The organism is Bradyrhizobium sp. 187 (assembly GCF_023101005.1).
GTDB lineage: Bacteria > Pseudomonadota > Alphaproteobacteria > Rhizobiales > Xanthobacteraceae > Bradyrhizobium > Bradyrhizobium canariense_D.
The window spans coordinates 920,060-1,142,425 of record NZ_CP064693.1; the positions used below are offsets into that span (position 1 = coordinate 920,060).

Here is a 222,366-nt window from a genome sequence, read left to right on the forward strand (position 1 = left end):
GGTGCGCGAGCCGTTGATGATGCCCCACATGTTGACGCCGATGATGCGCTGCCAGTTGTTGGGTTCGCCGAACAGCGTGCTGCCGGGCTGGATGCCCGCATTGTTCATGAGGATGTCGGTGCCGCCGAAGCGCTCGTGGACGGCGCGCTCCAGTTCCATCACGCTCTCGGCCTTGCTGACGTCAATCGCGAAGGTCATCACATGTGCGGCGGACGTGAGGGATGAGAGTCTTGTCGCGGCGTCCGCCAGCCGCGCCTGATCCACATCGGCGATACACACCTTCACGCCGTTTCGCGCGAAGGCTGCGGCGGCGGCGAATCCGATGCCGGACGCGCCACCGGTGATCACGGCAACATTGTCTTTGATGATCGCGGGATGTGGCATGGATCGGTCTCCGGGGAGGGGCTCGGTCGTGCTATAACATGGCACTCGCGCGACCCCGCACAAGTCGGCATGGGAGGTGTTCGTTCCGCGCCGACTCTACGCCTCTACTTTACGCCTGTCCGGCATCGCAGTATTCTATCGATCAACGATCCCACCCAGATCGAACCAATCAATCATTGACAGGGAGTTCAGCCATGGCTGTGTCGCAGGCTATTCCGATCACGCGCCATCCATTCGCCAACGGATCCTACAAGCAGATGCTGATCGACGGGAAGTGGGTCGATGCTGCCTCAGGCAAGCGCTTCGAGACCCACAACCCCGCGACCGGCGAACTGCTCGCAACAGTGGCCGAGGGCGACAAGGAAGATATCGATCGCGCAGTTGCTGCCGCTCGCCGCGCCTTCGAAGGGCCCTGGAGCAAGGTCAAGCCGTTCGAGCGGCAGAATCTGCTCCTGAAGCTTGCCGACCTCGTCGAGAAGAATTTCGACGAATTGTCGCAGCTCGACACGCTCGACATGGGCGCGCCGCTCAGCCGTACCCGTGCCTATCGCCTGCGCGCCGTCGGCATGCTGCGCTATTATGCCGGCCAGACCACCGCGATCCATGGCGAGACCATCGAGAACTCGCTGCCCGGCGAAATCTTCTCCTACACGCTGAAGGAGCCGATCGGCGTCGTCGGCGCCATCATTCCCTGGAATGGTCCGCTGACTGCGACGATCTGGAAGATCGGTCCGGCGATCGCGACCGGCTGCACCGTCGTGCTCAAACCGGCCGAAGAAGCGCCGCTGACCTCGCTGCGCATCGCCGAGCTGGCGATGGAAGCGGGCGTTCCGCCCGGCGTCATCAACGTCGTGCCTGGCTATGGCGAGACTGCGGGCGCGGCGCTTGCCGCACACCACGACGTCGACAAGGTTGCCTTCACCGGCTCGCATGTCACGGGCCAGTCGATCATCCGCGCCTCGGCCGGCAACCTCAAGCGCGTCTCGCTCGAGCTCGGCGGCAAGTCGCCGGACATCGTGTTCGCGGATGCCGATCTCGATGCGGCCGTGCCGGGCGCTGCGATGGCGGTGTTCGCCAATTCGGGACAGATCTGCAGCGCCGGCACCCGGCTTTTCGTCGAGCAGTCGATCTATGAGGAGTTCGTCGGCCGCGTGGCCGAGTTCGGCAAGAAACTGCAGGTCGGCAACGGCCTCGATCCCAACACCCAGATCGGACCGCTGGTGTCCGAGCAACAGCTCGAGCGCGTCACCAGCTATCTCGACATCGGCCAAAAGGAAGGCGCGCGGGCGCTTGCCGGCGGTGGCCGCGTCACCGAAGGCGCGCTTGCAAAAGGCTTCTTCGTCTCGCCGACAGTGTTCGCGGGCGTCCAGGACAATATGCGCATCGCGCAGGAGGAGATCTTTGGTCCCGTCATTTCGGCGATCGCGTTCAAGGACATGGACGAGCTGGTCAAGCGCGCCAACGCCACCACGTTCGGTCTCGGCTCGGGCCTGTGGACGCGGGACGTCAGCAAGGCGCATGCGGTCGCGAAGAGGCTCCGTGCCGGTTCGGTGTGGGTGAACTGCTACCAGGCGATGGACCCGGCCGTGCCCTTCGGCGGCTACAAGATGAGCGGCTACGGCCGCGAATCCGGCAAGCAGCACGTCGAGGAATATCTCAACGTGAAGGCGGTGTGGATCAAGACGGCGTAACACTGGTCTTTCCCGCGTTCCGCGGGAGGGAATATCTGCTTTTGCAGGGGCGGCGCCTTCTCTCGGTAGCCGCCCCTCGCTATATGATGCGCATCCTTCCTTCGCCATTCGAGGCCAGCATGAAATTCGAGGCGTTGTTTCAACCGTTGCAGGTCGGTCCGTACACGCTCGCGCATCGCGTCGCGATGGCGCCGTTGACGCGCATGAGGGCCGAGCGCGAGAGCTTTTCGCCGCGGCCGCTCAACGCCGAATATTACGGCCAGCGCGCCACCCAAGGCGGCCTGCTCATCGCCGAGGCCTCGCCCGTGCTCTCGCACGGCCGCGGTAATCCAGCGACGCCCGGCATCTATTCGAAGACGCAGATCGCGGGCTGGCGCAAGGTGGTCGACGCCGTGCACGCCAAGGGCGGCATCATCTTTCTCCAGCTCTGGCACGTCGGCCGCGTCTCGCATTCCTCCTTCCACGGCGGGGAGCTGCCGGTCTCGGCCTCCGCGATCCCGATCAAGGCCGAAGGCATGAAGGCGATGACTGCCGACGGCAAGATCTCCAACTATGAGACGCCGCGCGCGCTGGACACGGATGAAGTCAAGGGCATCGTCGAGGCCTTCAGGCAGGGTGCGAAGAACGCGCTGGCCGCCGGCTTCGACGGGGTCGAGATCCACGGCGCCAACGGCTATCTGCTCGAGCAATTCCTGCAATCACGCAGCAACCAGCGCACCGATCAATATGGCGGTTCGATCGAGAACCGCGCGCGGCTTCTGCTCGAAGTGACCGAGGCCGCGATCGACGTCTGGGGCGCGGGCCGCGTCGGCGTGCGGCTGTCGCCCCACGGCATCGCCAATGATTCCGGCGAGCCCGATCCGATGCCGCTCTACACGCACGTGGTCAACGCGCTCGACAAGCTCGGTCTTGCCTATCTGCATTTCATCGAACCGCGCTCCAGCGGCTCGGGGCGCGCCGAAGTCAACTGGCAGAACGTGCCGTCGGCGATGCTGCTGTTCCGCCCGCTCTACAGCGGCGTGCTGATGACCGCCGGCGGATTTACCGGCGAGACCGCGAACGCCGCCATTGCGGAGGGGCATGCTGACATCATCGCCTTCGGCCGCATCTTCATCTCCAACCCCGATCTGCCGCTCCGCCTGCAGCACGATTACCCTCTCACGCCGTATAACCGTGCGACGTTTTACGGTGGCGAGGAGAAGGGTTATACGGATTATCCCGCGTACGACGAACTGACGCCGGTCTGACACTGCTGTAGCCCGGATGAGCAAAGCGATATCCGGGGTTCACTCAAGCTCTGGTCTTCCCGGATGTCGCTTCGCTCATCCGGGCTACAGAGTTATTGTGTTGCCCCGACTGACACCACGAACTCCGTCATTGCGAGCGCAGCGAAGCAATCCAGACTGCCTCGGCGGCAAGACTCTGAATTGCTTCGCTGCGCTCGCAATGACGAGAGGAGAGACAATGGCCAAAGCCGCAGCCGCCGCAGGTATAGCCACCGGCCAGTGCCTCTGCGGCAGGGTTACCTTCGAGATCGACGTTCCCGCACGCTGGGCCTGGCACGATCACTCCGCCGCCAGCCGTCGCGCCCACGGCGCCGCCTATGCAACCTATGTCGGAAGCTGGAAGAAGCGGTTTCGCATCACCGCAGGTAAGACGGCGCTGACGCGCTACGAGGACAAGGCAACGAAGACCGCGCGCAGCTTCTGCGCGCATTGCGGCACGCCGATCGCATATGAGCGCCCGCGCGGGCCGCATATGGTCAACATCCCCCGTGCGCTGTTTAGGGAACGCACCGGCCGCCAGCCGCTCTATCACATCGCGATCGAAGAGCTGCAGGAATGGACCTATACCGGCGAGCCGCTGGTGCCGCTGAAAGGCTTTCCCGGTGTGGTCTGGCAGCGCTCGAAAAAAAAGAAGCGGGCGAGCGGCGAGGATCCGTTCGAGTTGGGGCGCGAGGAGATGTAGCGCTGTCCCACGCAACGCAGCCATGACCGCGCTTCCTTGCGCGCCTCCCGCGATTTCGGCCATCATGCTTTTTGCCTTGCGGCAACGTCCGCCTCTGGAGGAAACATGAAGAACAAGATCACCGGCCGCTCCGCCTTTCTCGCGTTGCTCAAGGACGAGGGCATCACGCATCTGTTCGGCAATCCCGGCACCACCGAGCTGCCGATCATGCATGCGCTGAAGGATCACCCTGACCTCGCCTATGTGATGGCGATGCAGGAGAGCCTGGTGGTGGCGATCGCGGATGGCTATAGCCGCGCCTCCGGAAAGCTGGTCGCCTGCAACGTCCATGTCGCGCCCGGCCTCGGCAACGCGATGGGCTCGCTCTACAACGCCCAGTTCACGGGCACGCCGATGATCCTGACCGCGGGCCAGCAGGAGCAGGGCCACGGACTGATGGAGCCGGTGCTGTATGGGCCGCTGGTGCGCATGGCCGAGCCGCTGGTGAAATGGGCGGTCGAGGTGACGCGGCTCGAGGATCTGCCGCGCATCGTGCGCCGCGCCGCAAAAGTCGCAACCACCCCGCCGACCGGGCCGGTGTTCATTTCATTGCCCGGCGATATCCTCAACAGCGAGGCAGGGATCGATCTCGGTCGCTCCACCCGCATTGACGCTCGCACAAGACCATCGGATGAGGCACTGAAGGCGTTCGCCGCCCGACTGCTCAGGGCCGAGCGTCCCGTGATCGTCACCATGGACGAAGTGGTCAAGAGCGATGCGCTGATGGAGGCCGCCGAACTCGCAGAACTACTCGGCGCGGCTGCCTACCAATCCTCGACGCCCTATGGCTCGCACTTCCTCTCGGAGAGCCCGAGCTTCGTCGGCACGCTGGCACGTGTCCAGAAAGTCGCGCGCGACACGCTTGCGCCCTTCGACCTCTTGATCGCGCTCGGCGGCGATCCCTTGCGGATGTCGGTCTACAGCGAGGTCGACGCGCTGCCGGAGGGCCTTGGCATCGTGCAGATCGGCCTCGGCGATTGGGAGATCGCCAAGAACTACGGGGCTGAGATCGCGCTGAAGGCGGATTTGAAGGAAACGCTGCGCGCGCTGATCCCGGTGTTGAAGGAGATGGGCGGCGCTGCCCTGGCGAGCCGCGCGAAGCAACGGCTGACCGAACTCGCGCCGAGGAACTGGACCGCGCGGCGCACCGCGCTGGTCGAGCAGATCGGCAAGGCCGCGGACCGCAGCCCCATCGATCCGGACTGGCTGGTGCTGCAAATGGTCGAGGCCATGCCCGCTAATGCCATCCTCGTGGACGAAGGCCTCACCTCGAGCCGCCAGATCACGGCCTTGCGTGCGCACCGCGATCGCTTCGGCTATCACGGCCTTGCCTCCGGCGGCATCGGCTGGGGCCTGCCGGCCTCCGTCGGCGCCAGCATCGCCAATCCCGATCGCCCGGTGGTCTGCTTCTCCGGCGACGGCAGCGCGATGTATTCGATCCAGTCGCTGTGGACAGCGGCGCATCACAAGCTGCCGCTCAATGTGGTCATTGCCAACAATGGCGGCTACCGCATCATCAAGCAGCGCCTGCTCGCCTTCCACGGCGACGACAATTACGTCGGCATGGATTTTGTCGATCCGCCGGTGGATTTCGCGGGCGTGGCTAAGGCGCTGGGATGTGAGGCAATCAAAGTCAGCGATCCCCGAGAGTTGAAGGCGACGCTGGCGTCGGCGTTTGGCCGGCCGGGGACGAAACTGATCGAGGTGATGGTGGACGGGAAGCTGTAGGGCAGCGTCACCTGCGGCATTGGTGCCGCCACATTATCAGTCGTGATCACCCGCGAAGGCGGCTGATCCAGTATTCCAGAGCCGGCGGTGATTGAGTCGAGACGCTGCGGCGTACTGGATGTCCCGGTCAAGCCGGGGCATGACAGCGTACCTAGCGGCGCTACCCCTTTCTCCCCACTCTGAACCCTGCCGCCGGATGCGGCGCACCTAGCCGCGCCCGCCCCTCGCCGAACAGCTTCTCGCGTAGCGTGCCCTGCGCGTACTCCGCCTTGTACCGCCCGCGTCGCGTCAGCTCCGGCACCAGCATGTCGGCGATGTCCTCGAAATCGCCGGGTGAGATCGCGAAGGCGACGTTGAGGCCGTCGACATCGGTCGCCTCGAACCACGCCTCGATCTTGTCCGCGACCATTTCCGGCGTGCCGACCACGACGGGACCTGCGCCGCCGACGCCGACATGCTCGATGACGTCGCGCACGGTCCAGACGCGATCGGGATCGGCGCGGGTGACGTTATCGAGTGCGCTGCGGCCGGCATCGTTCTGAACATGGCGCACCTGCTGATCGAGCTCGTAGCCGGAGAAGTCGATTCCGGTCCATCCCGACATCAGCGCCAGCGCGCCTTCCGGGCTGATGTGGCGGCGATAGTCGGCATATTTTTCGTTCGCTTCGGCTTCCGTCCGCCCGAGGATGATCGTCATCATCGAGAACATCAGGATTTCCGCCGGATTGCGGCCGAACGCGGCGGCCTCCTGACGGATCGCCGATACGCGCGGCGCGATCACCTTGGCTGACGGCCCCGACATGAACACGCATTCGGCGTGCCGTGCCGCGAACTGCCGTCCGCGCGGCGAGGTGCCGGCCTGATACAGCACGGGCGTCCGCTGCGGCGACGGTTCGCTCAGGTGGATGGTGTTGTTGATGCGGTAGTTCGCGCCCTCGTGGTTGACGCGATGGACCTTTGTGGGATCGGTGAAGATGCCGCGCGTGCGGTCGCGCAGCACGGCGTCGTCCTCCCAACTCCCTTCCCAGAGCTTGTAGACGACCTCCATATATTCGTCCGCGATCTCGTAGCGGTCGTCGTGCCCGATCTGCTTGTCCTTGCCGGCGCCGCGCGCGGCGCTGTCGAGATAGCCGGTGACGACGTTCCAGCCGATACGCCCCTCGGTGAGATGATCGAGCGTCGACATCCGCCGCGCGAACGGATAGGGCGGCTCGAAGGAGAGATTGCTGGTGACGCCGAAGCCGAGATTCTGCGTCACGGCGGCCATTGCCGACAGCAGCAGCAGCGGATCGTTCGAGGGCGACTGGGCTGCGTTGCGCAAGGCTGCGTCAGGACTGTTGCCGTAGACGTCATAGACGCCGAGCACGTCGGCCAGGAACAGTCCGTCGAAACGGCCGCGCTCCAGCGTTCTGGCAAGATCGATCCAATAGGGCAGGCGGTTATATTCGGCAGTGCGGTCGCGCGGATGGGTCCACAAGCCCGGTGATTGGTGCGCGACGCAATTCATCGCAAATGCATTGAGCCTGATCTGCTTGGCCATGATGGTCCCCCGGCGCCCTGTACCGGGCGCTCTTCGAATGATAGAGCTGCGCCCGAACTTGGCGAAGTTCTTGCATATAGCGCGACGTTGGCAAGGCCAAAATCAGCGGCGCTGCCGCGCTTGGCAAGCCAATCTCAAGAGAGCAAGAACGAAATCCCAAGACTATCGAAGTCCCCGCCACTTTCGGAGGCCTGCCCGTATCGGGTATGCTCCTTCGCCTCGCAACCTAAAAAAGAAAATAATGACCAGAGCCGATGCCATCGCCCGCGCCCGTGACGATTTTGAATCGGGCGCGTTCCTCGCCGAACTCGACCGCCGCGTCGCCTACCAGACCGAGAGCCAGAATCCGAACCGGAGCGTCGAGCTGCGCGCCTATCTGGAACAGGAGATGGTGCCCGCTTTTGCCGCGCTCGATTTCGAAAGCCGGATGATCGAATCTCCCAGCGGCAAGGCGCCGTTCCTGTTCGCCGAACGCCGCGAAAGTGAGACGGCGCCGACCGTGCTGATCTACGGCCATGGCGACGTCGTTGACGGGATGGAAGGCGAGTGGCGCGACGGCCGCGATCCCTGGCGCACCACGGTTTCGGGCACGCGTCTCTACGGTCGCGGCACCGCCGACAACAAGGGCCAGCACAGCATCAACATGGCGGCACTCCGCGCGGTGCGCGAGGCCCGCGGCGGCAAGCTCGGCTTCAACGCCAAGTTCATCCTCGAGATGGGCGAGGAGATCGGCTCGCCGGATCTCGGCAAGGTCTGCGATCTCAATCGCGATGCGCTCAAGGCCGATCTGTTCGTGGCCTCCGACGGGCCGCGCCTGTCCGCCGACCGTCCGACCCTATTCCTCGGCTGCCGTGGCGGCATCCGCATTCATCTCGATGTGAACCTTCGCGACGGCGGCCATCACTCCGGCAATTGGGGCGGTGTGCTCGCCAACCCAGCGACCATTCTGGTCAACGCGATCTCGACGCTGGTCGACGGCCACGGCCGCCTTCAGCTGGACGCGCTGAAGCCGCCGCGCCTCACCAACCAGATCCGCAGCTATCTTGCGGACGTGCAGGTGGTGCCGACCGAGGACGAGCCGGCGTTGGCCGAGAACTGGGGCGAGGAGGGTCTTTCGGCGGCCGAGCGGCTCTATGCCTGGAACACGCTCGAAGTGCTGGCGATGTCGTCGGGAAACATCGAGAAGCCGGCCAACGCCATTCCCGGCCACGCCAATGCCGTGCTGCAACTGCGCTTCGTGGTCGGCACCAAGGTCGGCGGCCTGATCGAAGCCGTCCGTGCGCATCTGGTCGAAAGGGGTTTTCCGATGGTCGAAGTGCGGGCCGCACAGAGCTTCGCGGCATCGCGCACCGATTTCGACAGCCCCTGGATCGCATGGGCGGCGAATTCGGTGAAGGAGACCACCGGCAAAGTGCCGGCGGTGCTGCCGAATTTCGGCGGCTCGCTGCCCAATGACGTGTTTTCCGAGATATTGGGCCTGCCGACGATCTGGGTGCCGCACTCCTATCCCGGCTGCTCCCAGCATGCGCCCAATGAGCACATCCTGCTGCCATTGACCGAAGAGGCCTTGACGGTGATGGCCGGCCTGTTCTGGGATCTCGGGGAATTGCCAAGCCCGCTAACAAGCCCGCTAACAAGCCCGCTAACGCGCCCGCCGGCCTGAGCCGTTAACCGGAGCCGCGATCCAGCCAAAAGTCACATTCTATTCCAACCCAATTTGTGCTTGCATCCCGCCGGCATCATCCTGAAAGGGGACCAAAACGTGAAACATTTCCGTAGCATCGGCCTCGCGCTCGCCGCGACCTTCGCCGTCGGCCAGGCCGGGGCCGAGGAGCTGACCGGCACGCTCAAGAACATCAAGGACACCGGCGCCATTACGCTCGGCTTCCGCGACTCCTCGATCCCGTTCTCTTATCTCGACGACAACCAGAAGCCCATCGGCTACGCGATGGACATCTGCTACAAGATCGTCGACGCCGTGAAGAAGGAGCTCAAGCTCGACAAGCTCGAGGTCAAGCTCAATCCGGTGACCTCGGCGACCCGGATCCCGCTGATGGCGAACGGCACCATCGATCTCGAATGCGGCTCGACCACCAACAATGCCGAGCGCCAGAAGCAGGTTGCCTTCACCAACACCCATTATTTGACCGCCAGCCGCTACGTCTTCAAGAAGTCGAGTGGCCTGAAGGCGATTGACGACCTCAAGGGAAAATCGGTGGTTTCCACTGCCGGCACCACCAACATCAAACAGCTCACCGAGGCCAATGTTGCAAAAAGCCTCGGCGCAAACATCATTCCGGCCAAGGACCACGCCGAGGCCTTCCTGATGGTCGAGACCGACCGTGCGGTCGCCTTCGTGATGGATGATATCCTGCTCGCGAGCCTCGTTGCCGGCTCGAAGTCGCCCGATGACTACGTCATCTCCAAGGACGCGTTCTCCAAGCCTGAGCCCTACGGCATCATGCTGCGCAAGGACGACGCGGCCTTCAAGAAGGTCGTCGACGCGGCGACCGCTGCGCTCTACACCTCCGGCGAGGGCCAGAAGATCTACGACAAGTGGTTCACGCAGAAGATCCCGCCGAAGGGCCTCAATCTCAACACGCCGATCTCGGCCGAGCTGAAGAACGAGTTTGCCAAGCCGACGGACTCGCCAAACCCGGACGATTATAAGTAAGCTATAACCTCGATCTTTCGATCGGGATCGTGTCCGGCCATCTTGACTCCAGGATGGCCGGACATTTGCATAGGCGCCAGGACATCGATGACTGGCGCGTTCGCGCGGGGGACACGTGAACTACAACTGGAACTGGGGAATCTTTTTCCAGCCGAACCCGATGGGGACCGGCACCTATCTCGACATGCTGTTGTCGGGCCTGGTGCTGACCCTCAAGACGGGTGCGCTCGCCTGGATCATCGCGCTGATCACCGGATCGATCGTCGGCGTGATGCGCACACTGCCGTCGAAGGGAGCGTACTGGTTCGGCTTTGCCTATGTTGAATTCTTCCGCAATATGCCGCTGCTGGTGCAGCTCTTCCTGTGGTTTTTCGTGCTGCCGGAAGTGTTGCCAAGGTCCGCGGGATTGTGGCTGAAACAACTGCCGAACGCGCCGTTCTGGACGGCCGCGATTGGCATCGGGTTCTTCATGTCGGCGCGCGTCGCCGTGCAGTTGCAGGCCGGCATCGGATCGCTGCCGCGCGGGCAGAAGATGGCGGCGACCGCACTCGGCCTGACGACCCTGCAGGCTTATCGCTACATCCTGCTGCCGATGGCTTTTCGCATCATCCTGCCGCCGCTGACGTCCGAGTTCCTCAACACCATCAAGAACACGGCTGTGGCCATCACCATTGGTTTGCTCGAACTGACCGGCCAGGCGCGCTCGATGCAGGAATTCTCGTTCCAGGTGTTCGAGGCCTTCACCGCTGCGACCATCCTCTATCTCCTCGTCAACGCCGTCGTCGTGACCGCGATGCGCTTCCTCGAGCGCTGGGTCGCGATCCCCGGCTACATCACGGGGAAGTAGCGCCATGTTCAGCAATTTTGATTTCGGGGTCATCATCCGCACGCTGCCCTATCTATTCTATGAGGGCATGACGTTCACGCTGATGCTGACCGGGCTTGCTGCACTCGGCGGCCTCGTCTTCGGCACGGCGATCGCGCTGATGCGGCTGTCCGGCTACAAGGTGCTGGGCCGCATCGCGGGCGTCTATGTCGACTTCATGCGCTCGCTGCCGCTGGTGCTGGTGATCTTCTGGTTCTACTTCCTGGTGCCCTATATCGGGCAATGGGTAACTGGCGCGTCGCGTCCGATCAGTGTCGGCGCGTTCGCGTCCTCGCTCATCACCTTCATCATGTTCGAGGCCGCGTACTTCTCCGAGATCATGCGTGCCGGCATCCAGTCGATCTCGCGCGGCCAGCCGGCCGCAGCCAACGCGCTCGGCCTGACCTACGCCCAGACCATGCGCTACGTCGTTCTGCCGCAGGCCTTCCGCAACATGCTGCCGGTCCTGATCACGCAGACCATCGTGCTGTTCCAGGACACCTCACTGGTCTATGTGCTGTCGATCACCGATTTCCTCGGTGCGGCTAGCAAGGTCGCGCAGCGCGACGGCCGTCTGGTCGAAATGTATCTATTCGCAGCGATCGTCTACTTCACCATCTCCTGTATCGCGTCCTTCGGCGTTCGCCGCCTGCAGGCGCGCATCGCCATCATTCGATAGAGTTTGCCATGATCGAGATCAGCCACGTCGACAAATGGTACAGCCCGGCCTTCCAGGTGCTGACCGACTGCACCACCAGCGTCGCCAAGGGCGAGGTGGTCGTGGTCTGCGGTCCGTCGGGATCAGGCAAGTCGACGCTGATAAAATGCGTCAACGCGCTGGAGCCATTCCAGAAAGGCGACATCAGCGTCGATGGCACTAAGGTCAACGACCCCAGGACCAATCTGCCCAAGCTGCGCGCGCGTGTCGGCATGGTTTTTCAGCACTTCGAGCTGTTTCCGCATCTGAAGATCATTGATAATCTCTGCCTCGCGCAGCAGAAGGTGCTCGACCGGTCGCGCGACAAGGCGGTGGCGAAAGGCATGCAGCTGCTGGAGCGGGTCGGCCTGAAGGAACAGGCGCAAAAATTTCCCGCGAACCTGTCCGGCGGCCAGCAGCAGCGCGTGGCGATCGCCCGCGCGCTCGCGATGGATCCCATCGTCATGCTGTTCGACGAGCCGACCTCGGCGCTCGACCCCGAAATGGTGAGCGAGGTGCTCGACGTCATGGTAGACCTCGCCCATGAGGGCATGACCATGATGGTCGTGACGCACGAGATGGGCTTTGCCCGCAAGGTCGCCAACCGCGTGATCTTCATGGACCGCGGCGAGATCGTCGAGGACGCCCCGAAGGACGATTTCTTCGGCAAGCCCCGCAGCGACCGCGCGCAGAAGTTCTTGTCGAAGATTCTGTCGCATTGATCCCACTGTCATTCCGCGACGTGCCTCCTGGCGCCGGTCGGGAATGACGGGTTGAGGGTTTCGTGGCACCGACAAATCCCTTATACCAGCGGGTAATCCCTATTCCCGCCAGGAGACCTGCCTTGGATCCGATCGCCTATGTCAACGGCTCATTCGTCCCGCTTTCGGACGCCAAAATTTCGGTCCTCGATCGCGGCTTCCTGTTCGCCGACGGCATCTATGAGGTCTCGGCCGTGCTCGACGGCAAGTTGGTCGACAATGCCTCGCATCTGGCGCGGCTGGAGCGCTCGGTCGGCGAGATCAAGCTGAGGCTCCCGGAGACGGTCGAGCGCATCACCGAGATCCAGCAGGAGCTGATTGCACGCAACAAGGTCGAGAACGGCCTCGTCTATCTCCAGGTCACCCGCGGCGCCGACAAGGGCCGCGACTTCGCCTTCCCCAAGGGCGACGTCAAGTCGAGCCTGGTGATGTTCACGTCGGAGAAGGACATCATCAACGCCGCCTCGGCCAAGACCGGCATCAATGTGATCACCGTGCCCGACATCCGCTGGGAGCGGCGTGACATCAAGAGCGTAGCATTGCTGGCGCAAGTGCTGGCAAAGCAGGCCGCGGCCGAAGCCGGTGCGGGCGAAGCCTGGATGCTGGAAGACGGTTACGTCACCGAAGGCGGTTCGTCTTCAGCGTTCATCCTGACCCAGGACGACGTCATCGTGACCCGCAAGAACTCCAACGCGATCCTGCCGGGCTGCACCCGCAAGGCGGTGGTGGCGCTGGCGGAAGAGCGTCAGCTCCGCGTCGAAGAGCGTTCCTTCACGGTCGCCGAGGCGCTCGCCGCCAAGGAAGCCTTCGCCACCTCGGCGTCGCTGTTCGTCCAGCCGGTGGTTGCGATCGACGGCAAGAAGGTCGGCGACGGCAAGCCCGGCCCGATCGCCATGCGGCTGCGCGAGATCTACGTGGAGTTCGCGAAGGCGACGGCGGTTTAAGCTACCTACCGCCGTCATCGCCCGGCTTGACCGGGCGATCCAGTACTCCGTGACGGGAGTGCTGGACTCGAGAAGCCGCGGCGTACTGGATGCCCCGGTTAAGCCGGGGCATGACAGGCGAATGTATTGAGGCAGTTTGGCCTCCACACATCAGCACCTCACGCCACCGATGCCTTCACCTTCACCGGATGAACCGCACGGAACGCGATCGCGATTCGGTTCCAGGCATTGATGGCGCCGATCAGCATGGTCAGGTTCACCGTCTCCGCGTCGGAGAATTGCGGGCGGACCTGCTCGTAGACGTCATCAGGCGCGTGCGTCTCGGAGATCAGCGTCACTGATTCCGTCCAGGCCAGCGCCGCGCGCTCGCGGTCGGTGTAGAGCGGTGATTCGCGCCAGGCGTTGAGCAGATAGATGCGCTGCTCGGTCTCGCCGCGCTTGCGGGCGTCCTCGGTGTGCATGTTGATGCAGAAGGCGCAGCCGTTGATCTGTGACGCCCGGATCTTGACGAGCTCGATCAACGATTTCTCAAGGCCCGTCGACTGGATCTGCTCTTCCAGTGCCATCAGCGCCTTCATCGTGTCGGGTGCGGCCTGGTAGAAATTCATGCGGGGTTTCATGGTCGTTCTCCTTGCTGGCTGGGTTGACGTCAGTGGGCGCCGCCGGCCGAGGCGTGGCCGGCCTTCTTCAGGAAGAGGGTGGCGATCAGCGCGACGATCAGGGCCACGCCGAGCAGATAAAAGGTGTCGCTGAAGGCGAGGATATAGGCCTGCTTCTGCACGATATGGCCGATCGCAACATAGGCGCGATGCAACGCGTCCGCCCGATCGAGAATGCCGTGATTGACGAAGTATTGGGTGAGCTGTTCCAGCCGCGTCCGCGTCGCCTGCTCGAACAGCGAGACTGACTGCATCAGCACGTTGGAGTGATACTGCTCGCGCTTGGTCAGCAGGGTCTGCAACAGCGCGATGCCGACGGCGCCGCCGAGGTTGCGCATCATGTTGAACAGGCCGGAGGCCGAGCCCGCGTTCTCCGGTTCGATGCCTGAGGTCGCCACCGCAGACAGCGGCGCCATTACCAGCGCCTGGCCGATCGCACGAACCACATTGGGCCAGAGCAATTGATCGGCGGCATAGTTGCCGGTCATGTAGATGTTCATAAAGTTGGAGGCCGCGAACAGGACGAAGCCGACGCCGATGATGAGCCGCGCATCGAGCTTCTGCATCAACCGCGGGACCAGCGGGATCAGCACCAGCTGCGGCAGGCCGGTCCAAGCCAGCACCATGCCGATCTGCTCGGCATTGTAGCCCTGGATGCGGGCCAGATATTGCGGCAGGATGAACACCGAGCCGTAGAGCGCGATTCCCAGCAGGAAATTCGCGAGCATGCCGAAGCCGAAATTGCGGCGGACCAGCAGACGCAGGTTCAGGAGCGGCTTCTTCACGGTGAGCTCGATGATCAGGAAGGCGCTCAGCGCCACGGCCGCGATGACGGACAGCTTGACGATGAAGGGCGAGCCGAACCAGTCGTCTTTGTTGCCTTCCTCGAGCACGGTCTGCAGCGCCGACAATCCGATCGCCATGGTGATGATGCCGGCCCAGTCGCCGTCGCGCAGCAACGACAGCTTCATGGGCTTTGCATCGAGCGCGTACCAGAGCATGCCGACCATGATCGTGCCGGGGACAACGTTGACATAGAAGATGTACTGCCAGCCAAAATTCTCGGTGAGATAGCCGCCGATGGTCGGGCCGATCGCGGGCGCGAACGTCGCCGACAGCGCGAACAGCGCAAGGCCCACGGGTTGCTTGGCGCGCGGCAGCAATGTGATGATGAGTGTGAACGCCATCGGAATCAGCACGCCGCCGGTAAACCCTTGCACCGCCCGCAGCACGATCATCTGCGGCAGGTCTTGCGCCAACGCACAGGCGGCTGACAGGACCAGGAACAGGACCGCATTGGTGAGGAGATAGATGCGGATCGAGAACACCTGCGCCAGCCAGCCGGACAGCGGGATCACCACGATCTCCGCGATCAGATAGGAGGTCGAGATCCAGCCGCCGTCATCAATGCCGGCGCCGATCGCGCCCTGGATATCGGCGAGTGAGGCATTGACGATCTGGATGTTCAGCACCGCCATGAAGGCGCCGAGCGTCGCGCCGATCACGGCGATCCAGGTCTTGGTCGAGACGGCGGGCGTTGCGGGGGCCGCGACGGGAGCGGGGATATCGGCCGTGGTATTAACGGTCGGTTGGAGCGTGCTCATGGAAGCCTCGTCTCGGTTACGGAGACAGGATGGATCAGGCAGTTCGTTTCGATAATCGACCAAGTTTGGGAAGGATCATCCGGTAGGACTTGATAGTCCCGCCGGACCTTTCCGGCTTCAACCGCCGTTCGGACGGGCCGCGTTGTCGGCGAGATGCTTCGCCGTCTCACGCTCGGCCAGCACGGTCTGCTTGGTGTCGACGGTCGGCACCGCGGACATGCCGGGGCGCAGCAGGCCGGTCAGGCTGTGGTCGTCGAGCACGATCTTCACCGGCACCCGTTGCACGATCTTGGTGAAATTGCCGGTGGCGTTGTCGGGCGGCAGCAATGCGAATTCAAGGCCGCTCGCCGGCGACAGGCTGTCGACATGGCCGCGCAGGGTCTGGTTGCGGAAACTGTCGACGTGCAGCTCGACCGGCTGGCCGGCGCGGACATGTGTGAGCTGCGTCTCCTTGAAATTCGCCACGACATAGACCGCATCGAGCGGCACCACCGCCATCAATTGCGTGCCGGCCTGCACGAACTGTCCCACGCGCAGTGAGCGGGCGCCGACCGTTCCGTCGACCGGCGCGGTAATCTCGGTGTAGGAGAGATTGAGCGTCGCCTGCTCCGCGACCGCACGCGCATGTTCGAGCTGGGCAGTAGCCTGCGCGCGCTGGGTCGTGAGCACGTCGACCTTGCGTTGCGCGGCCACGAGGCCCGACCTGGCATGTTGCAGTTGCGCGTTGCTGGCGCGCAACGCGGCGTCAGTCTGTTGCGCGCGCTGAATCGTGCCGGAGCCCGACTTCATCAGGTCGTCGTAGCGGGCGCGCTCCTCCTGCGCAAATTTCAGATTCGCGTCCGCAGCAGCGACATCGGCTGTGCTCTGCTCGATGATCGGCTGCTGGAGTTCGAGCTGGGCGTCGAGGTTCCGCACTGCCGCTTCCGCCGCAGCGACATCGGCGCGGGCCTGATTGAGCGCCGCCTTGAAGTCGCGGTCGTCGATCTTCGCCAGCAGCTGGCCCGCTTTGACCTTTTCGTTGTCGCTGACCAGCACCTTGGCGATGTAGCCCGAGACCTTTGGCGCGATGATCGTGGAGTCGGCCTTCACATAGGCGTCGTCGGTTGTCTCGAGATAACGGCCGTTGACCCGGTAGTCGTGTCCGTAATGGACAACCGCAGCCGTGCCCGCAAGGAACGCGAGCGCCAGCGCCGCCCGCCGGACCGTATTCCGGGCGGGACCACGCACCGGCGCCGTCGGGGTAGCTTGCGGTATTTCAGTCGCTTGCTGAAAGTTTTTGGTGCGGGGCATCTCGGACATGGCAGTCTCCTTCGGCTGACCCAGACTATCGGTCTTCCTCGTCCGATCGATAATCAGCGAAATGCCGAAAGGATTATCCGCTGACAGTGGATAGTCCCGGGATCTCGCCTTGGCCCGTATGATCTATCGAGCCGGAGGTACGACTGCCCCAGAGCGATTGCCGCGCCTGTCGAGGGATTGCGGCTAACGCATCCGCGCTGCCCGCAGGAGCGGTTTGATGGATAATCGGACGGAATTCCTTGCGATTATCTCTCAAGAGCGGATAATCAGTCGGCATGGACCGATTGACCAGTCTCGAAGTCTTCAGCCGGGTGGTCGAGACCGGCGGCTTCTCTGCAGCAGCCCGCAAGCTCAACATGTCGACCACCATGGTGAGCAATCACGTCCAGGCGCTGGAAGACCGGCTCGGCGTGAGGCTGCTTCAGCGCACCACGCGCAAGGTCAGCCTCACCGACATCGGCAAGGCCTATTACGACCGCTGCATCCAGATACTCGCCGAAATCAAACAGGCCGACGATATCGCGAGCGAATTGCAGTCGGTGCCCCGCGGCACGCTACGGATCCACGTCGCCACGCACATGGTGCCGTTCGTTGCGCCCGTGGTGGCGAAGCTCCTGTCGTCCTATCCGGAGCTCAAGATCGATCTGCGGATGGGCGAGGCCGAAATCGACCTCATCGAAGAAGGCTATGACGTTGCTCTGCGCATGACCGCGCCGCCGGATTCGAGCCTGATCGTTCGCAGCCTCGCAACCTGGCGGCACGTGCTGTGCTGCTCGCACGACTACCTCGAAAGGCACGGTCGCGTGCAGAAGCTCGATGAGCTCACCGCGCACAATTGCGCCCGTCACTTGAATTATCCGTTCGGCGAAGATTGGCGCTTCTTCGATCGCAAGGGCACGCCGGCATCGGTGCGCATCTCCGGCAGCTTTATCACCAACAGCGGTGAGGCCTTGCGAAAGGTGGCGCTGGAAGGCGCTGCCGTCTGCCTGATGGCCGGTTTTCTCGTCCAGGGCGATCTCGAAGCCGGTCATCTCGTTCGCCTTCTGCCCGAATATCGTCCCGTCGAGATGTCGATGAACGCGGTCTATCCGCACCGGCATCATCTGTCGGCGAAGGTCAGGACCTTTATCGACATGCTCGTGCATCACAGCGCCGAGCAGCAGAAGCTGATCAATCCCTATTCATGAGCGGGGTGGCGCCGGCAGCCGTCCGAACACTTTTTCAAGCGCCATGCCGAGCGCAAGCAGGCGGCGGTCGCTGCCTGCAGGGCCATCCAGCTCGAGTCCGATCGGAAGTTTGCTGACCGCGCCGAGCGCAATCGGGATCTGGATGCCGGGAATGCCGGCATTGCTGCCGGGATCGGTGTTCTGGATGAACAACCCGAAATTCTCGAGGCTGCTGGAATCCGGATTGGAGGCAATGGCGACGCGCGGCGTGGTCGGGAAGGCGATGGCATCGAGCCGGTTGTCGGCGAAAGTCCTGCTGTAAAGCACCTGGAGCGCGGGGCGTGCACTATTGATCGCGGCGTCATAGATCGGCTTGGCGTCAACCAGCGTGCCATCGGGGGCAGGCAGTTTGCGCGGGATCACCAGGCCATCATAGGTGCCCTTGACGTCGGCGCTGGAGATGTCCCTTGCCATCGCCTCGATGCTGAGGCCCGTGCCGGTGTGGTCCAGATAGGCGACCAGATCGTCATAGGCTTCGTACAGCGCGACCGGAAAGCTGACCTGGCCATTGAACTCGGCCAGTTGCGGCATTTCGATCTCGACCATCGTGACACCCTGCGCTTTCATCTTCGCCACTGCTGCCTGGAAAGCGGCGTTGGTGTCAGCGTCGAGATTTGTCAGCATCGACCTCACGATGCCGATTCGCATCTGCTTCAGATCGGCCGCCTGAACGGCTTCGCCACCTGCTATGACGCGGTCGAGGAGTTCGACATCCGCCGCGGTCGCCGCCATCGGGCCCGCGGTGTCGCGGGTGTGCGAGATCGGCGCGATGCCAGCTTGCGGATAGCGTCCCACCGTCGGACGCAGCGAGGCACATCCATTCAGTGCGGCGGGGACCCTGACCGATCCGCCAGTGTCGGTGCCGAGCCCGCCCGCGACGATCCGCGCGCCGATCGCGACGCCCGTTCCTGAGGAGGAGCCGCCCGCGATCAGGGTGCGGTCATAGGCGTTGCGCACGCCGAACTCCGCGCCGGTCTTGAATGCGGTGTTGTAGCCGGAGATGCCGAAAGCGAGCTCGTGCATGCTGGTCTTGCCGATGATGACCGCGCCCGCCGCGCGCAATTTTGCGACCACCGGCGCGTCGGCCCTCGGAACGTAATGCTTCAGCGCCGGCGTTCCTGCGCTGCAGGGGAGCCCCGTGACCTCGATATTGTCCTTGATCACGATGGGAACACCGCCGAGCGGCTTGTCCTTGTTGTCGTTCGCGTCGAATGCGGCCGCAGCCTTCAGAGCGCCGGCCTCGTCCAGGGTGACGAAGGCATTCAGATCGGCATTGGCCTTGGCGCGGGCGAGAGCTTCCGTCGTGAGCGCGGTGCTCGTGACTTTTCCGGCGCGGAGGTCGGCCACAGCCTGGGTCAGGGTCAACTGGTCGAAATCCATGAGGCGTCACCCGGTTGCAGGAGCGCCATCAGGGCGCCCCTCGGCTCCAGAGGCTGAAGTCTCGTCGGCGCTCCGTCAACCGTAGGCGCGCATCCTTGCAGGTGATGGCGCATTGAGCTCGGCGAACAGCCGTTCGACCTCGGCCTTCACCTTCCCGATCGCGGCGTCCTTAACCGGCCCGTAGCCCCGGATATCCATCGGCGCTTTTGCAATGGCGACCAGGCTTGGCAGTTGCGCCGCGTCGAGTCCGCCGAGCAGCCGTTTGATGACGCCATCGTACCAGGTGATGAGTTCCCGCTCGGCGCGCCGCTCCGCCGTGTAGCCGAACGGATCGAACGGCGTCCCGCGCAATCCCTTCACCCGCGCCAGCATGGCGAGCGGCATCTGGATCCACTGTCCGAAGGCGTGCTTGCGCGGACGTCCGCGGGCATCGCGCTTCGACGGCAGGAACGGCGGGGCAAGGTGATATTGGATGCTGAAGTCGCCTTCGAATTCGCCTTTCAACTCGTCGAGGAAGCCGGTCTGCATGTGCAGGCGCGCCACCTCGTACTCATCCTTGTAGGCCATCAGCTTGAACAGGGCGTGCGCGACCGCCTGGGTCAATGCCTCGCTATTCAGGCTGGCTTCGGCATGGCGAACACTTGCAACGCGCTCTCGATAGCGCGCTGCGTAGGCATCGTTCTGATAAGCCGTGAGGAAGTCGGCGCGGCGGTCGATCAGCTGGTCGAGCGTCTCGGCCTTCGGCGCTTCGTCCACCTTCGGCAAGAAGTCGGGATCGGCGGCTGCAATCCGGCCCCAGGCGAAAGCCTGCTTGTTGCTTTCGACCCCGACGCCGTTGAGCTCGATCGCGCGCAACAGCGCCGACAGCGAGACCGGCAGCAGCCCGCGCTGCCAGGCAAAGCCCAGCATGACGATATTGGCATAGACGGCATCGCCGAGCAGGCGCTCGGCCAGCGCATTGGCGTTGATGGTGTCGAGATTGCCGTCGCCGATCACCTGGCCGATCGCACGCAGGCGGGCGGGTGAGGCGAGATCGGCGTCACGGAAGCGGACGACGTCGCCGGTCGGCATCTCCGCGGTGTTGACCGCGGCGCGCGTACCTTTTCGATAGGTGCCGGACGCCTTCGGCGAGGAGCTGACGACGAGGTCGCAGCCGATCAGCGCATCGGCCGCGCCCTGGTCGATACGGACCTGGTGCAATGCGTCGGGGGATGCGGCCAACCGGATGTAGCTCAGCACCGGCCCGAATTTCTGCGCAAAGCCGGTAAAATCCAGCACCGAGACACCGTTTCCTTCGAGGTGGGCCGCCATGCCGATCAGCGCGCCGACCGTGATCACGCCGGTGCCGCCGACGCCGGTGACGAGCAGATCATAGGGACGGTCGAGCGTTGCGGGCGCGGGCAGGGGAAGCGTGGCCGCGTGGCCGACCGCGTCGATCCGACTCGCGCCCTTCTTCCGGCGCCTCGCGCCCTCGACGGTGACGAAGCTCGGGCAGAACCCGTTGAGACAGGAAAAGTCCTTGTTGCAGGATGAGAGGTTGATCCGGCGCTTCCGGCCGAACGGCGTCTCCTTGGGCTCGACGCTGAGGCAGTTGGATTCGACCGAGCAGTCGCCGCAGCCTTCGCAGACGAGATCGTTGATATAGGCGAAGCGTTTGGGATCGATCATCTGTCCACGCTTGCGGCGACGCCGTTTCTCTGTCGCGCAGGTCTGCTGATAGATCAGCACCGAGACGCCGGGAATATCGCGCAGCTCGCGCTGCACGCTGTCCATCTTCTCGCGCGGATGGAGGGACACGCCGACCGGAAGATCGCCTGGCGGAAATTGCGCCGGATCGTCCGACACCAGCGCGATGCGCGCAACGCCCTCGGCGCGGACGCTGTGCGCGATAGCGTGGACGCTGATTGGGCCGTCGACGGGTTGGCCGCCGGTCATCGCCACGGCATCGTTGAACAGGATCTTGTAGGTGATGTTGGCCTTGGCGGCGATCGCCTGCCGGATCGCCATCGAACCCGAATGATAATAGGTGCCTTCGCCCAGATTCTGGAACACGTGCTTGTTGCCGGTGAAGCGTGACGAGGCGGCCCAATTCACGCCTTCGCCTCCCATCTGGATCAGGGACGATGTCTCGCGGTCCATCCAGCTGGCCATGAAATGACAGCCGATGCCGGCCAGCGCCTTCGAACCCTCGGGCACTTTCGTCGATGTATTGTGCGGGCAGCCCGAGCAGAAATAGGGCGTACGCGTCGCACCGCTGACGTTGATCGTGCGCGAGGCCTCAGGCATCAAGCCGGCTGCGCGTGCGGCGAGATTGAGGCCTGGGAACATCGGATCGAGACGGCGTGCGAGCACCCCAGCGAGCGCACGCGGTGACAATTCGCCGATCCAGGAGATCAGCCGCGCCCCTTGCTCGTCATGCTTACCGACCATGCGCTCGGGTTTTTCGCCCGGATAATCGTAAAAATATTCCTTGAACTGGCTTTCGATGATGCCGCGCTTCTCCTCGACGACAAGGATCTCGCGCTTGCCCCTCACGAACGCCATCGCGTCATGCAGCGCCAGCGGCCAGACCATGCCGACCTTGTAGATGTCGATGCCGATGCTGCGGCAGTCCGCTTCGTCGAGACCCATCAGCCGCAGCGCTTCCATCAGATCGAGATGGGCCTTGCCCGTGGTGACGATGCCGTAGGTGGCGTCCGGGATGTCGTAGATGTGACGATCGATCGGATTAGCCTTTGCGAAGGCGTAGACCGCGTGCTTCTTCGCCTCCAGCCGCTCCTCGATCTGCGGGCCGGGCAGATCGGGCCAGCGATAGTGCAGGCCGCCGGGTGGCGGCGTGAAGTCTGGCGCGTGGAAGGCCCGCGGTGGGCGCAGCGCGACGGACGCGCCGGATTCCACGATCTCAGAGATCGCCTTGAAGCCGACCCACATGCCGGTGAAGCGGCTCAGCGCGTAGCCATATTCACCGAATTCGAGATATTCGCTGACGCTTGCGGGGTGGAGCGTCGGCATGAACCAGCTCATGAAGGCGACGTCGGACTGGTGCGGCATCGAGGACGAGACGCAGCCATGGTCGTCGCCGGCGACCACCAGAACGCCGCCATGCGGTGAGGAGCCGTAGGCGTTGCCGTGTTTCAGCGCATCGCCGGAGCGATCGACGCCGGGGCCCTTGCCGTACCAGAGAGCGAACACGCCATCGACCTCGCGGTCGGCTTGCGTCTCGACCTGTTGTGAGCCGAGCACGGCGGTCGCGGCAAGATCTTCGTTCACTGCGGGGAGGAATTCGATGCGGTCCCGCTTCAGTCGCTCGTGGATGCGCCACAGCTCGAGGTCGATCCCGCCGAGTGGCGAGCCGCGATAGCCTGAGATGAAGCCCGCCGTGTTCAGCCCCGCGGCACGGTCGCGCCGCACCTGGTCGAGCGCGATGCGGACGATGGCCTGCGTGCCGGTGAGGAAGACGCGGCCCCGTTCGCGATCGTAGCGGTCGGAAAGCTCGTAAGGATCGAGAGACGAAATGGCGGCCATGCGGACCTCCCCACGGCATCCTTGCCGGATGGGAGAAGGGTAAGCCTGGGCAACTGGTAGGTCTTACCTTTCTTTCCGAATGGCGTACCTATTATGGTAGAGTTATCCAAAACGATCTACGGGAAGGTAGATTAATCCATTTTGGTGGTTTCCATGATCGAAGACCAGGACGCGCGGATTCTCGCCTATCTTCAGAAGGACGGCCGCGCCACCAACCAGCAGCTCGCCGACGCAGTCGGCATGTCGACTTCGGCATGCTGGCGCCGGGTGCGCGCGCTGGAGGAGAGCGGTGCCATCCGGGGCTATGCGGCCCTGGTCGCGCGCGAGCAGGCCGGCTTTGCGATGTCCGCGATCCTCCACGTCTCGCTGGAACGGCACGACGCAAAATTCGTCGACGAGTTCGTCGCGCGGGTGACCACGCGGCGTGAGGTGCTGGAGTGCTTTGCGACCACGGGCGATGCCGATTACCATTTGCGTGTCGTCGTGCAGGATATGGCGGCGTACAACAGATTCCTCGACGACTTCATGTTCCGCATTCCCGGCATCCGCTATGTCAGAAGCAACGTGGTGCTGAAGGAGATCAAGACGGGCGTCGCGCTGCCGTTTTGAGCTTGTGCTGAGGAGGCCGCGTAGCGGCCGTCTCGAAGCGCGACGCCACAACCGGGCCTTCATCCTTCGAGACGCTTGCTTCGCAAGCTCCTCAGGATGAGGATCACCGCTCCTCCCGCACGAACCTGTTCCGCAGCGTGCCGATGCCGGTGATGTCGATCTCCACGACGTCGCCGTGCTTGATATCAGGCGAGGCACCATCCGTGCCCATCCAGATCACATCGCCCGGCCATAGCGTAAAATACTTGGTCAGCTCGACTAGGAACGGCACCACGCCAAAGATCATGTCGTTGGTGTGGAAGCGGTTGGTCTCCTTGCCGTTGACCCGGACGATCGTTTCCATCTTGTCGAGGTCGGCCTCGGTCTCGATCCACGGGCCCATCGGCTTGAACGTGTCGGCGTTCTTCGAGCGCCACAGGCTGCGGTCGGCCTTCTGCCAGCTGCGCTCGCTGACGTCGTTGCCGATGGTGTAGCCGAAGACGCAATCCATCGCATTCTGATTGGTGAGATGCTTCACCTTCTTGCCGATGACGACAACGAGTTCGCCTTCGTAGTGGATCTTGTCCGTCGCAAAGGACGGGATCGCGACGTCCTCGTCATGCGCAATCAGCGCGTTTTGCGCGCGATAGCCGATCTCGGGGCGGTCGGGGACAGCAGGCACTTCGCCGCGCTTGTCGGCGGCTTCCTTCAGATGCTTGAGGTAATTCAAGCCGACGCAGTAGAAGGTGCGCGGAATCAGCGGCAGTTCGATCTTGACCTGCGAGAGCTGATACGTGCGCGAGGTGCGTTGCCATTCTCCGAAGGGATCGCCCTCGATCGCGATGACCTGGTCACCCTCGACGATCCCCCAGGACGTCTTGTCCGCAGCGGTGAATTTCAGCCAGCGCATGCCGTGTCTCCGTTGTTATTCCGCGGCATCGCGCGGCTGCACTTTCCAGTCGCCGGCAGCCGGCCGCTTGAGCCCGAGATTTTCCCGCAGCGTCTTGCCGCGATATTCCTTCTGGAACAATCCGCGCCGCTGCAATTCCGGGACGATATGTTGCACGAAATCGGCATAGGAGCCGGGCACATAGGTCGCGGCGATGACAAAACCGTCGCAGCCGCGCTCAACGAACATTTCTTCGAGCTTGTCCGCGATCTCCTTGGGACCGCCGACCATCGCATCCTGGACCTGGCCGCGGCCGGAGAAGGTGACGAAGTCGCGCGCGCTCGGATTGCTTTTGCCGGAGTTCTTGAGCACGCCGTCGCGGATGCCCAGAATGCCCTGCATGCTCTTCAGCTCTGCAGTCGTCAGCGGCTCGTCGAGATCCTTGGAGGCGAAATCGTAGTTGAGCGCTTCGGCCAGCAGCGACAGCGCGTCGATCTGCAGCGGCAGCTTGTTGATCAGCGCCATCTTGTCTTCGGCCTCGGCTTTGGTCGCGGCGCAAACCGGTGTCGTCAGGTTGCAGAGGAACATCGCCTCCGGATCGCGGCCGGCTTTCGCGGCCTCGTTACGCACCGACGCATAGCCTTCCTTGGCGGCGGCGAGATTGCGTGCAGCGGTGAAGATCACCTCACCCCATCGTCCTGCAAAGCGCTGGCCGCGGCCGGACGCGCCGGCCTGGATGATCACGGGATGGCCCTGGTCGGAGCGGGGCACCGTGAAGGGACCGCGGGACTTGTAGAATGGGCCCTTGTGATCGAGCCGCTTCACCTTGGCCGGATCGGCAAAGCGGCCGCTCGTCTTGTCCATGATGAGCGCGCCGTCTTCCCAGGTGTCCCAATGGCCGAGAACGATCTCCATGAATTCGTCGGCGCGGTCATAGCGGGCGTCGTGCTCGGGATGAGAATCCCGGCCCATGTTGAAGGCCTCGCCGTCATTGAGCGAGGTCACGACGTTCCATCCGGCGCGTCCGCCCGACATCAGGTCGAGCGTTGCGAAGCGGCGGGCGATGTCGAAGGGCTCGAAATAAGTCGTCGAGCCGGTCGCACCCAACCCGAGCTTCTCCGTCACCATGCCCATCGTCGTCAGCACGATCAGCGGATCCATCTTCACGCAGCGGATGCCGTATTCGACGGTGTGGGCGTGATCGTTGCCGTAGCGGTCCGGCATCGCCAGCCGGTCGTCGAAGAAGGCCATGTGGAACTTGCCGGCTTCGAGGATTTTGGCGATCTCCTGATAATAGTCCGCCGACATCGAATCGTCGCGCGAGTCCGGATGTCGCCACGAGCTCGGCAAATTCGTGCAGTTCTGGGCCTGAAGGAAGCCGACCAGTACCATCTGCCGCGTCATGCTGCTGTTCTCCGAATTGCGTCAGGCCGAAATCCGTCAGGCCAGGTCGAGGACCGTGTCGAGCCTGTACTCGCGCGCCAGCGCGCGCAGTTTTTCCCAGGTCGCATCCTCGATCTCGATGCCGTCGCGCAGGCGCTGCTGCTCACGCAAGCCCTCGATCTCACCGGGATAGAACACGCCCTTGCTGCCCTCGGAGGGCGGGGTCGATTTGAGATAGTGTGCGAACTCGGCGACCTCGCGCTTGAAATCCTGCAGCGGGCGAAACGCGGCGACGTTGAACACGGCCATGAAGCAGCCGTCATTGTGCCGGCCCGTGGGCTCGACGCCGAAACCGAGGCCGGTGAGCAGGCCGCACAGGACCTCGACCATTGCGGCGAGGCCGCTGCCCTTGTAGCCCTCGGTGCCGCCGAGCGGCAGCAGCGCGCCGCCCTTGCGATACTGGGTTGGATCGGTAGTGTGCCGTCCCTCGGCATCGATGATCCACCCCGGCGGGATTTCCTCGCCGCGGGCGACCGCGAGCTGGATCTTGCCGGCCGCGACCGCAGAGGTCGCCATGTCCAGGTAGAACGGCGCATCGAGGTCGGACGGCACCGCGATCGAGATCGGATTGGTGCCGAGCCGTGCCTCCTTGCCGCCGAATGGCGCCACATGCTTCGGCGAACGGCCGGAATCCGCCGTTGCGATCCCGATCATGCCTTCGCGCATTGCCATCAGCGGATAGGCGGCGAGGCGGCCGACATGGCTTTGCCGGAACACGGTGCAGGCGGCGACATTCGCCGTCTTCGCTTTCTCGATCGTCAGCGCCATCGCCTTGGCGTTGACGTGGAAGCCAAAACCCCACTGGCCGTCGATCACGGTCGTCGTCGGCGATTCCTGCACGATGGTCCATCTGGCGCCGGGCACGATGTGGCCGGCCTTGATCCGGTCAACATAGGTGGGAATGGCGATCACGCCGTGGGAATCGTGGCCGGCGAGATTGGCGTTGACGCAGCCGTTTGCGACCGCGTCGGCCTCTTCCTCGGAAGCCCCGGCAACCCGAAGCAGCGCTGCGCTGATGCGCGTGAGGCGGTCGGCATGGACGATCGGCATGGCGCTTCCCCGGCATGGTGCCCTTAACAGGCTGCTTGTTGGGCGCCATGGTCTCAAAGCGCGGCTGCGATATCAATCTCCTGTAAACCAATACAGGGCTGCAAATTCGCAGCGAGCAGGGCCGTCGGGCGAAGATTCGTCCCGCGCGGTGGCATTTTCGACAGATTGGCGCAGGTCGTTCGCAGCTCGTTCACTTTGATCGATGGTTTGCAGCGCGCAATAACGACCACTTAGGCGATCGCCGGTCATAACGTCATCCGGGAAAAAAAGGCAGAAATGCCCGGGAGCTGAGATCGTGCCGACGACACTCGCGCGCACCTTTGCGGCGTTGAGCGCCATCAACGAAGCGATCCTCTACGCGAAATCGCCGGATGAGCTGTACCAGAAGGTCTGCGACGCCGGGTTTGCGAGTGGAGACTTCATGGCCGTGGCCGTGTTCCTTGTGGAGCCGGATGGCCATAAGCTTCGCTTTGCCGCTGGTCGCGGCGATGACGTGGCGCGGCTGAGCGCGATCGAGATCACCACGCAGGCTGGCACGCCGGAAGGCTTGGGCGTGGGCGGCGAGGCGTTCCGCAGCCAGAAGCTCTGCATCAGCAACGATTTCCTGAACGATCCGCGTTCGCTGGCATGGCGCAACGGCGCGGTGGCGGCGGGTGTCGGCGCGGCCGCGGCGCTACCCCTGGTCTGCATGGGACGCAGTATTGGGGTGTTGTATGTTACGCGGTCGGGCGCCGGCTCGCTCGACGAGGCGATGGTCTCGTTGTTCGAGCGGATGTCGGCCAATATCTCTCACGCGCTGGAGAGCTTCGCGACCGAGGGAGCCCGCCTGGATGGCGAGCGGGCAGTGCGGCGGCTCAACCGCATGTTCGGCGCGCTCAGTGCGACGAACGAAGCAATTCTGCAAGCCAGCACTGAGCTGGACTTGTACCAGCGGGTCTGCGACGCCGCTGTTTATAGCGGCAAATCGCTTGCCACTTTCGTTCTGCTGCACGAGCCGGATTCCGAATGGCTGACGCCGGTGGCAGCGACCGGACATAATCTGGATCTGATCAGACAGTCGCGCTACTCGATTGATCCGGAGAGTCCCTACGGCAAGGGCATCTCCGGCGAGGTGTTCCGGACCCAGCAAGCGATCGTCGAGGACGACCTCGTCAATCGCACCAAGGGGACCACCTGGGAGCAGGCCAACGTCAATGCCGGCGCCGTCGCCTGCGTGGCTGCTCCCTTGATCAAGCGTGGCACCAGCATCGGCGTGCTGTTTTTCTTCGTGAGCAAAGCCTGGGCGAAAGACGAAGGCATCGTCGCATTGTTGCTGCGCATGACCGAAAACGTGTGCTTTGCGCTCGAGAACTTCGACCGCGACAAGGAGAAGGCCCAGATCGCCTTGGAGGAGGATCGGCTGGCGCGTATGTACGCAGCGCTAAGCGCGACGAACGAAGCCATTCTGCGGGCAAGGTCGCGCAGCGAACTGTTGGATCTGGTTTGCGAAGCCACGGTGCACGGCGCCAAGTTCGCCTCGACCTCCATTGCATTGCTTGACCGCGATGCGGGACTGCTTCGTGTTGTTGCGTCCTTCGGACCGAACGCCGAGGAAGTGCGATCCTTCAGGCTGTCGGTCAGCGACAAGGAGCCGGAAGGACGAGGGCTGACCGGCACCGCGTTCCGGACGCGGCGGCCCTGTATCAGCAACGACGTCCTGGCAGACGCCCGCCTCAAGCCTTGGCACGCCAGCGCGCGTCGCAATGGCATTAGGTCCTCAACCGCGATGCCGCTATTCAACGGCGACAGCGTCGAAGGCGTATTCCTGTTCAATTCGCCCGAGTGCGGCACTTTCACGGACGAATTCGTCGAGCTATTGCGCAAGCTCCAGGCCAATGTCGCCTTCGCGTTGGAGAACTTCGACCGTGCCGACGAGAAGGCGAAGGCCGACAGGCAGCGTGACAGGTTGAGCGGCATGTTCGAGGCGCTGAGCGCGACGAACGAGGCAATCATGCGCGCCAAGACGCGCGAGGAGCTGTTCGAAGGGGCGTGCCAGGCAGCCGTGCTCGGCGGCGTATTCGCCTCGGCGACAATCGGCATTATGGACGACCAGCGTGAACTCGTTCGCGTGGTCGCCGTGAAGGGGCGCCTCCAGGAGCGGATGGTGGGACGCACCTGCTTTGTTTCCGCCGACCATCCTGAGGGTCGCGGAATCATAGGGATGTCGCTGCGGACCCGCGGGCCCAGCGTCATCAACGACTATCTCCACGACCTCCGAGCGGCGCATTGGCACTCTAAGGCGATCGAAGATGGAACGCGAGCGGCTGCCAGCTTCCCGCTGCTGCGCGCCGGCCAGGAGCCGATCGGCATTCTGCTTTTCCTCGCGCCGGAAGAGAATACGTTCACACCCGATATGGTCGAGTTGCTCGGGCGCCTCGCCGAGAACGTGTCATTTGCACTCGATAATTTCGATCGCGCCGAGGAAAAGGCCCGCAACGAGGCGCGGACGGAGCGTTTGGCTCGCATGTTCGCGGCGCTGAGCGCGACCAACGAGGCGATCATGCGGGCGAAGTCGCGCGCCGAACTGTTCGACCTCGTCTGTCTCGCCGCATCGAACGGCGCCAAGTTCACCTCGACCACCATTGCGCTGGCGAGGGTCGATAGCGATCAGCTGGAGATCGTGTCGAGCGCCGGACCGTCGTCTGACACCACGCGCAATGTCCGCCTATCAATCGACCCCGGGCGCCCCGAGGGGCGCGGAATGAGCGGCACGGCGTTCCGCACCCGCCAGCCCTGCATCAGCAACGACTATCTCAATGACGATCGCGTTCGCGCCTTTCATTCCATTGTCCGCAACGACGGCGCGCGGTCGGGCGCGGCTTTTCCCCTCGTCGCACACGATCGGGCCGTCGGCGTCATGATCTACATGTCGACCGAGCCCGGCACCTTCACGGCCGAGTTCGTCGAGCTGTTGCAGCGCCTCGCCGACAACGTCTCCTTCGCGATGGAGAATTTCGACCGGGCCGACGAGAAAAACCAGGCCGACGAGCGAATCGAATACCTCGCTTCGCACGACAGCCTGACCGACCTGCCGAACCGCGAGACCTTCAACGGGTTGCTGCATGAGGCGATCGACGAGGCGCAGCGCCACGATCAGCGCTTTGCGGTGCTGTTCATCGACCTCGATCGTTTCAAGGTCATCAATGATTCGCTGGGCCACGAGGCCGGCGACCTGCTCCTGCTCGAAGTGGCCAACCGGCTGCGTGGTGCCCTGCGCGCAAGCGACGTGGTGGCGCGGCTCGGCGGCGACGAGTTCGTAGTGATCCTCGATCAATGCGGCGAGGTCGACGACGTCCAGCGCATCGCGACCGGGCTGCTGACGGCGCTTGCCGAGCCCATGGAGCTAGCGGGGCACGAGTGCCACACCACGGCCTCGATCGGCATCGCGATGTATCCGACCAACGGCTCCGACGTTCAGATGCTAACAAAGAACGCCGACATGGCGATGTATCTCGCCAAGGAAGATGGCAAGAACGGCTATCGCTTCTTCTCCAAGGAAGTGAAGACGCAGTCGATCGAGCGGCTGTCGTTGGAGAGTGCGCTGCGCCGGGCGCTGGAGCGGAATCAGTTCACTTTGAACTACCAGCCCAAGGTGGACATGGAGACCGGCCAGATCACCGGCGTGGAAGCCCTGCTGCGCTGGAGGCATCCCGATCTCGGCAGCATCTCGCCGGCGCAGTTCATTCCGCTTGCGGAGGAGACCGGATTGATCGTGCCGATCGGCCGCTGGGTGGTGAAGGAGGCCTGCGCGCAAGCCATGGCCTGGCAGCGCCGCGGCCTTTTGCCGGTATCGATGGCGGTCAACCTGTCGCCGCGCCAGTTTGTCGACGAGCATCTCTTGCAGGACGTCGACGAGGCGCTCGCCGCAAGTGGAATGTCGCCGGTGCTGCTCCAGCTCGAAGTCACCGAGAGCATGATGATGCGCAACGTCGGGCGCGCGCTCAAGGTGCTCGACGCCATCCAGAGTCGCGGCATCCGTCTCGCCATCGACGATTTCGGCACCGGCTATTCGTCGATGTCTCTGATGAAGCATTTCCCGATCGACACCATCAAGATCGACCGCTCCTTCGTGCGCGACCTGCCGCAGGATTTGGAAGACCAGGCGATCGCGCAGGCGATCATCAGCATGGGCAAGGCGCTCGGCATGACCGTGGTGGCGGAAGGCGTCGAGAATGCCGAACAGGAGGCATTCCTGCGCGCCCATGGCTGCGACGAGATGCAGGGCTTCCTGATCTCCAAGCCGCTGCCGGCGCGGCAGATGGCCGAGCTGCTGCAGCCCATGGAGCTGCCCTACGCGCCGCCGCTCCAGCCGGAGCCGGACCATGCCGCCACCGCGGCCGCGGCGCTACGGTTGAAAAGCGCTGTCGTCTGACGGCTGCGGGTGCAGCTCGCGGGCGTCGTCTTCCTTGATTTCCGCCTTGCGCGGAAAATCATCCGGCCAGGTCGGCGAGGTTTGCTTGGCGAACAGGGCGAGCAGGGCGTGCGCGCCTTCGGCAAAGCTCGAGTCGTGGCTCAGACCGAGTTCAGAACACCACGCGTGTGGCATCGGCTCGTGCGCGTCGAGCACCGCCATTGCCGGACCCCACCACCAGGCCGGCGCTGGCGATCGTTCGCCCTCCGGTACGGCCTGCCAGAGGACGAGCTCGTCCATCATGCGCTCGAATTGCAGGTTTGCGGCCTGATGCATTCGTTCCGTGCTCCCTTGGGTCGCGCCTGAAAGCAGGCCGATGCGCGGACTCGATCGTGGCCTTCGCTGTGAAAAGCTGGCTCGCGCAATTGGCTGAGCCGATTGTGCCGCTTGTGTCGGCGGCCATACAAAACACGCGGCGGCCGGGAAAGTTGCCGACACCGACTGTGACAGTCTCTTTAGCCGCTTATGAGCCCGGCCCGCAAGGCGCAATACCGGCGCCGCTGGCGTTGAAATAGCGCAGGCGGGGCTGGCAACCGGCGGCGATCATGTCGTCGTCTACTCAGCGATTATTAAAGGGCCGATGGCGGCTGAACAGCAGATAGATTGCGCGTGGGTTGGTGGTTAAATAGCGCCAGAACAGGCGGCGGGGCTCGAGCAAGGTGCGCCAAGCCCATTCCAGCCCGATCTTCTGCATCCATCGCGGCGCGCGGGCGCGGCTTCCCGACAAGAAGTTGAACAGGCCGCCGGATGTCTTGATGACGCCGACATTGGTGAGATGCGGGGTGAATTCCTCGACGAACGCCTGCTCGTTTGGCACGCCCAGCGCAACCCAGAGATAATCCGGCGCAAGCGCGTTGATCTCGTCGACCTTCGCGCGCAGCGCGTCGCCACGGAGATAACCGTGGCTGTAGCCAACGATCTTGAGGTTTGGATACATCTTTCGGACGTTCTCGACCGCAAGGGCGTTCTCGTCCTCGCTGGCGCCGAACATGTAGAAGGTGCGGCCGACCGCTTCAGCCTTGCGCGCGACGACGTGAAACAGGTCCGTCGTGGCGACCCGCTCGGGCAACGGAAACCAGGATTGTAGCCTGGACGCCGCCACCAGCGGCTGGCCATCGGCGTTGATCAGGTCAGCGCTGCGGAACAGGCGCTCGGTCTCGGGTTCGGTCGAGCACCGCGCCAGCACCTCGCCATTGGCCGAGGTCAGGTGCAGCGGACGGCCGATGCGATGGCGCGGATCGGTCGCCTCGATCATGAAATTTGCGGTCGCTTCCAGATCGAGTGCGGCCATGCGAAGGCCGCCGATGGTGATCCGCGGCACGTCGGCGGTTGCGGCCCGGCCATCGAGATTGATGCGGCGCTCAAGCATATTGTCTGCCTCGTTGGCGAGCTTGGGCCATAGGGGTGAGTTCGTCGAGCACGACGCCGACGAGCTTGCGCTCCGCGCGGCCGAGTGTGCTCAAGATCTCCTCCAGGCCGTCGTTGATGTCGAGGCTGGTCGGCAGCACCGCCACCAGCGCGTCGGCATCATCGAGCAGCTTACGGCTGCCGGCCGTGAGTGGCGCCGCGGGGCCGTCAAGGATCACAAGGTCATAGCCGCCGGCGGAGCGCGCCTGCTCGATGGCCTTGCGGATGGCGTCAGTGGCCTTGCCGGCGTCGCGTTCGGCGGCCGGCAATATCGAGATGCCGTTGAGTGTCTTGATCTCGCGCGCGGCCTTGCTGCCGATCGAAAGCCATCCGACCTTGCTGGGCTCGCTCTTGACGGGACGGCTGACCTTGTTCGAGAGCGGGTGCGCCTGATGGTCGGCATCGATCATCAGGACCCGGGCGCCGTCGCGCGCGGCCGCGAGCGCGAAATTCAGCGCGGTCACGCTGCGCCCGGTGGTCTCACCGGCACCGACGAGCGCGATGACCGGCATTGTCTTTCCGCCGGCGCGCCGGGCCGCCGTAGCGCGCATGTCGCGCCAGGCGTTGAGCAGCGTCGTCAGTGGAAAGCAGGGGCGCAGCGTTGGCCAGCCGAGCCGGGTGAGGTCGATGCCGCCGCCGGTGGCGAGAATGGCACCGAGCGTGTGGATGACGTCGGCCTCCTGGAGGCGCGCGATCAGCGGCTTTTCGATCAGGGGCTTCTCGACCATCGAAGGTTGCAGCGGCGGGGCGGCGAGTTCCGGCAGTGCCTCCGCGACTTCCGGGGCTCGCGAGACCGGCTGGGACCGGGCAGTCTCCGGCGCCCGCGAAGGCTCTGGAGCTCGCGGAGCTTGCGGCAACGGAGTGCGATTGGGACGGGCCGGCGCCGGTGCGAACGCACCGGCCACCAGCAGCTCTGCCGCGACGAACCAGCTCGATGCAGCGATTGCGCCGAAGATGAAGCCGATCATGGCGAACAGGCTCATCGCCGGCGGGAACGAGCGCCGCTGCGGCACCGTCGCTTCGCCGATGATTCGGGCCGCCGAGGTGTTCAGCGTCTCCTGCTCCTCGGTCTCGCGCGAGCGCTTGAGGAAGGATTGATAGACGTCACGGCTGGCATCGGCTTCGCGCTCGAGTTCGCGCAGGCGCACGGCGGCCTGGCTGAGCTGGACGCTCTGCCGCTTCTGCGCCTCCAGCGCCCGGCTGAGCGAGGCTTCAAAGTCGCGGGCGCGCGTCAAATCGTTCTTGGCGGACTGGGCGAAGCGGTCGATCTCTTCGTTGATGGTGCGCTTGAGATCCTCGACCTGCTTTTCGGTCTGGCGCAGCGCTGGATGACGCGGGCCGAGTTCGCCGGCCTGCTCCGCATATTTCTTGCGCGCGTCGGCATATTGCGCGCGCAGGTTGGCGATGGTTGGCGATTGCAGCGCCTCGGAGTTCGCGCCTGCATCTGCCGTCGTGCGCCGGCTCGCCTCGATCTGGTCGAGGCGCGCCTGCGCGTCCATCGTCGCGGCGCGGGCGGCGGAAAGCCGCTGGTTGCTGGCGGAAAGCTGCTGGTCGCTGATCAGCGCGTCCTGGGTGCCGACGAAATTGTTCTGGGCCTTGTAGGTCGCGAGCACGGTCTCGGCGTTGCGCAGCCGCTCGCGCAGTTCCTTCAGGCGGCCGGAGAGATCGTTGGTGGCGCGCCGCGCGGCTGACGCCTGCGAGTTGCGGGACTCCGCGAGGTAGGCGCTGGTCAGCGTGTTGGCGAGCATTGCCGCTTTCGCCGGATCGGTCGACCAGACTTCGATATCGACGATGAAGCTCTTCTCGGTCTTGCGGATCGTGATGTGCCGGTTCAGCGCCTCGAGGGCGGCGAGCTGCACTTCCTTTTTCTCCGCGGCGGAGGGCGCGTGGGGCTGAAGGCCGATCAGGCCGAGCAGCGACGACATCACGCCTTTGCCGTCGGCGCCGCCGCCGAATTCGGGATCCTTGTCCAGATCAGCCTGCTGGATCACCTGGAGCAGCACGCTGTTGGAGGTGATCAGGCGCGCCTGGCTCTCGACCACCATCGACATGCCGGAGACGTCCTGCGCGCGGGGCGTTAGCTCGCGGTCGACGAGCTGAAGCTCGCGCGGGTCGACATAGAGCTGGGCGGTGGCGGTGTAGCGGGGCGTCAGGCTCTTGCCCACGGTGACGGCAAGCGTCGCACCGAGCAGCGCGGCAACGGCAATCGCGATCTTCCGCCGCCAGAGCAGATTGACCAGCTCCAGCACGTTGAAGCCGGCCTGAGGCCGGTGCTGCGGGGCCTCCGGTCTGGCCCGATCTATCGGCTGGTTATAGTCAAGCATGATCCCCAGCTTTCATTCCAAGTGCCGCGAGCTGAGGGGGTACTCTTCGCTCTACGCCACGCACCTCAGATATAGGTGCCCACTCAACGCAACAGGGGAAATTAACCATACTCATTGAGGGACTATTCACCGAAATGGCAAACAAAGCGTTTAAGCGCGTGCCTCTCTTCGACGCGTCGTCGTGACGCGTGCGATGGCGCGGTCCTTCAGAGATTAACGGTTCGTTACCCCGTGCGGCGTGGCCGCGAGGCTTCGCTGGTCTTGCGATCGGCCGCGCGCGCACCATGGCCGTCAGCTTTTCCGCAGGATGACGTGATAATCGCCGCGGCGGACGTCGGTCCCGCGCGGGAGCACGGCGTTGAGAACGGCGGCGCCGGCGTCGACCAGGGCTGCGAACAGCGGCTTGCGCCGGCGCATCTCGGGATAGCGCGGGCTCTCGACCTCACGGCGGTAGATCATCTCGAGGCCACTGGCGGCGGCGAACGCTTCGAGCCTCGGCAGCGACACCAGGGGATGGAAGAAGGTCGGGAACGGCGGCTCGCCCGGCAGGCCGGCATCCTTGATGCCTCGAATGTGCCGGTAGAACCAGACGTGGAACCAGTGCGGCGAGTATTTGGTGACGACCCCGGACAATGAGCGCGGATTGGGCGCGCCGATCAGAATCATCCCGCCGCGCTTGAGCGCATCGCGGAAATTCAAGAGTGCGGCGTCGACCTTGGGAAGATGTTCGATCACGTTGTAGCAGATCACCAGATCGAAGGTCTCGCGCCCGAAGCGGTAGGTCTGGACGTCGCCGAGGATCGCTTCGTCCGCGTAGCTGTTGTTGCGAACCTGGTCCTCGTCGATGTCGACGACGGTGACCTTGCTGCGGTTCAGCAATTCCGGTGGCAGGACGCTGCACGAGCCGCCTCCGGCTTCGTAGGTGGCGAGCTGGCCCCGTGGCAGTTCGCGGCGCAGTACGTCGTGAACGGCGAGCAGGCTGTCGCGGGCTTCACCGGGGACGAGATCGTGCAGCGCCTGAGTGTGTGCAATGGCCGCGGGAATTTGGACCGCCGTGGTTGTCGCGAAATCGATCGTGGCTGGCTTGTTCATTTTTTTCGGACCGCGCTTGTTCGACTTAAATTTACAGGAAAAATCTCGTGTGCCCGTAGAGCAAATCCGATGCCGCGACGCTTCACCCGCCGCGGTGCTTACGATGGGGTTAATGAGCATGTGCGTTAACTACGGCATCCTCCGCGCCAGCCGCCGTCGGCACGGTGGACCGCGAATTGCAGTATCACGCGTGCAAGGTTTCGCGGCAGAAACACCCGAAAGCGGTTAAGTGCATGGATGGCGGAACATCGGCGGCCTTGGCGCCGTCGTCAGGCTCAAACCGGCCGTTCATTTTGGGACGCATCCGTCCCGGGGCGATGTGCCGTCGCGGGACGGCGCTGATCCCGGGATCGAAGCAGGGCTTTTTCAATCTATCTCGGACATCTAGAACGTCATGACATTGATCCCGACAGACCTGTCCGCCACGCGTATCTCGCATGCCGTGCGCGATCCCAACCGGGAGATCGCGGCCAGCTCCCGGATCATCGACCTGTCGGTTGGTATCGTCGTCTGCATCCCCTGCTTCCGCCGCCCGCAGCATCTGCGGTTGACACTGGACTCGCTCGCCAGCCAGCGCACCCCGCGCTCTTTCGCCGTCGTCATGGCCGAGAACGATGCGGTCCGGCGCGAAAGCGCGCCGGTGGCCGCGGAGTATCTCGCCGATGGCAGACTTCAGGGTGTCTGCCTGGTCGAGAAACGGCAAGGCAACGTCCAGGCGATCAACGCCGCCTTCGAGACGGCGCTGGCGCTGTTTCCCGCCGCGACCCGGTTCCTGATGATCGACGACGACGAGATTGCCTCGCCCGATTGGCTCGAGCTGATGGTCCGCACCGCGGAGGCGACCGGCGCCGATGTGGTCGGCGGGCCGGTGCTGCCGGTCTTCGAGGACCACCGCATGCCCTGGCTTTCGCGCCACCCCGTTTTCTGTCCCGCCTATGATTACAGCGGCGCTGTGCCCTTGATCTACGGCTGCGGCAATTGCCTGATCACGCGTGCGGCGTTCGAGAGCTTTGCCCGTCCCGCCTTCGACCCGCGCTTCAACTTCCTCGGGGGCGGCGACTGCGATTTCTTCGTGCGCTGCCGCGACGCCGGCATGACCTTCCACTGGACGGCGGAAGCAGTCATCACCGAGACCGTGCCGCAAAGCCGCACCAGTTTCGGCTGGATCGTGAAGCGAGGCCTGCGCATCGGCGCGATCAATTATCGTGTGCAGTCCAAGGCCGCGCAGGGCGCTGCGGCGCGAGTGTGGGTGTTTGCGCAGATGCTCGGGAGGTTGCCGCTGTCGCTGTTGCGCGCGGCCGCTCTGCTGAAATCGTCGAAAGCCGTCGTCGCGATGCATCCCGTGATGGTCGCGCTCGGCTCGGCGCTCGCCGCGTTCGGCATCGAGCCGAAGCCCTATGAGGCCTCGAAGATCGTGTCCTGACGCCGAGGCGGCGGGCTAAATACCGAAGCAGGCGAGGGCGACCCTGACCGCGGAACGCGGCAGCGATTTGAGCGAGCGGCGCCCGACTATCCCGAGATAGGCGAAGGCCTGGCGATATCTACCGAAGCGGACCGCTTGCATTGCCGAATACGTGACGAGATGAACCTCGGCGGCCTGGCGCAGCCCGGCCGCCATGCCCGCGGGCAATCGCGCCATGATCAGCCCGTCGTCGAACACCCGCGCGATCGCCGGAAAGAAATCCTGTGGCGTCCGCACCGCCGCGTTCATGGTGTTGGCCGTGTGAAGGCGGTAGTCGAGCAGAAGGTTCGGCGCAAATTCGAATTCGCCGATCGCGGCAAGGCGGCACCAGCAGTGCCAGTCCTCGCAATATCTGAGCGAGACGTCGAACCCGCCGATGGCGCGGAAGGCCTCTGCACGTGCGAGCGCAATGCCGCCATTGACGATGAAGTTGCCGGCGGCGAGCCGCGCCAGCACGTCGCCGGACGGTTTGCGGCGGCCCTTGAGCAGATCCCGACGGCCGATCTGCCGTCCCTCGCTGTCGATCGTATTGTAGTCGCCGTAGACCAGAACCGCTCGCGGCGCGCCACGCGCAGCCGCCAGCAGCGCCGCGACCGCGCCGGGCCGCAGGCGATCGTCGGCATCGAGGAAGAGCAGCCATTGGCCGTTCGCATGCTGCGCGCCGAGATTGCGCGCTGCCGATACGCCGGCGGCGCCGTTGGTCATCAGGCGCAGTCGAGGGTCACGAATGGCGCGGACGATGGCGGGGGTATCGTCGGTCGAGCCGTCGTCCACGACGATCACTTCGGTGACCTCGGTTTGTGCCAGTGCGCTGGCGAGGGTTTCGCCGACATAAGCCGCAACATTCTTGGCCGGAATGACGACGGACACCGACGTGGTTGAGCCGACCTGCAGCGGGACGCGCGCCGCTGGAACGACGCGCGATGTGGCAGGCAATTCGAGAATGTCTTCCGCGGTGATCAAGATACGGCTCGCCTTTAACGGTCTGTTAACCAGGGCGCATCTGCGCTTGGCAATGCGATCGATCGCAACCCTGGCCGCCCTCGATGATACTCGCATCGGGAAAAAAGCGTCGCCACGAAGGCTGCCGCAGCGTTGGTTTCGTCAATTAGCGTTAAGCCGCCGGCATTAAGCCTGTGGCAAATTAGGAAGAGTGCGACAGCCGGTCCCATGCGAGAATGCGCATCAGGCCGCCGCGGATGGACACCAGTGCCCGCAAAGACATTCGACTACGATCCCGACGATATGGTCCTCAACCTGTTCTACGAGGACAAGGATGATCGCTGGTTTCCCGGCGACCGGCATCTGCGGCGCATGGCGCGTCGCATGCTGCTTGGCGAGCCGCGCATGAGCGGGCAGCTGCGCGTGTTCCTCAATCTCTGTGCGGGGCTCGATCGGCTCGGTATCCGCTATCGCGTCAACGACTATGGCTACATCGCGCGGCATCCGGGCGAACTCGCCTGCATCATCGGCCGCACCTTCTTGCTCGACAAGTTCGCCTGGAAAAATCCGATCCTGCTCGGCGTCGCCGCCCACAATCATCCGCTCGACGATCCCGACCTGTTCAAGCGCCTGCCGGTGAAGAAGGTCGTGGTGCCCGGCCCGTGGTACGCCGACATGTATCGGCCGCATTGGCCCGACACGGAGGCCTGGCCGATCGGCATCGACACGGATCTCTGGGCACCGCCGGCGACGTCGCAGAAGAGCGTCGACGTCCTGATCTACGACAAGGTGCACTGGGACCGCGATCGCTACGCGGCGGAGCTGATCGAACCCGTCCGCGCCCGGCTCACGAGGGAAGGCCGCTCGTTCGCCGAGCTGCGTTACGGCAGCTACAAGGAAGAAGACTATCGGGCCGCGCTCGCGCAATCGCGTGCGATGATCTTCCTCTGCCAGAACGAGAGCCAGGGCATCGCCTATCAGCAGGCATTGTCTTGCGGCGTGCCGGTGCTGGCCTGGGATCCAGGCGGGCCGTGGCGAGACCCCGACTACTATCCGCATCGGGTCCAATTCGCGCCGGTGTCGTCGGTGCCGTACTGGGACGATCGTTGCGGCGCCAAGTTCGTCGACATCGCCGGGTTTGAGGCGGGCTGGGATGATTTCTGGGCCGGGTGCGCCGCCGATACGTTCGATCCCCGCGGTTTCGTGCTGGACAACCTGACGCTGGAACAGCGCGCGCTTCAATATTACGAGATCGCGCGGAGCATCGTGCGGCAGCAGGCGGTGCCGCAGCGCCCCGCTGGACTGGTTGACGGATGCTTAACAGGGATCGGCTAAGACTTCGAGCTTCCCCCGGGCTTCACCACCAGCCTTGAGCCATGGATCGCAGCGCCATTGACATGACCGACGTCGAGGCCCGATCGTTCGGCGGCGTCCTGCGCGATGGGCTTGCAGGGGTCGACGCCGTGCGGGCGGCGCGCTGCCTCGTCGCAGTCGCAGCGCTGCTCCTCGTGCTGGTGACGCTCGATCCGTTTCCCGACCTGCGCAGCGAGGATGTCACCACCGTCGTCGGCGGACGAATGGCGCTCACTTATGTCGCCTGGGGCCTGCTGGCCGCGCTCGCAGTCCTGTTGGTCGCCGCAACGGATGCGCCCGCGCTTAAGACGCTGGTGACGCCGCTGCATCTCTGCCTGGTCGGCTGGCTGTTGATCAGCATCGTCTTCTCCGAGAATCGCGGAGTCTCGATGCAGCGCTTCATGCTCGCAGCCAGCGTGATGTCGCTCGCGGTGCTGTTGCCGTTGCTGCCGCCGACGCAGCGCAGCTTCAACCTGTGCCTCGGCGGCGCCGCCCTCGTACTGCTTGCGCTCTGCTATCTCGGCGTCTTCGTGGCGCCGCAATACTCGATCCACACCGCACTCGACGTCACCGAGCCGCAGTTGGCCGGCGACTGGCGCGGCAGCTTTGGTCACAAGAACATCGCTTCGCCGGTGATGACCATCCTGATTTATGTCGGCATTTACCTGTCTGCCATTGGTTCGTTCTTGATGGGGCCGGCCATCGCCGCGCTGGCTGGAATCTTCCTGATCTTCACCGGCGGCAAGACGTCGTCGGTACTGTGCCTTGCGATTTATGCGCTCGCCTCGCTGGTCTGCGTGACGCCGGGCCTGTGGCTGAAGCGGATCATCTGCTTCGTGCCGCTGATCGCGATGAACCTGCTGACGGTCGGCAGCGTCATGAGCCCGGCGCTCGGAGCGATGACGCGGCTGCTTCCGCTCGATCCCACCTTCACCGGCCGTTCCGCCATCTGGGAGTTCGCGCTCGCAGCTGTCGCGGAGAAGCCGATCATCGGTCACGGCTACGCCGCGTTCTGGGACGACGTGACCGCGCGGCAGACCGCCCAGGGCGCCGAATGGGCGACGAGCGCGGCGCACAGCCACAACAGCTATCTCGACCTCGCGGTCACCATCGGCCTGCCGGGGCTGTTGCTGGTGATCCTCGTCTTCGTGCTCGCGCCGCTCGGCAATTTCCAGACGGCCCGAACTCACAACCGCAGCGGTGCGTTGGCAAAGCTGTTCCTGACCGTATGGCTGTTCGGCCTGTATTACGGGGCCACCGAGACCTTCTTGCTCGAACGGCAAAATCCGATCTGGTTCATGTTCACTGTTGCCGTGGCCGGCCTGCACTTCCTGGCCAGGTTCCAATGCGTCGCGGAAATGGAACCGGACGACTTGTCGCAGCCGGTGCCGCCGCAATGGCATCGGCTTAACGATAAGCTGTGAGCTCACTTGTGGCCGCGACAAAACATAATCTATCTGGAAACGCCCAGTAATCGTATGTCCCGCGGATGACGATCCTCAGCGTCGAGCAACCAGATGGTCTTGTGTCCAGCGCGTCGGCAATCGCGGTCGATTTCGTGCGTGATTGGCCGCGGGCCGCATCGCGCCTGAACGCAGGCCATCGCACTGCATTCCAGCATGGCTACTGGCTCGGCGCCTGGTACGAGGCGTTCCACGATCTCTCGCCGCTGATTGCATTGATCTCCGATGCCACGACCGGCAGGGACATCGCAATCGTGCCGATGATCAGCCATCTCAGGCGCGGCATCCGCATCGTCGAATTCGCCGATCTCGGCGTTTCCGACAACAACGCGCCGATCCTGGCGCTCGATGCCGCGTTGGACGCGGCGGCGGCGGATGCGATCGGCACGGCGCTGATCGACGCATTGCGCGCATTGCCGGACCGCTTCGATTTGCTGCGCCTGAAGAAGATGCCGGCCCAGATCGGCGGCAACCCGAACCCGCTGGTGTCGCTCGGCCGGATCGGGTCCTGCTCGCTCAACGGCAACCTCGTGCTGACCGGCGACGACTATGAAGATTACCAGGCCTCGATCAAGCGCATGCAGATGCCACGCTGCTGGCGCGTCTTCAACCGTCACGCCGGCGCGCGATTCGAGATCGCCACCGATGTCGCGCGTGCGCGCGAGCTGCTGGACGTGATGGATGCCCAGCAGCAGGCGCGCATGCGAAAGCTCGGCTCGCGCTTCGTCCTCAACGACGAAACCCATGCGCAGTTCTATCGCGAGGTCGCGCGTCGGGGCGTCGCGAACGGTTATGCCGTCATCTCGGCGCTGGTTTGCGACGAGGCCATTGTCGCCACCGCGCTCGGCGTCAGGTTCGGTGAGACCTATTTCCTGCTGCGCATCAGCCACACCGGCGATTCCTGGTCGAACTGCTCGCCGGGGCTGCTCGTGACCGAGCGCACTATGGCGGCGCTGCATGCGGAAGGCGTGCGCCGTTTCGACCTCAGCATCGGCAACCAGGACTACAAGCGCCGCTTCGGCGCCGAGCCGGTGCCGCTGACGGATGTCAGCGTCGCGCTGTCCTGGCGCGGCATGCCCTTCGCGTGGCGCGACCACGCCGCGCAGGGCCTGCGTCGTCACCCCAGGCTTGCCGCCTTTGCGGCGCAGGCGATGGGCAAGAGGACGCGCTGACGCGCCGCCCTGGATTGTAGGGTCACTCGATTATCGCAATCGTTGTGTTATCGTCGCCTGTTTCCCGGAGGCGACATGGAAGATCGTTCGGCAAAATATCGCGCATTCTATGCACAGTTGATCAGCGCCGCGGCGAGGGCCGCGGACCCCCGTATCGAAGAAGCGTTTCGCACCGTCAGGCGCGAGACGTTCGCCGGACCCGGGCCGTGGTCGATCTCGGTTGGCGGCCACCCCTATGTTGTCACACCCGATGATGATCCCGCTTTCCTCTATCAGAACACGCTGCTCGCGCTCGACAGCGCGCGGGGTCTCAATATCGGGATGCCCGGCGCGCACGCCTATTGGCTCAGCGGTTGCGCGGTGAAGGAAGGCGAGACTGTGATCCAGATCGGCGCGGGGAGCGGCTATTACACCGCAATCCTCGCGCATCTCGTCGGCCCCGGCGGCCGCGTCCATGCCTACGAGATCGACGAACGTCTGGCAGGCCTCGCGCGCGAGAATCTGAAGGACATCGCCCATACGGACGTGCGGGATCGATCGGGCATCGCGTCCGATCTTCCCAAAGCCGACGTGATCTATGTCTGCGCGGGTGCGGCGCAGCCGGCCACCGAATGGCTCGATGCCTTGCTGCCCGGTGGGCGGCTGGTGTTTCCACTCGCGCCCGAAGGCATGATCGGCGGCATGTTGATGATCACGCGCCCCGACGAGGGGGCGGTCTGGCCCGCCAAATTCCTCGGGCGTGCCCAATTCATCGGCTGCGCGGGATTGCAGAACGCGGATGCCGCCCGGCGACTGGCCGAGGCGTTCGCAAGGGGGTGGGAGGGCGTGCAGTCGTTGCGGAGAGAGGGCGCTCCCGACGAGACCTGCTGGTTCGCCGGTGAGGGCTGGTGGCTGTCGACAGCGCCGGCGCCTGTCGCGACTGCGCCCATTAAGCCCAACGCGGACATCACGCAGGCCTAGTGGCTAGAGCATCATGACTTCGCGCAGCCGGCACAGTGAAAGCGGCCGCGTGAGGCCTTGAACAGGCTCCGGCAATACCAGCGCCGCGCCAGCGCCTGAGCGGGCCTGCGGATCATCTGCGCGATCAACAAGAGTTCGAAAGCCATTCGTATCGCTTTTGGTGAAATATCCTGGCCACAGAGATGGGGCGGCATCTCCAGAAGAGAATGCCGCCCAGATCGCACCTGCCATGCAGTGGTTCGGACGTAAAGCTTAACCGCGCTCAGCCGTGCAGCTTCCTGGCTGTCTCCGCGATCTGGCGGCCCTGATAGCGTGCGCCGGCGAGCTCGTTGGCGCTGGGCTGCCGGCTGCCGTCGCCTCCGGTGATCGTGGTGGCGCCGTAAGGCGCGCCGCCGGTGACCTCGTCGAGCTTCATCTGGCCGGCAAAGCCGTAATTCAGGCCGACCACGACCATGCCGAAATGCAACAGGTTGGTGATGATCGAGAACAGCGTCGTCTCCTGACCACCATGCTGGGTCGCGGTCGCCGTGAAGGCGCGGCCGACTTTGCCGTGCAGCGCGCCCTTGGCCCAGAGACCGCCGGCCTGGTCGAGGAAGTTCGCCATCTGCGAGGCCATGCGGCCGAAGCGGGTGCCGGTGCCGACAATGATCGCGTCGTAATTGGCGAGGTCGTCGATCGTGGCGACGGGGGCGGCCTGGTCGAGCTTGTAATAGGACGCCTTGGCGACCTCGGCCGGCACCAGCTCGGGTACGCGCTTGATGTCGACGGTGGCACCGGCTTCGCGCGCGCCTTCGGCAACGGCATTGGCCATCGTTTCGATGTGGCCATAGGCGGAATAATACAGGACGAGAACTTTGGTCATGATGTCTCCGATGGGATTGAGTGAGTGCTTTTTTTGGGTCGTCATGCCCGGGCTCGTCCCGGGCATCCACGTTCTTGTTCGCTCGTCGCGGGGCGTGGATGGCCGGGACAAGCCCGGCCATGACAGAGAGAGCCGTTACGCCGCGTCGACGAGCACGATCTCGGAATCTTCGAGTGCCGTGATTTTCAGCCTGTCCTCGTCGCGGATCGCGGCGCCGTCGCGGGCGTTGACGCGCACGCCGTTAATTTGGACTGACCCCGCCGCGGGCACCAGATAAAGGTGCCGCGACTTGTGCGGCACGTACTCGGCGCTCTCACCGGCCTTCAGCGTGGTGGCGAGCACCCGCGCATCGGCGCGGATCGGCAGCGCGTCCGTGTCATGCTCGAAGCCGCTCGCGATGGTGACGAGCTTGCCCGAGCGGTCTCCTTTCGGAAACGGCTTCGAGCCCCAGGTCGGCTGCCCGCCGCGCGCGGTCGGCTCGATCCAGATCTGGAAGATGCGTGTCTTGGTCGACTCGAGATTGTACTCGGAGTGGCGGATGCCGCTGCCGGCGCTCATCACCTGCACGTCGCCCGCTTCGGTGCGGCCTTCGTTGCCGAGGCTGTCCTGATGGGTGATCGCGCCCTCGCGCACATAGGTGATGATTTCCATGTTGGCGTGGGGATGGGCGGGAAAGCCGGTGTTCGGCGCGATCTCGTCGTCGTTCCAGACCCGCAAGGCGCCGTGACCCATGTTGTCGGGGTCGTAATGGCTTGCGAAGGAGAAATGATGCTTGGCATTGAGCCAGCCGTGATCGGCGCCGCCGAGCTTTGCGAAGGGTCTGAGTTCGATCATCTGCGTAATTCCTTGTTTTGGCGGATGGCGCCTTGATCAGGCGCCAAAACCGCCGTCGACGTTGAGCACCGTGCCGGTGACGAAGGAGGCTTCCGGACTTGCGAGGAACACGACGCCAGCCGCGACTTCCTCGGGGCGGCCGAAGCGCTGCAACGCGTGCTGCTTGCGCTGGGTCTCGGCGAACTCGCCGCCGTCCTTCGGGTTCATGTCAGTGTCGATCGAGCCGGGCTGCACCACATTCACGGTGATGCCGCGTGGGCCGAGGTCGCGCGCTGCGCCCTTGGTGTAACCGACCACGGCGGCCTTGGTGGCGACGTAGTCCGCAAGACCCGGGAACGAGGCGCGATCGGCGAGCATCGAGCCGACGGTGACGATGCGGCCGCCTTCGCCCATCAATTGCGAAGCGGCGCGGATCGCAGCGATCACGCCATGCACGTTGATGGCATCCTGGCGGGCGAGCGCTTCGGTGTCGGCATTGGCGTCATCGATCGCACCGCCGCTCGCGACGCCGGCATTGTTGACGAGGATGTCGAGATGGCCGAACTCCTTCGCGACGTCGTTGACGAGCTGCGTCACGTCCTTGGCCGAGGCCTGGTCCGCCTTGAAGGCGCGGGCATTGACGCCTCGGGCCTTCAACTCGGTGACGACGGCTTCCGCCTTTTCGGGAGAGGCAACGTAGCTGATCGCGACATCCGCGCCTTCATCGGCGAGGGCGCGAGCAGAGGCCGCGCCGATACCGCGCGAGCCACCAGTGACGAGGGCAACCTTGCCTGAGAGCTTCTTGGTCATTGGATTTCTCCATTCCTGAATTTCTGATGACCCTTGGATAAGCCTCTGTTTGTGGTATAGAAATAGAAACTGTCGAAACACATTGTTTCCTTAAACATCCCAATTGGATCCGCTTTCATGGCCAAACTCCCCGATTTCGAGGCGCTCGCGATTTTCGCAAAAGTCGTGGAATTACGGTCGTTTGCGGGGGCCGCTGGTGAGCTCGCGATGTCCAAGGCAACGGTGTCCAAGGCGGTCACGCGCCTCGAAGAGCGGCTCGGCGCCCGGCTGTTCAACCGCACCTCACGCCGGCTCGCGCTGACCGATGCCGGGCATAAGCTCGCCGAGCGTGCGACGCGCCTGCTGTCCGACGGCGAGGCGGCGGAGAACGAGGCGCTGGCGCAATCGGTCGCACCGCGCGGCCTCGTGCGGCTCGCCGTGCCCATGACATTCGGGATCAAGGCGGTGGCGCCGCTGCTGCCGGAGTTCTTCGAGGCGTATCCGGAGGTCTCGGTCGATCTGCACTTGAGCGATGCGACCATCGATTTGATTGGCGAGGGCTTCGACATGGCGGTGCGGATCGCGCGGCTGCCGGATTCCTCGCTGATCGCCCGCCGGCTCTTCACCATGCCGCGTTTCACGGTGGCCGCGCCGTCATATCTCGAGCAACACGGGCGGCCGACGCATCCGATGCATCTGGCCGAGCACAAATGCTTCAGCTACGCCTATCTCTCCACGCCCAACGTCTGGCACTACACCAACTCGGCCGGCGAGCAGGCCAGCGTACGTCCGGGCGGACAGCTCCGCGTCAACAACGGCGAAGCGGTGATGCCGGCGCTGATCGCCGGCCTCGGCATCGCCGACCTTCCGGAATTCATCGTCGGTGACGCCATCTCCTCCGGCGAGGTCGAAGTGATCCTGAAGGACTGGAAGCAGGTCGAAGGCGCCGTGCATCTGGTGACGCCACCTGGCGGCCCGCGCCCCGCGCGCGTCGAGGCGCTCGGTGATTTTCTCGCGGCGAAGCTGCCGGGGACGTGCAAGCGGCGAGTGCGCGGAAAGGCAAAGCCGTCTTAGAAAAGCCGTCGTAGAGCGAGCGGCTTCATCGACCTCCATCATTGCGAGGAGTGAAGCGACGAAGCAATCCAGAATGTCTCCGCGGAGGTATTCTGGATTGTTTCGCTGCGCTCGCAATGACGGGTTGGACTAAGACACCTTCTCACCATTACGCACCACAATTCGCAAGCTCGGCTTCAACGTCTCCTCCAGTTGCGACTTCAAATCATGAACACGCGGATCGCGCGAACGCTTCGCGCAGACCGCGTATTGGTGCACGGATTGCGCCAAGGCGCGTCGCGCTTCCGGCGTTCGCGTCACGTCCGGCTTTGAAAGCCGCAAGACGATGGCGGCGAGATTCACCAGCATCTCGTCCAGCGCCACGTCAATGGTCTGAAGTCTATTCATCGCTCCACTCCCTGGGAGGCAACGGTGAGCCCAGGGGGGCGTTCCTGACCGGGCGGAACATGGATATTGCTTCGTTAATCCCGCCGCGCGGCTTGTTCTTGCGGACGGTCACGCTAGGCTGGCAGCGAAGTAAGAAAACAGGGGGAAATCTGCCATGGATCGACGCGATGTCCTGCGCGCGGCTGCCGCATTGCCGTTGTTGCCTGTGTTGTCGAGCGCGGCTTTCGCGCAAGCCTATCCCTCTCGCAACGTCACCATGATCGTGCCGTTTCCGGCCGGCGGCCAGGCGGATCTTGCGGCGCGCCCCGTCGCACAGGCGCTGGAGCGAATCCTCGGCAAGGCGGTCATCGTCGACAACCGCGCCGGCGGTGGCGGTGGATCCGTCGGCAATGCCGCGGCGGCGCGCGCCGAGCCCGACGGCTACACGCTGCTGATGACGCTGTCCTCGCTCGCGGTGCTGCCCGAGGCCGACCGGCTGTTCGACCGTCCGGTCGCCTACGAGCTCTCGCAGTTCATGCCGATCGCGCGGGTGCTGGCCGATCCCACGCTGCTCGCGGTGCCCGCCTCGGCGCCATGGAAGACCGCGCAGGATTTCGTCGAGGATGCCAGGAAGCGTCCCGGCCAGATCACCTACGGCTCATCGGGGCCTTACGGCACGCTGCACGTGGCGATGGAGATGTTTGCGAGCAGCGCCGACATCAAGCTGCTGCATGTGCCGTTTCGCGGCGCCGGACCGGCGCTCACCGCGCTGCTCAGCGGCACCGTGCAGGCGATCGCCGCCGCACCGGGAACGCTGAAGCCGCAAGTGGAGGACGGCAAGCTGCGCGTGCTCGGCAATTGCGGCGCCAAGCGCGTCGCAAGCTTCCCCGATGTGCCGACCTTCCAGGAGCTCGGTTACAAGGACGTCGAGATGTACATCTGGGCCGGACTCTTTGCACAGAGTGCTCTTCCCGCGCCGATCGCGACTCGCCTGCGCGAGGCGATGGCGCAGGTGATGACGAGCCCCGACGTGCTCAAGGCCTTCGAAACGTCGGGCAGTCTCGTTGCCTATCAGGACGCGCCGGCGTTTGCCGAGTTCGTGGCGGTCGACAGCGCGCGGCTGATTGCTGCGGTGAAGAAGATCGGCAAGGTCGAATAGGTTCCTGGCCCATTTTCACAATTTTTTGTTGGTCCAGAACCTCTCCGCGTCTCATTGATTGAACAGAATTCGAGAGACTCGCGAAGGAATCGGACATGCGAACAGAGCGGATCGCGCTGGGTGTGGCGCTTGCAATCGGCGGCATCGTCGCGCAAGGCGCTGCATCCGCTGAAGAGTATCGCGGAACCATGGAGCAGCAGATGGCCTGCACGCCGGATGTGTGGCGGCTGTGCAGCGATCAGATCCCTGATGTGAGCCGCATTACGGCCTGCTTGCGGCAGAATACGCCCCAGCTCTCCAGCGGCTGTCGCGCGGTGTTCCAGTCCAACAACCAGATGCCGCCGCAGCAGCAGGTTCCGGGCAATCGCGCCGCGCCGGCGCCGCGATACAACAATGTGCCGCCACCACCTCCGCAGGCGCAGCCGCGGCCTTATGACGATAGCGACGAGTAGTGCTGCCCAAGCATGATCGGGGCGCGCGCGCGCAGCAGTGGGCGCGAAGCGCGGTTGTGCCGCCTCGTTCAGCGCTCGCCCTTGCCGTCCGACTCAGGTCGATCCCGGAGCGCCGTCCGCATGATGGCGCCGAAGAGCAAAGCTGCCACCGGCCAATGGAACCAGATCTTGTGCATGCCGGTGAAAATATTGATCAGAATCAGAAAGGCCGACACCGTGAGGGCCGCCGCAACCGGGCGGGGCAGCTTCGCCAGTCCGTCTGAAACGAAGCCCATCCAATTGGATGACTCGGATCTGTCGCGGTGCGCGGCGTCAGTTTGCGAGCCCGCACTTGCGGTCTGAGATGTCAGGCGTTCGCCAGGCGGAAAGCTCCGTGCTTGAGCGGCTTGGCCGCTCATGGTCACACGATAGCTGGTCACGGGGAGCAATGTTTTTCATTGGACGCTGGCCGAGGCAGTCGAAGCCAACAGATAATTTGTTGTGCACCTGATCATAGGCGGAGCTGGAGATCACGATACCACCGGGTTCGGCAAGTTCTTGCAGACGCGCCGCGATATTGACCCCGTCTCCATAGAGGTCGGAACCATCCACCATCACATCGCCGAGATTGATGCCGATGCGAAACCGCATCGGGGGAGGTGGGCCCGAATCCTGGTTGGAAATTTCCTGCTGAATCTCGACCGCACACTGCACGGCTTCCACGACGCTGGCGAATTCGGCGATGACGGCATCGCCCCAGGTATTCACGATCCGGCCGTCATGGCGCTCCACCAATCGCGCGATGGCCGTGCGATAGCGGCGGAGTGTCTCCAGCGTTCCCGCCTCGTCTGCTTCCATGAGACGAGAATAGCCGTGCACATCAGCGCATAGCACGGTGGTCAGCCGCCGTTTGACCTTATCATCGGGCATGGTCCGTACATTAGCGTCCCTGACCGGCAAATGCATCAGGCATCCCCCAGCTGCCTTACGGCCTGACTTCGCAGACATCGACCCATTCAGCCCGGGTCAGCTCCGCCATCCGCTCCGGCGTGATGCGCACGGCGCTGTGGGTCGAGCCGGCGGCCGGCACCACCACGTCGAACGCTTTCAGCGAGACGTCGCAATAGACCGGCAGCGGCGCCTTTAATCCGAACGGGCAGACGCCGCCGACCTCGTGGCCGGTGATCTCGGCGACCTCTTCCAGTCCCAGCATTTTCGGCTTGCCGCCGAACGCCGCCTTCACCTTCTTGTTGTCCATGCGCGAAGTGCCGGCCGCGACGATCAGGATCACGCGCTCGCCGATCCGCAACGACAGCGTCTTGGCAATCCGTCCGGGCTCGACGCCATAAGCCTCGGCGGCCAGCGGCACTGTCGCGGAGCTGATCGGGGATTCGATAACTGATATGTCGGGGGCTTTCTCGGCGAAGAAGGCGCGAACGGATTCCAGGCTCATTCAGGTCGGCTCATTCCAGACTTACCGTTGGGCGGCGATGCCTAAGCAACTTGGCAGTTCCGAGAGCGCCCGGACGCGATGATCCGGCGCAAAGCCGAGCTCGTCCATCTGGGTGCGGATCGCCTTAAACATCGTCAGCGGTGCCACGAGTTCGTTCTCGACGCAAGCCAGCGCCATCGCTTCCGGCGTCACCCGTTCGATCCAGGCAACGTTCAGTCCGAATGCTTTCGCGCCCGCGACATCCCAGGGATTGGAGGAGACGAACAGCACCTCGTCAGGCGCGGTGCCGAGCACCTCGCCGATCAGCTCATAGGCCTCCGGGCTCGGCTTGAAGATCTTCTTCTCGTCGACGCTGATCGTGGCGTCGAGCAGGGCGTCGAGGCCGGAGTTGCGCACGAGCGCATTCAGCATGTCCGGACTGCCGTTGGAGAGGATGGCGAGCTTTCGCGGTTTCAGAGCCGTGAGCGCCGCCGTCGCATCCGGATAGAGATCGAGATGAAGGTACTTCTCGACGACGCGCTCGAATGCCTCATTCTCGTAAGCGAGCCCGAGCACGCGCAGCGTATAGGCAAGCGAGTCGCGCGTGATGGCTGCAAAGTCCTGGTAGCGCCGCATCAGCGAGCGCAACCAGGTGTATTCGAGCTGCTTGATTCGCCAGATCTGCGTGATGATCTCACCGTAGCCCGGAAACGCATCCTCGGTGGTCTCGGCGACCGACTGGATATCGTAAAGCGTTCCGTAGGCATCGAAGACAACGGCTTTGAGACTCAATTGACCTGTCCTCCGGGATCGTTGCGGTCCACGGACTATACAAGGCGCCGCGGTATCGATCCAACACGGAAACGCGAACTGAGCCCTCGCTTTTAAAGCCTGATCACGATCTTGCCGAAGTGTGAGCCGGTCCGCAGGTGCGCATACGCTTCGGGAACGTCGTCGAAGTCGTAGACCCGATCCACGATCGGGTGGATCGCGTGTTCGGTCAGGAAGCGATTCATCGCGGCAAAGTGTTCGACCGATCCGACGGTGACACCAATGATGTCGGCATTCTCCCACTGCAGGCGCGCGAGGTCGGGCTTGGGACCGAACCCCGTCAAGACACCGATCTGGACGATCTTGCCACCCGAAGCGACCGATCGCAGCGATCGGTCATAAGTGCCGGGACCGCCGAGTTCGAGGATGTGACTGGCACCTGCGCCATTCGTCGCCTTCATGAGGACGACATCCCAGTCAGGGGTGTCGCGGTAGTTGATGAGGATCGAGCCGCCCAGCGCCTTGGCGCGGGCGAGTTTTTCATCCGAGGAGGATATCACGATCGCACGCGCCCCCAGCGCCGCTGCGAATTGAAGCCCGAACAGCGCGACGCCGCCTGTTCCCTGGACCAATAGCGTGTCGCCTTTGTGCATCCCGCCGCGTGCGATGAGGCCATGGAAAGCCGTGACGCCGGCACAGGGCAGGGTCGCTGCCTCCACCGCGGACAGATGGGCCGGCACTGAGACCAGCGCGGTCGCCGGCAGCACGACATACTCAGCCAGCATTCCGTCCATCGTGTTGCCACCGAGGGATGACGGAATATAGCTGGACTTGAACGGCCCCGAGATCCAATCGCGGAAGAACGACGCAGCGACGCGGTCTCCGAGTCGCCATTGCGCGACGCCGGCGCCGATGGCGTCAACGACACCCGCACCGTCGGAGAGTGGCACGCGGCCGTTGATCTCGCCTTGGCCTGCACGGTCGAGGATCAGGAGGTCGCGGTAATTCAGACTTGCCGCTTCGACCCGAATGCGGACCTCGCCATTGGCGGGTTCGGGTTTGCTGATTTCGGCGCGCGCAAGGCGGCCAGCACCAGCATGGCCATTCAAATGGTAGGCTTTCATCGTTGCTCCCTTCACAAGTGGCATTCACTTGGACGAGCAAAGTCTTTAGGGTCTGACAGTGCTGTCAGGGTCAAGGGGCTTCAGATGAAAATCGGCGAACTCTCCCGGCGGACGGGGGTCAGCGTCCGAATGCTGCGCTACTACGAAGGCGAAGGACTGCTCACGCCGCTGCGGACGAACTCCGGCTATCGCGACTATGGCTTGGCCGAAGAGGAAACCGTACGGCGCACCAAGATGCTCGGCGGCGCGGGAATGACGCTCGAAACCATCAAGCGGTTGCTCCCATGCGTGAGGAACAACGATCCAGCTTTCACGCCGTGCAACGAGCTGCGAAAAATACTCACTCAGCAGGTCGGCCTGATCGACGAACGTATCGAGACGCTCAGCCAAAGCCGGACAATCCTGGCCGGCTTCCTCGCAGGCGTGAACTGATCGCATAACATAGCCATCAGATTCACCGCGCCAAAGTCTTAGGCCCTCAGGGCCGGAGCATGAGGGCTTCGATAGCAGCGTCGAAGCCCTCGATGCGCTGACGAGTACGCGCCTAGATCCCCAGCAGCTTGCGCGCGTTGGCCTTCAGCACCTTCGGCCGGATCTCGTCGCGGATCTCGATCTTGGCGAAATCCGACAGCCAGCGGTCGGGCGTGATCACCGGCCAGTCCGAACCGAACAGCATCTTGTCCTGCAGGATCGAGTTGATGTAGCGCACCAGGATCGGCGGGAAATATTTCGGCGACCAGCCCGAGAGGTCGATGTAGACGTTGGGCTTGTGGGTCGCGACCGACAGCGCCTCTTCCTGCCAGGGGAAGGAGGGATGGGCGAGAATGATCTTGAGCTCGGGGAAATCGGCCGCGACGTCGTCCATGTACATCGGGTTGGAATATTTCAGCCGCATGCCCATGCCACCGGGCATGCCCGAGCCGACGCCGGTCTGGCCGGTGTGGAACAGCGCGATCGCGCCGCCATTGTTGATCTCTTCATAGAGCGGATAGGCCATGCGGTCGTTGGCGTAGAAGCCCTGCATGGTTGGGTGGAATTTGAAGCCGCGCACCCCGTATTCCTCGATCAGCTTGCGCGCCTCGCGCACACCGAGCTTGCCCTTGTGCGGGTCGATCGAGACGAAGGGGATGAGAACGTCGAGATGGTCGGAGGCGATCTCCAGCATCTCCTCATTCTTGTAGCGGCGGAAGCCGGTCTCGCGCTCGGCGTCGACCGGGAAGATCACCGCGGCGATGTTCTTGGACCGATAGTAGGCGGCGGTCTCCGGCACGGTCGGCGGATGCTTGTGCGGCGACTTGAAATAGTCCGCCATCTGCGCCTGGAAGTCGTCATAGCCGTCGTCGGGATGGGTGCCGCAGGGCTCCTCGGCGTGGGTGTGGATGTCGATGGCAACGACGTCGTCGATGTTCGGCAGCTTCAGCTTCGGCATGGGTTTCCTCCCGACGGGTTGTCGAATTGATTATATGATATAACGAATTTGGCAAGGCATTGTGGGGACAAGGCGTTGTGGGATCGGCGTCGTCCGAGATGATTGAGCCCGATCCGGCCGCTTCTACTTTGCATCGGGTTGTTTTCCTGAATTTGCTGGGTGCGATCGGGCCAGTTAACATTGACATCCGGTCCTCCCATGCCTTAAGAACCGCCCCGTCCCGGGCGGTCGGTCCGCCAGCGGGAAAATCTCATTTTGCCTCATTCGCGCGTGCCGAAACGGTAGTGCCGAACACGGCCTTTCGAACGTTCAGGATTCTGCCATGAAGGTCCGTAACTCGCTGAAATCGCTGCGCGGTCGCCATCGCGCCAACCGCCTGGTCCGCCGCAAGGGCCGGGTCTATGTGATCAACAAGGTGCAGCGCCGCTTCAAGGCTCGCCAGGGCTGATCTGGGCGGCTGATTTCGCCCTGCCTGACGCTCGCGCGCCCGCAAGACCACGGTCTCACACGAGTTTGACGCCGCCCCTGCTTTGCAAGGGCGGCTTTGCGCGTTTAGACTTCGACCATGGCAGTGAGATTCCTCTTCGCGCGCACCCTGTGTCTGGCTCTTGTGCTGGGAGCCGCCGGCCTCGCTCCGGCGCTGGCGCAGGCTGATCCGCCGGCTCCGCCCGGCAAGCAGAAGAAACTTCCGGAAGCGCCGGCCAAGCTGCCCAAGGTCGACCGCACCAAGAATCTCGATTTCCTGTTCGGCGCGCTGAAAGCTGCGCCCGACGAAGCCAGCGCCAAGCATGTCGAGGCGCGGATCTGGGCGATCTGGATCCAGACCCCGAGCGACACCGCGGCGCTGCTGATGGCGCGGGCCAAGACCGCCGTCGACGCAAAGAAGATCGAGGTTGCGATCAAGCTGCTGGATTCGGTCGTCAAGCTCAGGCCCGACTACATCGAGGCCTGGAATCGTCGTGCGACGCTCTACTACATGCAGAACGATTATGGCCGCTCGCTCGCCGACATCCGCGAGGTGTTGATCCGCGAGCCTCGTCATTTCGGCGCGCTCGCAGGCCTCGGCATGATCATGCAGGAGGTCGGCGACGAAAAGCGCGCGCTCGAAGCCTACCGCAAGGCGCTCGCCGTCAATCCGCACCTCGAGAAGATCCCCGACCAGGTCAAGGCGCTGACCGAGAAGGTCGAAGGCCGCGATATTTAGCGGACAAGTCGATCATTGCTCGAGCGAATGCGGCGCAGGCGGATTAACCACGATGACACGCGCCGCGTTACAAGGGGTGTGGATGGCACCGCCGCAGGCCTACCTTCATGGCGGGAGCACAGCCATGAAGCGTTTGATCTTTGCAGGTATGTTGCTGTTGGCGTCGGGCACGGCGAGCCTCGCCGACGGACTGTTCTGGGTGGTCGGCAATCGCGCCACCGGAAAATGCAACATCGTGACCAGCAATCCCGTGATCTTCGGCGACGTCTGGTTCGGTGACGGTCCTTACAAATCGAAGGCCGACGCCAAGCTTGCCCGTTCGACCATCCGCGCCTGTCCCGCACCCACGCCTGACGAGGAAAAGGACGAGGACAGCACGAACTAGGTCGACAGCAATCTAGTGCAAAACGCTGCCTTCGCGCTCGGCGAGGCCGCGATCGACCGCTGCGGCGTAGGCCTTTGCAAGCTCCGTCTCGAGGTGCTCGTTGATCAGCAGCAGCGCGCGCACGGCACCGCGCAGGTCACCGTGGCAGCTTGCCACGATCTCGTCGATCGCAGTATCTTTGGATCTCAGGCTCATCGAAATTCTCCGGTTCAAATCAGGATAAATCCTGCCGGTCTTCCCGCATCCCTGAGGGTTGCGAGCACGATCGGCGCCCACCTGCGTCTAAATGGCGGAACCGACCATGGCGATCATAAGGAAGCCGCGATGACGAGTGCATGAAGCTGTTTCGAAGCCTGCGTGCTCCGGGGAGCAGTATTGATTTCATTGCGTTTTTCTCGCTTGAATTATGCACATATCCACAGCCCCGGCATTTCAAGTGGAGCGCGGGGGCTCCCCGGGCGAAACTGCCGGCCGCAAGCCACGTAACTGCCCTGTGCCTTGGGTCGCCCGGATTCCGTCCATGATCGTGATGTCAGTCGTGACCGCGCTGGTTGTGCTGGCGCTGGTCACGCAGGCCGGCGTCCTCGCCGTGCAACGCGCCTTTCCACCGCAGGGCCGGATGATCGAGGTCGAGGGTGCCGTGCTTCACCTCGTCGATATCGGCCCGCGCGATTCGGGCCTGCCGATCGTGATGCTGCACGGCGCGAGCTCCAACCTCGAGGCAATGCGGCGGCCGCTCGGCGATCTCCTCGCCAGGAACCATCGCGTCATCCTGATCGACCGTCCCGGCCACGGCTGGAGCACGCGGGCGCGGCGGCAGGATTCGACGCCGGAGGTCCAGGCGCGAATGATCGATGAGGCGCTCGGCAAGCTCGGGATCGATCGCGCGGTGTTCGTGGTGCATTCCTGGAGCGGCGCGCTCGGCGCGCGGCTGGCGCTCGATCATCCCGGCCGCGTCGCGGGCCTTGTGATGCTCGCGCCCGTCACCCATCCTTGGCGCGGCGGCGTCGGCCGCTACAACGAGATCATCGCAACGCCCGTAATCGGCCCGCTGTTCGCCTACACCATAACCCTCCCGCTAGGCTATTTCCTGAGCGAGTCCGGCGCGCGCAACGTCTTCCTGCCGCAAACGATGCCGGACGGTTTCGTGCAGGACTCCGCGACGCCGTTGCTGCTGCGCCCGCGCGAGTTCATCGCCAATGCCTATGATCTGGTGTCGCTGAAGCAGGCGGTGGCTGCGCAAGCTCCGCGCTACGGCGAGATAACGGCGCCGGTCACGATCATCGCCGGCGAACCCGACAAGACGGTAAAGACCGCCATTCACGCCCGCCCGTTCGCCGCCACCGTGCAGAATGCCAAGCTGATCGTGCTGCCTGATCTCGGCCACATGGTGCAGAACGCGGTGCCCGATCTCGTGAAGACAGAGATCGAGACGATGATCGGGAAAATCGTCCCGGCGCAGGCGACCGCCGATTAGAGCGTTTTCGAGCGAAGTGGATGCCGGTTCGCGTGAAGAAAACGCGTCAAAACGAGAAGCTGGAGCTTCGGTTCAGAACCGAAGCTCCAGCGGCCGCCGTTCCCGCGCTTACTGCTTGATCTTTCCGTCTTTGTCGAACTGCGACACGTAGGCCCAGAGATTGTTGATCTCGGTCTCGTTCTTGATGCCGGCGAACGCCATCTTGGTGCCGGGGATCTTGGCCTTGGGGTCCTTGATGTATTCCTTGAACACGGCCTCGTTCCAGGTGATGCCGGAATTCTTGTTGGCGTCGGAGTAATTGTAGTCCGGCGCGGTGCCGGACTTGCGGCCGTCGAGGCCGTTGAGCTCGGGGCCGACCTTGTTCTTGGCGCCTTCGCCGATCGCGTGACAGGCCAGGCATTTGTTGAACGACGACTTGCCGGCCGCGACGTCCTGCGCCATCGCGGCGGGTGCGGTGGCAATCGCGGTGAGGATGGTCAATGCGCCAAAAATCAGTTTTGTCATCGGGTGCTCTTCGTCTCTTCCCTGGGGGCTGGTCAGTTGCATGCCTGATCGGCAACGGTCGGACCTGCCGGTTTTGGCAGGCCTGCTCGGATTGGACAAGCCGCCAAACCATGGCAGGTTTCACGATTTCCTACTTGTCCCAGAGCGAACTCGCGCAGGATCGTCGATCCGACTTTCGGACGGCCTACCCAAACCACCGCGGACGTGGTTGATTTACCGCGACAAATCGATCATGCGGCCTTGGCCGGAAGGATATGCCATGAAGGAAATGTTATGGCCATCATGATGCCCGCGAGCGACCAGGCCGTGCTCGCGCGCCGCGCCGAGATCGTGGCTGCATTGCGCGCAATCGTGCCGGGCGAAGGCGTGATCGACAGCGCCGCCGAGATGCGGGCCTATGAATCCGATGGGTTGACGGCCTATCGGCAGCCGCCGATGGTCGTTGTGCTGCCCGACACGACCGAGCAGGTTTCGCTGGTCCTGAAATATTGTGCAGGGCAGGGCATCAAGGTGGTGCCCCGCGGCTCCGGCACCTCGCTGTCCGGCGGCGCGCTGCCGCTGGAAGACGGCGTGCTTCTGGGCCTCGGCAAGTTCAAGCGCATCCGCGAGATCGATTTCGACAACCGCGCCGTCGTCACCGAACCCGGCGTCACCAACCTCGCGATCAGCCAGGCCGTCGCCCATGCTGGGTTCTACTACGCGCCGGATCCGTCATCGCAGATCGCCTGCTCGATCGGCGGCAATGTCGCGGAGAATTCCGGCGGCGTGCACTGCCTGAAATACGGCATGACCACCAACAACGTGCTCGGCTGCGAGATCGTGCTGATGAGCGGCGAGATCCTGCGCATCGGCGGCAAGTCGGCGGAAAACTCCGGCTACGATTTGATGGGCGTCATCACCGGCTCGGAAGGCCTGCTCGGTGTCATCACCGAGATCACGGTGCGCATCCTGCAAAAGCCGGAGACGGCGCGCGCGCTGATGGTCGGCTTCGCGCAAGTCGAGGCGGCCGGCGAATGCGTGGCGCGCATCATCGGCGCCGGCATCATTCCCGGCGGCATGGAGATGATGGACAAGCCCGCGATCCACGCCGCGGAGGCCTTCGTCCATGCCGGCTATCCGCTCGATGTCGAGGCCCTCCTCATCATCGAGCTCGACGGTCCCAAGATCGAGGTCGACGAGCTGATCACGCGGGTCGAGACGATTGCGAACGCTTGCGGCTCGACCACCTGCCAGATCTCGACCTCGGAAGCCGAGCGCAATCTGTTCTGGGCCGGCCGGAAAGCCGCCTTCCCCGCCGTCGGCCGCATTTCGCCCGACTATCTCTGCATGGACGGCACCATCCCCCGCGGTGCGCTGCCGAAGGCGCTGGCGCGCATCCGCGAGCTCTCGGAAAAGTACCAGCTTGGTTGCGCCAACGTGTTCCATGCCGGCGACGGCAATCTGCATCCGCTGATCCTCTACGATGCCAACAAGCCCGGCGAGATCGAGCGCGCCGAAGCCTTCGGCGCCGACATCCTGCGCGCCTGCGTCGAGTTCGGCGGCGTGCTCACCGGCGAGCACGGCGTCGGCATCGAGAAGCGCGATCTGATGCCGGAAATGTTCAGCGAGATCGACCTCAACCAGCAGCAGCGTCTGAAATGCGCCTTCGACGCGCAGGGCCTGCTCAATCCCGGAAAGGTGTTTCCGACCCTGCACCGCTGCGCCGAGCTCGGCCGCATGCACGTCCATGCCGGGAATCTGGCATTCCCGGACATCCCCCGGTTCTAGGCGCTTGCGCCGATGGAAGGGCTTGCGATGCACGCCTCTTTCCTCGGCAATGCCTACAGCAGTCCGTATTGCGCCCGCTCGCGCTTCGCCAGCAGCGGCAGGGCTTCGCCAGCGATCCAGGTCTTGAAATGCGCGCTCTCCTGGTGCGCCTTGAATGCCGCCTCGTCGCGGAACAGTTCGTAGAACAGGAACTGGGCCGGATTGTCCTTTGCGCGCGAGATCAAGAACAGCTTGACGCCGTCCTCGCGCTGGGCCTCCGGCAGGAAGCGGTCGAGGATCGCGGCGATCTTGTCGGCCTCGCCCGGCTTCGCTTCCCATTGCGCGACGACGAGCAGGCCGCCGCCGTCGACGGCGTCGCTGAGCGATTTCTGCGTGGCATAGTGGTTCATGATGTCGTCTCCGTCGGTTGGTCTCTCGGTGCAGATTTGTAGCGATCGGCTGTCGGCTTTGGTTCGCCGGTGATCGAAGTGTCGATGTCGTGAATGCTTCGATGAGGATCGAATCTTGGCCGTGGCTCCGAGGTCGAGCCGGATCGCGCGGCAATGGCCGCTGTCGTCACGCTGCATTTGATTTTGGCGGCGAATTTCGCTACCGCCTTTGCCCGTGGATACGCTCAAGGTACGAGACGCCAAAGACGTCGAAGAGGTGGTGCGCGCGGCGATTGCCAATGAGCAGCCGCTCGAGATCATCGGCCATGGCTCCAAGCGCGGCATCGGCCACGCGATGGCGACCAACGCCGTGCTCGACGTCTCCGCGCTGAATGCCATCACCGGCTACGAGCCCAACGAACTCATTGTCACGCTCCAGGCCGGGGCGCCGCTGGCCGACGTGCTGTCGCTGATCGATGCCAAGAACCAGCAATTCGCCTTCGAGCCGATGAACACCGCGCCGCTGCTCGGCACGCCCGCGCTCGGCACCATCGGCGGCATGATCGCGGCTGGCCTGGCCGGTCCGCGCCGGATCAAGGCGGGCGGCGCGCGCGACCATCTGCTCGGGGCGCATGCCGTCTCCGGTTTCGGCGACAGCTTCAAGACCGGCGGCAAGGTGGTGAAGAACGTCACCGGCTACGACCTCTGCAAGCTTCTCGCCGGTTCCTGGGGCACGCTGTCGGTCATGACCGAGGTCACGCTGAAAGTGATGCCCAAGCCGGAGGCCGAGCGGACGCTGTTGCTGCGCGGGCTCGACGATGCCGCCGCCAACAAGGCAATGACGGCGGCGCTCGGCTCGCCTTTCGATGTCTCCGGGGCCGCGCATCTGCCGACATCGGCGTTCCGGACCGAGATCGAAGGTCTCGGCGATATCGCAGGCCAGGGCGAGGCGCTGACCGTGCTGCGGCTCGAGGGCATTGCCGCCTCGGCCGCCCACCGTGCCGGCTCGCTGCGCGAATTGCTGGCGCCGTTCGGAACCGCAATTCTCGTCGAGGACACGGCGTCAGCGGCGCTGTGGACCACGATCCGCGACGTCCTGCCGTTCGCGGCCAGTGGCGCGCTGGGGGCCTGGCCGGTCTGGCGGATCGTCTGCCCGCCGGCGTCGGGCGCGGCGCTCGGGACCCTGCTGGCGCGCGAGACCGGTGGCGACGTGATCTACGATTGGGGTGGTGGACTGATCTGGGCGGCGGTGCCACCGAAGCCGGACGCGCATGCTCGGGCCGTGCGCGAACGTACGAATGCCGCCGGCGGGCACGCCACGCTGATCCGGGCGGCCGAGGACATCAGGCGCGCGATCGATGTATTCCACCCGCAAGCCCCTGGCCTTGCCGCGTTGAGCGAGCGGGTCCGCGCCAGTTTCGATCCGAAGACCATCCTCAACCGGGGGCGGCTGACGCGAGGCACTGCCGCATGAAGACCGAATTTTCACTCGCGCAGCTCGCCGATCCCGACATCGCGGAAGCCGACAAGATCCTGCGCGCCTGCGTCCATTGCGGCTTCTGCACCGCAACCTGTCCGACCTATGTGCTGCTTGGCGACGAGCTCGATAGCCCGCGCGGCCGCATCTATCTGATCAAGGAGATGCTGGAGAAGGACCAGACGCCGACGGCCGAAGTGGTCAAACATGTCGACCGCTGCCTGTCGTGCCTGGCCTGCATGACGACCTGCCCCTCGGGCGTGAATTACATGCATCTGGTCGATCAGGCCCGGGTCAGGATCGAGCAGCGTTACGAGCGGCCGCTCGCCGAGCGGCTGCTGCGCCGAGTGCTGGCCTTCGTCCTGCCGCACCCGCAGCGTTTCCGCGCCAGCATGTGGCTGGCGCGGCTGGCCCGCCCGCTGGCCGCGTTCCTGCCGACGCCGCGGCCGTCGGCGACGCCCGGCCTGGTTCTGCGCCTCAAGGCGATGCTGGCGCTGGCGCCGGACCGGCTGCCGCCGCCCGGGCCCGCCGCCGGCAGTGTGTTCGCGGCACTCGGCAAGAAGCGCGGCCGGGTCGCGCTGCTCCAGGGCTGCGCCCAGCAGGTGCTGGCGCCGCGCATCAACCAGGCCGCCATCAGTCTCCTCACGCGCCACGGCATCGAGGTCGTCCTTGTCAGGGACGAGCAGTGCTGCGGCGCCCTGACCCATCACCTCGGCGACGATCAGGACGCATTGGCACGGGCTCGCGCCAATGTCGCGGCGTGGCGCGCGGAAGCGGCCGGCGAGGGGCTCGACGCCATCCTGGTGACGGCGTCAGGCTGCGGCACCGTGATCAAGGACTACGGCTATCTTCTGCGCGAAGACGCTGCGTTTGCCGCCGATGCGGCGAAGGTCTCTGCGCTCGCCAAGGACATCACTGAATACGTCGCCGGCCTTGGACTCGCGGCCACGACGCGACAGGACAACATCGTCGTCGCTTATCACTCTGCGTGTTCGTTGCAGCACGGGCAGAAAATCACGGGCCTTCCGAAAGAATTGCTTTCCAATAACGGATTCGTGGTGAAAGATGTGCCGGAGAGCCATTTGTGTTGCGGTTCGGCGGGGACTTACAACATTCTCCAGCCCGAGCTTGCGGGCCGGTTGCGCGATCGCAAGGTCGCCAACATCGCGAGCGTCAAGCCGGACATGATTGCCGCAGGCAATATCGGCTGCATGGTGCAGATTGCCAGTGGCACGTCAGTTCCGGTCGTACACACGATTGAGCTTCTCGATTGGGCTACGGGCGGGTCGCAGCCGGCATTGAACGCGCAAGACTGAGCTTTCGAAGACTAAGCTTTCGAAGGCTGAGCTTTCGTCCGGAGATAACGGCTGAAGACACCCGATCGACCATTGTTCGGCGGCAACAGGAGGATCACGATGGCGAAAGCGAAGAAGAAAAAAAGCAAGAAGGCCAAAAAGGCCAAGAAGGCAGTAGCGGCGAAGAAGACCTCAAAGAAGGCAGCCAAGAAGTCCGCGAAGAAATCCGCGAAGAAGTCTGCCAAGAAGGCTCCAAAGAAATCTGCGAAGAAGGCCGCGCCAAAGAAGGCCGCTAAGAAGGCTGCGCCTAAGAAGGCCGCCAAGAAGGCTGCGAAGAAAGCGGCGCCGAAGAAGGCGAAGGCAGCTCCGAAGCCGTCAACGCCGGCAGCTCCGGCTCCCGAGCCTGCCGCCGAGACAAGCTGGGCGATGCCTTCGTCTTCTGCGGACACGACACCGGCCGAAGGACAAGGTTAGGCCCAAGGTCAGGCCAAAGGCTGGATCCAATCCGACGACCATGATCGGCAACAGGAAGGCCGCAGCCGGCGATGCTGCGGCCTTTTTGCATCGGCGCGTCGGCGCGCGGGGATGATCTCGTCGGGAAGCAGCCTGATTCGTGGCACGGGCAGCACGGTACCGCCGGACCCGTACTAACGCGGGCCTCCCAGTGCACTTTGGAATGCAAATAATGTGATCGAGAAGACACACGGGCTGACAACCTTTCGTGGAATCGTCAGAACGCCCAAAAAGTCGGCAGATGCCCGCGTTTTTTGCTTCACGGTTTGCCTCACCCCATCCAGATTGCCGCAGTTACGAAATTTGCAATCAGGTCGAGCGTTCCGGGGGCTTCCGGGATCCGGCTGGGGTCTTAGAACTGGTGATGGGGATCGAAATGAAAAAAGTGGCTTTGTTGGCAACGGCGCTGGCAATGGTGACGGGCTCGGCTTTCGCGGCAGACATGCGAGTGAAGGCACTGAAGGCCCCGCCGGTGGTCGCGTTTGATCCCTGGGATATCGCCTTCGGCGGCGCCATCATGAGCGACTACATCTTCCGCGGCGTCACGCAGTCGAACCACAAGCCGTCGGTCGCGGCCTATTTCGAGCCGCGCTACAACGTCAACAAGGACCTCCAGCTCTACGTCGGCGTGTCCGCCGAGAGCATCTCCTTCGCCAATCGCGCTGCTGCTGAAGTCGACATCTACGGCGGTATCCGCCCGACCTTCGGCGCCTTCGCCTTCGATATCGGTGTCTGGGGCTACCTGTATCCGGGCGGCAGCTGCGCCGACAACGTGCTCACCGGCGGCATTCCGGGCGGCAACGTCTGCGGCGTCAGCACGACCACTATCTTCCTCGCCGACGGCAACGTCATGAAGAAGGACGTCAGCTTCGTCGAAGTCTACGGCAAGGTGAACTACACCATCAACGACAGCTTCACGGTCGGCGCGACCGAGTACTACTCGCCGAACTTCCTGAACTCGGGTGCCTGGGGCAACTACGCTTCGTTGACCGCCAAGTACACGGCGCCCAGCACGGCCTTCGGTGCTTCCGGCATGGGCATGTACGTCTCGGGTGAGTTCGGCCGGCAGTGGTTTGGTACTTCGGACGCCTTCTACGGCACCGGCGTCGGCACCGTTTTCGCCAACGGTATCCCCTACAAGGACTACAACACCTGGAACATCGGCATCGGCTTCACCTACAAAGTGTTCACGCTGGACCTGCGTTACTCCGACACCGACCTGAACAAGGGTGATTGCAACGCCTTCACCAGCGCCTTCAACGCCACCGGCACCACCAACGTCACCGCGATCAATCCGGGCGGTGCTGGCTCCAACTGGTGCGGCGCGGCCGGCATTGCCAAGCTGTCGTTCGACCTGACGGCCATGAGCAACCTGAAGTAAGCTTCTTCCCGAAGCGACTTGATGAGGGCGGCAGGGCAACCTGCCGCCCTTTTGCTTTGGGGCTTTGGGGCGTAGGCCAGGGGCCCGCATGGTTCGAGACGGCCGCCTCCGGCGGGCTCCTCACCATGAGGGGTCACAGATCTCACCGCGAGGACAGACCTCATCCTGAAGGCCGAAAAAGGCGGGCGTCTCGAAGCACGGCCGCAACCAAGGGCCATAGCCTCAGAGCTTCGTCGGGCCGTCTCAGCGTGCCGCGCTCGGCTCCTTCTCGACCGGCACACCACCGTCACCGAGGACGTGGATCGCGCCGTGCTTCACCATCGTCACCTTGCGGGTATGGAAGGCTTCCAGCGTCGAGCGGTGGCCGATCGAGACGAGGGTGGCCTGTGGCAGCTTCTCCGCCAGCAGCCGGTACAGGCGGGCCTCGGACGGCTCGTCCAGCGAGGCCGTGGCCTCGTCCAGGAACAGATAGTCCGGCGCGTGCAGCAGCGCGCGGGCGAGCCCGAGGCGCTGCTGCTCGCCCAGCGACAGCATCCGGTTCCAATGACCGTCCTCCTCAAGCCGCTCGGCGAGGTCGGGCAGGCCGACCGCGATCAGCGCGTCCCTGACGCGTGCAGTTTCAAATGCGCCCGGCGCGGCCGGATAGACCACCGCGTCGCGCAACACGCCGACCGGGAAATAGGGGCGCTGGGGCAGCATCATCAGCTTCGCTTTTTCCGGGACGAAGATGGTGCCGGTGCCGAACGGCCAGATGCCGGCGATGGCGCGGAACAGCGTCGACTTGCCGGAGCCCGACGGTCCGGTCACCAGCACGCGCTCCGGCGTCTGGACGGAGAAGGCGTCGGTGGCGACCAGCGGCGTGCCGCTCGGCAGGTTCACGCAGAGCTGTTCGAGGGTGATATTGCGATTGCCGCCGGCGGCCTTGAGGGCGATCGCAGGCTCGTGCGGCGGCAGGTGCGCGGCCGCATCGACCGACATCTCGAAGCCGTCGAGGCGGGCGACGATCGAGCGCCATTCCGCCAGCGATCGGTACGCCGTGACGAAGAACGACAATGCGCCCTGTACGCTCGAGAAGGCGGAGGCGGTCTGCATCATGTCGCCAAGCTGGATCTTCTTGGCGAAGAAGGCCGGCGCCACCAGCACGTAGGGAAAGATCACGGCGGCCTGCTGATAGCTCGCGGTGAACGCGGTGAGGCGCTTGGTGCGGCTCATGATGGCATACCAATTGCCGATCACGAAGCCGAAGCGGTCCAGCAGCCGGCCGCGCTCGGCGCCTTCGCCCTTGAGCAGCGCGATCTGCTCGGAATTCTCGCGGACGCGGACGAGGTTGAAGCGGAAGTCGGCCTCGAAGCGCTGCTGCTCGAAATTGAGATTGACCAGCGGGGCACCGATCCAGTGCGTCAGCGCGGTGCCGAAGATCGCGTAGACCAGCGCGCCCCAGCACAGATATCCGGGGATCATGAGGTCGGCGCCGAACAGGTGCAACGGCGCAGCGTTGGAAAGCCCCCAGAGGATGATCACGAAGGAGAACAGCGTCACGATCGACGAGAGCAGGCCGAGCCCGATGGTCAGGGTCTGCTCGACGAAGTTCTTGACGTCCTCGGTGATGCGCTGGTCCGGGTTGTCGGCCGCATCGCCCTTAAGCTGCATGCGGTAGTGGGTGGCGCCTTGCAGCCATTCGCCCAAATAGTGCCGGGTCAGCCATTGCCGCCAGCGGATCTGGAGCCACTGGTTCAGGTACAGCTTGTAGACCGCCAGCGCGATGAAGGCGGAGGCGAGGCCGATGAAGATCCAGATCTCCCTGACGAAGCTATCCCAGTCACTTGCCTGCAGTGAGCTGTAGAACCGGTTCTGCCATTGATTGACCAGGACGTCGATCGCGACCAGCGCCAGCTCCATCGCGATGACTGCGGCAAGCAGGCCGCGGCCGGCCCATTTGTCCTCCGACCGGAAATAGGGGGCGGCGATTCGCCAGACGATCGCGAGCGTGGCGCTGATGTTCTTCACAGAGCTCTGTCTCCTGAGGGATGTGCACAACTGCCCGGGGCCAAAGACTTGGGACGACGGCGGAAATCGGCGCGCTTAGACTAAAGTCGCAAGTCCTGCAATTTGCGTTGGCTTGTCGCAGCTTGCAACCCTAGCATGGGGCTCGACGGCGCGGGGTGGGGGCCTTCGGGATTTCGCGAGCTTGTGAGCGGACGGGAACCGCTGCATTCGCGAGGAATTCGCGTCCAGCTCGGGGGTTATCGCTTCAGCGTCAAGCAGGATCGGCTGTCCACGCGGGCCGCCTGCAGCACACATGCGTGGGGGAGGAAGATCATGTGGAATCAAGTTTATGACCCGTTGCACAGCCCCGTGCTGTCGACGATCGCGGCGGCAGTCCCTGTCGTCACATTGCTGGTCCTGATCGCGAGCGGACGGGTCCAGGCTCATATCGCAGCGGTCATCGCTGTGATCGTGGCCAATTTGATCACGATCTTCGTCTTCACCATGCCGGCGAACATGTCGATCCGCGCCTCGGTGCTGGGCATCGTCACCGGGTTCTTCCCGATCGGCTGGATCGTTCTCAACGTCATCTTCCTCTACCAGGTGACGGTGAGCACCGGGCGCTTCGAATTGCTCAAGCGCGCGGTCGGCGGCGTCACCGAGGACCGGCGGCTGCAATTGCTGCTGATCGCGTTCTCGTTCGGCGCCTTCTTCGAAGGCGCCTCGGGCTTCGGCACGCCGGTCGCGATCACGGGCGCCGTCCTGATCGGCCTCGGCTTCTCGCCGCTTGCAGCAAGCGGCCTGTCGCTGATCGCCAACACCGCGCCGGTCGCTTATGGGGCGCTGGGCACGCCGATCCAAGGCCTTGCCTCGGTGACCGGGCTTGATCCCTACATCCTCGGCGCGATGGTCGGCCGGCAATTGCCGTTCTTCTCGCTGATCGTGCCGTTCTGGGTGGTGTGGGCGTTCGCGGGCTGGAAGGGCATGAAGGACGTCTGGCCGGCGATCCTGGTCACCGGCGTGTCGTTCGCGGTCCCGCAATTCGTGATCTCGAACTACGTCAATCCCTGGATCGTCGACATCGGGGCGTCGCTGATCTCGATGGGGGCGCTGATCCTGTTCCTGAAGGTCTGGCAGCCCAGGCAGCTCTGGCTGTCGCCGGCGCTGCGCGGCCGCGATGAATCGGCCGCCACCATGGCCGCGGCAAAACCGATGGACAAGACGCCGCTGACGCAGAGCGAGCTGTTCAGCGCGCTGCTGCCGTGGATCATCGTCTGCATCGTGATGCTGATCTGGGGCAATGGTGGATTCAAGACCTGGGCGAACTCGATCTTCACCTGGAACTATCCCGTTCCCGAGCTGCATCAGATGATCAACAAGATGCCGCCGGTCGCGCCGGGGCCGACGAAAGAGAGCGCGGTGTTCGGCTTCACCTATCTCTCGTTCACCGGCACCGGCATGCTGATTGCGGCGATCATCTCAGGCTTCCTGATGGGCGTCGGTCCTGGCCGGCTCTTGACGGAATACGGGCGCACCATCCGGCTTTGCGCGATCTCGCTGATCACGATCTCGGCGATGCTCGCGATTGGCACGCTGACGCGGCTCTCCGGCGTGGACGCGACGCTCGGTCTCGCCTTTGCTGCAACCGGCGTGCTCTATCCCTTCTTCGGCACGCTGCTCGGCTGGTTGGGCGTGGCGCTAACGGGATCGGATACCGCTTCCAACGTTCTGTTCGGAAATCTTCAGAAGATCACCTCCGAGCAGCTTGGTCTGTCGCCGATCCTGATGGCTGCGGCGAACTCGTCCGGCGGCGTGATGGGCAAGATGATCGACGCCCAGTCGATCGTGGTCGCGTCCACCGCGACGAATTGGTACGGGCACGAGGGCACGATCCTGCGCTTCGTGTTCTGGCACTCGATCGTGCTGGCCTCGTTGGTCGGCGTGTTCGTGACGCTGCAGGCCTATGTCTGGCCGTTCACGGCGATGGTCCTGAAGTAGCAGGCCACGCCCGGCTTCAAGCCAAATCCCCGCGAGGTTGCTCCTCGCGGGGATTTTTGCGTGGCCCATGGGCGAACCTTCTCAACGGCGCCGCCGTCTTATAGAAGGTGCCGCAAATCACGTCGGTCGAGAGGTCTCATGGTTTCGTTCAGGCAGATGGTGTGTGCGGCGGTTGCAACGCTCGCGATGTCCACGCTCGCGCGTGCGGAGGACGGTTTTCCGTTCGGCACCGAGATGACGCTGGAGGCGCTGCCGCAGCCGGGCTCGAAGCGGATTCCGAACATCGAGATCGGCGACAATGGCGAAGTCGTGCTGGAGCTCTGGTGCAAGGGCGGCAAGGGCCAGTTCTCGGTTGCCGGCAACACCGTGATCTTCGTCCCCGGCCAGATCCAGGACCGCTCCTGCCCGCCGGCAAGGGCCCAGGCCGACGACGATCTCGTTGCAGCCCTGGGCAGTGTCGAGACCTGGAAGCGCCAGGGTGACGTGCTCACGCTCGTCGGCCCCAAGCCGCTGCGCTTTCGCGTCAACGGCAATTAGCCCCTGCTGTCATTCCCCGCGACCCGGCTACGCCAAGGCTTCGCCGGGGTTGAGGTCCAGGGGCGCCGAAGCTTTAGCACAGGCGGCAGGCGGGGAATCCAGTACGCCGCGGCTTCTCGATTCATCAAAACCTTCTCGGAGTACTGGATCGCCCGGTCAAGCCGGGCGACGACCGAGAGTTGATATGCGGGCTACATCACTTCCACACCGACTTGTCGGCGTCCCAGCGCTGGCCTTTCAGCTCCTTGGTGAGCGCCTCGACCGAACCGTTGTCGTCGGGCTGATCGCCTTCCTCGTCCGCGGTCGCTTCGTCCGAGAGATTGAGCTTGGCGCCGCTGCTCTCGTCAGTGGTCGTGGTCGCGGGACTCCCGATCCAGAGCATGAGCTTGTCGGTCGTGCCGGGCTTGTCGGGCGAGACGAGGCCCGCGACCTCGATCGTGTCGGTGAGCTCGAGCGCGGGAAAATCCTGGTTCGGTCGCTTGAACACCAGCTTGAGCTTGCCGGTCGCCGGGTTGAAGCTTTGCGAGACCGGCTTTGCCGCGAGCGTCCTGCTCAGCACGCCAGCCACCGCGGCCGCGAGCTTGTCGCGGTTGATCTTGTCGCCCTCGCGCCAATCGGCGGCGGCAATGCGGATGGTGCGGTCCATCTCGGTCATGCCCGCGGTCCAGCCCGCGGCGGTGACGCCGGGCGTCGCCTTGAATTTCGCCAGCAGCGCGCCGGCGCGCTCCGGATCGACCGACATGTTGATGGTCTGCTCGCCCGCGCGCAGCGCGTCGCAGCCGACGGTGAGACTCGCCAGCGTCACCTCGACGTCCTGGCCCTTCAGGCTCTTCAGGAACTCGGTCGCGGCATCCAGCTTGACCTTGACCGCGATCGCTTCCGGCGAGACGTCGGTGAAGTCCTTCGGCTGCGGCGTGATGCCGTCGTCGGAGGTCTGGTTGTCGAGGAATTCCTTCTCGCTGAGATCGGAATTGTCGGGCGAGGTGACCTCGGTCACGGTCTGGCCAATGCTGATCTGGCCGCGGAATTCGAACGTGTCTCCGGCCTGTTTGCGCAGCAGCTTGACTGTGACCGGCGCCTTCGCGCCGAGGCTCTGCGTCGTACCCGTCAGGTTCTGGCCCGCGACCTGGAGATTGACGACGAAGCGGTCCTTGCGGTCGGAATTCTTCGCGACGGGATAGCAGACGTCGAGCACGGCTGCGGTGACGGTCTTGCCCTGGCGTGTCTCTTTCAAGATCACGTCGGCATTGCCGTCCATCAGCCCGTCGATCGAGGTGAAATAGCGCGTCTCGACGCCGCCGGGCGCCGTGGCCTTCGGCGCCAGCTTCATCTGGGCGGATGCGACCTCTGGCGAACCTGCAAGCAGAGCCGCCAGAACGGCCGTGGAGCAAAACACAAGCGCGCGCATCGACGAAATCCCCGGGCAAAGTGGGCATGATCCGGAAAGTGTGAAGCGGTTTTCCGACGAGATCAGGCCCAAACAATTCGAATCGGCCGTCACCGTAGTGGGTTTTGGCCGCCGGTTGAATTGGAAAGCACGGGCCATGATCGGCAAAAAGAAGGCCGCCCGGAGGCGGCCTTCGCAGCACTGTCAGGCGAGGTTCGGCCTTAGAAGCCGCCCATACCGCCACCGGCCGGCATGCCGGAGGCGGCTTCCTTCTTCGGCGACTCCGCGACCATGGCCTCGGTGGTCACCAGCAGACCGGCGATCGATGCGGCGTCCTGGAGCGCGGTACGCACCACCTTGGCGGGGTCGATGATGCCCTTCTCGACCATGTCGACATACTCCTCGGTCTGGGCGTCGAAGCCGAAGGTCTCGGACTTGTTCTCCAGGATCTTGCCGACGACGATCGAGCCTTCCACGCCCGCGTTCTCGGAGATTTGGCGGATCGGGGCTTCCAGTGCCTTCAGCACGATGTTGATGCCGGCCTGGACGTCGGCATTGGCGTTGGTCAGACGGCCGACCGCCTTCTTGGCGCGGAGCAGCGCGACGCCGCCGCCGGGGACGATGCCTTCCTGCACCGCGGCGCGAGTGGCGTTGAGCGCATCCTCGACGCGGTCCTTCTTCTCCTTGACCTCGATCTCGGTGGCACCGCCGACGCGGATCACCGCGACGCCGCCTGCGAGCTTGGCGAGGCGCTCCTGGAGCTTCTCACGGTCGTAATCCGAGGTGGTTTCCTCGATCTGGGCCTTGATCTGGCCGACGCGGGCCTCGATCTCCGGCTTCCTGCCGGCGCCCTTGACGATCGTGGTGTTCTCCTTGTCGATCACAACCTTGCCCGCGCGCCCAAGCATCTTCACCGTCACGCTCTCGAGCTTCATGCCGAGGTCTTCGGAGATCAGCTGGCCGCCGGTGAGGATCGCGAGGTCCTCGAGCATGGCCTTGCGGCGGTCGCCGAAGCCCGGCGCCTTGACGGCGGCGACCTTCAGGCCGCCACGGAGGCGGTTGACGACCAGGGTGGCCAGCGCCTCGCCCTCGACGTCCTCGGCGATGATGACGAGCGGCTTGCCCGACTGCACCACGGCTTCCAGCACGGGCAGCATGGCCTGCAGGCCGGACAGCTTCTTCTCGTGCAGGAGGATGTAAGCGTCCTCGAGCTCGGCCGTCATCTTCTCGGGGTTGGTGACGAAGTAGGGGCTGAGATAGCCGCGGTCGAACTTCATGCCCTCGACGATGTCCACCTCGGTGTCGAGTGACTTGTTCTCCTCGACGGTGATGACGCCCTCGTTGCCGACCTTCTGCATCGCCTGCGCGATCATCTTGCCGATGGCGGCATCGCCGTTGGCCGAAATGGTGCCGACCTGGGCGACCTCGGAGGAGGCGGCGACCGGCTTGGCGCGCTTCTCGATGTCCTTGACGACGGCCGCGACCGCGATGTCGATGCCGCGCTTGAGGTCCATCGGGTTCATGCCGGCGGCAACCGACTTGGCGCCTTCGCGGACGATGGACTGGGCCAGCACGGTCGCGGTGGTGGTGCCGTCGCCGGCGAGGTCGTTGGTCTTGGAGGCGACCTCACGCACCATCTGGGCGCCCATGTTCTCGAACTTGTCCTCGAGCTCGATCTCCTTGGCGACGGTGACGCCGTCCTTGGTGATGCGGGGCGCGCCGAACGACTTCTCGATGAGCACGTTGCGGCCTTTCGGGCCGAGCGTCACCTTGACGGCGTTGGCGAGAATATCGACGCCGCGCAGCATGCGTTCGCGCGCGTCTCCGGAAAACTTGACGTCTTTGGCAGCCATGGTCTGCAATTCCTCTTCTTCGTGATGTGTCTTGCTAATTGGGTCGCCTCATTCCGGGGTCCGCGATCGAACCCGGCGGAATGATGCATGCCCGGATCGAGTGACCCGGGCATGCATTCAGCGGCCGTTCAGGCGTCTGGCCTTAGGCCATCACGCCCATAATGTCCGACTCCTTCATGATCAGGAGCTCATCGTTGTCGATCTTGACCTCGGTGCCCGACCACTTGCCAAACAGCACACGGTCGCCGACCTTGAGGTCGATCGGGATCAGCTTGCCGGCCTCGTCGCGACCACCGGGGCCGACGGCGACGACTTCGCCCTGGGACGGCTTTTCCTTGGCCGTGTCCGGAATGATGATGCCGCCCTTGGTCTTTGACTCGGCGTCGATACGTTTGACCACGACACGGTCATGCAGCGGACGAAATTTGGATTTAGTCATGACGTTTCCCTTTGGAGGCTCGCTTCGGAAGGAGAGGAAGTGGGCGGGCGGCGCTTCCGTCCACCCTTCCCGAGGATCGATCGGCGCGCGTTAGCAATCCATCTTTCAGAGTGCTAATGGTGCGCCCGGGAATATGGCTTGGCCGCGATCCTGTCAAGCAAAGGTGGTTAAGCGATTGGTGAGACGGATATAGGATGGTGACATTGGAAACTTGTTCGGGGTGCCGGCGTATTAAAGGACGTCATTGCTCCGGCAGCGGTTTTGCGCTTGGCTGCGTAAGGGGTGCGGCCATGGTTTTGTCCGGGGGAATGCCATGATCAGTTCAGCTCACGCGCGCACGGTCGCCAATCTGGCGGCGGCTTCTTGCCTGGCGCTGCTGCTTGGTGCCTGCGGCGGCGGCATGAGCCTGCCGTCCTTTTCTTCGTCCTCACCGCCCCCCGAGGCCGAGCCCGGCACCGGTCCGGAAATGCCCGCGTCGATCCGCGCCGACGAGATCGTCGGGCGCTGGGGCCTGGCCTCGTTCCAGAACCCGGCCGACCGCGCCCGCACCGAGGCTGCCGCCCGGGCCCAATGCAAAAATCCTTACGTGATCACGGCCGGCTCCTCCGGCGGCGTGATCATGCATCTGGCCGACCAGGCAACACCGCAGGAGCTGCGCCTGAAGGGCTCGCCGAGCGGCAAGAACTATATCGGGCCGGCAGGTCCGACGCCCGGCGACCAGGACCGCGAGATCGTCTCCTTCGACGGCCGCGTCCTCATCACCCGCTTCATCGACAAGGACGCCGCCACCCGCTACGGCAACATGGTCTACGTCCGCTGCGCGCCGAGGGCGTAGTCTCTATCCTTCGTCATGCCCCGCGACCCGGCTACGCCAAGGCTTCGCCGGGGTTGAGGTCCAGGGGCGCCGAAGCTTTAGCGTAGGCGGCAGGCGGACATCCAGTACGCCGCGGCTTCTCGGCTCAATCATTGCCGTCTCTGGAATACTGGATCGTCCGCCTGCGCGGACGATGACAGCGGGGGACGATAGACAACAAAAAAACGCCGGCTTGCGCCGGCGTTTCGTTATTCAGAGCGTCGCGTCCGTTCAGTCGAACAGCGCGTCGATGTCGTCCTGCGAGGCGTGGCCGACGTCGCCTGCGAGCTTCGGGCCGTTGAGAAGCTTGTCGTCATCGCTGCGGGTGTCGACCTGCGGCACGACGTGGGACTTGATCGCGTCGACGCCGCCCCAGATTTCCATCATGGAATTGATGTGCTGCTCGATGAACTTCATCGTGCTCATGACCTTGCTGATGCGCTGACCAGTCAGGTCCTGGAAGTTGCAGGCTTCGAAGATCGAGATGACGCGTTCCTGGATATCGTCGGCGAGCCGCTTCTGCTGATCGGCCGATTGCACCTTGGCCATCGCGCTGGCCGCCTGGTCGATCGACTCGGCGGCTTCGAGGATCTGCTGGGTCGCCTGTTCGGTACCGCCGACGACCGCGCCGAGCTCGCCATTGACCTTGGCCATTTCGCCGCCGTCGAAGCTCTTGCCATGCAGTGTCGCGATCTCGCGCTTGGTGCGGTCGATGGCGTCGTGGATGAGGTCGAGCTCGACCTTCAGCTTCTCGCACTGCTCGATCTGCGCTCGGTAAGTATCGAGCATGGTACGGGCTTCCGAGAGCTCGTGGGCGGTGGAGGCGTCGATCGCCGCCATGGCGGCGCTGCCGGACAACGGCGCGGTGCCCTTCGCCATCTGCGTGCGGATCGCACGCAACTCGGCCATGATCTCGCTATGCATCGGCGCAGCCTCCTCAATCATTTCGGGGCTGGGCATCTCGCCGACAATAGCCTCCTCGACACGAAAACGTTTGCGGTGAATAGCCATCAAGAACTCCCCCCACCTCACTCACGCGTCTTTGTAGGCAGAAGCGATTTAACACGAAGTTCACAGCCGGAACTGTCGTACGGCTGTGCGCGACGGCTTGCAAACGAGCGATTAACCATGCGTGCGCGGCGTTCATCGAAAATAAACGCTGATCGCCAAATTGCGCCGCTGCCGACGACGTGGTGAATCGAAATGGCGTTTCCGTTTACCAAACAAAACGGCTTTTGCTCTTTATTGACCACGTCGCGGGTGCGGATCAGCCATCACCTCGCCACGACGCATGTGATCTAGACGAAACAGTACAGAGTACGTCGATGTTCAAGAAAATGTCTGTTGCGCTGCTTGGCAGCGCTTGCACCTTCCTTGCCGGCGTCAACAGCGCCAGCGCCTTCGACAATAGCGTGCCGAACGATCCGCCCGCGGTGCTGTACCAGCCGCAGGTGCCGCCTGCGCCGGTTCGCGTCGCGTCCAATTCGAACATGGGCGGCGGCTTCATCGAGTTCATCTTCGGTGACGGGCCCGGTCGCGGTCCGGCCTACGCTCCGCAGCAGCCGGTGTATCAGCAGCAGCCGGGTTATTATGACCAGCGCCGCCTGCCGCCGATGGGCGAACCGCAGATGCAGGACGCAGGTCTCCAGCAGGAGGCGGTCGACCCGCGGCAGCGTCAGTTCGATCCGAAATTCGAGAAACAACTCGTTGACTATAGCGGCAACGAAAGCGCCGGCACGATCGTGGTCGATACGCCGAACAAATTCCTCTACCTCGTCGAGGGCAACGGCCGCGCGATGCGCTACGGCATCGGCGTCGGCCGCCCCGGCTTCACCTGGTCCGGCGTGAAGTCGATCACGGCCAAGCGCGAATGGCCGGCCTGGACGCCGCCGGCGGAAATGATCGCGCGCCGTCCTGACCTGCCGAGGCATATGGAAGGCGGCCCCGAAAATCCGCTCGGTGCGCGCGCGATGTATCTCGGCTCGACGCTCTACCGTATCCACGGCTCCAACGAGCCTTGGACCATCGGTACCAACGTCTCCTCGGGCTGCATTCGCATGCGCAACGAGGACGTCATCGATCTCTACGGCCGCGTCAACGTCGGCACCAAGGTCGTGGTGATGTAGGCGCATAGCGCTCGGAACCAAAAACGGCCGCCTCATCGGCGGCCGTTCTCGTTTGGAGCAAGGATAAGAAGCGTCAGGCGTAATCGCTGCCGCCATCATCTCCGCCGCCGAAATCGCCGTCGTCGGCGAGGTCGACATTGCCGCCGTCATTGTCGTTCTGATCGTTGTAATTCTGGTCGTCGTTCGAAGCGTGGTCGGCGAAGCCCTGCCGGGAAGCATCGCCGCGGTTCGAGCCGATGTCGTCGAGGCCGGCATCGCGCGCGAGCGAGCCGCCGGACTGATCGCTGCCGGTCCAGGGGCTGCGATCGCCCAGGGCATTGGTGTCGCCGAAGGCCTGCTGATGCGATCCGCCCATCATGCCGCGGATGCTGGAGAGCAGCAGCGAGCCGCCGACGACGCCGGCCGCGGCGGCCGCCGCCGTGCCGAGGAACGAGCCACCGCCACCGCCGATCGGCGGCGCACCATAGCCCTGACCCGGTCCTTGGCCGTAGGCCTGCCCGTACGGTGGTTGGCCATAGCCCGGCTGGGGCTGCTGCATCGCCTGGCCGCTGTTCCATACCGGCCGCGAGTCACGCGGCGGCACGTTCGGAACCGAGCCGCGCGACGGGCCCCCGCCGAATAGCGTGTCGCGCATGGTGTCCAGGAAACCGCCGGACTGCGCCTGCTCGGGCGCCTGCGCCGCCTCCAGCTCTTGGATGCGGTTGTGAGCACGCTTCAGCGCCTCGTCCTGCAACAGCACGGTCTGCACCAGCGCATAGATGGCGCCGGGCGCCTTGCGCAGGCCGTCGGAGATCGCGGCGATCGCGTCGGGATCGCGCGGTGCATTTTCCAGTTTCGAAAGCCGGTCGAAAAGCTCGTCGACGAGCTGGCGTTCCTGCGGCGTCATGGTCAGTCTCCCTCGCGCAAAACAAGCGCGAGGCAGATGTAGGGTTCCATTGTGGCCCCAACAGTGCCGGCTGGATTAAATTTCGGTATGCGACAAGCTGCCCCGCGGGGCGGCTTTCTCGCAAACTTCGCCGGTTTTACCCCAGCGTGACGCCGCTGTCCGTCAGCAGGCGCGCAAAGGCATCGCCGGCGAGATAGGAGTGCTCGCGTTCGCGGACATCCGTCATCGGGTCGAGCCCGGTGAGAATTTCGTCGACGAAGCCGGGATGACACATCACGAGGCCGCCATCCGGCAGGCCTTCGAGAAATTGCCGCATCAGCTCGCCGAAATCGGCCGCCCGCGTGAAATCATAGGCGCCGGCGAAGCCGGGATTGAAGCTGAGGCCCGCGCTGACGGCACGGCGGCGGAATTGCGCGCTGAGAATGTCGAGCACCATGGCTTTCGGTGAGGCCAGCCGCTGCATCAGCGGCAGGTCGCGGCCGCCCTGGCGCACCCAGGCTTTTGGCGCGACTTCGCTCACCGCATCGACAAAGCCGTCGCGCACCTGCGGGTAGAGCTGCACATGCTGATGGCCGTCGACGAAGTCAGGCGCGCGTCCGAACGCTTTCGCGAAGGCTGCCAGCTGCGCCTTGACCTCGTTGCGAAAGAACTCGCGGTCGAGCCTTCGCGCAAGACCCGCGCGCAGCAGCTTCGGAAACGGGAGAAACATGTCGCCGTCGAGCGGACGGAAATGCATGGTGAGCGGCCGGAACGGTGCCGACAACGTCACGTGCAATCCGATCGCGCAGCGTGGGCTCGCTTGCGCTGCCGCCTGGAGCGCTTCGATCTCGCTGCGCTCGACCGCAGGTCCCACCATCATCACCGAGGTAGCGTTGAGACGGCCGCGTTCGATCAGGTCGCGGATGGCGCGATTGACGCCCGGGCTGATGCCGTAATCGTCGGCGCAGAGCCAGATCCGCCGCAGCGGCGCGGCCGCGCTCATTCGGCCGCCGTCCTCTTCGAGGCGTCCAGGCTTGAAGCGTCCTGGGCCTTCTCGGTTTCGAAATGCTTTTCACTGTGCTCGGCGACGAAGTAGATCGGGCGCGCCTTCAGCTCGGAGAGGATCTTGCCGATATATTCGCCGACGATGCCGATCATGATGAGCTGCACGCCGCCGATCGTCATCAGGCCGATCACGAGTGAGGGATAGCCGGGCACCTGCTTGCCGGTGGTCAAGACCTCCCAGAGGATCGACAGACCGAACAGGAACGCTCCGCCGGCGAGGATCACGCCGAGCAGGCTGGCGAAGCGCAGCGGCGCCACCGAGAACGAGGTGACGCCTTCGATCGAAAGACCAAGCAGGCGTGCGGCGCTGAAGGTCGTCACGCCATGGGTGCGCGGCGCGGGCTCGTAATCGACGCGGATCTGGCGGAAGCCGATCCAGCTCGCGAGGCCCTTGAAGAAGCGGTTGCGCTCGGGCAGCTGCCTCAGTGCTGCGACCGCGCGCGGCGACAGCAGGCGGAAGTCGCCGGCGTCTTCGGGAATCTTCTGGCGCGCGCCCCAATTGATCAGCGCATAGAAGCCGCGCCCGGCGAGCCGCCGCAGGAAGGGCTCGTTGTCGCGATGCGCCTTGGCGGTATAGACGACGTCGTAGCCGTCCTCGATCCAGTGCCGCACCAGTCGCTCGACCAGCGACGGCGGATGCTGGCCGTCGCCGTCCATGAACAGCACCGCGCCGAGCCGGGCATGGTCGAGGCCAGCCATCAGCGCGGCCTCCTTGCCGAAATTGCGCGACAGCGACACCACCTGGACGTCGACCGCGTCGGCCGGCAGCGAGCGGGCGATCGACAGCGTCGCGTCCGCGCTACCGTCGTCGACATAGACGACCTCGCAAGCCAAGCGATAGCGCTGCCGCAAGGTCTTTGCGAGATCGCAGATGCGCTGGTGTAGGGCGGCGAGGCCCGCGGCTTCGTTGTAGAGCGGGACGACAATCGACAGCCCCTTCGCGGCGGCGCTTGCCGCGTTGGTCGTCATGCCGGAAACGTCAGAGCCCAGCGTCATCGATCAAGGTTCCAGAGGCGTTCAAGGTCATCTCAACAGCATATGGTAGCTGCCGTTTGCTGTCGCTACGCTGAACGGAATTGCTCAACAAACTTTGGGCTCACTGCCGCAGGAACGCCTCGAGCCTGGCGAACAGCGGGTTCTCCCGGTCGAACACGTAATCCAGCGAAACCACCGAGACGGTCTCGGCGCCATGCCCGCGCAGGAAGCTCGCGAGTGCATAGAGCTGGCCCGGCGGGCAGTGCAGCGTGAGCATGCCTGACGAGGTCGGTCCGCCGAACGGGGCTTCGACGCCGAAGCGCTCATGGGCCTCGGTGAGCATGGCCGCGTCGCACTGGCGGAAGCGGGTGCGGACTTCGCGGTATTTGTTGGCCCGCGCCCGCGCCGCGATGTGATCGAGGATGATTCGCGCGGTCTCCCGCGCTTGCGGCGACCAATCGGCGTCCCTTGAGGCGACCAGATTGGCCTGGCTGCGCAGGATCACGCCGTCGTCGAGCACCCGCAATCCGTTGGCGGCGAGCGTCGCGCCGGTCGTGGTGATATCGACGATCAACTCGGCGCTGCCGGCGGCCGGTGCGCCTTCGGTCGCGCCCGTGCTTTCGACGATGCGGTAATCGGTGATGCCTTGGCTCTGGAAGAAGGCGCGGGTGAGATTGATGAACTTGGTTGCGACCCGCATCCGCATGTGATGCTGCTCGCGGAAGCCGGTGGTGACGTCGTCGAGGTCGGCCATGGTGCGGACGTCGATCCACGCCTGCGGCACCGCGACGACGACGTCGGCATAGCCGAAGCCGAGGCCTTCGATCAGGGAGACGCGCTTGTCGGCGTCCGCGATGGTCTCCCGCACCAGATCCTCGCCAGTGACGCCGAGATGCGCCGAGCCGCGGGACAGTTGCGAGGCGATTTCGCTCGCCGAGAGATAGGCGACCTCGACATTGTCGAGGCCAGCGAGCGTGCCGCGATAGTCGCGGGCGCCGCCCGCCTTCGACAGCTTCAGCCCGGCGCGGGCGAAGAAGGCCTCGGTATTTTCCTGAAGGCGGCCCTTGGAGGGAACGGCCAGAACGAATGGCGCGCTCATGACTTAAGCTCCCACCTTGCGGCCGATCCGGGTCAGCGCATCCACCCAGACCGAGAAACCGACCGCGGGGATCGGCTCGGCCGATCCAAGCTGGGTCATCAATCCGTCATAGCGGCCGCCGGCAACCAGCGGCTCGGCGCCGTTGCCGCGGTGATGCAGCTCGAATTCGAAGCCGGTGTAGTAGTCGAGCCCGCGCCCGAACGCGGTGGAAAAGCGCGTCGCCTTCACATCGATGCCGCGCGCGGCCATGAAGCCGACCCGGCTTTCGAACTGGTCGATCGCAGCACTGAGGTCGAGCTTCGCATCATTGGTGAGCGCGCGCAGCTCGGCCACGGCGTCATCGGGGTTACCCGATATCGACAGGAAACGTTTGAGCACGGCGATGGCCTCGCGCGGCAGCGCGCCGCCCTTCAGCGTCGACTGCTCGAGGAAGCGGTCGGCAATCTCGGCGGTGGTGCGGCCGCCGACATTGGTGGTGCCGGCGATCGACATGAGGTCGGTTACGAAAGCGAGCGCTGCCTTGCGGTCGGAGCCGGCGAGCGCCGCGAGCACGCCCTCATATTCGCTGCGGGTCGCGGTGGTCGCGGCTGCCAGCCGCTCGAGATCTTGCTCCAGGCTGATCTTGCGGTTGAAATCCTTGACCAGGCGGCGGCGCCAGACCGGATAGAGGTCGAGCGCGTCGAGCAGCGCGTTGAACAGCGCCACGTCGCCGGTGCGGATCTCGACGTCGCGAACGCCGAAGGCGGCGGTCGCCTCCAGCGCCAGCGCCAGCATTTCGGCATCGGCCGCGGCGCGGTCCTGGCGGCCGAACGACTCGATGCCGGCCTGCAGGAATTCGCTGCTCTGGCCGCTGCGGTAGCGGAACACCGGGCCGAGATAACTGAACCCGGCCGGCTGGCCGGCACGGCCAGAGCTGAGGTAATCGCGGGCCACCGGTATGGTCAGGTCCGGGCGCAGGCAGAGCTCATCGCCGGATAGGTCCGTTGTCAGGTACAGGCTCTTGCGGATGTCCTCGCCGGAGAGATCCAGGAACGGTTCGGCCGGCTGCAGGATGGCGGGCTCGGCCCTGACATAGCCGGCCTGCGCGAACGACAGCAGCAGCGTGTCCGCCCAGGCGGAGCCGGCAGCATTTGAGGTGGCAGTCGCGGTCATCTCGGGGTCCATCGTCCCGGTGGAACCGGGCAGGGCAAGCAGGGAACGAATTGCCGCAGGCCTTAGCATGGCCCGGAAGCGGTTTCGACCTCCAAAGGATCAATCGCTTAACAGCGCCGGAGCGACGCACCGTCAGCAGAGGATGCGAAGCCCAATTCAGGCGTCGTCGCCAAGCTAGGTAATATAATACCTAATCGCGCTGCGGCCGATCGAGTTAGGTTGGACGCCTCACCCTCATTCATTCGGCCAGCGAGCTCTCCGGGCCGCTTCCACGAAGGAATGGCCGCCTGGCCGGAATGCTCGCTGCCTCACATGTAACCTCATCCGCGAGCTGCTTGGCCCGGTTGAGGGTGTCCACTGGTCGCATGCTCAATTTGGGTAGGGCGGACGGTCCGTTCGCAGAGCCTTCGTTTACAATGCGAAAGTTGGTTTCCGATTCATGCGGCAACGCACAGACGTTATCGGAACGGTCGCGCGACACACGCTGGCCTATATGCTGTTTTGATTAGCGAGATGTTCCGGCACTACGACTTAGATCCACTCGACCTTCTGATCGTTCGTGCCATTCTCAATGCCCCGCGACCTGCGGCGCGCCGGGGCCAGAGCGCCGGGTGGTTTGCGCCGCGCTAAAGTCGCCGTCTCTACGAAGAACGTCAGGTAAGCAGCAGAACATGGATCAAAGCCGTCTAGTCCCTGCTCGCGAGGCAATGCAAAAGATAGCGGCGGATCGCTTGATGTCGTTCCAGGATCTCAAGCCGTCCTCGGCGCTCGAGCTCAAATCGTATGACATCGATCATTTCGGTGAGACCGAGAAATACGCCGGCGCATCGAGCATGCCGTTGTCTGTCGGGACGACCGCGATCATGCGTGCCCGGCTCACCTTGCCGACCCTGACCCTGTCGCTGTTGAAAACCTTCCCCCGGATCATTCGCGGCTATCAGCTCACCAATGCTGCCGCAGTGGTGGTACCGATGGATCACGTGACCTCTGCCCGCATAAACGGGCAATCGACCGGCGGTTCTGTTGTCATTCTAAAAGGCGGTTCAGATTGCTTGGTGCATGAGCCGGAGGGGCGTCTGCTGGCGGTGGTCTACTTCAGTCCATCCGGGCGGGAGCCATTGCCTGAATTGAGCGATGGATGCCATTTGCTGAATCCGGCGCCGGACGTGCTTGCCTCGCTGCGCCGTCTGATCTCGATCTCGCTTGAAACCGCGGCAAATGACCCGGACTTCCTGAATGAGCCGGCTTCGCAAACGATTGTCGAACGGTCACTGCTCAGCACGATGGATGCGGCGATCTGGTCCAGTGTCGCAAGCGCACCTGCGTCGTCCACCACCGAGCATTATCGGCGGATCGTGGCTGATATGGAAAAACTGATTCGGCGCGATCTGATGATCTGGCACAAGACCACCGAACTGGCGGAACAGGCGGGCGTGTCGGTCCGGACTCTCCAGAGTGCGACACGGGCCATCTGCGGCATGAGCCCACATCGCTATAGCCGGGTCTTGCGCCTCTGGTCGGTACGCAAGCAACTGCGCACCGGCCGAGCAGGCCGGAGTGTGAAGTCCTGCGCGCTTGCGCATGGTTTCTGGCATCTCAGCGAATTCGCAGCGAGCTACAGAGAGGCTTTCGGAGAGTTGCCTTCGGAGACCCTGAACCGATCGCTACGAGGCGAATAGCAACGTGCCTTAGCCGCGTTCGCCACCCCAGTCGCCCAGCACCGCCTGCACCAGCGCCAGCGCGGCCACCGCGGCGGTGTCGGCCCGCATGATGCGGGGTCCGAGCGCCAGCCGCAGGATTTTCGGCTGCCGCAGCAGCAGGACCCGCTCTTCCTCGGCAAAGCCGCCTTCGGGTCCGATCAGCACGTCGATTCCCTCCCCGGCGCGTGCGGCTTGCAAGCTCCGAATGGGGTTTTCGAGCTCCGCCGCCTCGTCGCAGAAGATCAGCAGCCTGCCAGCGGCGCGCTGGGTCAAGAAGCGCTCCAGCGGCACCGGCTCGGCAACGGTGGCGATGCTGAGAATGCCGCATTGCTCGGCCGCCTCGACGACATTGGCGCGCATCCGCTCGGTATTGACGCGTGAGGCCTGGGTGAATCGGGTCAGAACCGGCTGCAGGCTGGCGGCGCCCATCTCGATGGCCTTCTGCACCATGTAGTCGAGCCGGGCATGCTTGAGCGGAGCGAAGATGTAGGCGAGGTCGGGCAGCCGGTCCTGCGGCCGGGTCTGCTGGAGGATGACGAGACCGTCCGGCCGCTTGCGGCCTTCAATGGCGGCCTGCCACTCGCCGTCGCGGCCGTTGAACGCCAAAACCTCGGCCCCGGCGGCAAGCCGCAGCACATTGCCGAGATAATTGCTCTGGTCGCGGTCGAGCTCGACCCTGCCGTCCTGGGCAAGCGGGGCGTCGACGAACAGGCGGGGGCCGCGGAAATCGTGGGAAGGCATCGTCAAAGGTCCGATTTGCCGCCGTTCTTAACCGAAAGCAGTCCTTTCGGGGTAAATTTTGCCAAAATGGTGCGTCGGCGCGCCGCGCTCCCGCCCTATTCAACGGGTTGTTAAGGGCCGGCGGGAATCGTAAAATCGCGAGCACGCCGGTTGCGCTTCAATTGGGAAGACGCCGAACCCCGCAAGCTCCTGCCGGAGAGACTGCCTTGATGATCCGTCATTTGATGGTTCCGATCACTGCCGCCATGGTCACGATGGGCGCCGTTGGTGCCTATGCGCAGGGCTTCCCCGCGCCGCTGCCGGGCCAAGCCCCAACCAGTTCCGCCTTCCCGCCCGTCAATGGCTCGGCGCCCGTCGCCTCCGTCGGCGGCGCGCCGCAATCCTCCTTCCCCGTGAATGGCGCCGCTCCTGTCGGTGGCGCCGGCGCCTTCAGCGCGGCCCCGCCGACGCAAGCCGGTCCCGGCGAGGACTGCATGAAGGCGTTCATGCCTCTGCGCGAAGATGCCGAAAAACGCGGCAAGCTGATCAAGGCCGCGAGCGACCGTCACGCCCCGCCTGACGAGGCCTGCAAGCTGATCCGCAACTTCAGCCAGGCTGAGACCAAGATGATCAAGTACATCGAGGCCAATGCCTCGAAGTGCGGGATTCCGGCGCAGGTCGGCGCGCAGATGAAGGACGGCCACAAGAACACCGAGGCCATGGCGGCGAAGGTCTGCAATGTTGCGCAGCAGATGCAGAACCAGCCGCGCGGACCGGCCGGTCCGTCGCTGAGCGAAGTGCTGGGTTCGGGCTCGCCGCCCGAGGCCAATGCCGGTAAGAAGGGCGGCAGCACCTTCGACACACTCAACGGCAACGTCCTGACGCGATGAGCGACACGTCAGCCCGAGTTGCCGATTCCACCGGCAACTGGGTCGATACGCGTGCGCCGCAATGGGCGCGGCCTTATCTGCGCTTGTCCCGCTTCGATCGTCCGATCGGCTCCTGGCTCCTGTTGATGCCGTGCTGGTGGTCGGCGGCGCTCGCCGCCGGCATGGCCCATGACGTCCGCGGCCTGCCGCTCACCATCGTCCTGTTCTTCATCGGCGCCTTCGTCATGCGGGGGGCAGGCTGTACCTGGAACGACATCACCGACCGTGACCTCGACGACAAGGTCGAGCGCACCCGCTCGCGGCCGCTGCCCTCCGGCCAGGTGAGCGCGAAGCAGGCGCTGGCGTTCATGGTCGCGCAGGCGCTGATCGGGCTCGTGGTGTTGCTGCAGTTCAACCGCTTCGCGATCCTGACCGGCATTGCCTCGCTGCTGATCGTCGCGATCTACCCGTTCATGAAGCGCATCACCTGGTGGCCGCAGATCGTGCTCGGGCTCGCGTTCTCCTGGGGCGCCCTGATGGGATTTGCCGTCACCTTCGGGCGGATCGATGTCACCGCGCTCGTGCTCTATGCCGGCGCGATCTCCTGGGTGATCGGCTACGACACGATCTACGCGCATCAGGACGCCGAGGACGATGCGCTGATCGGCATCAAGTCCACCGCGCGCCTGTTCGGTGCGCATACGCACCAGGCGCTGATACTGTTCTACGGCCTCGCGGTGCTGCTGATCGGCGTGGCGCTGGCGTCGGGCGATGCGCGCTGGCCGGCCTGGCTCGGACTTGGGGCCTTCGCCGTGCATCTGGCCTCGCAGATCGGGCGGCTGAATATCAGCGATGGCGATCTCTGCAAGCGCCTGTTCTACTCGAACCGCGACGCTGGGCTGTTGTTGTTTGCGGGTTTGCTGGCCGACGCGGTGATGCGGACGGCTTAACTCCGGGCGATGATCTCGCGCTCATCGCGATGCACCGACAACTCCCGTGCGACACCGGTGCGGCGGCGCATCAGAAATTTCGGACGGCGGTCGCGAATCGGGTTGGCGCGGCGACGGCGCGGCGCGGGCTGGCGTGCGCCTTCGTCGAGCTGCGGAAGTGCGAACAGCTCGCTCCAGATTGCCCAGGCCTCAACGAGTTCGTCGCCGTCGGCGCTGACCAGCAGCGGAATGGAGAGCGAGGGATCGCGATGAACGAGGACGAGGGTCTGGGCCTCGTCGTTGCCGCGCAGCGCGACGCCGGTGAAGTCGCTGACGCGAACATTGATTGCCATCCGCATGCCGCGGACGGCACGGTGCAGCACGACACGTTCGCGATGAAGCTCGATCTGCCGTACATATCCGTCGGCGCGCGGATCATGCGCATCGAAGCGGACCGGAAGGGAAAGGGGGTCGAGCCGCAGGGAGCGGCTCGACCCGGCGGGAGCGATCCCGCTTGTTGCTGTTTGACGCCTCACGGCTTTAGTTCTCCCCGCCAGGATTATGTTCCCGGTCGATGCGAGGACCTTAGCGCGAGCCTTTCCGAAACCGCTTAAAAAGGCTGGTTAATCCAACCTCACCGCCGCGCATGATTGACAAGACCTTGGCGCGCATGATTGACGAGACGTTGCGCGCAAGGTGCGAATCTGAGCTTTTGGTGGGCTGAAAATGCTTGAAGTCCGCGCGATCAGGGCACATCTGTGGGTTCCGGTCCCGCAGCCCGCCCCAACAGGATTTCGTTTGTGAACCCTTCACCAAGCTCGACGCTTTCGCCCAAGGATTCGTCCACAGCCAGCCGCGACCTGTTCGACCAGTCTGCGCTCTCCGATCTCGCGCAGCGGCTGGTGGAGGCTGCAAGGCGCGCCGGCGCGGATGCGGCCGATGCAGTCGCCGTGCGTGGCGTCTCGCAAGGCGTCGAGGTCCGCGACGGCCGCGTCGAGGAATCCGAACGGTCCGAGGGCGACGATGTCGGCCTGCGCGTGCTGGTCGGCCGCCGTCAGGCGGTGGTCTCGACCAATGATACCAGCGGCGATGCCGTGACCAAGCTTGCCGAGCGAGCGGTTGCGATGGCGCGCGTCGCGCCCGACGACAAATATGTCGGCCTTGCCGATCCGGCACTGCTCGCGCGCGACTTCCCCGATCTCGATCTGCTCGACCCTGACGTGCCCGCGACCTCGGAACTCGAGCGTCGCGCGCTCGAAGCCGAGGCTGCGGCGCTTGGTGTGAAGGGCGTGACCAAATCCGGCGGCGCCTCGGCCTCCGCCGGCATGGGCGGCATGGTGCTCGTCACCAGCACCGGCTTCCACGGTTCTTATCTGCGGTCCAGCCAGGGCATCTCCGCCACCGCCATTGTCGGTGACGGCACCGGCATGGAGCGCGACTACGACTTCACCTCGGCGCCGCATGGTGTAGACCTCTTGTCACCGGAGATCGTCGGCCGTTCCGCGGGCGAGCGCACCGTGGCGCGCTTCAATCCGCGCAAGGTCGAGACCTGCAAGGTGCCTGTGGTGTTCGATCCGCGCGTCGCGGGCTCGCTGGTCGGTCACGTCGTCGGCGCCATCAATGGCGCTTCGATCGCGCGCAAGACCAGCTTCCTGAAGGACACGCTCGGCCAGCAGCTGTTCGCCAACAACATCCGCATCATCGACGATCCGCTGCGCAAACGCGGCCTGCGCTCGCAGACGTTCGACGCCGAAGGCGTCGCCGTGAAGAAGATCGCGCTGATCGACGAAGGCGTGCTGACGACCTGGCTGCTCGATTGCGCGACCGCGCGTGAGCTCGGCCTCACCACCACCGGCCATGCCCACCGCGGCGTGTCCTCCTCGCCGTCACCCGGCCCGTACAATCTGCATCTTGAACCCGGCACGCCGACGCCGGCCGAGCTGATCTCCGACATCAAGCAGGGGTTCTACGTCACCGATTTGATCGGCTCGGGCGTCAACGGCGTCACCGGCGATTACAGCCGCGGCGCCTCCGGCTTCTGGATTGAGAACGGCGAACTCACTTATCCCGTGAGCGAGGTGACGATCGCCGGCCATCTGTTCGAGATCTTCAGGTCGATGCAGCCGGCGAACAATCTCGAGTTCCGCTACGGCGTCAATGCGCCGACGGTGCGCATCGAGGGTTTGACGCTTGGCGGACGTTGACGCGAACGCAACCGGTGAAGCCATCCTGACGCGCGACGCGGCGCTGCTGCAAGAGACGGTGCGGGAGGCGGGCGCACTCGCGCAGTCGATGTTCCGCACCGAGCTGAAGAAGTGGACCAAGGGCGCGTCCTCGCCGGTCTCGGAAGCCGACATTGCCGTCAACGATCTCCTGGAAGCGCGCCTGCGCGCGGCGACGCCCGACTATGGCTGGCTGTCGGAGGAGAGCGCCGACGACGAGGTGCGGCTGTCGCGGCGGATGACCTGGATCGTCGATCCCATCGACGGCACCCGCAACTATCTCAATGGCCATGACGAATGGTGCGTCAGCGTGGCGCTGGTCGAGGATGCCTCGCCAGTGCTGGCCGCGGTGTTCGCGCCGACGAGCGAAGAGTTCTTTTTCGCCGCCCGCGGCCAGGGCACGACCCTCAACGAGGTGCCGGTGCGGGCGACGTCGGGATCCGAGCTTGACTTCTCGCGGGTCGCGGGTCCGAAGCCCCTGGTCGAGCGCCTGAAGCCGTCACTGGGCGAGATCAAGCTGCATCCGCGAATCGGTTCGCTCGCGCTGCGTCTGTGCCGGGTCGCTCATGGCGCGCTGGATGCGGCTTTTGCGGGCGGCAACAGTCATGATTGGGACCTTGCGGCGGCGGATTTGATCGTGCAGGAAGCCGATGGTAGGATGAGCGATCTCTCCGGAGATCCCATCCTCTATAACCGCCGGCAAGTCACGCATGGGGTGCTGGTGGCAGCGGGTCGCGATCGTCATGCGAACATTGTCTCGCATTTTCGAAACCGCCCCTTGCCGTGAAGCGCTTTCTCGTGCTTGTCGAACACTGCTTTGCCGGGCAGCCCGTTAGGAACAGAACCGATGCCAGATAGTGCCCCGCAACAACTGCTCCACCTCGTCGTCGGCGGCGAGCTCGTCGATCTCGAGCACAACACCTTCAAGAACCTCGACGACGTTGAGATCGTTGGCCTCTATCCGAACTATGCGACCGCGCACGCCGCCTGGCGCGCCAAGGCGCAGAGCACGGTCGACAACGCGCAGATGCGCTATTTCATCGTCCATCTCCACCGGCTGCTCGACCCGAATCAAGAACCGGCGCGTTGAAAAAGCTGCTTCGCAATACGCTGAGGAGCAGCTTCGTTCAGCGTGCCGTCGGAATCCTGGCGGCCGAATATCTGCGTCTGGTCTGGCGGACGAACACATTCACGTTCGATCCGCCTGACGTCTATGACCGCGTCGAACCGCAGATCCCGGCGATCTTCGCCTTTTGGCACGGCCAGCATTTCCTCACCCCCTTCATCAAGAACAAGGACTGGTACAAGGCCAGGGTCCTGATCTCCCGTCACCGCGACGGCGAGTTCAACGCGATTGCCGCCGAGCGGCTCGGCATCGGCACCATCCGCGGCTCCGGCGACCATGGCGGCGCGTTTCACCGCAAAGGCGGGGTCGGTGCCTTCAAGGAAATGGTGCGGACGCTCGAGGACGGTTGTAATGTCGCGCTGACCGCTGACGTCCCCAAGCGCTCGCGCGTGGCTGGGCTCGGCATCATCATGCTGGCACGGGAATCGGGGCGGCCGATCATGCCTTTTGCGATGGCGACCAGCCGCTTCGTCCGGCTCAAGAACTGGGACCGCACCACCATCAACCTGCCGTTCGGGCGGGGCGCGTTGGTCGGCATCAAGGAAATCCACGTTCCGCCGGATGCGGACGCCGCCACCATGGAAGCGCTGCGGCTCGAGCTGGAGGAGACCTTGAACGAGGCGACCCGCCGCGCCTATGCGCAACTCGGCCGGCCGGGACCTGCAGATGCCTAAATCGCTACCGGGCTCGCTGCCGTTGACGCTGCGGATGTACCGGCGCCTGGCGCGCGGCCTGGTGCCGCTCGCGCCTGTGCTGATCAAGCGGCGCCTGAAGCAGGGCAAGGAAGATCCCGCGCGCGTCGGCGAACGGCGGGGCCTGTCCCGGGACGTGCGACCGCACGGTCCGCTGGTCTGGATTCACGGCGCCAGCGTCGGCGAGGTCCTCGCCGCGGCGGCCCTGATCGAGCGCTTGCGCGATCTGAACCTGCGCATTCTGCTCACCTCGGGCACCGTCACGTCGGCTGCTATTGTCGCAAAGCGCTTTCCGCCCGACGTCATCCATCAATACGTGCCGTATGATTCCCCGCGCTACGTCGCGCGCTTCCTCGACCATTGGAAGCCGTCGCTGGCGCTGTTCATCGAATCCGATCTCTGGCCGAACCTGATCCTGGCAGGCGCTGCGCGTCGCGTGCCGATGGTGCTGATCAACGGGCGGATGTCGCCGCGCTCCTTCCCGCGCTGGCGCCGCATGCAGGGCACCATCTCGGCGCTGCTGTCGCGTTTCGACATTTGTCTGGCGCAGTCGAAGACCGATGCCGAGCGCTTCTCGGCGCTCGGCGGCCGGGACGTCGTCACCACGGGCAATCTCAAGCTCGACGTGCCGGCGCCGCCGGCCGATCCTGCCAAGCTCGAACGGCTGATGGCGATGACGCGCGGGCGTCCGATCATCGTCGCGGCCTCGACCCATCCGGGCGAGGAGGAGATGCTGGTGGCGGCGCATCGCAGCCTCAGCGGTTTCTTCCCGCAGCTCCTGACCGTGATCGTGCCGCGCCATCCGGATCGCGGCTCCTCGATCACAGGCCTGATCACGGCGTCCGGCCTGAAGCCGGCTCTGCGCTCGCGCGACGAGCTGCCGACGGCGACCACCGACGTTTATATCGCCGACACCATGGGCGAGCTCGGCCTGTTCTATCGCCTCTCGGACATCGTGTTCATGGGCGGATCGCTGATCCGCCATGGTGGCCAGAATCCGATCGAAGCGATCAAGCTCGGCGCGGCCATCGTCCATGGTCCGCACGTCTTCAATTTCGCCGACGTCTACGAGGCGCTCGATCACAGCGGCGGTGCGCGCCAGGCCGACACGCAGGAGCTGCTGATCAAGCAGCTCGGCCAGCTGCTCGCCGATCCTGCCGTGCGTCACAAGATCCAGCAATCGGGCGCCGGCGTGGTCGAGGATCTCGGCGGCGCGCTCAACCGCACCATGACCGCGCTCGAGCCTTATCTTCTGCAGTTGCGGATCGAGATGGGGGCCGCCAATGCGTGAGCCGGCCTTCTGGTACCGGCCACGTTCGCTCGAATCGTACGCATTGGGGCCGCTGGGTGCGCTCTACGGCGCGATCACCGAACGGCGGATGCTGCGCGCGGGCGTCGACGCCGGCATCCCCGTGATCTGCGTCGGCAACTACCATGTCGGCGGCGCCGGCAAGACGCCGACCGTGCTGGCGCTGACGAAGCTCCTGCGCGAGCTCGGCGAGACGCCGGTGGTGCTCAGCCGCGGCTATGGCGGTAGCCTCAGGGGCCCGGTAATGGTCGACCGCATGCGTCACACCGCGTCCGACGTCGGCGACGAGCCGCTGATGATGGCGCGCGACGTTCCCGTCACGGTCGCGCGCGACCGTCTCGACGGCGTCGTGCTGGCGAAGTCGCAAGGCGCCACCGTGATCCTGATGGACGACGGTTTCCAGAACCCGCGTCTTCTCAAGGACACCTCGCTGATCGTGATCGACAGTGAGCGCGGCCTCGGCAATGGCAAGGTGTTTCCGGCCGGTCCGCTGCGTGCGCCGCTGAAGGCGCAGCTCGCGCGCACCGACGCGCTGGTCGTGATCGGCGGCGGCCGCGCCGCCGACGATGTCGCGGCCGAGCTAGCCAGGCGCAACAAGCCGGAACTGCGCGCGCGGCTGAAACCCGACGCCGAGGCGGTCGCAAGACTGTTGGGCAAGCCGGTGTTCGCGTTCGCCGGCATCGGCGATCCCGAACGGTTCTTCCGTACGTTGCGCGCCCGCGGCATCGACCTCGCGCGCACGCGCGCCTTTGCCGATCATCACATGTTCTCGAACGAGGAGATCGCAGCCATCGCTGCGGAGGCGGGGCGCGAGCAGCAAACATTGGTAACGACGGAAAAGGATCTTGCTCGCCTGCACGGCCGTGAAGGCGTGCCGGATGACATCGTGCCTTTCGCGGTGCAGCTCGAGTTCGATGACCCGGTTGCGCTTCGGCAATTGATCAGCGATCATCTCTACAAGGCGCGCGAGCGGCGGTTTTCCAGGCGATGATCTCGTAAGGTGGGCGAGATCTGATCGGGACGACATGTCGCACTGATGAATTTCCTTCCGCACGTTCGGGAGTTGATGTAGCCTCGCATGAGAGCCGTCACCGGGACGTGCCGAACTCCCGGAAATCATCGACGGCGTTTATGCCCACGGCGGGCAGTACCTTCATCATTTCAGATGCAGCGGCCGTAACGACGAGTTCGGAACGGCAGGGAAAGTCATTGCCAAAAACCCAGAGGAGAACATGCCATGCATTTTTGCCTCACCGGACAATACACACCCCGCGCTCTCAATGCCATTTTGGAGAACCCCAAGACCGATCGTCAGGAGGCGGCAAGAAAACTCATCGAAGCGGCCGGCGGAAAGCTGATTTCGATGTTCAGCGTTGCGGCCGACGGCCCAGGCGTGTTGGTGATTTTCGATGTGCCTGATCCGGGTGCGGCTCCGGCCATCTCCGGCCTGACCGTCACGGCGGGCACCCTGCAGAACGTGAAACTGACGCGGCTGTTCACGCAGGACGAGATCAAGCAGGTCCGCCAGAACGCGGCGAAGCTGCGTTCTTCGTATACTCCGCCCGGAAGCTGACATCCGGATCTAAAGCGAAGCCGCCGCAGTCGAAGGAAGCGGCGGCAACGCTCACCTCACAGCAAGAAGCACGTCTGCAACCGAGGCAAGGCGAAGGCCTTCCAGCCTGCGTTGACGAACCATGCTGTCCGGTGCGTGCTGCGTCCGCGGCGTTCAGCAGTCAATCATGCTCACCACGCCCCAACGGCCATCAATCCGATAATGGTCAGGCACGAGACGCAGGCCACCATGGCGGTATAGTACTCGGGTGTATTCATTGCTGCCTCCCAAACTGTTGCCAACTGCTTGGTCACTGCTACGGGGAGAGATCGCCGGTCTCGGGCCGCTTCAATTCGGCGCGCGGCGACCGGTCTTGCGTTGTGCGTCCGTCCTCTCATCGTCACCCTGATCCGGATGATGATGCGCGTCGAGAGCTTCAAAGCGTTCAGCTGCGATCAGAAGCTGTTTCCGCATTTCAGCGAGGCGGGCGCGGCAATATTCACGATAGAGCAGGTCTAATATGGTGGGCATGATCACCCCCATCGTTGATTTTCGATTACAGATATTCCACCGCAAATTTTCGAGGTGATCGTAGCCCGACAGATGGCTCTTCGATATGAGCCCGTTCACAGACTGCGCCAATTCCAGAGCTCAGTGGCCGCTTGGCTGACTTGATTGTCTGTGCGATAAAAAGAGCAGGGCCAGTTACCTAAGATGAAGCATAGCGGCGCTTTGTTTCACCAAGACTTCGTCAAACAACCTAAGAGCGCCAATCGCAACAAAGAATCCAACCACAACGCGAAATAACTAACCATGGAGTGCAAGCACTCTTCGATGCAACGCGGATTGGCATAACGGAAATCATCTCGGCTGTGAGAGCAGCATTTCTGATGCGTCCGAACATGCCTCGTGAAAAAGCTGCACCGCTCGTGCTATGCCGGCAGGGCAGCTGCGCTTTGCCCATCGACAGCAGCCTGCCATTCAGGCGCCATTCATCGCAAGCTCCTATCGTTTTCAGACGCTCAGGAGAATGCGATGAAGTTGCCGTCCGCCGCCGTTGCCGCCAGTCTTGTGGGTCTGATCATTGCGCCGGTGTTTGCACAGACGGCACCGCCGGCGGCGTCCACCGCCACAGTGCCGGTCCCCGCGACCAAGCGCGTGACGTGTCTTTCCACGACGGCAAGCCTGAAGGGACAGGACAAGCGCGACCAGATGCAGCTCTGCATGGCGCAGGCGCGGCTCGATTGCCTGAAGCAGGCGATCGATCAGAAGATCGTCGGCGAGACCAGGAAGAGTTTCATCAAGACCTGCGTGGGCGCGGATGGCGCGGAGCAGCGATAGACGCGCGGCTGCGGCCTCACGCCTGCGGCTTGGGCGCGCCCGGGTAATGCCGCTCGAGCACGGCGGCGGGCGTGGCGTAGGCTTCCTGCAGGTCCACGCTCCAGTATTTCAACTCGTCGAGCGGAATGCGCGTATCGGTGATCGCGCAGCGCACGAAGGTCCCCGGCGAGATCACGCGGAAATCGCCGTCGAGATACTGCACCTGCGCTTCGCCATGGCCCGAAGGGCCGAACTTGTTCAGCACGGTCGAAAGTCTCCGTGGAAGGCCGCTCCGGGATCACCTGGGAGGGCACGATGTGTTGGACGGGATGTAGCACAGATAGGGTGGCTTGTCCGCCCGGTAAACCCACCGGTTTGTGATGTTTTGGCGGCGTTTCCGCATGATAGTGCTTGAGCGAAGGATCCAACGGCAAAGTTCGATGCGCCTTCCGTTCACCGCCCTGTTCCTGACCTTCCTGCTCTCGGCCGCGCACGGCTCGCCGGCACCGCAGCCGGTCGAGATTCCGCTGGCGTCCGGCGTGCTGCATGCGCAGCTCTACAAGCCCGAGGGCACCGGGCCGTTTCCGACCGTGATCGCGCTCCACGGCTGCGGCGGCCTCGGTGGCCATTCCGATTCCGTCCTGCCGCGCTATCGCGAATGGGCCGAGCGGCTGCTCAAATCCGGCAACGCCGTGCTGCTCCCTGACAGCTACGGCTCGCGCGAGCTCGGGCCGCAATGCCGCGTCAAGGAGATCCACGTCAAGGCGCGGCGCGAACGCGTCACCGATATCGCGGCGTCGCGCGCCTGGCTGATGAAGCAGAGCTGGGTTGCGCGCGACCGTGTCAGCCTGATGGGCTGGGCCAACGGCGCCAGCGCGCTGCTCTGGGCCGTGCGTCCGCAAAACCTTGCGCGCGAGACGGGTCCGGATTTCCGCGCCGCGATCGCGTTCTATCCGGACTGCAGGATTTCCGCCGGCCTCGGGTGGAGCACACGGGTGCCGACGCTGGTGCTGATCGGCGGCAATGACGACGTCTCGTCGCCGCCGGCCTGCCGCCAGATGGTCGAGGGCGCGCATGGCCGCAGCGCGCTCGCGCGCATCGTGGTCTATCCCGGCGCCTATCACGACTTCGACCGCGCCAACACGCCGCTGCACGCAGCGAGCGGCAGCACCGACGCCGCCGCGCCCGAGCACGGCCATCTCGGCACCGATGCGGCAGCGCGCGCGGAGTCGCAGAAGGAAGTGGCGGAGTGGCTGGCGCGGTGATGGCAGTGCCGTAGCCCGGATGAGCGTAGCGATATCCGGGTAGGCCTGTCCCGCATGTCGCTGCGCTCATGCGGGCTACATGTGGCGAGCGGGCTCGCCGCGCCGTAGCTCGTGAGAAGCGAAGGCGGGGCCGCCGAAGGGAACAACAGCGGACAGCCCCGCATCGACCACCGCCCTGCACGGAAAATGGCCGACCGTGACTCTACGGATCGCGCGCCGTTGTGGTTTCAGCCCGTGACGACGCCATCATTCGACCACGATGTCGATTAAACGCAATCCCATGCGCAACCGCTTCGTCCTGTTCTCCTCCGCCCTGATCGTCTTCACCGTCGCGGTCTTCCTGTTTGAAGCCCATGCCGGCGCGCCGCAACGCGCGCCGGAACATTGCGGCTTCTGGACCACGATCGACGCGGGATTGTCCTGCCGCTGAGACGCGCAGTCTTGTAGCCCGGATGAGCGTAGCGATATCCGGGGCCGCTACTCCCGCATGTCGCTACGCTCATGCGGGCTACGACAGCGAGTTCGTGACACGCGTCCCACACACTCACTGTCATCGCCCGGCTTGACCGGGCGATCCAGTACGCCGAGGCGGTTGTGATGGATCGAGAAGCCGCGGCGTACTGGATTCCCCGCTCCTGTGCGCAATTGCGCACAAGGCGGGGAATGACAGCCAGGGTGGAACGCCGCCCTCCGCCTAAAACAAATTCCCCTGATCCACCGGCTTGCCCACGCGCTTCGGCGCAGGCTTGGCGTCCTGCGCGGCTGGCTTCGCTTGCGCCGGCGCGCGCTTCGCTGCAGCCGCGGGCCGATCCGCATCCGCGGTCGCACCGACACGGCCATCCGCAAACTCGATCTCGACCCGTGCGCCGGGACCGATCTCATTCGCCGAATGCAGCGGATGGCCGGCCTCGTCCCGCACCAGGGCAAAGCCGCGCGCGAGCACGCCGCGATAGGACAAGGCGGAGAGCAGCTTGCCGCTGTTCTCGACGCGGGCATCCAGCCGCTGCAACAGCGTCACCAGCGCGCGGCCCGCGCGCTCGGCAAGGCGATGCGTGCGCTCGCGCTGGCGGTGAATCGCGTTGCGCTGCGCCTGCGCATTGGACAGTTTTGAGGCGCGCAAGCGCACCTCCAGCCCGGCAAAGCGGTCGCGCCGCCGCCGCAAGAGCGAGCGTGCGGATAGGCCGAGCCGTTCGCCGCACACGGTGAGGCGATGATCAGCCTGCGCGATCTGGCCGTGCAGCACCCGCAGCGTCAGCTTGGCGCCTGCGGCGGTGAACCTTCGGAAATGCGCGTGGGTGTTGGCCTTGAGGCAGCGGGGCAGGGACGCACCCGCCGAATCCAGCCGCTGCCGCGGGATCGCCAGCAAATCGCCGGCGGCCGGCAGCGCGCGCGCGGCGGCACGCAGCTCGCTGCGGCGGCTCTCATGGCCGCGCTGCCAGCAGGACCGGGTACGTCGCCCGAGATCGCCGACCTCGACAAAGAGATCGCTGCGCACCGGCACGGCCATCTCGGCCGCCGCCGTCGGCGTCGGTGCGCGCTTGTCGGCGACGAAATCGATCAGCGTGATGTCGGTCTCGTGCCCCACGGCCGAGATCAGCGGGATCATGCTCTCGGCCGCGGCGCGGACCACGATCTCCTCGTTGAACGACCACAGGTCCTCCAGCGAGCCGCCGCCGCGCGCGACGATCAGCACGTCGGGGCGCGGAATCCTGCCGCCCTCCGGCAGCGCATTGAAGCCGCGGATCGCGGCCGCGACCTGCTCGGCCGAGCCTTCGCCCTGCACCTTGACCGGCCACACCAGCACATGGCGGGGAAAGCGGTCCTCCAGCCGATGCAGGATGTCGCGGATCACGGCGCCGGTCGGCGAGGTCACCACGCCGATCACCTCCGGCAGCCACGGCAGAAGCTGCTTGCGCGCCTCGTCGAACAGGCCTTCGGCGGCGAGCTTCCGCTTGCGCTCCTCCATCAGCGCCATCAGCGCGCCGATGCCGGCCGGCTCCAGCGCCTCGATCACGATCTGGTATTTCGAGGAGCCCGGATAGGTCGTGAGCTTGCCGGTGGCGATGACCTCGAGCCCCTCCTGGGGCTTGAAGCGCATGCGCCCGTGCACGCCCTTCCAGATCACCGCCTCGATCTTGGCGCTCTCGTCCTTGAGCGCGAAATAGCAATGGCCGGACGAATGAGCCCCGCGGAAGCCGGAGATCTCGCCGCGGACCCGGACATGGCCATAGGTGTCCTCGACCGTCCGTTTCAGGGACTGGGAGAGCTCCGAGACGGTGAATTCGGGAGTGTTGAGCAGGGGTTCCGCTGAAGGCATCGGCAAACGATTCGGCATGTGGGGATCAGACCCGACGTTAAGGATTTTTGCAGCGCCGCGCCAATCCGGGTATTGACCAAAAGAGTACTCTGCAATATATAGTTCTCTATAGCTGAATAGGCTGAGAGGAGTAGATCATGGCAATTCGAGTGCTGCGCGGCGTTGTGAACGGGCTGAAATGGGCCCTGTGTGCGGTCGGCTGTGTGGCGCTGATCCTGGCTGCCATGATCGCAACGCCGCTGGAGCGGCCGCCGGAGATGAAGTCGGTCTCCGACTCATCGAAGGGGATAGACTGGTCCACGCTGCCTCCGCTCGAGCGCTTCCAGGCCCGCGACGGCACCTGGATCGGTTTCCGCCACTACGCTGCCAATGGTCTTGCAACCGGCCGTGGCGCGATCTTCATCCACGGCTCGTCCGGCTCCAGCGGCACCGTCAATCATGCCCTGACCCATGCCATCGCCGCGCGCGGCGTGGAGACCTGGGCGCTCGACATCCGCGGCCATGGTGGCTCCGGCACGCGCGGCGATATCGGCTATGTCGGCCAGCTCGAGGACGACCTCGTCGACTTCGTCGCTCAAATCCGCAAGACCGCGCCGGAGCTGCCGCTCACCTTGATCGGCCATTCCGCCGGCGCCGGCTTCTCGCTGCGCGTCGCCGCGACGCCGATCATGCAGGACATGTTCGTGCGCACCGTGCTGCTCGCACCCTATCTCGGCTATGACGCGCCGACCAACAAGCCGCATGCCGGCGGCTGGGCCAATGTCGACCTGCCGCGCTTCTTCGCGCTGGCCACGCTGCGCAAGATCGGCATCGACTGCTGTTCGCAGCTTCCGGTGCTCGCGCTCGCCGTGCCGGCGAGTTCGGCAAAATATCTCGTCGCCACCTATTCGGACCGCCTGACGCGCAATTTCGCGACGCGCGGCTATCGCCTCGATCTTCCGGCGGCGACACGTCCGGTCACGATCTTCGGCGGCGCCGAGGACGAGATGATGATCTCGGATAAATATGCAGAAACCGTGCAGGCGGTGAAGCCATCGGTCGACGTCAAGATCATCGACGGCATCAACCACATGGGCATCGTCACCAACCCGAAGGCGATCTCGGTCATCGCCGACGATGTGGCGACGCGCGGGACAGGGCAGTCATGATCGACAGCAAGGAAGCCTCCGCGGCGCTGGCCGATATCGACGACATCGTCCAGCGCGTGAAGCAATCGCAGCTCTACGAGCTGGCGAGCCACGCCGCCGTCTGGTGGGGCGCATTGGTGTTCGCGGGCAATCTCGTGACCTGGCTTTGGCCGGTCTATGCGGGCTACGCCTGGGTTGCCGTGGACGTTTTGGGCGCCGGCGGTCTGGTGGTGCTGCGCATTCTCAATCCGCCGCATCACCCCCATGGCGCCGCCTTCAACATCAGACTGCTTCTGGTGTTCGCGCTGTTCTTCGCCTTCGGTTATCTCTGCACCAACGTGATCGGTCATTTCGGTCCGCGCCAGCTGGGCACGTTCTGGCCGCTCTACTTCATGCTGTTCTATTCGCTGGCGGGTCTCTGGTTCGGCTATGCCTTCATGGCGATCGGTCTCGGTATCTCCGCGCTGACGCTGATCGGCTATTTCTACATCGGCGAGGCGTTCCCGCTCTGGATGGCCTTCGTCAATGGCGGAGGCCTGATCCTCGGCGGCCTCTGGATGCGGCGGATCTGATGGCCGAGCTCGACGACATCATCCACCAGCCGTTGCGGCTGAAGATCATGGCGGCACTGAACGCGCTGCCGGCCACCGCAGGATTGGAATTTTCCCGGCTGAAAAAGCTCACCGGCGCCACCGACGGCAATCTCGGTGCGCATATCGAGACGCTGGCCAAGGCGGGCTACGTGTCGGTGGAGAAAGCCTTCGTCGGCAAGAAGCCGCAGACCACGGTGACCGCGACCGCTGCGGGGCGCGGAGCGTTCGCGCGGCATGTGGCGACGCTGCAGGAGATTATTGCGGGGAAGCAGGGGTAGGACGTACTCATAAATGTCGGCTTACCAACGCAAAGCGGAAGTCTCCCACCTCGGGCATGATCGATGGCTTGTGACCCGAAGCTGACCTGCGAGGCTCGCCCGTACAACGATAGTCCATATCAATTGGGGATTGCCGGCATTGCGATGGCCGATTGCTGCGGGTCCAAAGCTATCTCGATACACGCTCCTTCAAAACTGTCCGCACCTTCAAGTGCCAGAAGCTCATTGCGACGATTGAGGGCACCCACGACATCGATTAATCTATGTTAAGGCCGCGCCCGTAACTGGGAGGTAAAATGTTCCCAACGGGGAAGGCGTGCGATGGACTACCGCGCTTATATCATGGGCGAGGACGGGCGGATCAGCGGCGTTCATGAGATCGATTGCGCCAACGACGACGAGGCCACAGCCAAAGCGAGACAGCTGCTCGACGGCCACGATTTAGAAGTGTGGCACAGAGATCGGCGCGTCACTGTTCTCAAGCACCACACAAGACAGTAAGGCCGCTCAGTGGCGGTCGCGGCCATGCAATGTCCCCGGTCAGGCGGCCCTTAGCGGACATGCTCATCAGCTTGTCCTGACGCCGATAACCGCCATTAGCGGACCCTCGCGAACCCGTACCTACGGGGGGAACCAAGGGGCCCGTGATGCGTTAAGAGCAGTTCGGCGGGCCGGAGGGGCGTCCGCCCATTGCACGAACGACGCTCGTATCGGGTCGTCGTTCCTCTCGCCCCCGAGAGCCGGGCACCCGCATGTCGAACGTAGAAGAATTCCCACTCTCCGCCCGGCACCGCCCCACGGAGTTCGAGGCCCTGGTTGCGGCCGGCGCTGCCGCGCTCGATGCCATTCCGGGCGCAGTCTATCTCTGTGACGCGGAGGGGCTGCTGGTCGCCTATAACGCGGAGGCTGTGGTGCTGTGGGGGCGCACACCTGATGTTGGGAGGGAGCGCTTCTGCGGTTCACACCAGCTCTACCTGCTGGATGGAACTCCCCTCGCGCATGCCGACTGCCCCATGGCCACCGCCGTTCGCGCGGGAACGCCGACGCGCAATGCCGAAGTGATAATGGCGCGGCCGGATGGCTCTCGCTTCACGGCCATGGTCAACATCCGGGCGTTGCGCGACTTTTCTGGTCGCATCCAGGGCGCCATCAATTGCTTCCAGGACATCACCGGACGCAAGCAGGTCGAGGAGGAAGTCCGCCGCACGACGCAGGATCTGCAGGACTTTTTCGACAACGGCGCGGTGGGCCTTCACATCGTCAGTGGCGAGGGAATTATCATTCGCGCCAATAAGGCCGAATTGGATCTGCTTGGGTACCGGCCCGAGGAGTATATCGGGCGTCATGTCGCCGAGTTCCACGCCGACGCTCCCGTGATTGGCGATATTCTCCAGCGTCTTTCATGCGGTGAGCCGCTGCAGCGCTACCCTGCCCGGCTGCGCGCCCGCGACGGCACGATCAAGCATGTCCTGATTACCTCGAACAGCCGCATTGTGGACGGCAAGTTTGTCAACACGCGCTGCTTCACGACCGACGTCACCGAACTGCATGCTGCCGAAGAGGCACGGCAAGCAAGTGAGGCGCGGCTTGCGGCGACTTATGAGGCCGCCAGCGTCGGCATTTCGGAGACCGACGAGAACGGTCGCTTCTTGCGGGTGAATGATTCCCTCTGCCGCATCACCGCGCGCAAACGCGACGAACTGTTGGGGATGACCTTCCTCGACTACACCGATTCCAACGATCAGACCGAAGATGCCGAATTGTACGCGCGGCAAGTCCGCGGCGACATCGAGAACTACACGGTTCGCAAGCGTGTACTACGGCCTGACGGGTCCGTTCGCCATCTGGATATCTTCAGTTCGTCGGTGCGGGATTCGGAAGGCTGCTTCCTTTATGGCGTGCGGGTCGCTCAGGATGTCACCACCACCAAGCAACTGGAGGATCGCTTGCGTGAAGGCGAGCAGCGCATGCGCGATCTCCTCGAGGCGTTGCCAGCAGCCATCTACACGACGGACGCCAAGGGGCGCATTAATTTCTTCAATCGGGCTGCCGTCGAGATGGCGGGCAGAACGCCGCAGCCAGGCGACGAATGGTGTGTGACCTGGAAGCTCTATTGGCCCGACGGCTCGCCGCTGCCGCACAATGAATGCCCGATGGCTGTTGCGCTGCGCGAAAACCGGCCGGTTCGCGGTGCCGAAGCGGTGGCCGAACGTCCAGACGGCAGACGCGTGCCGTTTATTCCTTTTCCAACGCCGCTGCGCGACGCGGACGGCAATCTTGTCGGCGCCATCAACATGCTCGTCGACATTAGCGAGCGGAAGAACGCCGAGAACGCTCAAAAGGCTCTCATCGACGAACTAAACCACCGTGTGAAAAACACCCTGGCCACGGTGCAATCTCTGGCGAACCAGACCGCCCGTCACGCCGCCGATCTGCAGGAATTTCTGCCGACCTTCACGGGACGGCTGCTTGCGCTCGCCCGCGGACATGACCTGCTGACGAAGCGAAACTGGCAGGATACGCCTTTCGAAAAGCTCGTCCACGATATCGTCGCTCCGATGTCGGGCGGACGGGTGCTGACTAGCGGGCCGCACGTTGAACTAGACGCCCGCATGGCACTTAGCATCACCATGGTGCTCAACGAGCTTCTGACCAATGCGGCGAAGTACGGCGCACTCTCAGTGCCGAATGGATCAGTTTCGCTCACTTGGCGGATCAGCGCCGGCGAGCGCTCGCAAGCCGTGCTGGATTGCGAATGGCACGAACGTGGCGGACCACCTGTTACGCCTCCAAAGCGGCGCGGCTTCGGCACGCGGTTGATGGAACGTTGCGTCGAGCATGATCTCGCAGGTGAGTTCGATCTGGTATTCGAGCCGGAGGGCACTCGCTGCCGCATGGTGTTTCCCATTATGCCTGCAGCGTCCAATGGTTGAGCTGTCCGGCGCCAAGGTTCTCCTGGTCGAAGATGAGGGCCTTGTGGCCCTCATGCTCGAAGATATGCTTGAGGAACTGGGCTTGAAGGTCGTTGCCTCAGCAGCCCACGTACAAAAGGCGTGCGAACTCGCGACGACGGCATCGTTCGATTTGGCGCTCCTTGATGTGAACCTGGCTGGCGAACTTGTTTTTCCGGTAGCTCGCATCTTGCGGGAGCGAAGGATTCCCTTCCTGTTCAGCACGGGTTACGGCGGACCTCCGCTCGAGGAGGAGTTCAACAGTTCGCCCGCGATAGGCAAGCCGTTTTCTATCGATCAGTTGAACGAGAAATTGCGGGCGATTCTGGCGCTCCCATAGCAGGACGGCTTCGCGCGTTTCCTTGCGTCGGATGCCGATCCGGGCGCCGTGTGCAGGTGCCGAAAGCGAGTACGATTCTCCGGGGTCCGAGGCATCAAGGGGCCAACGCTGCTTTACTGGTACAAAGCTCGTAGGATGGGTTGAGCCCTTGCGAAACCCATCGCTTCTCTATCCCCGTTCTCCGAAATCGCGGCCGTCATCCGACTGATCGCCGGCCCAATCGGCCGGGTAATTGCCGAACTTTATGTGGCGATGAAACGAGGAGGGCGCCCAGTCACGGACTCTGTCGACGAGCCCGTGCTTGACCGGATTGATATGAACATAGTCTACATGCCGCGCGAAATCAGCTTCGTCGCGAATGGTATGCTCCCAATATCTGCTTGCCAGATGCCCCGTTCACCTTTGGCCGCGCGGCTTGGGGATATCCTCTCGTTGCGCGCCAAGCCGCGCGAAAAGGTGGATTTGATCAACTGCCAGCGCATTGCAAAATCGGCACCACCTTCTGGCAACGTCCACACCGTGTGAAGGTGATCAGGCAGCACCACGATGGCATCGATCGTGAATGGATGGCGTCGGTGCGTTTCACGAAACGCCGTGCGCAACAACCCGATATGATCCGTCAGCAACGCTAGCTTCCGCTCCGCCAGGTTGACCGTGAAGAAGAAGCACCCACCCGGAAGAAAGTTGCGGCGGTACGCGGTCATGACGGGACGTTACCACGAAACAAGTGCGATGGGTTTCGCAAGGGCTCAACCCATCCTACGGGCTGCTTACGGTACAAGGTGAGCGTAAAATGGGTCCGTTAGAGCGACTGCGTGGATGGTTTTCAACTGGGTTACTGCCACCGGCGCAATGCCCGCGTTCCGAAGGAGCGAGAGGAGCATCAAAAACTTTGCGTGCGAAATGCGATTTGGAAGTGAAGTGTTGTGAGCAACGATGAACTTTCTGATGGCTGTGAAGCCAGCAACGGTATTAGCAAGCTCGCGGTGAAGCTGCGTTACACTTGAGGTAGCAAAGCCCCCTGCCTTGCGAAGTATTGCCTCAAACTTTGATTGAAGCGGAGAGCCAACAAATCTGGAAAACATTCCTGCGACTAATCGAGTGAGATGCTCGTTGCTTCCCCACATGGAGGCCTTCGTGTCAATTATTGCCATGAGTTCATCGTTCGATGAGTACTTCGAAGCAAGCCAGATTTGGGCATACAAGCTCCATATAGACGAAGAACCGAGACCACTTAGCGTTTGTTTGATGTGTCCACGTACCCAACTATTGTCCGGCAAACGTGCCGCCACAATGGCACTGGCGATTTCGACAAGGGACGCGTCATCTACGAGATGGCCATCTTGAAGGATTTGGGTAAGCAAGTTGAGCTTGAGAGCAGGAGAGCCGGTCAATCCCATCGCTGGTCGTCTGCGTATGGTCCCGATGAATTCGGGCTCGCGCCTCAGCGGCGAGCGCTGGAATGACGGGGAGTTCGGGCGCCGCCCCCTTGAGCCCGGCCCCGATTCGTGCGACCTCCGCCCCCAGCAAATCCCTCATTTCTGAGCCCTCGATGCACATTCTCCTGCTTGGTTCCGGCGGTCGCGAACATGCCCTGGCGTGGAAGATCGCGGCCTCTCCCCTGGTGACCAAATTCTGGTGCGCGCCGGGCAATGCCGGGATCGCGCGCGAGGCGGAATGCGTGGCGCTCGATGTCGCCGACCATGCCGCCGTGATCGACTTCTGCAAGACGAATGCGGTCGAGCTCGTGGTGGTCGGCCCGGAGACGCCGCTGGCGGCCGGTATCGTCGATGACCTCACCGCCGCCGGCATCAAGGCGTTCGGGCCGGACAGGATCCCCGCCCAGCTCGAAAGCTCGAAGGGCTTCACCAAGGCGCTGTGCACCGAGTTCGGCATTCCGACCGGCGCCTACAAGCGATTCACCAACGCCGCCGATGCGCGTGCCTACGTCCAGAGCCAGGGCGCGCCGATCGTGGTCAAGGCCGACGGTCTTGCCGCCGGCAAGGGCGTCGTCGTCGCCAAGTCGGTGCGCGAGGCGGAGGACGCCATCGCCATGATGTTCGACCGCACCTTTGGCGAGGCCGGCGCCGAGGTCGTGATCGAGGAGTTCTTGCCGGGCCGCGAGATCAGCTTCTTCGCGCTGTGCGACGGCGAGACCGCCATTCCGCTGGCCTCCGCGCAGGACCACAAGCGCGTGTTCGACCATGACGTCGGCCCGAACACCGGCGGCATGGGCGCCTATTCGCCGACGCCGCTGGTCACGCCGGCGATCCATGACGCGATCATGGCCAAGATCATTCTGCCGACGGTATCAGGCATGAAGCAGCGCGGCACGCCGTTTCGCGGCATTCTCTACGCCGGGATCATGCTGACGACGCAAGGGCCAAAACTGTTCGAGTTCAACGTCCGCTTCGGCGATCCCGAGTGCCAGGTGCTGATGCTCAGGATGATGTCGGACATCGTGCCGGCCTTCCTCGCCGCCTGCGACGGGCAGCTGAAGAACTTTGACCTGCGCTGGCATCCGGAGGCCGCGCTCACGGTGGTGATGGCGGCAAAGGGATATCCCGGCGATTACCAGAAAGGCACGCGGATCGAGGGGCTCGATGACGCCGCCAAGGTCGAGACCGCCGAGATCTTCCACGCCGGCACGGTCGAGAAGGACGGCGCCATCCTCGCCAATGGCGGCCGCGTCCTCAATGTCTGCGCGCTCGGCAAGACCGTGACGGAAGCGCAGGTGCGCGCCTACCAGGCCGTCGACCGCATCAATTGGCCGGAAGGCTTCTGCCGCCGCGACATCGGCTGGCAGGCCGTGGACGCCGAGAAGTCCAAGGGCTGACACGCTTTTTTCGCACGCGCGCGCAATTTCCGCCGTGCCCGTCGGCACTCCGAATTTGTGTAGGCGGCTGTTGGACTTAGCTACTGTGCATGGGGTTGTTTTTCGACTTTTTTGTTTTGGGGCATTCTCAAGACCGAGCAGATCCCACGCTGACAGATAAGGATGCAGAAGATGTCCGATCTCGCCGACCTCTATCCCGGCTTCGCCTCCGAATGGATCAACACCTCCTTCGGCCGCATCTTCGCCCGCGTCGGCGGCAAGGGACCGCCGCTGTTGCTGCTGCACGGCTTCTCCGAGACCAACGTGATGTGGCACCGCGTGGCGCCGCAGCTGGCCGACCGGTTCACGCTGATCATCGCCGATCTGCCCGGCTATGGCTGGTCCGACATGCCCGAGAGCGACGCGCTGCACATGCCCTACAGCAAGCGCGCGATGGCCAAGGCCATGGTCGAGGCGATGGAGCGCCTCGGCCACGTGCACTTCGCGCTCGCCGGCCATGATCGCGGCGGCCGCGTCTCGTATCGGCTGGCGCTCGATCATCCCGGCCGGCTGTCGAAGCTTGCGGTGCTCGATATCCTGCCGACCTACAATTACTGGGAGCGGATGAACCGCGCCTATGCGCTGAAGATCTATCACTGGACTTTTCTGGCGCAGCCCTATCCGCTGCCGGAGACGCTGGTCGCGAGCAATGGCGAGTTCTTCCTGCGCTTCAAGATGGCGAGCCAGACCAAATCGAAGACGCTCGATGCGATCGACAAGCGCGCGCTCGAACACTACATCGCCCCGTTCCGCGATCCCGCCCGCGTCCACGCGATGTGCGAGGATTATCGCGCCGGCGCCTATTTCGACTACGATCTCGACAAGGCCGATTTCGAGGCCGGCAAGAAGATCACCATTCCGATGCTGGCGCTGTGGGGCAATGCCGGCGTGGCGCAAGCCGCCGCCACCCCGCTCGACATCTGGAAGCAATGGGCGACCAACGTGGACGGCATGCCGGTGGATTCCGGCCACTTCCTCACCGAGGAAAATCCCGGCGTCACCGCGAAGGCGCTGCGCGAGTTCTTTGCCGCGCCTTAGCGCCGCTCGCGAAAGAAGTCCTTCAGCATCCGCGCCGACTCGCTTTCGCCGACCCCGGAATAGACATCCGGGACGTGATGGCAGGTCGGCGAGGTGAAGAACCGCACACCTGATTCAACCGCGCCGCCCTTGGGGTCGGCGGCGCCGTAATACAGGCGCCTCACCCTTGCAAACGAGATCGCGCCCGCACACATGGTGCACGGCTCCAGCGTCACGTAGAGGTCGCAGTCGACCAGACGCTCGCTGCCGATCTTTTTGGCCGCCTCGCGCAGCGCAACGATCTCGGCATGGGCCGTGGGGTCGTAATCGGTTAACGTCCGGTTCGCCGCGGTGGCGATGACCTCGTAATTGCGGACCACGACACATCCGATCGGAACTTCGCCCGCCTTTCCGGCGTTTTCGGCCGTTTTGAGCGCCAAATCCATGAAAGAGGGGGCTTTCAAGCCTCGTATCATCGCGAGAAACCTGCTAGTAGCTGCGCCTTCAGCAGAAGTGCTTGACCGAATTTGCCTGAGCATGCGGCTCGAGACGAGCGCGCACAATGCTTTCTGGCCATCCCCTGAGTGAGATTATTCATGCCTCGCGACAGCGACAAAGACAACGATTCCCGCGGCCGGCGTGATCGCGGCCCGGCCAAGGGAGGCCCGGCCAAGGGCCGGTCCGGCAAACCACGCGGGCCCGACAAGAAGTTCGCCAAGCGCGGCCCTCCCGGGGACAAAGGCGACGCCCGCCCGCCCCGCGGCGACCGCGACAGCCGTCCATCATTCCGCCGCCGCGAGGAGGGCGATGCCCCGCGCCGCGACTTCAGCGACCGCCCGAAGTTCAATCGCCAAGACCGGCCGCGTGAAGACCGGCCGCGCGGCGAGGATCGTGGCGAGCGCAGCTTCAAGCCGCGTGGCGATCGTCCCTTCAAGCCGCGTGAAGACCGTCCGTTTTCCGATCGTCCGTCGCGCGACGGCGAGAAGCGCCCGTTCAAGCCCCGTGGTGACCGCCCATTTTCTGATCGCCCCTCGCGCGATGGCGACAAGCGGCCGTTCAAGCCGCGCGGTGATCGCCCGTCCTATGGGCGTGATGACCGTCCGCCGCGCAGGGATCGCGACGATTCCCGTCCGGCCGGCCGAACCGGTGACGCGAAGTTTGGCGACAAGCGACCTTATGCGCCGCGTGGCGACCGTCCGGAACGCAAGTTCGACGGCGAGCGGAAGTTTTCGCGCGGCGCACCGGACCGCAATCGCAGCGAGCGCAGCGATTCAAAACCCTGGCAGAAGCGCGATGCGGCGCCTCGCGGCGACCGGCCGCCGCGCAAGGACTTCAGCAAGGGTCCGCGCAAGGATTTTGGCGGCAGCGACCGCGGTGGGGACAAGCCCTGGCAGAAGCGCGACGATCGTCCATCGGGTGATCGTCCGTTCCGCGAGCGCCCCAAATTCGATCGTCCTCGCGATGATCGTCCGAGGTTCGATCGCGGCGGCGATCGCCCGAAATTCGATCGTCCGCGCGAGCGTTCCGAGGGCCGTTCCGACTGGCACGAGCATCCCCGCAGCGAAGCGCGTTCCGGCGATCGTCCACGCCGCGAAAACGAGGACGAGAGCAGGATCTTCGAGAAGCGTCCGGCCTTCGGCGGTCGCGGCGCCTATCGCGAGCGCGGTCGTGATTCCGAGCGGCGGCCGCGCCGCGAGGAAGAGACCAAGCCGAAGAAGGCCGGCGAGCGTATCGCCAAGGTGCTGTCGCGCGCGGGCCTCGCCTCGCGCCGCGATGCCGAGGAGATGGTCACGCAGGGCCGCGTCAGCGTCAACGGCCGTGTCATCAATTCGCCGGCGCTCGACATCACCTCGAACGATGTCGTCACTGTCGACGGCAAGCCGTTGCCGGAGCGCGAGCGCACGCGGCTGTTCCTCTATCACAAGCCCCGCGGCCTCATGACGACGCATGACGATCCCGAGGGCCGTCCGACCGTGTTCGACAATCTGCCCGAAGGTCTGCCGCGGCTGATCAGCGTCGGCCGGCTCGACTTCAACACCGAGGGCCTGCTGCTGCTCACCAATGATGGCGGGCTCGCGCGCACGCTCGAGCTGCCGGACACCGGCTGGCTGCGCCGCTACCGTGTCCGCGCCCATGGCGACGTCACGCAGGCGCAGCTCGACGAGCTGAAGAACGGCATCGAGATCGAGGGCATCAAATACGGTCCGATCGACGCCACGCTGGAGCGTGACCAGGGCGCGAATGTCTGGCTGGTTTTCGCGATCCGCGAGGGCAAGAACCGCGAAGTGCGCAACGTCTGCGCTCATCTCGGGCTCGAGGTGAACCGGCTGATCCGGGTCTCCTACGGCCCGTTCCAGCTCGGCGAGGTCCCCGAGGGCCAGGTCGACGAGATCAAGTCCCGCGTGCTGCGCGACCAGCTCGGCGAAAAGATCATCGAGAAATCGGGTGCGCAGTTCGACGTGCCGCAGAAATCTGCCTCGCATGAGGGCGACGACGTGCCGCGCGAGAAGAAGCCGGCGACCAAGCGCGGCGTGATCAACGACCGCAAGGGCCGCCGCGTGCTGGTGCAACGCACCGGCAGCGAGGAAGCGCGCGAGCGCAACGAGGCTGAGGCGAGCGGCTACGGCCCGCCGCGCCGTCCCAAGCGCGGCTATCACGGCAAGCGCGATCTGGCGCCGAAGGAGGACTGACGTTGCGCGTCGTCGGCGGTCGATTGAAGGGGCGCAATCTGGCCTCACCGTCCTCGCGCGACATCCGCCCCACGGCGGACCGCCTGCGTGAGTCCGTGTTCAACATCCTCGTGCACGCCTATGACGATCCGATTGCGGATGCGCGCGTGCTCGATCTCTTCGCCGGCACCGGTGCGCTGGGAATCGAAGCGTCTTCACGCGGCGCGAAGTTCACGCTGTTCGTCGACAACGGCGCGGAAGCGCGCGCCCTGCTGCGGAATAATGTCGAGACGCTGGGCCTGGGTGGCGTGACAAAAGTCTATCGCCGTGATGCCACCGATCTCGGGCCTGCGCATCCGGTCGAGCCGTTCTCGCTGGTGTTCCTCGATCCGCCCTATGGCAAAGGGTTTGCGGAGAAGGCGCTTGCGAGCTTGCGCGACGGGGGCTGGCTCACGCCGGGCGCGCTGCTCGTGGTGGAAGAGGCGAAGGCTGCGCAGTTCGTCACGCCGGAAGGCTTCGAGGAATTGGAGCGGCGCGCTTATGACGACACGGAGTTCGTGTTTTTGAAGCGGCCGTAATTTCGAACGTTACCGTCGCCCGAACAGCTTCTCGACATCCGACAGCTTCAGCTCGACATAGGTCGGCCGGCCGTGATTGCACTGGCCGGAGTTCGGGGTGTCCTCCATCTCGCGGAGCAGGGCATTCATCTCCTCCGGTCGCAGCCTGCGGCCGGCGCGCACCGAGCCGTGGCAGGCCATGGTGGCGGCGACGTGCATCAGGCGGCGCTCCAGAGGCAGCGCCTCGTCCCACTCGGCCATGTGCTCGGAAAGATCGCGCAACAGGCCGCCGGCGTTGGTCTTGCCGAGCAGCGACGGCGTCTCGCGCACCGCAACCGCGCCGGGGCCGAAGGATTCGATCGCAAGGCCGAACGACGCCAGCTCCTCGCTGCGCTCGAGCAGGCGCTCCACCGTGGCCTCGTCCATCTCGACGATCTCGGGGATCAGCAGGATCTGCCGCTGCACGCCGTTGGCCGCCAGCGAGGCCTTCAGCCGTTCATAGACGATGCGTTCATGCGCGGCGTGCTGGTCGACGATGATCAGGCCGTCGCGGGTCTGCGAGACGATATAGGTCTCGTGGATCTGGGTGCGCGCAGCGCCGAGCGGGCGGTCGACCAGGTCACTGACTGGCTGGGATTCGATCCGCACGTCCGCGCTGGGTGCGCCGACATCGAACGCGGCCTGTGCGCGCTCGGCGAAGGCCGGCACGGCGGCACCGTCGAATGACGGCATCGGCGCGACCGGGGCGGATGGCGACTGGCGCCAGTCCCAGCTTGCCGGGCGCGGCGTGAATGCGGGGCGGAACGAGGACAGCGCGCTTTCGCCGCTGTTGGCGGCGGTGCGCCGGCCCTCCCGCGCAAGCCCGTCCTTCAATCCGTGCACGATCAGCGCGCGGACCAGGCCGGCGTTGCGAAACCGCACCTCGGTCTTGGCCGGATGCACGTTGGCGTCGACCTCGCGCGGATCGAGCGTGACAAACAGCGCCAGCACCGGATGGCGGTCGCGCGGCAGATAGTCGGCATAGGCCCCGCGGACTGCCCCTAGGATCAGCTTGTCGCGCACCGGGCGGCCGTTGACGAAGAGATATTGCCCGAGCGCGTTGGCTTTGGTCAGCGCCGGCGCTGCGGCATAGCCGGCGACCACCACGCCCTCGCGCTCGGCATGGACCCCGATGGCATGGCTGCGGAACTCCGCCCCCAGGATGTCGCCGAGACGGGTCAGGCGACCGGCGACGCCGGGCAGCGCCGCAGCCCAGGTCACCGGCGCGCGCTCTTCGCCCGCGAGCGTGAAAGCGATTTCGGGTCGCGCCATCGCGAGGCGCCGCACCACCTCACGGATCGCTTCCGCCTCGGTCCGGTCGGTCTTCAAGAACTTCAGCCGCGCCGGCGTCGCGTAGAAGAGGTCGTTGACCTCGACCCGCGTGCCGTGGGCCAGCGCCGCCGGCATGATCTCGGATTTCTCGCCGCCCTCGACATTGAGCGCCCAGGCGTGCGGCTCGCTGGCATGCCGCGTGGTGATGGCAAGCCGCGCCACGGAGCCGATCGAGGGCAGCGCCTCGCCGCGGAATCCGAGCGTGCGGATCTGCAGCAAGTCCTCGTCGTCGAGCTTGGAGGTGGCGTGACGCTCGACCGCCAGCGACAGGTCCCTGGCGGTCATGCCGCCGCCGTCGTCGGTGATGCCGATCCGCCGGCGTCCGCCGCCATCGGTAAAGACGTCGATCCGGCTCGCGCCGGCGTCGATGGCGTTCTCGACCAGTTCCTTGACCACGCTCGCGGGACGCTCGACCACTTCGCCGGCGGCGATGCGGTTGACGACCTGTTCGGGTAATTGGCGGACGGGCATGAAACTCGATTTTCGGCTTTGATCTTGGGCTTCGATCTGGATTCGCGGAGAACGCCATTCTAGGCCGTGTTGCGTCAAAAGCATGTGTTGGGCAACAGGAACGTGGCGGGCTGGGGAAAAGGGCTATCTATCGCATTGATGGGATTGGACGTTCGAGAAAATCGCGCAACCGGGATGGATCGATCTCCGGCTGCCGTCCCGATTGTGGGGTACCGGGCTGCGGTGTAGCATCGCGAAAAAATGGCAACAGGACGGGAGGACGCCATGTGCCATCTCTTCGCGCATCAGCCCCAAGGCGACTACGAATCCCAGACCCGCTCGTTGCGGATCGGTGGGCATTGCACCTCGATCCGGCTGGAAATGGCATTCTGGGACACGCTGGAGGAGATCGCGGCCAAGGAGAACATGAGCGTCGGCAAGTTCCTGACGACGCTCTACACCGAGGTGCTCGACCATCACGGCGAGGTCAACAATTTCGCTTCGTTGCTGCGCTGCTCCTGCCTGATCTACCGCTCCAAGACGGCAGCGCCGGTGCAGGCGTTCAAGACGACGGTTGCGCCCATCCTCGATGCAGCGGAATAGCCCTGATGTCGTCCTGGCGAAGGCCAGGACCCATACCGCGGAATCCATCAGCGATGGGCGGTATGAGTCCCGAACAACAAGCCTTCGCCGAACTCCTTCCCGGGGCAATGGGTCCTGGCTTTCGCCAGGACGACGAACGAGATTGGATCAAATTTCCTTCTTCTGCATCGCACCCGCAATGTAATCCGCCTGCCGGATCGCCAGCGAGACGATGGTCAGCGTCGGATTGCAGGCTGCGCCGCTGGTGAACTGGCTGCCGTCGGAGACGAACAGGTTCTTGACGTCGTGGCTTTGCCCGAACTTGTTGACCACACCATCCCTGGGCTTCTCGCTCATCCGGTTGGTGCCGAGATTGTGCGTGCTCGGATAGGGCGGTGTCGGATAGCTCACGGTGGCGCCGACGGCGTCGTAGACCGCAGCGCCCTGCTTGTAGGCGTGCGCGCGCATCGCGAGATCGTTGGGATGATCGTCGAAGTGCACGCTTGCGACCGGCTGGCCGAACTTGTCCTTCACGACAGGATCGAGCGTGATGCGGTTGGTTTCCTGCGCCATGTCCTCGCCGACCAGCCACATCCCGGCCATCCTGGGATAACCGTCGAGCGCGGCGGTGAACGGACGTCCCCAGGCGCCGGGGTTGAGGAACGCCGCCATGAAGGGCAGTCCGAGCGACAGCGTCTCCATCTCGTAGCCGCCGACGAAGCCGCGCTTCGGATTGTTGGCGGCCTCGTCGCGGATGATGCCGGCCATGGTGGTGCCGCGATACATGTGCACCGACTTCTCGAACACGGCATAGACGCTACCGGTCATGTGGCGCATGTAATTGCGGCCGACCTGACCGCTTGAGTTGCCGAGGCCGTCGGGGAACATCGTGGATGCGCTGTTCAACAGCAGCCGTGGGCTTTCAATCGAATTGCCGGCGACCGCAACGATGCGTGCCTTCTGGCGCTGCATTGCACCGCTCTCGTCGGCGTAAACCACGCCGGTGACTTTGCCGGCGGCATCGTGCTCGATCTTGACCGCCATGCTGGCGGGGCGAACCTCGAGATTGCCGGTCGCCTCGCCCTTGGGTATCTCGGTGTAGAGCGTCGACCATTTCGCGCCGGACTTGCAGCCCTGGAAGCAGAAGCCGATCTGCTGACAGGCGCCGCGTCCGTCGCGCGGCTGGCTGTTGATCGCCATGTTGCCGGTGTGCACCGTCTTGTAGCCGAGCTTCTTTGCGCCGGCCTCCATCACTCTGAAGTTATTGTTGCCGGGAAGTCCGGGAATGCCGTTGGTGCGGGTCACGCCCATCTTGTTCTCGGCCTTGGCGTACCACGGCTCCATCTCCGCGAGCGTGACCGGCCAGTCCAGCAGGTTGGCGCCGGGAATGTTGCCGTAGGTGCTCTTCACCTTGAACTCGTGCTCGTCGAACCGCAGCGACGCGCCAGCCCAGTGTGTGGTCGAGCCGCCGACCGCCTTGACGATCCAGGCGGGAAGACCCGAGAAGTCTTTTGCGACGCGCCATGATCCCGATGTGGTGCGCGCATCGGTCCAGGCGAGCTGCGAGAAACTCTCCCACTCGTCATTGACGAAGTCCTGATTCTCGATGCGGGGACCTGCTTCGAGAATCACGACCTTGACGCCCTTCTGTGCGAGCTCGTTACCCAGCGTGCCGCCGCCGGCACCGGAGCCGACGATCACCACAACGCTGGAGTCGTTCAGATCGAATTTTGCCATATGCGTTCTCCTGAACCGTTGGGTGAGCCTTAAGCCTTCGGCAGCCAGTCGATGTCGGCGAAGCCGCGGTTGATGTAGCCGCCGTGTTCGGCGGAGGAGCCCTCGTAGCCGAACCGCGGCCAGACCTCTTTCTGGTTGTAGAGAGAGACGACGAGGTCGCCGCGCACCTTCTGGAAGAAGTCGCTCTGCTCGATCTCCTTCAAAAGCACCACGCGGTCGGCTTCCCAGGGCACTTCGACATAGGGCGCCTTGTGGCGATCACGCGCGTTCTGATCGAGCCTGGTGATGCCGTCGCTGATTAGCGCCTTGACGGCGGGGTCCTTGGCGGCCTTTCCGTCCCACGGCTTGATCGCGGTGATGTAGTAGCTGTCGCCGAGGACGTCGTGTGGATAGATATCGCGCGCGACTTTCAGCAGCGTCTTCATCGTCGCGGGCGAAAGCGCGCTTGCCTCGTCGGCCCAGGCGCCCTCGATGCTGACGGCGACGCTGGTCGCGACTGCCGCGACCGGCACGGCGGCCGCGGCGCCCTTGAGAAAGATGCGGCGGCTGTGCCTGCTTCGACGATCGACTTCTCTCATGGCATTCCTCCTTTTATGATTTTGATTTTGTGGTTCGATCAGTTGAAACGTCCGCCGCGCTGGATCACCTCGATCTTGTAGCCGTCGGGATCGCTGACGAAGAAGAAGCGCGCCAGCGTTTTGCCGTCGTGCTTGAAGTCGCGCAGCGGACCCGGTGCGAGCTTCTCACGCTCGAAGCGGGCATGTTCGGCATCGAGATCCTCGACCACCACGGCGAGATGTCCGTAGCCGTCGCCGAGCGCATACGACTCCTTGCGATCGAAATTGACCGTCAGCTCCAACTCGAAGGGTGAGGAGGGGTGACGCAGATAGATCAGGGCAAAGTCTGCGAACTTCAGACGGTCGGTGACTTCCAGGCCAAAGGCCCGTCTGTAGAAGTCGAGCGAGCGCGCCTCGTCGAGTGCGCGGATCATGGAATGGACCGGCTTTGCCACTCAGTTCTGCTCCTTAAGAAAGGCGATGATGGCGGCGCGCGTCTCCGGCTTCGCCTGCCGGTAGACCATGACCACGCCGGGAATCACGGCTTGCGGATTGGTCAGCCATGCGTCGAGCTTCGTCTCGTCCCAGGCGAAGGCTGCTTTTGCGAGGGGCTCTGAATAGTGAAAGCCTTCGACCTTGCCGGCGGGCCGCCCGACGATCCCGACCAGCGGCGGACCCTGCCGCACCGGTTCTGACAGGTTCGTGGTGTGGCACACCGCGCATTGCTGCTTGAACAGTGTTGCGCCATCCGGCGGCTTTGCAGCCGGCAAGGGCATCTGCGCCTCGGCCACCCGCACCACCAGCACCACCGCGGTGCACAATCCCAGCACGATCGCGCGCATCGTCAAAAGTCCGCCCGTCGACGTCAATTCAGCGTGCGCAAACTCTAGGCGCGGCAAAACATGCGGTGGTAGTAGCGGGCTGTTTCGCTGCGTGCGGAGGTGCACGCGGGTGCGTTGTTCCGCGCTGCCGTATATGCGGAGGACAATTCCGCGAAACCGCCGTCAAATCCCTAAACGATCACCACACGAGACAGGTTGCATTGCGGTCGCGCCGTTCGAGCTCGTAACGCGATGGACTGGTTCGGCTCAGACGGACGGCGCATCAAGCCGCCGAACCGATCATCGCGAAAATCCAGGAGAAATGGATGAAGTTGGTGAAGACCTCCGCAATCGCATGCGCCGTCTCGGCTCTCATTGTGACACCGGTTCTCGCGCAAGGTACGTCGTCTGGCGCGAGGCCTAGCGGCGCCGTGCAAAGCAAACCCATGCAAGGCAGCACAATGGGCAGCGGCGACGAGGAGATGAGCGCCCAGCCGGGCGCGGCGGGCGAGACGACGGGCATGAAGCCGACGAAGGGCACCAGGGGCACGGTTGGCACCACGGGCAGTGCTGCACACAAAGGGACCGCCGACGATTCCGCGACGGGCGGTGCAGCCACGGGCAAGCGCTACTAGCCAATGGAGTGAGACGGCAGAACTCCGGTCGCCCTGCGGCCGGAGTTCTTTTGCAGTCTCTGCTAGTCGTCGAAACCGCGCCCGCGCTTCGACTTGATGTCGCTGCGGTGTTTCTTGCCCTCGAGCCGGCGCTGCTTGGAGCCAAAGGTCGGCTTTGTCGCGCGCCGCGGCTTCGGCCGGATCATGGCTTCGCCGAGCATCTCCGTAAGGCGGTCGATGGCGTCCTGGCGGTTGCGCTCCTGGGTGCGGAAGCGTTGGGCCTGGATCACGATGACGCCGTCCTTGGTCATGCGCTGCCCTGCGAGCCGGGCGAGGCGCAACGCGGCATCCTCCGGAAGCGTCAGCTTCCGGGTGTCGAAGCGCAATTGCGCCGAGGTCGCGACCTTGTTGACGTTCTGCCCGCCCGGGCCGGAGGCGCGGACAAAGCCGATCTCGATGTCGTCCTCGTCGATGACAAGATCGCGGGATATCCGCAGCATGGTGGCACCATTCGTGATGCCCGGACATATCCCGGACGCCCAAGTTCGGCAATGGCGCCCCCAAATGCAAATGGCCGGGCGAGCCCGGCCATTTCAGAAGGGTATGGAAGACGTCAGTTCGACTTCGTCGCCGGTGCGGCTGCCGGTTGCGCCGCGGCCTGCGGAGCGCGGCCGACGACGACGGTCAGGAGGCCCTGGCCCCAGAGGCGCTTTGCGGCCGCCTTGGCGTCGTCCATGGTGACCGCATCCACGACGGCGTTGCGCTTCTCGATATAGTCGATCGGCAGCTTGTCCTGCTGATATTGCAGCAGCGCCTGCGCGAGCTTCGAGGAGGTGTCGAGCGCCAGCATCTGCGAGCCCTTGAGGTAGGATTTGGCCTCGTCGAGCTCCTTCTGCGTCGGGCCTTCCTCGGCGATCCGGCGCACCTCCTTGTCGATGGCATCGATGGTGTCGCCGGCACGGTCGGCGCGGGTGCCGGTATTGCCGATGAAAACCGCCGAATGCTCCATCCAAAGCAGTGATTCGAACACCGAATAGGCGAGCCCGCGCTTCTCGCGCACCTCGCGATAGAGCCGCGAGGACAACCCGCCGCCGCCGAGGATGTGGTTGACGACATAGGCCGCCATGAAGTTCGGATCGCTGCGCTTCACCCCGGGACCGCCGAAGGTGATCACGGTCTGGGGCACGTCGAGCGTCACGAAGGCGCGTTGCGGCGGCTTGGCGGCCTCGACGTCGGGGACGGGCACGAGATTGGCCTTGGCCGGCAGGCTACCAAATGTGTGGTCGAGCAGCTTGCCGAGCGTATCGGGATCCACGTCGCCAACCACCGCGATCTTGAGCGTGTCCTTGGCGAGCACGCGGCCGACATAATCCTTCATGTCGGCAACCGTAATGGTCGGAACGCTGTCGAGGTTGCCGTTGGACTGCCGACTGTAGGGATGATCGCCAAAGGCAACCTCCAGGAATTTGCGGCTCGCGAGCGAGGTCGGGTTGGTTGTCTCGCGGCGCAGGCCCGAGATCACCTGCGAGCGAATGCGTTCGACGTCGGCAGTTTCGAAATGCGGCGAGGTCAGCGCGCTCCGCAGCAGGTCGAAGGCCTCGTCCTTGTTGTCGCGCAGCATGCGCAGGCTGCCGCGGAACGTGTCGCGGGTGGCGCTGAAAGAGAGCTCGATGGCACGGCGATCGAGCCGCTCATGGAAGGTCTTGGAATCGAGATCGCCGGAGCCTTCGTCGAGGAGATCGCCGACCAGATTGGCGACGCCCGATTTGTCCTTGGGATCCTGGGCCGAACCGCCGGCAAAGGAATATTCCATGGCGATCAGCGGCACGGTCGCATCCTGCACGAACCAGGCCTCGATGCCGCCCGGCGAGGTCAAATGCTGGATCTTCGCCGCCGCCTGTGACGGCGAGACGGTAGCGAGCGCGAGTGCCGCGCCGGTGGCAAAGGAGAATGCAACGCGTCGAAGGAAGGGATAGGTCACGAACGCTTCTCCTCGCGCTTGGTGGTCGCGGTGTCTTTGATCAGATAGCCCGTCACCGAGCGCTTCTTCTCGAGCCATTTCTGCGCGACGGTGCGGACCTGCTCGGCGGTGACGGCGCGGATGCGATCTGGCCAGCTCCGGATGTCCTCGATCGACAGGCCCGTGGTCAGTGCGCCGCCATACCAGCGCGCCAGCACCGCCTGGTTGTCCTGGGCGTAGATCGCCTCGGCGATGAGCTGGGTCTTGACCCGCTCGAGATCCTCGGCGCGGATCGGATTCTGCGCGATGTCGGCAATGACGCCGTCGACCACCTGCTCGACCTCGGCGAAGCTGACCCCGGATTTGGGCGAAGCCGAGATCGCGAACTGGGTCGGGTCGAGCGAGATGCTCGAATAGCTGGCGCTGGCGGAGACCGCGAGCGGCTTGTCCACCACGAGCGCGCGGTAGAGATAGGAATTGCTGCCGCTGCCCATCAGCTGCGCCAGCACGTCGAGGGCCGCGCTTTCGCCGGCCGCAGCCGTGGTCGCCGAGGGCACTAGGTAATAGCGTCGCAGGCCGGGTTGCTCGACGCGCGGATCGGCCAGGGTCACGGTGCGCGGCGCCGCGGGTTCCGGCTCCTGCGGGCGGACGCGGCGCGCCGGGATCGCGGGCTGCGCCGGGATGGCGCCGAAATTGCGCTCGACCAGCGGGCGGATGTCGGCGGGCTCGACGTCGCCGGCGATCACCAGGATCGCGTTGTTCGGCGCATAGAAGCGGCGGTAGAAGGCGAGCGCATCCTCGCGATCGAGCTTCTCGATCTCCTGGTGCCAGCCGATCACCGGCCGGCCGTAGGGATGGTTGAGATAGAGCGCGGCCATGATCTGCTCGTTCAGCCGCGCGTCCGGATTGTTGGCGACGCGCATGTTGTATTCTTCGAGCACGACGTCACGCTCGGGCAACACGTTCTCGTCCTTGAGGATCAGGCCGGTCATGCGGTCGGCCTCGAATTCCATCATGGTCGGCAACTGCTCGCGCGGCACGCGCTGGTAGTAGTTGGTGTAGTCGACCGAAGTCGAGGCGTTCTCGTTGCCGCCGACGCGGAGCACGGTCTGGGAGAATTCGCCGACCGCATGCTTCGATGTGCCCTTGAACATCAGGTGCTCGAGGAAGTGCGCGAGCCCGGACTTGCCGGGCGTCTCGTCCGCCGAGCCGACCTTGTACCAGATCATTTCCGTGACGACGGGCGTGCGGTGGTCGGGAATCACCACGACCTGCATGCCGTTTCCAAGCGTGAAGCTGGCGGGCGGAGCCGATGTCACCGTGGTCTGCGCAAGGGATGCGCCGGCCGTGAGGACACTCGTCGAAAGCAGCGCGGCAAGGAGGCGGGCAGCCGATCGGTAAGAGGACATCATGATCCTTATGAAAGGCCGAGCCCGGATGTCCGGCTCGGAGGCACGGCATGGTACACCGTGCGGCAAACGCTTCGCGTCACGAAGCAGAGAACTCAACTCGGGCGCAAGTTACTGATCAGCAATTAAAGACCGCGTCCGGCGCGCACGAGCCGCCGGCGCGGGACCGCGTCTGTCGCGATATCGCGAAGGGACAGGAGCGCTATTGTTCCTTGTCCTTGCCGGACATGATGTCGAAATAGGTCCGCCGGGTCTTGTCCTCTCCGGCGCCATAGGCATAGCTCGGTGACGGTGTCTGGTAGCCCGGCGGCGGCTCGACCAGCGACTGGCGCGGCGGCTCGGTCGTGAATTGCTTGGCCTCGCCTTTGTTGTTCGACATCATGCCCCACAGACCGCCGGAGAAACCGAGCTGGGCCGGGCTGAGCGACGGATTGCCGTTGGTGCCCGGCTGAATAGGATCATTGCTCGTGCGCTCGGGTGCGGCTGTCCTGCCGACCTCCATCTCGGCGGGCGACAACGCCCGGCCTGCCTGCCAGCTCTCCGTGGCCTTGACGGCCTTCTTCCGCTGCGCGATGGCCTCCTTGCGGCGTCTCTCGTCAGGGTCCTTCGGCCAGTTCGGCGCGTTCTTGGCTTCAACGCCGGCGGGCGGCGGCAGGTCGAGCTTGGGCGGCACCACCAGCGGCGACCGCTCGCGGTATTCGATACCCTTCTTCTCCATGCTCTTGGCGCCGATGCCCGACATCAGATTGTCGATGAGCTTCTCTTCGAAGGTCATGTCGTCGTCGTCCTCGCCGTCGTCACCGGCGCGAGCGACGCCAGCCGACATGACGAGACCGATGCCGAGCGCGACAGCGGACAATTTCAACGCCCGCCAGAACCCCTGCCGGGGGTCTTCAACCATCGAACCGCTGGTCTTCGAGCTGCGCATCACTGTACCTGTTCCAAAATGTGGCAGTTTGCCGCTCTCGCGCGGCATAATCCCTCGCAAAAGCAAGGTTCCGCCTGCCGGTCCGTATCGGCCGGGATCAGGGCGCTTTTGCGGCGGGTACCCCCAGGAAGGAATCATACAATAGCGCCGCCACGCCAGCAACGATGGCCACGTCCGCGAGGTTGAACACGTACCAATTATAGGTATTTTCGCCGATATTGATGTGAAACAGGGCGAAATCGACCACCGCGCCATAGGCGAGGCGATCGATCCCATTGCCGATGGCGCCGCCAATGATCAGGCCAAGCGCGATGGTTGCCAGCAGGGTGTGCGAGCGGGCCATCCAGATCGCCAGCGCAACCACCGCGACGACCTTCACGGCCATCAGCGCCATTTGCGCCGCCTGACCGTCGTTCTGGAGCCAGCCGAAGCTGATGCCGATGTTCCAGGCCAGCACCAGGTCGAAGAACGGGGTCACCTCGACCGCGCCGCGACGGGCGAGGTCGAACACGTTCAGCAGCCAGAGCTTTGAAGCCTGGTCGGCCACGAGCGTGAGCAGGGCCGCGAGGATGCCGGCGCGGAGCGGGGTCATGGGCAGTCGGCCACAACACGCTCCGTCGTCGTCCTGGCGAAAGCCAGGACCCATAGTCCGAGGCGGTCGTTGTTTGAAAGACTTGCGGTCATCAGCCTTCGTCGCAATTGGCGGCCGTGGAATGGGTCCTGGCTTTCGCCAGGACGACGGTGAGACCTAGATGCTGACCCCCAGCGCCTTCCATTCGCGCAGCGCCTTGGCGTCGCGCGGGGTGACGTCGGGATATTCGGGGTCTTCACCCACCGTCGGCGAAATCTTCCAGGAACGGGCGCATTTGGTGCCGACCGCCTTCTCCACCACGACAGCGACGCCTGGAACGGCATCGAGACGGAATGCGGAAGCCGGCACCTCGCCCTCGCGCACCTCGTAGTTCGAGGTGATGCAGATCTCGGCGAGATCGGTGTCGAACAGCGTCGCAAGCATGTCGCGGTCGGCGACATAGATGACCGGTGATGCCTCCAGCGACGAGCCGATGTTCTTGGCGGCGCGTTCGAGCTCCAGCGCACCGGTGACGACGCGGCGGACATTGCGGATCGCTTCCCACTTCGCGGCGAGCTTGTCGTCGCGCAGGCTTTCGAGGTCGTCGGGAAACTGCGTCAGGTGCACCGAGGGCTCGGCGTCGGGCCTGTACATCCGCCAGGCCTCCTCCGCGGTGAAGCTGAGGATAGGCGCCAGCCATTTCAGGATCGAGCTGCACAACAGGTCGATCGTGGTCAGCGCCGCCTTGCGCGTCGGCGAGGACGGCGGATCGCAATACAGCGTGTCCTTGCGGATGTCGAAATAGAACGCGGAGAGCTCACTGTTCAGGAACGCGGACAAGGTTGCGACCACGGTCTTGTAGTCGAACTCCTGATAGGCTTTGCGGACGACGGCAGCACGGACCGCGAGCTCGTGCAGCATCAGCCGTTCGAGTTCGGGCATGTCGGCGGGCGCGACTGCGTCGGCCGGCTTGTAGTGATCCAGCGTTCCCAGCATCCAGCGTACGGTGTTGCGCAGCTTGCGATAGGTCTCGATGGTGTTCTTCAGGATCTCCGGGCCGATGCGCTGGTCGTCGGCATAGTCGGTGGCGCAGACCCAGAGGCGCAGGATATCCGCGCCCGAATCCTTGATCACCTTCTGAGGCTCGACGGTGTTGCCGATCGACTTCGACATCTTGCGGCCGTTCTCGTCGAGCGTGAAGCCGTGGGTGAGCACGATGTCGTAGGGCGCGCGGCCGCGCGTGCCGGCGCTCTCCAGCAGCGACGAATGAAACCAGCCGCGATGCTGGTCGCTGCCTTCGAGATACATCACGGTGTCGTCGCCGCCGTCGACCTTGCGAACGATGTTGCCGAGCTGCGGGAAGTTCTGGCGATCCTCGAGCACGAAGGCATGTGTGGAGCCGGAATCGAACCAGACGTCGCAGATGTCGTCGATCTTCTTCCAGTCTTCCTTCGCGCGGGATCCAAGGAAGCGCTCGCGGGCGCCTTCCATGTACCAGGCGTCGGCGCCTTCCTCCATGAAGGCCTCGGTGATGCGCTGGTTGACGATCTCGTCCTGCAGGATCTCGGCCGAGCCGTCGCTGTTCTCGCGCACGAAAACGGCGATGGGAACGCCCCAGGCGCGCTGGCGCGAGATCACCCAGTCCGGACGGTTGGCGATCATGCCGTTGATGCGGTTCTCACCTGACGGCGGCACCCATTGCGTGACCGAGATAGCATGCAGCGCGCGAGCCCGCAGCGTATCGCCCTTCCTGGCGTGGCCATCTTCGCTGATGTCCTTGTCCATCGCGATGAACCATTGCGGCGTGTTGCGGAAGATCACCGGCTTCTTCGATCGCCAGGAATGCGGGTACTGGTGCTTGAGGCGGCCGCGCGCGAGCAGCTTGCCGGCCTCGACCAACGCCTTGATCACGGCTTCATTGGCATCGCCCTTCTCGCCCTTGTCGTTGAGCACGCGCTTGCCGGTGAAGCCTGGGGCCTGCGCGGTATAGGCGCCGTTCTCGTCGACAGTGTAGGGGGTCGCGGTCGAGATGCCGCGCTCATCGAGCTCGCGGGTATTGGCCATCCAGACGTCGAAATCCTCGCGGCCGTGGCTCGGCGCGGTGTGCACGAAACCGGTGCCGGTATCGTCGGTGACATGCTCGCCGGCGAGCAGCGGCACGATAAACGCGTAACCGCCATCGAGGCCGCGCAAGGGATGGGCGCACTCCACGGCGTCCAGCGTATCGCCGGGAATGTCGCGCAGCTTCTCATAGGCCGTGACGCGCGCCTGCTTGAACACCTCTGCTGCAAGCGCATCGGCCAGGATCAGGAGATCGCCGGTCTTCGCCCAATTGTCCGCGGCCGCATCCGTCACCTTGTAGAGGCCGTAGGCGATCTTCGGTGAGAACGAGATCGCGCGATTGCCGGGCAGCGTCCAGGGCGTGGTGGTCCAGATCACGACCGATGCATTGGCGAGCGCACCATGTGCCGGGGACGTGACGGGAAACTTCACCCATACCATGTCGGATGTGTAGTCCTCGTACTCGACCTCGGCCTCGGCGAGGGCGGTCTTCTCGACCACGCTCCACATCACCGGCTTGGAGCCGCGATACAGCGTGCCGTTGGCGGCGAACTTCATCAGCTCGCGGGCGATCTGCGCTTCGGCGGGATAGCTCATCGTCTGATAGGGATGATCCCAGTCGCCGATGATGCCGAGCCGCTTGAATTCCTCGCGCTGCACGTTGATCCAGTGTGTCGCATAGGCGCGGCATTCCTTGCGGAACGCCACCATCGCAGCGGAGTCGCGGAAGTCGGGCTTCTGCTTGCCCTTGGAACGGTAGTTCTCTTCCTCGATCTTCCATTCGATCGGCAGGCCGTGGCAGTCCCAACCGGGCACGTAGTTGGAGTCGAAGCCGAGCATCTGCTGGCTCTTGGTCACGACGTCCTTGAGGATCTTGTTCAGCGCGTGCCCGATATGGATGTTGCCATTGGCGTAGGGCGGGCCGTCATGCAGCACGAATTTGGCGCGGCCCTGGGCTTCCTGGCGGAGCTTGTCGTAAAGGCCGATGTCGTTCCAGTATTTCAGCAGCTCCGGCTCGCGCTGCGGCAGGCCGGCCCGCATCGGGAATTCGGTCTGCGGCAGGAACAGGGTTTTCGAATAGTCTTTGGCTTCGGATTTTTGGGACTTTTGTGGCTTGTCGGACATGAGGCTGACTGGCTCGGAAGGGCGCGGGAACGGATGGCGATGCGGAATCGCGGGTGAAACGACGACATCCCGGTCTTGCGCCGAGCCGAAGGCTCAGGCGGAAGCCGGGCCGCTAATCCCTATGATGCGCCGCGCAAACATGGGCTCTCCATAGCAGGGGGGCGGGGGAAGCGCAAAAGGTTCGGCGGGCCGGTTTCCGGCCTCAATCGATGACGCCAAGCCGCGGAAACGCGTCCGGGGCGGCGGCGAGCATGGCGCGGGCGCGGGCGGAATCGTTGTCCATCTGGCGGATCAGGGCATCCAGGCCCTCGAATTTCAGCTCCTCGCGGATGAAGCCGATAAAGGCGCAGTCGAGCGTCTGCCCGTAGAGATCCCCCTTGAAGTCGAACAGGAAGATTTCCAGCAGCGGCGCACCATTGTCGAACGTCGGGCGGCGGCCGAAGCTTGCGACCCCATCCAGCCGCTCCGCGCCGCGGCCGACCCGCACCGCATAGATGCCGTGCTTGAGGCCGCAATTGGCATCAAGGCGGATATTGGCGGTGGGATAACCGAGGTCGCGGCCGCGCTTCTCTCCGTGGATGACCTCGCCGGTGATAAACCAGGGCGCGCCGAGCATGGCCGTGGCCTCGTCGAGTTGGCCTTCGGCGAGCGCGATTCGGATCGCGCTGGACGAGACCGGCCGCTCGTCGATATCGACATGCGGCTGCACGTCGACCTCGATGCCGAGCCGGGGCGCCTCGTTGACGAGGAGGCTCGGCGAGCCGACCCGACCCTTGCCGAAGTGGAAGTCGTAGCCGACGGCGATTCCGCCGATGCCCAGGCGCCCGATCAGGTCGTGGTGAATGAAGTCTTGCGCGCTGGTCCCGGCGCGGGACTTGTCGAAGGTCATGACCACGGCGCCGTCAAGTCCGGTGCCGGCCAGAAGCCGCAGCTTGGCACGCTCGTCCGTCAGGCGGAATTGCGGGGTGTTGGGGCTGAAAAACCGGCGCGGATGCGGCTCGAAGGTCAATGCCAGCGCAGGGCGGCCATGTAGCCGGCCCATTTCCAGCGCCGCAGCGATTACGGCGCGATGGCCGAGATGAACGCCGTCGAAATTGCCCATGGCGACCACGGCACCCCTTGCAATGGCGGAGTCCGGCGTGGTGTCGCGGATAACGGTAAAATGCGGGGCCATCAGGGGAATCTCGAACCGGCGGGACCGGCCGGGACCGTGGCGCGACGGGCCGGATGAAGTCAAGCAGGAGGGGGCGGCCGCATCGAGTGCGATTTCAGTCCACCGGGGGCGTTCCCAGTTAACGCGCTGTTTAACGCCTTGGTGCTAGTCCTTGGGCGTGGAACCGCGGGGCTCCGGCCCGGCAGGTCCGATCGTAATATTTCCTGGGTTTGCGTTGGGGGAGTCGAGATGGCGGTTGATTTGTCGATGTCGGTTCTGGTGGTTGACGACTACAGCACCATGATCCGTATCATCAGGAACCTCCTGAAGCAGCTTGGCTTCGAGAATATCGATGATGCAAGCGACGGTTCGGCAGCGCTGAACAAGATGCGTGGCAAGAAGTACGGGCTCGTGATTTCCGACTGGAACATGGAGCCGATGACGGGTTACGACCTGCTGCGCGAAGTGCGCGCGGATCCGAACCTCGCCACCACGCCCTTCATCATGATCACGGCCGAATCAAAGACCGAGAACGTGATCGCGGCCAAGAAGGCCGGCGTGAACAACTACATCGTCAAGCCGTTCAACGCGGCGACGCTGAAGACCAAGATCGAGGCGGTCTTCCCGGACATGGCGAGCGCGTAAGGCGCGATCGAAGCCATCAGTTGAATTCGGAAAGCCCGGGCGATTGTCCCGGGCTTTCTGCGTCGGGTTCGTCGTTCCGGAATCGACGCCCCACATCAACCGGGAATGACGATCAACTCGCTACCACTTCAGTTCGCGCATCAGCGCCTTCGGGGGATGGCCGAACAATTCCAGCACCGACGCCGGGTCGAGCTGGTCGAGACCCTCGAACTCCTCGGCATGGATGCCGCGGGTCACGAACAGGCAATCGATGCCGAACTCGCGCGCGCCGGTGAGGTCGGTCCGGACGGAATCGCCGATCGCGAGCACCTTTTTGCGGTCGATCTGGTGGCCTTGGCGTTCGCCGGCGAGCGCCATCGCGCGCTCGTAGATCGGCCGGTGCGGCTTGCCGTAGAAGATCACCTCGCCGCCGAGCTCGCGATAGAGCTCCGCGATCGCGCCGGCGCAATAGATCAGGCGGTCGCCGCGTTCCACCACGATGTCGGGGTTGGCACAAACCAGCGTCAGCTTGCGCTCGCGCGCCTTCAGCATCATGCCGCGATAGTCTTCCGCCGTCTCGGTCTCGTCGTCATAGAGGCCGGTGCAGACGATGTAATCCGCCTCTTCCAGCGGCGCGGTCACCGCATCGAGGCCGCGATAGATCGAGTTGTCGCGCTCGGGGCCGAGCCAGAACATCTTGCGGCCGGGATGGTCGGCGACATAGAGCCGCGTCAGGTCGCCTGAAGACACGATCGCGTCATAGGTCTCGTCGGCGACGCCGAGCTTGCGCAATTGCCGCTGCACGGAGTCGGCCGGGCGCGGCGCGTTGGTGATCAGGATGACCGTACCGCCGCGGCTGCGGTAGGTGTGCAGCGCCTCGCAGGCTTCGGGGAAGGATTCAAGACCGTTATGGACCACGCCCCAGATGTCGCTGAGCACGACGTCCACGCCCGCCACGAGTTCACGCAGGCTTTCGGCGAAATGCAGTGTGGTCATGATGCGTGCGGCCGATCAGATACGTCGCGCGAGCGCGGCGTTGCCGGTGACGCGCTGTGGCGCAGACGCAGCCGACGTCGCGCCTGAGCTGGATATGCCGGAGCCATTGGATCCCTGAATGTCCTGTGCCTGGTTCGGCGCGGCGGTAGCAGATGACCCCTCCGGCCGCAATGGCCGGGGCGGCGCGAACAGGAACCCCTGGCCGAACCGCACGTCATAATCGAGCAGGTCGATCACGGCGCGCTCGCCCTCGATTCGCTCGGCGATCAGATCGATGCCGAAGCGGCCGAGCAGGTCGGAGAGATCGGACGGGTGGATGTCCGAGGCCGAAGCCTGCCTGGGGTCGAGCAGGAGCGAGGCCGGCACCTTGATGAAGCGCACGCCGCGATCGGCGAGCTCGCGCGGTTCGATGCGCAAATCGGTGACATGGTCGATCGAGAAACGGAAGCCGCGCTGGGCGAGCGCCGCGAGATTCTCGGTTTCGGCCGGGCCGAGATTGCGGAAGGTGGATTGCTTGAATTCCAGCACCAGCGAGGGCGCCAGCGCCCGATTGGCTTCGAGGAAATCGAGGTATTGCGCGAAGGTCGTGGAATTGCCGAGCGTGGAAGCCGCGACGTTGCAGAACACGCCGACTTCCTTGTTGCGTACCATCAGGCGCCGCAGCACCTGCACGCAGCGCAGCATGACCATGTTGTCGATGCGCCCGATCAACCCGGAGGCCTCCGCGATGCTGATGAACTCCTCGGCCGCGACCAGCTGGTCACGCTCGTCGCGCAGGCGCGTCACGGCCTCGTAGAACCGGACCTTGCGCTGCGGCAGCGACACCATCGGCTGGAGGAAGATGTCGATGCGGTTCTCGTCGATCGCGTTGCGGAGCGTCGCCAGCAATTGGGTCTGGTTGCGGCCGTTGGCGGTCTGAACCGGATTGGCGGTCTGGGTCTGGATCGCCGGTGCTGCCGGCCGCATTGGCGGCGGCGCGGGCGCCGGGGCAGCCGGCCGTTCCTCCTCGAACGTGGCCATCAGGTCGAGCGGCGCGTCCGGCTCCTGCCTTGCGACCGGCGCGGGGGCCGACACTGGCGCGTTGCCGGCCATCAGATCCTCATGGGCCGACACGGTGGTGGCGAGTTGCCTGACCAGTCCGCCGAGTTCGTTGATCTCGCCGACCACCGACTGGATGCGGTCGGAGTTGGCCGAATTGGAAGAGGCGATGCGTGCTTCGATCGTGGCGAGCCGGCGGCCGAATTCGGCGACCTGACGGGCGAGGTCGGCGGTGCCGCGCGAAAGATCGGCGATCTGGCCGCCGACGTCGCTGCGGTCGCGCAGTCGCATCGACACTGCATTGTAGAGGATCAGGAAGGTCAGCGCCGTCAGCGCCACGATCGCGGATTCGGTTCCGCTGATGCCGGCGACCGCGTAGAGCAGGAGCCCGAGCGAGGCGGCGACCAGAACCATGCAGATCGCGATGAAGATCGTCGAAATACGAATCATGCCGCGCGTTACGCCTCAAGAGCTGACTGCCTGACCGGGAAAACACGGGTGGCGTTTCGAACCCGTCACGCCGCATGCTCCCCCAAGCGGCATGACCTTAACATCATTGTTGATTCGAGGGGATAGCGGCCCAATCGCAGAGTCAGGACGGCGCCGCGGCGCCGACCGTGTCGGCCGAGACGGCCTCGCGGGTGCCTAGCGGCTTGGGCGGCCCGGTGGTCGTGTCGCGCAAGGTCTGCCGTTCGATCTCCGAATTCAGCTCAGCCCCGAACATGATGACGATGGCCGACATCCACATCCACATCATCAAGCCGATCGCAGCGCCGAGCGAGCCGTAGGTCGCGTTGTAATTTGCGAATTCGGACAGATACCAGGACAGCAGCGCCGAGCCGGCGATCCAGAGGATCGCGGCCGTCACAGCGCCGGGGCTCAGCCATTGCCAGCGCGGGGCGTCGCGGCTGGGCGCGAAGCGGTAGAGGACGGCGAGCGCCGCAAGGAGAATGACGAACAGCACCGGCCATCGCGCCAGCGCCACGATCAGCTTGCTTTCGGGCGCCATGCCGAGGTGGTTGAGCGCGAGCGGGAAGGCGACGACGGCGCCCACCATCAGCAGCAGGGCAACGATGCCACCGACCGTGAAAGCCAGCGAGACCGTGTTCAGCCGGATGAAGCTGCGCTTTTCACGCTCCTCATAGGCGACGTTGAGGGCGTCGAAGATGGCTTTGACGCCGGCATTGGCGCTCCAGATCGCGAGCACGAGTCCAAACAGGAAAGTGAAACCAAGGGTCGCGCCGCCGTTCGACACGACGCGCGCCACCTGGTCCTCGACGATCTGGAACGCGCCCTCGGGCAGCATCATCGCGAGCGATTGCAGGTTGGAACTGATCGTCGAGGGATCGGCGAACAGGCCATAGAATGAAACCAGCGCCGTGATAGCGGGAAAGATCGCGAGCAGTCCGAAAAAGACGACGCCGCCGGCGGTCGCGAGCAGGCGATCCTCGTCGATGCGCTGATAGGTGCGCCAGAGGATGTCCTTCCAGCCTGCCCACGGGATCGCGAACGGGCTTTTCGCGCGGCGGCCGCGGCCGGGCTGCGAGGCTGCGCCCGTCGGGCTCGTTTCCGGCGAATTCGCCTCGCCGTTGCGGTGGTCTTGCGGAGGTCCCGGCCGGATCAGGCCAGAATCCTGGAAATACCGTTCCGCGGTGAGCACGAACACGGTCGTGGCTGCGACTAACAGCCAGCTGTCGAATTGCTCGGCGCGCCGCATACGCATTTTCAGGTATCCGCTCCGTGGCCGTGACGCCGCCTGCGCGCGGCCGTGATCCCGACCAGCCCAACGGCCGCGAGCATCAGCCCGAGTTGCACGGGCCGGTTGGACCGAGCCGGCCACGTGCTGCCGCCATGTCCTGACTCATGTCCTCGTTCGCCCGGCGCGAGCGGCGCCAGGGGAATTGTCGTCGCGACCTCTTTCACCGCCTCCTTCACCGTTCCGCGCGGGATGCGCGGGGTGGCGATAGCCACCCGTAGGCGGCTGGCGAGCGGCACGATCGGCTTGGTCTTGCGCTTCATCTGGGCCATGGCCACGCCGGCGCAGGCGGCGGCCAGGACCAGGAGCACAGCGCCGACGGCGCCGAACCCCCAGAATTGCCCGTAATGGATTGCAATCCAGCGGTACAGGGCGATCAGGCCGACGAAGAAGGCTGCGACGACGAACAAGCCCGCAACCGCGAGCAGTCCGGCCGCAGCCGCGTACGACGTCATGCGCCCTGTGGCCTGGTTGCTCCGGTCGCGGGCATAGGACTGGGCGGCGCGCTTGAGATGGTTGAGCTTGAGCGCGACGCCGGCGCGCAGCAATTCGCCCGATGGCGCAAGCATGCAGTTATCCTCCGAGTGCGAGAAAATTCGTCGGGGGATGAACGTGGCGGTATTTGACTTGTTCCGACGAGGTCTGCCCGCCGTGATGGATCAGCCGAGATCGGCTGCCGCGATCCAGAACACTTCGCCCTCGGAGTCCTCGGTGTCGAGCCAGAGCAGCGGCAATTCAGGAAAGGCCTCGTCAACCAATTCGCGGCCGCGGCCGATCTCGCAGATCAGCCCGCCATGCGGCGTCAAATGGCCGGGCGCATCGCGCAGGATCCGGCGCACCACATCGAGACCGTCGGCGCCGCCGTCGAAGGCGAGCTTCGGCTCGGCCCGGCACTCGGGCGGCAGCGCCGCCATGCCTTCGGCGTCGACATAAGGCGGGTTGGTGATGATCAGGTCGTATTTGGTGTTACCGAGTGGGGCGAACAGGTCGCCGCGATGCAGGCTGATCCGGCCATCGAGCCCGTATTCGCCGACATTTCGTCTGGCGACGTCGATCGCGCCCTTCGAGATATCGACGGCATCGATCGTGGCGTTCGGGAAATGATGCGCGGCGAGGATCGCGAGGCATCCCGATCCCGTGCAGAGATCGAGCACGCGCTCGACGGCGCTGGAATCGTCGATCAGCGAGCCGGCTTCGCCGTCGCCGCCGAAATGCGACTCCAAGAGTTCACCGATGAAGGAGCGCGGAACGATGACGCGCTCGTCGACATAAAACGGCAGGCCGCGCATGTAGATCTTGTTGACGAGATACGCGGCCGGTTTGCGCGTGGTGACGCGCTGATGAACGAGATCGATGATGGTCCTGCCCTCGGCGGTCGTGACGCGCGCGTTGGCAAAAATCTCGAACTGCTCGGGATGCAGATGCAGGGCTTCACAGACCAGGAAAGCCGCTTCCGCGACCGGATCGGGCGTGCCATGGGCAAAGGCGAGCTTGGCCTCATTGAAGCGGCTCACTGCATAGCGGACGAAATCGATCAGCGTGAGAAGCTCGCCGCGGCCCACCTTCGCGAGCTTTGGCGCGGCGTGGCCGCGCACGGCCTTTTTGGATGTTGTTGCCATCAGGATCGGGTCCAGCGTGCGGCGGCTTCGTCGTCGCGGGCCTGGGCCTCGACCCAGCCGGTGCCGGTGGCGCTCTCTTCCTTCTTCCAGAACGGCGCGTTGGTCTTGAGATAATCCATCAGGAACTCGGCTGCCTGGAACGCTGCCTGGCGGTGCTGCGAGGCGGTCAGCACCAGCACGATGTTCTGGCCGGGCATGAAACGGCCGACGCGATGGATCACCGTGACGCCGCTGAGAGGCCAGCGCGAGATGGCCTCGTCGGCATGGCGCCTGATCTCTTCCTCGGCCATGCCGGGATAATGCTCCAGCGAGAGCGCGGCGATCTTCGCGCTGTCTTCGTCGCTGCGGCAGATGCCGGAAAAACTCACGACCGCACCGATGTCGGTGCGGTTCCCGGTCAGCACCGCGATCTCGCGTGCGATGTCGAAATCGTCTTGCTGGATACGGATGGTGACGGGGCAGGTGGTGACGGGCATGGCCTAGCCGCCGGTCATCGGCGGGAAGAACGCGATCTCGCGAGCGCCCGCGATCGCGGCGTCCGACTTGACGTGGGCATGGTCGATCGCGGTGCGGATCACCTTCGGCTTCTCGAACGCATAGGCGTAGGCTTCGCCTTGGCCGGACAGCCAGGCGATCAGCTCTTCCACGGTGCGCACGGTCGCAGGCGGCTCGATCGTCTCCTCGGCCTTGCCGATGCGCTCGCGCACCCAGGCGAAGTACTTCACCTTCATCCCTCATCCTCCTTGATGAGGTGATGGATGCCGGCGCCGAAATAGTCGTAGCCGGTGTACATGGTGAGGATCGCCGAGGCCCAGAGCAGCGCCAGCCCGATCATCGAGACCATGGGCACGACCTCATCGCCGGCCGGACCAGCCAGCAGGAAGCCGATGGCGATGAGCTGAACCGTCGTCTTCCATTTCGCAAGCTTGGTCACGGGCACGCTGACACGCAGCGCGGCAAGATATTCGCGCAGGCCCGAGACCAGGATCTCGCGGCACAGGATCACGATGGCGGCCCACAGCGACCAGCCGTGAATGATGCCGTCGGCGGCCAGCATCAGCAGGCACGAGGCGACCAGAAGCTTATCGGCGATCGGATCGAGCATGCGGCCGAACGCCGATTGCTGATTCCAGATCCGTGCGTAATAGCCGTCGAGGTAATCGGTGACCGCAGCCGCGATAAAAATGGCGACGGCGACCCAGCGCAGCCACAGCGGGCCGTCCATGATCGACTGTGCGTAGATGCACCCGACCACGACCGGGATCGCGGCGATCCGGCCGTAGGTCAGGATGTTCGGGAGGGACATCGCGCGGCTGGTCGTCCCTCGTGTCGTGGCGATGTTCATCCGTCCTACCAATACCGCTGCAGCCTGAAGGTCAACCGTTCCGCTCCCCAAATGGGGTGCGGGATGCGACGACCATATGACCGCGGCCCCCCTTTTATTTCACCCCGGCTGGGGATGGAAATACTCGAAAATCCTGCGGGCGCTCTCGGCGCTCACCCCCGGAACCTTACCGAGATCGGTGATCGAGGCCCGTTCGATCTCCTTCAGGGTTCCGAAATGATGCAGCAAGGCACGTTTGCGTGACGGACCGATGCCAGGAATCTCCTGCAAGCCGGCCTCGCGGATGTCCTTCTTGCGCAGCTTGCGGTGCGAGCCGATGACGAAACGGTGCGCCTCGTCCCGCAGCCGCTGGATGAAATAGAGCACGGGGTCGCGCGGCTCCAGCTTGATCGCCTCGCGCTCCGGCATGAACAGGGTCTCGCGGCCGGCATCCCGGTCCGGCCCCTTGGCCACCGACATCAGCGCCACCTGGGTCAGGCCGAGATTTGCAAAGATGTCCCGGACCGCGTTGAGCTGGCCGCGGCCGCCATCGATGATCACGAGATCGGGCCATTGCGGGAAGTCGTCGTCCTTGGCTTTGGCCGCATTGTCCTCGGGTGGATTGATCAAGCGCTTGAAACGGCGTTCGAGCACCTCGCGCATCATCCCGTAATCGTCGCCGGGCGTCAGGCCCTCCGACTTGATGTTGAACTTGCGGTACTGGTTTTTCACAAAACCGTCCGGGCCGGCGACGATCATGGCGCCGACTGCGTTGGTGCCCTGGATGTGGCTGTTGTCGTAGACCTCGATCCGCTTCGGCGCATGCGTCAGGCTCAGGGTCGTGGCCATGGCGTCCAACAGGCGGCTCTGCGTCGCGGTGTCCGCGAGCTTGCGGCCCAGGGCCTCGCGCGCGTTGGTGAGCGCGTGGGTGACGAGCTCCTTCTTCTCGCCGCGCTTCGGCATGGACACTTCGACCTTGCGGCCGGCCTTGATCGACAGCGCGTTGGCGAGCAGCTCGCTCTCCTCGATCTCGTGCGAGAGCAGGATATTCCTCGGCGGCGGCTTGTCGTCATAGAACTGGGCGAGGAAGGAGCCGAGCACCTCTTCCGGCGTATAGGTCTTCTCCGCGCGCGGGAAATAGGCGCGGTTGCCCCAGTTCTGCCCGGTGCGGAAGAAGAACACCTCGACGCAGGAGAAGCCGCCCTCCTGGTGGATGGCGAACACGTCGGCTTCTTCCACCGTGCGCGGATTGATGCCCTGCTGCGACTGGATCGCGGACAGCGCAGCGAGGCGGTCGCGGTAGAGCGCGGCGCTCTCGAATTCGAGCTCGCCGGAGGCCTTCTCCATCTCCGCGGCAAGCTCCTGCTTCACCGCATGGCTCCTGCCGGACAGGAAGTCGCTCGCCTCGCGCACCAGGGTCGTGTAGCCGGGGAAGTCGATCTCGCGGGTGCAGGGGCCGGCGCAACGGCGGATCTGGTAGAGCAGGCAGGGCCGCGAGCGACTCTCGAAGAAGGAATCCGTGCAGGAGCGGATCAGGAACGCGCGCTGAAGTGCGGTGATGGTGCGGTTGACGGCGCCGGCGGAGGCGAACGGGCCGAAATAGCGACCCGGCCGCGTCTGCGCGCCGCGATGCTTCAGGATCTGCGGCGCCCAATGGTCGCCCGTGATCAGGATATAGGGAAACGACTTGTCGTCGCGCAGCTGCACGTTGAAGCGCGGCCGAAGCTGCTTGATGAGGTTGGCCTCCAGCAGCAGGGCTTCGGTCTCGGTGTGGGTCGAGATGATTTCCACGGTCACCGTGGCGGCGATCATGCGCAGGATGCGCGCCGGCTGCGGCGCACTCTGGCGCGCATAGTTCGACAGGCGCTTTTTGACGTTCTTGGCCTTGCCGACATAGAGCACGTCGGCATTCGCATTGAGCATGCGGTAGACGCCGGGCGAGGTGGGGGCGAGGCGCACCGCGCGTTCGATCGCCTCGTGGCCGGTCGCCAGCGGCTCTTCGCCGACGGTGCCGCTCTCTTCCAGGATGTCCGGCAGCCGCGCATCGTCCTCGTCGTCGCCATTCGCAGTGGCGGGATCGAGGTCCGGCGGCGCGGCTTCCGTTTCCTGGGGAGGGACGTCGGGTGCGTTGCCGCGCACGGGTTTGCGTACGCGTGCGTCGTCCGGATTGTCGGGGGAATCGTGAACCATGGTGCGAATTTAAGCGCTGCGGGTGTCGATTTGAAGTTTCGGCCGAGCGGCACGCACAGGATGGCGGCGCAGTTCCCGGTAACGCTTGCTTAAGCCTGTTAACAGCGCAGTAACCCGGCTTAACAGGCCTTTAACTTAAAACTCTCGATAAATCTTACGCGAAAAATGGTGGTTCCGTAACCATGCGGTTTTGCCTCGCGCGGCGACGCGGGCATCGCAGCGGTGACGGGAGTTGCGTTGGAGTGTGTGATGAAGAGGCTCGTTGTGGGCGCAGCCGCATTGGCTGCAGTCGGCTGGACGGCTTCGGCAGAGGCCGCCGATCTCAATTACCGGCAGCGAGCGCCCTACACGGTCAATCAGCCGCTCAACGCCTATAGCTGGGCCGGTCCGTATCTCGGTGGCAATCTTGGCTATGAATGGGGTTCGGTGAACAACAATCCCGCAAAACCGTCGGGCTTCGTCGGCGGCGTTCAGGCCGGCTACAATTTCCAGAACGGCCCATGGGTGTTCGGCGTCGAGGGCGACATCCAGGCCGCCGGTGCCGACGACACCTTCGCGCCGTGGAAGTTCTCCAATCCGTGGTTCGGAACCCTGCGCGGCCGCGCCGGCTACGCCTTCAGCAACGTGCTGTTCTACGGCACGGCGGGCCTCGCCTTCGGCGAGCTGCGCGCGCAGACGTTCGGCTGGACCGAGTCGCACACCAGCGCCGGCTGGACCATCGGTGCCGGCGCGGAAGTTATGTTCGCGCCGAACTGGAGCGCCAAGCTCGAATATCTCTATATCGATCTCTCGACGAGTCAGTTCGCGATTACGGGCGTGTCAAACGGCTATAGCGCCAGCGTTGTGCGCGCAGGCGTGAACTATCACTTCTGATAGCTAAAGAAGAAAATACCGGACCAACCTCCCGGCCGCTTGCGGCCGGGATTTTTTTGACGCTTGGCTCGCTAGGGAAGGATGACCAAATCGACCGCCTTCGGCCCCTTGCCCTTCTTGTCCGGTTCGACTTCGAAAGTAATACGCTGTCCTTCGGCAAGGTCCTTCAGTCCGGCCCGCTCCACAGCAGTAATATGTACGAAGACGTCGCGGCCCCCGTCGTCCGGTTTGATGAATCCGTAGCCGCGCTCACCGTTGAAAAACTTGACCGTTCCCGTCATGGCCATCGGGAAACTCCCCCTCATTGCTCCTCCGTCGTGACGCAGACGCGCGTCACGACATGACCGGGCCTTACGAAGCCCGGGAGCTGGCCATCCTTCGGCAGACCATTCGGTCCGACTGGATCTTTCTTAGGCCTTCACTCCGCCGCAACCATTCGCGGAAGCGGAACGTAAAGCCAGTCACTGCAACAGCATAATACGGTTCTCTGCAGATTGACTACCGCTCCTGCATATTTTTCCCAAGAATGCCGGAGTGTTACGGTCTCGGCACCTCTAACCGGAATCTGGCAGCGCCACCCTGGCCGAGCGGCATTTCCAGCTCCGGCAGGATCGTCTTGAGTTCGCCGTGCAGCGTGTAAGGGGGATTGACGATCAAGAGCCCGCTGGAGGTGAGGGCTGCGCCGTCGGCTTGCGGCGCCACGCTGAATTCGAGGCGCAGGCATTTTCCCGGCGGTTTTGCTGCGGCTGCGAGCCGCGCCACTGATTGCACCAGCGTGTCGGTGGCGCGTCGGCTCTTGGCGGGATACCAGATTACATAGATACCGGTCGGCCATTTCGCGAAAGCCGCCGAGAAGGCCTCTGCGAGCTTTTCGAACTCGTCCTTTGCCTCGAAGGGCGGGTCGATCAGAACGAGCCCACGCCGTTCCTTCGGCGGCACGAAAGCCGGCAGCGCCATCCAGCCGTCGAGGTCGACCACGCGGGCCTGTTCGTCGCGGCGCAGTACGCCGATCAGCGCCTTGCGCGCCTTCGGCTCGAGCTCGCAGAGCAAGAGGCGGTCCTGCGGCCTCAGCAGGCCGCGTGCGATCAGCGGCGAGCCCGGATAGGCCTTGAGCTCGCCCTTCGGATTGAAGGCGCGGACGATGTCGAGATAGGGCTTGGTCAGCGCCATGGCGTCGTTCGACAACCGCGCCTGCATCAGCCGCGCAATGCCCGTCAGCCACTCGCCGCCCCGGCGCGCTTCGTCGCTTTCGAGATCGTAGAGGCCAGCGCCGGCATGGGTGTCGATGACGCGGAACGCACCCGGCTTGTCCTGGAGATAGGTGATGATGCGCGTCAGCACGATGTGCTTGATGACATCGGCGAAGTTGCCGGCATGGAAGGCGTGGCGGTAATTCATGCAAGAGCACTACGCCACGTGACGGCCCGAGCAAAGAGGCACGACGCCTGGGCTAGCCACCCCGGATCGGCGGCATCGTCACCTGGTCGCGGCGGCAGGCGCGGCGGTCGATCTCCTCGCAGGCGCGGAATTGCAGGTCCTTGCTGAGGCAGATGCGGACTTCCGATAGCTGCGTCCGGTTGCAGGTGATCGAGACGGCGGCATTGCTGAGGCCCGGATTGGCCTTGATGAAGGCTTCCTCCACCTCCGCCGGCGCCACGGTCTTGGCCTGCGATAGATCGAGATATTCGGCTGGAATCTTGATCGCGGCGCGCGCCTTGCGGATCGTCTCGAAATAGCTGCGGTCAGCGAGCCCCGAGCAGGTGCCGTGCTTGTCCCACTCATTGAAGATCAGCCCCGGCGCCGGCATCAGATCGAGCATGGAGGAGACGATGCTGCGGTTCAGCCGCGGCGAGGGCCGCTGGCAATATTCCGGAAATCCGCTCTCATATTGCGGCCACAAACCATGCACCACGAAAGCGTAGGGCCGTCCGCTGCACTGGGTCTGCGAGCGGCCGCCGCGCTCCGCCGCCTCCTCGCAGAAAGAGGGCGACCAAGACAGTGACAGCACATAAAAATCGAATTCGCCGGGCGTGTTCTGCCGCTTGTCCTGGGCCTTTGCGCCATCGGCCAGCGCAGCCAGCCCGGCCGCAAGCGTCAGCGAGATCATCAGGCGGGAGAACGAATGCAATCTGGAATGAAACATGGCGACGCCCCTCAACTAGACTGTGCAGACAAGCCTAGCAGGCGATAAGAACATTTCAAGAACAAAATGCGGGTGACCGTCGTTCGGCCGCCTGATCGGTCCGGATCAGAACGTTTCAATTACTGTTTGGCGGCGCGGCAGGCCGGGTTGTAGGCCCAGTTGCGGTCGAGCCCGACCACGCACCATTCGACGCCTTGGCCGTAGCCGGCGAAGCCGCCATCCTCCACGATCGAGAAATGCACCTTGCGCATCTTGCCGTCCGTGAGCATGGCCTCGCCGGTGCAATAGCGGCGCGGGATGTTGTCGGATGCCCAAGGCCGGAACGCGGTCTCGTGAACTGCGGCGAAGCCGGTGATCTTCAACGAAGAATTCCAGAACGCGCTTTCTTTCTCCCAGAACTGGGTCGCGATCGTCGGCAGCGCCCTGTCGCACTCGGAGACGTTGCCGTCATAGCGCGGCCCGCTCAGCCAGAAATTCAGCTCCAGCGGATTGGCGGCCCTGGCCTCGCCGAGCGACAGCGCCCCGAACAGGAGGCCGAGCACGGCGGCAAAGCGGAGCGATTTCAGGAAGGTCGAGGCGCGCATGGATGATCCAGACAGCATGATCTGCAAGGGTCGGACGGTGCCGTGAAGGCCGGGGGAGGTCAAGTGCAGCGCGGCAACACTTGCCGACGAGTTGACCGCAATGCTGCGTTGGACCGGCCATCCGTTCTTTCCACCGCCGCGCCGACACCGTAAACTGCCGCCAACCAATCGGAGTGACGGGAATGCGAATCATTGCGGCCGCGGGCCTACTTGCCTTGGGTATGATGGCGAGCCAGTCGGCGCATGCCGATCTGCTTCCGGTGCCTCCGTTCAAGGGCAACGACACCGGCGGCATCATCGCCTATTCGATGGCAACCCAGGTCGATGCGCGGCAGGTCGCGGTCGATCACTGCGCGCGCTATGGCAAAGTCGCCAAATTCCTGGCGGTGCAGGCCTATGAGGGCGGCTACATCTCGTTCTCCTGCCGCTGGGTGCCCTATGGCGCCGCCGACCAGCCGATCCGCACGCTCTACTGAGGCGCTTTCGCACGCCGCTACCTCTCAGCCGGGAACTTCCCACATGACGCGCAAACTCGCTTTGCTCGGCTCCGCCCTTTGCCTCGTGTTGTCGGCAGGCAGCGCTCGCGCTGACGACCTGCCGGTGCGTAAGGCAGGGCTGTGGGAATTGAAGATGGTCCGGACCGGCACGCCGGTGCCCGAGATGACCATGCAGCACTGCACCGACGAGACCGTCGACAAGGAAATGAACAACAACGTCTCGCCGATGGCCAAGCAGATCTGCGCCAAGCAGGACATCAAGAAGACCGCGACCGGCTATGTCAGCGATTCCGAGTGCAATGTCGCCGGCATCAGCACGACTTCGCATGCTGAGATCACCGGCGATTTCAATTCGGCCGATACGGTGAAGACGTCGTCGCACGCGCAAGGCGGCGCCGCCGGCGCGGCAGGCCGCGACACGACCGTGCAGCTCGAAGCGAAATGGCTGGGAGCCTGCAAGCCGGACCAGAAGCCCGGCGACATCGTGATGCCCGGCGGCTTCAAGATGAACGTGCGTGACATGGACAAGCTGAAGGCGCTGCTGCCGAAGTAAGGCTCTTCCCCTCTCCCCTTGTGGGAGAGGGTGGCTCGCCGCGCAGCGGCGAGACGGGTGAGGGGTTTGTCTCCGCGTGTGACTCTTTTCGCTTTGAATTCGCGGAGAGAGACCCCTCATCCGGCGCTTCGCGCCACCTTCTCCCACAGGGGGAGAAGGGAAGAGGCAGCTACACCGGTATCCGCACGCTCGCCCTTAATCCGCCCATCGGACTGTCGCCAAGCGTGATGTCGCCGCCGTGCGAGCGGGCGATGTCGCGGGCGATCGCGAGGCCAAGACCTGTGCCGCCTTCGTCCTGGTTGCGGGCGTTGTCGAGCCGCAGGAACGGCTTGAACACCTCTTCGCGCAGATGGGCGGGAATGCCCGGCCCGTCATCGTCCACCGTCACGGTCAAATAACGGTGATCGCGCTGGCCGGTGATGGCGATGCTCTTGCCGTAGCGGGCGGCGTTGGTGACGAGGTTGGCGAGGCAGCGCTTGAATGAGGCCGGCTTCACCGTGACCACGGGCAGCCCGTTGAACGCAACGGTCGCCGTGTGGCCGTGGCGCTCGGCGTCGCTGCGCAGCTCCTCGAGCGCCTGGGCCATGTCGGTCGGCTGCGACTGCTCGCCGGAATCGCCGCGGGCAAACGCGAGGTAGTCCTCGAGCATCATCGACATCTCGTCGACGTCCTTGCGCATGCCCTCCATTTCGGGGCTGTCGCCGATCAACGCCAGCTCGAGCTTGAACCGCGTCAGGATCGTGCGCAGATCATGGCTGACGCCGGCTAGCATCGCGGTGCGTTGCTCCATCGTTCGCTCGATGCGCGACTTCATTTCGAGGAAGGCGACCGACGCGCGCCGCACCTCGCGCGCGCCACGCGGGCGGAAATTCGGCGCCTCGCGGCCCTTGCCAAAACTTTCGGCGGCGTCGGCAAGTCGCAGGATCGGCTTGATCTGGTTGCGCAGGAATAGCACCGCGACGATCAGCAGGATCGAGGACGTGCCGACCATCCAGAACAGGAAGATCTCCGAGTTCGAGGCATAGGCGGCGCTGCGCTGCGCGAACACGCGCATCACGGCGTCGTCGAGCTGGATCCGGATCTCGACGAGGTTGGAGCGGCCGACCGTGTCGATCCAGAAGGAGCGCCCGATCTGGCGGCCGAGCTGCACCGACAGCGTCTGGTCGAGCAGCGAGAAGAACGGCTTTGGTCCCGGCGGCGGCATGTCGCCGGCCGGGAGGAAATCGACGACGAGGCCCAGGCGCTGCTGCGCGATGCGGCGGATCTGGTCGCGATCCTTGTCTTGCGGGTAGCCCTTGTAGACGTCGATCAGCGCGGCGATGTCCTGCACCACCGCGGCCGACAGGCGGCGTGTCACCGTGTTCCAGTGCCGCTCCATGAACACGAAGGCGACCACCGATTGCAGGATCACCATCGGCACGATCATGATCAGCAGCGCACGCGCATAAAGGCCGGTCGGCATCCAGCCCTTGAACGCATTGCCCATCCAGCCATTGGCGGCGGAGACGCGGCCGGCGGCGCTCTTCAAAAGCGTCAGGCCGGTATCGATCGTGCTCATCGGTGGCGGTTCACTCTTTATGGCGAGGCTACCAGCCGGTAGCCGATGCCGCGCACGGCCTGGAGGAACAGCGGATTGGCGGGATCGGTCTCGATCTTGCGCCGCAGGCGGTTGATCTGCACGTCGACGGCGCGCTCGTTGACGCTGCCATTGCCGGTCAGCGCGCTGCGCGGCACGGTCTCGCCCGGTGTCTCCGACAAAATCCGCAGCATCTCGCGCTCGCGGTCGGTGAGGTGAATGACGTCTTCGCCCTGGCGCAATTCGCCGCGGTCGAGGTGATAGATGTACGGGCCAAACGCGATCTTCTCGACCGCAGCGGCCTGTGGCGGCGGCGCGGCGCGCTTGAGGATGTTGTTGATGCGCAGCGCAAGCTCGCGCGGCTCGAACGGCTTTGCGACGTAATCGTCGGCACCGATCTGCAGGCCCTCGATGCGCGCTTCGGCTTCATGCCGCGCCGTCAGCATCACGATCGGCACCGAGGACGAGGTCCGGATGAAACGGGCGAGATCGAAGCCGGTCTCGCCGGGCATCATGACATCCAGGATCAAGAGGTCGAAGTGCAGGCCCAAAAGCTTGGAACGGGCATCGCTAGCGCTCGCGGCGGTCGAGACGCGATAACCTTCGCCGGCAAGGAAGCGCGAGAGCAGATCGCGGATGCGGCGGTCGTCATCGACCAGCAGGAGATGCGGGGCATCGTCTGCGGGACGTGCCGGCGGGCGTGCGAGCGTGGCAGCGAGCGGCACGGTCACTCCTTGTCCTGATTGACGGTGGCAAAGATCGTCTCGAGCACCTTGTCCGGATCGTCGCGGTCGATCATCGCGCGCAGGAAGCGCTTGACGGTCTCGGCATCCTGCGGCGCCATCTCGGCAAGCGCCTTGGTGATGCGCGTGGTCTGGAGGCCGGCGAGCTTCTGCACCAGCGCCTCGCCCTTCGGTGTCGCAAACAGCAGGCGTTGGCGGCGATCATTGTCGCCGGTCTTCTGCACGATATAGCCCTCGTCCAGGAGCTGCTTGAGCACCCGGCCGAGCGATTGCTTGGTGATGCGCAGGACGTCGAGGAGGTCGGCGACCTTGAGGCCGGGATAACGATAGACAAAGTGCATGACGCGGTGATGGGCCCGGCCGAAGCCGAACGCCTCCAGCTCCTGGTCGGGATCGCCGACAAAATCGCGATAGGCGAAGAACAGCAGTTCGATGATATCCCAGCGCAAATTGCCTCCGTCGTCTGCGGCCGGCCGCGGCCCGGCTGCGTCTTGAGAAGGAGTCGCGAAATTTATGTCAGGCATATTGACGTATCTTGGTCTCAATGTTACAAAACGATCAGCCCGCACGAAATTTTAGATCGTTTCGCGTCGGGTGGGCGTCGAAGCAAGGCGGCCGCAGTGGGCCGGACAGGCGGCAACGGCCGGAGCAGATCTACCGTGCGATGTCGAACGGCATTTCGGCAAAACATACTGGACTTCCGTCTTCCGCAAAAGCATGTCCTCCGTGACATGCTGGCCACGGAAACCGGCCGTAACAAGGCTGGCGGCGGTCCGGCCAGAAACCAATCGAGCCAGCCGGGCCCAAATCGGGGCAGGCGGGTGCCACAACGGCGCCGCTACCGGCAGCGGGAGGCAAGGACATGAGCATGAAATTCGACATCCAGCCCGCATCCAATCCGACCTCCGAGAAGGATCGGGTCGCCAAGCTGGTCGACCCCGGTTTCGGGCGGGTCTTCACCGACCACATGGCAGTGGTCCGCTACAACCAGGCCAAGGGTGGCTGGTACGAGGCGCGTGTCGAGGCCCGCGCCAATTTCCAGCTCGATCCGGCCGGCGCCGTCCTGCACTACGCCCAGGAAATTTTTGAAGGCCTCAAGGCCTACAAGCGCGACGACGGCGGCGTGAACCTGTTTCGCCCCGATGCCAATGCCCGGCGCTTCAAGGACTCGGCGGACCGCATGGCGATGGCGCAGCTCCCTGAAGACGTCTTCATCGAGGCGGTCGAGCAAATCGTGCGCATCGATCGCGCCTGGATGCCGGGCGGCGAGGGCAGCCTTTACCTGCGCCCCTTCATGATCGCGAGCGAGACCTTCCTCGGCGTCAAGCCGTCGTCCGAATACATTTTCGCGGTGATCGCCTCGCCGGTCGGCTCCTACTTCAAGGGCGGCCCCGCGCCGGTCTCGATCTGGGTGTCGGAGAATTACACGCGCGCTGCCGTCGGCGGCACCGGCGCCGTCAAATGCGGCGGCAACTATGCCGCAAGCCTGCGTGCGCAGGCCGAGGCGATCCAGCACGGCTGCGACCAGGTCGTCTTTCTCGATGCAATCGAGCGCCGCTACATCGAAGAGCTCGGCGGCATGAATGTGTTCTTCGTGTTCGACGACGGGTCGCTCTCGACGCCGCCGCTGGGCACCATCCTGCCCGGCATCACCCGCGACTCCATCATTGCGCTGGCCAAAGACGCCGGCAAGACCGTGCGTGAGGAGCCGTACTCGCTCGACCAGTGGCGCAAGGATGCGGCCAGCGGCAAGCTGAAGGAAGCGTTTGCCTGCGGCACCGCCGCCGTGATCTCGCCGATCGGCACGGTGCGCTCGGTGAGCGGCGATTTCGAGATCAGCGGCGGTGCCGCGGGCCCCGTCGCCATGGGCCTGCGCAAGCAGCTCGTCGACATCCAGTACGGCCGCACCAACGATCCGCACAACTGGATCCGGAAGGTGGATTGAGGCCCTTCTTCCTTCTCCCCTTGTGGGAGAAGGTGGCGCGAAGCGCCGGATGAGGGGTTCTATCCGCGAGTTCAAGGGTCAGTTGGACTCGCGCATAGAACCCCTCACCCGTCTCGCCGCTACGCGGCGAGCCACCCTCTCCCACAAGGGGAGAGGGGAAAAGGGCATCGCTGGTTGGCTTTTCTCGCCATGAACGCGACACCATGATCGTGCGACAAAGTCCAAGACCTCGCATACCCAGACATCGAGTCATCCGGACATCGCGATCATGACATCCACTCTTCCCCAGTCCCTGAAATGGGTCGTTCTTGCCGCGGTCACCGGCATCACCGTATTCGGCATTCTGACCATCGGCCCCAAGCCGGACGTCTCCGCTGAGGGCCGTTCGCCCGTCGTCGACGTGCGCACCACCGATCCGGAGATGAACACCGCGATCGCGCGCGCCCGCGGCACGCTGCCGACCTTTTGGGCCTCCTACGAGGCGCCGAAGCCGTCGGAGACAGGGCATGCCCTGAAGGTGCACTTTTCGACCCGCAAAGGCGGTGAGCACATCTGGATGGCCGAGGTGAAGAAGCTACCCAATGGGGCCTATTCCGGCCTCTTCGCCAACGAGCCACGCGATCTGGCCGGCAAGCGGGCAGGCGATAAGGTCGAATTCACTGAAGCCGACATCTCGGACTGGATGTTCATGCGCAACGGCAAGATCGTCGGCGGCGAAACCATCAAGCCAACGCTGAAGTCGCTGCCGAAAGCGGATGCCGACGCGCTCCGGGCGCGGATGGAGCAGCCGTAAGCGATTACCCGGCAGTTGCCGCATCACGCGTCGGCTGGTAAATGCCGCGCATGGCCGAAAAACCCAAAAAATCCCAGAAACTGAAGGCGCGCCTGCCGCGCGGGCTCGAGGATCGCGATCCCGCCGCGATCCGGGCGACGCGCGAGATGGTGGAAAAGATCCGGACCGTGTACGAACTCTACGGGTTCGAGCCGGTGGAAACGCCGGCGATGGAATACACCGACGCGCTCGGCAAGTTCCTGCCCGACCAGGATCGTCCGAACGAGGGCGTGTTCTCGTTCCAGGACGACGACGAGCAGTGGATCAGCCTCCGCTATGATTTGACCGCGCCGCTCGCCCGCTATGTCGGCGAGCGATACGGGACCGACGGTCTTGTGTTGCCCTACCGCAGCTACCGCGTCGGCTACGTCTTCCGCAACGAGAAGCCCGGCCCCGGCCGCTTCCGCCAGTTCATGCAGTTCGATGCGGATACGGTGGGATCGGCCACGCCGGCGGCGGACGCGGAGATCTGCATGATGGCCGCGGACACGATGGAAGCGCTAGGCATTGCGCGCGGCTCGTATGTCGTCAAGGTGAACAATCGCAAGGTGCTCGACGGCGTTCTGGAAGCCATCGGGCTCGGCGGCGAAGAGAACGCAGCACGCAGACTGACGGTGCTGCGCGCGATCGACAAGCTCGACAAATTTCCCGCCGAGGAAGTTCGCAAACTGCTCGGTCCCGGTAGATGGGATGGCGGCGAAGAAGGCAAGGGCGACTTCACGAAGGGCGCCAATTTGAGCGCGTCGGAGGCTGACGTCGTTCTCGCCATCACCAAACCGCGCGACGATTGGAAAGAGGCGATCGCCGCGGCGGAGGTCTATCTCGCCAAGAGCGAAGTCGGTCAGGCCGGCGTGAGCGAGCTGGAAGAGATCGCGAAACTGGTGACGGCGTCGGGGTACGGCGCGGACCGCATCAAGATCGATCCCTCCGTGGTGCGCGGTCTCGAATATTACACGGGCCCCGTCTACGAGGTCGAATTGCTGCTCGAGACCAAGGATGACAAGGGCCGCCCGGTCCGCTTCGGCTCGGTCGGCGGTGGTGGCCGCTATGATGGTCTCGTCTCGCGCTTTCGCGGCGAGCCGGTGCCGGCGACCGGATTCTCGATCGGCGTGTCGCGGCTTCAGGCCGCGCTGACTCTGCTTGGCAAGCTCGACACGCGGCCCGAGTTCGGCCCCGTCGTCGTCACCGTGTTCGACCGCGACCGCGTCGCCGACTATCAGAAGATGGTCGCATCGTTGCGAACCGCCGGCATTCGCGCCGAACTCTATCTCGGCAATCCCAAGAACATGGGCAACCAGCTCAAATATGCCGATCGCCGCAATGCGCCCTGCGTCATCATCCAGGGCTCGGATGAAAAAGCGCGTGGCGAGGTGCAGATCAAGGATCTGATCGAGGGCGCGAAGGCGGCGGCCGCGATCGCTTCCAACCAGGAATGGCGCGAGAGCCGCCCGGCGCAGTTCTCGTGCAGCGAGGCCGACCTCGTCGCCAAAGTGCGCGAGGTGTTGGCGCGGCATGACGTGAGCTGGGGCTAGCCATTCGCTGACGTCGCCATGCCCGGGCTTGTCCCGGACATCTACCTCCTGTTTGATGGCGCCCGTCAATGGCCGGTGTCCGGCCCCAAGGGAGAGAAAAATGCCTGAGATCACTGTCAGCATGGCCGAAGGCCGCACCGACGAACAAAAGGCCGGCATGATGCGCGACATCACCCAGGCACTGGTGAAGAATCTCGGCGTCGATGCCGACGCCGTCGTCATCCAGATCAATGAAGCCCCGCTCCGCCACAAGATGAAGGGCGGCAAGACGTTCGTGGAGCGCGCGGCGGCTGCGAAGAAGTAGCCGGCGCTGGTTCGGCAACCACAAAGGTCGTCCTGGCGAAAGCCAAGGACCCATTACCCCAAGCGGCAGTTGTCGCAGCAGGTCGTGGTTTAGACCGCGCATGACAATGTTGGGTCGGGGTAATGGGTCCTGGATCGGCGCTCCGCTTCGCTGCGCTTGTCCAGGACGACGGGGGGAGGCCCCATGGACGCACGCGACTTCATCAAGGTCGGCATGAGCGCCGAGCGCACGCTGGTGGTGCCGGTGGAGCGCACGGTCGGGCATTTCGTGCCCGGCATGCCGATGGTCTATGCGACGCCGATGATGATCCTGGAAATGGAGATGACGTCGGGCGATGCGATTCGTGCGGCGCTTCAGCCGGGCTGGGTCACCGTCGGCACCGAGGTCGATATCCGCCATCTTGCAGCAGCCCTCGTCGGTGCGACGGTGCGGACCACTGCGAAGGTTTTCGCGGTCGAGCGCCGCGTCATCCGCTTCGAGGTCGAGGCCTTCGAAGGCCCGCGAAAACTCGGCGAAGGGCGCCACGCGCGCGGGCTCGTCAATGTCGAGATGTTCAACAAGCGGCTAGCCGCAGGCTCGAAATCGTAGGGTGGGCAAAGGCGCGCAGCGCCGTGCCCACCATCTTTCCGCGATTGCATTCGAATGGGTGGGGCACGCTTCGCTTTGCCCACCCTACGGCACACTTTCTTACTTCGCCAATTCCTTCGACCGCTTCGTCGCCGCCGCGATGGCGCGGATCATCAGATCGCGCAGGCCGGGCTCGCCCATCAGCACGCCGAGTGCCGCGGCCGTGGTACCGCCGGGCGAGGTGACGTTCTGGCGCAGCGTGCCGGAGGCAAGCTCCGACTGGTGGAGAAGTTCACCCGAGCCGGCGACGGTTTCGCGCGCGAGTTTTGTCGCGAGCGCCTCGGGCAATCCCGCCTCGACACCGGCGCGCGCGAGTTCCTCGGCCAGCAAAAACACATAGGCCGGACCCGAGCCGGACACCGCAGTGACCGCGTCCATCAGGCTCTCATCGTTGACCCATTCGACCGAGCCGGTGGCGCGTAGCAGCGCATCGGCCACCGCGCGTTGCTGTGCGCTGACATTGTTCGCGGCGACAGCCACCGTGATGCCGCGACCGATCGCGGCCGGCGTGTTCGGCATCGCGCGCACCACCGCGCCGCCGCAGACCTCCTCGAGCGAGGCGATCGTGGTTCCCGCCATGATCGACACCACCGCGGTCTTGTCGGAGACGAATGGCTTCAGCTTGGCGCCGGCCTCGCGGAACATTTGCGGCTTCACCGCGACGACGAGCGTCTCGACCTGGCCTGCCGTCGTCACATCAGGATTGAGCGCAATCCCCTTGGCGGCAAGTGCGGTGATCTCGGCCGAGATGTGCGGATCGATCACCGCGACGCGGCGCGGATCGAGCCCGCCCGAAAGCCATCCGGTCAGCATCGCGCCGCCCATCTTGCCGGCACCGGCGAGCAGGATGGTGCCGGTGATGTTCTCGAGAGTGTTGTTGCTCGTCATAGCCGTTGCCACAAACTCAGTGTCGTCCCGGCGAAGGCCGGGACCCATAACCACAACTGGTTTTAATGGATGGAGGTGTTGGCAACAAGCAGCGTGCCACAAGCGAAATCACGCGGTATGGGTCCCGGCCTTCGCCGGGACGACGGCGAGCAGGGAGCGACGCCTTCCTCACGCGCTGGAGAGCTGAGTGCGCTTACGCCTCGCCCACCGTGTCGAACATGGCCGCGTCCATGGCTTCCGTCGTGGACTTGCCTGCCCACACCACGAACTGGAACGCCGGGAAATAGCGTTCGCAGGCGTGGATGGCGCCTGCGAGCATGGCTTCGCACTGGCCGGTGGAGGCGATGAGCCCGCCCGGCAGCACCAGGGCCTGCCGGTGCATGATCATGCCGGTGGTGGTCCACAGGTCGAAGTGCCCGACCCACAATTGCTCGTTGACCGCGGCCACGAGCCGCTGGACCTCCGGTCGCCGCGCAACCGGGATCTTCATGTCAAACGCGCAGGCCAGATGCAGCGCCTCGATCTCGCCCATCCAGGTGAAGGAGATCTGGTAGTCGGTCCATTGTCCCTTGGAGACAATCGTGAGTTCGTCTTCGCCGGAGCGTTCGAACGGCCAGTTGTTGCTGGCAGCGATATCCTCGACCACCGCGAGCGGATGGTTTTTGGAATCGATGGTGCCTTCGAGCAGGGACATGCCGTCTCGACCTCTTGCCTTTTTGTTGTCTTTGATACGCACGCGGTTGGTCCGGCGCGCGCTCCCTTAAATCTTGCTAAGGCGATCCATTCGGATCAGCGCGGGCTTGTCGCGGATCAACTGATGTGATTTGCGGAATCTGCGCAACTGGCTGCCGAGTCCGTCCACAAGTCAGGACTCGTTCGTCCACAGCTCATCTCCGCCACAATTATTAACGCCGGTGAGGCCGAACCGGATGGAGAAGAACAAACCGGAATCGGATTCGCCAAAGGCCTGCCAATCGCTAATTCCGTCGCGTGCCCCCTGGACCGCCATGGCGGCATGGGACCATGCGGTTTTCCCATGCGGAACCCGCTTGCCGCGGCCCCGAACCGGCGTCATATTCCGGTCAGGCCGTTCATCCCGGGCGGCCGATGTTCTCAGGGCGGGGTGAAAGTCCCCACCGGCGGTAAGGGCCGTAAGGCCTAAGCCCGCGAGCGCCTTCCTCAAAGCCTTGCTGAGGGGAAGGGTCAGCAGATTCGGTGCAACTCCGAAGCCGACGGTTAAAGTCCGGATGAAAGAGAACGGTCGGTGGCAGACGCATCGCAGGATGCGGCTGTTTGTCGTTCCGTGTGCCCTGATTCTGGTCCTTAACTGAGGAAAGCCATGAATCAGATGTTGCAAGATCCCCAAGCCGAAACGTCCCAACCAACTCAAACGCCACCGCCGGTTCCGCAAGATCCGGTGCCCGACCATCCGCGCTTCGCGAAACCGCAGCGGGTGGCCTTCGTGCAGGCCTGCTGGCACCGCGACGTGGTCGAGGAGGCCCGCATCGCCTTCGCGAAGGAGGCAGAAGCGCGCCACCTCAATCATGTCGACGTGTTCGAGGTGCCGGGCTCGTTCGAGATCCCGCTGCATGCGCAGATCCTGGCCAAGACACGACGCTACACCGCGATCGTCGCGGCCGGCCTCGTCGTCGACGGCGGCATCTACCGCCATGAGTTCGTCGCCGATACCGTGATCAAGGCGTTGATGGACGTGCAGCTGCGCACCGAGGTGCCCGTGTTCTCCGCGGTGCTGACGCCGCAGCAATTCCACGAGACCGAGGTGCACTACGATTTCTTCCGCAAGCATTTTGCCATCAAGGGCGTCGAAGTGGCAGCCGCCTGCGCGGAGACACTGCTCGGGCTCGAACGCCTGCGCGGCCAGGTCGCCGCGGGAATCGTGTAACGCAGCGCAACGACCATCCCTCATCCCGAGGGGCGCGAAACGCGTCTCGAAGGATGAGGGCGATCGCCGCCGTCATCACCCCAGTGACACCCCCGCTTTGGCGCGGCTGATCCCAAGCGTCAGGATGCGCTGCAGGAGAGCCGGATATTTCAGTCCGTCATGTAGAGCGGCCGTGGCGAACTCCTGGCTCTTGGCGATCTCGGGATTGGGATTGGCTTCGATGAAATATGGCGTGCCGTCGGCAGTGAGACGAAAATCGATGCGCGCATAGCCGTCGAGGCCGAGCACCCGGTAGATGCGTTTCGCGGCCCGCTGGATCCTGGCGGTCACTTCCGGCGCCAGATCCTTCGCAGGCCCGTCGACGATGCCGACCTTCTCCTGATAGTCGGTGTCGTGCTTGGCCTTCTCCGTGGCGATATGCCGTGACGAGCGGCCACCCATGCTGCCGAATTTCAGCTCCCAGACCGGCAGAACGCGCAAGCGATTGTTGCCGAGCACGCCGACGTAAAGCTCTCGCCCCTCGATGAACTGCTCGGCGATGGCGGCGGATTCGACCCGCTCGTGGATGAAGGCAACCCGCTCGGCCAGCTTCTCGTCGGTGTCGACGATGGAGGCTTGCGAGATGCCGAACGAGCCATCCATGTTCAGGCTCTTGACGATCAGCGGCAGCGCAAGGCGTGTCGGGCGTTTCACCTTGCGGCGCATCGGGAAGACCGCAAAGGCCGGCGCAGCGATCCGGCGGTGATGCACCAGCGTCTTGGACAAATCCTTGCCGCGGGCCAGGGTCAGGCCGCGCGGATTGCACCCGGTATAAGGGACCTTCATCAGCTCGAGATAGCTCGCGATGTGCTGGTCGAAGGCGACGTTGTTGTGGAATTCCTCCAGCAGCGTGAACACCACGTGCGGCTTGAACTCCTCGATCGCCTCGCGCACCGGCTTGATTTCCTCCTGCGCGCCGAGTGGTCGAACCTCGTGGCCGGCTGCGCGCAAGGTACTCACGACGTCGTATTCGGTTTTCCACGCGTTGATCTCCTGCACGGTGTGTCCGTCGCTGGAGTCCGGCGGCACGAAGTCCGGATGCATGAGCACCAGAATGCGCAGACGTCTCATAGCGCGATCCATTTTCGTTGAGACGGGCCAAACATCGTGTGCATCGTCTTGGCGGTCACGAGGACGATGAAGTCGAGAACGAGCTTCTGTTCGGGGCCGACGGCACGCAGATCGAGCTCGCGGCAGCGAGAGATCATCTCGTCGAGCACGGCATCGAGTGTAAGCTGATTCTCGCCCGTCCATCGCGCCACCAGCTGCCTGATATGGGCGCGGTGCCGCCGGATCAGGGCCGAAGCCGGCTTCGAGCGGTGATGCCGTGGATCGGCTGAAAACAGCCGGGACAGATCGCGGTCGTAGGTCTTGGGGGGCGTGAAGGCGTAGAACGCCTGCTTCTTCTTGTAGTGCTCTTCGAGCGTCTGGCTCAGCCGACCCAGCGTATCGACACGCTCCCGCGTCGTGATCAGCGGTCGCTTGCCCGCGATCTCGCCCATCAGTTCGTCGACATATTCGAGCTTCTTCAGCGCCGGCCAGCCGGCGTATCGTGTCCGCCAGTTCGAACGGGGCCGCAGCCACACCGCAAAGGTCTCGGCGAAATCCTCGTCCGGATGGCTCTGCGCGTACCAGAGCCGCAGATGCTGGACATAGCGCCGGCTGGCCGGATTGGGCCGGTAATAGCGCGGATAATGTTTCGACGACGGGCCGAACAGTTGCTGCCAGCGCCGGCGGCGCTGCAACTGGTAGCCGTGCTGTATGGCGTGGCCCGCTTCGTGACGGAGGATGGCCATGCATTCACGCCAGGTTCCGCCCTCGACGTCGAACATCATCTTCTTCTCGAGCTTCATCAGGCGGGGATGAGCGAGATAGAACGGAATGGCGATGCCGGGAACGCCGCCCGGACTGAACCATTCGCTCGACATCCAGGTGTGCGGCCGCAGCCGGATGCCGCGCTCCTGGAGCTCCTCGTACAGCGCGCTGACGCAATCCTCGAGCCAGGTGCCTTCGACCGTAACCCTCAGGCTGGAGAGGCGTTGCTTGAGCAACTCATCATCCGACAGCTTCTCCCAGGCAAATTTCCGGCGTGGCATCGGGCATCCAGAGGGCAGAGATGACTCGGGATTCGGATGATGTCATGGGCGCTCGTTGGCAACAACCCGGGGGGCGGCGGCGCGTGAGGCCGTAGGGGGCAAAGCGACTTGTCCGCCGGAACTCGACGAGCGAAGGCGGAGCGTGCTCACCGTCTTCATGGCCACAAAAAAGGTGGGCACGGCGCGTTGCGCCTTTGCCCACCCTACGATTTTCCGCAAGCGGCCAGAGGCGAAAACCTCAGTCAAACAGGCTCGACACCGACTCTTCCGCCGCGGTGCGCGCGATCGCGTCGGAGATCAGGCTGGCGATCGGCAGCGTGCGGATGTTCGGGGCCTTGCTCACCGCATCCGTCGGCAGGATCGAGTCGGTGATCACCAGCTCCTTCAGCCTGGAGTTCGTGATCCGGGCCGCCGCGCCGCCGGAGAGCACGCCGTGGGTGATGTAGGCGTAGACGTCCTTGGCGCCCTTGGCGATCAGCGCGTCAGCGGCGTTCACCAGCGTGCCGCCGGAATCCACGATGTCGTCGATCAGGATGCAGGTGTAGCCGGCGACGTCGCCGATGACGTTCATGACCTCGGATTCACCCGCCCTCTCGCGGCGCTTGTCGACGATCGCGAGCGGGGTGTTGATGCGCTTGGCGAGGCCGCGTGCGCGCGCCACGCCGCCGACGTCGGGCGAGATCACCATTGTCCTGGAGAGGTCGAACTTGTCCTTGATGTCGCGCACCATCAGCGGCGCTGCGTAGAGATTGTCGGTCGGGATGTCGAAGAAGCCCTGGATCTGGCCGGCATGCAGGTCGAGCGTCATGACGCGGTCGACGCCAGCCTGGGTGATTAAATTGGCGACGAGTTTTGCCGAGATCGGCGTGCGCGAACCCGACTTGCGGTCCTGCCGGGCGTAGCCGAAATAGGGCAACACCGCGGTGATGCGGCGCGCCGAGGAGCGGCGCAGTGCGTCGGTGATGATCAGCAATTCCATCAGATGGTCGTTCGCCGGAAACGAGGTCGACTGGATGACGAAGGCATCCGAGCCCCGCACGTTCTCCTGGATCTCGACGAAGATCTCCATGTCGGCGAAGCGCCGTACCACCGCCTTGGTCAGCGGCAGGTCGAGACCTTGCGCGATGGCCTGAGCGAGAGCCGGATTGGAGTTGCCGGCGACGAGCTTGATGGAGCCGTTCTTGGCCGACATGGACGCTTCCTCCCGCGCTTTGCTGGACACGATGTTCAACATCAAACAATACCCACTGGAAGCACGGTTACGACGGGCGAGGAAATATCAGGCCGGGGGCTGCAATGGCAACCCGGGGCACTACGTTTTCCCTGCGAAATCCCGAGTCCGGCCAACGGTTTGGCCGGAAAACGGGGCCGTGGTTTCGCGGGGGTTAGCGCTCGGCATAGCCCAGCGCCGAGGCCGGCATGTCGGCCAATGGAGCCTCCGGGATCACGCTCGCCACGGCCGGCCCGCGCAAGCCGGGCGCCGAGTTCGGCGCATCCGGTGTACCGTTGATCATGTTGGAAAGTCCGCTGAATCCGGCCTGGGCGATCTTCCGCAGCACGAGGTCGTCGGCAGCGCCCCAAGGATCCCGGCCGCCCTTGGCCGCGGTCGGTTCCTCGCCGGAAAGGCGCAGCGCCCGCTGCTGGTTGGCGTCGTAGACGTCCCAGACCCAGGCGATCACGGTCTTGCCACGAACGATCTGGGCGGAGAGGTAGCTGCGCACGCGGTAGGCAGCCGTCCCCTCGCGGGAGACCACGGACAGGCTGCGCAGCTTGGATTCGCTGTCGAGCACGCCGACCATGCGGTCGAACACTTGCGGCGGCGGCCCGTCGATCGATTCGAACGCGACTGTCGCCCCCGAGCCGGCGCTCGGCGCCATCGCATAGGAGTTCGCGGCGCCACCGCCACCGGCACAGCCGCCAAGCGCGGCCGTCAGCAGCATGACCGCGAGCACGCGCGAACCCGCGCGGCGCAAGATGAATGACGCGTCCCTCATTATGGAGGGCAGCGATATCGTTAAAACGCATTAACGTCTAGGGCGGGGGCGCCACAGGCCACTATCATCGCGCGCAGGCATCGCCCCGGAATGACACGGGGTTGCCTTTGTGTTCACGCTTCGAGCGCGATCGCGTGAACGTGGCGGCCGTAATCCGGCTCCTTGCGATGTACCGAGCGGCGGTAGCTGAAGAAGCGTTCGTCGGCGTAGGTGTCCAGACCGAGATCGTCGATCATCAGGATGCCCGCGGCTTCCAGACGCTTGCGGATGAAGCCGGCGAGGTCGAACATCGCGTGTCCCTCGCGCACCGACGGGATGAAGAACATGGCGTTGTCTCCATCCGCCTCGATGAAGCGCGCCACGAACTCGTTGCCGACTTCATAACTGTCCTGGCGGATCAGCGGGCCGATCGCGGCGATGATGCGGCTCCGCGAGGCGCCGAGTTTTTCCATCGCCGAAATGGTCTGCTCCAGCACGCCGGTGAGCGCACCCTTCCAGCCGGCATGCGCGCCGCCGATCACGCCCGCATTGGGATCGACGAACAGCACCGGTCCGCAATCGGCGGTGGAGACGCCGAGCGCGATGCCGGGCACCTTCGTCACCAGCGCATCGCCCTTCGGCCGCGGCCCGCTCGGCCACCGAGCTTCGGCCACGAGCACGTCGGGCGAATGGATCTGGTGCAGGCTGAGAAAGCGTTCGGGTGCGACGCCGACATGCTCGGCCATGCGGCGGCGGTTCTCCGCAACAAGGGCCTGGTCGTCATTGGAGCCGAGCCCGCCGTTCAGCGCGGAATAGATGCCGCCCGAGACGCCGCCCTCGCGGGTGAAGAAGGCGTGGCGCAGGCCGGGCACCGCGGACAGCAGCGAGGAGGCAAGCGTCATGAATCGTCTCCGGCGCGTTCGAGATCGCTGAGTCCCGCAAGGCCCGTCAGCCGCGGCTCGGAGATGCCGAGCACCTTGAACATCGAACCCATGCCGCTGCGCCCGGTTTCGGTCAGGCGCTTGAGCGCGATCGAAATGTCGGTGGCGACGTCAGGCGCCGCCTTCTGCATCAAGGCGGCTGCACGGGTCTCGATGCCGACGCGTTTGAGGAAATCGCCCTGCGTCACCGGCCCGTGCACGCGGGCGCCGACGTCCTCCGCCCCGCGCGCGAGCGCCTGGAAGTCGACATGGGCTGTGACGTCGGCCTGGCCCGGCGCCTTCAGGGGATCGGTGAAGGTGTGGCGCGCGATCGCCTGGAAGGTGTCGCCGGCATCGCTGCGCAGATGACCGTAATCGATGATCAGCGCCGCGCCGTCCTGGTCGCGCACGCGGCTGGCGAGCTTCATGATCTCGGCATCGGGCCGCCATTCGAACACGGCCCCGACGGGCGCGGCGCGCACCAGAGACGGCAGCAACACCTCGAAGCGCGGCGTCGGCTCGGCCGCCGCGCCGAATTGAAGTTTTCCGTTGGCGTCGACCTCGATCACGCGCTCGTGCCAGCCGTTCTCGTGTCGGACCATCTGGTGGATCGGCAGCACGTCGAAATATTCGTTGGCGAGGATGATGCTCGGTCCCTCGGGCACGTCGTCGATGCTGTCGTGCCAGGCGATGTTGCGCACGCCCGACAGCGTCGCACTCTGCCGCTCGCGGAGGACGGGATTGACCTCGACCATGTGGATGTGGAGCGCCTGGTAGAGCGGCGGCAGCACGCGGAGCGCGCGCAGGGCGTCGGCCATCATGGTGCCGCGGCCGGGGCCGAGCTCGATCAGCCGCAGGAATTGCGGCGAGCCCATCTGCTTCCACACCGAGGCGGTCCACAGGCCCAAGAGCTCGCCGAACATCTGGCTGACCTCCGGCGCAGTGGTGAAGTCGCCTTCTCGTCCCAACGGATCGCGCGAGACGTAGTAGCCATAGCGCGGATGCATCAGGCACAGTTCCATGTACCGCCAGACCGGCATGGGGCCCGAGGATTTGATCAGCGCCTTGATCTCGTCGAGTAACGGCTGGTCGGTCACGGCCTATCTTCTCAAAAGGAATTAACGAATAGCCCCTACGGGCTCGGGCGCACCGCGCCTCACTGCCAATACAATAAGTATGAGGCCTACAATAAGCATCGGGATCGACAACAGCATGCCCATGGTTAATCCGCCCCAGAGGAAGCCGAGCTGGACGTCCGGTTCGCGGAAATGCTCGCCGGCGATCCGGCTCAAACCATAGATCAGGATGAAGGCGCCGAGGATCATGCCCGGCCGTTTCAGGGCGCCGAAGCGGATCATGATCGCGAGGGCGGCAAACAGCAAAATGCCCTCCATGCCGGCCTCGTAGAGCTGGCTCGGATGGCGTGGCAGCTGGGTGGGATCATTGGGGAAGATCATCGCCCAGGGCAGCTCCGGGTCGGCGGCGCGGCCCCACAATTCGCCGTTGATGAAATTGGCGATGCGGCCGAGCAGCAGCCCGACCGGAGCGACGGCGGTGGTGATGTCGCCGAGCGACAGGATCGAGATGCGGTTGCGATAGGCGAACCACATCACCGCGACGACGCAGCCGAGGAAGCCGCCGTGGAAGGACATGCCGCCTTCCCACAGCTTGAAAATCGCGGCGGGATGGTCGATGAAGAAGGGCAGGTTGTAGAACAGCACATAACCGGTGCGGCCGCCGAGGATGATGCCGAGCGTGACCCACAGAATGAAGTCGTCGATCTGCACCAGCGACATCGGCGCCGGGCCGCCCCACAGCCGCTCCCTTTTCAGGAGCGAGCGCGCATAGAGCCAGCCGAACACGATGCCGCAGATATAGGCCAGGGCATACCAGCGGATCGCGAACGGGCCGATCTCGATCGCGATCGGCTTGAAGGCGGGAAAGTCGATGAGCAGAAGTTGCATCGCGCCTTCTATGTCTGGACGAGATTGCGGCGATAGAGCGCCAGCAGACGCTCCCAATGCCGCTCGGCGGCGTCGCGGTGATAGGCCGGACGCTTGGGGAAGGCGAAGCCGTGATGGGTGCCGGGATAGATCTCGACTTCGGCTTTGGCGCCGCTCATGCCCTGCTTCACCTTCTCGATGATCTCGGCGGGCGCGTAGATGTCGGTCTCGGCGCAGGCGAAGTAGAGTTCGGCCTTGGTCTTGGCTGCCGCCAGATGCGGGCTGTCGTCCTGGTCGGTTGCGAGCTGGGTGCCGTAGACCGAAGCGGCGGCCTTGACGCGATCGGGAAAATGCGTGGCGGCGTTGACGGCGTAGCGGCCGCTCATGCAGTAGCCGACTGTACCGATCAGTTTGGTGTTCGCGGCCGCCTGGCCCTCGGCATAGGTGAGCAACGCCCGCGTGTCGTCCATGATCATGGGGATCGTGAGCGATCCCATCAGCGCGAACATGCGCTTGCGTTCCGGGGCGTTCGGATCGGCCGGCAGCGCGCCGAGCTCCATCACGCCGGAGCGGTAATAGAGGTTCGGCAGCATCACGTAATAGCCCGATGTTGCGAGCCGGCGCGCCATGTCGCGCAGCTCTTCGCGGATCGCCGGCGCGTCCATGTAGAACAGGATGACCGGAAACGGCCCGCCGCGTTCGGGATGGCTGATGAAGGTTGCGGTGTGACCGTCCTTGGTGGGGATCGCGATCTGCTGATCGATCATCTCGAGCGCCTTTTGTGATTCTTCTTATGCAGGGACGTTGAATACGATTGCAAGGAAACCGGGGCATGACAAGGATACCGCCGATCGGCCCTTGAACCCGCCCAATCGGATTGCCATTGTCTCCCCGCGCGTTCGCGCAGAGTTCATCGAAAGCCGCCAGGAGACCGACATGACCCAGACCAACAACCGGTTTTTCGACGAGATCGGCCGCCTGATGAACGATGCCGCCGGCGCCGCGCAGGGCGTCAAGCGCGAGTTCGACACGGTGATGCGCACCCAGGCCGAAAAATTCCTGCGCGACATGGACCTGGTCAAGCGCGAGGAGTTTGAGGCGGTCAAGGATATGGCGCGCCTGGCGCGCGAGGAGAACGAGGCCCTGAAGGCGCGCATCGCGGCGCTGGAGGCCAAGCTCGGCGGGTAACTCCGCCGGCTCCTTCCGGGCGATCCGGTTCCTTCCGGCCGCCCATTCTCCTTGTTATTTCCGCGTCTTCCGGGTAAAAGCCCGCCACGTCCGCAGCCCCCGCACCCCTGGAGGCTTGCTGCGGCGTATGCCATGGGCCGCGTTGCGGCCCATTAACTTTTGCAAAAACAAGGACTTAACGTTATGGCGACCGTCAAGGAATTGAAGGCGACCGCACGTCCGAAGAGCGGCAAGGGGGCCGCCCGGGCTGAGCGTCGCGCCGGGAGAGTGCCCGGAGTGATCTACGGCAACAACCAGCCCCCGCTGACCATCTCGGTGGACGATCGCGAACTGCGCTCGCGCATCCTCGCCGGCCGGTTCCTGACCACGCTGGTCGACATCGACCTCGAAGGCAACAAGCACCGCGTGATTCCGCGCGACTACCACCTCGATCCGGTCAAGGACTTCCCGATCCACGTCGACTTCATGCGGCTCGGCGAAGGCGCCACCATCCGCATCAGCGTTCCCTTGCACGTGGTGAAGGCCGAAGGTTCGCCCGGCGTGAAGCGCGGCGGCGCCGTGAACATCGTTGCGCATGCGATCGAGCTCGAGTGCGGCGTGGAGAACATCCCGCAGTTCATCGAGGCCGACGTGGGTTCGCTCGAAATCGGCCACTCGCTGCATCTCTCCGACATCAAGCTGCCGGCCGGCGTGAAGGCGCTGACCTCCGAGGACGCGACCCTCGTCACCATCGTGCCGCCGTCCGGCTACGCCGAAGAGCTGAAGGCTGCTGCTGCTGCTCCTGCCGCGGGTGCTGCTGCTCCGGCGGCTGGTGCTGCTCCGGCTGCGGGTGCTGCTGCTCCGGCAGCGGCTGCCAAGGCCCCGGCTGCCAAGGCTCCCGCCGGCGGCGACAAGAAGAAGTAATCTCTCAAAGCTGGCGCGCGGTCCCTGATCGCGCGCCGAGCGAGGGGCGCGCCGCGTCATGCGACTGTTTGTTGGGCTCGGCAATCCCGGCCCGAAATTCGCACGTAACCGGCACAATGTCGGCTTCATGGCCGTCGACGAGATCGCGCGGCGTCATGGTTTCGCACCCTGGCGCCGCAGGTTTCAGGGCGAGACCTCGGAAGGCACGCTCGGCACCGAGCGCGTGATCCTGCTCAAGCCGATGACCTACATGAATGATTCCGGCCGCAGCGTTCAGGAAGCGGCAAGCTTCTTCAAGATCGCGCCGGGCGACGTCACCGTATTCCATGACGAACTCGAACTGCCGCCGGGCAAGGTGCGGGTGAAGATCGGCGGCGGCATCGCCGGCCACAACGGCCTGCGCTCGATCTCCGCCCATATCGGCAACGAGTACCGCCGGGTGCGGCTCGGCATCGGTCATCCCGGCGTCAAGGAATTGGTGCACGGCCATGTGCTGTCGGACTTCGCCAAAGCGGACAACGACTGGGTGGCGACGCTCTGCGACGCGGTGGCCGAGCACGCGGCATTGGTTGCCAAAGGCACGGACGCGACCTTCGCCAACAGGGTGCACCTCGCCATGCAGGCGAAGGGATTTTTGACCAAGGACGACAACGGCAAGGAATAACGCTCGTGGGATTTAAATGCGGGATCGTCGGGTTGCCCAATGTCGGCAAGTCGACCTTGTTCAACGCGCTGACCGAGACGGCCGCGGCGCAGGCGGCGAACTATCCGTTCTGCACGATCGAGCCGAATGTCGGCGAGGTCGCGGTGCCGGATCCGCGGCTCGATAAGCTCGCAGCGATCGCCAAGTCGGGCCAGATCATCCCGACCCGGCTGACCTTCGTTGACATCGCCGGCCTCGTGCGCGGCGCGTCCAAGGGTGAAGGCCTCGGCAACCAGTTCCTCGCCAACATCCGTGAGGTCGACGCCATCGCGCATGTCGTGCGCTGCTTCGAGGACTCCGACATTACCCATGTCGAAGGCAAGATCGCCCCGCTCGCCGATATCGAGACCATCGAGACCGAGCTGATGCTCGCCGATCTCGACAGCCTCGAGAAGCGCGTCGACAATTTGTCCAAGAAGGCCAAGGGCAACGACAAGGACGCCAAGGAGCAGCTCGACCTCGTCAATCGCACGCTGGTGCTGCTGCGCGAAGGCAAGCCCGCGCGCCTCGTCGAGCGCAAGGCGGAGGAGGAGCGCGCCTTCGGGATGCTCGGCCTGCTGTCGTCCAAGCCCGTGCTCTACGTCTGCAACGTCGAGGAAGGCTCGGCCGCATCAGGCAATTCGTTCTCGAAGGCGGTGCAGGACCAGGCTGCCAAGGAAGGCGCCATTGCGGTCGTCATCTCGGCAAAAATCGAATCCGAGATCGCCACCATTTCGCGCGACGAACGCGCCGACTTCCTGGAGACGCTGGGTCTCGAAGAGGCCGGCCTCGATCGCCTGATCCGCGCCGGCTACACGCTGCTCGACCTCATCACCTATTTCACGGTGGGCCCGAAGGAAGCGCGCGCCTGGACCATCTATCGCGGCACCAAGGCGCCGGGCGCGGCCGGCGTGATCCACACCGACTTCGAGAAGGGTTTTATCCGCGCCGAGACCATCGCGTATGAGGACTACGTCGCGCTGAACGGCGAAGCCGGCGCCCGCGATGCCGGCAAGCTCCGCCTCGAAGGCAAGGAATACGTCGTCGCCGACGGCGACGTGATGCATTTCAGGTTCAACACGTAAGACGCTGGAGTTCGTGCCCCGGAAGCGCCCTACCGCACCCCGCCGCCTTGATCCCTGATCGCGCCAAGATGCTCGTTGATGCGGAAGATGATCAGGATCAGCTCGGCGAGAATGCGCGAGAACACGATTCCGACGACGACGCTCGCGATCGACGACAGCAGCATCAGGAAGCCGCCGAACGGGCTGATCGCCATCATTGCGAGGCCGGAGAAGATGCCGGAGAGGCCGAACAGGCAGATCAGCGCGATCACCAGCCAGTAGAAGGTCTTGATGATCGTCGGCGTGATAAAGCGGTCCCATTGAAACAGGTCGCTGAATGAAAACATTGCTCTCCCCAGGGCAATTCAGGTGTTGTCGGGCCTTGCAAATGGATCGTGGCCCCTGCTCGATCCGACTCAAGACCGACGCCGGCGCGCCGAATGTAGCACGAGCCATGCGGGCCGGCGGGTTGAGATTGCCGCAAAGTGCGGCCACAATCTGTCGTTCCCTCAAACCTTTCCCAAGATGACCCTGACCTTCGAAGATTTCCCGCCCGGCCGGTTCGGAACATTCGGCCCGCGCCATGTCACGCGCGACGAGATCGTGGCCTTTGCCGCCGAGTTCGATCCGCAGCCGATGCACCTCGACGAGGACGCCGCCAGCAAAAGCATGCTGCGCGGCCTGTCCGGCTCGGGCTGGCATCTCTGTTCGCTGATGATGCGGATGATGGCCGACGGTTTCATCACCCGCGCCGCTTCGCTGGGATCTCCCGGCGTCGACGAAGTGCGGTGGCTGTCGCCGCTCAGACCCGGCGACGATCTCATGCTCGAAGTCGACGTCGTGGAGGCCCGCACCTCGAAGAGCCGCCCGGAGCTCGGCATCGTCAAATTCAAATGCACCGTGCGCAACGCCGGGGGTGATGCGCTGTGCGAGATGACGTCGCCGATCCTGATCAAGCGGCGCGAAGGGGCGGTCTGATGCCGTTTTTCGAGGAGATCGAGATTGGGCATCGCCGTGAGATCGGCGCCTATACGTTCACGGCCGAGTCGATCAAGACATTCGCCGCAAAGTTCGATCCGCAGCGTTTTCACCTCGACGAGGAGGAGGGCAAGAACTCCTTGTTTGGCGGGCTCGCGGCCTCGGGCTGGCACGTCGGGTCGGCCTGCATGAGCCTGCTTGTCGCCGACGGCCAGCGCCTGGCGCGGGAAGCCGCTTCGCGCGGCGAGGAGGTCGCGGTGTGGGGCCCGTCGCCGGGCTTTCGCGACCTGCGCTGGATCAGGCCGGTGCTCGCCGGCGACATCGTCACCTACGTCAACGTCGTCATCGACAAGCGCAGCTCCGCCTCGCGACCCGGTTGGGGCATCCTGACCGCGCGCACCACCGGCACCAACCAGCGCGGCGAGGACGTCTACGCCATCACCGCAACCGCCTTCGTGCCGATGCGTGTGAACGGCGGTTAGATTCGTTCCAGGATGAACGGCGAAAACAGCGCGCGAGTGTTGCCCCCGCGCTATGGACGCGATTCCGGGTGGCTGCCATAAGCCTGCGCAACATGGTTTTCCCGCGAAGCAATGCGCGGAACCATCGAGTTGCTAACCAATTATGAACCTGTCGCTGTCTATTTGAACGAACTGGGCAGAGTACAGGGGACGAGGACCATGGCAGACCGCGGCGCACTCAAGCTGGTCGGATTCATCTTTGCTACCGCGACGCTGGCCGTGATGCTGGTGGCCGGCATGGTGGTGAAGGGCTATGCCGACGGCGCCTACACCCTGGAAGCTTCGACCGTGGAAGCCGCCCGGTAAGATTTCGTTAACTCCGCGGCCTCCGCCCTCAGCGGCTATAGACGAACGCCAATGTCGCGATCGCAACCGCCAGCAAACCGACAAAACGCAGCATGATCGTGCCGAACTGGTTCGGCGCGGGCCGCAGCGGTATCGGGTCGGTGGTGTCGGGCCGAATGCTTTCCATGAAAAGTCCCCAGGCCCGGCCGCGATGGCAAGAGCGCTTGGCGTTAGTCGCCGGATGGATGCGGGAAGTTCAAACCCCTCCGCTGTTATGCCCCGCCAAAGCGGGGCATCCGGTACGCCGCGCGTCACAGTTCTAGCCTCGCTGCCTCTGGAATACTGGATCACCCGCTTTCGCGTGATGACACTTTTCGTGGGGCGCGTGCGCACCGTCACACACCCCACGAATCAAAACCGCCGCGCCCCTTTCGGAACGCGGCGGCTGGTGATGCGGGATGCAGCGATCAACTGTTGCGCAGGCCGTCGGCGGCGCGCTTCCACTGCGAGACGTTGTCGGCGATCATGCGGGTCGACTTCATCGCGGCCTGGCTGAGCTGGGCGTAGCCGGAGATCTCGCGCTGGACGCGCTGGCCTTCGGCGTGGAGCAGGTCGCGCAGGCTCTCGAGCTCGGAGATCAAATTCTCGATCTCGGCGAGGGAGGTGCCGGCGACGCGCTGGATCAGCGAGTTGACGTTGGTGACGGTGGCCTCCGCGCTCGGATCGAGCGGCGGCGCGTCCGCGGCGGTCGCTGCCGGACGGCGCAGATAGGCGATGTCGTTGCGGACGAAGTCACGGATGCCGGCTTCGACTTCCGTCACTGCGGCAAGGTTGGTGTCGATGGTCTCGGTCTCGGTGGCTTCGGTCTTTTCCGGACGCATGGCGTTCATCGTTATTCCCCTGTTCGCGTTGAGCGCAGCGCGAGTGTCCCCCGCACGACGACGTCGGTCTGGGACTAGGGCGCCGGATTTTGGCCGCAACTTGGCCGAGGTGCGGCAAGGGCGGTCCATTCGGGGGCTTTGCCGTGGCGTATGGTTACCGGAGTCTGAACGCGGCCGCCGCGCCGAAGTGAATGCGCGGCCGGTCGGTGCTCGACTCCCTCGCCCCGCAGGGGGGAGAGGCGAAAACAGCTACCAGCTCTTCTTGAAACCCGCCGTCAGGCTCTTGTTGATCGCCCCTTGCGAGGTTTCGCCGACGGAACCGGAGACGGTGACGTTGTCGAACAGCTTCTGTTCCGCGCCGACCTTGCGCAGCCATTTGTCGTCCGTGGTCGACAGCGACTGGCCCGCGGTGATGCTGGTGCCGGTATCGGTGAGAGTGACCTTGGCCGACTGCTCGGTCTCGTAATTGCGCGTGACGTGACCGCCGACGCCGGGGAGCGCCGTGGTGCCCTGCTGGTTGACGCTGTAGCCGTTCTGCAGCGTCAGCGACGTGTCGCCCGACAGCGGCACCGACTTGATCAGCGAGGCCCCGAGCTTGCTCTGCTCCGCGCCGGGATCGACGCGAGCCTCCACCGCGGTCTTGTCCCAGATCGCGCCGGCGCCCGGCGCGGTCGCGGCCGCCCAGGCGCTGCCGGACGATTGAGGCACGCTGCCGCCATTGCTGGCCTTCTGTGCCAGCAGCTCGGACATCGTCCGCGGCTCGCTCGTCACCGTCATGTCGGCGCCGATGCGGGCGTCCCAGAATGAGGATACCGACTGCTTCACCGTCACCGCCGAGGAGCCGTTGGCGTTGGCGTTCGTCGCCCAGTTCAGCCCGTCCTTGGCGGCGGCCTGCGCGCGCTTCTTGGCGGCGATGATGTCGTTGAGCGTGCCGGCGTCGATCGCGAGCTGGCCCCAGTCGAGCTTGTCAACGTCGATGCCGCTCAGCACGTCGGGGTCGTTGACGTCGGGGGCCTCCGCCGCTTCGGCGTCGTCGTCGGGCGCTGCGGCCGGGCCGGGGGAGAAGGGCGGAATGATCTGCGCCGAAACCGTCAGCACCGATCCCAAGATCAAAGCGGCCGCCAGCATCGGCAGCCTGGTCCAGCCAAACCCTGTCGCGAATTCCATCGTCCTGCCCGTCAGCCCAGTTCCCGCCGAGGATGCGGAACCATCATTGCGAAATTGTGGCGGTTCCATCAGACGCGAACCAACGGGCCGCGCGAAAGGCGCGCGCCCGATGACGAGCTTCTCCACGATTGCATCGGCGGGGCTGGAGGCCAGGACGCGTCGTGGGGTGCTCAGCCATCGGTCCCGAAGTGCGGGGCCCGTTGGTGTTCCGTTCAGCCGACGCTGGTCATCTTCGGCAGATGAATGGCGCGGCCAAGTGCCTGCTCGACCAGATCAAACGTGTCGATCAGCACGCGCATGCTGGTGAGCTTGCCCGCCCTGAACTGGGCAAACTGCGCCACCCGCAAGCTGATCGGCTTGCTGGAATCCAGTGCGGTCAGCGAATAGCGCAGCATCGAGGCGGCGGAATCGACACCGAGCATGATGCTCTCGCGGTCGAAGCGGCGGACCTGGAAATTGTCGGCGAATTGGCGGATGACGTCGAGCACGGCGTCCTTGCCCTGGCGCGCGCCGAGGAACGGAAACATGTCGATCGGCCCATAGAGCGCCCACTCGACGTCCTCGTCGATCAGGGCCTCGATGTCCTCGAAATGCCGGTCGTTGATCGCGCGGTGCAACGCACGCGAGAAACGCCAGAGGCTGTGCTCTGTCATCTTGGGCAGTCCTGAAGCTGGCTTGCGAAAAAGCGAAAAACAACCCCAAGCGCACAGGAAAGATGCCGCGGGGTCGCTCAACTCATTTGTATACGAACAAAATACGTCAATTCGGCCAAAACGCAATTCACGTTTTCGCAATGCACAATTGATTCCGGCGTGTGAGATTTACAATAGAACCCCGTATTTTCCCGGTCCGGGCCGGTTTGGGAGAGAGCTAGCCCCCGTCCACCCGCTCGCCCACGATCAGGGGGCCGATCTCACGTTCCAGCACCTGCTGCACCAGGTCGTAGGAATCGATGATCTCGCGGATCTGCGCCACCTTGCCGCGGCGAAAAGTGTAGAAGACGGCCATGTCGACCTGAATGATGCGGTCGTTGCTGCGCTTCCTGAAGAACACGCGCAGATAGGCCGCGACCGTGTCCCCCTCGGCGACGATCTGCGGCACCTCGTAGCGGATCTCGGCGTATCGCTCCTGCACGGTGCGCCAGAATTCGCCGAGCTCCTGCTTGCCGTGGCAGGGGCCCATGTGCGGCAGCACATCGATCGGCGCGTGGGTGAGGAAGTCGACGTCGTCGGTGCAGCACGACAGCGCGGCAGCGAGATCGCTGCGCGAGATGGCGTCGAGCAGATGCAGCACGCGCTGGCGATTGAGCTTCTCGACCGTCATTCCGCCCGCCCTCATCGGCCGTGTGGAGTTCGCGCAAGGCTAACGCGCTGCCTCGGACACCGGCAATCCGCAAACCACAGGGGATATTGCTGACGTATGACGCGCCAGCGTAATGCCAGGTTCATGACTGCAATTTATGGTTGAGCAAGCGCGAGCCTTCACGAATTCGTGCAGGCGTTCGGCTGCATGGTCTAGCGAAGCATCGCGTGCGCGCGCGGGAACCGGGACGGGCCCGTGCCTGTTGAGAGTGCGACACCGCATCCGGAGACATTGATCCATGAAATCCCTCGCCGCCATCGCCGTACTTCTCATCTGTGGCGCGACGTCCGCCGCCAACGCCAAGGGCTGCATCAAGGGCGCCGTCGTCGGCGGCGTCGCCGGCCACTATGCTGGCCATCACGGCGTCCTCGGCGCCGCCGCCGGCTGCCTCTACGGCCGCCACCATGCCAAGGAACAGCAAGAGCAGGAGAGACAGCGGCAACAGCAGAGCCAGGTGAACGGGCAGGGCAAGCTGTAACCCCTGGTCATTCGGGGGGCGCGCGCCTTGTTCCCGCAGAGGAAATGGGCGTGACGCATCTCACATCAGGTCCCCCTGATGGCGGCTGGATTCATCCGCATGTCCTCAGGGAGACGTGCCATGGCCGCCATCGCCAGAGTCAGAAAGTCCAGCCTGCATAACGCGCTCGAAGGCCTCGCGCTGACCGCGACGCTGCAGAGCTTCCCGACCTTCGCCGCCGCCGCATTCCTGCTCAAGCTGGTCGGCAATCACGACCTGGTCGGCGATCCCGGCGTCGCCATCTTCGTCGCCATCGCCTCGCTCGCCCATGCGCTGCTTGCGGTGAGCTTCCCGCATTTGTTCAAGACCGTCTACGAACCGAAGTTCTTCGAGGCCCATCTGTCGCTCGCCGACAAGATCACGGCATGGCGCACCCAGCGGTCGCCTCGCTGCAACTGATGACCACCGTGCTGCTGCTGTCGGTGATGGCGGTGGTGACGGCGAGCCTGGGGTGAGTTCGCGTTCTCATGATTCTCCGACGCCGCCATGAACAACCATGGGCGGCGCCGGCGCTCCGCGCCCCCTTACCTCTTCTTCCACCCACCCCTATGCCCCGGCGCCCCACCGCTCGACCTCGGCGATGGCCCGAACTCCGGCCCTGACTGCCTTGAATCCGTCGGCTGGATGATGCGGCTCTCGCCACCGAACGGCTTCGACGGCAGCGCGCGGTCGCCCCGATATGGCAACGATTCCGGGCCGTGCATCTCGTCGAGATGCGGCTTGTGGATTCGCGAGCCCTTGCTGCCGCTGGCCTTGAGCGCTGTGGCGGCGCTCTTGTTCTTCAGCGCGCTGACCGGCAAATTGGCGGCGTCGCCGTATTTCTTCGCGCCCGCATAGGCTCCGGCCTTGCCCTGCACCGTGCGCTGCTTGACGGTGGGATCGTCGACCACCGCGAGCTCGGTGGCGCGCAGGCGCTTGACCTCGTCGCGCAGGCGCGCGGCTTCCTCGAAGTTCAGATCGGCGGCGGCCTCGCGCATCCTCGTCTCGAGATCGCCGAGCACGGCTTCAAAATTGTGGCCGATCGAGATGACGTCGTCGGTCATGTCGTGGCCGCCGATCTCGACCAGCACGTGATCGCGCTCGTAGACGCTGTTCATGATGTCGCCGATCGACTTCTTGATGCTCTCCGGCGTGATGCCATGCGCCGTGTTGTACTCGACCTGCTTCTCGCGGCGGCGGTCGGTTTCGGCGATGGCGCGCTCCATCGATCCCGTCATCTGGTCGGCATAGAGGATCACCTTGCCGTCGACGTTGCGCGCGGCGCGGCCGATGGTCTGGATCAGCGAGGTTTCGCTGCGCAGGAAGCCTTCCTTGTCGGCGTCGAGGATCGCGACCAGCGCGCATTCGGGAATGTCGAGGCCTTCGCGCAGCAAATTGATGCCGACCAGCGCGTCGAACGCGCCGAGCCGCAGATCGCGAATGATCTCGATGCGTTCGATGGTGTCGATATCGCTGTGCATGTAGCGAACGCGAATGCCCTGCTCATGCAGATATTCGGTGAGATCCTCCGCCATGCGCTTTGTCAGCACCGTAATCAGCGAGCGATAGCCGGCCTGCGCCGTGGCCCGGACCTCGCCGACGAGATCGTCGACTTGGGTGCGGGCCGGGCGGATGTGGACCGGCGGATCAATCAGACCGGTCGGGCGAATCACCTGCTCGACGAACACGCCGCCGCTCTCGTTGATCTCCCAGGCGCTGGGCGTCGCGGAGACCGCGATGGTCTGCGGCCGCATCATGTCCCATTCCTCGAAGCGCAGCGGGCGGTTGTCCATGCAAGAGGGCAGCCGGAAGCCATATTCGGCGAGCGTCGCCTTGCGGCGGAAGTCGCCGCGGAACATGCCGCCGATCTGGGGAACGGTGACGTGGCTCTCGTCGGCGAACACCAGCGCGTTGTCGGGCACATATTCGAACAGCGTCGGCGGCGGCTCGCCGGGCAGGCGCCCGGTGAGATAGCGCGAATAGTTCTCGATGCCGGCGCAGCTTCCGGTTGCCTCCATCATCTCGAGGTCGAAGGTGGTGCGTTGCTCCAGTCTTTGCGCTTCCAGCAGGCGGCCCTGGTCGTGGAGCTGGTCCAGCCGCATCTTCAATTCGGATTTGATCGACTTGATCGCCTGCACCAGCGTCGGGCGCGGCGTCACATAGTGCGAGTTGGCGTAGATCTTGATGAATTCGAGCTCGTCCTGCTTGTGGCCGGTGAGCGGGTCGAACTCCTCGATGGTCTCGACGGTGTCGCCGAACAGGTTCACGCGCCAGGCACGGTCTTCATAGTGCGCCGGGAAGATGTCGATGACATCGCCGCGCACGCGAAATGTGCCGCGGGTAAAATCGGCCTGGGTGCGCTTGTACTGCAGCGCGACGAGGTCGGCGATCAGCTGGCGCTGGTCGATGCGCTCGCCCTTCTTCAGGGCAAAGGTCATCGCGGTGTAGGTTTCGACCGAGCCGATACCGTAGATGCAGGACACCGAGGCAACGATGATGACGTCGTCGCGTTCGAGCAGCGCGCGCGTCGCCGAGTGGCGCATGCGGTCGATCTGCTCGTTGATCGAGGAGTCCTTTTCTATGTAGGTGTCGGTGCGAGGGACATACGCTTCCGGCTGGTAATAGTCGTAATAGCTGACGAAATACTCGACCGCGTTGTCGGGGAAGAAGCTCTTGAACTCGCCATAGAGCTGGGCGGCGAGCGTCTTGTTCGGTGCCAGGATGATGGCGGGCCGCTGCGTCGCCTCGATCACCTTGGCCATGGTGTAGGTCTTGCCGGAGCCGGTCACGCCGAGCAGCACCTGCGAGCGGTCGTTGCGGTTGATGCCCTCGACCAGCTCGGCGATCGCGGTTGGCTGGTCGCCGCGCGGCTCATAATGCGACTTGATCTCGAAGCGCACGCCGCCTTCGGACTTTTCCGGGCGCGGCGGCCGATGCGGGGTCCACACCCTGGTGGAGCCGTCGTCCTTGCGGAACTCCGGCCGGCCCTCGCGGATCAGCGATTCCAGCGCGTCGGCGGTGGCCTTGACGCCGAGCGCCTCCATCTTGCTGCGCGGCGGACGAGCCAGGGCTTCGGCATCGTCCTCTTCCGTCGGGAGGCCGAGCTGACGCGCCAGTTCCGGATCGAGCGTCGGTATCGTGGCCGCGGTTCCGTAATTGGCCTGCGGCGCCTCGTCGAAGCCCGCGTCGCGGGCGCCGGGCGGCTGCGGATTGGGCCGCAGCGGCATTGGCCTCGTATTGTCCTGCGGAAACTCTTTCGGCGTCGAGGCCCGCGCGCGATGCGCGGCGGCCTCGCCTCCGGAGCGGCGATCGCGCGAATTGTCCGGCGGCGGCTGCAGTCCGGTGCCCGATCCGAGCCCGGCACCGCCGCGATTGATCGCGGGATTGAGCAACTCGGCCAACGCCGGCCCGATCGGCTGCACGTCGGGGCGAGACGCCTTGGAATTCGGCGCCTTCGCGTTCGGAGCCTTGGCCTTGGGGGATTTGCCGGATTTTTCGGAGGATGCAGGTTTCTTCGCCATGCTCCGAATATGGGGCGAGTCCGCCTCGCAATAAAGAGCGAATGCCCGGCAATGCTCAGACTGCTGACAGCAGGTTGGCAGCAGGCCTTGGGATCTTGCGATCAGGCCGCCGGCAGCGGTCCCTCATCGTCCCCGGCTGCCTGACGCGGCTCGAGGATGTCGAGATGGATGCCGCCGCAATCGGTGCAGCGCATGGTCCAATACTCGCATCCGGCACGGCCGCCGATCACGCGGAGCACCGTGAGATCGCCCTCGCATTCCGGGCAGCTGGACAACACATTGCGGGTGTAAATCCTCGGCCGCGGCGTGTCTTCGAATTCGATGACTGACATGACCGATTTCCCCCTTTGACCCTGCGCCGTTCCTTGGTTCGCCTGCAGTCCCGCTCGCTTATTCGTCGTCGCTGTCGTCGGCCCGCCGGCGGAAGCGATCGATGTGGTGCTTGGCATGGGCAATCGCGGCATCGGGATCAGGCCAGGCGAAGCCGACTTCCATGGCCGGAAACAGCACGCCGTCGATGGCAACCGGGCTGAAATCGGCACGCCGGATCCGGGCGTGCCACAGCCCCTGGCCAGCTTCGAAGGATTCGATGTCAAAGCCGTCGTAAAGGGTCGTCATTGCAGTCCCCAAAATGTTTTATTCGAGCGCCTTGTTGGAGGGTCAGGGGACCACGTTTGCGGATTCTGGGATGTGAAGCCGTTCACAAGCGGCGGGCTTTTTTGCCAAAGTCCGATAGCAGCGTCAGTTCCGCGCGCTGGTGCGGCCGGGCCGCCGGACGGGACGGGCGGCGGGTTCCGACGCCGCGCGCATGATCCACCGGCGGAACGCGGCAAAGTCGCGCTGCTCGGTCTGGAAGCTGCGATAGAGCAGGTACCAGCGCATGCCCTTGGGCACCGAGAGCTCGAATGGCGCCACCAGCCGGCCGGCGGCGAGGTCGTCGTCGATATAGGGTCGGATGCCCATGGCGATTCCGAGCCCGTCGGCGGCAGCCTGAAGCGCCTGGCCGTAGAACTGGAACTCCGGTCCCCGCGCGTTGACGCGCGCGAGGTTTGCGGCCTTGAGCCAGATCGGCCAGTCCTCGGGCGAATGCGCGACGCGGATCAGGCTCGGTGCCTTGAGATCGGCCGGGCGCTTCAGCGAGGAGGCGAGGCGGGGCACGCAGACCGGCGTGAGGTCGCCGGCGAACAGCGGCTCGGCCACCAGCCCCGGCCAGTCGCCGGTGCCGAGCTGGATGCCGCAGCTCCAGTCCTCGCCGAACGGCACCGACGCGCCGCCGGTGGTGAAGCGCACCTCGATGTCGGGCTCTTCGCTGCGAAACTCCGACAGGCGCGGGATCAGCCAGCGCATCGCAAAGGTGTGGCCGATGCCGATGGTGAGCACGCGGACGCTCGAGGGCGCCGTCACCTGCGCGGTGAGGCTTGCGAGCGCATCGAAGATCGGCGTCAGCCCGCTCTGATAGGCGCGGCCCGCCTGCGTCAGCAGCAGCTTGTTGGCCTTGCGCTCGAACAGCGCGACGCCGAGCCGTTCTTCCAGGATGTGCACCATGCGGCTCACGGCGGCTGCCGATACGCTCAGCTCGAGGCCGGCCGCGGCAAAGCTGCCGGCCCGCGCCGCGGCCTCGAATGCCTTGATGCCGTTGAGAAACAGCAAGCGCCGCAAATGACCGACCCTCAGGAAAGCTGATGCCAGGCCAAGATAACTCAGTTTGCGTAGACGGGGCAAGCGGGGCACGTTTCCTTCGCTTCGCGCCGCGAGCGGGGAGAAGGTCGGGAGATTTTTACGTGACGCCCATCATGATCGCTGCCCTTGGATTGCTGATGGTCGGCACCGCGTTCCTGTCGGGGCTGTTCGGCATGGCGGGCGGGCTGATCCTGATCGGCGTGCTGCTGGCCTTGATGCCGCTGCCGACCGCGATGGTGCTGCATGCGATCACGCAGATGACCTCGAACGGCTGGCGCGCCTTTCTCTGGCGGACGCATATCCGCTGGCGCCCGGTCGCGAACTATATGGTCGGCGCGGCCGTCGCGCTCGCGGCGTGGTCGCTCACGCGCTACGTACCGGACAAGCCGGTCGCGCTGCTGCTGCTCGGGATCACGCCGTTCATGGCCCGGCTGCTGCCCGCCAACATCAAGCCGGATCCCGACCGTCTCTGGCAGGGCACCGTCTACGGCACGATCTGCATGGGCCTCACGCTGATGACCGGCGTGTCGGGGCCGCTGCTCGACACCTTCTTCCTCGGCGGCGATTTCGGCCGGCGCGAGAAGGTGGCGACCAAGGCGATGTGCCAGCTCGTCAGCCATTTCAGCAAGCTGATCTATTTCGGCGGCGTGATCGACCAGGCGGCGACGCTCGATCCCGTGCTCGCGGCCGTCGCGATCGCAGCATCCATGCTCGGCACCACGCTGGCGCGGCGCATCCTCGAAGCCATGACCGATCAGCAATTCGTGGCCTGGTCGATGAAGCTGATCACCACCATCGCCTGCTACTATATCGCCTATGGCAGCTGGCTGCTGGTCCGCACGCCGGTGCTGGCAGCCTTCGACAAGGGAGGTTTGCAATGAGCGAGACTGCCGACCCGCTGGTGCTGGACTTCGTCGAGTGGGTTGCGCGCGAGCCCCGCGCCTATGCCGAGGTGATCGCGACCTGGAAGACGTCGTGCCCGCGCCTCACCATCTGGGAAGACGCCGCCGACCGCGGCTATGTCGCGCGCGAGACGCTGCCCGGAATGGGGCTGGTGATCGCGGTGACGGAGGACGGCGAGAGGCTGCTGCGCACGAACGGGCGCTAGCTCTCCACATCCGTCGTTGCGAGCGCAAGCGAAGCAATCCAGAATGCTTCCGCGGCGGCAGTCCTGGATTGCTTCGCTTCGCGTGCAATGACGGAATACCGGGAGACCCTTTCATGTCGCTCAAACTCTTCGAACTCGTCGGCACAGACGCCTCGCGACCGTTCAGCCCGTTCTGCTGGCGCACGCGAATGGCACTGGCGCACAAGGGCCTTTCGGCGGAAACGTTGCCCTGGCGCTTCACCGAGAAGAGCGCGATCGCGCCACATGGCTCGGAGAAGGTTCCGGTGCTGCTGCATCACGACCAGCCGGTGGTCGATTCCTGGACGATCGCGATCTATCTCGAAGACAAGTTTCCGGATCGTCCGTCGCTGTTTGGCGGCGAGGGCGGGCGCGCCATGGCACGCATGCTCAATGTCTGGGGCGACATCGCCATCGTCGGCGGCATCTTTCCATTGATCATCGCCGACATTCCCAACAATCTGGATGAGGTCGACGCCGCCTATTTCCGCCAGTCGCGCGAGGCCCGTTTCGGCGGCAAGAGGCTGGAAGAGATCATGGCCAGCCGCGATGCCGGCGTGGTCGCCTTCCGCAAATCGCTCGAGGTGATGCGGCAGACCCTCAAGAAGCAGCCCTTCATCGGCGGCGCCGCACCGAACTATGCCGACTACATCGTGTTCGGCGGTTTTCAGTGGGCGCGCGCGACGAGCCCGTTCAAGCTGCTGGAAGCGGACGACCCGGTTTACGCCTGGCGCGAAAAGCTGCTGGATGCGTTCGACGGCATGGCACGGAAGTCCCCGGGGCATCCAGTGTAGTTGTCGCGAGCCGTCTCTCCTCAACGTCGTCCTGGCGAAAGCTAGGACCCATACCGCGGACGCGGAGGGTTATGTTGCCTCCGCCGCCGCACGCAAGCACGCCCGGCACAAGCAATCCTCGCCCTTGACCGGCATCGGCAGCCGCGCCGTTTCTTCCGCGCACCAGCAGGTGCCGGAGAGGTCGCAGCCGAACTCGGCGCCGCAACGAGAGCAGGCGAGGCGGCGGGGTTGCTGCGCCGGAATGTCTTGCCGATTTGTCATGATTTGCGCAAAAGCCGGGCTGTCGTTTTCATGCCGGGTTCATCTCCCGCTGCGGTATATTAGGCCTCGCGCACGTATCGGGAAAGCGGTTGGCAGCGCGCGAAGGACATATCGATGGCCCGCGATTCGCAAGCCGCGCTCGTCGCGCTCAACCGTTTCGGCTTCGGCGCCCGCGGCGGCGCATCCGGCGATCTCATCAACGCGGCCTCCGATCCTCGCGGCTTTGTGAAGGCGGAACTCACTCGTCCCAACGGTGTGCTGCTGGAGGCGCCGGGCCTGCAATCCGCGCCGCAGCTCGGGCAGGCCGTGTTCGCCTATCAGGATCAGGTCAAGCAGGCGCGCGAGGCCGCCGCGAAGGCCGGCGCGCCGACTGAAGCGCCGTTGCAAGCGCCGGCCGATCAGAGGCCCGGACCGCGCCGCAATCTCTCGCTGAACGCCGTGGCAACCGAGATCGCCGGCCAGATGGCCGAGGCCAAGCCCGGTAACAATAAGCCGGCTGACAACAAGCCGGCGGACAATATGGCCAAGCCGGACACTATGCAGCCCAACGCGGCCGCGCCGCCTGCCGCAAAACCCGCCCCGCAGCCGCTCAACGTCATCCAAAAAACCTTTCGCGCCGAGGCACTGGCGCGGTTGCAGCGCGCGACGCTGGTCGAGTGCGGCTTCACCGAACGGCTGGTCGTGTTCTGGTCCAACCATTTCTGCATCTCCGCCAGCAAGGGCGAGCTGGCGCGGATCTGGGCCGGTGCGTTCGAGCGCGAGGCGATCAGGCCGCATGTGCTCGGACGTTTCGCCGACATGCTGAAAGCGGTGGAGCAGCATCCGGCGATGCTGTTCTTCCTCGACAACCAGCAATCGCTCGGACCGGACTCGCGCGCGGGCCAGAACCGCAAGCGCGGGCTGAACGAAAATCTCGCGCGCGAGATCATGGAGCTGCATACGCTCGGCGTCGGCGGCGGCTATACGCAGGACGACGTCACCTCGCTCGCGCGCATCATCACCGGCTGGACCTTTGCTGGCCGGCAGGGACAGCTGGGAGCGCCCGGTTCGTTCGTGTTCAACGTCAATGCGCACCAGCCCGGGCCGCAAATGCTGCTCGGCAAGACCTACGAGCCGACCGGCCTTGCGCAAGGCGAAGCCGCCCTCGCGGACATCGCACGCCATCCCTCGACCGCGAGCTTCATCGCCACCAAATTCGTCCGCCACTTCGTCGCCGACGATCCGTCGCCGGCGCTGGTGGCGCGACTGCGCGATGTCTTCATCAAGACCGACGGGGATCTCAAAGCGCTGGCAACCGCACTGGTCGATTCCGACGAGGCGTGGAAGGCGCCACTGACGAAGATGCGCAGCCCTTATGATTTCCTGGTCGCGAGCGGCCGGCTGCTCGCGCGCGTGCCGGAGGATCCCGGCGCCTATCTCAACAACCTCAATCTGCTGGGCCAGCCGCTGTGGTCGCCGGCCGGCCCGAATGGTTTCGCCGACACCAATGCCGCCTGGGCTGCGCCGGAAGGCATCAAGCTCCGGCTCGACATTGCCGCGCAAATGGGCGCGCGGCTTGGGCCCAACATCGACCCGCTCGATTTGTTGGAATTTGCCGCCGCGGATGCGGCCTCGATCGAAACGCGGCGGACCATCGAGCGCGCGGAGTCGCGGCAGCAGGCGCTGGCGCTGCTGTTGATGTCGCCCGAAATGCAGAGGAGATGATGATGATCGACTGCGTCGAGAACCGGCTCCTCACCTCGCGGCGCGGCCTCCTGCTTGGCGGCGCCTCGTTCGCGGCCTGGGCTTACTTGCCGAAATTCGCGCGCGCCGCGGATGGCCGCGATCCTCGCCTGATCGTGGTGATCCTGCGCGGCGCGCTTGATGGGCTTTCGACCGTCGCGCCCGTCGGCGATCCCGATTATGCCGGCCTGCACGGGGCGATCGCGCTCACGGCGGACGGTGCGCATCCCGCGATCATGCTCGATACTTTCTTTGCGCTGCATCCGGCGATGCCTGAGTTCGCACGCATGTATCGCGACAGGCACGCCGCGGTGATCCACGCGGTCGCGACGCCCTATCGCGACCGCTCGCATTTCGACGGCCAGGACGTGCTCGAAAGCGGCTATGCCGGCCCGGGGCGCGTGCAATCCGGTTGGCTCAACCGCGCGCTGGAAGCGCTGCCGCGCGGCGAGCGGGTGTCGAGTGCTCTTGCCGTCGGCCCGACCACGCCGCTGGTGCTGCGCGGCAATGCGCCGACCGTCGGCTGGGCGCCGGTGGCGCTGCCGCAAGCCGATGACGACACCGCAATGCGTCTGGTCGAGCTCTATCGTCACCGCGATCCCGCGCTGGCGGCTGTGCTGTCGCAGGGCCTTGCGCTGGAAAAGGCCGCGAGCGGCGACGACATGAAGCCGAAGCCGGGCAACGCGGTCGCGCAGATGCGGCAGGTCGCGCGCGGCGCCGCAAAACTGATGGCGTCCGACGACGGCCCGCGCATCGCGGCGCTCGCGTTCGATGGCTGGGACACGCACGCCAATGAAGGCGGCCCTGTCGGTCGCCTCGCATTCCTGCTCGGCGGGCTCGACGGTGCGCTCGCCGAGTTCGAAAGCGGCTTAGGGGAACGCTGGCGCGACACCGTCGTCGTGGTCGCCACCGAATTCGGCCGCACCGCGCGCATCAACGGCACAGACGGCACCGATCACGGCACGGGAACGATCGCGCTGCTCGCCGGCGGCGCGGTGAAGGGCGGCCGCGTCATCGCCGACTGGCCCGGCCTCAAGCCCGCCAACCTTTTCGAGGCCCGCGACCTCAAGCCCACCACCGATCTGCGCTCCGTGATCAAGGGCGTGCTGCAGGGCCAGTTCGGCCTGTCGGATCGCGTGCTGGCCGAGACGGTGTTTCCAGATAGCGCAAGCGCACGTCCGATGAAGGGGTTGGTTGCTTAACCTACGATTCCGGGGCCCGCACCTTGCGGCGCGTCCCGGAATGACGACATGATCGGCCGAACGTCAGGAGACCATCACCCATGTACATCGCCATGAACCGCTTCCGCGTCGCCAAGGGCTCCGAGGCTGCTTTCGAACAGGTCTGGCTTTCGCGCGATACTCATTTGGACAAGGTGCCGGGCTTCGTCGAGTTTCATCTGCTGCGTGGCCCCGAGCTCGAGGATCACACGCTGTACGCCTCGCACACGGTGTGGGCGAACCATGCGGCGTTCGAGGCCTGGACCAAATCGGATGCCTTTCGTGCCGCGCACGCGCGGGCCGGCGACACCAAGCCGACCTATCTCGGCCATCCCCAGTTCGAGGGCTTCGAGGTGATGCAGACGGTGGGGCGCGGCGCCAAGTAGCGCGCGCCGCCGCAAAGATCAGCCCAGCGTGATCTTGTCGATCTCCGCCATCTCCTCCGCACCGAGTTTCCACGCAATCGCCTTCACGTTCTCCTCGACCTGCGCGACGCGGGTGGCGCCGGCAATCACGCTCGACACTTGCGGGCGCGCGGCGAGCCAGGAGAAGGCGAGCTCGAGCATGCTGTGCCCGCGCGCTTTCGCAAATGCCGTGAGCTTCTCGACGATGTCCTCGTTGCGCGGCGTGACATAGCGGTCGCGTAATGCCGGTACCTTGCCGAAGCGCGTATCGGTCGGGGCGGCCGCGCCGCGCTGGTACTTGCCGGTGAGCAGCCCGCTTGCGAGCGGGAAGAACGGCAGCAGGCCGAGCTTGTACTCTTGTGCCGCCGGCAGCAGATCCTTTTCGATGTCGCGCACCAGCAGGCTGTATTCGTCCTGGCAAGAGACGAAGCGGCTGACATTCATCGCGCGCGCGGTGAACTCGGCCTCCGCTAGGCGCCAGGCCGGAAAATTGGAATTGCCGATGTAGCGCACCTTGCCTTGACGGACGAGATCGTCGAGCGCGCGCAGCGTCTCCTCCATCGGAGTCAGCGGGTCGTAATCGTGCTGCTGATAGAGATCGATGTAGTCGGTCTTGAGCCGCGTCAGGCTCGCCTCGACTGCGTTCATGATGTAGCGGCGCGAAGCGCCCTGCTTGGTTCCGTCGGCCGCCATCGGCTTGGAGAATTTGGTGGCGAGCACGATCTCCTTGCGGCGGTCGCCGAGCACGGTGCCGAGCACCGTTTCCGAACCGCCCATGCCGGCATAGATGTCGGCGGTGTCGAACAGCGTGATGCCGAGATCGAGCGCGCCGTGGATCACCTTGCGCGAGGTCTCCAGGTCCGTGCGCTGGCCGAAATTGTTGCAGCCAAGCCCGACCGCAGACACGCGCAGGCCGGAGGCGCCGAGATTGCGAATTTCCATGGGAGATCCCCGTCGGAGATGGGCAGGGGCGCATTGTGACCGCGGTGCCCCGCCGCAGCAAGCCGTGCGCCGCGTTGCTGCCATGCTGACAAGGCTGCCGACAAGGACTGCCGACAAAAAAATGCGGCCCCTGTCAGACGCGGCGACTGACGGGGACCGCTTTGGGGCGCTTGATCGGTGACGGGGGGCTGACCAGACGCAGCTGCAGCCTAGTCCCGCTATGTTACGCGCAGGTGACAGACAGAGTTATCCACAGGCGGCGCGATCGCGAGGATCAGAAGATCTTGCGATAGACGATGAACCCGGAACGCTCGGCGACCTTGTCGTACAGGCGCTGCGCCGTCACGTTGGTCTCGTGCGTCTGCCAGTACACGCGCGGCGATCCCATGAGCTTTGCGCGCTCGTAGACGCCGTGGATCAGCGCCGAGCCGACGCCCTTGCCGCGCGCGGCCTCGGTCGTGAACAGGTCCTGCAGATAGCAGGACGGCTCGATCGCGGTGGTGCTGCGGTGAAACAGGTAATTCGTCATCCCGAGCAGGCGGCCGTCACTCTCGGCGACCAATCCGTGCACCGGCTCATAGGCATCGAAAAAGCGCTGCCATGTCACGCGGGTGATTTCGGGCGAGAGCGCGGTCGGACCGGAGCGGCCGTAGAAGGCGTTGTAGCCGTCCCACAGCGGCAGCCATTGATCGTAGTCCTGCCTGGTGACGGGGCGAATGGTGAGCGACATATGAAATTCCCGCGATCGATGAGGCGTCCTTCATACGTGATGATGGACGTGCTGATCAATCGCGCATCACTCCGCGACGCGCAGATACCGGATCAGCTTGCGGCCCGCGGGATCGCGCAGCGAGCGGTAGTAGTCGGCGCGGGACGGCGCATCGGTGTGGCGCACGAGGTCGGTCACCGGCGTGTAGCTCAGCATGCGGCCGCCGTCGGGCAGCGCGGCACAGACGAAGCGCAACACCTCGCCATTGCGCAAGGCGATGTTGATCGGCGTGGCATCGCCGATCCGGACCATCTCCATGCGCTGAGCGATGAAGGTGCCGAGTTCGTCCTCGGGCAATTCGAACGCGCCGGTGTCGCGGCCGTGATACATCAGCGCGACGAACGGCGGCTTGCCGTCGGCGATGTCGTCCGGCACCGCAAAATAATCGCGGAACGCGCGGTTGATGAATTCGGCGCGCGTCTCGGCATCGAGCAGCACGATGCCGATATCGACCTGGTCGAGCGCGGCCGACAGCCGCGCGGCGATGGCGTGACTCCGACGCTCGGCGGCAAACGTGCCGAGCAGCCGCTGGCGCATCAGGCCGGTGATGCCTGCGGTGCCCGCGGCCGTCGCGGCCAGGAGGCCGAGCTGGATCATATCCGCCGTGGTAAGGCCTGCAACGCCGTGCCGGCTGAGGAGCAGCAGTGCCGCGCCGATGACGGCGATGGCTGCGCTGGCGACGGCGGAAGCGGGACCCGAGAGCGCGCCGGCGAGCGCCACGATGCAGACGAGCAGCGGCGCGGGCCAGGGAGTGGGGACGAAGCGATCGAAAAACACCGTCAGCAGCAAAGTCGCTGCCGTCAGCGCCGGACCGGAGATCGCACGCCATCCCAACCGCATGGGGCTGTCTCGCTCCTTCCTGAACGAGGTAAGGCGGCAACACTGACCGAACATTGCGCCATTGCGATGCGGTTTCGCGCGGTGTGCTTAAGGTGCGCTTTGGGTCTCGCGCAAAGCTTTCGGATGATTTTAGACCAAGTGCGCGTGCTTGAGACGTTGTTGCAGCGCGGGCGCATTCAGCTTCGACGTCCCCTGGCCCTTGCGCGTGCCGACGAAGATCAACAGCGATGCCGCGACCAGGATGGCCGCGGTCAGGGTGATTGCAACGATGACCACAGGTGATTTCATCGACGTCCTGTCGCGATGCCGGTCGGCGCGGGCCATGCGGCGCCTTGAAGGCGGGTCCAGGATGAAGCGGGAATCAGACCGGCAGGCCCATCGCCATGGTCGCCTTGGTCGACAGCACCGTCAGGGTGACGATCAGGCACAACGAGAGCGCGGCGACGGCGAGCGAGGCCGCGACCGCGTTGGTCAGCCGGGAAGACGAAACGGTAGCGGGTGGGCCCTGAAAGCCTGCCGTGCCGGACGCCCGAATCATGGTCTAAATCCTTCAACGCGCGAGCGAATCACCCGCGACATCGAACAATTTCACTGTTGCAATCGGCAATATTGCGGCGGCCAATCGAGCGAAAATGGCGAGATTGCGGCAATGGTGACCTTTATGCCCGCTATTTGCCAGAGCTCGCCCCTCAGGCACCAGCGGCGATGCTGGCGGGGTCCTCGATGTCGGCCGGCCGCCAGTCCATTGCGACGTAGCCAGGCGCCGCTTCCACGCGCTTCAGCCAGTCCCGGATCGCCGGGAAGGTCGAGAGGTCGAAGTCGCAGCGGTCGGCGAGGTGGGTATAGCCGTACAGCGCGATGTCGGCGACCGTGAGCTGGCGGGCGGCGAAATAGGCGTTGGTCCTGAGATGATTCTCCATCACCTGGAGCGCGCCATAGCCGCGCTCCATCCAGTCCTCCAGCGAATGAGTCTGGAGGTCGCGGCCGCCCCTCACCAGCGACAGCCAGAAATAGGCCGCGCCGATGTTCGGCTCCAGCGCGTGCTGCTCGAAGAACATCCATTGCAGCGCGTCGGCGCGATCGATGCGGTTCTCCGGCGCGAGCGGCGTGCCGACGGCGACGTACCAGAGAATGGCGTTGGACTCGGCGAGATAGCGATCGTCGCCGACCTCGAGCAGCGGCACCTGGCCGGATGGGTTCTTGGCCAGGAAGTCCGGGGTGCGGCTCTCGCCGCGCAGAATGTCCACCTCGACCGCTTCGTACGGCAAGTTCAGCAGCGCCAGCGCAAGGCGGACCTTGTAGCTGTTGCCCGAGCGCTGCATCGAATAGAGCTTGTACATTCTGGGGATGATTCCGGACGACGGGAGGGCGCGGCGCTTGTTGCCCCGCAACGCGGCTAAACAATGATGCCGATGCGAATCCGCCGCAAGACCCGGCCAATAGAAAAACTCGAAAACCCTACCGCATTGCAATGCGGCGGAAGATCATTTCCGTGCGACCATCCAACTCAGTTCACGCTTGCGTCAACGCGCAAGTGCGTTGCTCGACGCGATCGTGTGCGAGCACCGCGGTCGCGTCTTGGGCACTGAAGCTTCCGCATCGTCATGGCCCGCAAAATTGCTCCGAGGGCACGCGTTGTCGGATATAAGGGGTTTGCGCGGCAAAGTTACGGAATATTGCGGGAAATCGCGGCTCGAAACGCCAGACACGTAAACTTTTGCGGGATCGGACCGAAGTTTCTTGCGGTGCAACGGCACTCGTTTTAGGGTGGTTCATTCCCACAATCGGAGTCGTGAAGCCAAAGGGCTCACGACGCTTGTCAGGAGATGACGATGTCCTTCCTTGCCGCTGCGCTCGACCGTGTGAAGCCGTCCGCGACCATCGCGGTCACGGATAAAGCACGTGCGCTGAAAGCGGCGGGCCGCAACGTCATCGGTCTCGGCGCCGGCGAGCCCGACTTCGACACGCCCGCGAACATCAAGCTGGCCGCGATCCACGCCATCGAAGCCGGCAAGACCAAGTACACCGCGGTCGACGGCATTCCCGAGTTGAAGGAAGCCATTATCGCCAAGTTTCAGCGCGAGAACGGCGTCGTCTACAAGGCGAACCAGATCATCGTCGGCACCGGCGGCAAGCAGGTGCTCTACAACGCGCTGATGGCAACCATCAATCCGGGCGACGAGGTGATCATCCCCGCGCCGTACTGGGTCAGCTATCCCGAGATGGTGGCGCTCGCCGGCGGCGAGCCGGTGCCGGTGGTCTGCACCGCCGCGACCGGCTTCAAGCTCCAGGCCGAGGCACTCGAGCGCGCGATCACGCCGAAGACCAAATGGGTGATCCTGTGCTCGCCGTCGAACCCGACGGGAGCTGCCTACACCAGGACCGAGCTGAAGGCGCTCACCGACGTGCTGGTCAAGCATCCGCATGTGTGGGTGATGACCGACGACATGTACGAGCACCTCGTCTATGACGACTTCCAGTTCACCACGGTCGCGCAGGTCGAGCCGAAACTCTACGACCGCACGCTCACCGTGAACGGCGTGTCGAAGGCCTATTGCATGACCGGCTGGCGCATCGGCTATGCCGGCGGTCCGGCGCAGCTCATCAAGGCGATGTCGACGATCCAGTCGCAGTCGACCTCGAACCCGTCGTCGATCGCGCAATGGGCCGCGGTTGAGGCGCTGAACGGTCCGCAGGACTTCATCCCCGCCAACAACAAGGTCTTCAAGGAGCGCCGCGATCTCGTCGTCTCCATGCTGAACCAGGCCAAGGGCATCGAGTGCCCGCGGCCCGAGGGCGCCTTCTACGTCTATCCGTCCTGCGCCGGCACCATCGGCAAGACCGCGCCGTCGGGCAAGGTGATCGACAATGACGAGACGTTCGTCACCGAACTGCTGGAGACCGAAGGCGTCGCCGTGGTGCAGGGTTCGGCCTTCGGCCTCGGCCCCGCGTTCCGCATCTCCTACGCGACCAAGACCTCGGACCTCGAAGACGCCTGCAAGCGCATCCAGCGCTTCTGCGGCAATCTGCGCTGAACTCACAGACATGAAGTGACATCAAAGGGCCCGCGCAATGCGGGCCCTTTTTCTTTCAAGTCTGCACGATCTGGCGCCACCGGAACTGTTGTGGCATAGACCATCGCGCGGCGTGTGCCGCGCCTCCATGCTCGCATCACATTCATCGCCGGAGATATTCATGCGCCGTTCACTCCTCCTCGCCGGGCTTGCCGTTGCGAGCCTCGTCGCCTCCGTTACGGGCGCCAGCGCGCAATCGCGGATGGTGCAGGTGGGCGTGCTCGAATGCCGCGGCGGCGCCAGCGTGGGCTTCATCGTGGGATCGGTGACCCATCTCGGTTGCGTGCTGCGCGTCGATGGTTTGCCGGACGACCGTTACGTTGCGACGATCCGCAAGGTCGGTCTGGATATCGGCATCACACAGGAGACGGCTTTGGCGTGGGGCGTGTTCGCGCCGGTGAACCGGCTCGGCCCGGGCGACCTCGCCGGCAACTACGCCGGTGCGCAGGGCAGCGCCTCGGTCGGTGTCGGTCTCGGCGGCAACGTGCTGGTCGGCGGCTCCAACAATTCGATCGCGCTCCAGCCGCTCAGCGTGCAGGGCCAGGTCGGCCTCAACGTCGCCGCCGGCCTCGAGAGCCTGGAACTCCGCCCGGGACGTTGAGACTCGGCGCCAGCCGAAGCGCTCCTCCTCAACCTCTCTCCGGGAGAGGAGGAAATACCGACGACGCACCGCAGCGATTTTTGATGCTTGCCAAATCTCGGGGACGGGCAGAGCATCAGCGTTTGCCGACCCAATCATGGGCCGAGCTCCACACCAAGGAGGCGGCGAATGGGACAAGACGTCAGAAGTCCCCGAGGTCCACGGTGCATCGCGCTGGTGGGCCCTTTCCAAAGCGGTAAAACCACACTTCTCGAAGCCATCCTGGCGCGAACGGGCGCAATCCCGCGCGCCGGCAGCGTCGATGCCGGAACCTCCGTCGGCGACGCCACGCCAGAGGCCCGTCATCACAAGATGACCGTCGGGCTGACTGCCGTCACCACGAGTTTCATGGGCGACAGCTACACCTTCCTCGATTGTCCCGGTTCCGTCGAATTTGCCCACGACATGCGCGCCGCGCTGCCTGCGGTCGATGCCGCAATCGTGGTCTGCGAAGCCGACGAGAAGAAGCTGCCGCAGCTTCAGATCATCCTGCGCGAGCTGGAGGAGCTGGAGATCCCGCGTTTCCTGTTCCTCAACAAGATCGACCGCGCCAACAAGCGCATCCGCGAGACGCTCGAGATGCTCCAGCCCGCCTCGCGCGTACCGCTGGTGCTGCGCCAGATCCCGATCTGGAAGGACGAACTGATCGAGGGCTTCGTCGATCTCGCGCTGGAGCGTGCGTTCATTTACCGCGAGCACAAGGCCTCCGAAGTGGTCGCGCTCCAAGGCGGCGATCTCGATCGCGAGAAGGAGGCCCGCTTTTCGATGCTGGAGAAGCTCGCCGATCACGACGATGCGCTGATGGAGCAGCTGCTCGAGGACATCCAGCCGCCGCGCGATGCCGTGTTCGACGATCTCGCCCGCGAATTGCGCGACGGGCTGATCTGCCCCGTGCTGCTGGGCGCCGCCGCACGCGAAAACGGCGTGCTGCGTTTGATGAAAGCGTTGCGCCACGAGGCGCCCGGTATCGCGGAAACGGCAAAACGTCTCGGCGTTCCCGAAACGAGGGACGCCCTCGGCTTCGTCTTCAAGACGTTGCATTCGCAGCACGGCGGCAAGCTGTCGCTGACGCGCATGCTCGCTGGCCATCTCGACGACGGTGCCACGCTGCAAGCCTCCTCCGGAGGGGCCAGCCGCATCTCCGGCATCCTCGCCGTCACCGGGGCCTACGACACCAAGCGTACCGCGGCGGAAGCCGGCGATACGGTGGCGCTCGCCAAGCTCGACCCGATCAAGACCGGCGACACGGTCTCGAGCGGCAAGATCCAGCCGGCAGCGCTAACCGCCGTAGAACCCACTCCGCCGGTGCTCGCGATCTCGGTTGCGGCCACCGACCGCAAGGACGACGTCAAGCTCGGCCAGGCGCTGATGCGGCTGCACGAGGAGGACCCCTCGCTCGTCTTCGTGATGAACGCGCAGACCCACGACACCGTGCTGTGGGGTCAGGGCGAGATGCACTTGCGCGTCGCGAGCGAGCGGCTGCGCGATCGTTTCGGCGTCAAGGTCGCTTCGCATCCCCCCGCGATCGGCTATCAGGAAACCATCCGCAAGCCGATCGTCCAGCGCGGCCGCCACAAGAAACAGTCTGGCGGGCATGGCCAGTTCGGCGATGTCGTGCTCGACATCAGGCCGCTGCCGCGCGGCGAGGGCTTCAAGTTCGCCGAGAAGGTGGTCGGCGGCGCGGTCCCGCGCAACTACATCGGCGCGGTGGAAGAGGGGGTCATCGACGGGCTCGCCCACGGCCCGCTCGGTTTCCCGGTCACCGATTTGCAGGTGACGCTGACCGACGGCTCCTATCATAGCGTCGATTCCTCCGACCTCGCCTTCCGCACGGCGGCGCGGGTCGGGCTCACCGAGGGCCTGCCGCAATGCCAGTCGGTGCTGCTGGAGCCGATCCATGTGGTCGAGATCGTCTGCCCGACCGACGCCACCGCCAAGATCAATGCGATTCTGTCGGCACGGCGCGGCCAGATCCTCGGCTTTGACACCCGCGACGGCTGGAGCGGATGGGACTGCGTCCGCGCCATGATGCCGGAAGCCGAGATCGGCGAATTGATCGTTGAGTTGCGCTCGGCCACGGCAGGCGCCGGCAGCTTCACCCGCCAGTTCGACCACATGGCCGAAGTCACGGGGCGCGCCGCCGACCAGATCATCGCAGCGCATCAGCACGCGGCGTGATCGGTCTGCCGAAGTAAGGGACGCATCACTGTCTCACTCCCTCTCGCCGTTCTTACGGGGAGAGGGGTGGGGTGACGGGCTTCACAATGGGCGTGGCGAAGGTTGGACTCACGCTGCTCCTCCCAACCGTCAGTGTGAGCGCAGCGACTTGTCCGCCGAAGCTTTAGCGAAGGCGGAAGCAATCCAGTCTTTCCGCGGAGGAATTCTGGATTGCTTCGTCGCTTCGCTCCTCGCAATGACGGTGGAGACGGATGGCTCGCATGGCGAGCTTCCCCTTGCGTTCGGTCGTTTATGATGTATTTTACATCATTGTGCATGCTCCAGACATCATTTATAATCTTTCATACGTGAGGCCAAGGTGATCACGTCGTTCCAGATGCGGGCAGCGCGTGCGCTGCTCGGCATTGACCAGAGGGCCTTGGCGGAGCTCGCAGGCGTTTCGCTGCCGACCATTCAGCGGATGGAGGCGAGCACCGGCAATGTCCGCGGCGTGGTCGAGACCTTGATGAAAGTGGTCGAAGCCTTTGATCGCGCCGGCGTCGAGCTGATCGGCGAACAGGCGCGCAGCGAAGGCGGCGGACGCGGCGTTCGGCTCAAGGAGCCGGGGCCGCCGCGTCGGGTGGGAGCATGATCCCGCAATGATCATGCTCGGGAGCAGTCTTAACTAACGCACCGTCGCGCCCCGATACGCGGCCGCACGATGCATCGGAGCGTTGTGGGCAGCGGAGCATTTTGCTGAAATGAGCATCACAGGCGAACACGCAGGCAAGCTGCACCAGCCTCGTCGGCCGACCTTTACCGAACTCTATCTGCCAAAGCTCGTCACCGTATGGCGCGAGGGCTATGGCTTATCGGATTTCCGTGCCGATGTGTTCGCGGGCCTCACGGTCGCGATCGTCGCGTTGCCGTTGTCGATGGCGATCGCGATCGCTTCGGGCGTGACGCCGGACCGCGGACTCTACACCGCTGTTGTCGGCGGCTTCATTGCGTCACTGCTCGGCGGCAGCCGATTCCAGATCGGCGGTCCGGCCGGCGCCTTCATTGTGCTGGTTGCGGCGACCGCCGACCGTCACGGGGTTGACGGCGTGGTCCTGGCCACGCTGATGGCGGGCCTGTTCCTGATCGCTGCGGGCTTCCTGCGGATCGGCACCTATATCAAGTTCATTCCATATCCTGTGACGGTTGGCTTCACGGCCGGCATCGCCGTCATCATCTTCGCCAGCCAGCTGCGCGATCTCGGCGGGATCACGCTCCTCGCGAAGGAGCCCAGCGAATTCGTCCCGAAACTCGTCGCGCTTGCCGGGGGCCTGCACACCGTCAATCCGTCGGCCGTCGCGGTTGCGATCGTCAGCATTGCCATCATCGCCGGCCTGCGACGCTGGCTGCCGTCCTGGCCCGGTATCCTGATCGCGGTCGTGCTCGCGGCGGTCGCATGTGCCGTGCTGTCGCTGCCGGTCGAGACCGTCGGATCGCGCTTCGGCGGCATTCCGCGGGAACTGCCCTCGCCAGCCTTGCCTGCATTCTCGCTCGCGAAGGCGACCGCCGTGCTGCCCGATGCGATCTCCTTCGCACTGCTCGCCGCCATCGAATCGCTGCTGTCGGCGGTGGTGGCCGACGGCATGACCGGACGCCGTCACCGCTCCAATTGCGAGCTGGTGGCGCAAGGTGCCGCCAATGTCGGCGCGGCGGTGTTCGGCGGCATCTGTGTCACGGGGCTGATCGCGCGCACGGCGACCAACATCCGCGCCGGCGCGCGGGGGCCGCTCGCGGGCATGCTGCATTCGGTTTTCCTGCTGCTGTTCATGCTGATCGCAGCGCCGCTCGCGAGCTACATCCCGCTGGCCGCGCTCGCCGCCGTGCTCGTCGTGGTGGCCTGGACCATGGCGGAGAAGCACGAATTCGCGACGCTCCTGCGCTCGTCATGGGGCGATGCCGTCGTGCTGCTCGCAACCTTCCTGCTCACCATCTTCCGCGATCTGACCGAGGGCATTCTGGTTGGCTTCGCGCTTGGCGCGGTCCTGTTCATCCATCGCATGGCGGAAATGACGGGCATCGAGGAACGATCGCCACTGGTGGCCGCCGATCGTCCCGATGACGATAATGGCGGGCGCGTGCCTTACGACCCCGCACTCGCGGTCGATCGCGACGTGCTGGTCTATCGCATCACCGGCGCGTTCTTCTTCGGCGCGGCCTCGGCGATCGGCAGCGTGCTCGACGGCATCGCCGACAAGCGCAAGGGTTTTATGGTCGATTTCGCCGACGTGCCGTTCCTGGATTCGACCGCGGCCAACGTGCTCGGCCGCGTCGCCGCCAAGGCCCACCGCCAGGGCATCCGGCTGTTCATCACAGGGGCGTCGCCTGCGGTCCGCCGTGCGCTGCTCACCCATGGCGTCACGCCGCCACGCGCGCGCTATCGCGAGACCATCGCGCGTGCGGTCGCCGACATCAAGGGCGGCGCGGCGCTGCCCGCGGGTGGTGAGGCGGGCACGACCTGACGTCGAGCCTCTCCCGAGACGGCCCCGCGCGCTTGACAGCGCCTGCGGGACGCGAAATGGATCGCCTCCGAAACCACCCCAGGGGAGGACGACCGTGACCAAGGCTCCCGCAGCCTGCCTGATCGGATGGCCGGCCGCGCATTCGCGCTCGCCGCTGATCCATCGTTATTGGCTGCGCACGCTCGGGATCGAGGGCGGCTATGTCATCGAGGCGGTTCCACCCGATAATTTGCGTGACTTCGTCCTGCGGCTGTCGCTGCGCGGCTTCGTCGGCGCCAACGTCACCATCCCGCACAAGGAAGGCGTGCTCGAGCTGTCGACGCCCGATGCCCGCGCGCGAGCGGTCGGTGCGGCCAACACGCTTTGGTTTGCAGACGGCGAGCTGCGCTCGACCAACACCGACGTCGAGGGCTTTATCGGCAATCTCGATGCCAGCGCGCCCGGCTGGGACGCAGCCGAAGAGGCGCTGGTGCTCGGCGCCGGCGGCTCCTCGCGCGCCATCGTGTTCGGGTTGCTTGAACGCGGCATCAAGCGCGTCCATCTCGCCAATCGCACCGTCGGCCGGGCCGAGATGCTTGCAAGGCAGTTCGGGCCGAAGGTGCATCCTGTTGCGTGGGATGGCATCGACCACATTCTGCCGCGTGCAAAACTTCTCGTGAACACGACCTCGCTCGGCATGCACGGTCAGCCTTCACTCGACCTTGAAGTGGCGCGCCTGCCGGATGGCGCCGTGATCGCCGATCTCGTCTATGTCCCGCTGGTGACGCCGCTGCTGGCGGCCGCACAGGCGCGCGGGTTGAAGACCGCCGACGGGCTCGGCATGCTGCTGCATCAGGCGGTCCGCGGCTTCGAGCTGTGGTTCGGCCAGCGGCCGCAGGTCACGGCCGAGCTGCGTGCGCTGGTCGAGGCCGATCTCACAAAGACTTGAGAGAATAGCGCGTAATCTCCGGAGTTCTATGTCCGTAGGGACAATAGGGCGCAATCGGAGACCATCATGTCTGTTCAACGTGCAACTTTCACACGTCCGCTCATCGCCGTCGCGATGGTGGCCGTCTCGACCCTCTCGGCCCTTGCGCAAAGGGCGCCGGTGCCGACGCGCGTGCGAGGCACGATCGAAAGCGTCAATGGCGACACGATGCAGGTCAAGGCGCGCAGCGGCGAGGATGTCAAGCTGCACATCGCCTCCGACGTGAACGTGTCGGGCATTACCAGGATTTCACTTGCCGACATCAAGCCCGGCTCCTTCGTCGGCGCCACCACCGTGCCGGGACCGGACGGAGGCGCGAACGCGGTCGAGGTGCACGTGTTTCCGGAGAGCATGCGCGGCACCGGCGAGGGCTCGCGACCCTATGACCTCAAGCCCAATTCCAGCATGACCAATGCGACCGTGTCGGAGAGCGTGGTCGGCAATGACGGCCATACGCTGCTGGTCAAGTACAAGGACGGCGAGAAGAAGGTGTTCGTCGCCGACAATACGCCGGTGGTGACCTTTGTCCCCGGCGACAGATCCGATCTGAAGGCCGGCGCCAAGGTGATCGCCTTCATGAAGCAGCTGCCGGACGGCTCATTCGAAACCAACCGCGTCAGCGTCGGCCGCGACGGCCTGACGCCGCCGATGTAAATGGAGAATAACAACATGTCGAAGAGAACCTGGATATCACGCCTCGGCGTGGCCGCGTTCGCCGCCTGCATCGTCACGTCATCCGCCCTGGCGCAGCAGACGCCGACGGTCCGCATCCGCGGCACCATCGAGAGCGTCGACGGCAACACGCTCGGCATCAAGACCCGCGAAGGAACCGACGTGAAGGTGCGCATGACCGACAACGTCGCCGTCTTCGCGGTGGTGAAGACGTCGTTGTCGGAGATCAAGGACGGCTCCTATATCGGCGTCACCGGCCTGCCCGAGCCCGACGGCACCCAGAAGGCGATCGCGGTGCACATCTTCCCCGAAAACCAGCGCGGCGCGGCCGAAGGTTTTCGTCCCTGGGACGCGCGCGCCAACTCGACCATGACCAACGCCACCGTGGCGCAGACGGTGAAGGGCACCGACGGCCAGAACATCACGGTCAAGTACAAGGACGGCGAGAAGAAAGTCGTGGTGCCGCCGGACACGCCGATCGTCACCTTCGTCGCCAGCGACAAATCCGAGCTCAAGCCCGGCGCCAAGCTGATCATTTTCGGCGCGGTGAAGAAGGACGATGGTTCGCTTGAGGCCAACCGGGTGAATGTCGGCCGCGACGGGGTGACGCCGCCGATGTGAGGGCGAACGCTGAAATCTTAGGGTGGGCAAAGGCGCGAAGCGCCGTGCCCACCCTACGATTTGCGAATTGGTGGGCACGCTTCGCTTTGCCCGCCCTACGGCACTGCCGCTGCGGTTCACATCGCGATGATATGTTCGTCGATTTCGTCAATCCGGTTGACGCCGCACAGGCCCATGGTGGTGAGCAGCTCCTTCTGGATGATGTCGATCGCCTTGGCGACGCCGGCCTGGCCGCCGGCGCCAAGGCCATAGGCGTAGGCGCGGCCGATCATGCAGGACTTCGCGCCGAGCGCGAGCGCGCGCATCACGTCCTGGCCCGAGCGGATGCCGCCGTCGAACATGATCTCCATCCTGTCACCGACCGCCTCGGCGATCTCGGGCAGCACCTCGATCGATGACGGCGCGCCGTCGAGCTGACGGCCGCCATGGTTCGAGACGACGAGAGCCTGCGCGCCGGTCTTGGCGGCTTCCTCGGCGTCCTCGACGTCCAGAATGCCCTTGATGATCAGCTTGCCCGGCCAGATGCTGCGGACCCACTCGACGTCCTTCCAGTTCAACGACGTGTCGAACTGCGAGGCGGTCCATTCGGCGAGGCGATTGAGGTCCTCGGTGTTCTTCACGTGGCCGGCGATGTTGCCGAAGGTACGGCGCTTGCCCCGCAGCACGCCGGAGACCCACGCGGGCTTTGTGGCGAAATCCAGAAATTTAGACATCGTCCACTCGGGGGGGATCGTCATGCCGTTCTTGATGTCCTGGTGGCGCTGGCCGATGACCTGGAGATCGACGGTCAGCACCAGCGCGGAGCATTTCGCCGCGATCGCGCGCTGGATCAACTCCTTGATGAAGCCGCGGTCCTTCATCACGTAGAGCTGGAACCAGAACGGCTTCTCGACATTGGCCGCGATGTCCTCGATCGAGCAGATCGACATCGTCGACTGCGTGAACGGGATACCGGCCGCTTGCGCGGCACGGCAGGCATGGATCTCGCCATCGCCATGCTGCATGCCGAGCAGGCCCACCGGCGCGAGGATTAGCGGCATGGTCGAGGGCTCGCCGAGGATCGTGGTCGCGGTGTCGCGTTTGGAGACGTCGACCAGAATGCGCTGGCGGAACTTGATCGCCTGCATGTCTTCGCGGTTGGCGCGCAGCGTTTCCTCGGCGTAGGAGCCGCGGTCGCAATAATCGAAGAACGCCTTCGGCACGCGGCGCTGATGCAGTGTGCGAAGATCGTCGATACAGGTGATGTGCTTCATGAACGTTTCCCGGCCCGTCTTGTCGGAAGAGTCTTGTATGGGAAGACTCTTGCATCGGAAGATCGAGGGGTCATCTAGCATGGTTGGATGCACAGCCAAATCGTTTGCAAATCCTTTGTGGAGAGGAGGGCGCCATGACCAGGCCGCACACCGGACCGACGCCGGAGGAGATCAAGGAGAAGCATGATCTCGAGGAAGCGCTGGAGGAGGGTCTGGAACAGACCTTTCCGGGCTCCGATCCCGTCAGTGTCACCCAGCCGGCGCCGAGCCGCGCCGACGGCCATGTGAAGCGCTCGGACTAGGTGCCGGTTCCGCCCTGTTCCAGTATCTTCAACGGAATATAATGTTAACAAGACGTTATCGGGGCCGGGAGCCGCCCGGTTCCGTAATGATTCATCATATTTTTTGAAGCCAAGTTAGCCGTGATGGCTCTATAAGACCTCAGCAAATCAGGGATGCGGGTCCCGCTTGGGCACCCGGAGGTTGCGCTGGGGATCCCTGGTTGTTGCGTGGGGGACGATATGAGCCGCAAATATTTCGGGACGGACGGGATCCGGGGCCGCGCCAACGGACTGATCACGCCGGAGCTCGCGCTCAAGGTCGGCCAGGCCGCAGGCCTGGCGTTTCAGCGCGGTGACCACCGCCACAGGGTCGTGATCGGCAAGGACACCCGCCTGTCCGGCTACATGATCGAATACGCGATGGTCGCGGGCTTCACTTCGGTCGGCATGGACGTGCTGCTGGTCGGCCCGATGCCGACGCCCGCGGTCGCGATGCTGACCAAGTCGATGCGCGCCGATCTCGGCGTGATGATCTCCGCCTCGCATAATCTGTTCGAGGACAACGGCATCAAGCTGTTCGGGCCGCAGGGCTTCAAGCTCTCCGACGACGTCGAGAAGCAGATCGAGCAGCTGCTCGATGAGCCCATCGACAAGCGTCTCGCCCAGAGCGCCAGTCTCGGCCGCGCCCGCCGCATCGACGGCGTGCATGACCGCTACATCGAATTCGCCAAGCGCACGCTGCCGCGCGATCTGTCACTCGACGGCCTGCGCGTCGTGGTCGATTGCGCCAATGGCGCCGCCTACAAGGTGGTGCCGGAAGCGCTGTGGGAGCTGGGCGCCGACGTGATCCCGATCGGGGTCGAGCCCGACGGTTTCAACATCAACAAGGAATGCGGCTCCACCTCGCCGGAAGCGCTGTCGAAGAAGGTGCGCGAGATGCGCGCCGACATCGGTATCGCGCTCGACGGTGACGCCGATCGCGTCATCCTGGTCGACGAGCGCGGCCACATCGTCGACGGCGACCAGCTGCTCGCGGTTATCGCGCAGAGCTGGAAGGAAGACGGTCGGCTGTCGCGATCGGGCATCGTCGCCACCGTGATGTCGAACCTCGGGCTCGAGCGCTTCCTTAATGCGCAGGGGCTCGATCTCGTGCGCACGCCGGTCGGCGATCGCTACGTGCTCGAGCAGATGCTGAACGGCGGCTACAATCTCGGTGGCGAGCAGTCCGGCCACATCATCCTGTCCGACTACGCCACCACCGGGGACGGCTTCGTGGCCGCATTGCAGGTGCTTGCCGTGGTGCAGAAGCTGCGCCGGCCGGTGTCGGAAGTCTGCCACCGTTTCGATCCGCTGCCGCAGATCCTGAAGAACGTCCGTCACAAGGGCGGCAAGCCGCTCGACAATTCCGACGTCAAATCGGCGATCTCCGACGGCGAGCAGCGGCTCAACGGCCACGGCCGCCTGCTGATCCGCTCCTCCGGCACCGAGCCGGTGATCCGCGTCATGGGCGAGGGCGAGGATCGCATCCTGGTCGAGGACGTCGTCGATACCATCGTCTCGGCGCTCGGGAACGCCGCGGCCTGAACTCGCAGCCATCCTTCGAGATGCCCGCTTTCGCGGGCTCCTCAGGATGAGGTTTTGTTTCCAGGCGAAGACGTAGACCCTCATGGTGAGGAGCCCGCCACAGGCGGGCGTCTCGAACCATGCAGGCCGCAGTTTGGCCGCGAAATCTGGCGAAGCGCATTCCAGCCATGGGCGTTTGGCGGTGGATCGGTCGCCGCGCGCATCGTAACTAGCTTGTCGCGGCAATCTGCCGCGCCCGCCGGGATGCTCCAGTGAACAAGCCTGTCGTCGTCTCAGAGGAAACACTGACGGAGCCCGTCCTCGTCAGCGACGTCGCACCCGGCGCCAAAAGTGCCGCGGGGCCGGCCTATGTCGTGCTGGCCGGCATCAGCTTCTCGCACTTCCTCAACGACACCATGCAGTCGCTGATCGCTTCGGTGTATCCGATCCTGAAGGACACCTACGCGCTCGACTTCGCGCAGATCGGCATGATCACGCTGGCCTTCCAGTTCACGGCCTCGCTGCTCCAGCCGGTGGTCGGCCACTACACCGACAAGAAGGCGCAGCCCTATTCGCTGTCGATCGGCATGGCCTCGACCTTCTTCGGTCTGTTGCTGCTCAGTGCCGCCCACCAATATCTGGTCATCCTCGTCGCCGCCGCTCTGGTCGGCCTCGGCTCGGCGGTGTTTCACCCGGAGTCGGCGCGCATCGCGCGGCTCGCCTCCGGCGGCCGTTACGGTTTTGCGCAATCGGTGTTCCAGCTCGGCGGCAGTTTTGGCACCTCGATGGGACCGGTGCTCGCCGCGCTCATCGTCGTGCCGTTCGGGCAGGGCAGCATCGCCTGGTTCTCCTCGATCGCCTTCCTCGCGATCCTCATCCTCTGGCGCATCGGCCGCTGGTACGAACCGCAGATCAAGGCGAAGAAGGCGGTGGTGGATCAAGCCCATCCCGACGCGCCGAATTCGCGTCGCGTCGTCGTTGCGCTCCTCGTGCTGGTCGCGCTGCTGTTCTCGAAGCAGCTCTACGTCTCGAGCCTGTCGAGCTACTACATCTTCTATCTGATCGACCGCTTCGGCGTATCGACGCAAGCCGCGCAGATGTATCTCTTCATTTTCCTCGCAGCGAACGCGGTCGGCGCTTTTCTCGGTGGTCCCCTGGGCGATCGCTTCGGCCGCAAGATCGTGATCTGGATCTCGATCCTGGGGGCGCTGCCGTTCACGCTGGCGCTGCCCTATGCCGGGCTCTATGCGAGCGCGGTGCTGTCCGTGCTCATCGGCCTGATCATCTCCTCGACGACGTCGTCGATCATCGTGTTCGCGCAGGAGCTGGTACCGCACCGCTTCGGCATGATCTCCGGCGTATTCTTCGGTGTCGCCTTCGGCATCGGCGGCCTGGGCGCCGCCGTGCTCGGCAAGCTCGCCGACCACACCTCGATCGCGTTCGTCTACCAGGTTTGCGCCTATCTGCCGGCGATCGGCCTGCTTGCGGTATTCCTGCCCAAGCTGCCGCGGCACGCGCGTTAACATATCCTGACTTGCTGCAACGCGGCTTCATACATCGTTAGGAAATGCGGCGACGGCGTCGCATTTGGCGCTGCATTTTTGCAACGCTCGCGACGCCCGCGCGTGCGAGTTGAGAAAAAATCAACCTTAAAAATTAGGGTTAAGTGGCGCTTAAGCATTTGCTGGCATCGTCCGGGCCGTGAGTTTCCAGAACGTGAGGCGCCGTATTGCCTCACCGGCCAAAAGGACGAAGCCAATGCGTAGCGTTAAGTCTCTCCTTGCCGCGGGTGCGGCAACCCTGATCTCCTCGATGGCGTTCGCCGCCGACATGCCGATCGCGGCGCCCCCTCCGATGTACGCGCCCCCGGCTCCGCCCGCCGACTTCGGTGGCTGGTACCTGCGCGGCGACGTCGGCTTCAGCAATCAGAAGACGAGCGATCTCCACTACGGTCGCGAGTCCGCCTATTCGCAGCTCACCTCGTTCAATCAGCAGTCGTCGTTCGACACCGCCGGCATCTTTGGCCTCGGCGCGGGTTACCGGTTCAACAATTGGTTCCGCGCGGACGTGACCGGGCAGTATCGCGGCAATTCGAATTTCAAGGGAACGGATCGTTTCACCGGAACCGCGGGCGGCGTGCCCTACAGCGGGATCGATAATTACAGCGCATCCAAGTCCGAATGGCTGGTCTTGGCGAACGCGTATGTCGACCTGGGCACCTGGTGGTGCATCACGCCGTTCATCGGTGCCGGCGTTGGCGGCGCACGCGTCTCCATCTCGAACTTTACCGATACCGGCATCAACGATCTTGCGTTCTCGACGGCGAGCTTCTCGAGCGCACCAGCCGGTTCGAAGTGGAACCTGGCGTGGGCTGCCCATGCGGGTCTCGCGTACAAGGTCAATCCCAACCTCGTTCTCGAACTGGCCTACAGCTATGTCGATATGGGTGAGGGGCAAACCGGTGTCTTGTCGACCTACACCGGGGCAACCACCGGCAACGTTTTCAAGTTCAAGGACATTACCTCGCACGACCTGAAGCTCGGCGTGCGCTGGAATCTCGACAGCCCGCCGGCCTACATGCCGCCGCTCGTCACCAAGGGCTGATCGTCAGCCTCATCGCTTAATCTCTCTTAACGGCGCGGGATCATCCCGCGCCGTTTTGCTTTGCGTATTTTTCATGGCGGGCGGCGACGAAAGCCTCCGGCGCAACCATTGGTTAAGGTTAACGGGCCATGATCACGAGCGAAAGTTCGAGTTCGATGGAGCGTTCGATGCGTAGGCTTTTGTTGGCGGTGGCGATGTTGGGGACGGTCTCTGCGGCGCACGCGGCCGATCTCTCCGATCTTCCCATCCTCCGAGGCAGCTTCACCGACGGGCTGTCAAAGACGTCCCACAACTGGGACGGTTTTTATGTTGGCGGCCAGTTCGGGTTTGCCACGACCGATGTTGATTTCAGTCATGCTCCGAAGACGATGACCGACTTCATGCTTCGCAACAGCATCCTTGAGGCGCCAGTCGGCGGCTGGTCGCTGCTGCCGAGTAACCACGTGCAGTCGACCGGGTTTGGCGCCTATGTCGGCCGCAATTGGCAGCTCTACGATGCAGTGTTCGGCGTCGAGGCCAATTACAGCTACATGAAGAATATATCGAGCTCGGCAAGTGATTCCATGACACGCATTCTCGACGGTGAGACGGCGCCAACGGGCCATACCTATACCTACGTCACTTCACTCGGTGGTGGTGCTGCGCTAAAGCTGAAGGATTACGCCACCTTCCGCGGTCGGGTCGGTTGGGACGGCGGCGACTTCATGCCCTATGCCTTCGCCGGTCTGGCGATTGGGCGCGCTGAAGTTTCGCGATTCGCGACGGTGTCCTACATCAAGCATGACGACTATGACGAGTCGATTGTCCTGGGCGGTGTTACGGCGACGATCCATCGACAGGACACGATTGACACGGGTACGTTTAACAAGACTGAGCTGCGCACCAACAGCTTCATGTACGGATGGACGGCCGGTATCGGTGTCGAGTACGCGATCTGCAACAACATCCTGGTTCGCGGCGAATGGGAGCATGTCGGCTTCTCGGACGTGAAGGACATCACTGTCGGCCTGAATAACTTCCGCGTCGGCATTGGCTACCAGTTCTGAGTCGCCCGCTTCCTGTTGACAGATTCCTTCCGTCCTGATGCTCTGTCGCCGAATGCGCGGGGGCACCGATGCGGATCTACGGCGATAGCAATTCCGGCAATTGTCTGAAGGTGAAGTGGGTCTGCGACAAGCTCGCGGTGCTCTACGAGTGGATCGAGATCGACACCCGCAAGGGCGAGACCCGTACGCCGCAATTCCTCCAGATGAACGGTGCCGGCCAGGTGCCCACCGTCGCTTTCGACGACGGTCGCACGCTGGCGCAGTCCAATGCCATCATCCGCTATCTCGCGCGCGACAGTGCGCTCATTCCGGGCGACGCCTTCACTGCCGCCAAGATGGACGAATGGCTGTTCTGGGAACAATACAGCCACGAGCCCTATATCGCGGTGTGCCGCTTCCAGCTCGTCTATCTCGGCAAGGACGCCTCCGAGCTCGATCCTGAAAAGGTCAAGCGCGGCTACGCGGCGCTCGATCGCATGGAGCAGCATCTGGCGGCAAACCGCTTCTTCGCCGGTGATGACGTTTCGCTTGCCGACGTCTCGCTGCTTGCCTATACGCGCGTCGCGCATGAAGGCGGCTTCGATCTCGGTCGCTATGCCGCCATCCGCCGCTGGATCGGCGAAGCCGAGACCTTTCTCGGGCTACCCAAGGTGCGTTAGGCGCGCTTGAGGCAGGAGTAACTTTATGAACGCCGAATCTGTCTCCATTCGTCCCGCGCGCCGCGAAGATGTTGCTGCGATCGTGACGATGCTCGCCGACGATCATCTCGGGAGCGCACGCGAGCGCGTGGAAGACCCGTTGCATGCGTCCTATTACGAGGCATTCGCGCGGGTCGAGCGCGATCAAAATATCCAGCTTGTGGTTGTCGAGAGTGAGGGCAGGGTGGTCGGCTGCCTGCAGCTCGCGATCCTGCCGGGTCTCAGCTCGCAAGGCGGCTTGCGCGGTCTGCTCGAAGACGTCCGCGTCGCTTCCGATTGCCGCAGCCGCGGCATCGGCGAGCAATTGGTGCAATGGGCGGTGACGGAAGCGAAAGCGCGCGGTTGCAATCTCGTCGAACTGCTGACGCATCAGACGCGAACAGATGCGCAGCGCTTCTACAAGCGGCTTGGGTTCACGGCGAGTCACGTCGGCATGACTGTCCGCTTTTGACGCAGCACGCTATGAGCCTTGCGCGATCAGCGAAATCGGATCGCGCGTACGTTCATATTAAGAGCTGATAAACCACCGTCACGGCGTTCACGTTGGTGAAGGAACGAACGGTGCTACGGGACGTCGAAACCGGGCTCGATCGGTTCGGGGATTTCGATGACAAGCTATTCGATGATCAAGGTCGGCAACGACTACGTCGTGCAGGCCAATGACAAATGCATTTTGAAAGTCGGCAGCCGCCGCCGCGCCGCGCAATTGATCAGCGATGCCACGGGCTTGCTGAACGCGCTGGCGGTGGTCGATTCCCCCAAGATCGCACCGGAGGCGCCATCACCCGCGCGTGAGGCGCCGGAACTTCCTTGACTGGTCTTCCCGATTCCCGTATCAGCCGCGGCGGGACACCTCCCCCCAACGGGAGGCTTACTATCTGGAAGGGTAGACGATGACTGTAGCGAAGCCCGCTTCGCGGCCGAACATGCCGCATTTTTCCTCCGGCCCCTGCGCCAAGCGCCCCGGATGGAATGCCCAAAATCTCAAGGACGCAGCGCTCGGCCGTTCGCATCGCGCGAAGGTCGGCAAGACCAAGCTCAAGCTAGCGATCGATTTGACTCGCGAAGTGCTCGAAGTGCCCGCTGATTATCGCATCGGCATCGTGCCGGCCTCCGATACCGGCGCGGTCGAGATGGCGCTGTGGTCGATGCTGGGTGCGCGGCCCGTCACCACGCTCGCCTGGGAATCCTTTGGCGAGGGCTGGGTCAGCGACATCGTCAAGGAATTGAAGCTCAAGGACGTCACCAAGCTCAACGCGGCTTACGGTGAGATCCCCGACCTCTCCAAGGTCGATCCGAAGTCCGACGTCGTCTTCACCTGGAACGGCACCACCTCGGGCGTGCGCGTGCCGAACGCCGACTGGATCAGCGCGACCCGCGAAGGCCTGACCATCTGCGACGCCACCTCGGCCGCGTTCGCGCAACCCCTCGACTGGGCCAAGCTCGACGTCGTCACCTTCTCCTGGCAGAAGGCGCTCGGCGGCGAAGCCGCGCATGGCATGCTGATCCTGTCGCCCCGCGCGGTGGAGCGGCTCGAAACCTACAAGCCGGCCTGGCCGCTGCCGAAGATTTTCCGCATGACCAAGGGCGGCAAGATCAACGAAGGCATTTTCGTCGGCGAGACCATCAACACGCCGTCGATGCTCTGCGTCGAGGATTATCTCGACGCACTGAACTGGGCCAAGTCGATCGGCGGCCTGAAGGCGTTGATCGCGCGCGCCGACGCCAACACCAAGGTGCTCGCCGACTGGAAGGCTAAGACGCCCTGGATCGACTTCCTCGCCAAGGACGCCGCAATCCGCTCCAACACTTCGGTGTGCCTGAAGTTCACCGATCCCGCGATCACCTCACTCTCCGAGGACGCGCAGGCCGAGTTCAGCAAGAAGCTGGTGGCGCTGGTCGAGAAAGAGGGCGCGGGCTACGACTTCGCCTACTATCGCGATGCGCCCGCCGGCCTGCGTATCTGGTGCGGCGCCACCGTCGAGGCCAGTGATGTCGCGCTGCTGACCCAGTGGATCGACTGGGCCTTCGCCGAGACCAAGGCCGCGCTCGCCAAGGCGGCGTAGTTTTTACCTCTCCCCGTTCTTACGGGGAGAGGTCGGGTCGCGCAGCGATCCGGGTGAGGGGCTCTCTCCGCGAGCACCTCGCCTGTGGCTGCCCCTCACCCCGACCCTCTCCCCGTAAGAACGGGGAGAGGGAGAGCAAAGAGCTTCCGAGCAATTCCCCATTCCGGCCCTCAGGCCGATCTCCCTCTAGGGACGGCGAAGGACACATCTCCATGACCAAACCCAAAGTTCTCATTTCCGACGCGCTCTCTCCCGCTGCCGTGCAGATCTTCAAAGACCGCGGCGTCGAGGTCGACTTCCAGCCCAATCTCGGCAAGGACAAGGACAAGCTCGCCGAGATCATCGGCAATTACGACGGCCTCGCGATCCGCTCCGCGACCAAGGCGACCGCGAAGATCCTCGAGAAGGCGACCAACCTCAAGGTGATCGGCCGCGCCGGCATCGGCGTCGACAACGTCGAGATTCCTGCCGCCACGGCCAAGGGTATCATCGTGATGAACACGCCGTTCGGCAATTCGATCACGACCGCCGAGCACGCCATCACCCTGATGCTGGCGCTGGCGCGCGAGATTCCGCAGGCGGACGCTTCGACCCAGGCCGGCAAGTGGGAGAAGAACCGCTTCATGGGCGTCGAGATCACCGGCAAGGTGCTCGGAGTCGTCGGCTGCGGCAACATCGGCTCGATCGTCGCCGACCGCGCGCTCGGCCTGCGCATGAAGGTGATCGCGTTCGATCCGTTCCTGTCGCCGGAGCGCGCCAGGGACATCGGCGTCGAGAAGGTCGAGCTCGACGACCTCTTCAAGCGCGCCGACTTCATCACCCTGCACACCCCGCTCACCGAGAAGACCAGGAACATCATCGACGCAGCCGCGATCGCCAAGATGAAGAAGGGCGTGCGCCTGATCAACTGCGCCCGCGGCGGTCTCGTCGACGAGCAGGCCGTGGTCAACGCTTTGAATTCCAAGCACATCGCCGGCGCCGCTTTCGACGTCTTTGTCGAGGAGCCCGCCACCGCGAATGTGCTGTTCGGTCATCCCAACGTGATCTGCACGCCGCATCTCGGCGCGTCCACCACCGAGGCGCAGGAGAACGTCGCGCTCCAGGTTGCCGAGCAGATGTCGGATTACCTGCTCACCGGCGCGATCTCGAATGCCGTCAACTTCCCCTCGATCACGGCGGAAGAGGCGCCGAAGCTGAAGCCGTTCATCGCGCTCGCTGAAAAGCTCGGTTCGTTCGCGGGACAGCTCACCGAGAGCGGCATCCTCAAGGTCGAGATCACCTATGAGGGCCACGTGGCCGAGATGAAGATCAAGGCGATCACCTCCGCCGTGCTGTCGGGCCTGCTGCGGCCGATGCTGGGTGAGGTCAACGTCGTCTCCGCGCCCGTCGTCGCCAAGGAGCGCGGCATGGTGGTGGACGAGATCGTCCGCGCCGCCCAGAGTGACTATGAAAGCCTGATCACCGTCACCGTCACCACCGAGCGGCAGGAGCGGTCGGTCTCGGGCACGGTCTATGCCGACGGCAAGCCGCGCCTGGTCGACATCAAGGGCATCCGCGTCGACGCTGAATTTGGCAAGTCGATGATCTACGTGACCAACGAGGACAAGCCGGGTTTCATAGGCAAGTTCGCGAGCCTGCTCGGCGATGCCAAGATCAACATCGCGACCTTCCATCTTGGCCGCGTTGCGCCGGGCTCCGATGCCATCGCGCTGATCGAGGTCGACGGCGCGGTGCCGGCCGATCTGCTTGCCAAGGTGCAGGCTCTGCCGCAGGTCAAGCAGGTCAAGGCGCTGACGTTCTGATCCGCCGACATATTCCGACCCGCGGAACAACGCCGCCCTCTCGCGAGGGCGGCGTTTTTATTTCTCCCGCGACCGCCGGACATTGTGTACCAATGGCGCCGAGAAACCTCGACCGATGCTCCGGTCAAAATCGTTCGAAAGGGAGAAAACAATGCGTGAAGCCGTCATCGTTTCCTATGCACGCACGGGCCTCGCGAAATCCGGCCGCGGCGGGTTCAACATCACCCCGCCGATGTCGCTCGCGGCCCACGCCATTCACCACGCAGTCGACCGCGCCGGCGTCGAGAAGGACTATGTCGAGGATTGCTATCTCGGCAATTGCGCTCATGGCGCGCCGAACATCGGCCGCCAGGCCGCGCTGCTGGCGGGAATGCCGAAATCGACCGGGGGCGTCTCGGTGAACCGGTTCTGCTCGTCCGGTCTCCAGACCATCGCGATGGCCGCCAACTCGATCCGCTCGGACGGTTCCGACTGCATCGTCGCAGGCGGCGTCGAGAGCATCTCGATGCCGGGCGGCGGCACGCCGAAGGAATCGATCGATCCCGAACTGCTCAAGACGGCACCGGCGATCTTCATGGCGATGATTGACACCGCCGATATCGTCGCCGAGCGCTACAATCTCAGCCGTGAATATCAGGACGAGTATTCGCTGGAGTCGCAGCGCCGCATGGCCGCCGCGCAGCAGGCCGGCAAGTTCAAGGACGAGATCGTCCCGATGAAGACTAAGATGAAGGTGGTCGACAAGGCGACCAAGGCCGAGTCGATCGTCGATTACGTCGTCGACCGCGACGAGTGCAACCGGCCCGAGACCACGCTGGAAGGTCTCGCCAAGCTCGAGCCCGTCAGGGGCCCCGGCAAGTTCGTCACGGCCGGCAACGCCAGCCAGCTGTCGGACGGCGCCGCGGCCGTGGTGCTGATGGAAGCCAAGGACGCGGAGAAGCGCGGCCTCAATCCCATGGGCCGCTTCGTCGCCTGGGCGGCCGCGGGTTGCGAGCCGGACGAGATGGGCATCGGCCCGATCTTTGCCGTGCCGAAGCTGTTGAAGCGTCATGGCCTGAAGATCGACGACATCGATCTCTGGGAGCTCAATGAAGCCTTCGCCAGCCAGTGTCTCTATTCGCGCGACAAGCTCGGCATCGATCCCGCCAAGTACAATGTCAACGGCGGATCGATCGCGATCGGCCATCCGTTCGGCATGACCGGCGCGCGGCTCACCGGCCACATCCTCCAGGAGGGCAAGCGCCGCAAGGCGAAGTGGGGCGTCGTGACGATGTGCATCGGCGGCGGCCAGGGCGGCGCGGGACTGTTCGAAATCTACAGCTGAGATCGAGCCTCATGAATGCGGAAGGCACGGCGTCGCAAGCGCCGTGCCTTGTTGTTTGAGCACCAGGTCAGGCGTGTACTCTTTGGGTCATCGGTTTTGTGGGATGAAGCGGCTGAAGGATGGTAGTCTAAGACAAAGCTTGATGATGAGGGGAAGCGCGAGGACCGGGATGACGCACGCAGCGACATAACCTTCCGCCAGCGACGGCAGACCGAAGCTCGCCGCTGCCCACACGAGCGTGACGTTGCGGTTTCCGCTCACGAGACCGATGGTACCGGCGGTTTGCCACCCCAGTCTCGCGAACGTCATGGCAGCGAGGACGCACAGACCGAAATTGAACACGATCGCCGCGGCGAGCATCACGTCGAAACGCAGGGCGTTGCTGGTCCATTGCGCCCGTATGCCTTGCGAGGTGGCAAGCCCCACGATCATGAGCCCGACAACGGCGATCCCGGTGGCGGCGCTTTGATCGGGCAGAACAGGAATCACATGACGACGAAACCTCATGGCTAAGAAGGCCACCAGGCCTGCAGCGCCGATAATGCTGAAGAGCCGGATCGCCAGCCTGCCCATGTCGAATGCAATTCCAAGTCCGAGCACCGTGGCAAAACTCGGAATCGAGATCGGCGTGAGCAAGGTCAGTGCGATGGAAACGAGCAGTGCGAGACGTGGTCGCAAACCGAGCATTCCGGCGATCGCAGCGGCGCTTCCGACCGGCGGCGCCAGCAATGAAAGCAGAACGCCGGCCCGCAGCGCAGGATCAAGCGGAGCAAAGGACAGCAGAATCGCAGCAGCGAATGGCAGCACCAGGCCAACCCAGGCAAGCACCACGCCCATCAGGAGCGGACGAATGCTGGCTTCAGAGGGGGCAAGACCCGCCGTAAGAAACGAGCCCAGCGTCAGAAGAAATGCCGAAAAAGGCAAAAGATCGTAGCCGAGATGAGCGAAGGGAGTGATCACCAGCCCTGCGCAAAGCGAGATCACCAGGAGCATGGGTCCTTGTCCGCCAAGCGTGGACAATATCCGGCCAACGTACATATCAGCTCCTCTGGACTTACGCATCAACGACGATGCGTCTTCAGATTTCAGTCATGTCGGCCGCCATTGCGAACGTCAGAAGAATCCGGCGCTCAAATCCAGGCCGTAGGTTCGTGAGAGCACGAACACAAAGGCGCACGCTGCGCACAACAGGAGGGCGTGCTTCGCCAATTCGGCACCGATGACCGAGAGGACCGTGCGGGAAATCGTGCGTATGATTGCTGGCATGTTGCCTCCTGGTTTTTCAAATCCCATGAACCGGCTGCATGTGGCGGCCGTCAGTCGGTGTGCGAAGCGAGGATCAGGGGCGGATCACCTGGCTCGGTCGACGCGCGCTGAATCAGGATCGCGCCGATCACGTGAACGAGGCCGAATCCCAGCAGAACGAGGATCATCAGGCGCGTCTCGCCGCCTGTTCGCTTTCTGTCGTGCGATGCCGGAGATCTGGCCCGAATTGGAGACGCAGCACGGTTGTGATTGTTCACGATTGTCCTCATATGCTTTGCTGTCGCTCGTCCCGATCGCCTACGGCGCCGGCGGGTTCGAAATGTAGTGGGTAACGAAATCGTCGGAGGCGAGGTTGGCTTGGCGCTCTCGGGGCGCCTTGCTCATTGCCGCGAAGGCAATCACCAGCGCCAGGAGCGAGCCATAGAAGGCGACCACTCCAAGTCTCCACATCGCAACCAATCGCTGTTCTTGGTCGGACGCGAGAAACCTCTGCGATTGTCTTCCCTGCTGTGCGATGTCGGTCAATGCGACCTCCTGTTTGATGGCTGTTGTGATGCCGGCGTGCGATCAGTCGCCTCCGAAAAGGAGCGGTGCGACGGGCGGCGCCGACTGCGAAGCGGCCCTGAGTGTCGGGTGTGCAAAGGTCGTCAACGCTGCGTCGAATCCGGCGAGAACCACGAACAAGCCAACGACGATCATGATGAGGTGATGCGCGCGCACGCTGACTTCCGGATGAAATTGCTCCGCGTCGATCAACCAACCGGCATCTCGTCGCGATGCGATCTGAACCCACTGTCGTCGTCGCCGGCGTCACTCGGCCGTCACTGCAGCGTTAATATTGTTCGCTAAGGCGGCAATTCGTGTAGGATGTATATCCGTGAGCGCATCTGCTTATTTTTGAGGCGGAATGACCGAAACTGCACCCGCGCCCAGCCCAAGTTTTACTCTCGCACTTCTTGGACGTTTTGAACTGATCGGGCCGGACGGTGCCGTCAGCTTACCGAACAAGAAGCTCGCGGGATTGCTGGCCTATCTGGCCTACACGGCACCTCAGCCTCAGCACCGCGAAAAACTCTCGACCTTGCTGTGGGGATCGCACTTCGAAGCGCAGGCGAAGCAAAACCTGCGACAGGCCCTGTTCAAGCTGCGTCAAGTTCTTGGTCAGAGTGCTCTCAGGAGTGACGGCGAATTCATTTCGTTGAATGCCGTTGTGATCACCTGCGATGTGCCGCAATTCGAGCGGCTTGTCAGAAAGGGCAGCCGTGACGCGCTGACCGCGGCGGCAGATCTCTATCGCGGGCGCCTCGTCGATGACATCGCGGTCAACGCTGAGGGCTGGAGCGAGTGGGTGGCCGGCGAACGCGAGCGGTTATCGGAGCTGGCTGTCGGCGCGATGGTAGCGCTCGGCGACCAGGAACTGTCCGACGGACGTGCCGGCGATGCCCTGCTCGCCGGCCAGCGCGCCAATGCACTCAACAGCATGCGCGAGGATGCGCACCGCCTGATCATGCGCGCGTTGTCCGCGGCCGGCCGCAACGCCGAGGCGCTCAAATATTATCAGGCCGTCGTTGCCTTTCTGAAGCAAGAGCTCGGCACCGCGCCCGATGCCACAACCAGCGCGCTGGCTGCGGAATTGCGCAAGGTCCAGGAGCAGAAGATCGTTCTGCCGGCAGCGGAGCCGACGGCAGACCTTTCGCACCAGGCGGAGCACGTGTTCGGCAACGACAGGCCCTCCATGGCGGTGCTTCCGTTCCGCAACATGGGTGATGAAACCGAACAGGACTACTTCGCCGATGGCGTCACTGCAGACATCATCACCGCTCTATCGCGCTTTCGCGAGCTGGTGGTGATCGCGGCCGGATCGAGCTTTGCCCTTCGGGACAAGGGAATGACCAGCCGGCAGATTGCGCAGCAACTCGGTGCGCAATACGTCCTGAGCGGTCATATTCGCAAGGCGGGCAACCGCATTCGCGTCTCGGCCGAGCTCACTCATACCGGAAGCGAGGCCCAGGTCTGGTCCAATCGCTACGATCGCCCCCTGGTCGACATCTTCGACCTGCAGGACGACGTCAGCAGCAGTGTTGCCGCAGTCGTCGATCCCGCCGTTCGTAGCGCCGAGATCGAACGCGCACGCCGCAAGCCGCCAACTGATCTTTCGGCCTATGATCTGTATTTGCGCGGCCTTCATCATTTATGGGGCGGCACCCGCGAAGGTATCGTCAAGGCCATCGATCTGCTTCGGCGGTCTCTGAGCCTCGATCAGGAGCGAACGGCGACGCTGGCGGCGCTGGCTTGGGGACTCGTGATGGCTCCGCCGCTCGGCGCCAACATGTCTGCGGATGCCGCGTCCGAGGCGGTCGGTCTGGCGCGCCGCGCCGTCGAGCAGGATAGTGGGGACGCTTTCGCCCACGCTGTCTATGGCTTCACGCTGTTTGGGCCCGCCGGCGACAACGATCAGGGGCGCATTCACGCCAGCGAAGCCGCAAGGCTCAATCCGAGTTCGGCTTTCGCATGGGGTGTACTCGGAATGATCGACAGCATGGGAGGCGATTATGCCAACGCACTCGCATGCCTGCATCGGTCTCTCGTCCTCAGCCCCGAGGACAGCATGCTCCATATGTGGATGACGGGACTGACCGCGTCCTACTTTGCCCTCGGGCAGTACGAGGAGGGCGTTGCCTGGGCGCGCAAGTCGGTTCGGCACAATCCGAGCAACGGCACCGGACATCGCATGCTCGCGGCCAACCTGGTCGGGGTCGGCCGGCTGGAGGAAGCCCGCGAGGTCACCCGGGTTCGCGATGCGGCACAAAAAACGACGATCCGCGATCTGCGCGCCATGCGCTTTTTCAAGCAGCACGAGGCGCTTGAACGCTACCTTTCGGCCCAGCAGATCGCCGGCGTGGCCGACTGAGCCTCAAGCGCCGAGTGCAACGAGCAGCGTGCGCACGGTCATGAAGACCAGGATGACCGAGCCGACGGTCCACAGCATTGCGCGAATGTCGTGAATTTGCCCGGTGAGATAGGCGAGAAAATGCAGCAGGCGTGAGGCAACGTAGCCGTAGAGCAGGCATTGCGCGAGAAGCAGCGACGGCTTTGTGAGAACATAAAGAAAGCCCGCGGCCAGGAAATACGGCAGGCTCTCGAGATCGTTCATCTGGATCCGGCGGATCCGCTCCACATCTTCGTTGGGAAGAAGCTGCGCCGGATCGGGTGCGGGATTCAGTGGTGTCTTCTTGATGTCCTCCGGCGAACGGTAGCCGCCCTGGGCCCTCACCATCCGGACCACGGTGAGCCACGACATCGCCACGGCCTTGAGGATGATCAAGCTGGCGGCAACGACATAGGTGGCGAAGAGGGGATCGTGAAGATTGATTCCGTCCAATTTGGTACCCCGCTCCGGCAGGGCCATACTACATGTCCGAGCGGGTTGCGCCACTACGTAAAGGCAGCCGCCAGTCCAGTCCCAGCCTGATCTCGCCTTATGCCTTCGCCAGCGCCGATCGGCCATCCGTTCGGCATGACCGGCGCGCGGCTCACCGGCCACATCCTCCAGGAAGGCAAGCGCCGCAAGGCGAAGTGGGGCGTCGTGACGATGTGCATCGGCGGCGGCCAGGGCGGCGCGGGACTGTTCGAAATCTACAGCTGAGATCGAGCCTCATGAATGCGGAAGGCACGGCGTCGCAAGCGCCGTGCCTTTTGCTTTCTGGCGTGTGCTTGGGGATACGCCCGCGGCAACTCAACCGTTCTTCTCGGGCGCGACAGGTCGGAACACCCACTCGCGCCAGACCACCAGCAACGCCGACATGATCACCGGGCCGAGAAACAAGCCCAGAAGGCCGAAGGCAGCCAAGCCTCCGAAGATCCCGACAAACGCGAACAGAAACGGCAGCCGCGCCGAGTCGCCGACCAGGGTCGGCCAGACGAAATGATCGCCGGCCAACATGACGATCGCGCCCCAGAAGAAGACGCCCGCGGCTGCGAAGCCGCTGCCTCCGCCAGAGACCAGCACCACCGCCGCAGCGGTGAAAGCGAGCCAGGCGCCGAACGGAAGCATGGCGAAGGCCGTGGTCAATATTGTGAATACGATGGCATGCGGCACGCCCGCGACGAAATAGGCCACGCCGATCAATAATCCCTCGCCTGCGGCGACCAGCACCGTACCGTTCACGGTGCCGCGGATCGCATCGACCATTTGCTCGGCGAGACCCTCTCCCGCCTCACCGAAAAGCCGATCGCAGGTTTCCAGCACGCGGTCCGAGATCGACCGGCCGTTGCGCAGCAAGACGAACAAGGCGATCAGCGAAAAGAACAGAAGAAACAGGCGATGAAGCAGCTGTCCGCCGAACGTTCGAAACAGTTCCGATGCGTTGTCTGCGTTGACGCTTTTCAGCCATGCGGTCGCGGCTTTGGGATCGGAAAGATTGCTGCGCCACCACTGCTCGATGCTCTCTGCGGCGATCGGAAGGCGGGCGAGCCAATCAGGCACTTCGATCCCGCTCTCTCCGGCCTGTTTCATCCAGCCCACGAGCAGATCGCCTTGCTGCGCGATCTGATAGACGGCAAGCGACATCGGCGTAAACAGGATGAGGGCGACGACGAGCGTGAAGACCAGCGGGGCCAGGCTGGAGCGGCCGGAGGTCACGCGTGCCGCAAACTTGGTGTAGAGCGGCCACAGGCTGGTTGCGAGTATCGCGGCCCAGATCACCGCGGGCAGAAAGCCCGCCGCCGTCCACAACGCGAGTGCGACCAGCGCAAGGGCAAGCACGACTCGGGCGTTCATGCGCGCGCCTGCGCCGGTAGGCAGCGGCTTTCGCTCAGTCGTGGTCGGGCCTCTGTCGCTCCGCACCGCCTCGCTCCGCTTGGGCGGACGCTGCTTCGATGCCACGGATTTCGCTCGTTCGGTCATTTGAAGTCGCTGGAGTGCGGAGCTGCAGTGTCGAACTGATCAGCAGGAGAAACGCTGGGTCCAGGCTTCAAGCCGCAACGAGGGGCTTCGGTTCCGCTCGGGAAGAAGTCGCAATGAGCTGGCGCCCTTCGCGGGGCGCGGCTCGGCCGAAGCCGCCCGTGCACCGCGGGCAGGAAATCGCGTTCGCCGCTTACGCCTGCGCCAGTGCCGGTGCGAACACCACCTCGATCAGCGAGCCGGAGTTCGCCGCGCTCTTGATGTTGAAGCGGGCGCGGTTGGCTTCGACCAGGGCCTTGGTCAGCGACAAGCTCAGCGCCGAACTGTCTTCGGCGTCGCCGGGCGGCGGCGTGCGGAACGGCTCCATCGCGGCGGCGACTTCGCGCTCGCTGAGGCCGTGACCGGTGTCGCGGATGCGAAGTGCGACCTCGCCGCGGTCGGTGAGCGCGGTCGAGACGATGACCTGGCCGCCGGCGCTGGCGAGCCGGATCGAGTTCGAGATCAGGTTCATGGTGATCTGCCGCATCGCGCGCGCATCCGCGCTCACCTGCGGCAGGGCATGGCCGAGCGAGGTGCGGATGATGATGCGCTCGCGATTGGCCTGCGGCTGCATCACCACCACGCAGGCCTCGACGAGATCGTTGAGGTTGAGGTTGGCGAAGTTGAGGTCGAGCTTGCCGGTCTCGATCCGCGACAGCTCGAGCAGGTCGTCGATGATGGCGATGACGCGCTCGCCGGAGGCGCGGATGTCCTTCATGTACTCGCCGTAGCGCTCGTTGCCGAGCGTGCCGAAGCGTTCCGAGATCATCACCTCCGAGAAGCCGATGATGGCGTTCAGCGGCGTGCGGATCTCGTGGCTGATCCGCGCCAGCATGTCGGCCTTGGCATTGGCCGCGCCGTCGACCAGACGTCGCGCCTGCGTCAGCTCGCTCTCGCCCTGCTTGCTGTGCGAGAGATCGCGGAACACGGCGAAGAAGTTCGGGCCGTCGGGCCGGGTGCGGCCCATGATCATCGCGAGCGGAATGACGCCGCCCTTCTTCTCGCGCCCCAGCACCTCGCGGCCGTGGTCGAGCAGGCTCGCGATGTCCTGGCTCTTGAGGTTTTCCAGATAGTCGATCACGACATGCTGGCTCTCCGGCGCGAACAGCGTCACCAGATTCTGCTGCATCAGCGTCTCGCCGTCATAGCCGAACAGCGCCTCGGCGCTGCGGTTGCAGGCGTGGATGTTGCCTTCGGCATCGAACATCACGATGCCCTCGGCCGTGGTGTCGAGGATCGCGGCGAGATCTTCCGCGGCCGCCTCGCCGGCGTCGGGCTCCGGCGCGGTGGGGAAGGTCTCGGGGACAATGGTCTCGGCGGTGACGGTCTCGGCGATGACGGGCGCAGCCTGCGGCAGCGCGCAGATCAGCGCATGCGCGCTCTCGCCGTCCCAGTCGATCGCGTGCAGATGCGCCTCGGTGGTCGGCAGCGGCGCTTCGCCATTGGCGAGCGTCGCGCTGATCGTGACAGGCGTGCCGGCTTGCGACGTGCTGCTGGCCGCGGACACGCCCGGCTCGACATAGAGCGCATCCAGCCCGCCGGCATTCTCCAGTGCGCTCAGGCTGGCATAGCCCATGCGCGCGAGAAACGCGGGGTTGGCGTAGAGCAGGCGGTCGAGCCGGTAGATCAGGATGCCGGTCGGCAGCAGGTCGAGCAGCGCGCGGTCGCGCGGGCTGTGGCCGTGCGCGGGCGGCGCGGGCGCGGTCAGCCATTCGGCCGGCGCGTGCGGCGTCTCAGGCTCGGGCTCCGGCGTCGCCGCCTCAGGCGTGATCTCGGCATCCGGCGGCTCGGACGATGCCGCGATGGTTTCCTTGTCGCGTTCGAGGCGCTCGGACAATTGGCGGGCGAGCTCGTTGAACGCGCTGTTCTCGACCGGCGTCAGCGTCGGCGATCGCGTGTCGCCGGGCGCTCGGAACGGCAGGACATTGGGAGGCGTTTCCACTGGCGGTTCCGGATCGGTTGGATGTGAATTCGCGTCGGGTGTGGGTTCGGGCAGTTCAGCTTCAGGCTCAGGTGCGGGCGGCTCGATCGGCGGAGGCGGCGGCTCTGGCTCGGGCTCCGGCTCGACCACATTGGCGGACAGGCTTTGCGGCGCCGCCGGTTCGGCCAAAAGCTCAAAACGCCTGAGCGCATCGAGCCGGTTGAGGCCGTCGAGATCGCGGCAGACGCCAAATCCCCTGAAGCCCGCGAAATTGCGCTCGCCGTCATAAACCGGAAGTCCGGCAAGCTCGACCGGCAGATGCTCGCCGCCATCGGCCGGCCAGTTCACGGTGATCCCGGCCCAGGTGTCCTTGCTCGCAAGCGCCTGCGCCACGCGGCTCTCAGGATCGAGCGCGAAGGCGTCGGCGATCTCGCGCCAGGGGCGGTCGAAGCCGGCGGCGGTGCGCGCACCGATCAGGTGGATGAATTCGTCGGACAGAAGCACAAAGCGGCCCTCTGCATCCGCCTTCCAGAGGAAGCGCAGCGGATGCTGACGCGGTGCGGGCGGCTCTTCGTGGCCCGACGGCGGCTCGACCATGCCGGTTACGGTCGGCGCGGCCTGCGGCGACACCATGGCTTCGGCCGAGTTTTCAACCGGAGTCTTCGGTTCGACCTCGGCGCGCGCTTCGGCCGCTTGCTCGACGGCTTGCTGGATCGAGACGATCTCGGTCGCCGGCTCGCTTACGGGCGGTTCGTGCGCGATCGTTGCTTGCGGCGCGTCGACCGGCTCGGCGAAGGCGTCGAACAGCGCGATCTCTGATGGCGCCTCGTGCGACGGCGCCGCTTGCACATCCTGCGGTACGGCGGCTGGAGCAGCGGACGGCGCAGCCTCATGCTGAGCGATGTCTTCTCGGGCGATCTCTTCGCGCGCGACCTCTTCGGCGGCCTCGGACTCGACCTCATCAGTCGCAGCCGCCGCCTGCTGCACGGCAGGCTCGATCAGCGCGACCAGGCCGACATCGGCCCCGCTGCCGACCCGCTGCAGCACCATCTGGCCGATGCCGATCGGCGTCTCGGCGCGGCCAAGGCTGAGCGCATCGCTGCGCGCCTGTTCGAGGCCGCCCTCGGTGAGATCGCGGAAGCCGAGCAGGGTGCGGGCCGTTTCGCTGGCCCCGACGAACAGGCCGTCGGGTGCGAACGCCGCCATCGGCGTCTTGGCGCCGTCGACCAGACGAAGCAGCCGCTCGACCAGCGGCATGGTGCGCAAGCCGGGGTCCATCGCGGTGACCAGCACGGCGCGGCCGCCATCGGCGAAGTCGAGCCGGGCGCAGGCGCAGGTCATCAGAGTGCCCAACCGCGCGCCGAAGCCGCGCAGCCGTTCGAGCCGGATCGCGCCGTTCGGAGGCAGCCGGCCGGCAAGCCGGATGATCTGGCGGCGGTGGCTGTCGGCGGGCCCGAAGGTCTTGTCTGCGAGCGCCGTGGCATGGGCCGCGCCGAACAGTCTTGCCCCGACCGGATTGGCCCAGAGCACGCGCGTGCCGTCGATCGACCACAGCCAGACGGGCAGCGGCGAGGTCGCGTGCACGGCCAGCCGGGGATCGCCCACGCCTCGCAACTGGAAATCCGAACTCGTCATCCGACCGGCTTCGCGTCCCGCTTGTGCGCATCAGGCTGCCGGGAATGACAGCCTTAAGAAAGGGTTAGTATCGCCCGCAGGGCCGGGCAGGTCCACGGCCGAAGCCTATGCGCCAAGGCCTAAAGCCGCGATAACCTTAATGTCCCTGACCCCGCAAGCCGTAGCCCGTTCGCATCCCCATTCTTCGAGATCCCCGCGTCCGCAGATACCCATGCCGCCCAGCCTCATCCTGAGGAGATCGCGCAGCGGTCGTCTCAAAGGACGAGGCGCGCGCTCAGGCACCACCTGATTACCTCAACCACCGGTTCCCCATACCGGGAACCTCATCCTCCCCGCGATTAAATTTGCGCAATGCACCCCAAAACCCGTTGCGTTGCACAATGTTGACATCTTAGGCAGGCATGGTCTCCGCGCTGGGCGAGCCATCATTCGTTTTGTGTTTCCAGTCTTCGCACCCGTCACCCGGTTGGCCGGCGGGCGCGCCTGAAGGCTCACTCCGTTTTTTCATTAGTGTGAGGGACAAAGCATGACAGGTACGACTGATCCATTCTCCGCCTCCGTCATTCCGTTCGAGGTTCCGGAGCAGATGCGTGCGTTCGCCGAAAAGGGCGTGTCGCAGGCCCGCGAGAACTACGCCAAGTTCAAGGACGCCGCCGAAACCCACAACGGCACCGTCGAGGCCGTGTTCGCGTCCGCCCACAAGGGCGTCAGCGAATACACCGCCAAGCTGATGGAGTTCGCGAAGGCCAACACCAAGGCCCATCTCGACTTCACCCAGGAGCTGTTCAGCGTGAAGGCGCCGCAGGATGCGTTCGCGCTGTGGACCAACCATTCCAAGACGCAGCTCGAAACCTTCCAGGCCCAGGCCCGGGAGCTCGCCGAGATCACCCAGCGCGCGGCCACTGCCGCCGCCGAGCCGATCAAGGCCTCCGCCGCGAAGCTCTACCCCGCCGCCTGATCTGGCCGGGTCGTTTGAATTAAGAAACCCGGGCCTAGAGCCCGGGTTTTGCTTTGGAAATAACCTCGTTTGCGGGACGTTTTGAGGGTGTTGCGGCCTTGCCAAAAACGCCCGTTGCACCTAGTTTCCGCCCCGTCCAGCCCCCCTCGGTGACCGGCCCTATCAAGGGCGCCCCTCGGGCGGCTCGCAAGGATGCAGTTGTAGCTCAGTTGGTTAGAGCGCCTGTCTGTGGAACAGGAGGTCGGTGGTTCGAGCCCACCCAACTGTACCAGCGGTGCAATTCTCAGACACCTTAAGCCCCGGCACATTTGCGTCTTGAGAAGACCGATGCAGATCCGACCGGGACAAAGATCACTATCGTTGCTCATTATCTTGAACGTTCAAGCGCGTCCGGGGCAGTCCGGGAGCCCAGTTTTGCTCAGCGATGGGCGAACCATCGCAGCGATGATAATCGGCAGTTACGCTCCTAGGGCAGGTGGCGGCATCAGCTTGGGCGGTGTTGACCCTCATACCTTGCATCAGACCACCCACGCGATTTCCGCTGAGTACATTCGCGAGTTGCAGTCATGACCTTCGATTTCGAAAATTCTACGTCACTTGATTGGATAGGAGCGCTTCCGGCCGCTCATGCAAAGACTATAGAAGCGATGCTCTCCAATGGAAACGAGCTTAGAGGAAATCGGTCAGAATTGGCTGTCCAGGGTCGGTCCCGAGAACACCTTCCCTTTTGGAGCAAGTAGCGGGTCGCATAGTTTTTTCCGTCGAGTGATGGAAGAGGTGCGCAAGTTCATTGCGGAGACCCCTCTTACAAGGACTTGCGCAAAAAAGATCGAGAGCCTCACTAACAAGCATAAGGTTGAAGTCGTAGGCGCCATAGCCGCTGGAATTGGCTCTGTCGTTGGTTTATCGGCAGTTGTCTTGGTTCCTGTGGTCGGCATTGCACTTGCAGTAGCTTGTCGGATCGGCGTGAACGCATATTGCGCCGTACCACAGCCTGCAAGCGAGGCGACAAGCGGACAGAGGGGCACATAGACAAAACGCCGCAATAGCAGATTGCCGCTTGAGACGTGGGGTTAGTCGACCTGCCAGGTTACCCATAACAGTGCACTAACCTCTCGATCCCAGGGCACTCGTTTTCTGTAATCCCAATTTCACGCACTGTAACCGGAATCTCTTTTGTTGCAGCGCGTTTAGGTTGCGCTTCCCCGTACGTTGCGGTTGGATGCACGGCTGGGGGAATAGAACATGCGAGTTTTGGGAATCGTAGCGCTTGGCGTCGCGCTATGTGGTTGCGCTTTTCAGCGCGCCGAAATCGCCCAAGATGCACGAACGCAAATGGTAGGCATGTCAAAGGAGCAGGTGCTCTCTTGTATGGGCGCACCGGCCAACAAAGCGGCCGAGGGCGCGACCGAGGTCTGGGGCTATGATTCCGGCAATGGCATGGAGGTCGCCAGCGTCAGCGGCGATCGGTACGGCGCCACCGCGGTCAGCTCACGTCGCTTTTGCAAGATCAATGTGGTGTTTGCCGGCGGCCAGGTCTCTTCAATGAACTACACCGGCCCAACTGGCGGTCTCCTAACTGCCGGGGAGCAGTGCGCTTACGCGGTGGACGCGTGTGTGAAGACGCGGCAATAGCCCAGGTCCTAATTTCACGCCCACGGACATCCGAACACCGAAGCGTTAATCTGCCAAGCCCCTTTCGGGGCGCCTTGGCGCGCGCCTTCTGTTAGAACCTTCGGATGGCTCGCCTCCCGCCGCAACGCGGTGCTGCTCGCCGTCGCGTTTCTCGCTGGCTGGGCCGTCTATCGTTGTTCACGTAAGGAAGCGCCGGTGTCATCGCGGCCGGAGCTGCGGCTTTCGTCGCCTATCGCCTAGGAAGCTCCCAAGCTGAGGCGGCTCGCCTCCAGGCAGAAGTTGCCAAACAAAACTGGCAAACCGAGAATGAGCGCGTCGTGCTAGAGCTGTTCGACTGCCGTATAGCAATCTTTGAAGCAATAAGACATGTGGTAGCCAAGACCATGTCCTCCGGACAACCAGACGATGGCACACTTTATGAGTACGCGGAGGCAATCGAAAAAGCGCCGTTTTATTTTGGACCAGACGTCAACGAATATCTTGAGCGCATCCGAATTGTGATCATCGATCTGATGGACTCGAACTCTGCAATCAAACTACACGACCCGGCTGGCCCGAAGCTGCACTATGATCGAATGAATGAGCTGAACGAGTATTACCGGACTGCTCCCAAGCTGTTTGGCCCCTACATTCAGGCGCATCAAAAAGTTGGGAGTTGGCAATCTTAGTCCTTGGTTGCAATTTGCTCTCGTCAAGGTCGGCTGGGCCGCCTATCGCTGGCTTTAAGCTCGGGGAATAAGCGAATGACCGACAAGGCACCGTACGAAGGCGCGATTGAAGAAAGCGCAAAAGCCGCCAGCAAGGCGCTGGACCTTGTGAAGGCCAGTTCTCAGCAAATCGCCGATGTTTACGGTATTCTGATTGGAGACCCGCTCCACGCTGCACGGCACCGGCGACTGGATGCAATAACCCGGCGAACACAGGAGATATTGCGGGAGCGCGACGCTAAGACGACCGAACTGCCAGAGCAAATCGCTATACCGTTGCTGGAAGCAGCCCAGCAAGAATCTCGCACGGAGATGCAGGAGATTTGGGCAAGACTTTTAGCTAATGCGATGGACACCGATCGTGCCGCGGATGTCCGACCCGAGTTCGTTGCTGCTCTCCAGAAGCTGCAGCCGCTTGATGCACTTCTATTGCAAGAGGCTCGCGCGCTCGTCCAAAACCCCAATCAGGCAACTGTTGATCCAAAAATCTTTGCGGACCGATTGAGTATTCGCGAGACTCTAGCGGCTGTTTCGATCGAAAATTTGGTAATTGCTCGCTGTTTGTCGCGGCATCTTTCTGGTCAAACCGACTACTACAGGTTAGCTGGATTCGGCATCGAGCTGTTGCACGCATGCCGACCTTGAAATTCGGCGCTCAGTTAGCCTGTACTTGAAGCCCGCTCATACAGTGCTGGGGCAGTGCGGCGCCGGACAAGTCGGCCAGCCGTTCCTTTTAAAACTCTTGGGGTTACGGTGACGCAAAACTCCCGATGCGGGGAGTGCCCATCCGCAACGCTGCTTAAAGTGAGTTTTGTGCGCGGTCACCGTAGCTCCCCCGTTCGCAATGCGCTATCGGTAGCGAGCCAAAAGACGTTCATGGACAAGCAAGCCGGGCGAAAAAGATCGTGAGTTTCTTCGAGCGTCTCAAGACAGCAGCATCCGTTGAGTGGCGGGCTTACACCGAGCATCCCTTCACGAGCGGATTGGCAGACGGCTCGCTCCCCGAAGCGGCGTTTCGTCACTACCTCGTTCAGGACTATTTGTTCCTCATCGAGTTTGCTCGCGCCTACGCGCTCGCGGTCTACAAGTCGCCCCGACTTGCCGACATGCGTGAAGCCGCGGCCGGCCTTTCGGCTATCCTCGATGTCGAGATGAACCTGCATGTGAAGCTCTGCGCCGATTGGGGTCTGTCCCCGGCCGACCTTGAACAGGCCCCGCCGGCGGCCGAGATGCTGGCCTATACACGCTACGTGCTCGACGCAGGAATGCGCGGCGATCTGCTGGCGCTCAAGGTGGCGCTTGCCCCCTGCGTGATCGGGTACGCGGAGATCGCAACGCGGCTCGCCTCGCTCCCCCTCGCGGACGCTGCGACGAACGCCTACCGCGTCTGGATCGCCGAGTATGCCGGCGCGCCGTACCAGGAGGTCGCTGCCAAAGCGCAGGCGCACATGGAGCATCTCGCCGATCTCTACGCCACACCGGCCCGCGAGGCAGAGCTGATTGCGATCTTCAAGGAAGCCACCCGACTCGAGGCGGACTTCTGGCAGATGGCCTGGCGCGCGGGCCAGCGTGTTCAATAACTCTTTCGGCAGTCAGGTTCACAGCCTGAACGTCATACAATTCGAATTACTATGACAGTGCACCAAACTCACCAACGTCAGGCGACACTAACAGAACCTCACCACGCGTCACGCAATCATCGCCTTGATCTGCGCAGTGTCCGCAAACTCGATCAGCTCGATGATCTTGCCGTCCTTAAATCTGAACAGATCCAGGATCTCGGTGCTTGAAGCCTGCCCGGTCGGGCGGTATCGAACGACGAGGCGGGAATGGACGGCGACGCGATCTCCGTCGACCAGCTCAGCCAGGATTTCGCGACCTTCGAAGCCGAATTCATCAATCAATCTACTGAAAGCTCCACGCAGGGTCGGGTGCCCTTGCATGCTCCCTGTCAGTGCGAGCGCGCTCTTGTCGCCCATCAAGGTGAACAAGCCCTCGGGATGAAAGGCTGTCACCAAGCCCTCGGCGTCACCGCCATCGCGTGCTGCGTAAGCGCTTCTGATCACTGCCAGTCTCTCTTCACGCTGTCCCATATCACCCTCCCTGCAGGACGTATCAAGTCAGCCTAGCGACCTTTGCGTGTAAACGCAAAATCATCAGTTGAGGGGGGCGAAGGCTCAGCACGCCACGAAGCAGGATCGGTCGCTTTCGTTCCCCCATTTCAGGAGAAATCGGCGTCGGGCAACGCCGAACCTTTTCACGACCTGGAGTGTTTGTGTTGCGGCAGGACTGACAACGCTGAGGAGCTCAGACATGAACGGCATTATCTATTTGGTCGGACTCGTCGTCGTGATTGGTGTGGTGCTCTCGTTCCTGGGCCTGCGCTGATTGTATTTGGGAGGTGGTGCGGCGCACTCGCCAAGCCGCCGACCACCTCACCTCGCCACCACCCACACCACCACCGGCAACGTCACCGCCGCCAGCAGCGTGCCCGGAGCCACCGCAACTGACACCGGGTTCACCCGCCGCTGATACTGCACGGCGAAGATGTACGTATTCGCGCAGGTCGGCACCTGCATTGGGTCGAGCGCGCATACCACCAGGATGCTCGGCTTCTCGCCCCCTCGAAGCACGAAGCCACAGCTCCGTCGGGAAATCAGTCTGCCAGCTACCCGCCCCATCACGGCGTCGGGGCGACCACATCCTTGAAGTCAGACAAAGCGCGAATGGCTGCCGTTCTGTTCAACACAAATCGCTTCACTTCCTCTTGCTGGCTCGAACTCAAATCCGTCCAGTGACGTTTTTCAGTGGGAAGCTGATCAGAAGGCCTTCGCTGCGGTGCTGTGCGACTTGGACAGGAACAACGTCATCAGGTGTGTCGACGAGATACTGGTCTGACGGATGATTTTCGGCTTTGAGTGTTCCGGATTGCACCTGATTGGATACCTCGGGAATACCCAACGAGAAACCGAGCGCCTTCAGATCGAAGACCAATGAGCCGGGATGAGTATCGACGCTGACGAACTGGAGAAAGCTGGTCTGCGACTTGGTCACGCCGGTTTTAAGATGACCGTGAACGACCCGCACGAGCTGGCCTTCCGATCCGTTGATCCAGTCTTCGAAGTCCATGAGCGGCGTCGTGAACACGACCGGCTTGCCCACTTGCGCATCCCGCAATTGTTTGGGATCGAACTTGTCGAAGCTCACGGGCGACACCTTGGGCACCTTCTTGAACATGCCGGCACCGATGGTCAGATCACCGCCGATAATCGGCCCAAAAAGCGAAAGTTCGCGCCCTGTACTCAAGTTCTTGATCTTCACGCGGAGCAAGCTCGATTTGACGCCGATACCCGAGGCGCCAAAGAGCGCTGCGATTTTCATCTCCCAGAAGGTGCTCGGCGCATAAACAAGCCGAGGCGGACGGTGCACCTTCTTGTAACCGCCCGTACCTGTCCAAACCAGGTCGACCATGAGGACGACACTGCGATCGATGGCGGCGTTATCTTCGCCGGCCGTCGGAAACGGTTCCGTGCTCCCGACTGCCTTTTGGCCAAGCGCGACGGGCAATCCCGGCAGCTGCATTTTGACAATGGGATCGACCTGGTCGAAGATCGTTTTCGCCCTGAATTCCGATAGGCGTTGGTTCAGTGCGGATGCCGCCGCCTTCGTGCGGGCACCTCTCCAGCGTCGGCTGGCGTGACCAACGCATGTGATGCGGACCGAAACCGTCCCATCTTTGGGAATGCCCATGGAACTGCTCCTTTATTGCAGATCTCTTTTTGGTCAGTTGAGCGTTTGGACCGGTTCAATGCGCCGAAATGGATTTATCACGCGTGTGCTGTCAGGGGTTCCACGCAGATCACACGGCTTTGGACAGCGACGACAAGGTGTCGCCACGAACGCTGATATGCGGATTGCGTTCGATGCCAACAGCTGGATGACATCAAAGAAGTTTTGCTCCAAGCGAGTTATCGCGCACAGCCTGCCTCACCTCGCCACCACCCACACCACCACCGGCAACGTCACAGCCGCCAGCAGCGTGCCCAGCGCCACCGCGCCCGATACCGGGTTCACCAGCCGCTGATACTGTACCGCGAAGATATACGCATTGGCGCCGGTCGGCATCGCCGCAAACAGCACGACGACGCCGGCCGCGAGTGGCGGCAGGTCGAGCATCCTTGCCAGCGCGAAGGCGGCCGCCGGCATCGCCAGCAGTTTGAGCGCGCTCATCACGACCACGCTCAACATCTCGCCCTTGACCTCGAACCTGAACAGATTGATGCCGAGCGCGATCAGCGCCGCCGGCGATCCCGCCTGCGCCAGCAGCTCGACGGTCCGGTCGACGACGGGATGCAGGCCGAGGCCGGTGAGGCGCCAGACGAGGCCGAAGCCGATCGCGAGCATGATCGGGTTGCGGGCGAGATCGCGCAGCACCGGCAGGATCAGCGACGCGGCAGAGGCGGTCTGCTTGCGGTCGACCAGCTCCATCTGCAGCGTGCCGCAGAGCCAGAGCAGCGGCGTGTTCACCGACAGGATCAGCGCCATCGGGCCTGCCGCCTCATTGCCGAGCGCCGAGAGCGTCAGGGGAATGCCGAGCATCACGATGTTGCCGTAGACCGAGCCGATCGCGAACACGACGCCGTCCTCGCGGTCCTCGCGCCGCTGCCGCAGCAGCGCCGAGAGCAGGAGCGCCGCGATCCAGGTCAGCGCGAGCGCGCCGTAATAGGCGCCCCACATCCGCCACGGGCTGACGCCGGAAAATTCCGAGACGACGATGGTGCGGAACAGCAGCGCGGGAATCGCGATGCTGAAGGCGAATTCGCTGATGCCCTTGTGCGCGGTCTCCGAGACGAAGCGAAACAGCACCGCGGCATAGCCGGCCGCGATCAGCGCAAACACCGGCGCGACGATCAGCACCGTGGTCATGCGCCGCTACGACCCCATCTCGATGATCCGGCGCGCCATCCGCACATTGGCATAGTCGATCATCTTGCCGTCGAGCGTCACCGCGCCCTGGCCCTGCGCCTCGGCGTGCTCCATGGCCGCGACCACCCGCCGCGCGTGCGCGAGCTCGGTGTCGGACGGGACGAACGCCCGTAGCGTCGGCTCGATCTGGTCGGGATGGATCACCTGCTTGCCGTCAAAACCCATCGCAGCCGCCTTGAGCGCGCTGCTTTCCGTCAGTCTGCCATCCCGGAACGCGCCGCACGGACCGTCGATGGCGCGCAGGCCGAACGCGCGCGCCGCCACCAGCAGGCGCATCATCGGATAGGCGAACAGATCGAGCGGGGCGGTGGCATAGCCGCTCTGGATGGAGCCGACATGGCGGTAGTCGTCCGGCGACGCGCCGATTTCCGAGGAGCGGGCGCCGATCGACGCCGCGAAATCGCCGACGCCGAGATGAAGGGCGGCGACGCTGTCGTGCGCGGCCGCGAGCGCGTCGACATTGACGAGACCGAGCGCAGTCTCGATCAGCAGTTCGAGCGCCACAGGCGAGGGGCGATCCGGCGCGGCGGCGCGCAGCTGATCGGCAATGGCGGCGATGTCGCTCGCGCGCTCCGCCTTCGGCACGATCACCGAATCCAATCTGGGAAGCGCAGCGAGCGTGCCGATTTCCTGCGCGATGAAGGGGCTGTCGACGGCGTTGAGCCTGACGGCGACGACCTTGTTGCCCCAATCCAGCGAGGATAGCGCCCGCGCAGCTTCCTCCAGCGCCGCGCTCTTCTCGGAGGGCGGGACGGCGTCCTCGAGATCCATAAACACCGCATCCGCGGCCGAGGCAGCCGCCTTGGCGACGAGACGGGAGCGATGCGCCGGAACGGCCAGATAGACCCGCGTCGGCCGCTGAGGGGCCATCGTCATGTCTCCTTTGCGAGACCGAGTTCGCTGAGGATGGATTGGTTGTGTTGCCCGACGTCAGGCACGGGATCCATCCGGGGCGACAGGCCGGGAATGGTGAGAGCCGGCAGGAAGCTCATCACCGGGCCGCAACGAGATCCCACCGTTTGCACCCGGGAGCGGGCGCGGAGCTGCTCGTGCTCCAGGAAAGCCTCGACCGAATTCAGATGCGCGTTGGCGATCGAGGCCTCGTCGAGCAGCCGCAGCACCTCGTCACTGGTCATCGCTGCAAAACGCTGCTCGATATGGACCTGCAGATCGTCCCTGTTCTGCATGCGCAGCGGATTGCTGCGGAAGCGGGGGTGGTCGGCAAGGGCCGCCTCGCCAAGCACGACGGCGCACAGCGATCGCCATTCCCGGTCGTTCTGGATGCCGAAGAAAATCGTGTTGCCGTCTCCGACGCGGAACGGGCCATACGGCGCTATCGTTGCGTGCCTTGCCCCGGTTCGCGGCAGTGGCCGGCCCGTACTCTGCGTATAGAAGGCGGGATAGCTCATCCAGTCCGTGATGGAATCGAACAGCGAGGCCTGGAAGGCGGTGCCCTTGCCGGTGCGCTCGCGGCGATATAGCGCCATCAGCACGCCGTTGAGGATGTACATGCCGGTGGCGATATCGACCACCGACAGCCCAACCTTGGCGGGCTCCGCCTCGGTGCCGTTGATGGCGAGAACGCCGGCCTCGCACTGCACGAGGAGATCGTAGGCCTTCTTGTCGCTGTAGGGACCGCCCGCGCCATAGCCCGACACGTCGCAGGCGATGATCCGGGGATACTTCCGCAGCAGCGATGCGGCATCGAGGCCCAGCCGCTCCGCCGCGCCGGGCGCCAGGTTCTGGATGAAGACGTCGGCCTGCGGCAGCAGGGCCTTGAGCACCTCCTGGCCTTCAGGGCTCTTGATGTCGATGGCGAGGCTTTCCTTCGACCTGTTGGTCCAGACGAACTGGCTGGACATCCCGTTCATCACGTGATCGTAGTCGCGGCAGAAATCGCCGTCGCCCGGCCGCTCGATCTTGATGACGCGCGCGCCCCAGTCCGCAAGATGCCGGCTGGCAAGAGGAGCCGCGATCGCCTGCTCGAGCGAGACCACCGTCACGCCGGACAGCGGCAGCTCCGCCTCATGTCGCTCCATGCAATCGTCTCCGCTCCCGCTCACGCTTTTGTCCAGCGCAGGAGACAAGCCGACCACCCCACGCACGTTCTGTGATGATGGCATCATGCTCCTGTTTTGCCCGACGAGTCAAACCTCATTTCGTAAAATCCGCAAATCGCGATCCGCAAAGTTCAATCGCCACATGGACTTGGCTACTGTGCATGGGGTTGTTTTCGCGTTTTTTGTTTTGGGGGTCCCTGTTGCCGAGACCGCACACGTCCCGCCTTTCGCATCTCCCCTCGGTTGCCAACGAACCCCCGTTCACCCACTATCGTCTCCGACTCGACATTTGGGGGATCGATGCCGGCGTTCCGCTTTAAGAAATCCGTGAAGACATACACGGCTG

General features: G+C 64.3%; 225 protein-coding genes, 1 tRNA gene, 3 pseudogenes and 1 riboswitch (2 of these 230 only partly in view). Of the genes and pseudogenes, 113 read left to right on the top strand and 116 right to left on the bottom strand.

Translation table 11 applies throughout. The features are described from left to right. Positions 1-384, bottom strand: the 5' portion of a protein-coding gene (locus IVB19_RS04470) for an SDR family NAD(P)-dependent oxidoreductase (protein ID WP_018453373.1). Its footprint begins 462 nt before the window's first position; only the first 384 of its 846 coding nucleotides appear in the window; it begins with the start codon at positions 382-384; the stop codon falls past the left edge of the window. Positions 385-578: 194 nt separating this feature from the next. Here IVB19_RS04470 and IVB19_RS04475 point away from each other — a divergent pair, with 194 nt between their 5' ends. From IVB19_RS04475 to IVB19_RS04490, 4 genes are all read left to right on the top strand, one after another. Beyond that, positions 579-2,075, top strand: a complete 1,497-nt coding sequence (locus tag IVB19_RS04475) for an aldehyde dehydrogenase family protein (RefSeq protein WP_247299325.1) — start codon at positions 579-581, stop codon at positions 2,073-2,075. Between the two features lie 119 nt (positions 2,076-2,194). Beyond that, positions 2,195-3,322 carry an alkene reductase gene (locus IVB19_RS04480; RefSeq protein ID WP_247821046.1) on the top strand — a complete coding sequence of 376 codons (1,128 nt, stop codon included), beginning with the start codon at positions 2,195-2,197 and terminating at the stop codon, positions 3,320-3,322. A 217-nt stretch (positions 3,323-3,539) separates the two neighbouring features. Continuing rightward, positions 3,540-4,043: a GFA family protein gene (locus IVB19_RS04485; RefSeq protein ID WP_018453376.1), complete on the top strand. Its 504-nt coding sequence runs from the start codon at positions 3,540-3,542 to the stop codon at positions 4,041-4,043. A 105-nt stretch (positions 4,044-4,148) separates the two neighbouring features. Next, positions 4,149-5,810 carry a thiamine pyrophosphate-binding protein gene (locus IVB19_RS04490; protein WP_018453377.1) on the top strand — a complete coding sequence of 554 codons (1,662 nt, stop codon included), beginning with the start codon at positions 4,149-4,151 and terminating at the stop codon, positions 5,808-5,810. 160 nt (positions 5,811-5,970) lie between these two features. On the opposite strand, the gene IVB19_RS04495 is transcribed toward IVB19_RS04490, so the two are convergent. Then, on the bottom strand, positions 5,971-7,350 hold the full coding sequence (locus IVB19_RS04495; protein ID WP_018453378.1) for an LLM class flavin-dependent oxidoreductase: 1,380 nt from the start codon (positions 7,348-7,350) through the stop codon (positions 5,971-5,973). Between the two features lie 241 nt (positions 7,351-7,591). On the opposite strand from IVB19_RS04495, the gene IVB19_RS04500 reads away from it, so the two are divergent. The 6 genes from IVB19_RS04500 (at position 7,592) to IVB19_RS04525 (ending at position 13,291) form a co-directional block, all read left to right on the top strand. Further along, on the top strand, positions 7,592-9,013 hold the full coding sequence (locus IVB19_RS04500) for a M20 family metallopeptidase (protein WP_247821047.1): 1,422 nt from the start codon (positions 7,592-7,594) through the stop codon (positions 9,011-9,013). 99 nt (positions 9,014-9,112) lie between these two features. After that, the gene (locus IVB19_RS04505) at positions 9,113-10,024 is read left to right on the top strand and encodes an amino acid ABC transporter substrate-binding protein (protein ID WP_026232521.1); all 912 of its coding nucleotides are present in this window, start codon (positions 9,113-9,115) and stop codon (positions 10,022-10,024) included. 115 nt (positions 10,025-10,139) lie between these two features. Then, positions 10,140-10,871, top strand: a complete 732-nt coding sequence (locus tag IVB19_RS04510; RefSeq protein ID WP_026232522.1) for an amino acid ABC transporter permease — start codon at positions 10,140-10,142, stop codon at positions 10,869-10,871. Between the two features lie 4 nt (positions 10,872-10,875). Continuing rightward, the gene (locus IVB19_RS04515; RefSeq protein WP_018453382.1) at positions 10,876-11,568 is read left to right on the top strand and encodes an amino acid ABC transporter permease; all 693 of its coding nucleotides are present in this window, start codon (positions 10,876-10,878) and stop codon (positions 11,566-11,568) included. An 8-nt stretch (positions 11,569-11,576) separates the two neighbouring features. Next, a complete protein-coding gene (locus IVB19_RS04520; RefSeq protein WP_018453383.1) occupies positions 11,577-12,308 on the top strand; it encodes an amino acid ABC transporter ATP-binding protein in 732 nt (243 codons plus the stop codon). Positions 12,309-12,430: 122 nt separating this feature from the next. Further along, a complete protein-coding gene (locus tag IVB19_RS04525; protein WP_018453384.1) occupies positions 12,431-13,291 on the top strand; it encodes a D-amino-acid transaminase in 861 nt (286 codons plus the stop codon). 158 nt (positions 13,292-13,449) lie between these two features. Here IVB19_RS04525 and IVB19_RS04530 read toward each other — a convergent pair whose 3' ends face one another. The 3 genes from IVB19_RS04530 to IVB19_RS04540 form a co-directional block, all read right to left on the bottom strand. Beyond that, positions 13,450-13,911 (bottom strand): carboxymuconolactone decarboxylase family protein, encoded by a 462-nt coding sequence (locus tag IVB19_RS04530; protein WP_026232523.1) that lies wholly within the window; start codon positions 13,909-13,911, stop codon positions 13,450-13,452. Positions 13,912-13,940: 29 nt separating this feature from the next. Continuing rightward, on the bottom strand, positions 13,941-15,554 hold the full coding sequence (locus IVB19_RS04535; protein WP_018453386.1) for an MDR family MFS transporter: 1,614 nt from the start codon (positions 15,552-15,554) through the stop codon (positions 13,941-13,943). 117 nt (positions 15,555-15,671) lie between these two features. Continuing rightward, on the bottom strand, positions 15,672-16,853 hold the full coding sequence (locus IVB19_RS04540) for an HlyD family secretion protein (protein WP_247821048.1): 1,182 nt from the start codon (positions 16,851-16,853) through the stop codon (positions 15,672-15,674). Between the two features lie 275 nt (positions 16,854-17,128). Between IVB19_RS04540 and IVB19_RS04545 the strand changes: the two genes are divergently transcribed. Next, positions 17,129-18,040, top strand: coding sequence for a LysR family transcriptional regulator (locus IVB19_RS04545; RefSeq protein ID WP_247299329.1), 912 nt, complete (start codon positions 17,129-17,131; stop codon positions 18,038-18,040). Here the strand turns inward: IVB19_RS04545 and iaaH are convergent. Together iaaH and IVB19_RS04555 are read right to left on the bottom strand one after the other, a co-directional pair. After that, complete coding sequence (gene iaaH, locus IVB19_RS04550) at positions 18,035-19,459, bottom strand: indoleacetamide hydrolase (RefSeq protein ID WP_018453389.1); 1,425 nt, start codon at positions 19,457-19,459, stop codon at positions 18,035-18,037. The two genes, IVB19_RS04545 and iaaH, sit on opposite strands and share 6 nt — an antisense overlap. A 75-nt stretch (positions 19,460-19,534) precedes the next feature. After that, complete coding sequence (locus IVB19_RS04555) at positions 19,535-22,984, bottom strand: indolepyruvate ferredoxin oxidoreductase family protein (protein ID WP_018453390.1); 3,450 nt, start codon at positions 22,982-22,984, stop codon at positions 19,535-19,537. A gap of 153 nt (positions 22,985-23,137) precedes the next feature. Between IVB19_RS04555 and IVB19_RS04560 the strand changes: the two genes are divergently transcribed. Then, positions 23,138-23,593 carry an Lrp/AsnC family transcriptional regulator gene (locus tag IVB19_RS04560; protein WP_018453391.1) on the top strand — a complete coding sequence of 152 codons (456 nt, stop codon included), beginning with the start codon at positions 23,138-23,140 and terminating at the stop codon, positions 23,591-23,593. A gap of 103 nt (positions 23,594-23,696) precedes the next feature. Here IVB19_RS04560 and IVB19_RS04565 read toward each other — a convergent pair whose 3' ends face one another. The 4 genes from IVB19_RS04565 to IVB19_RS04580 form a co-directional block, all read right to left on the bottom strand. Beyond that, on the bottom strand, positions 23,697-24,482 hold the full coding sequence (locus tag IVB19_RS04565) for a fumarylacetoacetate hydrolase family protein (RefSeq protein ID WP_018453392.1): 786 nt from the start codon (positions 24,480-24,482) through the stop codon (positions 23,697-23,699). 15 nt (positions 24,483-24,497) lie between these two features. Continuing rightward, entirely contained in the window at positions 24,498-25,865 is a 1,368-nt protein-coding gene (locus IVB19_RS04570; protein WP_018453393.1) for an LLM class flavin-dependent oxidoreductase, read from the bottom strand. A gap of 36 nt (positions 25,866-25,901) precedes the next feature. After that, positions 25,902-26,954: an Ldh family oxidoreductase gene (locus tag IVB19_RS04575; RefSeq protein WP_018453394.1), complete on the bottom strand. Its 1,053-nt coding sequence runs from the start codon at positions 26,952-26,954 to the stop codon at positions 25,902-25,904. Between the two features lie 72 nt (positions 26,955-27,026). Then, a complete protein-coding gene (locus tag IVB19_RS04580) occupies positions 27,027-27,203 on the bottom strand; it encodes a hypothetical protein (protein WP_157642888.1) in 177 nt (58 codons plus the stop codon). Positions 27,204-27,249: 46 nt separating this feature from the next. On the opposite strand from IVB19_RS04580, the gene IVB19_RS04585 reads away from it, so the two are divergent. Then, positions 27,250-31,365, top strand: a complete 4,116-nt coding sequence (locus IVB19_RS04585; protein ID WP_247821049.1) for a sensor domain-containing phosphodiesterase — start codon at positions 27,250-27,252, stop codon at positions 31,363-31,365. Here IVB19_RS04585 and IVB19_RS04590 read toward each other — a convergent pair. From IVB19_RS04590 to IVB19_RS04605, 4 genes are all read right to left on the bottom strand, one after another. Continuing rightward, positions 31,339-31,680 (bottom strand): hypothetical protein, encoded by a 342-nt coding sequence (locus IVB19_RS04590; protein WP_018453396.1) that lies wholly within the window; start codon positions 31,678-31,680, stop codon positions 31,339-31,341. The two genes, IVB19_RS04585 and IVB19_RS04590, sit on opposite strands and share 27 nt — an antisense overlap. 283 nt (positions 31,681-31,963) lie before the next feature. Further along, positions 31,964-32,773 carry a WecB/TagA/CpsF family glycosyltransferase gene (locus IVB19_RS04595; RefSeq protein WP_018453397.1) on the bottom strand — a complete coding sequence of 270 codons (810 nt, stop codon included), beginning with the start codon at positions 32,771-32,773 and terminating at the stop codon, positions 31,964-31,966. After that, positions 32,766-35,135 (bottom strand): exopolysaccharide transport family protein, encoded by a 2,370-nt coding sequence (locus IVB19_RS04600; protein ID WP_018453398.1) that lies wholly within the window; start codon positions 35,133-35,135, stop codon positions 32,766-32,768. Before IVB19_RS04600 ends, IVB19_RS04595 begins: the two co-directional genes overlap by 8 nt. 291 nt (positions 35,136-35,426) lie before the next feature. Further along, positions 35,427-36,227, bottom strand: a complete 801-nt coding sequence (locus IVB19_RS04605; RefSeq protein WP_018453399.1) for a class I SAM-dependent methyltransferase — start codon at positions 36,225-36,227, stop codon at positions 35,427-35,429. Positions 36,228-36,621: 394 nt separating this feature from the next. Between IVB19_RS04605 and IVB19_RS04610 the strand changes: the two genes are divergently transcribed. Beyond that, positions 36,622-37,650, top strand: coding sequence for a glycosyltransferase family 2 protein (locus IVB19_RS04610; protein WP_018453400.1), 1,029 nt, complete (start codon positions 36,622-36,624; stop codon positions 37,648-37,650). Between the two features lie 15 nt (positions 37,651-37,665). On the opposite strand, the gene IVB19_RS04615 is transcribed toward IVB19_RS04610, so the two are convergent. Then, positions 37,666-38,652: a glycosyltransferase gene (locus IVB19_RS04615; RefSeq protein ID WP_018453401.1), complete on the bottom strand. Its 987-nt coding sequence runs from the start codon at positions 38,650-38,652 to the stop codon at positions 37,666-37,668. Positions 38,653-38,898: 246 nt separating this feature from the next. Here IVB19_RS04615 and IVB19_RS04620 point away from each other — a divergent pair, with 246 nt between their 5' ends. The 4 genes from IVB19_RS04620 (at position 38,899) to IVB19_RS04635 (ending at position 43,579) form a co-directional block, all read left to right on the top strand. Further along, positions 38,899-39,966 (top strand): glycosyltransferase, encoded by a 1,068-nt coding sequence (locus tag IVB19_RS04620; protein ID WP_018453402.1) that lies wholly within the window; start codon positions 38,899-38,901, stop codon positions 39,964-39,966. A gap of 41 nt (positions 39,967-40,007) precedes the next feature. Continuing rightward, positions 40,008-41,408 (top strand): O-antigen ligase family protein, encoded by a 1,401-nt coding sequence (locus IVB19_RS04625; protein ID WP_018453403.1) that lies wholly within the window; start codon positions 40,008-40,010, stop codon positions 41,406-41,408. A gap of 65 nt (positions 41,409-41,473) precedes the next feature. Next, positions 41,474-42,619: a GNAT family N-acetyltransferase gene (locus IVB19_RS04630; protein WP_247299339.1), complete on the top strand. Its 1,146-nt coding sequence runs from the start codon at positions 41,474-41,476 to the stop codon at positions 42,617-42,619. 75 nt (positions 42,620-42,694) lie between these two features. Next, the gene (locus tag IVB19_RS04635) at positions 42,695-43,579 is read left to right on the top strand and encodes a protein-L-isoaspartate O-methyltransferase family protein (protein ID WP_085350128.1); all 885 of its coding nucleotides are present in this window, start codon (positions 42,695-42,697) and stop codon (positions 43,577-43,579) included. 3 nt (positions 43,580-43,582) lie between these two features. Here IVB19_RS04635 and IVB19_RS04640 read toward each other — a convergent pair whose 3' ends face one another. The 4 genes from IVB19_RS04640 to IVB19_RS04655 form a co-directional block, all read right to left on the bottom strand. After that, entirely contained in the window at positions 43,583-43,810 is a 228-nt protein-coding gene (locus IVB19_RS04640; protein WP_157642889.1) for a hypothetical protein, read from the bottom strand. 31 nt (positions 43,811-43,841) lie between these two features. Continuing rightward, the gene (gene wrbA, locus IVB19_RS04645) at positions 43,842-44,441 is read right to left on the bottom strand and encodes an NAD(P)H:quinone oxidoreductase (protein WP_247821050.1); all 600 of its coding nucleotides are present in this window, start codon (positions 44,439-44,441) and stop codon (positions 43,842-43,844) included. Between the two features lie 135 nt (positions 44,442-44,576). Beyond that, on the bottom strand, positions 44,577-45,275 hold the full coding sequence (locus IVB19_RS04650; protein ID WP_018453407.1) for a pirin family protein: 699 nt from the start codon (positions 45,273-45,275) through the stop codon (positions 44,577-44,579). 36 nt (positions 45,276-45,311) lie between these two features. Next, positions 45,312-46,064: an SDR family NAD(P)-dependent oxidoreductase gene (locus tag IVB19_RS04655; protein WP_018453408.1), complete on the bottom strand. Its 753-nt coding sequence runs from the start codon at positions 46,062-46,064 to the stop codon at positions 45,312-45,314. A 117-nt stretch (positions 46,065-46,181) separates the two neighbouring features. Between IVB19_RS04655 and IVB19_RS04660 the strand changes: the two genes are divergently transcribed. Continuing rightward, positions 46,182-47,117, top strand: a complete 936-nt coding sequence (locus tag IVB19_RS04660; protein ID WP_085350126.1) for a LysR family transcriptional regulator — start codon at positions 46,182-46,184, stop codon at positions 47,115-47,117. 129 nt (positions 47,118-47,246) lie between these two features. Here the strand turns inward: IVB19_RS04660 and IVB19_RS04665 are convergent, their stop codons facing one another. Next, complete coding sequence (locus tag IVB19_RS04665; protein WP_026232525.1) at positions 47,247-47,504, bottom strand: hypothetical protein; 258 nt, start codon at positions 47,502-47,504, stop codon at positions 47,247-47,249. A 154-nt stretch (positions 47,505-47,658) separates the two neighbouring features. Between IVB19_RS04665 and IVB19_RS04670 the strand changes: the two genes are divergently transcribed. Continuing rightward, positions 47,659-48,642, top strand: coding sequence for a tripartite tricarboxylate transporter substrate binding protein (locus tag IVB19_RS04670; RefSeq protein ID WP_018453411.1), 984 nt, complete (start codon positions 47,659-47,661; stop codon positions 48,640-48,642). A 95-nt stretch (positions 48,643-48,737) separates the two neighbouring features. Then, positions 48,738-49,094, top strand: coding sequence for a hypothetical protein (locus tag IVB19_RS04675; RefSeq protein WP_018453412.1), 357 nt, complete (start codon positions 48,738-48,740; stop codon positions 49,092-49,094). 68 nt (positions 49,095-49,162) lie between these two features. Here the strand turns inward: IVB19_RS04675 and IVB19_RS04680 are convergent. From IVB19_RS04680 to IVB19_RS04695, 4 genes and pseudogenes are all read right to left on the bottom strand, one after another. After that, positions 49,163-50,003 (bottom strand): annotated as a pseudogene (locus IVB19_RS04680) (adenylate/guanylate cyclase domain-containing protein). A gap of 55 nt (positions 50,004-50,058) precedes the next feature. After that, complete coding sequence (locus tag IVB19_RS04685) at positions 50,059-50,526, bottom strand: YbaK/EbsC family protein (protein WP_018453414.1); 468 nt, start codon at positions 50,524-50,526, stop codon at positions 50,059-50,061. Between the two features lie 21 nt (positions 50,527-50,547). Continuing rightward, entirely contained in the window at positions 50,548-51,297 is a 750-nt protein-coding gene (locus IVB19_RS04690; protein WP_018453415.1) for a haloacid dehalogenase type II, read from the bottom strand. A 92-nt stretch (positions 51,298-51,389) separates the two neighbouring features. Continuing rightward, a complete protein-coding gene (locus tag IVB19_RS04695) occupies positions 51,390-52,400 on the bottom strand; it encodes a zinc-dependent alcohol dehydrogenase family protein (RefSeq protein ID WP_026232526.1) in 1,011 nt (336 codons plus the stop codon). Between the two features lie 84 nt (positions 52,401-52,484). Between IVB19_RS04695 and IVB19_RS04700 the strand changes: the two genes are divergently transcribed. After that, positions 52,485-52,832, top strand: coding sequence for a MerR family transcriptional regulator (locus IVB19_RS04700; RefSeq protein WP_018453417.1), 348 nt, complete (start codon positions 52,485-52,487; stop codon positions 52,830-52,832). A 112-nt stretch (positions 52,833-52,944) separates the two neighbouring features. Here IVB19_RS04700 and IVB19_RS04705 read toward each other — a convergent pair whose 3' ends face one another. After that, positions 52,945-53,829 (bottom strand): amidohydrolase family protein, encoded by an 885-nt coding sequence (locus IVB19_RS04705; RefSeq protein ID WP_247299343.1) that lies wholly within the window; start codon positions 53,827-53,829, stop codon positions 52,945-52,947. A 322-nt stretch (positions 53,830-54,151) separates the two neighbouring features. Between IVB19_RS04705 and ykgO the strand changes: the two genes are divergently transcribed. From ykgO to IVB19_RS04720, 3 genes are all read left to right on the top strand, one after another. Then, the gene (gene ykgO, locus IVB19_RS04710; RefSeq protein WP_006611362.1) at positions 54,152-54,277 is read left to right on the top strand and encodes a type B 50S ribosomal protein L36; all 126 of its coding nucleotides are present in this window, start codon (positions 54,152-54,154) and stop codon (positions 54,275-54,277) included. A gap of 117 nt (positions 54,278-54,394) precedes the next feature. After that, the gene (locus IVB19_RS04715; RefSeq protein WP_026232527.1) at positions 54,395-55,033 is read left to right on the top strand and encodes a tetratricopeptide repeat protein; all 639 of its coding nucleotides are present in this window, start codon (positions 54,395-54,397) and stop codon (positions 55,031-55,033) included. A gap of 124 nt (positions 55,034-55,157) precedes the next feature. Then, the gene (locus tag IVB19_RS04720; RefSeq protein WP_018453420.1) at positions 55,158-55,418 is read left to right on the top strand and encodes a hypothetical protein; all 261 of its coding nucleotides are present in this window, start codon (positions 55,158-55,160) and stop codon (positions 55,416-55,418) included. Positions 55,419-55,430: 12 nt separating this feature from the next. Here the strand turns inward: IVB19_RS04720 and IVB19_RS04725 are convergent, their stop codons facing one another. Continuing rightward, positions 55,431-55,613: a hypothetical protein gene (locus IVB19_RS04725; RefSeq protein WP_007596968.1), complete on the bottom strand. Its 183-nt coding sequence runs from the start codon at positions 55,611-55,613 to the stop codon at positions 55,431-55,433. A 325-nt stretch (positions 55,614-55,938) separates the two neighbouring features. Here IVB19_RS04725 and IVB19_RS04730 point away from each other — a divergent pair, with 325 nt between their 5' ends. Continuing rightward, a complete protein-coding gene (locus tag IVB19_RS04730) occupies positions 55,939-56,895 on the top strand; it encodes an alpha/beta fold hydrolase (protein ID WP_247299345.1) in 957 nt (318 codons plus the stop codon). 108 nt (positions 56,896-57,003) lie between these two features. On the opposite strand, the gene cycA is transcribed toward IVB19_RS04730, so the two are convergent. Then, a complete protein-coding gene (cycA, locus tag IVB19_RS04735; protein WP_018453422.1) occupies positions 57,004-57,399 on the bottom strand; it encodes a cytochrome c-550 CycA in 396 nt (131 codons plus the stop codon). A 273-nt stretch (positions 57,400-57,672) separates the two neighbouring features. Between cycA and IVB19_RS04740 the strand changes: the two genes are divergently transcribed. Continuing rightward, positions 57,673-59,166, top strand: a complete 1,494-nt coding sequence (locus tag IVB19_RS04740) for an FAD-linked oxidase C-terminal domain-containing protein (RefSeq protein ID WP_018453423.1) — start codon at positions 57,673-57,675, stop codon at positions 59,164-59,166. A gap of 53 nt (positions 59,167-59,219) precedes the next feature. On the opposite strand, the gene IVB19_RS04745 is transcribed toward IVB19_RS04740, so the two are convergent. After that, positions 59,220-59,555 (bottom strand): putative quinol monooxygenase, encoded by a 336-nt coding sequence (locus IVB19_RS04745; RefSeq protein WP_026232528.1) that lies wholly within the window; start codon positions 59,553-59,555, stop codon positions 59,220-59,222. Positions 59,556-59,769: 214 nt separating this feature from the next. Between IVB19_RS04745 and IVB19_RS04750 the strand changes: the two genes are divergently transcribed. The 4 genes from IVB19_RS04750 (at position 59,770) to IVB19_RS04765 (ending at position 64,200) form a co-directional block, all read left to right on the top strand. Further along, on the top strand, positions 59,770-61,008 hold the full coding sequence (locus tag IVB19_RS04750; protein ID WP_018453425.1) for an FAD-binding protein: 1,239 nt from the start codon (positions 59,770-59,772) through the stop codon (positions 61,006-61,008). Further along, positions 61,005-62,327, top strand: coding sequence for a glycolate oxidase subunit GlcF (gene glcF, locus IVB19_RS04755; RefSeq protein ID WP_018453426.1), 1,323 nt, complete (start codon positions 61,005-61,007; stop codon positions 62,325-62,327). Before IVB19_RS04750 ends, glcF begins: the two co-directional genes overlap by 4 nt. Before the next feature lie 99 nt (positions 62,328-62,426). Further along, positions 62,427-62,780, top strand: coding sequence for a histone (locus IVB19_RS04760; RefSeq protein ID WP_083926345.1), 354 nt, complete (start codon positions 62,427-62,429; stop codon positions 62,778-62,780). Positions 62,781-63,195: 415 nt separating this feature from the next. Next, the gene (locus IVB19_RS04765) at positions 63,196-64,200 is read left to right on the top strand and encodes a TorF family putative porin (RefSeq protein ID WP_026232529.1); all 1,005 of its coding nucleotides are present in this window, start codon (positions 63,196-63,198) and stop codon (positions 64,198-64,200) included. A 243-nt stretch (positions 64,201-64,443) separates the two neighbouring features. On the opposite strand, the gene IVB19_RS04770 is transcribed toward IVB19_RS04765, so the two are convergent. Next, a complete protein-coding gene (locus IVB19_RS04770) occupies positions 64,444-66,207 on the bottom strand; it encodes an ABC transporter ATP-binding protein/permease (RefSeq protein ID WP_018453429.1) in 1,764 nt (587 codons plus the stop codon). A 312-nt stretch (positions 66,208-66,519) separates the two neighbouring features. Here IVB19_RS04770 and IVB19_RS04775 point away from each other — a divergent pair, with 312 nt between their 5' ends. Together IVB19_RS04775 and IVB19_RS04780 are read left to right on the top strand one after the other, a co-directional pair. Continuing rightward, entirely contained in the window at positions 66,520-68,184 is a 1,665-nt protein-coding gene (locus tag IVB19_RS04775) for an L-lactate permease (protein ID WP_026232530.1), read from the top strand. Positions 68,185-68,322: 138 nt separating this feature from the next. Further along, a complete protein-coding gene (locus IVB19_RS04780) occupies positions 68,323-68,721 on the top strand; it encodes an META domain-containing protein (RefSeq protein ID WP_018453431.1) in 399 nt (132 codons plus the stop codon). Between the two features lie 196 nt (positions 68,722-68,917). On the opposite strand, the gene IVB19_RS04785 is transcribed toward IVB19_RS04780, so the two are convergent. From IVB19_RS04785 to IVB19_RS04795, 3 genes are all read right to left on the bottom strand, one after another. Further along, on the bottom strand, positions 68,918-70,129 hold the full coding sequence (locus tag IVB19_RS04785; RefSeq protein ID WP_247299347.1) for a hypothetical protein: 1,212 nt from the start codon (positions 70,127-70,129) through the stop codon (positions 68,918-68,920). Positions 70,130-70,329: 200 nt separating this feature from the next. Further along, complete coding sequence (gene groL / locus IVB19_RS04790; protein ID WP_018453433.1) at positions 70,330-71,961, bottom strand: chaperonin GroEL; 1,632 nt, start codon at positions 71,959-71,961, stop codon at positions 70,330-70,332. 142 nt (positions 71,962-72,103) lie between these two features. After that, entirely contained in the window at positions 72,104-72,400 is a 297-nt protein-coding gene (locus IVB19_RS04795) for a co-chaperone GroES (protein ID WP_007596954.1), read from the bottom strand. 313 nt (positions 72,401-72,713) lie between these two features. Between IVB19_RS04795 and IVB19_RS04800 the strand changes: the two genes are divergently transcribed. Continuing rightward, positions 72,714-73,235: a hypothetical protein gene (locus IVB19_RS04800; protein ID WP_018453434.1), complete on the top strand. Its 522-nt coding sequence runs from the start codon at positions 72,714-72,716 to the stop codon at positions 73,233-73,235. Positions 73,236-73,484: 249 nt separating this feature from the next. Here IVB19_RS04800 and IVB19_RS04805 read toward each other — a convergent pair whose 3' ends face one another. Next, positions 73,485-74,264 carry a protein phosphatase CheZ gene (locus IVB19_RS04805; protein ID WP_018453435.1) on the bottom strand — a complete coding sequence of 260 codons (780 nt, stop codon included), beginning with the start codon at positions 74,262-74,264 and terminating at the stop codon, positions 73,485-73,487. A 314-nt stretch (positions 74,265-74,578) separates the two neighbouring features. Between IVB19_RS04805 and IVB19_RS04810 the strand changes: the two genes are divergently transcribed. Then, positions 74,579-75,379, top strand: a complete 801-nt coding sequence (locus IVB19_RS04810; protein WP_018453436.1) for a L,D-transpeptidase — start codon at positions 74,579-74,581, stop codon at positions 75,377-75,379. Between the two features lie 73 nt (positions 75,380-75,452). Here IVB19_RS04810 and IVB19_RS04815 read toward each other — a convergent pair whose 3' ends face one another. From IVB19_RS04815 to IVB19_RS04835, 5 genes are all read right to left on the bottom strand, one after another. Next, a complete protein-coding gene (locus IVB19_RS04815; protein WP_018453437.1) occupies positions 75,453-76,265 on the bottom strand; it encodes a DUF2076 domain-containing protein in 813 nt (270 codons plus the stop codon). Between the two features lie 136 nt (positions 76,266-76,401). Continuing rightward, positions 76,402-77,247 (bottom strand): ChbG/HpnK family deacetylase, encoded by an 846-nt coding sequence (locus IVB19_RS04820; RefSeq protein ID WP_018453438.1) that lies wholly within the window; start codon positions 77,245-77,247, stop codon positions 76,402-76,404. Continuing rightward, positions 77,244-78,305, bottom strand: coding sequence for a glycosyltransferase family 2 protein (locus IVB19_RS04825; protein ID WP_018453439.1), 1,062 nt, complete (start codon positions 78,303-78,305; stop codon positions 77,244-77,246). The genes IVB19_RS04820 and IVB19_RS04825 overlap by 4 nt, the downstream gene beginning before the upstream one ends. Positions 78,306-78,405: 100 nt before the next feature. After that, positions 78,406-79,383, bottom strand: coding sequence for an ATP phosphoribosyltransferase (gene hisG, locus IVB19_RS04830; protein ID WP_018453440.1), 978 nt, complete (start codon positions 79,381-79,383; stop codon positions 78,406-78,408). Between the two features lie 3 nt (positions 79,384-79,386). Then, complete coding sequence (locus IVB19_RS04835; RefSeq protein WP_026232531.1) at positions 79,387-80,535, bottom strand: ATP phosphoribosyltransferase regulatory subunit; 1,149 nt, start codon at positions 80,533-80,535, stop codon at positions 79,387-79,389. A 734-nt stretch (positions 80,536-81,269) separates the two neighbouring features. On the opposite strand from IVB19_RS04835, the gene IVB19_RS04840 reads away from it, so the two are divergent. Beyond that, on the top strand, positions 81,270-82,214 hold the full coding sequence (locus IVB19_RS04840; RefSeq protein WP_240543985.1) for a helix-turn-helix domain-containing protein: 945 nt from the start codon (positions 81,270-81,272) through the stop codon (positions 82,212-82,214). Between the two features lie 9 nt (positions 82,215-82,223). Here IVB19_RS04840 and IVB19_RS04845 read toward each other — a convergent pair whose 3' ends face one another. Next, the gene (locus IVB19_RS04845; protein WP_018453443.1) at positions 82,224-82,976 is read right to left on the bottom strand and encodes a 16S rRNA (uracil(1498)-N(3))-methyltransferase; all 753 of its coding nucleotides are present in this window, start codon (positions 82,974-82,976) and stop codon (positions 82,224-82,226) included. A gap of 209 nt (positions 82,977-83,185) precedes the next feature. Here IVB19_RS04845 and IVB19_RS04850 point away from each other — a divergent pair, with 209 nt between their 5' ends. Together IVB19_RS04850 and ubiA are read left to right on the top strand one after the other, a co-directional pair. Then, entirely contained in the window at positions 83,186-83,845 is a 660-nt protein-coding gene (locus tag IVB19_RS04850) for a hypothetical protein (protein WP_085350104.1), read from the top strand. After that, positions 83,842-84,774, top strand: coding sequence for a 4-hydroxybenzoate octaprenyltransferase (ubiA, locus tag IVB19_RS04855; RefSeq protein ID WP_018453445.1), 933 nt, complete (start codon positions 83,842-83,844; stop codon positions 84,772-84,774). The genes IVB19_RS04850 and ubiA overlap by 4 nt, the downstream gene beginning before the upstream one ends. Here the strand turns inward: ubiA and IVB19_RS04860 are convergent. Next, positions 84,771-85,289 (bottom strand): DUF6101 family protein, encoded by a 519-nt coding sequence (locus IVB19_RS04860; protein WP_018453446.1) that lies wholly within the window; start codon positions 85,287-85,289, stop codon positions 84,771-84,773. The two genes, ubiA and IVB19_RS04860, sit on opposite strands and share 4 nt — an antisense overlap. Positions 85,290-85,553: 264 nt before the next feature. Between IVB19_RS04860 and IVB19_RS04865 the strand changes: the two genes are divergently transcribed. The 7 genes from IVB19_RS04865 to IVB19_RS04895 all read left to right on the top strand — a co-directional run bounded on the left by IVB19_RS04865 (position 85,554) and on the right by IVB19_RS04895 (position 91,675). After that, entirely contained in the window at positions 85,554-86,957 is a 1,404-nt protein-coding gene (locus tag IVB19_RS04865) for a TldD/PmbA family protein (protein WP_018453447.1), read from the top strand. Then, complete coding sequence (locus IVB19_RS04870) at positions 86,944-87,762, top strand: inositol monophosphatase family protein (protein ID WP_018453448.1); 819 nt, start codon at positions 86,944-86,946, stop codon at positions 87,760-87,762. Before IVB19_RS04865 ends, IVB19_RS04870 begins: the two co-directional genes overlap by 14 nt. Positions 87,763-87,822: 60 nt before the next feature. After that, complete coding sequence (locus tag IVB19_RS04875; protein ID WP_007596929.1) at positions 87,823-88,065, top strand: DUF4170 domain-containing protein; 243 nt, start codon at positions 87,823-87,825, stop codon at positions 88,063-88,065. Continuing rightward, on the top strand, positions 88,062-88,775 hold the full coding sequence (locus IVB19_RS04880) for a lysophospholipid acyltransferase family protein (protein ID WP_018453449.1): 714 nt from the start codon (positions 88,062-88,064) through the stop codon (positions 88,773-88,775). The genes IVB19_RS04875 and IVB19_RS04880 overlap by 4 nt, the downstream gene beginning before the upstream one ends. Next, positions 88,738-90,084, top strand: a complete 1,347-nt coding sequence (locus tag IVB19_RS04885; RefSeq protein ID WP_018453450.1) for a 3-deoxy-D-manno-octulosonic acid transferase — start codon at positions 88,738-88,740, stop codon at positions 90,082-90,084. The genes IVB19_RS04880 and IVB19_RS04885 overlap by 38 nt, the downstream gene beginning before the upstream one ends. After that, positions 90,077-91,093, top strand: coding sequence for a tetraacyldisaccharide 4'-kinase (gene lpxK, locus IVB19_RS04890; protein ID WP_018453451.1), 1,017 nt, complete (start codon positions 90,077-90,079; stop codon positions 91,091-91,093). Before IVB19_RS04885 ends, lpxK begins: the two co-directional genes overlap by 8 nt. 246 nt (positions 91,094-91,339) lie before the next feature. Then, positions 91,340-91,675 (top strand): GYD domain-containing protein, encoded by a 336-nt coding sequence (locus IVB19_RS04895; protein ID WP_007596925.1) that lies wholly within the window; start codon positions 91,340-91,342, stop codon positions 91,673-91,675. Positions 91,676-92,002: 327 nt separating this feature from the next. Here IVB19_RS04895 and IVB19_RS04900 read toward each other — a convergent pair whose 3' ends face one another. Next, positions 92,003-92,197 carry a hypothetical protein gene (locus IVB19_RS04900; RefSeq protein WP_083926320.1) on the bottom strand — a complete coding sequence of 65 codons (195 nt, stop codon included), beginning with the start codon at positions 92,195-92,197 and terminating at the stop codon, positions 92,003-92,005. Between the two features lie 492 nt (positions 92,198-92,689). Here IVB19_RS04900 and IVB19_RS04905 point away from each other — a divergent pair, with 492 nt between their 5' ends. Continuing rightward, positions 92,690-92,995: a hypothetical protein gene (locus tag IVB19_RS04905; protein ID WP_018453454.1), complete on the top strand. Its 306-nt coding sequence runs from the start codon at positions 92,690-92,692 to the stop codon at positions 92,993-92,995. 16 nt (positions 92,996-93,011) lie between these two features. On the opposite strand, the gene IVB19_RS04910 is transcribed toward IVB19_RS04905, so the two are convergent. After that, on the bottom strand, positions 93,012-93,239 hold the full coding sequence (locus IVB19_RS04910) for a DUF2093 domain-containing protein (protein WP_007596922.1): 228 nt from the start codon (positions 93,237-93,239) through the stop codon (positions 93,012-93,014). A gap of 175 nt (positions 93,240-93,414) precedes the next feature. Here IVB19_RS04910 and IVB19_RS04915 point away from each other — a divergent pair, with 175 nt between their 5' ends. Then, complete coding sequence (locus IVB19_RS04915) at positions 93,415-94,239, top strand: dienelactone hydrolase family protein (protein ID WP_018453455.1); 825 nt, start codon at positions 93,415-93,417, stop codon at positions 94,237-94,239. A 259-nt stretch (positions 94,240-94,498) separates the two neighbouring features. Next, on the top strand, positions 94,499-94,669 hold the full coding sequence (locus IVB19_RS04920) for a hypothetical protein (RefSeq protein ID WP_198293346.1): 171 nt from the start codon (positions 94,499-94,501) through the stop codon (positions 94,667-94,669). A gap of 264 nt (positions 94,670-94,933) precedes the next feature. On the opposite strand, the gene xseA is transcribed toward IVB19_RS04920, so the two are convergent. Next, positions 94,934-96,556 carry an exodeoxyribonuclease VII large subunit gene (gene xseA, locus IVB19_RS04925; RefSeq protein WP_026232534.1) on the bottom strand — a complete coding sequence of 541 codons (1,623 nt, stop codon included), beginning with the start codon at positions 96,554-96,556 and terminating at the stop codon, positions 94,934-94,936. A 137-nt stretch (positions 96,557-96,693) separates the two neighbouring features. On the opposite strand from xseA, the gene IVB19_RS04930 reads away from it, so the two are divergent. From IVB19_RS04930 to IVB19_RS04955, 6 genes are all read left to right on the top strand, one after another. After that, positions 96,694-97,704 carry an alpha/beta hydrolase gene (locus tag IVB19_RS04930; RefSeq protein WP_026232535.1) on the top strand — a complete coding sequence of 337 codons (1,011 nt, stop codon included), beginning with the start codon at positions 96,694-96,696 and terminating at the stop codon, positions 97,702-97,704. Then, positions 97,701-98,255, top strand: coding sequence for a hypothetical protein (locus IVB19_RS04935; protein WP_247299349.1), 555 nt, complete (start codon positions 97,701-97,703; stop codon positions 98,253-98,255). The genes IVB19_RS04930 and IVB19_RS04935 overlap by 4 nt, the downstream gene beginning before the upstream one ends. Then, positions 98,255-98,554 carry a winged helix-turn-helix domain-containing protein gene (locus IVB19_RS04940; RefSeq protein WP_018453460.1) on the top strand — a complete coding sequence of 100 codons (300 nt, stop codon included), beginning with the start codon at positions 98,255-98,257 and terminating at the stop codon, positions 98,552-98,554. Before IVB19_RS04935 ends, IVB19_RS04940 begins: the two co-directional genes overlap by 1 nt. 321 nt (positions 98,555-98,875) lie before the next feature. After that, entirely contained in the window at positions 98,876-99,055 is a 180-nt protein-coding gene (locus tag IVB19_RS04945; protein ID WP_018453462.1) for a hypothetical protein, read from the top strand. A gap of 251 nt (positions 99,056-99,306) precedes the next feature. After that, positions 99,307-101,487 carry a PAS domain-containing sensor histidine kinase gene (locus IVB19_RS04950; RefSeq protein ID WP_018453463.1) on the top strand — a complete coding sequence of 727 codons (2,181 nt, stop codon included), beginning with the start codon at positions 99,307-99,309 and terminating at the stop codon, positions 101,485-101,487. Then, positions 101,480-101,845 (top strand): response regulator, encoded by a 366-nt coding sequence (locus IVB19_RS04955; RefSeq protein WP_018453464.1) that lies wholly within the window; start codon positions 101,480-101,482, stop codon positions 101,843-101,845. The genes IVB19_RS04950 and IVB19_RS04955 overlap by 8 nt, the downstream gene beginning before the upstream one ends. 168 nt (positions 101,846-102,013) lie before the next feature. On the opposite strand, the pseudogene IVB19_RS04960 reads toward IVB19_RS04955, so the two are convergent. Then, positions 102,014-102,549, bottom strand: a pseudogene (locus IVB19_RS04960) (REP-associated tyrosine transposase). A 66-nt stretch (positions 102,550-102,615) separates the two neighbouring features. Then, positions 102,616-103,245 (bottom strand): hypothetical protein, encoded by a 630-nt coding sequence (locus tag IVB19_RS04965; protein ID WP_018453465.1) that lies wholly within the window; start codon positions 103,243-103,245, stop codon positions 102,616-102,618. 152 nt (positions 103,246-103,397) lie between these two features. Here IVB19_RS04965 and purD point away from each other — a divergent pair, with 152 nt between their 5' ends. Then, complete coding sequence (purD, locus tag IVB19_RS04970) at positions 103,398-104,681, top strand: phosphoribosylamine--glycine ligase (protein WP_247821051.1); 1,284 nt, start codon at positions 103,398-103,400, stop codon at positions 104,679-104,681. A 171-nt stretch (positions 104,682-104,852) separates the two neighbouring features. After that, complete coding sequence (locus IVB19_RS04975; RefSeq protein ID WP_026232536.1) at positions 104,853-105,758, top strand: alpha/beta fold hydrolase; 906 nt, start codon at positions 104,853-104,855, stop codon at positions 105,756-105,758. On the opposite strand, the gene IVB19_RS04980 is transcribed toward IVB19_RS04975, so the two are convergent. Further along, positions 105,755-106,213, bottom strand: a complete 459-nt coding sequence (locus IVB19_RS04980) for a nucleoside deaminase (protein ID WP_039798664.1) — start codon at positions 106,211-106,213, stop codon at positions 105,755-105,757. The two genes, IVB19_RS04975 and IVB19_RS04980, sit on opposite strands and share 4 nt — an antisense overlap. 120 nt (positions 106,214-106,333) lie before the next feature. Here IVB19_RS04980 and IVB19_RS04985 point away from each other — a divergent pair, with 120 nt between their 5' ends. Together IVB19_RS04985 and rsmD are read left to right on the top strand one after the other, a co-directional pair. Further along, positions 106,334-108,427, top strand: a complete 2,094-nt coding sequence (locus tag IVB19_RS04985; protein ID WP_247821052.1) for a pseudouridine synthase — start codon at positions 106,334-106,336, stop codon at positions 108,425-108,427. 2 nt (positions 108,428-108,429) lie between these two features. After that, positions 108,430-108,984, top strand: coding sequence for a 16S rRNA (guanine(966)-N(2))-methyltransferase RsmD (rsmD, locus tag IVB19_RS04990; protein WP_018453470.1), 555 nt, complete (start codon positions 108,430-108,432; stop codon positions 108,982-108,984). Between the two features lie 9 nt (positions 108,985-108,993). On the opposite strand, the gene mutL is transcribed toward rsmD, so the two are convergent. Continuing rightward, positions 108,994-110,805 carry a DNA mismatch repair endonuclease MutL gene (mutL, locus tag IVB19_RS04995; RefSeq protein WP_018453471.1) on the bottom strand — a complete coding sequence of 604 codons (1,812 nt, stop codon included), beginning with the start codon at positions 110,803-110,805 and terminating at the stop codon, positions 108,994-108,996. Between the two features lie 264 nt (positions 110,806-111,069). Between mutL and IVB19_RS05000 the strand changes: the two genes are divergently transcribed. Continuing rightward, the gene (locus IVB19_RS05000; RefSeq protein WP_018453472.1) at positions 111,070-111,387 is read left to right on the top strand and encodes a ribbon-helix-helix domain-containing protein; all 318 of its coding nucleotides are present in this window, start codon (positions 111,070-111,072) and stop codon (positions 111,385-111,387) included. 147 nt (positions 111,388-111,534) lie between these two features. Here IVB19_RS05000 and IVB19_RS05005 read toward each other — a convergent pair whose 3' ends face one another. The 4 genes from IVB19_RS05005 to IVB19_RS05020 are packed head-to-tail and all read right to left on the bottom strand — an operon-like array spanning position 111,535 to position 114,502. After that, positions 111,535-113,103 (bottom strand): GMC family oxidoreductase, encoded by a 1,569-nt coding sequence (locus IVB19_RS05005; protein ID WP_085350087.1) that lies wholly within the window; start codon positions 113,101-113,103, stop codon positions 111,535-111,537. 29 nt (positions 113,104-113,132) lie between these two features. Continuing rightward, complete coding sequence (locus IVB19_RS05010) at positions 113,133-113,681, bottom strand: hypothetical protein (protein ID WP_018453474.1); 549 nt, start codon at positions 113,679-113,681, stop codon at positions 113,133-113,135. A gap of 38 nt (positions 113,682-113,719) precedes the next feature. Next, the gene (locus tag IVB19_RS05015; protein WP_018453475.1) at positions 113,720-114,115 is read right to left on the bottom strand and encodes a VOC family protein; all 396 of its coding nucleotides are present in this window, start codon (positions 114,113-114,115) and stop codon (positions 113,720-113,722) included. Further along, positions 114,116-114,502, bottom strand: a complete 387-nt coding sequence (locus tag IVB19_RS05020; RefSeq protein ID WP_018453476.1) for a c-type cytochrome — start codon at positions 114,500-114,502, stop codon at positions 114,116-114,118. Between the two features lie 425 nt (positions 114,503-114,927). Between IVB19_RS05020 and IVB19_RS05025 the strand changes: the two genes are divergently transcribed. Further along, on the top strand, positions 114,928-115,116 hold the full coding sequence (locus IVB19_RS05025; protein ID WP_240544164.1) for a hypothetical protein: 189 nt from the start codon (positions 114,928-114,930) through the stop codon (positions 115,114-115,116). A gap of 62 nt (positions 115,117-115,178) precedes the next feature. On the opposite strand, the gene arfB is transcribed toward IVB19_RS05025, so the two are convergent. The 7 genes from arfB to IVB19_RS05060 form a co-directional block, all read right to left on the bottom strand. Then, positions 115,179-115,595: an alternative ribosome rescue aminoacyl-tRNA hydrolase ArfB gene (gene arfB, locus IVB19_RS05030; protein WP_018453479.1), complete on the bottom strand. Its 417-nt coding sequence runs from the start codon at positions 115,593-115,595 to the stop codon at positions 115,179-115,181. A 113-nt stretch (positions 115,596-115,708) separates the two neighbouring features. Next, complete coding sequence (locus IVB19_RS05035; RefSeq protein ID WP_018453480.1) at positions 115,709-117,076, bottom strand: M16 family metallopeptidase; 1,368 nt, start codon at positions 117,074-117,076, stop codon at positions 115,709-115,711. Then, positions 117,073-118,467 (bottom strand): M16 family metallopeptidase, encoded by a 1,395-nt coding sequence (locus IVB19_RS05040; protein WP_018453481.1) that lies wholly within the window; start codon positions 118,465-118,467, stop codon positions 117,073-117,075. The genes IVB19_RS05035 and IVB19_RS05040 overlap by 4 nt, the downstream gene beginning before the upstream one ends. Positions 118,468-118,666: 199 nt before the next feature. After that, positions 118,667-119,392, bottom strand: coding sequence for a hypothetical protein (locus IVB19_RS05045; protein ID WP_018453482.1), 726 nt, complete (start codon positions 119,390-119,392; stop codon positions 118,667-118,669). 97 nt (positions 119,393-119,489) lie between these two features. Further along, complete coding sequence (lspA, locus tag IVB19_RS05050) at positions 119,490-119,984, bottom strand: signal peptidase II (protein WP_026232539.1); 495 nt, start codon at positions 119,982-119,984, stop codon at positions 119,490-119,492. A 156-nt stretch (positions 119,985-120,140) separates the two neighbouring features. After that, a complete protein-coding gene (gene ileS / locus IVB19_RS05055; protein WP_247299163.1) occupies positions 120,141-123,149 on the bottom strand; it encodes an isoleucine--tRNA ligase in 3,009 nt (1,002 codons plus the stop codon). Between the two features lie 202 nt (positions 123,150-123,351). After that, positions 123,352-124,323 carry a bifunctional riboflavin kinase/FAD synthetase gene (locus IVB19_RS05060; RefSeq protein ID WP_018453485.1) on the bottom strand — a complete coding sequence of 324 codons (972 nt, stop codon included), beginning with the start codon at positions 124,321-124,323 and terminating at the stop codon, positions 123,352-123,354. Positions 124,324-124,551: 228 nt separating this feature from the next. Between IVB19_RS05060 and IVB19_RS05065 the strand changes: the two genes are divergently transcribed. After that, positions 124,552-124,947: a response regulator gene (locus IVB19_RS05065; protein ID WP_007596883.1), complete on the top strand. Its 396-nt coding sequence runs from the start codon at positions 124,552-124,554 to the stop codon at positions 124,945-124,947. A gap of 120 nt (positions 124,948-125,067) precedes the next feature. Here the strand turns inward: IVB19_RS05065 and IVB19_RS05070 are convergent, their stop codons facing one another. From IVB19_RS05070 to uvrC, 9 genes are all read right to left on the bottom strand, one after another. After that, entirely contained in the window at positions 125,068-125,922 is an 855-nt protein-coding gene (locus tag IVB19_RS05070) for a TIGR01459 family HAD-type hydrolase (RefSeq protein WP_018453486.1), read from the bottom strand. A 15-nt stretch (positions 125,923-125,937) separates the two neighbouring features. Further along, the gene (locus IVB19_RS05075; RefSeq protein WP_018453487.1) at positions 125,938-127,410 is read right to left on the bottom strand and encodes an EAL domain-containing protein; all 1,473 of its coding nucleotides are present in this window, start codon (positions 127,408-127,410) and stop codon (positions 125,938-125,940) included. A gap of 142 nt (positions 127,411-127,552) precedes the next feature. Further along, positions 127,553-128,683, bottom strand: coding sequence for a YihY/virulence factor BrkB family protein (locus IVB19_RS05080; protein WP_026232540.1), 1,131 nt, complete (start codon positions 128,681-128,683; stop codon positions 127,553-127,555). A 2-nt stretch (positions 128,684-128,685) separates the two neighbouring features. Beyond that, positions 128,686-129,285 (bottom strand): hypothetical protein, encoded by a 600-nt coding sequence (locus tag IVB19_RS05085; RefSeq protein ID WP_018453489.1) that lies wholly within the window; start codon positions 129,283-129,285, stop codon positions 128,686-128,688. A 90-nt stretch (positions 129,286-129,375) separates the two neighbouring features. Continuing rightward, complete coding sequence (prmB, locus tag IVB19_RS05090; protein ID WP_018453490.1) at positions 129,376-130,335, bottom strand: 50S ribosomal protein L3 N(5)-glutamine methyltransferase; 960 nt, start codon at positions 130,333-130,335, stop codon at positions 129,376-129,378. Then, positions 130,335-130,811: a molybdenum cofactor biosynthesis protein MoaE gene (locus IVB19_RS05095; RefSeq protein ID WP_018453491.1), complete on the bottom strand. Its 477-nt coding sequence runs from the start codon at positions 130,809-130,811 to the stop codon at positions 130,335-130,337. The genes prmB and IVB19_RS05095 overlap by 1 nt, the downstream gene beginning before the upstream one ends. A gap of 3 nt (positions 130,812-130,814) precedes the next feature. Next, complete coding sequence (gene moaD, locus IVB19_RS05100; protein WP_018453492.1) at positions 130,815-131,066, bottom strand: molybdopterin converting factor subunit 1; 252 nt, start codon at positions 131,064-131,066, stop codon at positions 130,815-130,817. Next, positions 131,063-131,680 (bottom strand): CDP-diacylglycerol--glycerol-3-phosphate 3-phosphatidyltransferase, encoded by a 618-nt coding sequence (pgsA, locus tag IVB19_RS05105; RefSeq protein ID WP_007596859.1) that lies wholly within the window; start codon positions 131,678-131,680, stop codon positions 131,063-131,065. Before pgsA ends, moaD begins: the two co-directional genes overlap by 4 nt. Positions 131,681-131,779: 99 nt before the next feature. Continuing rightward, positions 131,780-133,849: an excinuclease ABC subunit UvrC gene (gene uvrC / locus IVB19_RS05110; protein ID WP_018453494.1), complete on the bottom strand. Its 2,070-nt coding sequence runs from the start codon at positions 133,847-133,849 to the stop codon at positions 131,780-131,782. A 249-nt stretch (positions 133,850-134,098) separates the two neighbouring features. Between uvrC and IVB19_RS05115 the strand changes: the two genes are divergently transcribed. Then, on the top strand, positions 134,099-134,722 hold the full coding sequence (locus IVB19_RS05115; protein WP_247821053.1) for an outer membrane protein: 624 nt from the start codon (positions 134,099-134,101) through the stop codon (positions 134,720-134,722). Positions 134,723-134,793: 71 nt separating this feature from the next. Here the strand turns inward: IVB19_RS05115 and IVB19_RS05120 are convergent, their stop codons facing one another. The 4 genes from IVB19_RS05120 to IVB19_RS05135 all read right to left on the bottom strand — a co-directional run bounded on the left by IVB19_RS05120 (position 134,794) and on the right by IVB19_RS05135 (position 137,449). After that, positions 134,794-135,009: a cold-shock protein gene (locus IVB19_RS05120; RefSeq protein WP_007614865.1), complete on the bottom strand. Its 216-nt coding sequence runs from the start codon at positions 135,007-135,009 to the stop codon at positions 134,794-134,796. A gap of 250 nt (positions 135,010-135,259) precedes the next feature. Further along, a complete protein-coding gene (locus tag IVB19_RS05125; protein WP_018453496.1) occupies positions 135,260-136,120 on the bottom strand; it encodes a 23S rRNA (adenine(2030)-N(6))-methyltransferase RlmJ in 861 nt (286 codons plus the stop codon). A 52-nt stretch (positions 136,121-136,172) separates the two neighbouring features. Then, positions 136,173-136,865, bottom strand: a complete 693-nt coding sequence (locus IVB19_RS05130) for a ribonuclease T2 family protein (RefSeq protein ID WP_247821054.1) — start codon at positions 136,863-136,865, stop codon at positions 136,173-136,175. Between the two features lie 119 nt (positions 136,866-136,984). Next, positions 136,985-137,449 carry a hypothetical protein gene (locus tag IVB19_RS05135; RefSeq protein WP_018453498.1) on the bottom strand — a complete coding sequence of 155 codons (465 nt, stop codon included), beginning with the start codon at positions 137,447-137,449 and terminating at the stop codon, positions 136,985-136,987. 182 nt (positions 137,450-137,631) lie between these two features. Between IVB19_RS05135 and IVB19_RS05140 the strand changes: the two genes are divergently transcribed. After that, positions 137,632-137,925: a hypothetical protein gene (locus IVB19_RS05140; RefSeq protein ID WP_026232542.1), complete on the top strand. Its 294-nt coding sequence runs from the start codon at positions 137,632-137,634 to the stop codon at positions 137,923-137,925. 43 nt (positions 137,926-137,968) lie between these two features. Beyond that, positions 137,969-138,499 carry a DUF3617 domain-containing protein gene (locus IVB19_RS05145; protein ID WP_247821055.1) on the top strand — a complete coding sequence of 177 codons (531 nt, stop codon included), beginning with the start codon at positions 137,969-137,971 and terminating at the stop codon, positions 138,497-138,499. A gap of 169 nt (positions 138,500-138,668) precedes the next feature. Here the strand turns inward: IVB19_RS05145 and IVB19_RS05150 are convergent, their stop codons facing one another. From IVB19_RS05150 to IVB19_RS05160, 3 genes are read right to left on the bottom strand one after another with little or no spacing between them, the layout of a single operon-like run. After that, positions 138,669-140,057, bottom strand: coding sequence for an ATP-binding protein (locus tag IVB19_RS05150; protein WP_018453501.1), 1,389 nt, complete (start codon positions 140,055-140,057; stop codon positions 138,669-138,671). A gap of 17 nt (positions 140,058-140,074) precedes the next feature. Continuing rightward, a complete protein-coding gene (locus tag IVB19_RS05155) occupies positions 140,075-140,806 on the bottom strand; it encodes a response regulator (RefSeq protein WP_018453502.1) in 732 nt (243 codons plus the stop codon). After that, positions 140,803-141,342, bottom strand: coding sequence for a MarR family winged helix-turn-helix transcriptional regulator (locus IVB19_RS05160; protein WP_007596846.1), 540 nt, complete (start codon positions 141,340-141,342; stop codon positions 140,803-140,805). The genes IVB19_RS05155 and IVB19_RS05160 overlap by 4 nt, the downstream gene beginning before the upstream one ends. Positions 141,343-141,680: 338 nt before the next feature. Here IVB19_RS05160 and IVB19_RS05165 point away from each other — a divergent pair, with 338 nt between their 5' ends. The 5 genes from IVB19_RS05165 (at position 141,681) to IVB19_RS05185 (ending at position 146,019) form a co-directional block, all read left to right on the top strand. Then, entirely contained in the window at positions 141,681-142,763 is a 1,083-nt protein-coding gene (locus tag IVB19_RS05165; protein ID WP_026232543.1) for a branched-chain amino acid aminotransferase, read from the top strand. 268 nt (positions 142,764-143,031) lie between these two features. Beyond that, positions 143,032-143,556: a YegJ family protein gene (locus IVB19_RS05170; protein WP_018453504.1), complete on the top strand. Its 525-nt coding sequence runs from the start codon at positions 143,032-143,034 to the stop codon at positions 143,554-143,556. 50 nt (positions 143,557-143,606) lie between these two features. Then, positions 143,607-145,127: a histidine--tRNA ligase gene (gene hisS, locus IVB19_RS05175; RefSeq protein WP_026232544.1), complete on the top strand. Its 1,521-nt coding sequence runs from the start codon at positions 143,607-143,609 to the stop codon at positions 145,125-145,127. Positions 145,128-145,182: 55 nt separating this feature from the next. Then, positions 145,183-145,431 carry a tautomerase family protein gene (locus IVB19_RS05180; RefSeq protein WP_083926322.1) on the top strand — a complete coding sequence of 83 codons (249 nt, stop codon included), beginning with the start codon at positions 145,183-145,185 and terminating at the stop codon, positions 145,429-145,431. A 183-nt stretch (positions 145,432-145,614) separates the two neighbouring features. Beyond that, a complete protein-coding gene (locus IVB19_RS05185) occupies positions 145,615-146,019 on the top strand; it encodes a thioesterase family protein (RefSeq protein ID WP_018453507.1) in 405 nt (134 codons plus the stop codon). 99 nt (positions 146,020-146,118) lie between these two features. Here IVB19_RS05185 and proC read toward each other — a convergent pair whose 3' ends face one another. After that, entirely contained in the window at positions 146,119-146,946 is an 828-nt protein-coding gene (gene proC, locus IVB19_RS05190; protein WP_018453508.1) for a pyrroline-5-carboxylate reductase, read from the bottom strand. A 193-nt stretch (positions 146,947-147,139) separates the two neighbouring features. Further along, entirely contained in the window at positions 147,140-147,640 is a 501-nt protein-coding gene (locus tag IVB19_RS05195) for a type III secretion system chaperone family protein (RefSeq protein WP_018453509.1), read from the bottom strand. Between the two features lie 411 nt (positions 147,641-148,051). Continuing rightward, positions 148,052-148,209: riboswitch (FMN riboswitch) on the top strand. 76 nt (positions 148,210-148,285) lie between these two features. Here IVB19_RS05195 and IVB19_RS05200 point away from each other — a divergent pair. Then, a complete protein-coding gene (locus IVB19_RS05200; protein WP_026232546.1) occupies positions 148,286-148,849 on the top strand; it encodes a 6,7-dimethyl-8-ribityllumazine synthase in 564 nt (187 codons plus the stop codon). A gap of 75 nt (positions 148,850-148,924) precedes the next feature. Here IVB19_RS05200 and IVB19_RS05205 read toward each other — a convergent pair whose 3' ends face one another. The 8 genes from IVB19_RS05205 to IVB19_RS05240 form a co-directional block, all read right to left on the bottom strand. Then, positions 148,925-149,959, bottom strand: a complete 1,035-nt coding sequence (locus tag IVB19_RS05205; RefSeq protein WP_018453512.1) for a D-alanine--D-alanine ligase family protein — start codon at positions 149,957-149,959, stop codon at positions 148,925-148,927. Continuing rightward, positions 149,956-150,984 (bottom strand): putative zinc-binding metallopeptidase, encoded by a 1,029-nt coding sequence (locus IVB19_RS05210; RefSeq protein WP_018453513.1) that lies wholly within the window; start codon positions 150,982-150,984, stop codon positions 149,956-149,958. The genes IVB19_RS05205 and IVB19_RS05210 overlap by 4 nt, the downstream gene beginning before the upstream one ends. Before the next feature lie 238 nt (positions 150,985-151,222). After that, positions 151,223-152,176: a ribose-phosphate pyrophosphokinase gene (locus IVB19_RS05215; RefSeq protein ID WP_007614838.1), complete on the bottom strand. Its 954-nt coding sequence runs from the start codon at positions 152,174-152,176 to the stop codon at positions 151,223-151,225. A gap of 193 nt (positions 152,177-152,369) precedes the next feature. Further along, positions 152,370-152,978, bottom strand: coding sequence for a hypothetical protein (locus IVB19_RS05220; protein WP_018453515.1), 609 nt, complete (start codon positions 152,976-152,978; stop codon positions 152,370-152,372). 113 nt (positions 152,979-153,091) lie between these two features. Further along, complete coding sequence (pgeF, locus tag IVB19_RS05225; RefSeq protein WP_018453516.1) at positions 153,092-153,859, bottom strand: peptidoglycan editing factor PgeF; 768 nt, start codon at positions 153,857-153,859, stop codon at positions 153,092-153,094. After that, positions 153,856-154,974 carry a class I SAM-dependent methyltransferase gene (locus IVB19_RS05230; RefSeq protein WP_247821056.1) on the bottom strand — a complete coding sequence of 373 codons (1,119 nt, stop codon included), beginning with the start codon at positions 154,972-154,974 and terminating at the stop codon, positions 153,856-153,858. Before IVB19_RS05230 ends, pgeF begins: the two co-directional genes overlap by 4 nt. Before the next feature lie 21 nt (positions 154,975-154,995). After that, the gene (gene lgt / locus IVB19_RS05235) at positions 154,996-155,841 is read right to left on the bottom strand and encodes a prolipoprotein diacylglyceryl transferase (protein WP_247371553.1); all 846 of its coding nucleotides are present in this window, start codon (positions 155,839-155,841) and stop codon (positions 154,996-154,998) included. Between the two features lie 8 nt (positions 155,842-155,849). After that, entirely contained in the window at positions 155,850-156,587 is a 738-nt protein-coding gene (locus IVB19_RS05240; protein ID WP_018453519.1) for a dienelactone hydrolase family protein, read from the bottom strand. Between the two features lie 169 nt (positions 156,588-156,756). On the opposite strand from IVB19_RS05240, the gene IVB19_RS05245 reads away from it, so the two are divergent. The 4 genes from IVB19_RS05245 to ychF all read left to right on the top strand — a co-directional run bounded on the left by IVB19_RS05245 (position 156,757) and on the right by ychF (position 159,678). Continuing rightward, positions 156,757-157,008, top strand: a complete 252-nt coding sequence (locus tag IVB19_RS05245; protein WP_007596812.1) for an accessory factor UbiK family protein — start codon at positions 156,757-156,759, stop codon at positions 157,006-157,008. A gap of 183 nt (positions 157,009-157,191) precedes the next feature. Beyond that, complete coding sequence (locus IVB19_RS05250; protein ID WP_018453521.1) at positions 157,192-157,911, top strand: 50S ribosomal protein L25/general stress protein Ctc; 720 nt, start codon at positions 157,192-157,194, stop codon at positions 157,909-157,911. Positions 157,912-157,969: 58 nt separating this feature from the next. Next, positions 157,970-158,575, top strand: a complete 606-nt coding sequence (gene pth / locus IVB19_RS05255; protein WP_018453522.1) for an aminoacyl-tRNA hydrolase — start codon at positions 157,970-157,972, stop codon at positions 158,573-158,575. Positions 158,576-158,580: 5 nt separating this feature from the next. After that, positions 158,581-159,678 carry a redox-regulated ATPase YchF gene (gene ychF / locus IVB19_RS05260; protein ID WP_026232547.1) on the top strand — a complete coding sequence of 366 codons (1,098 nt, stop codon included), beginning with the start codon at positions 158,581-158,583 and terminating at the stop codon, positions 159,676-159,678. A 29-nt stretch (positions 159,679-159,707) separates the two neighbouring features. Here ychF and IVB19_RS05265 read toward each other — a convergent pair whose 3' ends face one another. Then, complete coding sequence (locus IVB19_RS05265; protein ID WP_018453524.1) at positions 159,708-160,004, bottom strand: DUF4282 domain-containing protein; 297 nt, start codon at positions 160,002-160,004, stop codon at positions 159,708-159,710. Positions 160,005-160,182: 178 nt separating this feature from the next. Here IVB19_RS05265 and IVB19_RS05270 point away from each other — a divergent pair, with 178 nt between their 5' ends. The 3 genes from IVB19_RS05270 to IVB19_RS05280 all read left to right on the top strand — a co-directional run bounded on the left by IVB19_RS05270 (position 160,183) and on the right by IVB19_RS05280 (position 161,462). Beyond that, on the top strand, positions 160,183-160,635 hold the full coding sequence (locus IVB19_RS05270) for a MaoC family dehydratase (RefSeq protein WP_018453525.1): 453 nt from the start codon (positions 160,183-160,185) through the stop codon (positions 160,633-160,635). Continuing rightward, positions 160,635-161,117 carry a MaoC family dehydratase gene (locus IVB19_RS05275; RefSeq protein WP_018453526.1) on the top strand — a complete coding sequence of 161 codons (483 nt, stop codon included), beginning with the start codon at positions 160,635-160,637 and terminating at the stop codon, positions 161,115-161,117. The genes IVB19_RS05270 and IVB19_RS05275 overlap by 1 nt, the downstream gene beginning before the upstream one ends. A 198-nt stretch (positions 161,118-161,315) precedes the next feature. Then, the gene (locus IVB19_RS05280) at positions 161,316-161,462 is read left to right on the top strand and encodes a hypothetical protein (RefSeq protein ID WP_007596790.1); all 147 of its coding nucleotides are present in this window, start codon (positions 161,316-161,318) and stop codon (positions 161,460-161,462) included. A 28-nt stretch (positions 161,463-161,490) separates the two neighbouring features. Here IVB19_RS05280 and IVB19_RS05285 read toward each other — a convergent pair whose 3' ends face one another. From IVB19_RS05285 to IVB19_RS05305, 5 genes are all read right to left on the bottom strand, one after another. After that, positions 161,491-161,628: a hypothetical protein gene (locus IVB19_RS05285; RefSeq protein ID WP_018453527.1), complete on the bottom strand. Its 138-nt coding sequence runs from the start codon at positions 161,626-161,628 to the stop codon at positions 161,491-161,493. Between the two features lie 280 nt (positions 161,629-161,908). Further along, complete coding sequence (locus tag IVB19_RS05290; RefSeq protein ID WP_018453528.1) at positions 161,909-162,331, bottom strand: hypothetical protein; 423 nt, start codon at positions 162,329-162,331, stop codon at positions 161,909-161,911. Between the two features lie 240 nt (positions 162,332-162,571). Continuing rightward, the gene (locus IVB19_RS05295) at positions 162,572-163,489 is read right to left on the bottom strand and encodes a hypothetical protein (protein ID WP_026232548.1); all 918 of its coding nucleotides are present in this window, start codon (positions 163,487-163,489) and stop codon (positions 162,572-162,574) included. A 212-nt stretch (positions 163,490-163,701) separates the two neighbouring features. Continuing rightward, positions 163,702-164,142 (bottom strand): nuclear transport factor 2 family protein, encoded by a 441-nt coding sequence (locus tag IVB19_RS05300; RefSeq protein WP_018453530.1) that lies wholly within the window; start codon positions 164,140-164,142, stop codon positions 163,702-163,704. Positions 164,143-164,359: 217 nt separating this feature from the next. Then, positions 164,360-164,812: a nuclear transport factor 2 family protein gene (locus tag IVB19_RS05305; RefSeq protein WP_247299169.1), complete on the bottom strand. Its 453-nt coding sequence runs from the start codon at positions 164,810-164,812 to the stop codon at positions 164,360-164,362. A gap of 277 nt (positions 164,813-165,089) precedes the next feature. On the opposite strand from IVB19_RS05305, the gene IVB19_RS05310 reads away from it, so the two are divergent. Further along, complete coding sequence (locus IVB19_RS05310) at positions 165,090-165,329, top strand: hypothetical protein (protein ID WP_018453532.1); 240 nt, start codon at positions 165,090-165,092, stop codon at positions 165,327-165,329. A gap of 120 nt (positions 165,330-165,449) precedes the next feature. Beyond that, entirely contained in the window at positions 165,450-165,767 is a 318-nt protein-coding gene (locus tag IVB19_RS05315) for a hypothetical protein (RefSeq protein ID WP_245288369.1), read from the top strand. A 125-nt stretch (positions 165,768-165,892) separates the two neighbouring features. Here IVB19_RS05315 and uvrB read toward each other — a convergent pair whose 3' ends face one another. The 4 genes from uvrB to IVB19_RS05335 form a co-directional block, all read right to left on the bottom strand. Then, on the bottom strand, positions 165,893-168,868 hold the full coding sequence (gene uvrB / locus IVB19_RS05320) for an excinuclease ABC subunit UvrB (protein WP_018453533.1): 2,976 nt from the start codon (positions 168,866-168,868) through the stop codon (positions 165,893-165,895). A 101-nt stretch (positions 168,869-168,969) separates the two neighbouring features. Continuing rightward, positions 168,970-169,200: a hypothetical protein gene (locus tag IVB19_RS05325; protein ID WP_018453534.1), complete on the bottom strand. Its 231-nt coding sequence runs from the start codon at positions 169,198-169,200 to the stop codon at positions 168,970-168,972. Positions 169,201-169,258: 58 nt separating this feature from the next. Then, on the bottom strand, positions 169,259-169,486 hold the full coding sequence (locus tag IVB19_RS05330; protein ID WP_007596778.1) for a hypothetical protein: 228 nt from the start codon (positions 169,484-169,486) through the stop codon (positions 169,259-169,261). Between the two features lie 123 nt (positions 169,487-169,609). Then, complete coding sequence (locus tag IVB19_RS05335) at positions 169,610-170,527, bottom strand: LysR substrate-binding domain-containing protein (RefSeq protein WP_018453535.1); 918 nt, start codon at positions 170,525-170,527, stop codon at positions 169,610-169,612. A gap of 122 nt (positions 170,528-170,649) precedes the next feature. Here IVB19_RS05335 and IVB19_RS05340 point away from each other — a divergent pair, with 122 nt between their 5' ends. From IVB19_RS05340 to IVB19_RS05350, 3 genes are all read left to right on the top strand, one after another. Beyond that, positions 170,650-171,429, top strand: coding sequence for a sulfite exporter TauE/SafE family protein (locus IVB19_RS05340; RefSeq protein WP_247821057.1), 780 nt, complete (start codon positions 170,650-170,652; stop codon positions 171,427-171,429). Then, positions 171,426-171,656, top strand: coding sequence for a hypothetical protein (locus tag IVB19_RS05345; RefSeq protein WP_018453537.1), 231 nt, complete (start codon positions 171,426-171,428; stop codon positions 171,654-171,656). Before IVB19_RS05340 ends, IVB19_RS05345 begins: the two co-directional genes overlap by 4 nt. A gap of 113 nt (positions 171,657-171,769) precedes the next feature. Further along, on the top strand, positions 171,770-172,468 hold the full coding sequence (locus IVB19_RS05350) for a glutathione S-transferase family protein (protein ID WP_018453538.1): 699 nt from the start codon (positions 171,770-171,772) through the stop codon (positions 172,466-172,468). A 69-nt stretch (positions 172,469-172,537) separates the two neighbouring features. Here IVB19_RS05350 and IVB19_RS05355 read toward each other — a convergent pair whose 3' ends face one another. Then, positions 172,538-172,729, bottom strand: coding sequence for a cysteine-rich CWC family protein (locus IVB19_RS05355; protein WP_083926324.1), 192 nt, complete (start codon positions 172,727-172,729; stop codon positions 172,538-172,540). Positions 172,730-172,843: 114 nt separating this feature from the next. Here IVB19_RS05355 and IVB19_RS05360 point away from each other — a divergent pair, with 114 nt between their 5' ends. The 3 genes from IVB19_RS05360 to hmuQ all read left to right on the top strand — a co-directional run bounded on the left by IVB19_RS05360 (position 172,844) and on the right by hmuQ (position 176,057). Continuing rightward, positions 172,844-174,433: a DUF1800 domain-containing protein gene (locus tag IVB19_RS05360; protein WP_247821058.1), complete on the top strand. Its 1,590-nt coding sequence runs from the start codon at positions 172,844-172,846 to the stop codon at positions 174,431-174,433. Positions 174,434-174,435: 2 nt separating this feature from the next. Further along, a complete protein-coding gene (locus IVB19_RS05365; protein ID WP_026232550.1) occupies positions 174,436-175,653 on the top strand; it encodes a DUF1501 domain-containing protein in 1,218 nt (405 codons plus the stop codon). An 80-nt stretch (positions 175,654-175,733) separates the two neighbouring features. Further along, entirely contained in the window at positions 175,734-176,057 is a 324-nt protein-coding gene (gene hmuQ, locus IVB19_RS05370; RefSeq protein ID WP_007596764.1) for a heme-degrading protein HmuQ, read from the top strand. A gap of 18 nt (positions 176,058-176,075) precedes the next feature. Here the strand turns inward: hmuQ and IVB19_RS05375 are convergent, their stop codons facing one another. The 6 genes from IVB19_RS05375 to IVB19_RS05400 all read right to left on the bottom strand — a co-directional run bounded on the left by IVB19_RS05375 (position 176,076) and on the right by IVB19_RS05400 (position 179,966). Next, positions 176,076-177,017 carry an aldo/keto reductase gene (locus IVB19_RS05375; RefSeq protein WP_018453541.1) on the bottom strand — a complete coding sequence of 314 codons (942 nt, stop codon included), beginning with the start codon at positions 177,015-177,017 and terminating at the stop codon, positions 176,076-176,078. Between the two features lie 274 nt (positions 177,018-177,291). Beyond that, a complete protein-coding gene (locus IVB19_RS05380; protein ID WP_018453542.1) occupies positions 177,292-177,747 on the bottom strand; it encodes a GNAT family N-acetyltransferase in 456 nt (151 codons plus the stop codon). A gap of 66 nt (positions 177,748-177,813) precedes the next feature. Further along, on the bottom strand, positions 177,814-178,626 hold the full coding sequence (locus IVB19_RS05385) for a PAS-domain containing protein (RefSeq protein ID WP_018453543.1): 813 nt from the start codon (positions 178,624-178,626) through the stop codon (positions 177,814-177,816). Positions 178,627-178,755: 129 nt separating this feature from the next. Continuing rightward, the gene (locus IVB19_RS05390) at positions 178,756-178,950 is read right to left on the bottom strand and encodes a hypothetical protein (RefSeq protein ID WP_018453544.1); all 195 of its coding nucleotides are present in this window, start codon (positions 178,948-178,950) and stop codon (positions 178,756-178,758) included. A gap of 37 nt (positions 178,951-178,987) precedes the next feature. Next, entirely contained in the window at positions 178,988-179,164 is a 177-nt protein-coding gene (locus tag IVB19_RS05395; protein WP_007614766.1) for a hypothetical protein, read from the bottom strand. Between the two features lie 151 nt (positions 179,165-179,315). Beyond that, on the bottom strand, positions 179,316-179,966 hold the full coding sequence (locus tag IVB19_RS05400; RefSeq protein ID WP_018453545.1) for a glutathione S-transferase family protein: 651 nt from the start codon (positions 179,964-179,966) through the stop codon (positions 179,316-179,318). A gap of 492 nt (positions 179,967-180,458) precedes the next feature. Here IVB19_RS05400 and IVB19_RS05405 point away from each other — a divergent pair, with 492 nt between their 5' ends. From IVB19_RS05405 to IVB19_RS05440, 8 genes are all read left to right on the top strand, one after another. Beyond that, positions 180,459-181,661, top strand: a complete 1,203-nt coding sequence (locus IVB19_RS05405; RefSeq protein ID WP_007596745.1) for a pyridoxal phosphate-dependent aminotransferase — start codon at positions 180,459-180,461, stop codon at positions 181,659-181,661. A gap of 160 nt (positions 181,662-181,821) precedes the next feature. Next, positions 181,822-182,301, top strand: a complete 480-nt coding sequence (locus IVB19_RS05410) for a DUF992 domain-containing protein (protein WP_026232551.1) — start codon at positions 181,822-181,824, stop codon at positions 182,299-182,301. Positions 182,302-182,469: 168 nt separating this feature from the next. After that, entirely contained in the window at positions 182,470-184,518 is a 2,049-nt protein-coding gene (locus IVB19_RS05415; protein ID WP_247821059.1) for an elongation factor G, read from the top strand. 358 nt (positions 184,519-184,876) lie between these two features. Next, positions 184,877-185,149 (top strand): helix-turn-helix domain-containing protein, encoded by a 273-nt coding sequence (locus tag IVB19_RS05420; RefSeq protein WP_007614761.1) that lies wholly within the window; start codon positions 184,877-184,879, stop codon positions 185,147-185,149. Positions 185,150-185,258: 109 nt separating this feature from the next. Beyond that, entirely contained in the window at positions 185,259-187,013 is a 1,755-nt protein-coding gene (locus tag IVB19_RS05425; RefSeq protein ID WP_247296238.1) for a SulP family inorganic anion transporter, read from the top strand. Between the two features lie 94 nt (positions 187,014-187,107). After that, a complete protein-coding gene (locus IVB19_RS05430) occupies positions 187,108-187,941 on the top strand; it encodes a shikimate dehydrogenase (RefSeq protein WP_204512354.1) in 834 nt (277 codons plus the stop codon). A gap of 66 nt (positions 187,942-188,007) precedes the next feature. After that, entirely contained in the window at positions 188,008-188,634 is a 627-nt protein-coding gene (locus IVB19_RS05435) for a hypothetical protein (protein WP_085348798.1), read from the top strand. 15 nt (positions 188,635-188,649) lie between these two features. Then, positions 188,650-189,273 (top strand): single stranded DNA-binding domain-containing protein, encoded by a 624-nt coding sequence (locus tag IVB19_RS05440; RefSeq protein WP_026232553.1) that lies wholly within the window; start codon positions 188,650-188,652, stop codon positions 189,271-189,273. Positions 189,274-189,389: 116 nt separating this feature from the next. Here IVB19_RS05440 and IVB19_RS05445 read toward each other — a convergent pair whose 3' ends face one another. After that, positions 189,390-190,526, bottom strand: a complete 1,137-nt coding sequence (locus IVB19_RS05445; RefSeq protein ID WP_018453552.1) for an alpha-hydroxy acid oxidase — start codon at positions 190,524-190,526, stop codon at positions 189,390-189,392. A gap of 134 nt (positions 190,527-190,660) precedes the next feature. Between IVB19_RS05445 and IVB19_RS05450 the strand changes: the two genes are divergently transcribed. The 11 genes from IVB19_RS05450 to IVB19_RS05500 all read left to right on the top strand — a co-directional run bounded on the left by IVB19_RS05450 (position 190,661) and on the right by IVB19_RS05500 (position 201,910). Continuing rightward, on the top strand, positions 190,661-190,828 hold the full coding sequence (locus tag IVB19_RS05450) for a hypothetical protein (protein ID WP_247821060.1): 168 nt from the start codon (positions 190,661-190,663) through the stop codon (positions 190,826-190,828). A 219-nt stretch (positions 190,829-191,047) separates the two neighbouring features. Beyond that, positions 191,048-192,391, top strand: coding sequence for a phosphoglucosamine mutase (gene glmM / locus IVB19_RS05455; protein ID WP_018453554.1), 1,344 nt, complete (start codon positions 191,048-191,050; stop codon positions 192,389-192,391). Positions 192,392-192,642: 251 nt separating this feature from the next. Further along, positions 192,643-193,893: an MFS transporter gene (locus IVB19_RS05460; RefSeq protein WP_247296232.1), complete on the top strand. Its 1,251-nt coding sequence runs from the start codon at positions 192,643-192,645 to the stop codon at positions 193,891-193,893. 235 nt (positions 193,894-194,128) lie between these two features. Next, positions 194,129-194,974, top strand: coding sequence for an outer membrane protein (locus IVB19_RS05465; protein ID WP_240543166.1), 846 nt, complete (start codon positions 194,129-194,131; stop codon positions 194,972-194,974). 128 nt (positions 194,975-195,102) lie between these two features. Beyond that, positions 195,103-196,020 (top strand): outer membrane protein, encoded by a 918-nt coding sequence (locus tag IVB19_RS05470; protein WP_085348794.1) that lies wholly within the window; start codon positions 195,103-195,105, stop codon positions 196,018-196,020. A 68-nt stretch (positions 196,021-196,088) separates the two neighbouring features. After that, positions 196,089-196,679 carry a glutathione S-transferase family protein gene (locus IVB19_RS05475; RefSeq protein WP_018453558.1) on the top strand — a complete coding sequence of 197 codons (591 nt, stop codon included), beginning with the start codon at positions 196,089-196,091 and terminating at the stop codon, positions 196,677-196,679. A gap of 25 nt (positions 196,680-196,704) precedes the next feature. Next, complete coding sequence (locus IVB19_RS05480) at positions 196,705-197,169, top strand: GNAT family N-acetyltransferase (protein ID WP_018453559.1); 465 nt, start codon at positions 196,705-196,707, stop codon at positions 197,167-197,169. Between the two features lie 171 nt (positions 197,170-197,340). Next, a complete protein-coding gene (locus IVB19_RS05485; RefSeq protein WP_240543165.1) occupies positions 197,341-197,532 on the top strand; it encodes a hypothetical protein in 192 nt (63 codons plus the stop codon). A gap of 79 nt (positions 197,533-197,611) precedes the next feature. Next, positions 197,612-198,784, top strand: a complete 1,173-nt coding sequence (locus IVB19_RS05490) for a phosphoserine transaminase (protein WP_247296226.1) — start codon at positions 197,612-197,614, stop codon at positions 198,782-198,784. Between the two features lie 212 nt (positions 198,785-198,996). Continuing rightward, entirely contained in the window at positions 198,997-200,586 is a 1,590-nt protein-coding gene (gene serA, locus IVB19_RS05495) for a phosphoglycerate dehydrogenase (protein ID WP_247337608.1), read from the top strand. Between the two features lie 151 nt (positions 200,587-200,737). Further along, the gene (locus IVB19_RS05500) at positions 200,738-201,910 is read left to right on the top strand and encodes a thiolase family protein (protein WP_007596708.1); all 1,173 of its coding nucleotides are present in this window, start codon (positions 200,738-200,740) and stop codon (positions 201,908-201,910) included. A gap of 87 nt (positions 201,911-201,997) precedes the next feature. On the opposite strand, the gene IVB19_RS05505 is transcribed toward IVB19_RS05500, so the two are convergent. The 4 genes from IVB19_RS05505 to IVB19_RS05520 all read right to left on the bottom strand — a co-directional run bounded on the left by IVB19_RS05505 (position 201,998) and on the right by IVB19_RS05520 (position 203,932). Continuing rightward, entirely contained in the window at positions 201,998-202,903 is a 906-nt protein-coding gene (locus tag IVB19_RS05505; protein ID WP_018453563.1) for a bile acid:sodium symporter family protein, read from the bottom strand. 120 nt (positions 202,904-203,023) lie between these two features. After that, complete coding sequence (locus IVB19_RS05510; protein WP_018453564.1) at positions 203,024-203,176, bottom strand: hypothetical protein; 153 nt, start codon at positions 203,174-203,176, stop codon at positions 203,024-203,026. A gap of 297 nt (positions 203,177-203,473) precedes the next feature. Continuing rightward, positions 203,474-203,701 carry a hypothetical protein gene (locus IVB19_RS05515; protein WP_085348786.1) on the bottom strand — a complete coding sequence of 76 codons (228 nt, stop codon included), beginning with the start codon at positions 203,699-203,701 and terminating at the stop codon, positions 203,474-203,476. Between the two features lie 42 nt (positions 203,702-203,743). After that, complete coding sequence (locus tag IVB19_RS05520; protein ID WP_018453567.1) at positions 203,744-203,932, bottom strand: hypothetical protein; 189 nt, start codon at positions 203,930-203,932, stop codon at positions 203,744-203,746. Positions 203,933-204,083: 151 nt separating this feature from the next. Between IVB19_RS05520 and IVB19_RS05525 the strand changes: the two genes are divergently transcribed. Further along, complete coding sequence (locus IVB19_RS05525; RefSeq protein WP_247821061.1) at positions 204,084-206,087, top strand: BTAD domain-containing putative transcriptional regulator; 2,004 nt, start codon at positions 204,084-204,086, stop codon at positions 206,085-206,087. A 3-nt stretch (positions 206,088-206,090) separates the two neighbouring features. Here the strand turns inward: IVB19_RS05525 and IVB19_RS05530 are convergent, their stop codons facing one another. Then, complete coding sequence (locus tag IVB19_RS05530) at positions 206,091-206,585, bottom strand: MAPEG family protein (RefSeq protein ID WP_143273320.1); 495 nt, start codon at positions 206,583-206,585, stop codon at positions 206,091-206,093. 90 nt (positions 206,586-206,675) lie between these two features. Between IVB19_RS05530 and IVB19_RS05535 the strand changes: the two are divergent. Then, positions 206,676-206,822: pseudogene (locus IVB19_RS05535) on the top strand (acetyl-CoA C-acyltransferase); the annotation flags it as partial. A gap of 90 nt (positions 206,823-206,912) precedes the next feature. On the opposite strand, the gene IVB19_RS05540 reads toward IVB19_RS05535, so the two are convergent. Further along, positions 206,913-207,956, bottom strand: coding sequence for an AI-2E family transporter (locus tag IVB19_RS05540; RefSeq protein WP_063745866.1), 1,044 nt, complete (start codon positions 207,954-207,956; stop codon positions 206,913-206,915). Between the two features lie 316 nt (positions 207,957-208,272). Then, entirely contained in the window at positions 208,273-211,674 is a 3,402-nt protein-coding gene (locus tag IVB19_RS05545) for a PAS domain-containing sensor histidine kinase (protein ID WP_247360985.1), read from the bottom strand. Between the two features lie 526 nt (positions 211,675-212,200). Between IVB19_RS05545 and IVB19_RS05550 the strand changes: the two genes are divergently transcribed. From IVB19_RS05550 to tenA, 6 genes are all read left to right on the top strand, one after another. Next, positions 212,201-212,632 carry a phasin gene (locus IVB19_RS05550; protein WP_018453573.1) on the top strand — a complete coding sequence of 144 codons (432 nt, stop codon included), beginning with the start codon at positions 212,201-212,203 and terminating at the stop codon, positions 212,630-212,632. Positions 212,633-212,826: 194 nt separating this feature from the next. Further along, positions 212,827-212,903 (top strand) — tRNA-His (locus IVB19_RS05555). Positions 212,904-213,967: 1,064 nt separating this feature from the next. After that, a complete protein-coding gene (locus IVB19_RS05560; protein ID WP_247296211.1) occupies positions 213,968-214,267 on the top strand; it encodes a hypothetical protein in 300 nt (99 codons plus the stop codon). A gap of 317 nt (positions 214,268-214,584) precedes the next feature. Continuing rightward, complete coding sequence (locus tag IVB19_RS05565; RefSeq protein ID WP_247296209.1) at positions 214,585-214,935, top strand: hypothetical protein; 351 nt, start codon at positions 214,585-214,587, stop codon at positions 214,933-214,935. A gap of 75 nt (positions 214,936-215,010) precedes the next feature. Beyond that, the gene (locus IVB19_RS05570) at positions 215,011-215,619 is read left to right on the top strand and encodes an Abi-alpha family protein (protein ID WP_247296207.1); all 609 of its coding nucleotides are present in this window, start codon (positions 215,011-215,013) and stop codon (positions 215,617-215,619) included. Between the two features lie 260 nt (positions 215,620-215,879). Next, positions 215,880-216,554 carry a thiaminase II gene (gene tenA, locus IVB19_RS05575; RefSeq protein WP_247296205.1) on the top strand — a complete coding sequence of 225 codons (675 nt, stop codon included), beginning with the start codon at positions 215,880-215,882 and terminating at the stop codon, positions 216,552-216,554. 108 nt (positions 216,555-216,662) lie between these two features. On the opposite strand, the gene IVB19_RS05580 is transcribed toward tenA, so the two are convergent. The 6 genes from IVB19_RS05580 to IVB19_RS05605 form a co-directional block, all read right to left on the bottom strand. Continuing rightward, positions 216,663-217,067: a nuclear transport factor 2 family protein gene (locus IVB19_RS05580; protein WP_247296203.1), complete on the bottom strand. Its 405-nt coding sequence runs from the start codon at positions 217,065-217,067 to the stop codon at positions 216,663-216,665. Between the two features lie 342 nt (positions 217,068-217,409). Next, positions 217,410-217,553 (bottom strand): hypothetical protein, encoded by a 144-nt coding sequence (locus IVB19_RS05585; protein ID WP_247296202.1) that lies wholly within the window; start codon positions 217,551-217,553, stop codon positions 217,410-217,412. 202 nt (positions 217,554-217,755) lie between these two features. Next, a complete protein-coding gene (locus IVB19_RS05590; RefSeq protein ID WP_247821062.1) occupies positions 217,756-218,724 on the bottom strand; it encodes a hypothetical protein in 969 nt (322 codons plus the stop codon). A gap of 237 nt (positions 218,725-218,961) precedes the next feature. Further along, on the bottom strand, positions 218,962-219,900 hold the full coding sequence (locus tag IVB19_RS05595; protein WP_247296200.1) for an AEC family transporter: 939 nt from the start codon (positions 219,898-219,900) through the stop codon (positions 218,962-218,964). 6 nt (positions 219,901-219,906) lie between these two features. Further along, on the bottom strand, positions 219,907-220,836 hold the full coding sequence (locus IVB19_RS05600) for an HpcH/HpaI aldolase/citrate lyase family protein (RefSeq protein ID WP_247376394.1): 930 nt from the start codon (positions 220,834-220,836) through the stop codon (positions 219,907-219,909). Beyond that, positions 220,833-221,999: a CaiB/BaiF CoA transferase family protein gene (locus IVB19_RS05605; RefSeq protein WP_247296195.1), complete on the bottom strand. Its 1,167-nt coding sequence runs from the start codon at positions 221,997-221,999 to the stop codon at positions 220,833-220,835. The genes IVB19_RS05600 and IVB19_RS05605 overlap by 4 nt, the downstream gene beginning before the upstream one ends. Before the next feature lie 321 nt (positions 222,000-222,320). Between IVB19_RS05605 and IVB19_RS05610 the strand changes: the two genes are divergently transcribed. Next, positions 222,321-222,366, top strand: the start of a protein-coding gene (locus tag IVB19_RS05610) for a hypothetical protein (RefSeq protein WP_247296193.1). The gene runs 329 nt beyond the window's last position; the window shows 46 of its 375 coding nt (coding positions 1-46); its start codon is at positions 222,321-222,323; its stop codon lies beyond the right edge, outside the window.

Excerpts from the sequence above, each read along its gene's own strand:
- IVB19_RS04475 (WP_247299325.1), top strand. The coding sequence starts at position 579 with ATGGCTGTGTCGCAGGCTATTCCGATCACGCGCCATCCATTCGCCAAC.
- IVB19_RS04480 (WP_247821046.1), top strand. The coding sequence starts at position 2,195 with ATGAAATTCGAGGCGTTGTTTCAACCGTTGCAGGTCGGTCCGTACACG.
- IVB19_RS04485 (WP_018453376.1), top strand. The coding sequence starts at position 3,540 with ATGGCCAAAGCCGCAGCCGCCGCAGGTATAGCCACCGGCCAGTGCCTC.
- IVB19_RS04490 (WP_018453377.1), top strand. The coding sequence starts at position 4,149 with ATGAAGAACAAGATCACCGGCCGCTCCGCCTTTCTCGCGTTGCTCAAG.
- IVB19_RS04495 (WP_018453378.1), bottom strand. The coding sequence starts at position 7,350 with ATGGCCAAGCAGATCAGGCTCAATGCATTTGCGATGAATTGCGTCGCG.
- IVB19_RS04500 (WP_247821047.1), top strand. The coding sequence starts at position 7,592 with ATGACCAGAGCCGATGCCATCGCCCGCGCCCGTGACGATTTTGAATCG.
- IVB19_RS04515 (WP_018453382.1), top strand. The coding sequence starts at position 10,876 with ATGTTCAGCAATTTTGATTTCGGGGTCATCATCCGCACGCTGCCCTAT.
- IVB19_RS04520 (WP_018453383.1), top strand. The coding sequence starts at position 11,577 with ATGATCGAGATCAGCCACGTCGACAAATGGTACAGCCCGGCCTTCCAG.
- IVB19_RS04530 (WP_026232523.1), bottom strand. The coding sequence starts at position 13,911 with ATGAAACCCCGCATGAATTTCTACCAGGCCGCACCCGACACGATGAAG.
- IVB19_RS04535 (WP_018453386.1), bottom strand. The coding sequence starts at position 15,554 with ATGAGCACGCTCCAACCGACCGTTAATACCACGGCCGATATCCCCGCT.
- IVB19_RS04540 (WP_247821048.1), bottom strand. The coding sequence starts at position 16,853 with ATGTCCGAGATGCCCCGCACCAAAAACTTTCAGCAAGCGACTGAAATA.
- IVB19_RS04545 (WP_247299329.1), top strand. The coding sequence starts at position 17,129 with ATGGACCGATTGACCAGTCTCGAAGTCTTCAGCCGGGTGGTCGAGACC.
- iaaH (WP_018453389.1), bottom strand. The coding sequence starts at position 19,459 with ATGGATTTCGACCAGTTGACCCTGACCCAGGCTGTGGCCGACCTCCGC.
- IVB19_RS04555 (WP_018453390.1), bottom strand. The coding sequence starts at position 22,984 with ATGGCCGCCATTTCGTCTCTCGATCCTTACGAGCTTTCCGACCGCTAC.
- IVB19_RS04560 (WP_018453391.1), top strand. The coding sequence starts at position 23,138 with ATGATCGAAGACCAGGACGCGCGGATTCTCGCCTATCTTCAGAAGGAC.
- IVB19_RS04565 (WP_018453392.1), bottom strand. The coding sequence starts at position 24,482 with ATGCGCTGGCTGAAATTCACCGCTGCGGACAAGACGTCCTGGGGGATC.
- IVB19_RS04570 (WP_018453393.1), bottom strand. The coding sequence starts at position 25,865 with ATGACGCGGCAGATGGTACTGGTCGGCTTCCTTCAGGCCCAGAACTGC.
- IVB19_RS04575 (WP_018453394.1), bottom strand. The coding sequence starts at position 26,954 with ATGCCGATCGTCCATGCCGACCGCCTCACGCGCATCAGCGCAGCGCTG.
- IVB19_RS04580 (WP_157642888.1), bottom strand. The coding sequence starts at position 27,203 with ATGACCGGCGATCGCCTAAGTGGTCGTTATTGCGCGCTGCAAACCATC.
- IVB19_RS04590 (WP_018453396.1), bottom strand. The coding sequence starts at position 31,680 with ATGCATCAGGCCGCAAACCTGCAATTCGAGCGCATGATGGACGAGCTC.
- IVB19_RS04595 (WP_018453397.1), bottom strand. The coding sequence starts at position 32,773 with ATGCTTGAGCGCCGCATCAATCTCGATGGCCGGGCCGCAACCGCCGAC.
- IVB19_RS04600 (WP_018453398.1), bottom strand. The coding sequence starts at position 35,135 with ATGCTTGACTATAACCAGCCGATAGATCGGGCCAGACCGGAGGCCCCG.
- IVB19_RS04605 (WP_018453399.1), bottom strand. The coding sequence starts at position 36,227 with ATGAACAAGCCAGCCACGATCGATTTCGCGACAACCACGGCGGTCCAA.
- IVB19_RS04610 (WP_018453400.1), top strand. The coding sequence starts at position 36,622 with ATGACATTGATCCCGACAGACCTGTCCGCCACGCGTATCTCGCATGCC.
- IVB19_RS04625 (WP_018453403.1), top strand. The coding sequence starts at position 40,008 with ATGGATCGCAGCGCCATTGACATGACCGACGTCGAGGCCCGATCGTTC.
- IVB19_RS04630 (WP_247299339.1), top strand. The coding sequence starts at position 41,474 with ATGACGATCCTCAGCGTCGAGCAACCAGATGGTCTTGTGTCCAGCGCG.
- IVB19_RS04635 (WP_085350128.1), top strand. The coding sequence starts at position 42,695 with ATGGAAGATCGTTCGGCAAAATATCGCGCATTCTATGCACAGTTGATC.
- IVB19_RS04640 (WP_157642889.1), bottom strand. The coding sequence starts at position 43,810 with ATGGCAGGTGCGATCTGGGCGGCATTCTCTTCTGGAGATGCCGCCCCA.
- wrbA (WP_247821050.1), bottom strand. The coding sequence starts at position 44,441 with ATGACCAAAGTTCTCGTCCTGTATTATTCCGCCTATGGCCACATCGAA.
- IVB19_RS04650 (WP_018453407.1), bottom strand. The coding sequence starts at position 45,275 with ATGATCGAACTCAGACCCTTCGCAAAGCTCGGCGGCGCCGATCACGGC.
- IVB19_RS04655 (WP_018453408.1), bottom strand. The coding sequence starts at position 46,064 with ATGACCAAGAAGCTCTCAGGCAAGGTTGCCCTCGTCACTGGTGGCTCG.
- IVB19_RS04660 (WP_085350126.1), top strand. The coding sequence starts at position 46,182 with ATGGCCAAACTCCCCGATTTCGAGGCGCTCGCGATTTTCGCAAAAGTC.
- IVB19_RS04665 (WP_026232525.1), bottom strand. The coding sequence starts at position 47,504 with ATGAATAGACTTCAGACCATTGACGTGGCGCTGGACGAGATGCTGGTG.
- IVB19_RS04670 (WP_018453411.1), top strand. The coding sequence starts at position 47,659 with ATGGATCGACGCGATGTCCTGCGCGCGGCTGCCGCATTGCCGTTGTTG.
- IVB19_RS04675 (WP_018453412.1), top strand. The coding sequence starts at position 48,738 with ATGCGAACAGAGCGGATCGCGCTGGGTGTGGCGCTTGCAATCGGCGGC.
- IVB19_RS04685 (WP_018453414.1), bottom strand. The coding sequence starts at position 50,526 with ATGAGCCTGGAATCCGTTCGCGCCTTCTTCGCCGAGAAAGCCCCCGAC.
- IVB19_RS04695 (WP_026232526.1), bottom strand. The coding sequence starts at position 52,400 with ATGAAAGCCTACCATTTGAATGGCCATGCTGGTGCTGGCCGCCTTGCG.
- IVB19_RS04700 (WP_018453417.1), top strand. The coding sequence starts at position 52,485 with ATGAAAATCGGCGAACTCTCCCGGCGGACGGGGGTCAGCGTCCGAATG.
- IVB19_RS04705 (WP_247299343.1), bottom strand. The coding sequence starts at position 53,829 with ATGCCGAAGCTGAAGCTGCCGAACATCGACGACGTCGTTGCCATCGAC.
- ykgO (WP_006611362.1), top strand. The coding sequence starts at position 54,152 with ATGAAGGTCCGTAACTCGCTGAAATCGCTGCGCGGTCGCCATCGCGCC.
- IVB19_RS04715 (WP_026232527.1), top strand. The coding sequence starts at position 54,395 with ATGGCAGTGAGATTCCTCTTCGCGCGCACCCTGTGTCTGGCTCTTGTG.
- IVB19_RS04720 (WP_018453420.1), top strand. The coding sequence starts at position 55,158 with ATGAAGCGTTTGATCTTTGCAGGTATGTTGCTGTTGGCGTCGGGCACG.
- IVB19_RS04725 (WP_007596968.1), bottom strand. The coding sequence starts at position 55,613 with ATGAGCCTGAGATCCAAAGATACTGCGATCGACGAGATCGTGGCAAGC.
- IVB19_RS04730 (WP_247299345.1), top strand. The coding sequence starts at position 55,939 with ATGATCGTGATGTCAGTCGTGACCGCGCTGGTTGTGCTGGCGCTGGTC.
- cycA (WP_018453422.1), bottom strand. The coding sequence starts at position 57,399 with ATGACAAAACTGATTTTTGGCGCATTGACCATCCTCACCGCGATTGCC.
- IVB19_RS04740 (WP_018453423.1), top strand. The coding sequence starts at position 57,673 with ATGGCCATCATGATGCCCGCGAGCGACCAGGCCGTGCTCGCGCGCCGC.
- IVB19_RS04745 (WP_026232528.1), bottom strand. The coding sequence starts at position 59,555 with ATGAACCACTATGCCACGCAGAAATCGCTCAGCGACGCCGTCGACGGC.
- glcF (WP_018453426.1), top strand. The coding sequence starts at position 61,005 with ATGAAGACCGAATTTTCACTCGCGCAGCTCGCCGATCCCGACATCGCG.
- IVB19_RS04760 (WP_083926345.1), top strand. The coding sequence starts at position 62,427 with ATGGCGAAAGCGAAGAAGAAAAAAAGCAAGAAGGCCAAAAAGGCCAAG.
- IVB19_RS04765 (WP_026232529.1), top strand. The coding sequence starts at position 63,196 with ATGAAAAAAGTGGCTTTGTTGGCAACGGCGCTGGCAATGGTGACGGGC.
- IVB19_RS04775 (WP_026232530.1), top strand. The coding sequence starts at position 66,520 with ATGTGGAATCAAGTTTATGACCCGTTGCACAGCCCCGTGCTGTCGACG.
- IVB19_RS04780 (WP_018453431.1), top strand. The coding sequence starts at position 68,323 with ATGGTTTCGTTCAGGCAGATGGTGTGTGCGGCGGTTGCAACGCTCGCG.
- IVB19_RS04785 (WP_247299347.1), bottom strand. The coding sequence starts at position 70,129 with ATGCGCGCGCTTGTGTTTTGCTCCACGGCCGTTCTGGCGGCTCTGCTT.
- groL (WP_018453433.1), bottom strand. The coding sequence starts at position 71,961 with ATGGCTGCCAAAGACGTCAAGTTTTCCGGAGACGCGCGCGAACGCATG.
- IVB19_RS04795 (WP_007596954.1), bottom strand. The coding sequence starts at position 72,400 with ATGACTAAATCCAAATTTCGTCCGCTGCATGACCGTGTCGTGGTCAAA.
- IVB19_RS04800 (WP_018453434.1), top strand. The coding sequence starts at position 72,714 with ATGATCAGTTCAGCTCACGCGCGCACGGTCGCCAATCTGGCGGCGGCT.
- IVB19_RS04805 (WP_018453435.1), bottom strand. The coding sequence starts at position 74,264 with ATGGCTATTCACCGCAAACGTTTTCGTGTCGAGGAGGCTATTGTCGGC.
- IVB19_RS04810 (WP_018453436.1), top strand. The coding sequence starts at position 74,579 with ATGTTCAAGAAAATGTCTGTTGCGCTGCTTGGCAGCGCTTGCACCTTC.
- IVB19_RS04815 (WP_018453437.1), bottom strand. The coding sequence starts at position 76,265 with ATGACGCCGCAGGAACGCCAGCTCGTCGACGAGCTTTTCGACCGGCTT.
- IVB19_RS04820 (WP_018453438.1), bottom strand. The coding sequence starts at position 77,247 with ATGAGCGCGGCCGCGCCGCTGCGGCGGATCTGGCTCTGCGCCGACGAT.
- IVB19_RS04825 (WP_018453439.1), bottom strand. The coding sequence starts at position 78,305 with ATGACGCTGGGCTCTGACGTTTCCGGCATGACGACCAACGCGGCAAGC.
- hisG (WP_018453440.1), bottom strand. The coding sequence starts at position 79,383 with ATGAGCGCGCCATTCGTTCTGGCCGTTCCCTCCAAGGGCCGCCTTCAG.
- IVB19_RS04835 (WP_026232531.1), bottom strand. The coding sequence starts at position 80,535 with ATGACCGCGACTGCCACCTCAAATGCTGCCGGCTCCGCCTGGGCGGAC.
- IVB19_RS04840 (WP_240543985.1), top strand. The coding sequence starts at position 81,270 with ATGTCGTTCCAGGATCTCAAGCCGTCCTCGGCGCTCGAGCTCAAATCG.
- IVB19_RS04845 (WP_018453443.1), bottom strand. The coding sequence starts at position 82,976 with ATGCCTTCCCACGATTTCCGCGGCCCCCGCCTGTTCGTCGACGCCCCG.
- IVB19_RS04850 (WP_085350104.1), top strand. The coding sequence starts at position 83,186 with ATGATCCGTCATTTGATGGTTCCGATCACTGCCGCCATGGTCACGATG.
- ubiA (WP_018453445.1), top strand. The coding sequence starts at position 83,842 with ATGAGCGACACGTCAGCCCGAGTTGCCGATTCCACCGGCAACTGGGTC.
- IVB19_RS04875 (WP_007596929.1), top strand. The coding sequence starts at position 87,823 with ATGCCAGATAGTGCCCCGCAACAACTGCTCCACCTCGTCGTCGGCGGC.
- IVB19_RS04885 (WP_018453450.1), top strand. The coding sequence starts at position 88,738 with ATGCGCAACTCGGCCGGCCGGGACCTGCAGATGCCTAAATCGCTACCG.
- lpxK (WP_018453451.1), top strand. The coding sequence starts at position 90,077 with ATGCGTGAGCCGGCCTTCTGGTACCGGCCACGTTCGCTCGAATCGTAC.
- IVB19_RS04895 (WP_007596925.1), top strand. The coding sequence starts at position 91,340 with ATGCATTTTTGCCTCACCGGACAATACACACCCCGCGCTCTCAATGCC.
- IVB19_RS04900 (WP_083926320.1), bottom strand. The coding sequence starts at position 92,197 with ATGGGGGTGATCATGCCCACCATATTAGACCTGCTCTATCGTGAATAT.
- IVB19_RS04905 (WP_018453454.1), top strand. The coding sequence starts at position 92,690 with ATGAAGTTGCCGTCCGCCGCCGTTGCCGCCAGTCTTGTGGGTCTGATC.
- IVB19_RS04915 (WP_018453455.1), top strand. The coding sequence starts at position 93,415 with ATGCGCCTTCCGTTCACCGCCCTGTTCCTGACCTTCCTGCTCTCGGCC.
- IVB19_RS04920 (WP_198293346.1), top strand. The coding sequence starts at position 94,499 with ATGTCGATTAAACGCAATCCCATGCGCAACCGCTTCGTCCTGTTCTCC.
- xseA (WP_026232534.1), bottom strand. The coding sequence starts at position 96,556 with ATGCCTTCAGCGGAACCCCTGCTCAACACTCCCGAATTCACCGTCTCG.
- IVB19_RS04930 (WP_026232535.1), top strand. The coding sequence starts at position 96,694 with ATGGCAATTCGAGTGCTGCGCGGCGTTGTGAACGGGCTGAAATGGGCC.
- IVB19_RS04935 (WP_247299349.1), top strand. The coding sequence starts at position 97,701 with ATGATCGACAGCAAGGAAGCCTCCGCGGCGCTGGCCGATATCGACGAC.
- IVB19_RS04940 (WP_018453460.1), top strand. The coding sequence starts at position 98,255 with ATGGCCGAGCTCGACGACATCATCCACCAGCCGTTGCGGCTGAAGATC.
- IVB19_RS04945 (WP_018453462.1), top strand. The coding sequence starts at position 98,876 with ATGGACTACCGCGCTTATATCATGGGCGAGGACGGGCGGATCAGCGGC.
- IVB19_RS04950 (WP_018453463.1), top strand. The coding sequence starts at position 99,307 with ATGTCGAACGTAGAAGAATTCCCACTCTCCGCCCGGCACCGCCCCACG.
- IVB19_RS04955 (WP_018453464.1), top strand. The coding sequence starts at position 101,480 with ATGGTTGAGCTGTCCGGCGCCAAGGTTCTCCTGGTCGAAGATGAGGGC.
- IVB19_RS04965 (WP_018453465.1), bottom strand. The coding sequence starts at position 103,245 with ATGGGATTGACCGGCTCTCCTGCTCTCAAGCTCAACTTGCTTACCCAA.
- purD (WP_247821051.1), top strand. The coding sequence starts at position 103,398 with ATGCACATTCTCCTGCTTGGTTCCGGCGGTCGCGAACATGCCCTGGCG.
- IVB19_RS04975 (WP_026232536.1), top strand. The coding sequence starts at position 104,853 with ATGTCCGATCTCGCCGACCTCTATCCCGGCTTCGCCTCCGAATGGATC.
- IVB19_RS04980 (WP_039798664.1), bottom strand. The coding sequence starts at position 106,213 with ATGATACGAGGCTTGAAAGCCCCCTCTTTCATGGATTTGGCGCTCAAA.
- IVB19_RS04985 (WP_247821052.1), top strand. The coding sequence starts at position 106,334 with ATGCCTCGCGACAGCGACAAAGACAACGATTCCCGCGGCCGGCGTGAT.
- mutL (WP_018453471.1), bottom strand. The coding sequence starts at position 110,805 with ATGCCCGTCCGCCAATTACCCGAACAGGTCGTCAACCGCATCGCCGCC.
- IVB19_RS05000 (WP_018453472.1), top strand. The coding sequence starts at position 111,070 with ATGTGCCATCTCTTCGCGCATCAGCCCCAAGGCGACTACGAATCCCAG.
- IVB19_RS05005 (WP_085350087.1), bottom strand. The coding sequence starts at position 113,103 with ATGGCAAAATTCGATCTGAACGACTCCAGCGTTGTGGTGATCGTCGGC.
- IVB19_RS05010 (WP_018453474.1), bottom strand. The coding sequence starts at position 113,681 with ATGAGAGAAGTCGATCGTCGAAGCAGGCACAGCCGCCGCATCTTTCTC.
- IVB19_RS05020 (WP_018453476.1), bottom strand. The coding sequence starts at position 114,502 with ATGCGCGCGATCGTGCTGGGATTGTGCACCGCGGTGGTGCTGGTGGTG.
- IVB19_RS05025 (WP_240544164.1), top strand. The coding sequence starts at position 114,928 with ATGCAAGGCAGCACAATGGGCAGCGGCGACGAGGAGATGAGCGCCCAG.
- arfB (WP_018453479.1), bottom strand. The coding sequence starts at position 115,595 with ATGCTGCGGATATCCCGCGATCTTGTCATCGACGAGGACGACATCGAG.
- IVB19_RS05040 (WP_018453481.1), bottom strand. The coding sequence starts at position 118,467 with ATGATGTCCTCTTACCGATCGGCTGCCCGCCTCCTTGCCGCGCTGCTT.
- IVB19_RS05045 (WP_018453482.1), bottom strand. The coding sequence starts at position 119,392 with ATGCGCAGCTCGAAGACCAGCGGTTCGATGGTTGAAGACCCCCGGCAG.
- lspA (WP_026232539.1), bottom strand. The coding sequence starts at position 119,984 with ATGACCCCGCTCCGCGCCGGCATCCTCGCGGCCCTGCTCACGCTCGTG.
- ileS (WP_247299163.1), bottom strand. The coding sequence starts at position 123,149 with ATGTCCGACAAGCCACAAAAGTCCCAAAAATCCGAAGCCAAAGACTAT.
- IVB19_RS05060 (WP_018453485.1), bottom strand. The coding sequence starts at position 124,323 with ATGGCCCCGCATTTTACCGTTATCCGCGACACCACGCCGGACTCCGCC.
- IVB19_RS05065 (WP_007596883.1), top strand. The coding sequence starts at position 124,552 with ATGGCGGTTGATTTGTCGATGTCGGTTCTGGTGGTTGACGACTACAGC.
- IVB19_RS05070 (WP_018453486.1), bottom strand. The coding sequence starts at position 125,922 with ATGACCACACTGCATTTCGCCGAAAGCCTGCGTGAACTCGTGGCGGGC.
- IVB19_RS05075 (WP_018453487.1), bottom strand. The coding sequence starts at position 127,410 with ATGATTCGTATTTCGACGATCTTCATCGCGATCTGCATGGTTCTGGTC.
- IVB19_RS05080 (WP_026232540.1), bottom strand. The coding sequence starts at position 128,683 with ATGCGTATGCGGCGCGCCGAGCAATTCGACAGCTGGCTGTTAGTCGCA.
- IVB19_RS05085 (WP_018453489.1), bottom strand. The coding sequence starts at position 129,285 with ATGCTTGCGCCATCGGGCGAATTGCTGCGCGCCGGCGTCGCGCTCAAG.
- prmB (WP_018453490.1), bottom strand. The coding sequence starts at position 130,335 with ATGGCAACAACATCCAAAAAGGCCGTGCGCGGCCACGCCGCGCCAAAG.
- IVB19_RS05095 (WP_018453491.1), bottom strand. The coding sequence starts at position 130,811 with ATGCCCGTCACCACCTGCCCCGTCACCATCCGTATCCAGCAAGACGAT.
- moaD (WP_018453492.1), bottom strand. The coding sequence starts at position 131,066 with ATGAAGGTGAAGTACTTCGCCTGGGTGCGCGAGCGCATCGGCAAGGCC.
- pgsA (WP_007596859.1), bottom strand. The coding sequence starts at position 131,680 with ATGAACATCGCCACGACACGAGGGACGACCAGCCGCGCGATGTCCCTC.
- uvrC (WP_018453494.1), bottom strand. The coding sequence starts at position 133,849 with ATGGTTCACGATTCCCCCGACAATCCGGACGACGCACGCGTACGCAAA.
- IVB19_RS05115 (WP_247821053.1), top strand. The coding sequence starts at position 134,099 with ATGAAGAGGCTCGTTGTGGGCGCAGCCGCATTGGCTGCAGTCGGCTGG.
- IVB19_RS05120 (WP_007614865.1), bottom strand. The coding sequence starts at position 135,009 with ATGGCCATGACGGGAACGGTCAAGTTTTTCAACGGTGAGCGCGGCTAC.
- IVB19_RS05125 (WP_018453496.1), bottom strand. The coding sequence starts at position 136,120 with ATGAATTACCGCCACGCCTTCCATGCCGGCAACTTCGCCGATGTCATC.
- IVB19_RS05130 (WP_247821054.1), bottom strand. The coding sequence starts at position 136,865 with ATGTTTCATTCCAGATTGCATTCGTTCTCCCGCCTGATGATCTCGCTG.
- IVB19_RS05135 (WP_018453498.1), bottom strand. The coding sequence starts at position 137,449 with ATGCGCGCCTCGACCTTCCTGAAATCGCTCCGCTTTGCCGCCGTGCTC.
- IVB19_RS05140 (WP_026232542.1), top strand. The coding sequence starts at position 137,632 with ATGCGAATCATTGCGGCCGCGGGCCTACTTGCCTTGGGTATGATGGCG.
- IVB19_RS05145 (WP_247821055.1), top strand. The coding sequence starts at position 137,969 with ATGACGCGCAAACTCGCTTTGCTCGGCTCCGCCCTTTGCCTCGTGTTG.
- IVB19_RS05150 (WP_018453501.1), bottom strand. The coding sequence starts at position 140,057 with ATGAGCACGATCGATACCGGCCTGACGCTTTTGAAGAGCGCCGCCGGC.
- IVB19_RS05160 (WP_007596846.1), bottom strand. The coding sequence starts at position 141,342 with ATGCCTGACATAAATTTCGCGACTCCTTCTCAAGACGCAGCCGGGCCG.
- IVB19_RS05165 (WP_026232543.1), top strand. The coding sequence starts at position 141,681 with ATGAGCATGAAATTCGACATCCAGCCCGCATCCAATCCGACCTCCGAG.
- IVB19_RS05170 (WP_018453504.1), top strand. The coding sequence starts at position 143,032 with ATGACATCCACTCTTCCCCAGTCCCTGAAATGGGTCGTTCTTGCCGCG.
- hisS (WP_026232544.1), top strand. The coding sequence starts at position 143,607 with ATGGCCGAAAAACCCAAAAAATCCCAGAAACTGAAGGCGCGCCTGCCG.
- IVB19_RS05180 (WP_083926322.1), top strand. The coding sequence starts at position 145,183 with ATGGCGCCCGTCAATGGCCGGTGTCCGGCCCCAAGGGAGAGAAAAATG.
- IVB19_RS05185 (WP_018453507.1), top strand. The coding sequence starts at position 145,615 with ATGGACGCACGCGACTTCATCAAGGTCGGCATGAGCGCCGAGCGCACG.
- proC (WP_018453508.1), bottom strand. The coding sequence starts at position 146,946 with ATGACGAGCAACAACACTCTCGAGAACATCACCGGCACCATCCTGCTC.
- IVB19_RS05195 (WP_018453509.1), bottom strand. The coding sequence starts at position 147,640 with ATGTCCCTGCTCGAAGGCACCATCGATTCCAAAAACCATCCGCTCGCG.
- IVB19_RS05200 (WP_026232546.1), top strand. The coding sequence starts at position 148,286 with ATGAATCAGATGTTGCAAGATCCCCAAGCCGAAACGTCCCAACCAACT.
- IVB19_RS05205 (WP_018453512.1), bottom strand. The coding sequence starts at position 149,959 with ATGAGACGTCTGCGCATTCTGGTGCTCATGCATCCGGACTTCGTGCCG.
- IVB19_RS05210 (WP_018453513.1), bottom strand. The coding sequence starts at position 150,984 with ATGCCACGCCGGAAATTTGCCTGGGAGAAGCTGTCGGATGATGAGTTG.
- IVB19_RS05215 (WP_007614838.1), bottom strand. The coding sequence starts at position 152,176 with ATGTCGGCCAAGAACGGCTCCATCAAGCTCGTCGCCGGCAACTCCAAT.
- IVB19_RS05220 (WP_018453515.1), bottom strand. The coding sequence starts at position 152,978 with ATGAGGGACGCGTCATTCATCTTGCGCCGCGCGGGTTCGCGCGTGCTC.
- pgeF (WP_018453516.1), bottom strand. The coding sequence starts at position 153,859 with ATGACGCTTGCCTCCTCGCTGCTGTCCGCGGTGCCCGGCCTGCGCCAC.
- lgt (WP_247371553.1), bottom strand. The coding sequence starts at position 155,841 with ATGCAACTTCTGCTCATCGACTTTCCCGCCTTCAAGCCGATCGCGATC.
- IVB19_RS05240 (WP_018453519.1), bottom strand. The coding sequence starts at position 156,587 with ATGATCGATCAGCAGATCGCGATCCCCACCAAGGACGGTCACACCGCA.
- IVB19_RS05245 (WP_007596812.1), top strand. The coding sequence starts at position 156,757 with ATGACCCAGACCAACAACCGGTTTTTCGACGAGATCGGCCGCCTGATG.
- IVB19_RS05250 (WP_018453521.1), top strand. The coding sequence starts at position 157,192 with ATGGCGACCGTCAAGGAATTGAAGGCGACCGCACGTCCGAAGAGCGGC.
- pth (WP_018453522.1), top strand. The coding sequence starts at position 157,970 with ATGCGACTGTTTGTTGGGCTCGGCAATCCCGGCCCGAAATTCGCACGT.
- IVB19_RS05265 (WP_018453524.1), bottom strand. The coding sequence starts at position 160,004 with ATGTTTTCATTCAGCGACCTGTTTCAATGGGACCGCTTTATCACGCCG.
- IVB19_RS05270 (WP_018453525.1), top strand. The coding sequence starts at position 160,183 with ATGACCCTGACCTTCGAAGATTTCCCGCCCGGCCGGTTCGGAACATTC.
- IVB19_RS05275 (WP_018453526.1), top strand. The coding sequence starts at position 160,635 with ATGCCGTTTTTCGAGGAGATCGAGATTGGGCATCGCCGTGAGATCGGC.
- IVB19_RS05280 (WP_007596790.1), top strand. The coding sequence starts at position 161,316 with ATGGCAGACCGCGGCGCACTCAAGCTGGTCGGATTCATCTTTGCTACC.
- IVB19_RS05285 (WP_018453527.1), bottom strand. The coding sequence starts at position 161,628 with ATGGAAAGCATTCGGCCCGACACCACCGACCCGATACCGCTGCGGCCC.
- IVB19_RS05290 (WP_018453528.1), bottom strand. The coding sequence starts at position 162,331 with ATGAACGCCATGCGTCCGGAAAAGACCGAAGCCACCGAGACCGAGACC.
- IVB19_RS05295 (WP_026232548.1), bottom strand. The coding sequence starts at position 163,489 with ATGGAATTCGCGACAGGGTTTGGCTGGACCAGGCTGCCGATGCTGGCG.
- IVB19_RS05300 (WP_018453530.1), bottom strand. The coding sequence starts at position 164,142 with ATGACAGAGCACAGCCTCTGGCGTTTCTCGCGTGCGTTGCACCGCGCG.
- IVB19_RS05305 (WP_247299169.1), bottom strand. The coding sequence starts at position 164,812 with ATGACGGTCGAGAAGCTCAATCGCCAGCGCGTGCTGCATCTGCTCGAC.
- IVB19_RS05310 (WP_018453532.1), top strand. The coding sequence starts at position 165,090 with ATGAAATCCCTCGCCGCCATCGCCGTACTTCTCATCTGTGGCGCGACG.
- IVB19_RS05315 (WP_245288369.1), top strand. The coding sequence starts at position 165,450 with ATGGCCGCCATCGCCAGAGTCAGAAAGTCCAGCCTGCATAACGCGCTC.
- uvrB (WP_018453533.1), bottom strand. The coding sequence starts at position 168,868 with ATGGCGAAGAAACCTGCATCCTCCGAAAAATCCGGCAAATCCCCCAAG.
- IVB19_RS05325 (WP_018453534.1), bottom strand. The coding sequence starts at position 169,200 with ATGTCAGTCATCGAATTCGAAGACACGCCGCGGCCGAGGATTTACACC.
- IVB19_RS05330 (WP_007596778.1), bottom strand. The coding sequence starts at position 169,486 with ATGACGACCCTTTACGACGGCTTTGACATCGAATCCTTCGAAGCTGGC.
- IVB19_RS05345 (WP_018453537.1), top strand. The coding sequence starts at position 171,426 with ATGAGCGAGACTGCCGACCCGCTGGTGCTGGACTTCGTCGAGTGGGTT.
- IVB19_RS05350 (WP_018453538.1), top strand. The coding sequence starts at position 171,770 with ATGTCGCTCAAACTCTTCGAACTCGTCGGCACAGACGCCTCGCGACCG.
- IVB19_RS05355 (WP_083926324.1), bottom strand. The coding sequence starts at position 172,729 with ATGACAAATCGGCAAGACATTCCGGCGCAGCAACCCCGCCGCCTCGCC.
- IVB19_RS05360 (WP_247821058.1), top strand. The coding sequence starts at position 172,844 with ATGGCCCGCGATTCGCAAGCCGCGCTCGTCGCGCTCAACCGTTTCGGC.
- IVB19_RS05365 (WP_026232550.1), top strand. The coding sequence starts at position 174,436 with ATGATCGACTGCGTCGAGAACCGGCTCCTCACCTCGCGGCGCGGCCTC.
- hmuQ (WP_007596764.1), top strand. The coding sequence starts at position 175,734 with ATGTACATCGCCATGAACCGCTTCCGCGTCGCCAAGGGCTCCGAGGCT.
- IVB19_RS05375 (WP_018453541.1), bottom strand. The coding sequence starts at position 177,017 with ATGGAAATTCGCAATCTCGGCGCCTCCGGCCTGCGCGTGTCTGCGGTC.
- IVB19_RS05380 (WP_018453542.1), bottom strand. The coding sequence starts at position 177,747 with ATGTCGCTCACCATTCGCCCCGTCACCAGGCAGGACTACGATCAATGG.
- IVB19_RS05385 (WP_018453543.1), bottom strand. The coding sequence starts at position 178,626 with ATGCGGTTGGGATGGCGTGCGATCTCCGGTCCGGCGCTGACGGCAGCG.
- IVB19_RS05390 (WP_018453544.1), bottom strand. The coding sequence starts at position 178,950 with ATGGCCCGCGCCGACCGGCATCGCGACAGGACGTCGATGAAATCACCT.
- IVB19_RS05395 (WP_007614766.1), bottom strand. The coding sequence starts at position 179,164 with ATGATTCGGGCGTCCGGCACGGCAGGCTTTCAGGGCCCACCCGCTACC.
- IVB19_RS05400 (WP_018453545.1), bottom strand. The coding sequence starts at position 179,966 with ATGTACAAGCTCTATTCGATGCAGCGCTCGGGCAACAGCTACAAGGTC.
- IVB19_RS05405 (WP_007596745.1), top strand. The coding sequence starts at position 180,459 with ATGTCCTTCCTTGCCGCTGCGCTCGACCGTGTGAAGCCGTCCGCGACC.
- IVB19_RS05410 (WP_026232551.1), top strand. The coding sequence starts at position 181,822 with ATGCGCCGTTCACTCCTCCTCGCCGGGCTTGCCGTTGCGAGCCTCGTC.
- IVB19_RS05415 (WP_247821059.1), top strand. The coding sequence starts at position 182,470 with ATGGGACAAGACGTCAGAAGTCCCCGAGGTCCACGGTGCATCGCGCTG.
- IVB19_RS05425 (WP_247296238.1), top strand. The coding sequence starts at position 185,259 with ATGAGCATCACAGGCGAACACGCAGGCAAGCTGCACCAGCCTCGTCGG.
- IVB19_RS05435 (WP_085348798.1), top strand. The coding sequence starts at position 188,008 with ATGTCTGTTCAACGTGCAACTTTCACACGTCCGCTCATCGCCGTCGCG.
- IVB19_RS05440 (WP_026232553.1), top strand. The coding sequence starts at position 188,650 with ATGTCGAAGAGAACCTGGATATCACGCCTCGGCGTGGCCGCGTTCGCC.
- IVB19_RS05445 (WP_018453552.1), bottom strand. The coding sequence starts at position 190,526 with ATGAAGCACATCACCTGTATCGACGATCTTCGCACACTGCATCAGCGC.
- IVB19_RS05450 (WP_247821060.1), top strand. The coding sequence starts at position 190,661 with ATGACCAGGCCGCACACCGGACCGACGCCGGAGGAGATCAAGGAGAAG.
- glmM (WP_018453554.1), top strand. The coding sequence starts at position 191,048 with ATGAGCCGCAAATATTTCGGGACGGACGGGATCCGGGGCCGCGCCAAC.
- IVB19_RS05465 (WP_240543166.1), top strand. The coding sequence starts at position 194,129 with ATGCGTAGCGTTAAGTCTCTCCTTGCCGCGGGTGCGGCAACCCTGATC.
- IVB19_RS05470 (WP_085348794.1), top strand. The coding sequence starts at position 195,103 with ATGATCACGAGCGAAAGTTCGAGTTCGATGGAGCGTTCGATGCGTAGG.
- IVB19_RS05475 (WP_018453558.1), top strand. The coding sequence starts at position 196,089 with ATGCGGATCTACGGCGATAGCAATTCCGGCAATTGTCTGAAGGTGAAG.
- IVB19_RS05480 (WP_018453559.1), top strand. The coding sequence starts at position 196,705 with ATGAACGCCGAATCTGTCTCCATTCGTCCCGCGCGCCGCGAAGATGTT.
- IVB19_RS05485 (WP_240543165.1), top strand. The coding sequence starts at position 197,341 with ATGATCAAGGTCGGCAACGACTACGTCGTGCAGGCCAATGACAAATGC.
- IVB19_RS05490 (WP_247296226.1), top strand. The coding sequence starts at position 197,612 with ATGACTGTAGCGAAGCCCGCTTCGCGGCCGAACATGCCGCATTTTTCC.
- serA (WP_247337608.1), top strand. The coding sequence starts at position 198,997 with ATGACCAAACCCAAAGTTCTCATTTCCGACGCGCTCTCTCCCGCTGCC.
- IVB19_RS05500 (WP_007596708.1), top strand. The coding sequence starts at position 200,738 with ATGCGTGAAGCCGTCATCGTTTCCTATGCACGCACGGGCCTCGCGAAA.
- IVB19_RS05505 (WP_018453563.1), bottom strand. The coding sequence starts at position 202,903 with ATGCTCCTGGTGATCTCGCTTTGCGCAGGGCTGGTGATCACTCCCTTC.
- IVB19_RS05510 (WP_018453564.1), bottom strand. The coding sequence starts at position 203,176 with ATGCCAGCAATCATACGCACGATTTCCCGCACGGTCCTCTCGGTCATC.
- IVB19_RS05525 (WP_247821061.1), top strand. The coding sequence starts at position 204,084 with ATGACCGAAACTGCACCCGCGCCCAGCCCAAGTTTTACTCTCGCACTT.
- IVB19_RS05530 (WP_143273320.1), bottom strand. The coding sequence starts at position 206,585 with ATGGCCCTGCCGGAGCGGGGTACCAAATTGGACGGAATCAATCTTCAC.
- IVB19_RS05540 (WP_063745866.1), bottom strand. The coding sequence starts at position 207,956 with ATGAACGCCCGAGTCGTGCTTGCCCTTGCGCTGGTCGCACTCGCGTTG.
- IVB19_RS05545 (WP_247360985.1), bottom strand. The coding sequence starts at position 211,674 with ATGACGAGTTCGGATTTCCAGTTGCGAGGCGTGGGCGATCCCCGGCTG.
- IVB19_RS05550 (WP_018453573.1), top strand. The coding sequence starts at position 212,201 with ATGACAGGTACGACTGATCCATTCTCCGCCTCCGTCATTCCGTTCGAG.
- IVB19_RS05560 (WP_247296211.1), top strand. The coding sequence starts at position 213,968 with ATGGTAGGCATGTCAAAGGAGCAGGTGCTCTCTTGTATGGGCGCACCG.
- IVB19_RS05570 (WP_247296207.1), top strand. The coding sequence starts at position 215,011 with ATGACCGACAAGGCACCGTACGAAGGCGCGATTGAAGAAAGCGCAAAA.
- IVB19_RS05580 (WP_247296203.1), bottom strand. The coding sequence starts at position 217,067 with ATGGGACAGCGTGAAGAGAGACTGGCAGTGATCAGAAGCGCTTACGCA.
- IVB19_RS05585 (WP_247296202.1), bottom strand. The coding sequence starts at position 217,553 with ATGCAGGTGCCGACCTGCGCGAATACGTACATCTTCGCCGTGCAGTAT.
- IVB19_RS05590 (WP_247821062.1), bottom strand. The coding sequence starts at position 218,724 with ATGGGCATTCCCAAAGATGGGACGGTTTCGGTCCGCATCACATGCGTT.
- IVB19_RS05595 (WP_247296200.1), bottom strand. The coding sequence starts at position 219,900 with ATGACCACGGTGCTGATCGTCGCGCCGGTGTTTGCGCTGATCGCGGCC.
- IVB19_RS05600 (WP_247376394.1), bottom strand. The coding sequence starts at position 220,836 with ATGACGATGGCCCCTCAGCGGCCGACGCGGGTCTATCTGGCCGTTCCG.
- IVB19_RS05605 (WP_247296195.1), bottom strand. The coding sequence starts at position 221,999 with ATGGAGCGACATGAGGCGGAGCTGCCGCTGTCCGGCGTGACGGTGGTC.